Source organism: Terriglobales bacterium (assembly GCA_035651995.1).
Lineage (GTDB): Bacteria > Acidobacteriota > Terriglobia > Terriglobales > Acidobacteriaceae > DASRER01.
The window spans coordinates 57672-288357 of sequence record DASRER010000020.1 but is presented as its reverse complement, the minus strand read 5'-3'; the positions used below and the strand labels follow the sequence as shown (position 1 = coordinate 288357).

At 64.8% G+C, this 230686-nt stretch carries 208 protein-coding genes, 1 tRNA gene and 1 pseudogene (2 of these 210 only partly in view); 105 read left to right on the top strand and 105 right to left on the bottom strand.

From position 1 onward, the window contains the following. The 4 genes from VFA60_07190 to VFA60_07175 all read right to left on the bottom strand — a co-directional run. Nucleotides 1–272: the beginning of a hypothetical protein gene (locus tag VFA60_07190; GenBank protein HZQ91560.1), read on the bottom strand. 337 nt of this gene lie to the left of the window's left edge; the window shows 272 of its 609 coding nt (coding positions 1–272); the start codon lies at nt 270–272; its stop codon lies off the left edge, out of view. A gap of 100 nt (nt 273–372) precedes the next feature. After that, nucleotides 373–2340, bottom strand: a complete 1968-nt coding sequence (gene thrS / locus VFA60_07185; GenBank protein ID HZQ91559.1) for a threonine--tRNA ligase — start codon at nt 2338–2340, stop codon at nt 373–375. A 100-nt stretch (nt 2341–2440) separates the two neighbouring features. Then, entirely contained in the window at nt 2441–2788 is a 348-nt protein-coding gene (locus VFA60_07180) for a hypothetical protein (GenBank protein ID HZQ91558.1), read from the bottom strand. A 46-nt stretch (nt 2789–2834) separates the two neighbouring features. Beyond that, on the bottom strand, nt 2835–3386 hold the full coding sequence (locus VFA60_07175; protein ID HZQ91557.1) for a hypothetical protein: 552 nt from the start codon (nt 3384–3386) through the stop codon (nt 2835–2837). Between the two features lie 398 nt (nt 3387–3784). Here VFA60_07175 and VFA60_07170 point away from each other — a divergent pair, with 398 nt between their 5' ends. The 3 genes from VFA60_07170 to VFA60_07160 all read left to right on the top strand — a co-directional run bounded on the left by VFA60_07170 (nt 3785) and on the right by VFA60_07160 (nt 6154). Beyond that, nucleotides 3785–4174 carry a RidA family protein gene (locus VFA60_07170; GenBank protein ID HZQ91556.1) on the top strand — a complete coding sequence of 130 codons (390 nt, stop codon included), beginning with the start codon at nt 3785–3787 and terminating at the stop codon, nt 4172–4174. A 76-nt stretch (nt 4175–4250) separates the two neighbouring features. After that, a complete protein-coding gene (locus VFA60_07165; protein HZQ91555.1) occupies nt 4251–5558 on the top strand; it encodes an amidohydrolase family protein in 1308 nt (435 codons plus the stop codon). A 161-nt stretch (nt 5559–5719) separates the two neighbouring features. Further along, nucleotides 5720–6154: a CBS domain-containing protein gene (locus VFA60_07160; protein ID HZQ91554.1), complete on the top strand. Its 435-nt coding sequence runs from the start codon at nt 5720–5722 to the stop codon at nt 6152–6154. A 113-nt stretch (nt 6155–6267) separates the two neighbouring features. Here VFA60_07160 and VFA60_07155 read toward each other — a convergent pair whose 3' ends face one another. Beyond that, entirely contained in the window at nt 6268–7545 is a 1278-nt protein-coding gene (locus VFA60_07155) for an MFS transporter (GenBank protein HZQ91553.1), read from the bottom strand. 89 nt (nt 7546–7634) lie between these two features. Here VFA60_07155 and hslV point away from each other — a divergent pair, with 89 nt between their 5' ends. The 3 genes from hslV to VFA60_07140 all read left to right on the top strand — a co-directional run bounded on the left by hslV (nt 7635) and on the right by VFA60_07140 (nt 10612). Next, entirely contained in the window at nt 7635–8195 is a 561-nt protein-coding gene (hslV, locus tag VFA60_07150; protein HZQ91552.1) for an ATP-dependent protease subunit HslV, read from the top strand. Nucleotides 8196–8268: 73 nt separating this feature from the next. Further along, nucleotides 8269–9675 carry an ATP-dependent protease ATPase subunit HslU gene (gene hslU, locus VFA60_07145; GenBank protein ID HZQ91551.1) on the top strand — a complete coding sequence of 469 codons (1407 nt, stop codon included), beginning with the start codon at nt 8269–8271 and terminating at the stop codon, nt 9673–9675. A gap of 193 nt (nt 9676–9868) precedes the next feature. After that, nucleotides 9869–10612 carry a formylglycine-generating enzyme family protein gene (locus tag VFA60_07140; GenBank protein ID HZQ91550.1) on the top strand — a complete coding sequence of 248 codons (744 nt, stop codon included), beginning with the start codon at nt 9869–9871 and terminating at the stop codon, nt 10610–10612. On the opposite strand, the gene VFA60_07135 is transcribed toward VFA60_07140, so the two are convergent. Next, nucleotides 10582–11055 (bottom strand): hypothetical protein, encoded by a 474-nt coding sequence (locus VFA60_07135; protein ID HZQ91549.1) that lies wholly within the window; start codon nt 11053–11055, stop codon nt 10582–10584. The two genes, VFA60_07140 and VFA60_07135, sit on opposite strands and share 31 nt — an antisense overlap. An 87-nt stretch (nt 11056–11142) precedes the next feature. Between VFA60_07135 and gltX (VFA60_07130) the strand changes: the two genes are divergently transcribed. Beyond that, entirely contained in the window at nt 11143–12600 is a 1458-nt protein-coding gene (gltX, locus tag VFA60_07130; GenBank protein ID HZQ91548.1) for a glutamate--tRNA ligase, read from the top strand. Between the two features lie 166 nt (nt 12601–12766). Further along, entirely contained in the window at nt 12767–13156 is a 390-nt protein-coding gene (locus tag VFA60_07125; GenBank protein ID HZQ91547.1) for a hypothetical protein, read from the top strand. Between the two features lie 86 nt (nt 13157–13242). Here VFA60_07125 and VFA60_07120 read toward each other — a convergent pair whose 3' ends face one another. From VFA60_07120 to VFA60_07110, 3 genes are all read right to left on the bottom strand, one after another. After that, nucleotides 13243–13803: a protein-disulfide reductase DsbD domain-containing protein gene (locus VFA60_07120; GenBank protein HZQ91546.1), complete on the bottom strand. Its 561-nt coding sequence runs from the start codon at nt 13801–13803 to the stop codon at nt 13243–13245. Nucleotides 13804–13850: 47 nt separating this feature from the next. Next, entirely contained in the window at nt 13851–14468 is a 618-nt protein-coding gene (locus VFA60_07115) for a TlpA disulfide reductase family protein (protein ID HZQ91545.1), read from the bottom strand. A gap of 72 nt (nt 14469–14540) precedes the next feature. After that, the gene (locus VFA60_07110) at nt 14541–15266 is read right to left on the bottom strand and encodes a cytochrome c biogenesis protein CcdA (protein HZQ91544.1); all 726 of its coding nucleotides are present in this window, start codon (nt 15264–15266) and stop codon (nt 14541–14543) included. Between the two features lie 216 nt (nt 15267–15482). On the opposite strand from VFA60_07110, the gene VFA60_07105 reads away from it, so the two are divergent. Next, nucleotides 15483–15827, top strand: coding sequence for an STAS domain-containing protein (locus tag VFA60_07105; GenBank protein HZQ91543.1), 345 nt, complete (start codon nt 15483–15485; stop codon nt 15825–15827). A 95-nt stretch (nt 15828–15922) separates the two neighbouring features. Here the strand turns inward: VFA60_07105 and VFA60_07100 are convergent, their stop codons facing one another. The 10 genes from VFA60_07100 to VFA60_07055 all read right to left on the bottom strand — a co-directional run bounded on the left by VFA60_07100 (nt 15923) and on the right by VFA60_07055 (nt 26443). Continuing rightward, nucleotides 15923–16315, bottom strand: a complete 393-nt coding sequence (locus VFA60_07100) for a hypothetical protein (GenBank protein ID HZQ91542.1) — start codon at nt 16313–16315, stop codon at nt 15923–15925. Between the two features lie 200 nt (nt 16316–16515). Then, nucleotides 16516–17310 (bottom strand): fumarylacetoacetate hydrolase family protein, encoded by a 795-nt coding sequence (locus VFA60_07095; GenBank protein HZQ91541.1) that lies wholly within the window; start codon nt 17308–17310, stop codon nt 16516–16518. Nucleotides 17311–17382: 72 nt separating this feature from the next. Beyond that, nucleotides 17383–18063 (bottom strand): NAD(P)H-binding protein, encoded by a 681-nt coding sequence (locus tag VFA60_07090; GenBank protein HZQ91540.1) that lies wholly within the window; start codon nt 18061–18063, stop codon nt 17383–17385. 60 nt (nt 18064–18123) lie between these two features. Beyond that, on the bottom strand, nt 18124–19233 hold the full coding sequence (locus VFA60_07085; protein ID HZQ91539.1) for a fibronectin type III domain-containing protein: 1110 nt from the start codon (nt 19231–19233) through the stop codon (nt 18124–18126). Between the two features lie 88 nt (nt 19234–19321). Then, a complete protein-coding gene (locus tag VFA60_07080; GenBank protein HZQ91538.1) occupies nt 19322–19672 on the bottom strand; it encodes a phage holin family protein in 351 nt (116 codons plus the stop codon). A 102-nt stretch (nt 19673–19774) separates the two neighbouring features. Further along, complete coding sequence (gene clpB, locus VFA60_07075) at nt 19775–22402, bottom strand: ATP-dependent chaperone ClpB (protein HZQ91537.1); 2628 nt, start codon at nt 22400–22402, stop codon at nt 19775–19777. A gap of 111 nt (nt 22403–22513) precedes the next feature. After that, a complete protein-coding gene (locus VFA60_07070) occupies nt 22514–23020 on the bottom strand; it encodes an Hsp20/alpha crystallin family protein (protein HZQ91536.1) in 507 nt (168 codons plus the stop codon). A gap of 157 nt (nt 23021–23177) precedes the next feature. After that, nucleotides 23178–24407 carry a class I SAM-dependent rRNA methyltransferase gene (locus tag VFA60_07065; protein ID HZQ91535.1) on the bottom strand — a complete coding sequence of 410 codons (1230 nt, stop codon included), beginning with the start codon at nt 24405–24407 and terminating at the stop codon, nt 23178–23180. A 169-nt stretch (nt 24408–24576) separates the two neighbouring features. Continuing rightward, complete coding sequence (locus VFA60_07060; GenBank protein HZQ91534.1) at nt 24577–25578, bottom strand: tetratricopeptide repeat protein; 1002 nt, start codon at nt 25576–25578, stop codon at nt 24577–24579. Nucleotides 25579–25669: 91 nt separating this feature from the next. Further along, on the bottom strand, nt 25670–26443 hold the full coding sequence (locus VFA60_07055) for a C4-type zinc ribbon domain-containing protein (GenBank protein HZQ91533.1): 774 nt from the start codon (nt 26441–26443) through the stop codon (nt 25670–25672). 274 nt (nt 26444–26717) lie between these two features. Between VFA60_07055 and acnA the strand changes: the two genes are divergently transcribed. After that, a complete protein-coding gene (acnA, locus tag VFA60_07050; protein ID HZQ91532.1) occupies nt 26718–29552 on the top strand; it encodes an aconitate hydratase AcnA in 2835 nt (944 codons plus the stop codon). A 116-nt stretch (nt 29553–29668) separates the two neighbouring features. Here the strand turns inward: acnA and VFA60_07045 are convergent, their stop codons facing one another. The 4 genes from VFA60_07045 to mfd all read right to left on the bottom strand — a co-directional run bounded on the left by VFA60_07045 (nt 29669) and on the right by mfd (nt 35570). After that, nucleotides 29669–30556 carry a 2-dehydropantoate 2-reductase gene (locus VFA60_07045; GenBank protein ID HZQ91531.1) on the bottom strand — a complete coding sequence of 296 codons (888 nt, stop codon included), beginning with the start codon at nt 30554–30556 and terminating at the stop codon, nt 29669–29671. A 97-nt stretch (nt 30557–30653) separates the two neighbouring features. Further along, nucleotides 30654–31349: an amino acid racemase gene (locus tag VFA60_07040; GenBank protein HZQ91530.1), complete on the bottom strand. Its 696-nt coding sequence runs from the start codon at nt 31347–31349 to the stop codon at nt 30654–30656. Between the two features lie 207 nt (nt 31350–31556). Next, entirely contained in the window at nt 31557–31748 is a 192-nt protein-coding gene (locus VFA60_07035) for a hypothetical protein (GenBank protein ID HZQ91529.1), read from the bottom strand. A 108-nt stretch (nt 31749–31856) separates the two neighbouring features. After that, nucleotides 31857–35570, bottom strand: a complete 3714-nt coding sequence (gene mfd / locus VFA60_07030) for a transcription-repair coupling factor (protein HZQ91528.1) — start codon at nt 35568–35570, stop codon at nt 31857–31859. A 115-nt stretch (nt 35571–35685) separates the two neighbouring features. On the opposite strand from mfd, the gene hemL reads away from it, so the two are divergent. Then, a complete protein-coding gene (gene hemL, locus VFA60_07025; GenBank protein HZQ91527.1) occupies nt 35686–36978 on the top strand; it encodes a glutamate-1-semialdehyde 2,1-aminomutase in 1293 nt (430 codons plus the stop codon). A gap of 68 nt (nt 36979–37046) precedes the next feature. On the opposite strand, the gene VFA60_07020 is transcribed toward hemL, so the two are convergent. Continuing rightward, nucleotides 37047–37796 (bottom strand): polysaccharide deacetylase family protein, encoded by a 750-nt coding sequence (locus tag VFA60_07020; GenBank protein HZQ91526.1) that lies wholly within the window; start codon nt 37794–37796, stop codon nt 37047–37049. Between the two features lie 177 nt (nt 37797–37973). Between VFA60_07020 and VFA60_07015 the strand changes: the two genes are divergently transcribed. Then, complete coding sequence (locus VFA60_07015; protein HZQ91525.1) at nt 37974–38636, top strand: deoxynucleoside kinase; 663 nt, start codon at nt 37974–37976, stop codon at nt 38634–38636. Between the two features lie 126 nt (nt 38637–38762). Continuing rightward, nucleotides 38763–39410 (top strand): hypothetical protein, encoded by a 648-nt coding sequence (locus VFA60_07010; protein ID HZQ91524.1) that lies wholly within the window; start codon nt 38763–38765, stop codon nt 39408–39410. A 68-nt stretch (nt 39411–39478) separates the two neighbouring features. On the opposite strand, the gene mnmG is transcribed toward VFA60_07010, so the two are convergent. Then, nucleotides 39479–41623: a tRNA uridine-5-carboxymethylaminomethyl(34) synthesis enzyme MnmG gene (mnmG, locus tag VFA60_07005; GenBank protein ID HZQ91523.1), complete on the bottom strand. Its 2145-nt coding sequence runs from the start codon at nt 41621–41623 to the stop codon at nt 39479–39481. A 125-nt stretch (nt 41624–41748) separates the two neighbouring features. On the opposite strand from mnmG, the gene VFA60_07000 reads away from it, so the two are divergent. Next, nucleotides 41749–42162: a thioesterase gene (locus VFA60_07000; protein HZQ91522.1), complete on the top strand. Its 414-nt coding sequence runs from the start codon at nt 41749–41751 to the stop codon at nt 42160–42162. A gap of 195 nt (nt 42163–42357) precedes the next feature. On the opposite strand, the gene VFA60_06995 is transcribed toward VFA60_07000, so the two are convergent. Further along, nucleotides 42358–43671 carry a hypothetical protein gene (locus tag VFA60_06995; protein ID HZQ91521.1) on the bottom strand — a complete coding sequence of 438 codons (1314 nt, stop codon included), beginning with the start codon at nt 43669–43671 and terminating at the stop codon, nt 42358–42360. A gap of 73 nt (nt 43672–43744) precedes the next feature. On the opposite strand from VFA60_06995, the gene bcp reads away from it, so the two are divergent. Then, entirely contained in the window at nt 43745–44197 is a 453-nt protein-coding gene (gene bcp, locus VFA60_06990) for a thioredoxin-dependent thiol peroxidase (GenBank protein HZQ91520.1), read from the top strand. 168 nt (nt 44198–44365) lie between these two features. Here bcp and VFA60_06985 read toward each other — a convergent pair whose 3' ends face one another. The 5 genes from VFA60_06985 to thiL all read right to left on the bottom strand — a co-directional run bounded on the left by VFA60_06985 (nt 44366) and on the right by thiL (nt 47720). Continuing rightward, nucleotides 44366–44941: a hypothetical protein gene (locus VFA60_06985; protein HZQ91519.1), complete on the bottom strand. Its 576-nt coding sequence runs from the start codon at nt 44939–44941 to the stop codon at nt 44366–44368. A 172-nt stretch (nt 44942–45113) separates the two neighbouring features. Next, a complete protein-coding gene (locus VFA60_06980; protein HZQ91518.1) occupies nt 45114–45443 on the bottom strand; it encodes a hypothetical protein in 330 nt (109 codons plus the stop codon). A gap of 587 nt (nt 45444–46030) precedes the next feature. Beyond that, entirely contained in the window at nt 46031–46318 is a 288-nt protein-coding gene (locus VFA60_06975) for a hypothetical protein (GenBank protein HZQ91517.1), read from the bottom strand. A gap of 177 nt (nt 46319–46495) precedes the next feature. Continuing rightward, complete coding sequence (locus tag VFA60_06970) at nt 46496–46639, bottom strand: hypothetical protein (protein HZQ91516.1); 144 nt, start codon at nt 46637–46639, stop codon at nt 46496–46498. Between the two features lie 88 nt (nt 46640–46727). Then, on the bottom strand, nt 46728–47720 hold the full coding sequence (gene thiL / locus VFA60_06965) for a thiamine-phosphate kinase (protein HZQ91515.1): 993 nt from the start codon (nt 47718–47720) through the stop codon (nt 46728–46730). Nucleotides 47721–48094: 374 nt separating this feature from the next. On the opposite strand from thiL, the gene VFA60_06960 reads away from it, so the two are divergent. Continuing rightward, nucleotides 48095–49003, top strand: coding sequence for a M23 family metallopeptidase (locus tag VFA60_06960; GenBank protein ID HZQ91514.1), 909 nt, complete (start codon nt 48095–48097; stop codon nt 49001–49003). 143 nt (nt 49004–49146) lie between these two features. On the opposite strand, the gene VFA60_06955 is transcribed toward VFA60_06960, so the two are convergent. The 4 genes from VFA60_06955 to tldD all read right to left on the bottom strand — a co-directional run bounded on the left by VFA60_06955 (nt 49147) and on the right by tldD (nt 53442). Beyond that, nucleotides 49147–49809 (bottom strand): DUF3426 domain-containing protein, encoded by a 663-nt coding sequence (locus tag VFA60_06955; protein HZQ91513.1) that lies wholly within the window; start codon nt 49807–49809, stop codon nt 49147–49149. A 163-nt stretch (nt 49810–49972) separates the two neighbouring features. Then, nucleotides 49973–51325 (bottom strand): TldD/PmbA family protein, encoded by a 1353-nt coding sequence (locus VFA60_06950; protein HZQ91512.1) that lies wholly within the window; start codon nt 51323–51325, stop codon nt 49973–49975. Nucleotides 51326–51760: 435 nt separating this feature from the next. Then, on the bottom strand, nt 51761–51988 hold the full coding sequence (locus VFA60_06945; GenBank protein HZQ91511.1) for a hypothetical protein: 228 nt from the start codon (nt 51986–51988) through the stop codon (nt 51761–51763). Between the two features lie 17 nt (nt 51989–52005). Next, nucleotides 52006–53442 carry a metalloprotease TldD gene (gene tldD / locus VFA60_06940; GenBank protein ID HZQ91510.1) on the bottom strand — a complete coding sequence of 479 codons (1437 nt, stop codon included), beginning with the start codon at nt 53440–53442 and terminating at the stop codon, nt 52006–52008. 186 nt (nt 53443–53628) lie between these two features. Between tldD and VFA60_06935 the strand changes: the two genes are divergently transcribed. Further along, complete coding sequence (locus VFA60_06935; GenBank protein HZQ91509.1) at nt 53629–55146, top strand: hypothetical protein; 1518 nt, start codon at nt 53629–53631, stop codon at nt 55144–55146. Nucleotides 55147–55256: 110 nt separating this feature from the next. Here VFA60_06935 and VFA60_06930 read toward each other — a convergent pair whose 3' ends face one another. The 4 genes from VFA60_06930 to VFA60_06915 form a co-directional block, all read right to left on the bottom strand. After that, on the bottom strand, nt 55257–56561 hold the full coding sequence (locus VFA60_06930) for a hypothetical protein (GenBank protein HZQ91508.1): 1305 nt from the start codon (nt 56559–56561) through the stop codon (nt 55257–55259). 151 nt (nt 56562–56712) lie between these two features. Next, nucleotides 56713–57120, bottom strand: coding sequence for a hypothetical protein (locus tag VFA60_06925; protein ID HZQ91507.1), 408 nt, complete (start codon nt 57118–57120; stop codon nt 56713–56715). Between the two features lie 27 nt (nt 57121–57147). Further along, entirely contained in the window at nt 57148–57375 is a 228-nt protein-coding gene (locus VFA60_06920; protein ID HZQ91506.1) for a hypothetical protein, read from the bottom strand. 97 nt (nt 57376–57472) lie between these two features. Next, nucleotides 57473–58282, bottom strand: coding sequence for an ATP-binding protein (locus VFA60_06915; GenBank protein HZQ91505.1), 810 nt, complete (start codon nt 58280–58282; stop codon nt 57473–57475). Nucleotides 58283–58392: 110 nt separating this feature from the next. On the opposite strand from VFA60_06915, the gene VFA60_06910 reads away from it, so the two are divergent. From VFA60_06910 to VFA60_06900, 3 genes are all read left to right on the top strand, one after another. Further along, nucleotides 58393–60714: a DPP IV N-terminal domain-containing protein gene (locus VFA60_06910; GenBank protein ID HZQ91504.1), complete on the top strand. Its 2322-nt coding sequence runs from the start codon at nt 58393–58395 to the stop codon at nt 60712–60714. 244 nt (nt 60715–60958) lie between these two features. Continuing rightward, the gene (locus tag VFA60_06905) at nt 60959–61852 is read left to right on the top strand and encodes an MBL fold metallo-hydrolase (protein ID HZQ91503.1); all 894 of its coding nucleotides are present in this window, start codon (nt 60959–60961) and stop codon (nt 61850–61852) included. A gap of 188 nt (nt 61853–62040) precedes the next feature. Then, nucleotides 62041–62316: a DUF4242 domain-containing protein gene (locus VFA60_06900; GenBank protein HZQ91502.1), complete on the top strand. Its 276-nt coding sequence runs from the start codon at nt 62041–62043 to the stop codon at nt 62314–62316. Nucleotides 62317–62336: 20 nt separating this feature from the next. Here the strand turns inward: VFA60_06900 and VFA60_06895 are convergent, their stop codons facing one another. Together VFA60_06895 and rpmE are read right to left on the bottom strand one after the other, a co-directional pair. Continuing rightward, a complete protein-coding gene (locus tag VFA60_06895) occupies nt 62337–63581 on the bottom strand; it encodes a tRNA-dihydrouridine synthase (protein HZQ91501.1) in 1245 nt (414 codons plus the stop codon). Between the two features lie 195 nt (nt 63582–63776). Then, complete coding sequence (gene rpmE, locus VFA60_06890) at nt 63777–64013, bottom strand: 50S ribosomal protein L31 (protein ID HZQ91500.1); 237 nt, start codon at nt 64011–64013, stop codon at nt 63777–63779. 221 nt (nt 64014–64234) lie between these two features. Between rpmE and VFA60_06885 the strand changes: the two genes are divergently transcribed. Beyond that, entirely contained in the window at nt 64235–65152 is a 918-nt protein-coding gene (locus VFA60_06885) for a cytochrome c (GenBank protein ID HZQ91499.1), read from the top strand. 139 nt (nt 65153–65291) lie between these two features. On the opposite strand, the gene VFA60_06880 is transcribed toward VFA60_06885, so the two are convergent. Beyond that, nucleotides 65292–65657, bottom strand: coding sequence for an HU family DNA-binding protein (locus VFA60_06880; GenBank protein ID HZQ91498.1), 366 nt, complete (start codon nt 65655–65657; stop codon nt 65292–65294). Nucleotides 65658–65841: 184 nt separating this feature from the next. Here VFA60_06880 and VFA60_06875 point away from each other — a divergent pair, with 184 nt between their 5' ends. Then, nucleotides 65842–66042, top strand: a complete 201-nt coding sequence (locus VFA60_06875; protein ID HZQ91497.1) for a cold-shock protein — start codon at nt 65842–65844, stop codon at nt 66040–66042. A gap of 139 nt (nt 66043–66181) precedes the next feature. Here VFA60_06875 and mnmE read toward each other — a convergent pair whose 3' ends face one another. From mnmE to rpmH, 8 genes and pseudogenes are all read right to left on the bottom strand, one after another. Then, entirely contained in the window at nt 66182–67834 is a 1653-nt protein-coding gene (mnmE, locus tag VFA60_06870; protein ID HZQ91496.1) for a tRNA uridine-5-carboxymethylaminomethyl(34) synthesis GTPase MnmE, read from the bottom strand. 249 nt (nt 67835–68083) lie between these two features. Beyond that, nucleotides 68084–68491: a peptide-methionine (R)-S-oxide reductase MsrB gene (gene msrB, locus VFA60_06865; protein ID HZQ91495.1), complete on the bottom strand. Its 408-nt coding sequence runs from the start codon at nt 68489–68491 to the stop codon at nt 68084–68086. 68 nt (nt 68492–68559) lie between these two features. Beyond that, nucleotides 68560–69405: a DUF1003 domain-containing protein gene (locus VFA60_06860; GenBank protein ID HZQ91494.1), complete on the bottom strand. Its 846-nt coding sequence runs from the start codon at nt 69403–69405 to the stop codon at nt 68560–68562. 150 nt (nt 69406–69555) lie between these two features. Continuing rightward, complete coding sequence (locus VFA60_06855) at nt 69556–70098, bottom strand: R3H domain-containing nucleic acid-binding protein (protein ID HZQ91493.1); 543 nt, start codon at nt 70096–70098, stop codon at nt 69556–69558. Between the two features lie 92 nt (nt 70099–70190). Next, the gene (gene yidC / locus VFA60_06850) at nt 70191–71975 is read right to left on the bottom strand and encodes a membrane protein insertase YidC (GenBank protein HZQ91492.1); all 1785 of its coding nucleotides are present in this window, start codon (nt 71973–71975) and stop codon (nt 70191–70193) included. A 117-nt stretch (nt 71976–72092) separates the two neighbouring features. Beyond that, a pseudogene (gene yidD / locus VFA60_06845) lies at nt 72093–72299 on the bottom strand (membrane protein insertion efficiency factor YidD). Beyond that, on the bottom strand, nt 72296–72766 hold the full coding sequence (rnpA, locus tag VFA60_06840; GenBank protein ID HZQ91491.1) for a ribonuclease P protein component: 471 nt from the start codon (nt 72764–72766) through the stop codon (nt 72296–72298). The pseudogene yidD and the gene rnpA overlap by 4 nt, the downstream one beginning before the upstream one ends. 72 nt (nt 72767–72838) lie before the next feature. After that, the gene (gene rpmH / locus VFA60_06835; GenBank protein ID HZQ91490.1) at nt 72839–72994 is read right to left on the bottom strand and encodes a 50S ribosomal protein L34; all 156 of its coding nucleotides are present in this window, start codon (nt 72992–72994) and stop codon (nt 72839–72841) included. A 194-nt stretch (nt 72995–73188) separates the two neighbouring features. Here rpmH and VFA60_06830 point away from each other — a divergent pair, with 194 nt between their 5' ends. Together VFA60_06830 and dnaA are read left to right on the top strand one after the other, a co-directional pair. Beyond that, nucleotides 73189–73434: a hypothetical protein gene (locus tag VFA60_06830; protein HZQ91489.1), complete on the top strand. Its 246-nt coding sequence runs from the start codon at nt 73189–73191 to the stop codon at nt 73432–73434. Nucleotides 73435–73885: 451 nt separating this feature from the next. Beyond that, on the top strand, nt 73886–75271 hold the full coding sequence (gene dnaA / locus VFA60_06825; GenBank protein HZQ91488.1) for a chromosomal replication initiator protein DnaA: 1386 nt from the start codon (nt 73886–73888) through the stop codon (nt 75269–75271). A 173-nt stretch (nt 75272–75444) separates the two neighbouring features. On the opposite strand, the gene VFA60_06820 is transcribed toward dnaA, so the two are convergent. Beyond that, a complete protein-coding gene (locus tag VFA60_06820) occupies nt 75445–75741 on the bottom strand; it encodes a hypothetical protein (protein ID HZQ91487.1) in 297 nt (98 codons plus the stop codon). 76 nt (nt 75742–75817) lie between these two features. Continuing rightward, entirely contained in the window at nt 75818–76189 is a 372-nt protein-coding gene (locus tag VFA60_06815; protein ID HZQ91486.1) for a hypothetical protein, read from the bottom strand. A 480-nt stretch (nt 76190–76669) separates the two neighbouring features. Here VFA60_06815 and dnaN point away from each other — a divergent pair, with 480 nt between their 5' ends. Continuing rightward, nucleotides 76670–77785 carry a DNA polymerase III subunit beta gene (gene dnaN, locus VFA60_06810; protein HZQ91485.1) on the top strand — a complete coding sequence of 372 codons (1116 nt, stop codon included), beginning with the start codon at nt 76670–76672 and terminating at the stop codon, nt 77783–77785. A gap of 9 nt (nt 77786–77794) precedes the next feature. On the opposite strand, the gene VFA60_06805 is transcribed toward dnaN, so the two are convergent. Continuing rightward, entirely contained in the window at nt 77795–78121 is a 327-nt protein-coding gene (locus tag VFA60_06805) for a retropepsin-like aspartic protease (GenBank protein HZQ91484.1), read from the bottom strand. A gap of 127 nt (nt 78122–78248) precedes the next feature. After that, nucleotides 78249–78476 carry a hypothetical protein gene (locus VFA60_06800; GenBank protein HZQ91483.1) on the bottom strand — a complete coding sequence of 76 codons (228 nt, stop codon included), beginning with the start codon at nt 78474–78476 and terminating at the stop codon, nt 78249–78251. A 573-nt stretch (nt 78477–79049) separates the two neighbouring features. On the opposite strand from VFA60_06800, the gene VFA60_06795 reads away from it, so the two are divergent. Beyond that, nucleotides 79050–79730, top strand: coding sequence for a hypothetical protein (locus tag VFA60_06795; GenBank protein HZQ91482.1), 681 nt, complete (start codon nt 79050–79052; stop codon nt 79728–79730). 22 nt (nt 79731–79752) lie between these two features. On the opposite strand, the gene VFA60_06790 is transcribed toward VFA60_06795, so the two are convergent. Next, nucleotides 79753–80898 (bottom strand): YCF48-related protein, encoded by a 1146-nt coding sequence (locus VFA60_06790; GenBank protein HZQ91481.1) that lies wholly within the window; start codon nt 80896–80898, stop codon nt 79753–79755. 277 nt (nt 80899–81175) lie between these two features. On the opposite strand from VFA60_06790, the gene VFA60_06785 reads away from it, so the two are divergent. From VFA60_06785 to VFA60_06770, 4 genes are all read left to right on the top strand, one after another. Further along, nucleotides 81176–81442 (top strand): hypothetical protein, encoded by a 267-nt coding sequence (locus tag VFA60_06785; protein HZQ91480.1) that lies wholly within the window; start codon nt 81176–81178, stop codon nt 81440–81442. A gap of 308 nt (nt 81443–81750) precedes the next feature. Further along, nucleotides 81751–82158: a large conductance mechanosensitive channel protein MscL gene (mscL, locus tag VFA60_06780; protein ID HZQ91479.1), complete on the top strand. Its 408-nt coding sequence runs from the start codon at nt 81751–81753 to the stop codon at nt 82156–82158. Nucleotides 82159–82589: 431 nt separating this feature from the next. Beyond that, the gene (gene gyrB, locus VFA60_06775; protein ID HZQ91478.1) at nt 82590–85226 is read left to right on the top strand and encodes a DNA topoisomerase (ATP-hydrolyzing) subunit B; all 2637 of its coding nucleotides are present in this window, start codon (nt 82590–82592) and stop codon (nt 85224–85226) included. A 225-nt stretch (nt 85227–85451) separates the two neighbouring features. Next, nucleotides 85452–86318 carry an ATP-binding cassette domain-containing protein gene (locus VFA60_06770; GenBank protein HZQ91477.1) on the top strand — a complete coding sequence of 289 codons (867 nt, stop codon included), beginning with the start codon at nt 85452–85454 and terminating at the stop codon, nt 86316–86318. Here the strand turns inward: VFA60_06770 and VFA60_06765 are convergent. The 7 genes from VFA60_06765 to VFA60_06735 form a co-directional block, all read right to left on the bottom strand. Then, nucleotides 86315–86476, bottom strand: a complete 162-nt coding sequence (locus VFA60_06765) for a hypothetical protein (GenBank protein ID HZQ91476.1) — start codon at nt 86474–86476, stop codon at nt 86315–86317. The genes VFA60_06770 and VFA60_06765 overlap by 4 nt on opposite strands. Before the next feature lie 149 nt (nt 86477–86625). Next, a complete protein-coding gene (locus tag VFA60_06760) occupies nt 86626–88056 on the bottom strand; it encodes an amidohydrolase family protein (GenBank protein HZQ91475.1) in 1431 nt (476 codons plus the stop codon). Nucleotides 88057–88210: 154 nt separating this feature from the next. Beyond that, nucleotides 88211–88954 carry an SGNH/GDSL hydrolase family protein gene (locus VFA60_06755; GenBank protein ID HZQ91474.1) on the bottom strand — a complete coding sequence of 248 codons (744 nt, stop codon included), beginning with the start codon at nt 88952–88954 and terminating at the stop codon, nt 88211–88213. 47 nt (nt 88955–89001) lie between these two features. After that, complete coding sequence (gene add / locus VFA60_06750; protein ID HZQ91473.1) at nt 89002–90069, bottom strand: adenosine deaminase; 1068 nt, start codon at nt 90067–90069, stop codon at nt 89002–89004. Then, nucleotides 90066–91601: an amino acid permease gene (locus tag VFA60_06745; GenBank protein HZQ91472.1), complete on the bottom strand. Its 1536-nt coding sequence runs from the start codon at nt 91599–91601 to the stop codon at nt 90066–90068. The genes add and VFA60_06745 overlap by 4 nt, the downstream gene beginning before the upstream one ends. Nucleotides 91602–91678: 77 nt before the next feature. Beyond that, complete coding sequence (locus tag VFA60_06740) at nt 91679–91843, bottom strand: hypothetical protein (GenBank protein HZQ91471.1); 165 nt, start codon at nt 91841–91843, stop codon at nt 91679–91681. Between the two features lie 107 nt (nt 91844–91950). Further along, a complete protein-coding gene (locus VFA60_06735; protein ID HZQ91470.1) occupies nt 91951–93057 on the bottom strand; it encodes an acyltransferase in 1107 nt (368 codons plus the stop codon). 37 nt (nt 93058–93094) lie between these two features. Between VFA60_06735 and VFA60_06730 the strand changes: the two genes are divergently transcribed. Beyond that, complete coding sequence (locus tag VFA60_06730; protein HZQ91469.1) at nt 93095–95056, top strand: CocE/NonD family hydrolase; 1962 nt, start codon at nt 93095–93097, stop codon at nt 95054–95056. 89 nt (nt 95057–95145) lie between these two features. Here VFA60_06730 and VFA60_06725 read toward each other — a convergent pair whose 3' ends face one another. The 4 genes from VFA60_06725 to VFA60_06710 form a co-directional block, all read right to left on the bottom strand. Continuing rightward, entirely contained in the window at nt 95146–97791 is a 2646-nt protein-coding gene (locus VFA60_06725) for a UvrD-helicase domain-containing protein (protein HZQ91468.1), read from the bottom strand. A 180-nt stretch (nt 97792–97971) separates the two neighbouring features. Then, the gene (locus VFA60_06720) at nt 97972–98367 is read right to left on the bottom strand and encodes a DUF971 domain-containing protein (protein ID HZQ91467.1); all 396 of its coding nucleotides are present in this window, start codon (nt 98365–98367) and stop codon (nt 97972–97974) included. Nucleotides 98368–98390: 23 nt separating this feature from the next. Continuing rightward, a complete protein-coding gene (locus tag VFA60_06715; protein ID HZQ91466.1) occupies nt 98391–98909 on the bottom strand; it encodes a hypothetical protein in 519 nt (172 codons plus the stop codon). A 169-nt stretch (nt 98910–99078) separates the two neighbouring features. Continuing rightward, nucleotides 99079–99489, bottom strand: a complete 411-nt coding sequence (locus VFA60_06710; GenBank protein HZQ91465.1) for a bleomycin resistance family protein — start codon at nt 99487–99489, stop codon at nt 99079–99081. A gap of 111 nt (nt 99490–99600) precedes the next feature. On the opposite strand from VFA60_06710, the gene VFA60_06705 reads away from it, so the two are divergent. Continuing rightward, a complete protein-coding gene (locus VFA60_06705; protein HZQ91464.1) occupies nt 99601–102096 on the top strand; it encodes a TonB-dependent receptor in 2496 nt (831 codons plus the stop codon). A 261-nt stretch (nt 102097–102357) separates the two neighbouring features. Here the strand turns inward: VFA60_06705 and VFA60_06700 are convergent, their stop codons facing one another. The 3 genes from VFA60_06700 to rsmG form a co-directional block, all read right to left on the bottom strand. Further along, nucleotides 102358–103242 (bottom strand): ParB/RepB/Spo0J family partition protein, encoded by an 885-nt coding sequence (locus VFA60_06700; protein ID HZQ91463.1) that lies wholly within the window; start codon nt 103240–103242, stop codon nt 102358–102360. Then, nucleotides 103239–104066 (bottom strand): ParA family protein, encoded by an 828-nt coding sequence (locus VFA60_06695; protein ID HZQ91462.1) that lies wholly within the window; start codon nt 104064–104066, stop codon nt 103239–103241. The genes VFA60_06700 and VFA60_06695 overlap by 4 nt, the downstream gene beginning before the upstream one ends. Before the next feature lie 549 nt (nt 104067–104615). Beyond that, a complete protein-coding gene (gene rsmG, locus VFA60_06690) occupies nt 104616–105263 on the bottom strand; it encodes a 16S rRNA (guanine(527)-N(7))-methyltransferase RsmG (protein HZQ91461.1) in 648 nt (215 codons plus the stop codon). A 197-nt stretch (nt 105264–105460) separates the two neighbouring features. Here rsmG and panB point away from each other — a divergent pair, with 197 nt between their 5' ends. The 3 genes from panB to panC all read left to right on the top strand — a co-directional run bounded on the left by panB (nt 105461) and on the right by panC (nt 108259). Continuing rightward, nucleotides 105461–106360: a 3-methyl-2-oxobutanoate hydroxymethyltransferase gene (gene panB / locus VFA60_06685; protein ID HZQ91460.1), complete on the top strand. Its 900-nt coding sequence runs from the start codon at nt 105461–105463 to the stop codon at nt 106358–106360. A 164-nt stretch (nt 106361–106524) separates the two neighbouring features. Continuing rightward, complete coding sequence (locus VFA60_06680; GenBank protein ID HZQ91459.1) at nt 106525–107367, top strand: metallophosphoesterase; 843 nt, start codon at nt 106525–106527, stop codon at nt 107365–107367. A gap of 49 nt (nt 107368–107416) precedes the next feature. Continuing rightward, nucleotides 107417–108259, top strand: a complete 843-nt coding sequence (gene panC / locus VFA60_06675) for a pantoate--beta-alanine ligase (protein ID HZQ91458.1) — start codon at nt 107417–107419, stop codon at nt 108257–108259. Between the two features lie 207 nt (nt 108260–108466). On the opposite strand, the gene VFA60_06670 is transcribed toward panC, so the two are convergent. Together VFA60_06670 and VFA60_06665 are read right to left on the bottom strand one after the other, a co-directional pair. After that, nucleotides 108467–109168 carry a DNA-3-methyladenine glycosylase gene (locus VFA60_06670; GenBank protein HZQ91457.1) on the bottom strand — a complete coding sequence of 234 codons (702 nt, stop codon included), beginning with the start codon at nt 109166–109168 and terminating at the stop codon, nt 108467–108469. A 166-nt stretch (nt 109169–109334) separates the two neighbouring features. Next, nucleotides 109335–111143 carry a DUF885 domain-containing protein gene (locus VFA60_06665; protein HZQ91456.1) on the bottom strand — a complete coding sequence of 603 codons (1809 nt, stop codon included), beginning with the start codon at nt 111141–111143 and terminating at the stop codon, nt 109335–109337. Between the two features lie 337 nt (nt 111144–111480). Between VFA60_06665 and VFA60_06660 the strand changes: the two genes are divergently transcribed. From VFA60_06660 to ftsH, 5 genes are all read left to right on the top strand, one after another. Continuing rightward, nucleotides 111481–112242 carry a hypothetical protein gene (locus tag VFA60_06660; GenBank protein ID HZQ91455.1) on the top strand — a complete coding sequence of 254 codons (762 nt, stop codon included), beginning with the start codon at nt 111481–111483 and terminating at the stop codon, nt 112240–112242. Nucleotides 112243–112244: 2 nt separating this feature from the next. Then, nucleotides 112245–113021 (top strand): hypothetical protein, encoded by a 777-nt coding sequence (locus VFA60_06655; GenBank protein ID HZQ91454.1) that lies wholly within the window; start codon nt 112245–112247, stop codon nt 113019–113021. 785 nt (nt 113022–113806) lie between these two features. Continuing rightward, nucleotides 113807–114976, top strand: a complete 1170-nt coding sequence (gene tilS, locus VFA60_06650) for a tRNA lysidine(34) synthetase TilS (protein ID HZQ91453.1) — start codon at nt 113807–113809, stop codon at nt 114974–114976. A 156-nt stretch (nt 114977–115132) separates the two neighbouring features. Continuing rightward, nucleotides 115133–115690 (top strand): phosphoribosyltransferase family protein, encoded by a 558-nt coding sequence (locus VFA60_06645; GenBank protein HZQ91452.1) that lies wholly within the window; start codon nt 115133–115135, stop codon nt 115688–115690. Between the two features lie 206 nt (nt 115691–115896). After that, entirely contained in the window at nt 115897–117798 is a 1902-nt protein-coding gene (ftsH, locus tag VFA60_06640) for an ATP-dependent zinc metalloprotease FtsH (protein ID HZQ91451.1), read from the top strand. A 238-nt stretch (nt 117799–118036) separates the two neighbouring features. Here the strand turns inward: ftsH and VFA60_06635 are convergent, their stop codons facing one another. Both VFA60_06635 and VFA60_06630 read right to left on the bottom strand, forming a co-directional pair. Continuing rightward, nucleotides 118037–119371 carry an Nramp family divalent metal transporter gene (locus tag VFA60_06635; protein ID HZQ91450.1) on the bottom strand — a complete coding sequence of 445 codons (1335 nt, stop codon included), beginning with the start codon at nt 119369–119371 and terminating at the stop codon, nt 118037–118039. A 246-nt stretch (nt 119372–119617) separates the two neighbouring features. Further along, complete coding sequence (locus VFA60_06630; protein HZQ91449.1) at nt 119618–120280, bottom strand: metal-dependent transcriptional regulator; 663 nt, start codon at nt 120278–120280, stop codon at nt 119618–119620. 166 nt (nt 120281–120446) lie between these two features. Between VFA60_06630 and purD the strand changes: the two genes are divergently transcribed. Beyond that, nucleotides 120447–121721, top strand: a complete 1275-nt coding sequence (gene purD, locus VFA60_06625; protein ID HZQ91448.1) for a phosphoribosylamine--glycine ligase — start codon at nt 120447–120449, stop codon at nt 121719–121721. A gap of 143 nt (nt 121722–121864) precedes the next feature. On the opposite strand, the gene VFA60_06620 is transcribed toward purD, so the two are convergent. The 3 genes from VFA60_06620 to galU all read right to left on the bottom strand — a co-directional run bounded on the left by VFA60_06620 (nt 121865) and on the right by galU (nt 124698). Further along, nucleotides 121865–123058 (bottom strand): DUF2891 domain-containing protein, encoded by a 1194-nt coding sequence (locus VFA60_06620; protein ID HZQ91447.1) that lies wholly within the window; start codon nt 123056–123058, stop codon nt 121865–121867. A 99-nt stretch (nt 123059–123157) separates the two neighbouring features. Next, nucleotides 123158–123655 (bottom strand): 5-(carboxyamino)imidazole ribonucleotide mutase, encoded by a 498-nt coding sequence (gene purE / locus VFA60_06615; GenBank protein HZQ91446.1) that lies wholly within the window; start codon nt 123653–123655, stop codon nt 123158–123160. Nucleotides 123656–123816: 161 nt separating this feature from the next. Beyond that, a complete protein-coding gene (gene galU / locus VFA60_06610; protein HZQ91445.1) occupies nt 123817–124698 on the bottom strand; it encodes a UTP--glucose-1-phosphate uridylyltransferase GalU in 882 nt (293 codons plus the stop codon). Nucleotides 124699–124795: 97 nt separating this feature from the next. Here galU and VFA60_06605 point away from each other — a divergent pair, with 97 nt between their 5' ends. From VFA60_06605 to cofC, 16 genes are all read left to right on the top strand, one after another. After that, on the top strand, nt 124796–125845 hold the full coding sequence (locus VFA60_06605) for a 4-(cytidine 5'-diphospho)-2-C-methyl-D-erythritol kinase (GenBank protein HZQ91444.1): 1050 nt from the start codon (nt 124796–124798) through the stop codon (nt 125843–125845). A gap of 46 nt (nt 125846–125891) precedes the next feature. Then, on the top strand, nt 125892–126197 hold the full coding sequence (locus tag VFA60_06600; GenBank protein HZQ91443.1) for a hypothetical protein: 306 nt from the start codon (nt 125892–125894) through the stop codon (nt 126195–126197). A gap of 30 nt (nt 126198–126227) precedes the next feature. Then, a tRNA-Gln gene (locus VFA60_06595) sits at nt 126228–126301 on the top strand. Nucleotides 126302–126384: 83 nt separating this feature from the next. Next, on the top strand, nt 126385–127539 hold the full coding sequence (locus VFA60_06590) for a ribose-phosphate pyrophosphokinase (protein ID HZQ91442.1): 1155 nt from the start codon (nt 126385–126387) through the stop codon (nt 127537–127539). A gap of 93 nt (nt 127540–127632) precedes the next feature. After that, nucleotides 127633–128364: a 50S ribosomal protein L25 gene (locus VFA60_06585; protein ID HZQ91441.1), complete on the top strand. Its 732-nt coding sequence runs from the start codon at nt 127633–127635 to the stop codon at nt 128362–128364. Between the two features lie 96 nt (nt 128365–128460). Further along, nucleotides 128461–129042, top strand: a complete 582-nt coding sequence (gene pth, locus VFA60_06580; protein ID HZQ91440.1) for an aminoacyl-tRNA hydrolase — start codon at nt 128461–128463, stop codon at nt 129040–129042. A gap of 95 nt (nt 129043–129137) precedes the next feature. After that, the gene (rpsF, locus tag VFA60_06575; GenBank protein HZQ91439.1) at nt 129138–129545 is read left to right on the top strand and encodes a 30S ribosomal protein S6; all 408 of its coding nucleotides are present in this window, start codon (nt 129138–129140) and stop codon (nt 129543–129545) included. A 132-nt stretch (nt 129546–129677) separates the two neighbouring features. Then, a complete protein-coding gene (rpsR, locus tag VFA60_06570) occupies nt 129678–130037 on the top strand; it encodes a 30S ribosomal protein S18 (GenBank protein HZQ91438.1) in 360 nt (119 codons plus the stop codon). A 136-nt stretch (nt 130038–130173) separates the two neighbouring features. Then, complete coding sequence (gene rplI, locus VFA60_06565) at nt 130174–130632, top strand: 50S ribosomal protein L9 (protein ID HZQ91437.1); 459 nt, start codon at nt 130174–130176, stop codon at nt 130630–130632. Between the two features lie 480 nt (nt 130633–131112). Continuing rightward, entirely contained in the window at nt 131113–131757 is a 645-nt protein-coding gene (locus tag VFA60_06560; protein ID HZQ91436.1) for a sigma-70 family RNA polymerase sigma factor, read from the top strand. Nucleotides 131758–131768: 11 nt separating this feature from the next. Next, nucleotides 131769–132716 carry a HEAT repeat domain-containing protein gene (locus VFA60_06555; protein ID HZQ91435.1) on the top strand — a complete coding sequence of 316 codons (948 nt, stop codon included), beginning with the start codon at nt 131769–131771 and terminating at the stop codon, nt 132714–132716. 126 nt (nt 132717–132842) lie between these two features. Continuing rightward, nucleotides 132843–134069, top strand: coding sequence for a hypothetical protein (locus VFA60_06550; protein HZQ91434.1), 1227 nt, complete (start codon nt 132843–132845; stop codon nt 134067–134069). 150 nt (nt 134070–134219) lie between these two features. Beyond that, nucleotides 134220–135389, top strand: coding sequence for a PDZ domain-containing protein (locus tag VFA60_06545; protein ID HZQ91433.1), 1170 nt, complete (start codon nt 134220–134222; stop codon nt 135387–135389). Nucleotides 135390–135576: 187 nt separating this feature from the next. After that, a complete protein-coding gene (locus VFA60_06540; GenBank protein HZQ91432.1) occupies nt 135577–137655 on the top strand; it encodes a M13 family metallopeptidase in 2079 nt (692 codons plus the stop codon). Between the two features lie 859 nt (nt 137656–138514). Then, nucleotides 138515–139153, top strand: a complete 639-nt coding sequence (locus VFA60_06535) for a thioredoxin domain-containing protein (GenBank protein ID HZQ91431.1) — start codon at nt 138515–138517, stop codon at nt 139151–139153. 134 nt (nt 139154–139287) lie between these two features. Then, nucleotides 139288–139938, top strand: a complete 651-nt coding sequence (cofC, locus tag VFA60_06530; protein ID HZQ91430.1) for a 2-phospho-L-lactate guanylyltransferase — start codon at nt 139288–139290, stop codon at nt 139936–139938. A gap of 35 nt (nt 139939–139973) precedes the next feature. Here cofC and VFA60_06525 read toward each other — a convergent pair whose 3' ends face one another. Then, nucleotides 139974–141221 (bottom strand): endo-1,4-beta-xylanase, encoded by a 1248-nt coding sequence (locus VFA60_06525; protein ID HZQ91429.1) that lies wholly within the window; start codon nt 141219–141221, stop codon nt 139974–139976. Between the two features lie 189 nt (nt 141222–141410). Between VFA60_06525 and cofE the strand changes: the two genes are divergently transcribed. The 20 genes from cofE to VFA60_06425 all read left to right on the top strand — a co-directional run bounded on the left by cofE (nt 141411) and on the right by VFA60_06425 (nt 163501). Continuing rightward, nucleotides 141411–142160 (top strand): coenzyme F420-0:L-glutamate ligase, encoded by a 750-nt coding sequence (gene cofE / locus VFA60_06520; GenBank protein ID HZQ91428.1) that lies wholly within the window; start codon nt 141411–141413, stop codon nt 142158–142160. 101 nt (nt 142161–142261) lie between these two features. Then, the gene (gene cofH, locus VFA60_06515) at nt 142262–143554 is read left to right on the top strand and encodes a 5-amino-6-(D-ribitylamino)uracil--L-tyrosine 4-hydroxyphenyl transferase CofH (protein HZQ91427.1); all 1293 of its coding nucleotides are present in this window, start codon (nt 142262–142264) and stop codon (nt 143552–143554) included. Further along, nucleotides 143551–144255, top strand: a complete 705-nt coding sequence (npdG, locus tag VFA60_06510; protein HZQ91426.1) for an NADPH-dependent F420 reductase — start codon at nt 143551–143553, stop codon at nt 144253–144255. Before cofH ends, npdG begins: the two co-directional genes overlap by 4 nt. A gap of 136 nt (nt 144256–144391) precedes the next feature. Then, nucleotides 144392–144673, top strand: coding sequence for an oxidative damage protection protein (locus VFA60_06505; protein ID HZQ91425.1), 282 nt, complete (start codon nt 144392–144394; stop codon nt 144671–144673). Nucleotides 144674–144769: 96 nt separating this feature from the next. Further along, nucleotides 144770–146134, top strand: a complete 1365-nt coding sequence (locus tag VFA60_06500; GenBank protein HZQ91424.1) for a CUAEP/CCAEP-tail radical SAM protein — start codon at nt 144770–144772, stop codon at nt 146132–146134. 228 nt (nt 146135–146362) lie between these two features. Next, complete coding sequence (locus tag VFA60_06495) at nt 146363–146986, top strand: (2Fe-2S)-binding protein (GenBank protein HZQ91423.1); 624 nt, start codon at nt 146363–146365, stop codon at nt 146984–146986. A 126-nt stretch (nt 146987–147112) separates the two neighbouring features. After that, nucleotides 147113–149488, top strand: a complete 2376-nt coding sequence (locus tag VFA60_06490; protein ID HZQ91422.1) for a xanthine dehydrogenase family protein molybdopterin-binding subunit — start codon at nt 147113–147115, stop codon at nt 149486–149488. Then, nucleotides 149485–150474 (top strand): xanthine dehydrogenase family protein subunit M, encoded by a 990-nt coding sequence (locus VFA60_06485; GenBank protein HZQ91421.1) that lies wholly within the window; start codon nt 149485–149487, stop codon nt 150472–150474. Before VFA60_06490 ends, VFA60_06485 begins: the two co-directional genes overlap by 4 nt. Further along, nucleotides 150471–150728, top strand: coding sequence for a hypothetical protein (locus VFA60_06480; protein HZQ91420.1), 258 nt, complete (start codon nt 150471–150473; stop codon nt 150726–150728). The genes VFA60_06485 and VFA60_06480 overlap by 4 nt, the downstream gene beginning before the upstream one ends. Nucleotides 150729–150863: 135 nt before the next feature. Beyond that, nucleotides 150864–151523 (top strand): DUF1326 domain-containing protein, encoded by a 660-nt coding sequence (locus VFA60_06475; protein ID HZQ91419.1) that lies wholly within the window; start codon nt 150864–150866, stop codon nt 151521–151523. A 135-nt stretch (nt 151524–151658) separates the two neighbouring features. Next, nucleotides 151659–152297, top strand: a complete 639-nt coding sequence (locus VFA60_06470; protein ID HZQ91418.1) for a hypothetical protein — start codon at nt 151659–151661, stop codon at nt 152295–152297. Nucleotides 152298–152476: 179 nt separating this feature from the next. Continuing rightward, nucleotides 152477–153925, top strand: a complete 1449-nt coding sequence (locus VFA60_06465) for an adenosine deaminase (GenBank protein ID HZQ91417.1) — start codon at nt 152477–152479, stop codon at nt 153923–153925. Between the two features lie 91 nt (nt 153926–154016). Next, nucleotides 154017–154913: a nitrilase-related carbon-nitrogen hydrolase gene (locus VFA60_06460; GenBank protein HZQ91416.1), complete on the top strand. Its 897-nt coding sequence runs from the start codon at nt 154017–154019 to the stop codon at nt 154911–154913. Nucleotides 154914–155084: 171 nt separating this feature from the next. After that, nucleotides 155085–156398 (top strand): aspartate aminotransferase family protein, encoded by a 1314-nt coding sequence (locus tag VFA60_06455; protein HZQ91415.1) that lies wholly within the window; start codon nt 155085–155087, stop codon nt 156396–156398. Nucleotides 156399–156854: 456 nt separating this feature from the next. Beyond that, nucleotides 156855–158357, top strand: coding sequence for an aldehyde dehydrogenase family protein (locus VFA60_06450; protein HZQ91414.1), 1503 nt, complete (start codon nt 156855–156857; stop codon nt 158355–158357). 70 nt (nt 158358–158427) lie between these two features. Then, nucleotides 158428–158967, top strand: a complete 540-nt coding sequence (locus VFA60_06445) for a putative metal-dependent hydrolase (protein HZQ91413.1) — start codon at nt 158428–158430, stop codon at nt 158965–158967. A 129-nt stretch (nt 158968–159096) separates the two neighbouring features. Further along, nucleotides 159097–159465: a GIY-YIG nuclease family protein gene (locus tag VFA60_06440; protein ID HZQ91412.1), complete on the top strand. Its 369-nt coding sequence runs from the start codon at nt 159097–159099 to the stop codon at nt 159463–159465. A 204-nt stretch (nt 159466–159669) separates the two neighbouring features. Beyond that, on the top strand, nt 159670–160035 hold the full coding sequence (locus tag VFA60_06435; protein HZQ91411.1) for a GIY-YIG nuclease family protein: 366 nt from the start codon (nt 159670–159672) through the stop codon (nt 160033–160035). Between the two features lie 246 nt (nt 160036–160281). After that, nucleotides 160282–161718, top strand: coding sequence for an NCS1 family nucleobase:cation symporter-1 (locus VFA60_06430; GenBank protein ID HZQ91410.1), 1437 nt, complete (start codon nt 160282–160284; stop codon nt 161716–161718). 10 nt (nt 161719–161728) lie between these two features. After that, the gene (locus VFA60_06425; protein ID HZQ91409.1) at nt 161729–163501 is read left to right on the top strand and encodes a bacterial transcriptional activator domain-containing protein; all 1773 of its coding nucleotides are present in this window, start codon (nt 161729–161731) and stop codon (nt 163499–163501) included. A gap of 88 nt (nt 163502–163589) precedes the next feature. Here VFA60_06425 and VFA60_06420 read toward each other — a convergent pair whose 3' ends face one another. After that, nucleotides 163590–164600: a TIGR03842 family LLM class F420-dependent oxidoreductase gene (locus tag VFA60_06420; protein HZQ91408.1), complete on the bottom strand. Its 1011-nt coding sequence runs from the start codon at nt 164598–164600 to the stop codon at nt 163590–163592. Between the two features lie 81 nt (nt 164601–164681). Between VFA60_06420 and hydA the strand changes: the two genes are divergently transcribed. Continuing rightward, nucleotides 164682–166073 (top strand): dihydropyrimidinase, encoded by a 1392-nt coding sequence (hydA, locus tag VFA60_06415; protein HZQ91407.1) that lies wholly within the window; start codon nt 164682–164684, stop codon nt 166071–166073. Between the two features lie 216 nt (nt 166074–166289). On the opposite strand, the gene VFA60_06410 is transcribed toward hydA, so the two are convergent. Then, nucleotides 166290–169367 carry a TonB-dependent receptor gene (locus VFA60_06410; GenBank protein ID HZQ91406.1) on the bottom strand — a complete coding sequence of 1026 codons (3078 nt, stop codon included), beginning with the start codon at nt 169365–169367 and terminating at the stop codon, nt 166290–166292. Nucleotides 169368–169711: 344 nt separating this feature from the next. Here VFA60_06410 and VFA60_06405 point away from each other — a divergent pair, with 344 nt between their 5' ends. Next, nucleotides 169712–172903, top strand: coding sequence for a carboxypeptidase regulatory-like domain-containing protein (locus tag VFA60_06405; protein HZQ91405.1), 3192 nt, complete (start codon nt 169712–169714; stop codon nt 172901–172903). Between the two features lie 244 nt (nt 172904–173147). On the opposite strand, the gene VFA60_06400 is transcribed toward VFA60_06405, so the two are convergent. The 8 genes from VFA60_06400 to VFA60_06365 all read right to left on the bottom strand — a co-directional run bounded on the left by VFA60_06400 (nt 173148) and on the right by VFA60_06365 (nt 183460). Beyond that, nucleotides 173148–176036 carry a beta-propeller fold lactonase family protein gene (locus tag VFA60_06400; protein HZQ91404.1) on the bottom strand — a complete coding sequence of 963 codons (2889 nt, stop codon included), beginning with the start codon at nt 176034–176036 and terminating at the stop codon, nt 173148–173150. A 134-nt stretch (nt 176037–176170) separates the two neighbouring features. Continuing rightward, nucleotides 176171–177028, bottom strand: coding sequence for a purine-nucleoside phosphorylase (locus VFA60_06395; protein HZQ91403.1), 858 nt, complete (start codon nt 177026–177028; stop codon nt 176171–176173). A 5-nt stretch (nt 177029–177033) separates the two neighbouring features. Continuing rightward, on the bottom strand, nt 177034–178257 hold the full coding sequence (locus VFA60_06390) for a nucleoside transporter C-terminal domain-containing protein (protein HZQ91402.1): 1224 nt from the start codon (nt 178255–178257) through the stop codon (nt 177034–177036). Nucleotides 178258–178340: 83 nt separating this feature from the next. Then, nucleotides 178341–179660 carry a thymidine phosphorylase gene (locus VFA60_06385; GenBank protein ID HZQ91401.1) on the bottom strand — a complete coding sequence of 440 codons (1320 nt, stop codon included), beginning with the start codon at nt 179658–179660 and terminating at the stop codon, nt 178341–178343. Between the two features lie 104 nt (nt 179661–179764). Further along, nucleotides 179765–180175: a cytidine deaminase gene (locus tag VFA60_06380; GenBank protein HZQ91400.1), complete on the bottom strand. Its 411-nt coding sequence runs from the start codon at nt 180173–180175 to the stop codon at nt 179765–179767. Between the two features lie 136 nt (nt 180176–180311). Next, nucleotides 180312–180968 (bottom strand): phosphoribosyltransferase, encoded by a 657-nt coding sequence (locus VFA60_06375; protein HZQ91399.1) that lies wholly within the window; start codon nt 180966–180968, stop codon nt 180312–180314. Between the two features lie 138 nt (nt 180969–181106). Beyond that, nucleotides 181107–182321, bottom strand: coding sequence for a hypothetical protein (locus VFA60_06370; GenBank protein HZQ91398.1), 1215 nt, complete (start codon nt 182319–182321; stop codon nt 181107–181109). After that, a complete protein-coding gene (locus VFA60_06365; protein HZQ91397.1) occupies nt 182318–183460 on the bottom strand; it encodes a sensor domain-containing diguanylate cyclase in 1143 nt (380 codons plus the stop codon). The genes VFA60_06370 and VFA60_06365 overlap by 4 nt, the downstream gene beginning before the upstream one ends. 746 nt (nt 183461–184206) lie before the next feature. On the opposite strand from VFA60_06365, the gene VFA60_06360 reads away from it, so the two are divergent. The 6 genes from VFA60_06360 (at nt 184207) to VFA60_06335 (ending at nt 192008) form a co-directional block, all read left to right on the top strand. Then, nucleotides 184207–184935: a GvpL/GvpF family gas vesicle protein gene (locus VFA60_06360; GenBank protein ID HZQ91396.1), complete on the top strand. Its 729-nt coding sequence runs from the start codon at nt 184207–184209 to the stop codon at nt 184933–184935. A gap of 156 nt (nt 184936–185091) precedes the next feature. Beyond that, the gene (locus VFA60_06355; protein HZQ91395.1) at nt 185092–186756 is read left to right on the top strand and encodes a hybrid sensor histidine kinase/response regulator; all 1665 of its coding nucleotides are present in this window, start codon (nt 185092–185094) and stop codon (nt 186754–186756) included. 282 nt (nt 186757–187038) lie between these two features. After that, on the top strand, nt 187039–188505 hold the full coding sequence (locus tag VFA60_06350; GenBank protein ID HZQ91394.1) for a sigma-54 dependent transcriptional regulator: 1467 nt from the start codon (nt 187039–187041) through the stop codon (nt 188503–188505). A gap of 645 nt (nt 188506–189150) precedes the next feature. Beyond that, nucleotides 189151–189519 carry a TraR/DksA family transcriptional regulator gene (locus VFA60_06345; GenBank protein ID HZQ91393.1) on the top strand — a complete coding sequence of 123 codons (369 nt, stop codon included), beginning with the start codon at nt 189151–189153 and terminating at the stop codon, nt 189517–189519. Nucleotides 189520–189799: 280 nt separating this feature from the next. Beyond that, nucleotides 189800–191053 carry a POTRA domain-containing protein gene (locus tag VFA60_06340; GenBank protein ID HZQ91392.1) on the top strand — a complete coding sequence of 418 codons (1254 nt, stop codon included), beginning with the start codon at nt 189800–189802 and terminating at the stop codon, nt 191051–191053. Nucleotides 191054–191297: 244 nt separating this feature from the next. Continuing rightward, complete coding sequence (locus VFA60_06335) at nt 191298–192008, top strand: tetratricopeptide repeat protein (GenBank protein ID HZQ91391.1); 711 nt, start codon at nt 191298–191300, stop codon at nt 192006–192008. A gap of 463 nt (nt 192009–192471) precedes the next feature. Here VFA60_06335 and VFA60_06330 read toward each other — a convergent pair whose 3' ends face one another. Continuing rightward, a complete protein-coding gene (locus VFA60_06330) occupies nt 192472–193596 on the bottom strand; it encodes an aldo/keto reductase (protein HZQ91390.1) in 1125 nt (374 codons plus the stop codon). Between the two features lie 201 nt (nt 193597–193797). Here VFA60_06330 and VFA60_06325 point away from each other — a divergent pair, with 201 nt between their 5' ends. The 3 genes from VFA60_06325 (at nt 193798) to VFA60_06315 (ending at nt 196721) form a co-directional block, all read left to right on the top strand. Next, nucleotides 193798–194472: a hypothetical protein gene (locus VFA60_06325; GenBank protein HZQ91389.1), complete on the top strand. Its 675-nt coding sequence runs from the start codon at nt 193798–193800 to the stop codon at nt 194470–194472. A 72-nt stretch (nt 194473–194544) separates the two neighbouring features. After that, nucleotides 194545–195252: a haloacid dehalogenase type II gene (locus VFA60_06320; GenBank protein ID HZQ91388.1), complete on the top strand. Its 708-nt coding sequence runs from the start codon at nt 194545–194547 to the stop codon at nt 195250–195252. 56 nt (nt 195253–195308) lie between these two features. Continuing rightward, the gene (locus VFA60_06315) at nt 195309–196721 is read left to right on the top strand and encodes a rhomboid family intramembrane serine protease (GenBank protein ID HZQ91387.1); all 1413 of its coding nucleotides are present in this window, start codon (nt 195309–195311) and stop codon (nt 196719–196721) included. A 57-nt stretch (nt 196722–196778) separates the two neighbouring features. On the opposite strand, the gene VFA60_06310 is transcribed toward VFA60_06315, so the two are convergent. Together VFA60_06310 and VFA60_06305 are read right to left on the bottom strand one after the other, a co-directional pair. After that, nucleotides 196779–197420, bottom strand: coding sequence for a response regulator transcription factor (locus VFA60_06310; protein ID HZQ91386.1), 642 nt, complete (start codon nt 197418–197420; stop codon nt 196779–196781). Nucleotides 197421–197430: 10 nt separating this feature from the next. Beyond that, on the bottom strand, nt 197431–199095 hold the full coding sequence (locus VFA60_06305; GenBank protein HZQ91385.1) for a GAF domain-containing sensor histidine kinase: 1665 nt from the start codon (nt 199093–199095) through the stop codon (nt 197431–197433). Between the two features lie 452 nt (nt 199096–199547). Between VFA60_06305 and aroC the strand changes: the two genes are divergently transcribed. The 4 genes from aroC to VFA60_06285 all read left to right on the top strand — a co-directional run bounded on the left by aroC (nt 199548) and on the right by VFA60_06285 (nt 202601). Next, nucleotides 199548–200726 carry a chorismate synthase gene (gene aroC, locus VFA60_06300; GenBank protein HZQ91384.1) on the top strand — a complete coding sequence of 393 codons (1179 nt, stop codon included), beginning with the start codon at nt 199548–199550 and terminating at the stop codon, nt 200724–200726. Nucleotides 200727–200785: 59 nt separating this feature from the next. Beyond that, a complete protein-coding gene (gene def, locus VFA60_06295; GenBank protein ID HZQ91383.1) occupies nt 200786–201310 on the top strand; it encodes a peptide deformylase in 525 nt (174 codons plus the stop codon). A 105-nt stretch (nt 201311–201415) separates the two neighbouring features. After that, nucleotides 201416–201934, top strand: a complete 519-nt coding sequence (gene folK / locus VFA60_06290; GenBank protein HZQ91382.1) for a 2-amino-4-hydroxy-6-hydroxymethyldihydropteridine diphosphokinase — start codon at nt 201416–201418, stop codon at nt 201932–201934. A gap of 169 nt (nt 201935–202103) precedes the next feature. Continuing rightward, entirely contained in the window at nt 202104–202601 is a 498-nt protein-coding gene (locus VFA60_06285; GenBank protein HZQ91381.1) for a MerR family DNA-binding transcriptional regulator, read from the top strand. Between the two features lie 165 nt (nt 202602–202766). On the opposite strand, the gene VFA60_06280 is transcribed toward VFA60_06285, so the two are convergent. Then, nucleotides 202767–203426, bottom strand: coding sequence for a hypothetical protein (locus VFA60_06280; GenBank protein ID HZQ91380.1), 660 nt, complete (start codon nt 203424–203426; stop codon nt 202767–202769). Nucleotides 203427–203655: 229 nt separating this feature from the next. On the opposite strand from VFA60_06280, the gene VFA60_06275 reads away from it, so the two are divergent. Further along, nucleotides 203656–203946: an HU family DNA-binding protein gene (locus VFA60_06275; GenBank protein HZQ91379.1), complete on the top strand. Its 291-nt coding sequence runs from the start codon at nt 203656–203658 to the stop codon at nt 203944–203946. Nucleotides 203947–204079: 133 nt separating this feature from the next. Here the strand turns inward: VFA60_06275 and VFA60_06270 are convergent, their stop codons facing one another. Continuing rightward, a complete protein-coding gene (locus tag VFA60_06270) occupies nt 204080–205348 on the bottom strand; it encodes an amidohydrolase family protein (protein HZQ91378.1) in 1269 nt (422 codons plus the stop codon). A 325-nt stretch (nt 205349–205673) separates the two neighbouring features. On the opposite strand from VFA60_06270, the gene rpmB reads away from it, so the two are divergent. Continuing rightward, complete coding sequence (rpmB, locus tag VFA60_06265; protein ID HZQ91377.1) at nt 205674–205862, top strand: 50S ribosomal protein L28; 189 nt, start codon at nt 205674–205676, stop codon at nt 205860–205862. Between the two features lie 108 nt (nt 205863–205970). Here rpmB and VFA60_06260 read toward each other — a convergent pair whose 3' ends face one another. The 3 genes from VFA60_06260 to gltX (VFA60_06250) all read right to left on the bottom strand — a co-directional run bounded on the left by VFA60_06260 (nt 205971) and on the right by gltX (VFA60_06250) (nt 210400). Further along, nucleotides 205971–206348, bottom strand: a complete 378-nt coding sequence (locus tag VFA60_06260; GenBank protein HZQ91376.1) for a RidA family protein — start codon at nt 206346–206348, stop codon at nt 205971–205973. 116 nt (nt 206349–206464) lie between these two features. Beyond that, the gene (locus VFA60_06255) at nt 206465–208669 is read right to left on the bottom strand and encodes a bifunctional (p)ppGpp synthetase/guanosine-3',5'-bis(diphosphate) 3'-pyrophosphohydrolase (GenBank protein HZQ91375.1); all 2205 of its coding nucleotides are present in this window, start codon (nt 208667–208669) and stop codon (nt 206465–206467) included. Nucleotides 208670–208813: 144 nt separating this feature from the next. Further along, a complete protein-coding gene (gene gltX, locus VFA60_06250) occupies nt 208814–210400 on the bottom strand; it encodes a glutamate--tRNA ligase (GenBank protein ID HZQ91374.1) in 1587 nt (528 codons plus the stop codon). A gap of 174 nt (nt 210401–210574) precedes the next feature. Here gltX (VFA60_06250) and VFA60_06245 point away from each other — a divergent pair, with 174 nt between their 5' ends. After that, complete coding sequence (locus tag VFA60_06245; protein HZQ91373.1) at nt 210575–211888, top strand: cation:proton antiporter; 1314 nt, start codon at nt 210575–210577, stop codon at nt 211886–211888. 162 nt (nt 211889–212050) lie between these two features. Here the strand turns inward: VFA60_06245 and VFA60_06240 are convergent, their stop codons facing one another. Next, nucleotides 212051–213118: an RDD family protein gene (locus tag VFA60_06240; GenBank protein ID HZQ91372.1), complete on the bottom strand. Its 1068-nt coding sequence runs from the start codon at nt 213116–213118 to the stop codon at nt 212051–212053. A gap of 221 nt (nt 213119–213339) precedes the next feature. On the opposite strand from VFA60_06240, the gene lptD reads away from it, so the two are divergent. Beyond that, nucleotides 213340–215769 carry an LPS assembly protein LptD gene (gene lptD, locus VFA60_06235; protein ID HZQ91371.1) on the top strand — a complete coding sequence of 810 codons (2430 nt, stop codon included), beginning with the start codon at nt 213340–213342 and terminating at the stop codon, nt 215767–215769. A gap of 115 nt (nt 215770–215884) precedes the next feature. Here lptD and VFA60_06230 read toward each other — a convergent pair whose 3' ends face one another. Both VFA60_06230 and VFA60_06225 read right to left on the bottom strand, forming a co-directional pair. After that, on the bottom strand, nt 215885–216043 hold the full coding sequence (locus VFA60_06230) for a hypothetical protein (protein ID HZQ91370.1): 159 nt from the start codon (nt 216041–216043) through the stop codon (nt 215885–215887). A 99-nt stretch (nt 216044–216142) separates the two neighbouring features. Continuing rightward, complete coding sequence (locus VFA60_06225) at nt 216143–216562, bottom strand: glycine/sarcosine/betaine reductase selenoprotein B family protein (GenBank protein ID HZQ91369.1); 420 nt, start codon at nt 216560–216562, stop codon at nt 216143–216145. Nucleotides 216563–216722: 160 nt separating this feature from the next. On the opposite strand from VFA60_06225, the gene VFA60_06220 reads away from it, so the two are divergent. From VFA60_06220 to gyrA, 6 genes are all read left to right on the top strand, one after another. Then, entirely contained in the window at nt 216723–217706 is a 984-nt protein-coding gene (locus tag VFA60_06220) for a hypothetical protein (GenBank protein ID HZQ91368.1), read from the top strand. 63 nt (nt 217707–217769) lie between these two features. Continuing rightward, entirely contained in the window at nt 217770–218510 is a 741-nt protein-coding gene (locus VFA60_06215) for a YIP1 family protein (protein HZQ91367.1), read from the top strand. Nucleotides 218511–218567: 57 nt separating this feature from the next. After that, a complete protein-coding gene (locus VFA60_06210; protein ID HZQ91366.1) occupies nt 218568–219128 on the top strand; it encodes a DinB family protein in 561 nt (186 codons plus the stop codon). A 161-nt stretch (nt 219129–219289) separates the two neighbouring features. Then, nucleotides 219290–220336: a radical SAM protein gene (locus VFA60_06205; protein ID HZQ91365.1), complete on the top strand. Its 1047-nt coding sequence runs from the start codon at nt 219290–219292 to the stop codon at nt 220334–220336. A gap of 191 nt (nt 220337–220527) precedes the next feature. Further along, on the top strand, nt 220528–221355 hold the full coding sequence (locus VFA60_06200) for a hypothetical protein (GenBank protein ID HZQ91364.1): 828 nt from the start codon (nt 220528–220530) through the stop codon (nt 221353–221355). Between the two features lie 303 nt (nt 221356–221658). Then, nucleotides 221659–224301: a DNA gyrase subunit A gene (gyrA, locus tag VFA60_06195; protein HZQ91363.1), complete on the top strand. Its 2643-nt coding sequence runs from the start codon at nt 221659–221661 to the stop codon at nt 224299–224301. A 12-nt stretch (nt 224302–224313) separates the two neighbouring features. Here the strand turns inward: gyrA and VFA60_06190 are convergent, their stop codons facing one another. Next, on the bottom strand, nt 224314–224922 hold the full coding sequence (locus tag VFA60_06190) for a hypothetical protein (protein ID HZQ91362.1): 609 nt from the start codon (nt 224920–224922) through the stop codon (nt 224314–224316). A 2-nt stretch (nt 224923–224924) separates the two neighbouring features. Then, the gene (locus VFA60_06185; GenBank protein ID HZQ91361.1) at nt 224925–226067 is read right to left on the bottom strand and encodes an AAA family ATPase; all 1143 of its coding nucleotides are present in this window, start codon (nt 226065–226067) and stop codon (nt 224925–224927) included. A 107-nt stretch (nt 226068–226174) separates the two neighbouring features. Here VFA60_06185 and VFA60_06180 point away from each other — a divergent pair, with 107 nt between their 5' ends. Next, nucleotides 226175–226678, top strand: a complete 504-nt coding sequence (locus VFA60_06180) for a hypothetical protein (protein HZQ91360.1) — start codon at nt 226175–226177, stop codon at nt 226676–226678. 1 nt (nt 226679) lies between these two features. Next, nucleotides 226680–226868 (top strand): hypothetical protein, encoded by a 189-nt coding sequence (locus VFA60_06175; protein ID HZQ91359.1) that lies wholly within the window; start codon nt 226680–226682, stop codon nt 226866–226868. Here VFA60_06175 and VFA60_06170 read toward each other — a convergent pair. The 5 genes from VFA60_06170 to VFA60_06150 all read right to left on the bottom strand — a co-directional run bounded on the left by VFA60_06170 (nt 226865) and on the right by VFA60_06150 (nt 230305). Further along, complete coding sequence (locus VFA60_06170; GenBank protein HZQ91358.1) at nt 226865–227059, bottom strand: hypothetical protein; 195 nt, start codon at nt 227057–227059, stop codon at nt 226865–226867. The genes VFA60_06175 and VFA60_06170 overlap by 4 nt on opposite strands. Nucleotides 227060–227061: 2 nt before the next feature. Further along, nucleotides 227062–227232 carry a hypothetical protein gene (locus tag VFA60_06165; GenBank protein HZQ91357.1) on the bottom strand — a complete coding sequence of 57 codons (171 nt, stop codon included), beginning with the start codon at nt 227230–227232 and terminating at the stop codon, nt 227062–227064. A 213-nt stretch (nt 227233–227445) separates the two neighbouring features. Next, nucleotides 227446–227982 (bottom strand): DUF4440 domain-containing protein, encoded by a 537-nt coding sequence (locus VFA60_06160; GenBank protein ID HZQ91356.1) that lies wholly within the window; start codon nt 227980–227982, stop codon nt 227446–227448. Further along, nucleotides 227979–228965 (bottom strand): tetraacyldisaccharide 4'-kinase, encoded by a 987-nt coding sequence (lpxK, locus tag VFA60_06155; protein HZQ91355.1) that lies wholly within the window; start codon nt 228963–228965, stop codon nt 227979–227981. Before lpxK ends, VFA60_06160 begins: the two co-directional genes overlap by 4 nt. Then, nucleotides 228962–230305, bottom strand: coding sequence for a 3-deoxy-D-manno-octulosonic acid transferase (locus VFA60_06150; protein ID HZQ91354.1), 1344 nt, complete (start codon nt 230303–230305; stop codon nt 228962–228964). The genes lpxK and VFA60_06150 overlap by 4 nt, the downstream gene beginning before the upstream one ends. Nucleotides 230306–230364: 59 nt before the next feature. Between VFA60_06150 and VFA60_06145 the strand changes: the two genes are divergently transcribed. Beyond that, nucleotides 230365–230686: the beginning of a hypothetical protein gene (locus tag VFA60_06145; protein HZQ91353.1), read on the top strand. It continues 332 nt past the right edge of the window; 322 of the gene's 654 nt are visible here — the first part of the coding sequence; its start codon is at nt 230365–230367; its stop codon lies beyond the right edge, outside the window.

The window sequence follows — 230686 nt, the reverse complement described above, 5'->3', positions numbered from 1 at the left end:
GGGTTTTTCGCGCTCACCAGGATCACGGCGTCTTCAGCGCCGTCGCCGTCGAGATCGCCGGTGAGCAGCACCGTCGTCGGCGCTCCCTTGATGGGGACGCCGCCCGCTCCGCGCGGAACCAGCGGCGCCGGCGCAAAACCCGGCCCGAACTGCTTCTTCAGATACGCGCCGAGATCGCCGGTGTCGTTCTGATTCAGCGGCGTGGGCGCTTGTTCGAATGCGACGGCGGCAACCGAAAGCAGCAAAACTGGACCGAACCAACGCGAGAACATGAGCAGAGTGTAGCCCCAATTCGAGCGAGGTGGGGATAACGAAGCGGAAACCTACGCTGTTTCGCTCCGCGCCTCCGCGTCTCCGCGGTCTTGAAAGCAGCTAGACGCTCGGCGCCTTTTCCGCGATCAGCTTCACGATTCGCGCCTTGAACTCGTCCGCGGCCAGGTCGTCCGTCTTCTCTTTTCCGCGCGTCCGGACATTGACGCGGCCGGCTTCGGCCTCCTTGTCGCCGACGACAAGCAGGAACGGCACTTTCTGCAGCGCGTGCTCGCGGATCTTGGCGTTCATCTTCTCGTTGCGCGCGTCCACTTCCACGCGGACACCGGCGGCACGCAACTCCCCCGCAATCTTGTTCGCGTACTCAGCGTGCCGCTCGCTGATCGGGATCAGCGCGGCCTGCACCGGCGACAGCCACACCGGAAACGCGCCCGCGTAGTGCTCCAGCAGCACGCCGAAGAAGCGCTCCACCGACCCATAAAGCGCGCGGTGCACCATCAACGGCTGGTGCCGCTGGCCGTCTTCGCCCACGTACTCCAGGTCGAAGCGTTTGGGCAGGTTGAAGTCGAACTGCACGGTGGAGAGCTGCCAGAGCCGGCCGATCGCGTCCACCAGCTTCACATCAATCTTCGGCCCGTAGAAAGCCGCCTCGCCGGGAATCGTCTTGTAAGCGATCCCCATCCGCTTCAGCACTTTTTCGAGCGACCCGGTGGCCATGTTCCACTGATCTTCGCTGCCCACGAAGTTCGTGCGGTCGTTCGGGTCCCAGGTGCTCAGCTCCACCTGGAACTGGTCGAAGCCGTAGGTCTTGAGCACCGCTTGGGCGAACTCGATGCAGCCGGCGATTTCGGCCTCGATCTGCTCGGGCGTGCAGAAGATGTGCGCATCGTCCTGGGTGAAGCCGCGCACACGCAGTAAGCCATGCATTACGCCGGAGCGCTCGTAGCGATACACCGTCCCCAGCTCGCCGAGCCGCACGGGCAGGTCGCGATACGAGCGCAGTTTGTCTTTGTAAATAAGAATGTGGAACGGACAGTTCATGGGCTTCATGCGGTATTCCGCATCGTCAAGCTCCATGGGCGTGAACATGTTCTGCGCGTAATAGCCTTCGTGGCCGCTGGTCCGCCAGAGCTGGCGGCGCGCCACGTGCGGCGTGAATACGAGCGAGTAGCCCCGCCGCAGATACTCGTCGCGCATCCAGTCTTCCATCAGCTTACGGATCAGCCCGCCCTTGGGGTGCCAGAAGATGAGCCCCGGCCCGGCCAGCTCCTGGATCGAGAACAGATCGAGCTGCTGCCCGAGCACGCGATGATCGCGCTTCTTGGCTTCTTCCTGCTGCTTCAGGAATGCGTCGAGGTCCTTCTTTGAGAAGAACGACGTTCCGTAGATGCGCTGCAGTTGCGGGTTCTTCTCGTTCCCCAGCCAGTAGGCGCCGGCGATGTTGAGCAGCTTGAAGGCCTTGATCTTGCCCGTCGAGGGAATGTGCGGCCCGCGGCAGAAATCGAGAAACTTGCCGGTCTTATAGATCGAGATTTTTTCATCGGGCGCCGTGAACTGCTCGATGAAGTGGCACTTCATGAAGTCGCCTTCGTTCCTGAAGCGCTCCAGCCCTTCCTGGCGCGGCAGGAACTCGCGCGCGTAGGGCAGGTCCTGCTGCACCAGTTCTTGCATCTTCTTCTCGATCCGCTCCAGGTCTTCGGCAGTGAACGGCGTCGGCCGGTAGAAATCGTAGAAGAAGCCGCTCTCGGTCGCAGGTCCGTGTCCCAGCTTCGTCTCCGGAAAAAGTTCGAGCACCGCCGCGGCGAGAAGATGCGCCGACGAGTGCCGATAAACCTCCAGCGCCTCGGGGTCGCGCTCGGTCAGGATGCGGACCTCAGCGTCCTTTTCCAGTGGACGAGTCAGGTCTACCAGCGCGGACTCGTGGCCGTTGCTCAGCGGACGAATCTTTGCCGCGAGCGCGGCGTCGGCGAGTCGGGGCGAGATAGAGCGAGCCACGTCGAGCGCGGTTGTGCCGCGCGGCATTTCTTTTTCCGAGCCGTCGGGGAGCTTGATGCGAATGCTTTCAGCCATAGAAAAACCTGCGTCAATCGTGAATTTTCGAGTGTAGCGGAGCAATTTCGGAGGGGTCAAACGGCAGATTCAGCCGCGGCCCGCGCAGAGGGCGAAGCGGTTATGTTCGAGGAGAAACTTGCGACCTGTTGGGCTCAAGGCCGCGCCGCACCGCCATCCGCTCCCAGATGAGCAACCCGGCGAACGCCAGCGGCAGCGCGACCAGCGCGGCCGGCAAGGCGATGTTGCGGTAGGCAATCGTCATGTCTGGCCTTGAGCCTATCACAAATCCTCGGATGACAAGGATCATGATGGACGCTAACAGGGTGAGACAGAAGGTCAACAAGGAAAGTCCGGTCGAAACCGCCAGCAAGAGGGCGAAGTGCAGCAGGGCGGCAAGCCAGCGGTTGGAAACAGACACAGGTCCCGAGCCAAAGATGTGAAATACGGCGGAATAGCGGTCAGCCACGACTCAATCATACGCGGGAGCTGACGACCTGGCGCGATCGCTTCGCTTACATCAGTATTTCGTCCGCCCGCCGCGCGATGGGATGTTGCATCTCGGCCAGGTCGTTCTTCACCAGGTTGAGTCCGTAGACGCAGCGCTCGAACTCGCGCGCCAGCTTGCCGAACAGCGGCGCCACGCGCGCGTACTCGAAGTGCTCGAACTTGCTGACGATGTAGTAGCTCTCTTTGCCGGCCTTCATGAAGTCGATAAAGTTTTCCAGCCGCGCACGGCGCAGGCGGAACTGGTTGATGCTCTCGGGAAACATGCCGGTGAAGAAGAGCGTGTAGTCGCCAATGTGCTTTCGCACCTGGCGCTCGCGGTCGAACGAGGGCGCGTCGCCGTACACAGGATCTGACTCGAGCAGCATCTCGCCCACATCGCTGAGCGGACGGTTGGCCGCGTTCCGGATCCGGTGGAGCTGCTCGGTTTCGCAGAACTCGGTGAGCATGTTGGCCACGTACGCGCCCACTTCCTCGTCGTGCAGGCCGACTCCGTCGTTGAAATTGCGGCCCACCAGCTCGCGGAAAAGCTGTTGCAGCGGATGCGATTCAGAGATCATCCACTTACCCCCGAGTCCGTTCCCCGCGACGGACGCTCAACATCTGCCCATTCTTTAACGCAGTTTGCCGCGCTGACGCAAGAACTCTTCGGTGACGTCCGCGGTTACAGGCGTCATACGCCGGCGGTGACCATGGAAACCGGCCCCCGCCCAAAGCCGCTCCCAGAGCGACTTTACCGCAGACGCCTCTATGTCTATTCGAACCCGCTCCGGCGACTTTGGTTGCAGAAAGTCAAGGAGCGCTGTCCGCTTTCCGCTTCCCGTTCTCAGCAAAATCGCTACGAATGCTGGCAACTTCTACCCTGGCAGCAGGCACGTTACATTGCTAACGGCGGCACGTTTTTCCTTTTACCTTGTACCTTTTTCCTCTTACCTTGCGTTTCTCACAGGAGCACGCCATGGCACGCACCAACATCGCAAGCGGTACACAATGGGAACCGGTGGTCGGCTATTCGCGCGCGGTGCGCCTGGGCAACGTGGTGCACGTCTCAGGCACAACGGCGACGGCGCCTGACGGCAGCATTGTCGGCATCGGCGATGCGCACGCGCAGGCCATCCAGACGCTGCGCAACATCGAGAGCGCGCTGACCCGCGCCGGGGCGTCTTTGAAAGATGTCGTTCGCACCCGCATGTACGTGGTCAACATCGCGCGCGACTGGGAAGCCGTTGGCCGCGCCCACGGCGAGTTCTTCGGCGCCATCCGCCCCGCGACAAGCATGGTCGAGGTGCGCGCGCTCATCCTGCCCGAGATGCTGGTGGAGATCGAGGCCGAAGCCATCATCGAATGACTGCTTGGGATTGAGTTTGTTGGTGGAAGCGTTTACAGTTCCGCGCTCGCTGAAACTCAGCCTCGAGGTCCGATTCATGCGCAAGCTTGCACTGGCTTTCATCCTGCTCTCGGCCGCCGCCTTCGCCCAAGCCGCACCGCCGACCATCGCGATTCGCGCCGTCAACCTGATCGATGGCAAGAGCGACGCCGTCCTGCACGACAAAGGCATCATCATCCGCGGCAACAAGATCGTTGCCGTGGTGGAAGGCAACTCGCCTGAGATGCGCCAGGCGGAGACGGTGATCAACCTTGCGCCCTCGGTCACGGTCATGCCGGGCCTGATCGAGTCGCACACGCACATCTTTTTGCAGGGCGAAGACCCGGCCAAGGGCGGATACGACGCCAACATCCTCGAGTACCCGCTGGCCTACCGTGCTGCGCGCGCCGCGGTGGCCGCGCGCCGCGCGCTCGAGCAGGGCTTCACCACGATTCGCGACCTGGAGACCGAGGGCGCCGGCTACGGCGACGTAGGCATCAAGCGCGCCATCAATGAAGGACACATTCCCGGCCCGCGCATGTTCGTGGTCACGCGCGCTCTGTCGACCACCGGCGGCTATCCGCTCGAGGGTTACGCGCCCGAACTTGACATGCCCAAGGGGGCGCAGCTGGCCGATGGCCCGGTCGGCTTCCGCAAGGCCGCGCGTGAGCAACTTGACCACGGCGCGGACTGGCTGAAGGTGTACATGACCCATCGCTCCTGGGTGGACGACGCCGGCCACCTGCAATCGCAGCCGACGCTCACGCTCGACGAAATCCGCGCCGTGGTTGACGAAGCGCACGGCTGGGGCAGGAAGGTGGCGTGCCACGCCTACGGCGGCGTCGGCATGCGCCGCGCGCTCGACGGCGGATGCGACTCCATCGAGCACGGCCTCGACCTCACCGACCAGGACGTGGCGCAGATGGTGAAGCAGGGGACGTGGTACTGCCCAACGCTCTCGCCGTATCTCTACTGGTGGGCGCCGGAGAACACGCCTGAAGGCAAGCGCGATCGGGCACGCGCCGCCGTGCACAATCCGTCGTTCCAGCGCGCGCTCAAGGCCGGCGTGAAGATCGTTTTCGGCACCGACGTGGGCAGCTTCGAGTGGACCGACCCCAAGTCGCCCATCGCGCAGGAATTTCCGCGCATGGTCGAACTCGGCATGTCGCCCATGGCCGCGATCAAGTCCGCCACCTCCGTCCCCGCCGTCATGCTCGGCATGGACGGCCAGATCGGCGTCATCGCCCCCGGCGCCTTCGCCGACATTATCGCCGTGCAGGGCGATCCGCTACGCGACATCAAGGCCATGAGCAGCGTGGGATTCGTGATGAAGGATGGCAAGGTGTTCAGGAATGACGTGAAATAGCTTCCACCACAGGGGCACAGAGACACACAGGGAATCCCGTTCTCTTAACTTCCTCAGTCTCTGTGACTCCGCGTCTGTGTGAGGTGTGGGCGCTTGACTTCCCCATCCCCAGGTTCATAATTTCGCGATCAGAAGCCGGGGCCCTGGCAGCGAGGTGCGCCATGAATCTGCTGCAAATGTGTGACGAGGTTTCCGCCACCGTCACCCCCGAAACCAGCGTAGCCGACGCAATCCAGCTCATGCTCGACCGCCGCGTCGGCGCCGTCGCCGTGCTCGACGCCGAGCGGCGCGTGGCCGGCATCTTCACCGAGCGCGACGTGCTGCGCAAAATCTCCCTCAGCGGACGCGACCCGCGCGGCGTCAGCGTCGACGAGGTCATGACCCGCGCCGTCGAGCTCGGCACGCCCGAAACCGGCGCCGGCGAGGCCCTGGCCGCCATGGTGGACTCGCACTATCGCCACCTGCCCATTGTCGACAAGGACGGCCGCCTGCTCGGCATGCTCTCCATCCGCAACCTGCTCCAGGCGCGCATTGACGAACTCACCCACCAGCTCGATGCCCAGGACCAGTACGCGAACGATTCGCCGGGCGGATGAGCCTTTTCACCGCGGAGGCGCAGGGACGAGGGGAAAACAACACCCTCCAGAAGCTTCATCCTGGGCCCGCGCGGTTCGCGGGCCCAGGACCTGTGTGGTTGGTTTCATCTGCGTCATCCGCGTGGATCCGCGATAAGAATCTCTTCCTGCGCGCCTCCGCGACCCTGCGGTTCGCGTTCCGCCCGCATCAACGCCACCATGGCCCAAATCCCCAGCGCCGGCCCGATCGCCAGGCTCGCCGTCGCCCATCGCCATCCCCAGTGCGCTGCGATGAATGCCACCACGCGCAGCGAAACTGCTGTCAGCAGAAATCCCATCGCCACCTGCATAGTCAGCGCCGTTCCGACGTACCGCGGGTCGGCGACTTCGCTGATGATCGTGGAAAACTGCGCGGAGTCGGCGATGACAGCAATGCCCCAGACGAGCGAAATCAGCACGACAAGCCAGAAATGATCGAACAGCAGGGCGACGGCGATGCAACACGCACCGCTCACCGCCATGGCCCAGATGGTGACGCGGGAGCGTTGTGCGACTTGTGTGGCGCGGACGCCCTCGTTTGCGCTCGTCGCCCTTACCCGGTCGCTGACCACACCTGCCCACACGCATCCGAGCGTGCCGATCGCGATCGCCACAAACGCGATTGCCTGGTTTCGCACGCCGGCGCTCGAGGCTGCCGCCAGCATCACCGCGACCCAGCCCCACATCGAGTACAGCTCCCACATGTGGCCGAGGTAGCCGAAGTTGGCGAGGCGCAACCGGCGATTCCGGAACGCTTCGCCGATTTGCCCGGGATCGAAACTCGGCGAAGGCGCCGCATACGGCCCGTCGTGCACGCCAACCGCAACGATGGCCGCCGCGACTACGGCGAGGCCGCTAGCGGCAAGGACCGGCAACCGCCAGTCACCGGTGCGGGACGTCATCAGTCCACCCAGCGCGAGAGCGCCGTGCGGCAGCGCTGAGCCCACCGTAAGCGCGCCAATCAGGACGCCCATCGCGAGGCCCCGCCCTTCGCGATACCACCCGGCTAGCAACTTCATACCAGTGGGATACACTCCCGCCAGGAACGCTCCGGTCAGAAATCGCAGGGACAGTGCGAGCGCGATGTTGTCTTCCGCCACCGCAGCGAATGCCGCGTTCGCCCCCGCTCCGGCCAACGCGCAGATCACAAGGACTCTCGACGGCCGAAACACGTCGGCCAGGTTGAACGCCGCCGAGAACAGCGCGCCCGCCACAAACCCGATCTGCACGGCCGTCGTCAGCCAGGACGCCAGTCCCAACCCCGCATTCCATCGCCGCGCCAGCTCGGGCAACACCGCCGTACCGGTAAACCAAAGCGACATGGCCAGCAGTTCGGCGGTGGCGAGTAACGCCAGCGTGCGGGTTCTCTGCATGGAAAAAGCGATTCTATAGGAGAGTCTCTCCGTGCCTCCGCGCCTCCGCGGTGAGCGGTTTTCAACTGCTATAATCGGCAGTTACACGCATGAAAACAGCGCAATCAGGGCGCGCTCGGCGCCGCATTCGCTCCACCACCGTGCTTTGCGTCCGCCGCGACGGCGCGGTCGTCATGGCCGGCGACGGGCAGGTCACGCTGGGCGAGAGCGTGATCAAGCACACCGCGCGCAAGATTCGCCGCCTCTACCAGGACAAGGTCCTGGCCGGCTTTGCCGGCTCCACCGCCGACGCCTTTTCGCTCTTCAGCCGCTTCGAAACCAAGCTTGAGCAATTTCACGGCAACCTGGGCCGCGCCTGCGTCGAGCTGGCCAAAGACTGGCGCACCGACAAGGCGCTGCGGCACCTGGAGGCGCTGCTGCTCGTCACCGACAAGCAGCAAACGTTTCTCATCAGCGGACAGGGCGACGTCATCGAACCCGATGAAGGCGTGGCGGCCATCGGATCGGGCGGGCCTTACGCGCTCTCGTCGGCGCGCTCGCTGCTGGAGCACACCGACCTGCCGGCGCGCCGCATCGCCGAAGAAGCCATGAAGATCGCCGCCAGGACGTGCATCTTTACGAATGACAGGGTAACGATCGAGGAACTGTAAGAACCCGTTGTCGGTTTTAGGCCGCGGGCCGATCTTGGCCGGCGACCACGACCGACGGCCAGCGACTGAAGTTATGGCCATTTATTTGCCAGTCACCGCCGAAGAAGAACAGCTCGCACTCGACGACCTCACGCCGCGCGAAATCGTCAGCGAGCTCGATAAGTACGTTGTGGGCCAGCACGCCGCCAAGCGCGCCGTCGCGATCGCGCTGCGCAACCGCATGCGCCGCCAGAAGCTCGCGCCCGATCTCGCCGAAGAGATCATGCCGAAGAACATCATCATGATCGGCCCGACCGGCGTGGGCAAAACCGAGATCGCGCGCCGCCTTGCCAAGCTCACCAACTCGCCCTTCTTGAAGGTCGAGGCCTCCAAGTTCACCGAGGTCGGCTACGTGGGCCGCGACGTGGAGTCGATGATCCGCGACCTGGTCGAGATCGGCATCGACATGGTGCGCGAAGAAAAACTGGAAGACGTCGCCGACAAGGCCGAGCTCAACGCCGAGGAGCGCCTGCTCGACTTGCTCCTGCCGGGCGACAAGCCGCGCGCCGAAGGATCCACCGCCATTGTCGGCTTCGAACACTCCGCGCCGGGCGACTCGCACTCCCGCACCCGCGAAAAACTTCGCCAGCAGCTGCGGGAGGGCAAGCTCGACGAGCGCATGGTCGAGCTCGAAGTCCGCGAAAAGAGTTTCCCCGCGTTCGAAGTCATCTCCAACCAGGGCGTGGAGGAGATGGACATCAACGTGAAAGACATGCTGCCCAACATTTTCGGGCAGCGCACCAAGAAGCGCCGCATGAAGGTCAGCGAGGCGCTCGACTATCTGGTGCAGGAAGAAGAGCAGCGCCTGATCGACATGGACCAGGTCACGCGCATCGCGGTGGAGCGCGTGGAGAACGCCGGCATCATCTTCCTCGACGAGCTCGACAAGATCGCCGGCCGCGAAAGCGGCCACGGGCCCGACGTTTCCCGCGAAGGTGTGCAGCGCGACATCCTGCCCGTCGTCGAAGGCACCACCGTGAACACGCGCTACGGCATGGTGCGCACCGACCACATCCTGTTCATCGCCGCCGGCGCGTTCCACGTCTCCAAGCCCTCGGACCTGATCCCCGAGCTCCAGGGCCGCTTCCCCATCCGCGTGGAGTTGCAGTCGCTCACCATCGAAGACTTCATCCGCATCCTGACCGAACCGAAGTCGTCGCTGGTGAAGCAGTACACCGCGCTGCTCGAGACCGAAGGCCTCAAGCTGGAATTCACCCGCGAAGCGCTCGACGAGATCGCCAATTTCGCCTTCAAGGTGAACGAGGGCACGGAGAACATTGGCGCCCGCCGCCTGCACACCATCATGGAGCGCGTGCTCGACGAGATCAGCTTCAGCGCGCCCGAGGTTACCGAGAAAAACGTCACCGTGGATGCCGACTACGTGCGCAAGACGCTGGCCGAGATCGTGAAGGACCAGGATTTGTCGCGGTACATCCTGTAATCAGGGTCGTGAGCATCAGTTTCCGTCATGCTGAGCGGAGGATTGCCGGCGTTGCGCCGGTAATCCGGAGCCGAAGCATCCCTGCCGCCGGCACACTGTTTGGCGTGAGCCAAGTGCGCGTGTGCGGAGCCGGGCGGCCTCGCCCGGGTGGCATTCCCCTGCGTGGCTCGGACGCCCTCGTCCGCGTGCTGCCATGACGGCCACCGGAACAATCCACGAAGCCCTTCTCCCCCAGCTCATCGCCATCCCAGCCGGCTCGTTCCTGATGGGGACCAGCGGCGCCGAAGCCGCGCGTGCCGCCGTCCCAGTCAGCGACAATGAACGCCCGGCGCACCGTGTCTTCGTCGACGCGTTCCATCTCGCCGCCACTCAGGTCACGAACGGCGAGTATGCGCGGTTCCTGGCAGCAACCTGCGCGCCGCCGCCGCCGCACTGGGGCGAGCCTGACTTCAGCAATCCGCGCCAGCCCGTCGTCGCCGTGTCGTGGTTCGAAGCCGTCGCTTACTGCGATTGGCTGAGCGCGCAAACCGGACGCAACTTCCGCCTGCCCACGGAAGCAGAGTGGGAGCGCGCTGCACGCGGAGGCAGCGAGTCGAAGCTGTTTCCCTGGGGCAACGAACCGGCGCAATCGCGCCCCAACTATTCCGCTCGCTGGCTGCATGGCCCTGAGCAGGTGGCGACCGCGCCGCCCAATGCCTACGCCCTGTTTGACATGTGCGAGAACGTGCACGAATGGTGCAAGGACTGGTTCGCGCCGGACTACTACGCCGACTCCCCCGAACGAAACCCGCAGGGACCTGCGAGCGGCGAACGCCGCTCATCCCGCGGCGGTTCCTGGCGACATCACGTGAAGATTTCACGCTGCGCCGCGCGTTCGAGTATCCCGCCAGACTTTCACTACGCGGATTATGGGTTCCGCGTGGCCTGCTCGCCCTGAGCCGGACCAAACGCGTCCCGCGTGCCCTCCTGCGACAGATACCAGATCACCACCACGCGTGCGATCAGCGCTCCGCCGGTGCGCACGATTCGCCACAGCTGCACATACGCCACTGCGGCCGAAACGTCGGGAATCGCCATCACCGCGCCCGCCAGGGCCAGCACAAAGGTCAGGCGCCGGGCCCAGTTCCGCCGCCTGAACAGTCCATAAGCATTCACGCCGTACATCGCGCCGCCGGCAAAGAACGCTCCCGGCCCGGCGACCTCCATGGTGAACAGCAGCGGCGCGCCCCAGGAGAACCAAATCCTGCCGGCCCACAACAGCGCGCCCGTCGCGGCGAGATACAGCGCCAGCGCCGCACTCAGCAACGCAATCAGCCTGATTCCCATTGGCGGGGGCTCACGGCCGGCGTCGCGCGCGATGCCGAGGGTCTGCACAGTCATGAGAGTACGCCGCGCGCCGCCCGGTGACACGCGGGCGGGCGAGGTTGCCGCATTTTCCCGCGCCCGTTACCATCAAAGTTTCGGTTTATGTCCTCGCAATCAACCGGCAGCAGCCCCGTTCGCGTCCGCTTCGCGCCATCGCCCACCGGATACCTCCACGTGGGCGGCGCGCGCACCGCGCTGTTCAACTGGCTGTTCGCCCGGCACGCCGGCGGCACCTTCATCCTGCGCATCGAAGACACCGACAGGGAGCGCTCCACGCAGGAGATGGTGGAGGGAATCCTGGTCGGCATGCGCTGGCTCGGCCTCGACTGGGACGAAGGACCGTTTTTCCAGTCGCAGCGCCTGGAGAAATATCAGGAAGCCGCGCGCCGTCTGGTCGCCTCCGGCCACGCCTACTACTGCTTCTGCACCAGGGAGCAGATCGAAACGCGCCGCGCCGCCGCGCAGGCCGAAGGACGTCCCCCGAAATACGAAGGCGTGTGCCGCAGGATTGCGCCCGAGGAAGCCGAGCGCCGCCTCGCGGCCGGCGAACCCGCGGCAATTCGTTTCGCGGTGCCGCCATCCGGCTCCACCGCTTTCGACGACGCCGTTTTCGGCCGCGTCGAGTTCGCCAACACGGAACTGGAGGACTTCGTGCTCCTGCGCTCCGACGGCGTCCCGACCTACCACCTGAGCGTCGTCACCGACGACCTCGACATGCGCATGACGCACATCATCCGCGGCGCCGACCACCTTTCCAACACGCCCAAGCAGGTGCTGCTGTACCAGGCCCTGGGCGCGCCGCTGCCCGGGTTCGCGCACGTGCCGCTCATTCTCGGCCCTGATAAAACGCGCCTCAGCAAGCGCCACGGAGCGACCAGCGTGATGGCCTATCGCGACGAGGGAATCGTGCCCCAGGCGTTCCGCAACTTCCTGGCGCTGTTGGGCTGGACTCCGCCCGACGCCTCGCGCGAAATCCTGCGCGACGACGAACTCATCGCGCTCTTCGCGCTCGACGGCATCTCGCGCGCCAACGCCGTCTTCGATCGCGCCAAGCTCGACTGGTTCAACGCCGAGTACATCCGCGCTCATCCCGCGGAAAAACTGCTTCCACTGATAGAAGACGAGTGGCGCAACGCGGGTCTGCCCGCCCCTGAGCGCGATCGCGAATGGATCCTGCGCACCATTGACCTGCTGAAGCCGCGCGCCCGCAGCCTGAAAGACTTCGCCGGCTCGTTCCGCGCCTATTTCTACGATCAGTTCGAGCCCGACACTGCCGCCATAGCAAAGTTCTTGAAGGAAGACTCCGTCCGGCAGATGCTTGCCGAACTCGCGGCCCGCTACGGCGCCACCACCGATGGTTTCACCGAAGAGCAGGCCGAGAAGACGCTGCGCGATTTCGCCGCGGAGAAAAACGTCAAGGCCGGCGCGCTCATCAACGGCGCCCGCGTCGCGCTCACCGGACAAGCCGTCGCGCCCAGCCTGTTCGCCGTCATGGCCGCGCTCGGCCGAGAGCGCACCGTCACGCGCCTGCGCGCCGCAACTTCACTTCCAACTCAATGAAGACCGCCGCCGTCACCGGTTGGCCGATGGCACTTGGCGGTCAACACTTGGCCGTCCAGCTCGGTGGTATTTGCTTCCGTGAGTCCGCATTGACTTCACGGGCCAAATGCCGAGTGCTAAGCGCCAACTGCCGTCCTACAATGCAGCCCAAACAGGGAGGGTTTGCATGGGACGCGCCATCGGCTTCATCAGCATCATCATCGTCGCCGCAATCGGCTTCTGGATCTACACCAAACAGGGGAGCAGCGCGTCACCAGGCGGCAATGCCGCCGCCAGTCCACGCGCCACGATTGACCTTGTCGGCGTGAAAAACGACCTCAACGCCATCGCGCAGGCCGAGCGCCGCCACTATGCCAGCGATGGCAAGTACGTTTCGCTCGACGACCTGCGCTCCAACGGTGACATCAGCATGCAGGGCAGCGGCCGCGGCCCCTACACCTACTCGGTCGAGACCAGCGACACCGGCTTCCGCGTGATCGCCACCCTGACCGGCGCCGCCGAAGGGGTGCCGCGCAGCATCAGCGTGGACGAAACGATGCAGATGAAGCAGGAATGAGCTATTTGTGATTTGTGATTGGTCATTTGTGATTTCCTCTCAGCTCGCGCACATCGCCGATCACAAATAACAGATCACACTTGGCCTTACCGATGTACGTGCGGGCTCTGCGCCGGATTTCTCTGCGGCGCAGCCTGGCGCGGCGCGCGGTCCACCCGGACATCGAACGCGATGGGAAGTTTCTTGGGAGGGAAGCAGGCGCGATCGTCGCACGCCTGGTAAACCAGGTCACCGTGCACGCGGAACGTGCCGGGCGCCGCCCTGCGCGTGGAGCTCACCACCGCACCGATGGAGAATTCGCCGGTGTATACGCTGAGGATCTCTTTCGGCGCGAACTGAAAGCTCATGTCGCGCCCGGCCGGATAGGCGATCTGCCCAATGCCTACGTCGGTCGGCGGATTCAGCCGCAGCTTGGTGGCGATCAGGTATTCGCCGCGCGGCATGTTGGAATTGATGTGCTTCCCCGGCTCCACCTTGAAACGGAACGTGATCTTCGCCGGCTTTCCAGACACCACGCGAATCGGCGCGACCGGAAGTGCGGTAACGAACTGAACATTGTCCGGCGCCGAAAACGACCTTATGGCCTTGTCGTCGCCCTGCGCGCCCGCGGCCAGGCGCCCGATCACGCACACCAGCACGAGCGACACGGCCAAACCCCATGCCTTTGCACGCCCGGGCTCGATGGACAGCCGTTTCATCTCGTCGCCGCGGCCGGCTGTGCGGTGGGGGCCGCGCTCGCCGCCTGGTTGCCCGGCCCGACGGCCAGCGCCTTCTTGATGTTGTCTTCGATTTCCTTGCGGCTCACGATGCCGAACACGCGGTCGAGCACTTTGCCGTTGCGGTCGATATAGAACGTGGTCGGCAGGAACTGTACGCCGCCGTAGGCCTGGCCCACCGCTTCTTTGCCGATCAGGATGGTGTAGCTCACCTTCACGTCATCGCGCGCGAACTTGCGGATGTCCGCCACCGAGGCGTCGTCCATCGCCACACCCACCACCTCGAGGCCCTGCCCGGCGTACTGCTTGTGCAGCTCTTCAAACCACGGCATCTCCAGCTTGCAGGGCTGGCACCACGTGGCCCAGAAGTTCAGCAGCACCGCCTTACCGCGCAGGCTCGAAAGCTTCACCGGCTGCCCATCGAGCGACTTCAGCTCGAAGTCCGGCGCCATGGCGCCGCGCAGATCAGCGGGACTCGTGCTGCCGCCCCCGGCATTGAACTGCGCAGTATCCTTGCGCGCCATCCGCACCGCCGCCGTGATCATGATTCCCACCGCCAGTACCACGACGATCAGCACAACCAGGTCCTTACGCATGATTACCGTGTTTCCCTTTCACGTTTTCCTTTGTTGGCCGGCAGCCGGCGGCCGAAAGCCGACAACGGCTTCTTAAAGTGCGAACCGGTTCAGGAATGACAAGTATCCGCTCAGCACCGTGAAGTGCCGCGTCAGCACGAGTGCGCCAATCACGATCAGCAGCACGCCGCTGGCAACCTCCACCGTGTGCAGGTGCCGCCGAAACCGTCCATAGAACGCCAGGAAACGATCAATGCCCAGCGACGTCAGCAGAAACGGCACCGCCAGGCCGGCCGAATACACCGCCAGCAACAGGACGCCGCGGCTGACGTGCTCCTGCGATGCCGCGAACGCCAGGATGGTCGCCAGGATCGGCCCAATGCACGGGGTCCACCCAAAGGCGAACGCAAATCCCACCACGAACGCCCCGAAGGCGGTGCTGCCGCCCTTCACCTCGTGCAGGCGCTTGTCCGCGTACAGCGCCTTGATCTTCAGCAGACCCGTCAGGTGCAGGCCGAAAATGATGATGACCACGCCCGCCAGCCGCGTCAGCAGGGGATAGTACGAGCGCGTCGCCTGCCCAATCCCGGTTGCCACCGCGCCCAGCGAGATGAACACGATGCTGAAGCCCAGGATGAACGTAATGGAGTTCAGCATCACCCGCCGGAACAGGTGCTGCTGCTCGGCGGCGCGCAATTCGTCCACGCCCGTGCCTGAGATCAGCGAAACATACCCCGGCACCAGCGGCAGCACGCACGGCGAGAGAAACGACAGCAGTCCGGCGACGAACGCGGCAATGGGCAGCGGCAGTGATGTCATCGTGATGTTCTATTGTAGCAACGCTGGCGCCGCCCTCCCTCCCGTGTTCCCCGCGAGGGTGCATGGGCTTCCGCGTCGCCACCATCTGGATTCGCCGCGCGCCGCCAAAGTTGCGGAAAGTTCGGCCCGCTGGGACGAACAGGCCAATTGATTGACACTCCCGCAACCTGGGACTAGCATCGAACCCGCGCCAATGCTGGCGAAATCAACAAGCGGATGAGCGTCCAGTTCAACACGCGCCAGGAGAATGGCGTCATCGTGCTGGAAGTGACCGGCCGCCTCATCCTCGGCGAAAGCGGCAGCGGTCTTTACGACCGCGTGGTCGAACACCTCAAGCGCGGCGAAAACAAGGTAGTGCTGAGCCTGGGCGGCGTCAGCTACATCGACAGCTCCGGCCTCGGCGAAATGGCCCGCGCGCTCACCGCCGTCCGCCGCGAAGGCGGCGACATCAAGCTTTCCTCGCTCACCCGCAAGGTCCAGGAACTGGTCCAGGTCACGCAGATCTACAAGATCTTCGACGTCCGCCCCACCGACGCCGCCGCCCTCGCCGCCTTCCAGTAGGCGAAGAAACACGCGCCACGCACTACGGGAGAATCCGTGTCATCGGTGTTTATCCGCGGTGAGCCTTGTTTTCTCTGCCCCTCTGCGGTGTAGTCTCACCGCCGCAGTCCAATCCAGCCTTCCGCGATCACGATCGAATTCCCCGGATTGTGCGGATCGTACTTCACCGACGTGGGCAGACCCAGCCGGCAGGAGTGCAGGTCGAGAAACTGCCGCAGGTGCGTGATGTCCTGAGAGGCTTCGTAGGAAACGCCCGCCACGTCGTACTTGTAGAGGATGAGTTGGATGGTGCCGTGGCCGTTGGGCGTCATCTCGTGCACGTCGGTCACGGTGCCGTCGGTAATGCGTCCCACCGTGCTGATCCACACGCGCCGCTCGCGCTCGCGGTCCTCCGGCGATTTGCGGTTGCGGCGCATCCACCACCACGCGGCGTAGGCAGTGCCCGCGCCGCCGGCCAGGACCAGACTGTAAAGACGAAGTGAAGTCATACCGCGTGGCGAAGTGCTTCGAGCTTACACCAGGAAGTCCGACGCCGGGGATACGGCGGAAACCCTAAACCGGCTGCGGAATTGCCGAACTGCCGTCGTGCCGAATTGAAACCCTTGGGACTGAGCTGCCGAAGCCCATCCGCGTCCCTCCGCAGGTTTTCAATTCGGCAATTCCGCCCTTCGGCCATTCTGCAGTCGATTCATTCGTCCACCACCACGTTGCTCAGGGTGCCCACGCCTTCCACCGTGACCTCCACCAGGTCTCCGGCCGCCAGCGGACCCACACCTGCCGGCGTGCCGGTCGAGATCAGGTCTCCGGGAAACAGCGTCATCACCCGCGAGATGTAGCGCACCACGTGGTCGAGCGTGAAGATGAAGTCGCGCGTGTTGCCGCTTTGCCGCACCTGGCCGTTCACGCGCGTTTCCACGTTCACGCCCGCCCACGGGTCCGGCTCGGTGGAAACCACCGGGCCGACCGGGCAGAACGTGTCAAAGCCTTTGCCGCGCGTCCACTGGCCGTCTTTTTTCTGGAGATCGCGCGCCGTAACGTCGTTCACGCAGGTGTAGCCATGGATATACGGACGCACCGGCTCGTCGTCGCTGAGGCGGCTGCACGTCTTTCCGATGATCGCCCCCAGCTCGCCCTCGTGGTCCACCCGCTGTGAAATTTTCGGACGCCGTATCGGCTGCGCCGGCCCGATGATCGACGACGGCGGCTTCAGGAAGATGAGCAGCTCCACCGGCACCTCGTTGCCCAGTTCCGCTGCGTGCTCGCGATAGTTGCGCCCCACGCACACGATCTTCGATGGCGCCACCGGCGCCAGCAGCTTCGCTTCGGCCAGCGGCACCGGCTGGAAACCCCCGTTGGGCGCGGTAACGCGCGCGTTCGCCACCGGCAGCGGCTGCAGCGTTCGCGTAATCATCTCGCGCCCGCCGGCCACTTCCACCACTCCGTACTGAATGGCCTCGTCTGTTTGGAAACGGCAATATTTCATGCCAGTGAAAACCTTCGCACAAACCTTACGCAATTACCAGTGTGCGCTACTCGGCTCTTTCGCCATCCGCGTTCATCGGCGTGAATCCGCGGGAAGCATTTTTCTGCCGTTGGCCCGGATCGCGGGCACAGGAAAGACTTCGAAGCCGCGCGCCGGATTCTCCACCGCATGCACCAGCGCCCCCACCATCTCGTCCAGCGTGACCAGCCCGAGCCGCCGCGCGCCCTCGCGCGTTGCCGGGAGCCGCTCGCAGATCCAGTAGAACGGCAGCAGCGCGTAAGGCCAGCGATGCCCTGGTCCAAGCACGTACCACGGCCGCAGCACGGTGCAGTTCATCCCCGACTCGCGCAGCAGCCGCTCGCCTTCCGCCCGCACCGCCTGGTACGCCTTCATCACCGGCGCTGGCTGTCCCACGCTCACGTAAACGAAATGCGTGATCCCGGCGCGCGCCGCCGCCGGCGCCGACGCCTGTATGGAAGCCAGGTCAATCGTCTTGAACTCAGCCGCCTTCGCCGGACCGGGGTGCGCCACGCCCACCAGGTGGACGAAGGTTTCGCCCGCGCGCAGTACGCCATCGTATGACTCGCCGCGCAGCGCGTCGCCGATCACCGCGTCACATCCCACCGGCAGCCGCGACTCCGATCCGCGCCGCGCCATCGCCCGCACGGTATGCCCGCGCTCCAACAGCCGCGCGATCATCCGGCGGCCCATGTACCCGCTGCCGCCGGCGACGAAAACAGTTTTTGCAGCCATGCGAACGAAAAAGGACCCCCACGTTCGCGCCCTGCTTTTCGGCGCTAACGTGGGGAAAGACTACTGCTGCGGTACGCTCTCCGTGGCCTCCGCGGATTTCTCGCTCTCGTTGCCGCGCACGTCGACGGCGGTAACCGAATACAGATATCGCCCCCTGGCCACGACGTTCGTGTCGCGGAACGCGGGCGCCTTCAGCAACTCGCTGTTGGTTCGCACCGCGGCGCCGCCCTCCTCGCGCCGGTAGACGTTGTACCCGGCCAGGTCGGCATCGGTATTCGGCGTCCACGTCAGATCGATAAAGCGTTGTGCGCCCGCCGAGGCAAATACAGCTTGCACGCCTGAGGGCGCCGCCGGCGGGAACGTGTCGTGCGCGAAGACTTTGACCGGTGGCGAGTCATCGCCTTCGACGACGATCTTCGTGCCATCCCGGGTCAGGGTGGTCACCGCGGCGACGTGGTACGTGTAGGTCTTCTCCCATTCGATGTTGCGATCCAGGAATATCAGGCTGTACGCGCGGCCTAATTCCGCGTTGACGATCGCCGCGCCCAAATCAACAGTCACGTTTCCGCCCTCTGGTTTTCGGAACACGTGATACTCGATCGTCAGCCCCGGCGATGGCCGAGGCAACCCTTCGCCTCCGCTGGCGCTAATTTGAACGCCTTCGGGAATAACCGCGGATGAAACTCTCTCCGGCGGCGGCGCCGTGGGCGCGGTCGGCGCCTGCACCTGGTTTGAGAGCCCCGCGCCGCGCCCGCGCGTGTTCAGCACCTCGACCGCGTAAGTCACGAACCCGGTAGGCTGGCTCGCCATCAGATCGGCCGGCAACGTATCCACGAACTCGGATTGTGTCTGCTCGTTGCGCCCCGGCGGCGCTCCGCCTGGCGCCTCACCAATCGTCTGGCAGGTGGTCATTGGCGACGTCCCCGGAACACTGCAGATGCGCGTCGGCCCTAGCGCGCGCACGCTCCTCCGATCCGTCGTCTGGCGAGGCGGCGTCCAGGTCAGGATCACGCGCGCACCCTTGCGCGCGGCGCGCAGGTCGCCCACCGTCTTCGGCAATTCCAGCGACGGCGGCTGCGGCGCTCCCGGCAGCCCGCACCCCGCCGCGCAGGCGAGCGCCAGCAACGCCGCGCACAGCGAGCAAATCCCGCTGAGTTTCTTAGAGGACATGCGAACGCGACAGCCTAGCAGATGACGGCGCGAAAGCAACTCGAGCGCCACCCCTATCTCGATCCTCGTAGCGCCAGGCCGGAAAGATTTATTCCCGCTCCGGCTTTCCCAGCAGCCAGTGCCAGAGCGTATTGAGGATGAAAATCAGGATCGCGCCCACGAACGCCGGCCCGAAGCCGCGCACTTCGAACCCGGGCGCCACGGCCGACGCCATCTTCAGCATCAGCGCGTTAATCACGAAGATGAAGATGCCCAGCGTCATCACACTCAGGGGAAAGGTGATGATCTTGAGCAGAAGACCGAGGGTAGCGTTCACCAGGCCGATCACGACCGCTGCGATCAGCGCCGAACCCAGCCCGCTCACATAGAATCCGGGAACGAAGCGCGCCACCAGCAGCAGCGTCAGCGCGCTCAGGAGCCAATGCAGCAGCAGTCGCATGCGATTACGCCAGTGGAAAGTGAATAGTGGACAGTGAATAGTAACGCTTGGCCGCCGCAGTCCATCGCGGTTTTTCGCTATACACTATCCCTATTCACTGCCTTACGCCGCCGGCTGCTTTTCGCCAACCCGCTCGCTGACCCGGAAGACGATCTTGCCTTCACGCTGGTCGGCGTCGGCGATCACGTGGTCGCCGTGCCGGACCTCGCCATCCAGGATCTTCAGCGCCAGCGGGTCCTGGATCAGCCGCTGGATGGCGCGCTTCAGCGGACGCGCGCCGTACACCGGATCGTGGCCCTCGGTGAAGATCAGTTCCTTGGCCGCTTCGGTCAGCTCCAGGCTGATCTTGCGGTCGGCCAGCTGCCGCCGCAGGTCTTCCAGCCGCAGCTCGACAATCCGCGCCAGTTGCTCCTTCCCCAGCGGGTTGAAGATGATGATGTCGTCCACGCGGTTGAGGAACTCGGGCTTGAAATGCGCCTGGAGCGTAGTCATCACCTGCTGCGACGCCTCGCGATAGCCCTCCGGCGTGCGCAGGGCTTCGGCCGTCAGGTACGCGGCCCCCAGGTTCGACGTCATGATCAGCACTACGTTCTTGAAGTCCACCGTGCGGCCCTTGCCGTCGGTCAGGCGGCCGTCGTCCATGATCTGCAGCAGCACGTTGAACACGTCCGGATGCGCCTTTTCGATTTCATCCAGCAGCACCACCGAGTACGGACGCCGGCGAACAGCCTCGGTCAGTTGCCCGCCCTCTTCGTAGCCCACGTAGCCCGGAGGCGCGCCGATCAGCCGCGACACGGCGTGCTTCTCCATGTACTCCGACATGTCGATCCGGACCATGGCGTGCTCGTCGTCGAACAGGAATTCGGCCAGCGCGCGCGCCAGCTCCGTTTTCCCCACCCCCGTCGGCCCCAGGAAGATAAACGACCCGATCGGCTTGCGGGGATCGGCCAACCCCGCGCGCGAGCGCCGGATGGCGTTGGCCACGCGCTGCAGGGCTTCGTCCTGCCCGATCACGCGCTGCCGCAGCCGGTCTTCCATCGTGACCAGCTTCTGCACCTCGCCCTCGAGCATCTTCGAGACGGGAATGCCGGTCCACTTGCTGACGATTCTCGCCACGTCCTCTTCGTCCACTTCTTCTTTCAGCATGCGCGAGCCCGAGGCGTCCATCTCCGCCTGCAGCTTCGCCAGCTCAGTCTCCACCTGCCGCAAATCGCCATAACGGATCTGCGCCGCGCGCTCGTAGTTGGCCTGCCGCTCGGCCGTCTGCTCTTCCAGCTTGAGCTGCTCAATGCGCTCCTTCAGCTGCCGGATGCGCGTAATCTTCTCCTTCTCCGCCTTCCAGCGCGCCTTCAGCGCATTCGACTGCTCGCGAATGCCGGCCAGCTCTTGTTCCACGGCGGTGAGTCGCTCGCGCGAGTTGGGATCGTTTTCTTTCTTCAGCGCCTGCCGCTCGATCTCCAGTTGCGTCGCGCGCCGCTCCAGCTGATCGATCTCGGTCGGCATGGAATCAATCTGGATGCGCAGCGAGGCCGCCGCCTCATCGATCAGGTCAATCGCCTTGTCGGGCAGGAAGCGGTCGGTGATGTAGCGGTGCGAGAGCGTCGCCGCCGCCACGATCGCCGAATCCTTGATGCGCACTCCGTGGTGAACCTCGTACTTCTCTTTCAGCCCGCGCAGGATGGCGATGGTGTCCTCCACCGTGGGCTCGCTGACCATCACGATCTGGAAGCGCCGCTCCAGCGCCGCGTCCTTCTCGATGTACTTGCGGTACTCGTTCAGCGTCGTGGCGCCAATGCAGCGCAGCTCGCCCCGCGCCAGCGCCGGCTTGAGCATGTTGCTGGCGTCAATCGCCCCTTCGGCCGCGCCCGCGCCCACCAGCGTGTGCAGCTCGTCGATGAACAGGATGATCTTCCCCTGCGAGTCCTCAATTTCCTTCAGCACGGCCTTCAGCCGGTCCTCGAACTCACCGCGATACTTCGCACCGGCGAGCATCGCACCCAGGTCGAGCGCAACCAGGCGCTTGGTGCGCAGGACCTCCGGCACGTCGCCGGAAACGATGCGCTGCGCCAGGCCTTCCACAATGGCCGTTTTGCCCACGCCCGGCTCGCCGATGAGCACGGGATTGTTCTTCGTGCGCCGCGACAGCACCTGGACGACGCGGCGAATCTCCTCGTCGCGCCCGATCACTGGATCGAGCTTCCCGCGCCGCGCCGCCTCGGTCAGGTCGCGCGCGTAGCGCTCCAGCGCCTGGTACTTGGCCTCGGGATTCTGATCGGTCACCTTCTGCGACCCGCGCACGGTCGTGAGCGCCTTCAAAATGGCGTCGTGGGTGGCGCCATAGCGCGCCAGGATCTGCTGCGCATCGTCTCCCTTCAGCTGCGCCGCCGCCAGCAGGATGTGCTCGGTCGAGACATACTGGTCCTTGAAGTTCTCCGCTTCCTGAAAGGCCGAATCGAGCAGCTTCTGCGCCGCCCGTGAAAGCGTGGCTTGAGCCCCGCCCGACACTTTGGGCAGCCGCTCGACCGCGCTTCGCGCCTCGTTTGCAATCGTGGCTGCGTTCGCGCCCACGCGCTCCAGCACCGGCGCCACAATTCCTTCCGCATCCGACGCCAGCGCCGCCAGCAGGTGCACCGGCATCAGCTCCGGATTGCCGTGCTCCGACGCCAGCTCATTGGCCGCCTGCACCGCTTCCTGCGCCTTCACCGTCAATTTGTCCCAGCGAATTGCCATTGGATTTCTCGACTCTCGTTTTTTGTAGAACGTACCTTGCCAACGTCTCCTGATTCAGAAAAAAAGGGAGGCGCGACTGGCGCCTCCCGTCCATTCGCAGCAGGCGCGCTGTTATGCCGCCTTGCCGGCGCCGCCCTTGGACTCGATCGTCTTCTGCGGTCCCGGGCCCGCGTTCACTTTGATCTGCTTCGGCTTGGCCTCGGCGCGCTTGGCCAGCGTGATGTTCAGCACGCCGTTCTCGTAGGTGGCCGAAACGTTCTCGGTGTCCACCGTGTTAGGCAGCGTGAAGGAGCGTGAGAACGCCCCGTAGCTGCGTTCGATGCGATGGAAGTTCTCCTGCTTCTCTTCCTCCTCGAACTTGCGCTCGCCCCGCACCACCAGCGTGTGGTCCTGCACACGCACGTCAATGTCCTTCTCCTGAATTCCGGGGACCTCCAGTTTGAGAACGATGTTGTTCTCGGTCTCATAGATGTCCACCGGTGGAACGAATGTCCCCGTCGTCAGAAACTCGTCGCCGGCCTGCTGCGCAGTTCCGCGCGACGTCTCCTGGAACAACCGGTTCATCTGGCTCTGCAGCGATGTCAGCTCACGGAATGGGTCCCAGCGAGTGATAGCCATCTTTCTACCTCCTCCAATTCTCAAAATGAAGTTTTGCTTTGCACAACCGCTCGAATGAAGTCTCGCGCAGCGCTTCACTGCCTTGGATGCAGTAATGAGCGCACTAGAAGCATAAAATATGAGTGTATTGTTGTCAATGTATTTAGTTGATTGTTTTTCATCTACTTACGGCGACAACCACGCACTTCAGGTAGCTCGTCTCCGGGACTTGCAGGATACTGGGATGGTCCGGCGCGGCGCCGCGATGCTCCAGCAGGCAGACCCTCCGCCGGGCGTCTTCGGCGGCCGAAGTCAGCATGTGCAGGAAGTCGGATTCGCTGACGTGGTGCGAGCAACTGCACGTCACCAGAACTCCGCCGGGCCGCAGCATCTTGAGCGCGCGCAGGTTGATTTCCTTGTAGCCGCGCAGCGCCCGAGGCACCGACTTCAGATTGCGCGCGAAGGCCGGCGGGTCGAGCACGATCGTGTCGTAGCTCTTGCCCGCGCGCGCATAGTCCTTGAGCAGATCAAACGCGTTCGCCTCGATCCACTCCATTTCCTTCACCCGCAGCGCTCCCGCATTCAGCTTCTCGTTGCGCTCCGCCGCCTCCAGCGCCGGACGCGAGCTGTCCACCGCGGTCACGTGCTCGCAGCGCCTCCCCAGGTGCAGCGCAAACCCGCCCTGGTAGCAGAAAACGTCGAGCGCCTCGCCGCGCGAATGTCGCTCCGCCGCCGCGTAGTTCTCCCGCTGATCGAGAAACGCCCCGGTCTTCTGCCCCTCGCCGGCCACGTACTCAAATGCGAGATTGTTCATGTGAAACACCGTGCGCGGGGGCGCCCCGGCTGCTGCCGCTGGTGAATTCGGCCACACTACGCCGCCTTCTCGCGGCGGCAGCTTCTCCAGTTGCCGTATGCGCGCGTCCACCCGCTCAACAATCGCGCGCGGCTTGAGCGCGTCCGCCATCCAGTCCAGCACCACGCCACGGAGCCCGGCCCTGTCCCACGCCTGCGTCAGCACCTGGAACGCGACCACGTCGTTGTATCGATCAATGATCAGCCCCGGCAGCGCGTCGGCTTCGCTGAACACCACCCGAAACGCGTCGCTCTCCCGGACGACCTGCTCCCGATACGCCCGCGCCGCTTCCAGCCGCGCTCGCACCAACGCGGGTAGCTTTTCCTCGGTCACCGCGTCGCTCGAGATGAGCCGCAGGGCGATCACCGACGCGCTGCTGTACAGCGCCGTGCCAAGCCGTTTCCCGCGCTCGTCCTCCAGCAGGACCAGCGATCCCGGGTCCGCCGGCGGCGCCTTGAGCAGGTCCGACCGGTACACCCACACGTGTCCTTTACGCAGGCGCGCGGCCGCACGCCAGTCCACCTTCGCCGTCGAAACTTGGCCGGTTTTGGCCACAGGGCCCTGCCTTTGGACTGGTATTCGCGAGCCTGCGCCGTCCCGCACAGAGAGAAACACGTCGCACAGGAAGACCCCGGGTCCTGTTTTTCTCTGCGATCTCTGCGGTGAGAGCTCTTCTCGCTTCAGTTGGGATTGTTGCAGATTGTGCCGCGCCGCGGCCAGCCGCTCAATGCGACTGCTGCGCCACGTTGACGTCCGCCGGCTGAAGTTCGGCCAGCGCCTTGCGCGCGTTCTCGGCGTTCGGACCTTGCGGGGTCTCGCGCAGATACCACTCGTACTCGACCATCGCTTCCTGCACGCGCCGCTGCGCCCGAAGCGCCTGCCCCGCGATGAAATGCGCCACGCTGTAGCCCTGGTCGCCGAGCGTGTGGACGCGATGCGCATTGTCGGCCGCCTCGGTGTATTTCCCCTCCATCAACTGTGACATCGCCAGCAACGTGTACCCCTCCGGCCCGCGGACATCGATCGCCACCGCCTGCGCCAGCTCTTCTTCGGCCTGCGCATATTGCTTTTCACTCATCAGCAGCTTGCCCATGTTGGTATGCGCCTGCGAGCAGCGCGGATCCAGCGCCAGCGCCTTCTCGAACGCCGCGCGGCCGTCCCTGGGCCGCGCCACCTTCATGTACAGCACACCGAGGTTGTTGTGCGCGAGCGCATACCTGGGGAACAGTTCAATCGCCTTTTCGAAGTGGCGAATCGCCTCCTCGATCTTCTGGTGCGTGGCTGCCTGGTTGCCCTTGTCGAGCTCGCGGCGCGCTTTGTCGGGAATGTTGAGCTGCGACGCCGATACCACGCCTCCGGGCCCGGAGGGCGCGTCGCTTTCTTCCGTTCGCACGCGGATCACTTCCATCTGGTCGGCGCCCATGCAGGTCACACTGAGGGGAAGCCCTTCGGTGGGCTGCACGCCCGGACCGGTGACCCGCAGCCGATACGTTCCCGACGGCACGCGCGTGAACTGTGCTTCGCCCATCACGCTGGTCATCGCTTCCGCCTGCACGCTCCCACCCGACCGCAGCAGTTGCACGCGCAACTGTTGCCCGCTGCCGTGGTAAACGCCCTCGAGCTGTATTCGCACGTTCAGCACGCCGCCGTTGGGACAGCGCTGCGCCAGGGCAAACAGGGGGCTGACTGCGGCGAGAACGCCGGCGACGAGCGTGCGCCGAAGCATTCGAACCTCCAGATGGGCCAAAGGAAAGGGGGAGGGGCGGAACGTATCTCAGGTGGGACGAAAATTCAAGAAATGTTTCGAGTGGTCGAAATTACGACGCGACCGGCGCCTCGGCGCTGCTGGAGGAGGCGCTGGCGGCGGCCTCCGGCGGCGCCGGCTCGGCGGCCGCTTCGTACCACAGAATGCGCCCGCAGGAGTCGCACATGATCACCTGCTCGTTGCTGGTAACGTCGTTGTACGTCTGCGGACGCAGCATCACGTTGCACGCCATGCACTTGTGGTCGCGCGCCTGCGCCACCGCTGACCCGCGCAGCTTCAAAACACGGTCGTAGTGCGCCAGCACGCCCGGGTCCATCCCTTTACGCAGCTCATCGCGCTTGGCATTCCACACCGCCAGCTGCTTTTCGTCCTCGGCGGTAATCGCCCGCGCGGCGGCCTTTTCCTTTTCGATCTCGGCGGTCTCGGCCTTCAGTTCGGCCTCGGCGGCCCGGGCCAGTTTGTCCTGCTCTTCGGCGCCGACCATCAGCTCCAGGATCCTGTCTTCGGCCTCGCGGATGGCCCGCTCGGCAAACTGGATCTCGTGTAGCAGCGCCCTGTACTGCTCGTTGGTCTTCACCTCGAGCGACTGGTCGCGATACTTGGAGATCTTCTGCTGCTGCCCCTGGATGTCGGCCTCGTGCTTGCGCCGCTGCGCCTCGCCGTTCTTGATGGCCGCCCGCGCCGCTTCCAGGTGCGCCTTCGACGCGGCCAGTTTCTGCTCGATCGCCGCCACCCGCGCCGGCAGCGCCGCCACCTCTTGCCGCAACCGCGCAATCTCGCGGTCGGTGCGCTCCAGTTCGATGGCCCGGGCCAGGTCGGGGTTCATGGGGACGCCTGTGAGGAAAGAGCTATCTGCTGATTGTAGCACCGTTGCAGCAGGCCGCTGTGGCGTGCGCCGGTAGCCTCACTGCGTGGTCTGCACGGCGTCCGGCGGCAGGAGTACGAAGTTGACTGCGCGTTGTTGCTTTTTCCCTGCGGCTCACTCAGCCCTAAGCCAGTCTTCGAAAAATGACCTGCAATGCTCTGCGTCCTCCGCGCCTCTGCGGTGAACTGTTCGAAGCGCGGCGTTACAATACGAAGTTTCCCAGGAGACCGCCGCGATGAACAGCTTCAACAGTCGCGCCACGTTGCGCGTCGGCAGCCGCGAATACGACATCTTCCGCCTCGACGCCCTCGACAAGCAGGGCCTCTCCACCCGCCGCCTGCCGTTCTCCATGCGCATCCTGCTCGAGAACCTGCTGCGCAACGAAGACGGCCGCTCCGTCAAGCGCGAAGACCTCGAATTCCTCGCCTGCTGGGACCCCAAGGCGCCGCCCTCGCGCGAAATTGCCTTCAGCCCCAGCCGCGTTCTGTTGCAGGACTTCACCGGTGTCCCCGCCATCGTTGACCTGGCCGCCATGCGCGACGCCATGGTCGCGCTCAAAGGCGACCCCAGGCTCATCAATCCCATCCAGCCCGTTGAGCTCGTGATTGACCACAGCGTCCAGGTGGACGCCTTCGGCACGCCCGACGCCTTCCGCGTCAACGCCGAACTCGAATTTCAGCGCAATCAGGAGCGTTACGCCTTCCTGCGCTGGGGCCAGACCGCCTTCCGCAACTTCAAAGCTGTCCCGCCCGACATGGGCATCGTCCATCAGGTCAACCTCGAGTACCTGGCGCGCGTGGTCTTCACCCGGCCGCCGGAGAACGGCTCGCGCCCGCTCGCCTATCCCGACACGCTGGTCGGCACCGACTCGCATACCACCATGATCAACGGACTCGGCGTGCTCGGTTGGGGTGTGGGCGGCATCGAGGCCGAGGCCGCCATGCTCGGGCAGCCCGTCAGCATGCTGCTGCCGCACGTGGTCGGCTTCCGCCTCACCGGCACGCTGCGTGAAGGCTCGACCGCGACCGATCTCGTCCTCACCGTCACCGAGATGCTGCGCAAGCACGGCGTTGTCGGCAAGTTCGTGGAATTCTTCGGACCAGGACTGGCTAAGCTGCCGCTCGCCGATCGCGCCACCATCGGCAACATGTCGCCCGAGTACGGCGCCACCTGCGGCATCTTCCCTATCGACAATGAAACGCTGCGCTACCTGCGCATGACCGGACGCAGCCCGGAGCAGGTCGCGCTCGTCGAGGCCTACGCGAAAGAGCAGGGCCTCTTCCACGACGAGAACACGCCCGCCGCCGACTACTCGGAAACGCTCGAGCTCGACCTCGACACCGTCGAGCCCAGCGTCGCCGGCCCCAAGCGCCCGCAGGACCGCGTGGCGCTCTCCGCCGCAAAACAGTCGTTTGAGATAGCCCTGCCCTCGCTGGTCAAGCCCGCCGCGCCGCAGAAGAACGCGTTGCGCATCGTGGGACGCATGGAGGGCGAGGGCGGACCGGCCTCGTCGGTCGCCGTGGCAGAGGCTCCCGAGCCGCCCAAGCCGATCGGCGAGCTGCACGATCTGCGCAACGGCAGCGTCGTCATCGCCGCCATCACCAGCTGCACCAACACCTCGAACCCGTCGGTCATGATCGCCGCCGGCCTTCTCGCCAAGAAAGCAGTCGAGCGCGGACTCAAGCCGCCCAGCTGGGTAAAAACGTCGCTCGCGCCCGGCTCGCGCGTGGTCACCGAGTACTACAAGCGCGCCGGCCTCATGCCCTATCTCGACGCGCTCGGCTTTGGCGTGGTCGGATACGGCTGCACCACCTGCATCGGCAACTCCGGCCCGCTGCCCTCCGTGGTTTCAAAGGCCGTCGAACAACGCGACCTGGTTGTTGTCTCCGTGCTGAGCGGCAATCGCAACTTCGAAGGCCGCATCAACGCCGAAGTCCGCGCCAACTACCTGATGTCGCCACCCCTCGTCATCGCCTACGCGCTGGCCGGCGACATCAACACCGACCTCACCCGCGAGCCGCTCGGCGCCGGCAAAGACGGCAAGCCGGTCTTCCTGCGCGACATCTGGCCTTCGCAGCGCGAAGTGGCCGACACCGTGCAGCAGTGCATCGCCTCCGACATGTTCCAGAAGAACTACCAAACCATCTTCGCCGGCGACGAGCAGTGGCAGAGGCTGAAAGTGCCTCAGGGCGAAACCTACGCCTGGGAAGGCGGCTCCACCTACATCAAGCGCCCGCCGTATTTCGACGACATGAAGCCCGAGCCCGCGCCGGTGCGCGACATTCGCGGCGCCCGCGTGCTCGCCAGGCTGGGCGACTCCATCACCACCGACCACATCTCGCCTGCCGGCTCCATCAAGCCGAAGAGCCCCGCCGGCCAATACCTGATCGCGCACGGCGTCGAGGTCAAAGACTTCAACTCCTACGGCTCGCGCCGCGGCAACCATGAGGTCATGGTGCGCGGCACCTTCGCCAACGTCCGCCTGCGCAACAAGCTCGTGCCGAGCCTCGAAGGCGGTATGACCAAGCACCTGCCCGACGGCAAAGAGATGACCATCTTCGATGCCTCCGAGATTTATCGCGGCGAAGGCGTGCCGCTCATCATTCTGGCCGGGAAAGAATACGGATCAGGTTCGTCGCGCGACTGGGCCGCCAAAGGCCCGCTGCTGCTCGGGGTGCGCGCCGTTATCGCCGAGAGCTACGAGCGCATCCATCGCTCGAACCTGGTGGGCATGGGCATTCTTCCGCTTCAATTCCTGCCGGAGGAAGACTCGGAATCGCTCGGCCTCACCGGCGAAGAAACCTACGAGATCCTCGGTATCGAAAAGCTTTTGACCGACTTCACGCAGGAGCGGCGCGTGCGAGTTCGCGCCACCAACAAGGACGGCGCCTGTGTCGAGTTCCAGGCCATCGTGCGGATCGACACGCCGCAGGAAGTGCTTTACTACAAGCACGGCGGCATCCTGCACTACGTCCTGCGCCAGCTCCTCGCCGGACGCAAACCTCAACCTATCGCCGCCGGCGGCATCTCCACCGTCGCGGACCCAGGCACGGGCAGCATCGTGACGTAGCCAAACGGCGTTTCACTCCAAGGACACAAGAGTCGCACAAAGGGATGGCGGACCGGGCCCTTTGTGTTTCCTCCATGTCCTTCGTGTGAAAGGTTTTGATCCGCGCCAATCCGCGTTCATCCGCGGTGAGATTTTTCCTGAATTGCGCGCACCATCTGCTCGCACGACGGCGTCTCCACACCGTGCTTCTTTCCGCCGCGCAGGATCGGCCCCGCGATGGCGTCCAGCTCCGGCGCTCGCCCGGCGCCAACATCCTTCTGCATCGAGCTGCGCATACCAGCAGGCAGGGATTCCGCCGTCGCCGTGATCTTCGCCGCATCGACCTTCGCGCCTTCGGCTGCGGCCACCGCGCACGCTTCCTGGATTGCCATGTACAGCCGCGCCGACCACTGCGCGTCACCGCGCACCTCGCCGACGGTCTTGCCCGACGCCGTCGTTGCCAGCGCGATCGGCGCCAGGAAACAGAGCTTCGACCACAAAAGCGTCGTTTCGTCCGCGACGAACTGCGCCTCCACGCCTGCCGCCGCCAGCTTTGCCCGCGCCGGTTCCAGCCGCGAGGCGCCGGAAGCTGTTATGTTCAGCCGCACCCACGGCGAGCGCTGCACAATCTGGCCCGCCGCCGTGCGTTCGGTCTCGACGGCGATTGTCGCTGCCACCACGCGCTGTTTCCCGAACCTCTCGCGCAGCAACGCCACATGATCAATCCCGTTCAGCAGCGGAACCACGGCGCCGATCCGCTCCGCCGGTGTGCGGACACGCCGCAGCGCGTCGTTCAACTGAGGCGCTTTCGTCGCAATCCACAGCACGTCAACCGGCTCCTCCAGGGTCGAAACGCCGCGCACCGGCGCCGTCACCGCTCCCGTCGGCCGCTCCAGGCGCAACTCAGCCGGATACCCAGCCAGTGTCTCCGGCCGCAGCACCAGCACCACTTCATCGCCGGCCGCGGCAAGCAACCCGCCAATCAGTCCGCCAACCCCACCTGCGCCAAGCATCGCGTGTTTCATCCGTCGCTCCGCTTATTGATTGTCGGGTCATCGGGCCATCGGGTCATTGCGATAGCGACTGAATGGCCCGATGACCCGATGGCCCGATGATCAATCGTTACGAAACCAGCTCCGCCACGATGCTCGCCACGTGGATCTTCGTCGTGTCCAGCGCGGGCATGCCCAGGTCAACGCCGCGCAACAGCAGTGGCAATTCCGTCCCCCCGAAGATCAGGCCGTCAAGCCGGTCGCGCCCACGCATTCTCAATGCGATCTCCACGAAACGATCGCGCGTTTCCGGCAGGAATTTCCCCGGCACGAGTTCGTCGAAATACTTCTGATGGATCCATGCCACCTCATCGCCCAGCGGCGGCACAATCGCCATGCCTTCGCGCGCGAACACCTCGGGATAGAACTTCTCCTGCATCGTGAATCGCGTGCCCAGCAGCCCCAGCCGCTTCAACGCCAGCGCCTTCGCCTCCGCGCGCGTCGCCTCCACAATGCTGATCAGCGGAATCGGCGACTGCGCCCGCACCTGGTCAAAGACAACGTGCGCCGTGTTGGCCGACAGCACCCCAAAGTCCGCGCCTGCGACCGCCAGTCTGTGCAGCGAACGCACCAGATGTCCGCCCATTTCCTCGAAGCGTCCGGCCTCGGCCAGGTCGCGCAGCTCCTTCAGGTTCAAGCTGTCAATCAGGATGTGCGGGTCGCTCCCGTCGGTCACCCGCTCACGAAAGCCGGCGAGGACCTGCCGGTAGTAATCGACCGTGGACTCGGGCCCGATACCGCCAACGATGCCGAGGGTTTTGGCCATGGCTTTCCACACTTCAGTGATGTGCGTTGGATTCCTGGGCCGCGTCCGCGCTTCAGAATACTCGTGCAGATCGTTGTCGGACCGACGCAGGGTGAGATGCCTTCTGCCACCTCGGCCAGCAGAAAGGGCGGGCTCAGGCCCGCCCGGGAAACACTCCATCAACGGAAAACATGACCGTCCCGCAAGCCGCAATCGCCAGACGCTGGTTTAGCCGGCCGATAATGGCTGCCCTGCGCCGAGCCGTGCCACCAGCCGCTCCAGCAACTCCTCCTCAAGTTTCAAATCGTGTTTGAAGGGACCAGCCTCGGTTCGGTAGATCTCCTGCCGCAAAGTGCCCCGGTAATCTTTCAGAATCCTCAGAAGCAGCGCTTGTTCTTCGGAAGAAAGCTCCAGTTGCACGGCTGACCTCCCGCCCCTGACTAAAGTCTAGCTCCCGAGCAGGGCCGGTTCCACTTGGGGTGGCAAACCTTGGAACGGCGGCGTGGAGACGCCCATCCTCGAGGGGACCTACACCGCCACCGCCACGCCGGCCAACTCGTTCAGCAACTCGCGCAGCCGCGCCAGCACCTGGTCCGCCCGCGTGGTCTTCAGGGCGAACGTGAGCACACCCTGCGGCGTAAACTGTGCTCCGCGCTCGCCCGCGACGAACCTGGCCAGCCGCTCCAGATCCACCGCCGCTTTCCCGCTGAACTTGATGGAAACCTGGTCGCGCTTGCGATCAATCGCGGCCACGCCCACGCGCTGCGCCAGCAGCCGCAGCCGCGCATACTCAAACAGGTTCCCCACCGGGCGCGGTGGCTCCCCATACCGGTCCTGCATTTCGGCGATCACATCGGCGAGTTGCAGCTCGTTCTCGACGCCGGCCACGCGCTTGTACATGCGCAGCCGCTGGTTTTCCTCTGCGATGTACTCGCCCGGGATGCGGATGTTCAGCCCGAGGTTGAGCTGCGTCTCCGCCTCGATGGCAACTTCTTCGCCCTTCAGCTCGCGGATGGTGCGATCGAGCATCGCCGTGTACATCTCGAAGCCGACGGCATCAATGTGCCCGCTCTGCTCGCCGCCGAGAAGATTGCCAGCGCCGCGCAGCTCCAGGTCGAGCGCCGCGATCTTGAATCCCGCGCCCAGGTCGCTGAACTCCTTCAGCGCCGCCAGCCGCCGCCGCGCGATCGGCGTGAGTTCCACCTCCGCCGGCACCAGCAGATACGCATACGCGCGCCGGTTCGAGCGTCCCACGCGCCCGCGCAACTGGTAGAGCTCGCTCAACCCGTGCCGGTCGGCGCGATTCACGATCATGGTGTTGCATAGCGGAATGTCGAGGCCGTTCTCGATGATGGTGGTGGCCACGAGGATGTCGGCTTCGTGGCGAATGAAGCTGAGCATCACTTTTTCCAGTTCGCCCTCGCTCATCTGGCCGTGGCCGACCAGAATGCGCGCGCGCGGAACGAGTTCCTGGAGCTTGGCCGCGATCTCGTAAATGCTCTCCACGCGGTTGTGGACGAAGTACACCTGCCCGCCGCGCTCCAGCTCGTGCTCGAGCGCCGAGCGGACCAGCGCCTCGTCCCACGCCGCGACCACCGTCTGGATTGCAATGCGGTCTTTCGGCGGCGTCTCGATCACGCTCATGTCGCGCAGCCCCACCATGCTCATGTGCAGCGTCCGCGGAATCGGCGTGGCCGACATGGTGAGCACGTCCACTTCCTTCTTCAGCTGCTTCAGCCGCTCCTTGTGCCGCACACCGAAGCGCTGCTCTTCATCCACCACCACGAGCCCGAGATCGTGAAACTTGATGTCCTTCGAGAGCAGCCGATGCGTGCCGATCAGAACGTCCACCTGCCCGGCCTCGACCTTCTCCACGATTTCCCTTTGCTGCTTCGCCGAGCGGAAGCGCGAGAGCATCTCGATCTTGATGGGAAACGCCGCCATCCGCTGCTTGAACGTCTCGAAGTGCTGGAAGGCGAGCACCGTCGTGGGCGCCAGCACCGCCACCTGCCGGTTGTCGCTCACCGCTTTGAACGCGGCGCGCATCGCGACTTCCGTCTTGCCATAGCCAACATCGCCGCACAGCAGACGGTCCATCGGCTGCGGCGACTCCATGTCGTGCTTCACATCCACGATCGCGGTGAGCTGGTCTTCCGTTTCGTTGAACTCGAACTGGTCTTCGAACTCGCGCTGCCACTCCGTGTCCGGCGGAAACGCGTGCCCCTCGGCCGTTTTGCGTGCGGCGTAGAGCTTGAGCAGCTCGTCGGCCATGTCCTTCATGGCCTTCTTCACGCGCGCCTTCGTCTTGGCCCACTGCCCGGTGCCCAGCCGGTTCAACACGGGCTTGGCGCCCTCCGCCGAGCGATACTTCTGCACAAGATCGAGACGCGTCAACGGCACGTACAACCGCGCGCCTTCGGCATACTCCAGCACCATGAACTCGACGTTCGCCCCCTCCGGCTGCGCGATCTCCTTCAGCCCCTGGTACTGCCCGATTCCGTGCTCCACGTGCACCACGTAATCGCCGACCGCGAGATCGCGGAAGTCGGAGAGAAACGCCGAAGTCTTCGACTTGCTTCGCTGCGGCCTCTGCGCCACCGCCTCCGACTCGTCGAACAGGTCGCGCGAGCCGAACACCGCCAGCGCCGCGTCGGGCAGCGCCACGCCGTCCGGCACGTAAGCGCGCACAATCGTCGCCGCCGCATAATTCCCCGCGAAGTATGAGGTTTCTTCGACGTATGTTTCGCCAGGACGCGGCGCGCGCGTCCCCAGCCGGAACGGCACGCCGTATTCGGCGAAGATGTCGGCCAGCCGCTCCACTTCGCCCATGTTCGCCGCCGCGATCACCACGCGCGTGCCCGCCGCCGACAGCTTCTTCACTTCCTCGGCCATCGCCGCCACCGAGCCGTGAAACCGCGGCGTGGTCTGCGAAGTAAACTGGATGCTGTTGCCTTGAAGGGGCGCGGCTTCAACCGCGCCGTCATGGCCGCCACTTTGGATTGGGGCTTCAGCCCCGGTCAACAACCGAGGGTGCCCCACCCCTTCGCCATCCGTTGTCGAAGGGTGGGGATCTTGACCGCCCGCGCCCGATGCGCCTTCGTCCGTGTCCATCCGCGGGAAGGAAGTTTCGGCAGACCGCACCAGCCCCAGCTGCTCCAACTCCACTCCGCCGCGTCGCGCAATCTCGTGGCGCAGCGTTTCCGGCTGCAGATACAGTTCCTCTGGTCGAGCCAGCGCGCCCACGCCGCTGCGCTCGTGCGTTTGCTCCAGCCGCTCCCACCAGCCGTCGAGTTCACGCTGCACGTCGTCGGGCTCATCCACCAGCGCCAGCGCGTTCGGCAGCATCTCGAAGACAGTGCGCGAATCGCCCAGGTAGGCCAGCGGCGCATACAGCTCCCATCCGGGAAAAATGCTGACGCCGGCTTCGCGCACCGACTGCTCCACAATCTCTTCCGTTCCGGCGATGCGCCGCCCCGACAAGCGCGCGTGTATCGCGCCCAGCGTGGCTTCCTCCACCGGCGTGGGCGTCAGCGGCAGCAGCGCAGTTTCGTCCAATGGCGCCGGAAGCGAGCGCTGCGTTCCGGGATCGAACCTCCGAATGCTCTCTACTTCGTCGCCGAAAAGCTCCAGGCGCACTGGACGCTCCGCCTCGGGCGGATACACGTCCACAATCCCGCCGCGCTGCGCGAACTCGCCCGGCATCTCGACCACGTCGGTGCGTGTGTACCCCGCCATCGCCAGTTGGCCCAGCATCTGCTCGGCGTCCACCGACTCGCCGCGCCTTACCACGCGCGCCAGGCCGCCGTAGAACTCCGGCGCGCGGAAGCGCATTGCCGCCGCCCGCGCCGGCACAAGCACGATCTGCGCCTGGCCCATGGCCATCTTCCACAGTGTGATCGCCTGTTTTTCCTGGATCTCCGGATGCGGCGAGAGGTTTTCGTAGGGCAGGACGTCGTGCGCCGGCAGCGCCACGACCGCCGACGGATCGCAGCCGCCGCTGAGGTCGGCGAACGCCTGCACCGTCGGCAACATCTCGTCGGCCGCGCGGTTGTCAGCCACCACAACGATCAGCGGCTTCCCCGCAGCATGCCGCAGCATTGGCAGCAACAGAGTTTTTGCGCTGGGTGTGAGTCCAGACAGAATGATCCGCCCCGCGCCGCTCTTCAGGTGGGAGGTGGCACGCGCAAAGGCCGGCAGTTTTTCCACGTCCGCGAACAATTCGCGGACGAACGGCAGGACCATGTCTTCTCTTCGATTGTAAATGCTGAATACGGGACGCAAGCAATCAGCACTCAGCAAGCGATCGATGCTGAAATCCGTGTTCATCCGCGTTCATCCGCGGTAAGGTTTTACGTTGATGTCTCGTCAGCGCCAAAGGTCCCGTGCGCTCCAGCGCCGCGCCGAGCGCGTCCTGCCCGGCGGCGTGGATTCGCCGGTGCGCGCTTTCCGCGCTGTCGGCGGCGAACCCGTCTTCATCGCCCGCGGCGAGGGCTCCCGCGTGTGGGACGCCGACGGTAACTCCTACATCGACTACCTTGGCTCCTGGGGCCCGCTCATTCTTGGCCACGCCGCCCCGGGCGTCGTCGAGCAGATCATCGCCGCCGCGCGCAACGGCGCCAGCTTCGGCGCGTCGACCCAGCTCGAAGTCGAACTCGCCGAGTCGGTGCTGGCCGCTTATCCGAGCATGGAGAAGGTCCGCTTCGTCTCCAGCGGCACCGAAGCGACCATGTCGGCCATCCGCCTGGCGCGCGCCGCGACCAATCGCAAGTTCATCGTGAAGTTCGAAGGCTGTTACCACGGACACGGCGATTCGCTGCTCGTCAAAGCCGGCTCGGGCGTGGCCACGCTCGGCATTCCTGGCTCCGCCGGCGTGCCGGAAGAAGTGGTGCAGTACACGCTCGCCCTGCCCTACAACGACCGCGCCGCGGTCGAGCGGGCCTTCGCCAGATTTCCCAGGCAGATCGCCTGCGTGATCGTCGAGCCGGTTGTCGGCAACATGGGATGCGTGCCGCCCAGGCCCGGCTACCTGCAATTCCTGCGCGAGATCACCGCGCATGACGGCGCCTTGCTCATCTTCGATGAAGTAATGACCGGCTTCCGCCTCGCCCTGGGCGGCGCGCAGCAGTTGTTCGGCATCCGCCCGGACCTCACGACGCTGGGAAAAATCATTGGCGGCGGACTGCCCGTCGGCGCCTACGGAGGGCCAGCCAGATTCATGGATCAGGTGGCGCCCCTCGGGCCCGTCTACCAGGCCGGCACGCTGAGCGGCAACCCGCTCGCCATGGCCGCCGGCCTCGCCACGCTGCGCGGCCTCGCCGACGATCCGCAGATCTACGGCCGCATGGACGCGCTCGCCGCCACTCTCCTGGAGGGCGTACTCGACGCCGCGCGCACCGCCGGCGTTCCGCTCGTCGCCAACCGCGCCGGCTCCATGTTCACCTGGTTCTTCACCGGCTCGCCCGTGACCGACTGGGCTTCAGCCGCACGCTCCGACACCGCCCGCTTCGCCAGGTTCCACCAGGCGATGATGCACGCCGGCATCTACTTGCCGCCGTCGCAGTTCGAAGCCGCATTCCTCAGCGGCGCGCACACGGAAAAAGACATCGCAGAAACTCTCGCCGCCGCCCGCGAGGCCCTGCAAACGTTGTGACACCTACCGCCGAGGCACAGAGACACAGGGAAACCGAAACAGGTTGGCTGCTAACAGCTCCAGAGTGATTACTCGTGGCCTGCTCTGTGCCTCTGTGTCTCTGTGGTGGACGTTGCTTTCATTTCCCCAACGCTAACAAACTCATACCCGCCATCCCGCAGCCGCGGAATCAGCGCATCGGTCGCCTTCACCGTGTTCCCCCGGTCCCATTCCATCCCGCGGTGGCTGCCATCGTGCATCAGGATGACGTCGCCCCCACGCAAGCCCCGCGACACTTTCTCCTCGATCGCGCGCGCGTCCAGCACCCAATCGCGCGAGCTCACGCGCCAAAGCACCGGCTCCATACCCAGGGCGCGCACCACCGCCAGAACATCCGGACGCCGCCCGCCAAACGGCGGACGGAACCATCGCGAGTGCTCGCCCACCGCATCGCGCAGCGCCGCGCGACACTGCTCCAGCTCCGAGCGCACCCGCGCCGGCGAGCACCCGATCAGGTTCGGATGACGGAAGGTGTGGTTCCCAATCTCGTGTCCCGCTTCCGCCACCCGCCGCGCAATCTCCGGACGCGCCGCCACGTAGCTGCCTATCATGAAGAACGTCACTCGCGCGCCGTGCTTCGCCAGCACGTCCAGCAGCGGGAGGGTGCAACGGTCATTCGGGCCGTCATCGTAGGTCAGCGCAATGAATTTGCGCCCGGCCACATCGTCGCGCCCGATGAACGTCCGCCCAAACAGTTGCGAGCGTGCATCCATCGACGCCCATCCCAGCGCCGACGCCGCCGCCACTCCGCCCAGCGCGCCCAGTGCGGCTCCTAGCATGCGGAGATTCTAAATTGAACATCGGGCCATCGGGTCATCTGGCCCTCGAGCCCAGGAATGACGTCGAGAAATTGTCGGCTCAATAACTCAATGAGCCGATGACCCGATAACCAATGAAGCAATTGTCCCGCGCCGCACTCCGTACTATGCTCCACCACGTCGGGCGACCCGTAATCCATGGCGAACCTCTTCGAGCTTCCCCACTACATCGCAATTGAAGGCCCGTTGCGCGTCGGCAAGAGCACGCTGGCGCAAATCATCGCCGAGCGCCTTCATGGACAGCGCGTCGCCGAACCCGACCGCAATCCGTTCCTCCGCGCCTTTTACGACGGCGAGCCTGGCGCCGGTTTCCAGGCGCAGTTTTCGTTCCTCATCCAGCGCTACGAGCAGCTCAGCGCCCTCGATCTGCGCTCGCCCAAGACCATTGTTGCCGACTACATCTTCGAAAAAGACAAGCTCTTCGCATGCATCAACCTCAGCGACGCGGAACTGGAGATTTACAACCGCTACTACAGCCTGTTTCGAACTCAACTCCGCACGCCCGACCTGGTCATCTATTTGCAGGCCACTCCAGAAGTCCTCAAGAAGCGCCTGCGCAAGAAAGGCGCGCCCGGCGAAGCCGCCATTTCCGACGATTACATAGAAGAGGTCGCGCGCGCCTACGAGCACTTCTTCTTCCATTACACGGCTTCGGACCTGCTCGTGGTCAACACCACCGACATCGATTTCGTTGACCGCCACGAAGATTTGCAGGAACTTCTCCGCCGCCTCACCGAGCCCATCAAAGGCACGCAGTACTTCCTGCCGTTGGGGTCGGACGACAAGGCAGCGAGCGCCTAAGAGCAGCGTTCGGCACTCAGCATTCAGCCCCCGAACGGCTTTCGGCGAAAGTGCGAACGGTTTTTGCCGGGATGCGCGAGGGCTGAATGCTGACCGCTGAGTGCTGATTGCTAAAATATCGGCGCGATGTTATCCGCCAATCCACTCTACGTCACCCTCTCCGGCTTCCCCGTCCGCATCGCGCTCGAATGGCCGTTCCACCCCTCCACCAGCGGCGCCGACTGGTTTTCGCTCCACGGACGCCTCACGCTCGACGACGGCTCGGGCCTGCACGCCGACGTCGCCGTGAACCTCACCCAGATCATTAAGGAAGCGCTGCCCTCGCTCGCTCCCGAGCACGCGCTCTCCGCCGTCGTCAACGCGCTCCGCAAAGAACTCGACACCAAGCAGCTCGAGCTGCTCAAGAGCGGCAAGCGCCAGCCCGTCCCCGTCTCCAGCCGCCACTACGACTTCAGGAACAAGAAACTGATCTTCGCCCAGGCTTCACCCGACGACATTTACGCCTTCCTCCGCCGCAAGACCTACTGGACCGCCATGCGCGACAATGCGCCGGCAATTCTGCTCGATCCGATTGACCTGGAGTATCTGAACGCGAGCCGCGACCAGTTTCAGCAGGCCGCCCGCCGCCTCGCCGATGAGGGACTGGTCACGCTCTCCGGCGGCGACCGCGCCGCCGCGATGCCAAGCCTGCTCGAGATGAAAGCTGAAATTGAAGGTGAGAAGGACGCGGCGCTGAAGGCCCTGGAAGCCAAGCACGCCTACGAGAGAGCGTAAGTCGAATTCAGAATGAAAAATTAAGAATGCAAAATCCGTTCCCGATTACACTTTTCCTCTGGCATTTTTCATTTTGCATTCAGGGCCCTGCCCTGCAGCTCGATATACACATTCACCAGCGATACCGCCGCGGGCGTCACCCCCGGAATCCCCAGCGCTTGCCCTAGCGTCCTCGGACGCACGCGCTCGAACTTTTCCTTCATCTCGCGCGAAAGGCCGCTCACCGCGCGATAGTCGAACCACTCCGGAATCGCGCGCTGCTCCGCCCGCTTCAGCCGCTCGATCGACTTGCGCTGCTGGTCGAGATAGCCGGCGTACTTGATCTCGGTCTCCACCGACTTCAGCTCATTGCGAACCAAGGCCGTGTTCACCGCAGAGCTCGCAGAGACGGCGGGCGACAACCGATCAAAGAACTCGGGCATCACCTCGCACAGCACCGGCGCCATTTGCTCGATTGTTACCTCCGGTCGTTTTAGCACCTGCGCCAGTGTGGAACCGACGACACCCGTGTGGACGCGGGCGACCTCGGGGTCGCCGCCGCGCCCGGTGTTGGCGCGGTGGGGTGAGGCCTCGCCCGCGCGGTTTTCGTCGGAGCCATTCGTCTGTTCGCTGGCTGAATGCCGAGTGCTCAGCGCTGACTGCTCGATCCGCTCCGCCATCTCCGCCGTCACCCTCGTCGTCTCCAATATCGCCGCCAGCTTCGCCAGTCGCTCCTGCTTCGCCAGATGCTCCGCCCACGCCGCGTCGCTGATCAGCCCCACGCGCCGCCCATGCGGCGTCAGCCGCCGGTCGGCATTGTCAATCCGCAGATGCAGCCGGAACTCGGCGCGCGACGTGAACATGCGATACGGCTCGTTCGTTCCCTTTGAGATCAGGTCGTCAATCAGGATTCCGATGTACGCCTCGGTCCGATCCAGCACCAGCGGCGCCTCGCCCTTGATCGCCAGTGCGGCGTTGATGCCCGCCATCAGTCCCTGGCAACCCGCTTCTTCGTAGCCCGACGTTCCGTTGATCTGCCCCGCCAGGAACAGCCCGGCAATCTTCTTTGTCTCCAGCGTGCGCTCCAGTTCGGTGGGATCAATCGCGTCGTACTCAATCGCGTATCCCGGGCGCAGCAGTTCGGCGTTCTCCAGGCCCGGAATCGAGTGCACCATCGCCGTCTGCACGTCGATCGGCATCGACGTGCTCATGCCGTTCACGTAGATCTCGTGCGTGTCCAGTCCTTCGGGCTCGAGAAAAATCTGGTGCGTGGCCTTGTCGGGGAACTTGACGATCTTGTCTTCGATGCTCGGGCAATACCGCGGACCAATACTCTTGATCTGCCCGCTGTACATCGGCGAGCGATGCACGTTCTCGCGGATGATGCGGTGCGTCTCCTCCGTCGTGAACGCGATGTAGCACGGCACCTGCGGCTGCCGGATCTCGCGCGTGCGAAAGCTGAACGGCGTCGGCTCCTTGTCGCCCGGCTGCACCGCAAAGCGCGACCAGTCAATCGTCCGCCCATCCAGGCGGGGCGGCGTTCCCGTCTTCAGCCGCGTGCCGCGCAACCCGAGCAGCTTCAGCGCTTCGCCCAGCAGTTGTGACGGCGGCTCACCGCTTCTCCCCGCCGGATACGTCTGCTGGCCGCAATGAATCAGCCCGTTGAGAAACGTTCCGGTCGTGATCACTACAGCGCGCGCGCCCACGCGGCGCCCGTCGCGCAACTTGATGCCGATGGCGCGGCGGTGAACCCCAGGCGAAGAGGACGCCGGGGACTCAGAGGGTTTTGAAACTCCTTCCTTTGCGACCTCCGTGTCCTCTGTGGTTTGGGGTTGGTTCGGCGAGAGCAGCAGGTCCGCCACCTCCGCCTGCTTGATCTTCAGGTTCGGCTGCGACTCCAGCACCTGGCGCATCTTCAGCCGGTACTGCTGCTTGTCGCACTGCGCGCGCGGCGACCACACCGCCGGTCCGCGCGACGTGTTCAGCAGCCGGAACTGAATGCCGACCGCGTCGGTCACCTCGCCCATGATCCCGCCCAGCGCGTCAATCTCGCGGACCAGATGCCCCTTGGCAATCCCGCCGACCGCCGGATTGCACGACATCTGCGCGATCAGGTCCACGTTCAGCGTGTACAGCGCCGTCTTCAGCCCCATGCGCGCCGCCGCCATCGCCGCCTCGCACCCGGCATGCCCGGCGCCGACCACGACCACGTCGAATTGTTCGTCAAACTTCATCGGAAGCAAACGCTTACCGCCGATTCACGCGGATGAACGCGGATCATTCAATTCTATCAATGTCTTTTCTGTGCCTCTGTGTCTCTGTGGTGGAAGTTTCTTTTCCGCGCTGCTAACTTCACCCCATGCCCAAGCCCGTCCCGGTCGGCGCGCGCGCGCAGGTGGAGCGCCGCGTGGACTTCGAAAACACGCTGGCGAAGCACCATCCGGAACTTCCGCCGGTCCTCTCCACGCCGGACATGATCGGCATGATGGAGTGGGCCTGCTTCGTCGCCCAGCAGCCCTATTGCGAAGACGGCGAGATCACCGTCGGCACCGCCATTCACGTCGAGCACCTGGCCGCAACCGGCATCGGCCAGCTCGTCCGCGCCGAAGCGGTCTTCGAACAAATGGACGGCAAGTTCTACGTCTTCCGCGTCCGCGCCTGGGACGAGCACCACGAAATCGGACGCGGCACCGTCTCCCGCGCCGTCGTCAGCGTCGGCCGCTTCCTCAAGCGCGTGAACGAGAAAACCTCTACCGCGGATTCACGCGGATAACGCACATTCTCAAGAATGATTTCTTCACCGTCATGCTGAGCGAAGGCCTGAGCGGTGAGCGAGGGCCGTAGTCGAAGCATCCCTACTTGACCCGTGCACGCCGGCGAAGAGCGTCCCGTGCCGCGGAAGAATATGTAATCCGCGTCATCCGCGGTAAGAATTGTCTCTCTGCGTCCTCTGCGGCTCTGCGGTGAATCAGTTTTCCATTCCTGCGCTGTCGAACACTTTCTCCAGCTTGTCCGGTCCGGGACGATACAGCCGGAATCCCCAGGTTGAAGGCTCCTGCGGGTTCCAGCGCGGGCCGGTTGTGCGGAACAGCACGTCGCCCACTCCACCGCCGTCGGCGTCTACCGCGTCGAGCAGCTCCATGCGCGGAAACTGGTCCAGATGCCGGTCGTCAGTGTTGTAGGTCAGCATGCGCGTGAACTTGTCGGTCCCGTTCGGGTTCAGCTCCACGCGCACCGCCAGCACTACATAGAAGGACTGGATCGCCGCGGGCACGCCCGCCGCAATCGCGATCGGCAGCTTGCGGCTGGCCGAAACGATCAACTCGGGATAATTGTCGGTGTCGAGATCGAACGCGCGCACGCTGAACTCATCCAGCCCGTCCGTCCCCGTCGCTGCCGCAGGCGCAGACGCGCTGCGCGCACCGCGCGCGGGCGTGGTTGGCGTGGCCGGCTGCGGTTTGTAACCGTAACGCTGCGCCGCGTAGCGATTGATCTCTTCCGCCGCCATGGCGCGGACTTCACGGGTCAGGCGCTGCTGCTCCTCCGGCGACCAACTGAACCCGAAAGAGCGCGGCAGCGGCGTCTTCGCGTCCGACACGGCAACCAGGAACTCTCCTGCGCCTTTCGCCGAGGGCGCGGCAGCTGCCATCGCGCGCTTCTCGCTTTCCTTTGGCGAGGGACGGGACGCAGCGGCCCCGTCTCCCTTCGCGGCTGTGCTGTCGGCCCGCTTCAGCCGCGGTGGACCGCTGTCGTCGCCGGAACGGGACGACGCCGAGGAACCCGAATCCGAACTCGGAGAAGCGCTCGGTGTGGTGGGCGAATCACTGTCGGCCGCCGGCTTCTGCTCCGCGCCCGGCTTCGCGTCGCCTGACTTCGGATAGCGCAGCTTGGGCGGACCTTCGTCGGTGTCCTTGCCCGCGTCGTAGCTTTTCTTCTTCGGCGCCTCGGGGATGGTGGTGTCCCGGTAGCGGCCGTTCGCCATCCACGTGCCGTCGGTGCGCACCGCCTCGTTTACCGTGAACAGTCCCACCGGCTCGCCGGTGCGCTGCGCTTCGTAAACCGTTTCGGGCTCGATCGCCATCGGACGCGGCGTGGCCTTGTACAGCCCGGCGTCGAAAAAGCGCTTCTGATAGTAGAACGTCACCGGCACCAGGAACGGCGCTACCGGCTTTGGCTTCCCGCTTGCCGTGGTCCCGTCGCTTCGCCACACCAGGACAGCGACCGCGCGCGGTCCTTCCGGGACCTTGGCGTAGCGCTGCGCTGGCGCCATCAGCGTCAGCATGAGGAGCGACAGTGCCGCCGCAACCGCCCCTCGCGCCCGATGTACAATGCCCTCCTCGGCCGAGCGAGACCTCATGAACATCAATGATAAAGCACCCGACTTCACTGTCCCCGACGAGGAAGGCCGCAACGTTTCGCTGAAAGACTTCCGCGGCCGCAACGTCGTGCTCTTCTTCTTCCCCAAGGCCAACACGCCGGGCTGAACCATCGAGGCGTGCGGGTTCCGCGACGCATACAAGAAGATCGAAAAGGCCGGCGCGGTCGTGCTCGGCATCTCCGGCGACACGCCCAAAGCCCAGAAGAGCTTCAAAGAGAAGTACAACTTCCCCTTCACCCTGCTCGCCGACTCCGACAAGAAGGTCGCCAAGCAGTTCGGCGTGCTGAAAGAGAAGAACATGTACGGGAAGAAGGTGATGGGGATCGAGCGGACCACGTTCCTCATCGGCCCCGACGGCAAGATCGCGCGCGTCTTCCCCAAGGTGAAGCCCGAAGGCCACGCGGAAGAGGTGCTGGCGGCGCTGAAGTAGATTCTTTTATTGTCATCCTGAGCGAGCACCCGCGACGCAGCTTTTGCGTCGCGACCGGCGCGAGTCGAAGGATCCCTACCGCTACCCGACGTTTCAGGTCGAGCAGGGCCCCTTCGACTCTCCCCTATTTTCGTTCTGGGATTCGCTCAGGGTGACGAAACCGCAGGCCTACCGCGCTGCGGTCGTCCCGCTGGTCACCGTAAAGCTCAGCACAGACTCGGCCGGGATTTCGGCTTCCTGCTTGCCCGTGGCCGCGGCCACGCCGGTGCCGGCCGCGCCGCCCGCCAGCGTGCCGATCGCCGCGCCCTTGCCGCCGCCGGCAATCGCGCCGATGATGGCGCCCGCCGCCGCGCCGCCGCCAATCTTGGTGGCGTTGCTCTTGGTGTGGCTCTTGCCCTGGCGGCTCACCGCCGAGGTGTGGATCGACTGCGTGCCGCTGTCGGTGTCAACCGAGGTGAGCCGCACGGTCAGGATGCCGGGCGCGTGCAGCCGTCCGCTCGACTTGGCATTGGTCACCTTGCCATGCACGGTCGCGCCCGAGCGCGCGATCGTCTTGCCATTCACCACCAAGTCGCGGGCGAGCGTGCCCTCGAACGTGTCGCCGATGTGCGCGCTGCCCGAACTCAAGCTGCTGCCCATGCGGACTTCCAGCCGCGTCCCGGCGGGAATGGCCGCAGCGCTCGCCGCCGTCACGGCCAGCGTCACCACCAGCGCCAGCCCAATCCATCGCAGATTGCGAACCATAGTCTTCCTCCTCGTAAGCTCCTGAAGTGGCCTGCACAGTGTACGGGAATCCCGGTGCTGTGATGCAAGCAGAGCTGCTGAAGGCTGCTTCAAAACCCGCTTCTGGCTGCTGGCTTAGAGCGAGAAGCACAGCGGCCTTTCGTGTGGAGCTTATTGGCCGCGGATTGCGCGATCAGGTTATGTCATGGCGGGTGAGCATGACGTCGGTGGCTTCGGTGTTGGCGGCGTTGTCGCGGGCGCGCGGCGTCCAGGTGTTGTAGGCGGCGTCGATGGCGTCGGTTTCGGGGATGAGCGATGGCGGCTCGGTGGTCATCTCCTCGGTGTGGAGGCCGAGTTCGACGCGCTTGAGGTTGGAGACGGCGGTCTGGAGGATGTAGGCGAGGACGCTGGCGCGCTTGAGGTCAACGGTCTCGGCGAGGACCGCGCGGGCGAGGTCGGTGAGCGCGAGCTGGATCGCATCGGCGTCCTCGAGCGGCGGAACGGTGGCACGAGGACGGTTCACCTGGTAGTGGAAGTAACAGAAGCGTCCTTGGCGGACGGGCGGCGAGCCGCAAGGGCGACCGTCAATGTGGACGTAGCCGCAGCGGCTCGCGAGTGTGCGATGCCGTTTCGTAGGGCACCCCCCTCTGGTGGTAATGATTTCAGTCAGTTGCGGAGCGGGTTTCGGGCAAGTTGATGCAGGGCCGTGGGTTAGGACCGAGGTCTTAAGCTGTTTGTTTTCAGTTTTAGTGTTCTGATTGCGCGGCTTAGTCGCGCTGCGCCCTCCCGCGCCGCGACTTCAAGCAAGCAGGCGAATGGCACGGCTGAAGCCGTGCCCCTTCAAAGCACAATCAGCATCGCAAAGTTTGCGGCGGAGCTGGTAGACACTTCGGCCGCAAACAGCGCAGCCTCAGCATGACCCCCTAGTTCTACATTAGCAAATTGGAAAGGGTGAATGGGAAGGCGGGGGAAGTTTTTATTGCGAGTGTTTGGAGCGAGTTGGGCTGAAATCCAACGCGGCGGGGAGTTGACAAGAGTGCGCCCGCACCTTTGGTCCGCGGCAAAACACTCCGCAAAGGATGGGACACCCGGCACCCGGCAAGGTCTGGATCACTTGCGTGTGCCGCCGAGAATATGGAACGACTTTCGCGATACATAATAGAAAGCAAGTCGTTTCGTTGCTAGACCGAATGCCACCAAAAGCGACGCTAATAGAATGCCGGCGCCAAGCAGAATGACTCCCGTACGCTTCGAAACTACTCCCGAGACGTACAAGAGTGGGACGCCGAGGAACACCGCACAGACTCCGAGAAGGAACAGGCGGATGATCAGTACGGCATTGTTGGCTTCTGCCAAGGATCTCTCGTCGGCGTTGAGCTCACGCGAGTCGGACTTCATGGGTCCAAATTCTCTCGACATCATGGAACAGGAAGATGCGGAGGCACAGCTGTGCAAGTGTTTGCGGGAGCAACGCTTTCACTAGAATTGTTTTTCGGCCCCAGGCATCCACCGACGATGCCAAACCAAAATTTTACCTCCGCGTAGTCATATAGCGATACCAATGACGAGAAAGGTTCAGCCGTGGACGAGACACACCGTCCAAGATGCGCCCTGCGAGGGCAGCGTGAACAACTCCTCCGGCTCGGAGACGCCGTTGTGGTTGGCGTCGATCCAGAGGCGCAGCGAGTTGAAGATGGCGTCGTTGGCGTCAATCAGCAAACGGAAATATTTGAAAAGTTTTCCCCGTTTTGGGAATTGCGCGCGGACGAGGGCGTCCGCGCCACGAGAGTTGTGACGGCGCGGGCGACTACTTTCCGAAGTGCTGCCAGCCTGCCGGCACGAGCGGCTTGCGCTGGCCGTGGCTGTCGGCGAGGTAGAGGAGGGGGGACTTGGCTCGTCCGGGCGGCAAGACTTGGCCGATGCGCGTCACGCGGACGCCGCCCAGCCGCGCCGGAACGCGTGCCCGTGGCGGCGCGGTGAACAGCAGTTCATAGTCCTCGCCGCCGTGCAGGGCAAAGTGCAGCGAGCTGCCGGTAAAGCTGACGCCGCGCGGGATGCTGTGCTCGTGGATCACGGCGGCCACACCGCTCTCTTCGCAAATGTGCGCCAGGTCGGTGGAGAGGCCGTCGCTCACATCGATTGCGGAAGACGCGAGGCCGCGCAGCCGGCGCCCGGTCTGGAGGCGCGGTTCGGGGAAGAAGTGGGGGGCAAGGTCTTTCGCACGAGGTAGCGACGGGCGCCCTCGCCCGTCGGCTTTTACGACGAACCCTCCACCTTCGAGCCGGTGCAGCACGGCGGCGGCGCGTCCCAACTCGCCGGTCACGTAGATCCCATCTCCCGCGCGCGCGCCGGAGCGCAGCAGGGCCTTTCCGCGCGGGACGCTGCCCACGACCACGATGTCGGCGACGATGCCTTCGGGGTTTTCGCCGGTATCGCCGCCGGCCAGCGGCACGCGGAAGCGGCGGGCGAGACGCGTGAAGCCGGCAAGAAAGCCGTCCATCCATTTCTGCGGCGTTTCAGCCGGTACGGCCAGCGAGAGGAAGGCGGCGATCGGCTCGCCGCCCATGGCGGCGATGTCGCTCAGGCCGCGGGCGAGCACGCGGTGTCCCACCGACTCGGGCGGATGCCATTCGCGGCGAAAGTGCACGCCCTCGAGCGATAGGTCGGTGGTGACGAGCAGCTCGTGTCCGGCGGGCGGGCGCAGGATGGCGGCGTCGTCGCCGACGCCCGCGATTACCGCGCGCGACTTGCCGGCGGCGCGGCGGATGCGGGCGATGAGCTGGTGTTCGGGGAGCGGCACGCCCAGTACGTTACCACCTGCCACCGAGACACAGAGGCACAGAGAAATCCAATGGGAAGCGAAAAAAGGCAATTCGAACTCCTCAGCGTCGCTGGGCCTCGGTGGCAGGTGTGCCGGCGCGTAGGGATTAACACTGATATCAACCTCCGCCCGCCGGTGGTATTAACCCGAATGGCATCCTACGGAAAGGTTGACAGCGTCTTACCTGCACTGATAGCTTTTCGGGTCGTTCACGAAAGTCTCTCTGGCCGGGCCCGAATTGGGACGGTAACCGCCGTCCATGGGCAGTTCTAGGATTGCATCGCCGCGGCATCCGCGACTGCCGTTTGTGACCAAGGGTCGGCAAAATCTGGGAATTCGACGTAAACGAGCGCTTGCGAAAACGCTACTACATCCTTTTCGTAGCCCGCGATGGTGAAGGGGAACTGCGCAAGATCCCCATTCCCATGCATTACATGTACGTTTTTGTGGCGGGGGCGCTGTTCGGGCTGTTTTCGCTGACCGGGATGGCCGGCTCCTACACCCGCATGCTGATGAAGGTGTCGCGCTTCAACCAGCTGCGCTCGGAGAAAGAGGCGCTCAGCAAGCGGTACACAAAACTAGAGGCAGTCGCCAAAGAGAAAGAACTTCAGGCGGCCTCGCTCAGCTCGCTGGCCGACGAGGTATCGGCGCTCTACGGGCTGAAGTCGGAGCCGATCCTGGCCAAGACTTCCGACGAAGACGACCCGCAGTACACCGCCTCATTCGACCGCTTCTACGCGCTGCGCACTACCGCCATGACCGGCGCCGCGACCCTGGGCATTTCCTTCGGGCCGCAGCGCAACGCCACCACGGCAGATTGGCTGCACCTGGCTTCCTCCCCCACCCTTTGGCCGGTTGAAGGCACCGTGACCGGCTCGTTCGGCGAGCGCGTGGACCCGTTCAACGGTGAAGGGGCGTTCCACAGCGGCATCGATATCTCCACCACCTACGGCCACGCCGTGCTGGCGCCGGCCGACGGCTTGGTGACCTTCGCCGACCAGATGTCGGGCTACGGCCGCGTGGTGATGGTGCAGCACGCGCACGGCATCTCGACGCGCTTCGGCCACCTGGCCGGATTCGCCGTCATCCCCGGGCAGCAGGTGCGCCGCGGCGACACGCTGGGCTATGTCGGCCTGAGCGGACGCAGCACCGGCCCGCACCTGCACTACGAAGTGCGCATCAACGACGTCCCGGTCAACCCGCACAAGTACCTGCGGGTGGGACCGCGGCAGGCGCCGGTGATGATCTCAGGGATGGACTAGCAAGAGCAGCAGTCGGCAGCCCGCATTCAGCCTTTCGGCGGGTATTTTCGCTCACGCAAGACTGCATCGGTCGGGATCGCGCGGTCATCGTTTCGAAATGACTTGGTCTTTCTCCGCGACTCCGTGCCTCCATCTCTCCGTGACTAGCGCTTTTTCCTGGAAGGCGCCAGTTTGCCCGGAGATGGCTTGCCGCTGGAATTGGCGTTCACGTCGCTTGCCGGGGTCTGCGGCGATTTGCCGCCGGCGCCTTGCGAGAGCGCCCCGCTGCCGGGTCCGCCGTCGAGCAGCGTGACGTGCACGATGCGCATTTCCGGCGCCTGCCTGTCCCACGTCTCGGGCACGCCGGCGAATTGCACGCGGAAATCCTGCGCCTGGCCGGGCGCGATAGGCCGCGACTGCATGTCAACCGGCCTTGCGCCGGCTCCGCGCTGCGCCGTGACGGCGCTGGCGGGCTGCGTGTCGCGGAAGACGTCATTGCCCTGGGCGTCGTTGAAGATGGCGTCGATCATCACGCCGCCGACCGGCCGCTGGCCGGTGTTGGTGAGGCGTCCGGAGACGACCACGGCGCCGCCGTCGGCGGGCGAGGGCGTGATTTTCACCTCGCTCATCTGGAGTTCACCGGCGTTGGGCTGGTCGGGGACCTGCCCGGCGGCGGGCCCTTCGGCCTTCTTCGGCGAGCGCGGCGCCTGGTAGAGCACGACGATGAGCAGCAGCGCCGCCACGACGATGGCGATCAGCGGCCACGGCGCCATGCTCTTCAGCTTCGAACCGCGCGGTTCAAATCTCGGGTCGGGATGCCGGGCCATGCTCCACCTCGAAAAAGTGGGATGGCGGGCCACTCATGAAGTTTGCCTCAAGAGAGAACTTCTTCACCGCGGATGAACGCGGATGAAAACTGAACCGATGTCTTCTTTAGGAGATCCAACTGATCGGGCGAAAGTCCGCGTTGATCCGCGGCAGAGAAGTTTGTTACTCGCCTGCAACCGTCAGACCTTCGATGCGAATCGTGGGCGACGCGATTGAGCCGCGAAACTCCAGGTCGCTGCCGATCTCGGCGATGGAGTTGAGCATGTCCTTGAGGTTGCCGGCCACGGTGATCTCTTCCACCGGGTAGGCCAGCTCGCCGCCGGAGATCCACAGGCCGGAAGCGCCGCGGGAGAAGTCGCCGGTCACCAGGTTCACACCGAAGCCGAGGAAGTCGGTGACGTAGAGGCCGTCTTTGACGCCGGCGATGATGTCGCGCGCGGCGCGCGTGCCGGGCTCCAGGTAGAAGTTGCCGGCGCCGATGCCGGGATTGCCGGTGATGCCGCGGGAGGCGTTGCCGGTCGTTTTCAGCCCCAGTTTGCGGGCGGTGTAGGAGTTCAGCAAATAGGACTTGAGCACGCCACGCTCGATGACCACGGTCCGGCGCGAGGGGACGCCTTCGCTGTCGAAGGGCGAGGAGCCGAAACCGCCGCGCATTGTGCCATCGTCAATGACGGTGACGTTGCCGCCGGCAATTTTTTCGCCGAGCTTGCCGGTGAGGAACGACGCGTGGCGGTAGATGGCGTCGCCGTTTACCGCTTCGAAGACGTGCTCGAGCAGCGCGCGGGCGGTAAGGGGATCGAAGATGACGGGCACGCGCGCGGTCTTCACTTTGCGGGCGCCCAGGCGGCGCACGGTGCGCTCGGCGGCGATGCGGCCGACGTGTTCGGGCGTATCGAGCCTCGCCAGCGAGCGCGCGGGCGACCACCAGTAGTCGCGCTGCATGGCGCCGTCGGCGCCGGCGGCAACCGGTGCGGCCATCACCGAGCAGTACGTTCGCTGATACTCTCCGACGAAGCCGAGCGAATTGGCCAGGACCGTACGTCCCGAAGAGGCGTCGAAGCCGGCGCCCTCGGAGTTCGTGATCCGTGGGTCGGCGCTGAATGCGGCCTTTTCCGCACGGCGGGCGTACTCAATCCGGTCCGCTGTGGGCAGCGAATAGACATCTTCGTGGTAGAGGTCGAGGTCGGCCGAGAGCATGCCGAGTTCTTCGGCGGCGGGCAGGCCGGCGTGCGGGTCTTCCGAGGTGACGCGCGCCAGAGCGAGCGCGCCCTCGAGCATCTGCTCGAGTCCTTGGGGCGAAAAATCGGTGCTGTAGGTGGAGCCCACGCGCTGTCCGAAGAAGACGCGCACGCCCATGGCGCGCGAGCCGGCTTCCTTCAGCGTCTCGACTTCGTTCATGCGAACGACGGTGGAGAACTCGTTGCCCTCGTGAATCATGGCCTCGGCGGCCGTGGCGCCGGAGCGCATGGCGCGGGCGACGGTGGAGGCGGCAAGTTGTTGGAGATCAGTAGTCATACAGATCAACTTCACACTAGAGAGGACGCAGGACGGGCAGGAATTGAGGTCTCCTTAGGTTTAGCGCCCTTGCAGATGCCATTTTCTCGCTCAAATCGTCTTGAGGACCTTGTCGTACTCGGCATGTGATCCGATCCAAAACCATACAGCTGTGTTGTCCTTAACAATCGCAAGTGCCCGCCAATTCTGGCCAATTCGCACGGAGAAAACCGGCAACCGCGAGTAAACTCTCTTGAAACGCAATCCGCTGCTGGATGGATTGGCAGCCCATACCCGAAATGCCTTCCTCGCCAACTGGCGGACGGGCTTGGGCAATTGCTGGAATTGCGTCTTGAACGCGTTTGTTACGTGTGAGTCCAGAGCCATACCTGGCTGTTACAGCAGTCTCGAAAAAGCTGTCAACAGGGGGCCCTGTGCTTAAGCTGAAACAAACGACTAATCTTCTGCTTTCAAGAACTTATCCAAGGGAATCGTTTCGCCGCGTTGATGCTCCGCCCACGCGTCGTCGGCGAGTTTGGCGAGCGAACCCTGCGATTTCGCGAACAGATCATCCCACTTTCGCTCAGAAGCAAGCTCTTGCGCGAGTACGGATGCAATCTCGTCCTGTTCCTCTGGCGGCAGTTTGGTGATCTCGTCGAAGACCTTCTTGAGCGCTTCCGTCATATACCCATTCTACTGCGTTAACTTCCCGTTCCGCCCACCGTGATCCGGTCCACCTTCAGCGTGGGAATCCCGACGCCGACCGGGACCGACTGGCCGTCTTTGCCGCAGGTGCCGACGCCTTCGTCGAGCGCCAGGTCGTTGCCGACCATGGAAACGCGGGTGAGCACGTCAGGGCCGTTGCCGATCAGGCTCGCGTTTTTCAGCGGGCTGGTGACCACGCCGTCTTCGATCAGGTAGGCCTCGGACGCGGAGAAGACGAACTTGCCGCTGGTGATGTCCACCTGGCCGCCGCCGAAGTTCACCGCGTAGACGCCGTACTTGACCGACCTGATGATGTCCTCGGGCGAGTCCTGGCCGGCGAGCATGTAGGTGTTGGTCATGCGCGGCATGGGGATGTGCTCGTAGCTCTCGCGGCGCCCGTTGCCGGTGTCGGGCATGGACATGAGCCTGGACGACAGCTTGTCGCTCAGGTAGCCCTTCAGGATTCCCTTTTCGATGAGCACGGTGTTCTGCGTGGGCGAGCCTTCGTCATCCACGTTGATGGACCCGCGGCGCGAGGGCAGCGTGCCGTTGTCCACCACGGTGCACTTTTCAGAAGCGACGCGCTTGCCGAGCAGGCCGGCGAAGGCGGACGTCTTCTTGCGGTTGAAGTCGGCCTCCAGGCCGTGCCCGATGGCTTCGTGCAGCAGGATGCCCGGCCAACCGGGGCCGAGCACGACTTCCATTTCGCCTGCCGGCGCCTGTCGCGCGTCGAGCTGGATGATGGCCTGCCGCGCGGCTTCGTGGGCAAAGTGCTCCGGCGTTTTTTCGGTATTGAAGTAATCGAGCAGCACGCGGCCGCCGCCGCCGGCGGTGCCGCGGGAAGAATTCTCACCGTCGTTGGCGATGCAGAAGACGCTCACGCGGGCCAGCGGCTGTATGTCTTCGGCGAAGGTCCCGTCCGAGCCGATGACAAGAATGCGGCGCACTTCGTCAGCGTAGCTGGCGCGCACCTGCACGATGCGCGGGTCATAGGCGCGCGCGGCGCGGTCGGCGCGCTGGACAATTTCCAATTTGGGTTGAATGCCGGCGTCGGCCGGCGAAACCGCGGCGGGATACAGGCTGGCGTGCCGGCGCTCGTTGACGGAAACCACCGGCGACCTGGCCGGGCCGCTGGCGATGAGCGCGGCGGTGCGGGCGGCGTGAATGATCTTCTCGGGGGCGAGGTCGTCGGTGTAGGCGTATCCGGTGCGCTCGCCGGCGATCACGCGCACGCCGCATCCGGCGGAAATCCCCTGCGTGGCCGACTTCACCATGCTTTCGTCAATGGTGAGCCCGGTCGAGGTCAGGTGCTCGAAGTACAGGTCGGCGTACTCGCCGCCGGCCGAGAGCGCCGCGCCCAGGTAGCGCTCCAGGTCCGCGGGCGTGAGGCCGTAGCGTTCGAAGAAGAAGCGGGTCTTTTCAGACTGGGTCATAGGGGCCGGACAGTTCATGCTAACCGATTGGATGAAGTTGCGGGCGCCGGGGACGCAGCCGCCCGTTACCACGGTGATGGGCAGGGGGCTGCCCGGCGGCAAGAGTCGTGCTGACGCTTCCTGTCGCACCCTCGCCGGGTGCGTCTTGCTTATAATCCGCGCGTTTTGGCCAAAGCGGCGCCAGAAATGTCGGCGGAGCAGCTCCCGCGCCTGCTGGAAGATTTCCTCGGCGCCTCGCGCGAAGCCGTGGTGCTGGAGGACGGGCTGCCGCTGTTCGATCTCGCCTCGGCGCGCTACTCGGTGACGCGCGATCGCGGACGCTGCCTGCTGCACCTGTGGTCGGCCGAGCACAATGTGGTGCGCCGCGTCGTCAGCGCTGAGCAGAAGAACGGCGTGCTGCGGATTTCCGCGCAGCGCTTCGGGCAGGCGAAGCCGTCGCGCATGGAAATTTGCCTGCGTCGCGAACGCGGCGATCCGCGGGCGCGGCGCGCGGCGCGGCGCGCCTATCAGCAGCGCTTCCGCCGGGCGCTGGAGCAGCGCTTCCCCGGACACGCCATCGAGCGCCTGAGCTCGGCAATGGACCTGGAACGTTCTTTCGGTCCGGCTTACGTGCGGGCGGTCGTGCGGCATGGCACAGCGGCGTTCGCCGCCGTCGGCGTGAACGCCGGTGAGACGCAGGCCACGGTGGACGCGTCGCTGACCACCGCGCTGCTGTGGCTCGATCGCTCGCGCGAGCAATTTGCGGCGCGCGGGCACGTGGGCGGCGTGAAGCTGCTGCTGCCGGTGGGGCGCACCGAGCTTGTCCGCGAGCGCATGGCGCACCTGGACCGGAGCGCCGCGGCCTTCGAGCTTTACGAACACGACCAGCGTGAAGGCACGCTCGACGCAATCGAAACCGGCGACCGCGGCAACATCGCCACGCGGCTGGTGCAGCGTCCCAACGAGGCGGGGCTTCGCGAGCGGCTGGCCGAAGCGGTGGCGCGCGTGCTGGCGCTGGCGCCGCAAGCGGAGACGACGGTGCTCTCGTCTTCGGAGATCGGGTTCAGCTGCAACGGGCTGGAGTTTGGGCGCGCGCGCCTGGCGCCGGGTGAGCGCGGCTTCGCGCTGGAGCAGCAGGTCGTCTTCGGCCTGGGCGCGGGGGAGATGCCCCTGACCGATGAAAATGCGCCGCGGTTCGCCGGACTGGCGGCGCGCGTGATCGAGGCGCGCCAGCCGCACGCCGACCGCTCGCATCCGCTGTGGCGCGCGCTGCCCGAACGCTGGCTCGAGGCCATGGTGCTGCGCAACGTGCGCGCGCTCGACGGCGACCTGGACTCCGAGCACGTCTATTCCCAGGTGCCGGCGTTTTCGGCGGCGGACCGCGCCATGATCGACGTGCTCACCATCAACCGGCGCGGGCGGCTGGTGGTCATCGAGCTGAAGGCGGATGAAGATTTGCAGCTGCCGCTGCAAGGGCTCGATTACTGGGCGCGCGTCCGCTGGCACCAGGAGCGCGGCGAGTTCCAGCGCTTCGGATACTTCCCCGGCGTGGAGCTGTCGGCCGAGCCTCCGCTCCTTTACTTGGTCGCGCCGGCGCTGCGCGTGCATCCGGCGACGGACGCCCTGCTGCGCTACTTCGCGCCCGAGGTGGAAGTCGTGCTGATCGCGGTGGACGAGCGCTGGCGCGAGGGCGTGCAGGTGGTGTTCAGGAAGCGGCGATCATGAAACGCCATGGCCTAGGGCATTGACCGCAGCGCTGGCAGAGATCGCCGAGCCCAAAGACGTCTCCGCGTCCCCGGCGGCCCTGCGGTGAATGCGTTTTCCATTTGCGTGCACTACTCGCTGCCACGTATCTCGGCTTCCTTGCCGCGGTTGATCCAATAGTCGCGCGCCGATTCGTTCAGGTCGGGCGCGGGCTTTTCGCCGCGGAAGACGCGCGAAACGCCGCGCACGATGCGGCGCATGGGCAGCTCGCCGTTCGGCTCGGCAAGAAACAGCTCGCCCGTCTTCGAGGTGCGGAAGTACCAGCGGCGCAGGATGGCGAGGTGTTCCATGAGCTCCAGCGCTGATGAAGGCGCGCCGGCTGGAGCGGCGGCGAGCGCATCGGCCACGCGCGACTCCATTGATTTTGGCTGAGAAGGTTTGGGCTTCGCGATGGATGACGAAGGCTTCTGGGCGGCTTCGGCCTGAGGAGGGGAGATGTTGCCAGCAGCGTCTCCCCGCGGATTGATTGCTGCTTCGGTGGTTGCGCCTACGGAAAACACGATGGGCCCGGAGATGAATCCGCCGTCGATGCGGAACAGGGAAACCGCATCGGGCGCGGCCGAAGGCTGCACCATCAGGCCGTGCAGACGATCGAGCGGCCGGGCCACGTCCGGTCGCAATGCCATCGCCGACGCGGCTTTTTCGATGCGCGCATGCACCGCGGCCGCCTGCTCGAACTGGAGCGCGGCGGAGGCGCGGTCGCGCTCGGCGGAGAGCTCGCGGCGCAGCGACTCGCCGCCGCTCTCCAGAAACTGCCGCACGCGCTCGGTTTCGCGCGCGTACTCCTCGTCGGTGCAGCCCTTGAAGCAGGGCGCCAGGCACATCTTCATTTCCGAATAAATGCAGCCGGGGAAAGCGGGGTCGGGGTTCAGGTCGTCGGCGCAGCGGCGGTGCCTGAACAGGTCGAGCGAATCGTTGAGGAACTTCTCCGCCGCCGCGCGCGAGGCGAACGGGCCGTAATAGCGGGAGCGCGAAGCCATGCGACCGATGCGCCGCGTGACGTGCGCGCGCGGGTACGGGTTCTCCAGGTTCAGCTTCACCAGCGGCGCGGGACGCAGCCGCAGGCGGTCGCGATAGCTGCGCGGGAATTCGCGGCGCAGGACCTGGTAGAGAACGAATCCTGATTCGAAATCCGAACCGGTCGTCTGGTAGTCGATCGTCGAGACGCGGTCGCGCAGGTTGAGCTTCCGCGTGCGCTCTTCGCCGGCGCCGAGCAGACGCGCCAGGCGTCGGCGCAGGTTCGCCGTCTTGCTCACGTAGGGTTCGCCGCCAGCTTCGCCCTTGCCGCGCAGCAGAAAGACGGCGGGCGCCGCGGGCAGCGAGCGAAAGATCCCGGCATCGCGCTCGGGCGCGAACTCGAGGCGGGTGGAGAGCATGGTTTTATTGTAGGCCGAAGACTCACCGCGGGTTTTGCGCGGATGAACAGAGATCAAGACCGTTTCACACGCAGGACACGAAGGCCACACCAAGGGCTTCGGCCACGAGCCTTCTTGTGTCGTTGTGTCGTTTGTGTGAAACGCTCTTGCTCTATTTCGGCAGCATCGCTTCGATGCGCGCGCGGAGCTGGTCGGGGTTGAGCCGGATGCTGTTGGCGGGCGCGCCGGTGGAGAGCTGGTGCATCCAGAAGGCGGGCGCGGGCGGCGGAGCGCCGGGCGGGCCCCAGCGCGCGTCGGGGCCGAAGACCAGGTAGACGTCCCAGGCCGGAAGCTGCACGCCGTAGAGCGGCTTGATGTCGAGCACCGGCGCCCACGCCATGGCGGCGCGGCGCGTCGAGTCGGTAAAGTTGACGGCGCGCGGGTCGGTCAGCCAGCGCGGCTGCTCGCGATGCGCGTTGGTTTGCAGCTCGTCCCAGCTCTGCTCGCGGTTCACCGGCACCCAGATGGCGGTCACGCTCACGCGATCGCCGGGCAGGCGGTCAAAAACCTTGCGCTGCACCTCGGAAACTCCGAGGAGGCAGGTGCCTCAAGTCGGATCGGTGATGAGCACCACGCGGACCTTGCCCGCGTTGCGGTTGAACTCGGCAGCCAGCGGGTCGAGATTGGCGGCCAGATCGGGAAAGGGCTGGCCGCTGAAATGCGCGGGCAGCGACAGATATATCGCCGCGCCGAGCAGCGCCAGCAGAACGGCGATGCGTACACCGCGCTTGAGCGGATCAGGCGCGGCCGCGCGGTCGTGGTCGATGTAGGTCATGCAGGACGAGTCATCTCACGATATCGCGGAAAAGCAATCGGTCAAGTTACGTCAGTGATTGAGGAATTCGATTCCCGGGCAACCGCGGCGAGGGGCGCTAGCGGAAGCTGGCGCTGGAGACGCGCTGGCGGAAGTCGTTCCCGGCCATCTCGACTTTGCGGCACATCTCGTGCAAGCGGGAGCGCATTCGCTCGCCGATGCGGTCGCCCAGCGTCTCTTTGCGCGCGGCGCGCTGCGCCTGCTCACGGGCGGAAGAGAGGCGGCCCACGGGGGCCTCGGGTTCGTCGGGAAAATTGGTGGTGATGATGGTGGTGCGCTTGTCGTTGTAGCGCGTGTTCAGGATGAGGCTGACCGTGTCCCACACCCACTCGGTGGGACGAACGGCGCCGAGTTCGTCGAGCACCAGCACCTCGGCCTCGAACACCGGGCGCAGGACGCCGAGTTCGGTGGTCTGAACCGAGGGGTCATAAGAGTTCTGGATCTCTTTGAGCAGCTCGCGGTAGTCCCAGAACAGGCAGGCGATGCCCTTGCTCACCATGAGCTCGCGCATGACGGCGACCGCGAGATGCGTTTTCCCCACGCCCACGCTGCCCACCAGCAGGAGGCCGCTCGATTCGACGGGATACTTCTCCACGAAGCCTTCGGCGGTGAGGCGCGCCCTGGCGAGCGACGCGTGCGCGCCGGGAAAGGCGACGTCGAAGTTGCCCAGCTCGCAGTGCTCGTAGCGCGCCGGGATGCGCGCCCGGGCGAGCAGGCGTTCGGCGCGTCCGCGAAGCACGCAGTCGCAGCGAGTGACGCGGCGCGGCCTGGCTCTTTCGCCCGGCGCGGCGGCGTCGGCGACCGGCTTCCACCCCGTGCCGGAGCAGAGAGGGCATTCGGGCGCAGGGGAGTTCATCGCAGCGGGCATCTCTGGAGATGAATCTATCACAGGCCGAAAAGCTGCAACGCCGGGGACGCGGAGTACGCAGAGGTTCTTGTACACTCTTCTGTTTCGTGCTCATCTCGGAGGAGTCCAGCTTGAAGCGTTCAGCCCGCTTTTCCACTCTCCTTATTATTGCCATCATTGCCGCGCTGGCGGGCGGCCAGGCCCCGGCCCAAACCGCCCCGGCGCCACCGGCGGCGGGTCCGCGCGAGCTGACGATTCCCGCCATCTTCGCCGAGGGCGGGCTGACGGGGCGGGCGCCGGAGACGATCAAGTGGAGTCCCGACGGAACCAAGGTTTCCTACGTGCTGCGCGACGACGCCGGCGTGCGCGGGCAGCTCTACTACGTGGACGTGGCCAGCGGCAAGCCGGCGGTGCTGGTGGCGCAGGAGAAGCTGGCCACGCTGGCGCCACCGGCTTCCTCGCTGAAAGACGAGCGTGAACGCGAGCGGCGCTCGCGCTACTCGGTGGCGGGTTACTTCTGGGCGCCCGACTCAAAGCACATCCTGTTCGACTCGAACGGCCAGCTCTGGCTGTATTCGCTCGACACCGGCACGGCGGTGCAGGTCACGACGAACAACGATCCGGCCAGCGATCCCAAGTTTTCGCCTGACGGCAAACATGTGGCCTACGTGCGCGCGCACAACCTGTACGTGCGGTCGCTGAAGGGAGGCGAGCCGGAGAAGTCGCTGACCGCGCGCGACCGCGGCGACGAAAAAGCCGGCGAAGAAGACGACTCGCTGCTGAACGGCGAAGTGGACTGGGTGTATGCCGAAGAGCTCGACGTGCGCTCGAACTACTTCTGGTCGCCGGACGGGAAGCAGATCGCGTATCTGCAGATGGACGAGAGCAAGGTGCCGCAGTATCCGATTACGGATTTCATCCCGACGCATGCGACGGTGGACAAGCAGCGCTATCCGCAGCCGGGCGATTCCAATCCTGCGGTGCGGGTGGGCGTGGTCGGCGCGGGCGGCGGCAAAACGCGCTGGATCAACGTGCCGCAGCGCAGCGGCGATGACGAATCGCCGGCCGACTACTACATCCCGCGCTTCGGCTGGGTGCGGCCCGGGCTGCTCTACATCATGGTGCTCAACCGCGCGCAGGACCGGATCGACCTGTACTTCGCCGATGCCTCGAGCGGCGCCGTGCGCAAGGTGCTCAGCGACACGAGCAAGAACTGGGTGAATGTGGAAGAACCGCATTTCGTGCTGCCGGGACAATTCCTGTGGCTGAGCTGGCGCTCGGGATACACGCACATTTATCGGTACAGCTACAGCGACGCCGATCCCCTCTCCGCCGAAGCCAAGCTGGAAATGCCGCTCACGGGGGGAGACTTTGAAGTCTTCAGCGTGGATGGATTCCAGAAAGGCGGCGAAAATACCGGCGGATTGGTGTACTTCACGTCAAACCAGGGCGACGCGCGCCAACGCCAGCTCTGGGCCGTGAAGCTGAGCGGCGGCGACGCGGTACGCATCTCACGCGAGCATGGGACGCATGCCGCCACCTTCCCCGACAACGGCGCCGGGTATTACGTGGACAACTACTCGGCCGTGATGGACCCGCCTCGGCTCTCGCTGTGCAGCACCCGAGAAACCGGCGCCTGCTCGGTGTTCTGGCAATCGCGCGCGGTTGACGAATTCCGCCTCACGCCGCCGCACTTTGTGGACTTCAAGGCTGACGACGGCACGGTGCTGCACGGCTCCCTGCTGCTGCCCGAGGGCGCAGCGGCCGGCGCCGCCAAGGTTCCTCTCATCCTGGCGCCCTACGGCGGCCCGGGCGCGCAGACGGTGCGCGACCAGTGGGGCGGGAGCACGTTCCTGTTCCACCAGCTCATGGCGCGGCGCGGCTTTGCCATCCTGCAGGTGGACAATCGCGGCATGGCCGGGCGCGGGCAGGCGTTCGCCGCCGCCCTGCGCCACAACTTCGGCGAGGTGGAAGTGAAAGACCAGCTCACCGCGCTGGACCAGGCGCTGGAAAAATTTCCGCAGCTCGACCGCGACCGCCTGGGCCTCTGGGGATGGAGCTACGGCGGTTACTTGACGCTGATGATGATGACGCACTCGGACCGCTTCAAGGCGGGCGTCTCGGTGGCGCCGGTCACCGACTGGCGCAACTACGATTCCATCTACACCGAGCGTTACATGGGCCTGCCGAAAGACAACGCGCAGGGCTACAAGAAAGGTTCGCCCATCCATTCTGCCGGCCAGCTCAGCGGCCGCGTGCTGATCGTGCACGGCACCAGCGACGACAACGTGCACACCCAGAACACCATCCAGATGACCAATGAGCTCATCAACGCCGGCAAGCAGTTCGACCTGATGCTCTACCCGCGCAAGACGCACGGCATCGCCGGCTCGACCGCGCGCACGAATTTGTTTACCAAGATCCAGGAGCACTTTGAGAAGGGGTTGAAGTAGTTGTCAGTTGCCGGTTTGTTTTGAAATTGCCATCCCGAGCGCAGCAAGGGAGCTGAGCGGCGGATTGCAACGCGGCAAGCGGTGGTGCGGGCCACTGCCGTTTGCGCGACCGCCGTTGGCCGTGCCGGCGCTGCCTCAGGTCCCTGGCGCGCAAGAACGCGCGCTTCGGGATGACGTCACGAGGGTAAGAAACTTGGGTTGAGCTGATCCGCGTTCATCCGCATGAGTCCGCGGTAAGGTTTTTATGGCTGATTCAGTGACCACGCTGCCCGCGCCGCATCCCAAGTCGGACTTCATACAGCCCACCACGCGTTCGCTGGGCGACTTTGAGCTGACCGTTCTCTCCGACGGCAACTACTACCTCGATGGCGGCGGTCTGTTTGGCGTGGTGCCCAAGCCGCTGTGGGAGCGGCGCATGGGCGCCGACGCGCGCAACCGCGTTGCCGTCGGGATGAACTCGCTGCTGGTCCGCACCGGCAAGCACAACGTGCTGATCGAAACCGGCGCGGGCGACAAGCTCAATGACAAGCAGCGCGCCATCTGGGAAACCGAAGCGCGCCTCATGTCGAGCCTGGAGCGCGCAAAGATCGATCCAGGCGACATTGACGTCGTTATCAACACGCACCTGCACTTCGACCACTCCGGCTGGAACACGCTGCGCAGGGGCGACCGCATTGTGCCGGCGTTTCCCAGGGCGAAGTACTACGTGCAGGAAGGCGAGCTGCGGCACGCGCGGCTGCAGCACGTGCGTGATCGGGTGAGCTATCTCACCGACAACTACGACCCGCTGGTCGAATCCGGGCAGATGCACCTGCTGCACGGCGACAGCGACATTGTGCCCGGCGTCTCGGTGAAGGTCTTCCCCGGACACACGCGCAATCTTCAGGCGGTGGTGATACGCAGCAACAACCAGCGCGCCTGTTATATCTCCGACCTGATTCCGACCACCGCGCACCTTGATCCTACCTGGGTGATGGCCTTCGACCTGTTTCCGCTGGAGACGATCGAGAGCCGCAAGCGCTTTTACGAACACGCCGTGCCGGAGAAATGGCTGGTGGTGTTTACCCACGATCCCAAAACACCGTGGGCGTTCGTCGAGACGGGCGACAAGGGGAAATATGAGGCGCGGCTGGGGTAGCGCCGCAAGAATCCCCACCCCATCTTGAGTGGGGCGCCGGCAACTTTCAGCTGTGGCTGAGCGTTGGACGCGCGGCTAAGAAAACTGGAACGTTCGTCAACCGATTCACGCCCGGGATGGCGCTGGCCGCATCTTCTCGCCCGCGTCTTCATCCTGAAGTAGTCACTATTCCCTGCAAGGAGTCAGCAATGCCCAAATTTGTGATTGAGCGCGATATTCCCGGCGTCGGCAATCTTTGTCCGGAGGAGGTAGTTGCGGCGGCACAGAAATCGTGCAGCGTGCTGCGCAAGCTCGGCCCCAGCATTCAGTGGGTGCACAGTTACCGCACGGCCGACAAGCTGTACTGCATCTATATTGCCGCCAACGAAAGCGAGATCCGGCAGCACGCGGCCGAGTCGGGCTTCCCGGCGAACAAGGTGAGCCGCGTGGTCAGCATCGTGGACCCTACCTCGGCGGAAAAGTAGAGTGGATCTTGACCACGGATTCACGCGGACAACACGGATTCAGGCGTGCCTGGCCGGTGTTCATCCGCGTGCATCCGTGGTGAGTCCTGCAATTGCAGTTCCCTCTCGAAGAACTGCTCCACGCGGTGGAGGATTTCGCGCTCGGTCTTGGCCTCGTACACGGCCTTGCGCAGGGCGCTGCCGTTGGCCACGCCGTGCGTGAACCACGACGCGAACTGCTTCATCTTGCCGGCGGCGCCGGGCATCCCCTCTTCGATCAGCATCGAGAAGTACGTGCGGATCATCTGGTAGCGGTCGGCGTCGGTGGGCTTGTCGTACAGCGCGCCGCTGGCGTGCCGGCGGGCGAGGGCGCCCGTCGCTGCATCGTGTGAAGCGGTACTGGCGCCATCGGCGTGCTGCGCGATCCGGCGCTCGCGGTAGTCCGCGATTTGTCGAAAGATCCATGGGTTCGACGCGGCGGTGCGGCCGATCATGACGGCGTCGCAGCCGGTCGAAGCGAACATCGAAGCGGCGTCTTCGGGCGAGCGGATGTCGCCGTTGCCGATCACGGGAATCTTCACCGCGTCCTTGACCGCGGCAATCCACTCCCAGCGCGCGTTGCCGCTGTAGCCCTGCTCGCGCGTGCGGGCGTGCAGCGCGACCGCGGCCAGGCCGCAGTCTTCGGCGATGCGCGCCAGCTCCACGCAAACAATTTCCTTCTCGCTCCAGCCGGCGCGGAACTTCACGGTGAAGGGAATCGTCACCGCGGCGCGGACCTTTTCGAAAATCGCGCGAATGAGCGGCAGGTCGCGCAGCAGGCCCGAGCCGCCGTTGCACTTCACCACCTTCTTCGCCGGGCAGCCCAGGTTCAGGTCCACCAGGTCGAAGCCCAGGTCCTGCACCAAGCGGGCGGCGTCGGCAAGCACCTGTGGATCGGAGCCGAACAACTGCGCCGAAATGGGATGCTCGTCCTCGTAAAAGTGCAGGTAGCGGTCGAGCATGCGCTGGTTGCGGTGGTCGCGCGCGCGCAGTACGCCGTCGGCCGAGGTGAACTCGGTCATGATCAGGCCGCAACCGGAGTCGGCCGCGCTGACCAGGCGGTCCGCGCCCGGGCGCAGGCTGGTGTTGCGGATGAAGCGGCGGAAGACGGTGTCGGTAACGCCGGCCATGGGCGCGAGAACGGTCGGAGGCGCAATGCGCACCGCGCCGATCTGGACGGACGAGGGCATCGGCGCCGGGAATTCAGGCGCGCTGCGGTCAGCCGGAGTGTCCCAGAACTTGCGCATCGGGCTTTTATTCTAGCGTGTGGTACCGAGCGATGGCCTTGATTAGGACATCCCGAACGAGGTGAGGGAGCCCTGCCTGACCTGGAATGCTCAGGTGAGGGTAGGGTTCCCTCGTCGCTGCACTCCTCGGGACAAACCTAGAAAAACAAAAGCCTCCGTCGCCGGAGGCTTTTCAGAACTTCGAAGTCGCCAAGCCTACTTCTTCGCCGTCTCGCCGGCCTTGGCAGGCTCGTTTTTGGCGTACTTGCGGCGGAAGCGCTCGATGCGGCCGGCGGTGTCCAGCAGTTTCTGCTTACCGGTGAAAAACGGGTGGCAGTTGGAGCAGATTTCCACGTGGATGTCGCCCTTGTGGGTCGAGCGGGTCATGAACGAGTTGCCGCAGGCGCAGTGCACGCGCACTTCGTTGTATGCGGGATGGATGGCTGCCTTCATAAAGCTTCAACGCACCTTTCGCAAAATGTTTATTTTACAAGCAGGGGTGAACGTTGGCAAACTGCGGGCCGCGCCGCGTTCCAGCGTGCGCGCCGGCGGACGACAACACCGCCGCCGGCAAGCATCGAAAGAAAAACTGCTTTCCTGGAGGCTTGCGGATGCGGTTCCGGACCCAAGGACCAAAAACTGCCGTTCTTGCCCTGCTGACTGCCTGCCTTTCGATGCCGCTTGCGGCGCAAAAGACTCAAGCGGCCGCCGGGCCGAAGTCCGCGAAGCTGACACGCGGACGATATCTGGTGGAGAACGTGCTGGTCTGCCACTACTGCCACTCAAAGGTGGACTGGCATTCGCCCGAGGGCGGGCTCCCGATTGCGGGCACGAACTTGGGCGGCAACCGTTTTCCGCTGGAGAATTTTCCGTTTCCGCTGGTCGCGCCCAATGTTTCGGCGGACAAAACAACCGGGGCGGGCGCCTGGAGCGATGCGCAACTGGCCAACGCCATCCGCAACGGCATCGGACACGACGGGCGCGTGCTGTTTCCCGTGATGCCATTCATGCAGTACCGCAGCATGTCTGACGCCGACCTGGCGGCGGTGATCGCCTACGTACGCTCGCTGCCCGCGGTGAAGAACGATCCCGGCAAATCGCAGTTGCCGCCGCCGGTGGCGGCATCGCTAAAAGCGCCGCCGCGCGTCGAGCATGTTCCCGTTCCGGACCTCTCGAATCCCGTGAAACGCGGCGAGTACCTGGCGACGCTGGCCGATTGCGTGGGCTGCCACACGCCGGTGGACGAACAAGGCGTTCCCCTGCCCGGGCTCGACTTCAGCGGCGGACAGTGGTTCAAGGGTCCCTGGGGCGAGGTGGCCAGCGCCAACATCACGCCCGATGCTTCCGGGATTTCCTACTACACCGAAAAGACGTTCGTGACCGCGCTGCGCACCGGCCATGTGGGCGCGCGCAGGCTGAGCACAATCATGCCGTGGGGGCTCTTCAAGGGGATGACCGACCAGGACCTGAAGAGCATTTACGCTTATCTGAAGACGGTGAAGCCGATTCAGCACCGCGTGGACAACACCGAGCCGGTCGCCTACTGCAAGATTTGCCGCGCGAAACACGGCGGCGGAGAGTTGAACCACTGAATAGGGAAGAGTGGATAGCGGACAGGCAGCGCATCGCCGCTGCCAGAAGACAACAGCGGCAGGCGCGCAGCCTGCCGCTCAATTCTTTTCGGGGGTTACTGCAACCAACCTATGGATGCCTGAACGAACCTTGGTCGGACTATTTCCGGTTCACCGCCTTCTTCAGCTCGACACCGGGAGTGAACTTTGCCACCTTGCGGGCGGCGATCTTGATCACCGACCCGGTCTGAGGATTGCGCCCGTTGCGGGCCCTTCGTTGCGAAACCGAGAAGGTCCCAAATCCAACCAGCGCCACCCGCTCGCCTTTCTTGAGCGCTCCGGTAATGCTGCCCACCAAGGACTCGACGGCGGCAGATGCCTGCGTCTTGGTGATGCCCGAAGCGGAGGAGATCCGGTCAATGAGGTCTGCTTTGTTCATTGTGTCTCCAACGCGGAGTGACCCGCGGGCAGTATTAGGCCCCGGGCCCGAGGGCGTGTCAAGACAACGAAGGTTTTGGCCGAAGATGGCGCTTGGCGCGGATTCCCGGCCCTGGGGCCCGCATTGTCCTTGCTTTGAGGGGCTGCTCTGCTTTATCCTGCGCGGCTCGAGTTCGATCGAAGCATTTGTAGCGGTACCCGCTTACCAGCGTTACCTGCCTGCAGTCACTCCGATCCCTCGGCAATTCACCTGGAAGGAAAGCCTGACTCACATGGAACAAGGAACCGTGAAGTGGTTTAACGATGCCAAGGGCTACGGGTTTATCAGCCGCAGCAACGGCGAAGACGTCTTCGTGCACTACTCGGCGATTCAGACTGAAGGTTTCCGCAGCCTGAAGGAAGGCCAGGCGGTGCAGTTCAACCTGATCAAAGGCCCCAAGGGCTGGCAGGCGGAGAACGTGCAGGCGGTCTAACTTCGGCTGACGTGGTACCCCAGGGCGGCGCAAGCCGCCCTTTTTTCTTGAAGAACATTCACGGCAGGGCGCGGAGGTGGCAGAGATTTTCGGAAAAGGTTCTTCTCTGCGTTCTCTGCGCCGGTGCGGTGAAACGTTCTTACTTACCGATGCAGAAGCTGCTGAAGATCAGGTTCAGGATGTCGTCCGCCGTGGTGGCGCCGGTGAGGGCGTCGAGCGGGCGCAGCGCGGCGTAGAGATCGATCAGCAGCATCTCGTGGGGCGTGGCGTTGCTGACTGCGGCAGAGGCGGCGTCGAGTGCTTTGAGCGAATCGCGCACCAACCCTTGGTGGCGCGCGCTGGTGAGGAACCCGGACTCGCTTTGCGCGCCGTTGGGGCCGCCGATCGCCTCAAGAATAGCGGCGCGCAGTTCGGCGATGCCTTCGCCGGTGAGGGCGGAAGTGCGCACCACGGCGGGACCGCCAGCCTCCTGGTTGATCGCAGAGACGGCCATCTGAAGCAGGTCTGTCCTGGAACGGTCAGGTTGGCGCTCGAAGTCGGTGAGCATCGCCCGGTCGATGCCAATCGCGCCCAGTCCCACGGCTCGGTCACCGGTGGCCATCGAGGCAAGAAGCTCCGACGGAATCTCGGGCAGCTTGTACTGTAGATCGGACTTGTTGAATACCAGGATGCGCGGCCGGCCCTCGGTGCGCTGCAAGAGTCTATTGTTTTCTTCGATCGGGACCGGCGGCCGCAACGGATCGTGACTGGCATCCTGCGCCATCTCCGCGATCATGCCGAACCAGTCCATCACCACCAGCACCAGGTCCGCATCGGCCAGCGCCTCGAGCGACTTGCGAATGCCGATGCTTTCGACCTCATCCGCCGACTCGCGCAGGCCGGCCGTGTCCACCAGGCGCACGGGGATGCCGCCCAGCGACACGGTTTCGGTCACCAGGTCGCGCGTGGTGCCGGGCGTGGCGGTCACGATGGCGCGCTCGCGCTCCACCAGGCGGTTGAACAGGCTGCTCTTGCCGACATTGGGGCGGCCCACAATGGCCAGCGTCAGCCCTTCGTGCACGACTTTTCCATAAGTGAACGACGCCGCCAGCTCCTCCAGCGGCGCGCGCACGGAGGCGATGCGCGAGCTGATTTCGTGCGCCGGCAGGACGGCAACGTCGTCTTCGGCGAAGTCCACGCCGGCTTCGAGCGCCGCGATCAGGTCCACCAGCCTTTGCTTGACCGGCGCGATGCGGTGCGCCAGCGCGCCCTCCAGTTGTTGGGCCGCCACCTTGGCCTGGTAAAGCGTTTGCGACTCGATCAGGTCGCGCACCGCCTCGGCCTGCGTCAGGTCCATGCGGCCGTTGAGGAAGGCGCGCATGGTGAATTCGCCCGGCTCGGCCAGCCGCGCGCCGCGCTCCAGGGCCAGCTCCACGATGTGCCGCAGGACGACGGGCGAGCCGTGCGCGGAGATTTCGACCACGTCATCGGCGGTATAGGAGTGCGGCGCCTGGAAGAAGGTGACGACCACGTCGTCAAGGCGCTCGCCGGGCCGGAAGGCGGCCGTCGGTCCCTGGTCGTCGGTCGCCGGCAAAGCATTCGTGGATGCGTTCTGGCCGACGACCGAAGGGCGCAGATTAACGGCCGGCTCTATCAATTCCCCGACGACCGCTCGCCCCGGCTCCAGCTCGCGTGGCAGGCGCAGCATGGGCGCGGCAATCGCGCGCGCTTCCGGACCGGAGAGGCGCACCACGCCGATGCCGCCGCGGCCGGCGGGCGTGGAGATGGCGACTATGGTGTCGTCGGTATGCATGCGAACGGCCAGCCGCCGGGGGGACGCTGAGGGCGCAGAGGATTCTAAATAATTACGGGCTCCAGGCCGCGGTGTGCCCTGCCCACGGTCCGTGGGTGGTGCGGGGCGGACTCCATAGATCCTGGGCCCGCAAAGAACGCGGGCTCAGCATGGCCCCTCATTTGATTTTGGAACAACCCATCTCTCTGAATTTGATTTTTGGGACAGCTCTCTCGGTGAATGTCGAACGGCTCCTCCGCGTCCTTGCGGCTATCTCTTGTCGTCCTTCGGCTCGAGTCTTAGCGCCGCCGAGTTGACGCAGTAGCGCATGCCGGTGGGGCGCGGGCCGTCGGGGAAGACGTGCCCCAGGTGCGCGTCGCAGCGGCTGCACAACACTTCCGTGCGGCGCATGCCGAAGCTGGAGTCGCTCTCGGTGGCCACGCTCTCCTCGCTCAGCGGCTGATAGAAGCTGGGCCATCCGCTGCCGGAGTGGAACTTGGTGTCGGAGCTGAAAAGCGGCTGGCCGCAGCACACGCACAGGTACGTTCCCGCGTCTTCGTTGTCGCAGTACTCGCCGGTGAAAGGCGCCTCAGTGCCTTTCTTCCGGGTGACGCGGTACTGCTCGGGGGTGAGCTGCGCCCGCCAGTCGGCGTCGGGCTTGGTGATTTTTTCGGACATGCAGAAATTGTATCGCCGGGGCCGCTCCCTGGCGCGGCTCGGATGCCCGGCGGGAAGCGGACAGCGGTTCAGTTCCCGCTGCTGCCGCCGCGCTTGTCCTTGTAGATGGCCAGCCGCACTTCCTCATAAATGCGGTCGAGCTTGTTGTGGAGTTGCGCAACCTCGAGCTCGGCCTTCAGGTTGACTTCATAGTCCAGGTCGGCCTTCAGGCGGTCCTTGGCCGACTGGCGGTTCTGGCTCATCATGATGACCGGCGCCTGCAGCGCGGCCAGCATGGAGAGAAACAGGTTCAGCAGGATATAGGGATAGGGATCGAAGGCCTTTTCCAGAAGGATGAACGTGTTCACGCCGGTCCAGGCTACGAGTAGGACGGCGAACGAAATGATGAACGTCCATGAGCCGCCGAAGGCGGCCACCTTGTCGGCCACGCGCTGGCCGAAGGTGAGCATCTCTTCTTCTTCCACGTTGGGGTTGCGCGAGACGCGCGTGCGCAGCAGCTCGTCGGTGGAGCGCAGGCGGCGTCCCATGATGGTGAGCAGGTCAAGCGCCACGTGCGGATGCTTCTGCACCAGCTCGAGCAGGCGGTCGCGGTCGAGGGTGAGGCACTCGGTGTCTTCGATGGCCACGGCGCTGGCGGTCCTGGGGCCGCCGTCGAGCAGGGAGATCTCGCCAAAGACATCGCCGCGCTCGTTTTCCCCGAGGATGACTTTCTCGCCGGTGGTGCTGGTGACGAACACCTGCACGCGGCCGCTGCGCACCATATAGATGGTGTCGCCCGGGTCGCCGAAGTCGAAGATGGTTTCGCCCTGGGTGAACTTGGTCGTCTCCAGCAGTTCGGCCAGGGTGGCGCGCTCATCATTGTCGATCAGGGAAAAAATCGGCACTTCGGCAAGAATGGCGATGTCGGTTGACAAATCAGACCTCCGCGGGAGGCAACAGTGCGCCTGAGATTATGGGCGGGACCGACGGCATTGCAAAATCAAAAATGAAAAATGCCAAATGGGGCCTGGCGGGCGACGGCCCCTCCAAGGCCTTAATTTTGCATTCTCAATCTTGACTTGGGTTCAGCGCCGTCCCCGTGGCCGGCTCATGATGGCCGACTGCTGGCGCGGCTTGTAGTCCTTGGGCAGGACGACCACGTGGCGGTCGCCGCCTTCGCCCGTGCTCTCGGTCTTCAGCTCGGGAAAGTCGCGCAGCGCCAGATGGACCACGCGGCGCTCGCGCGAGGTCATGGGACCGAATTCATAGGGCATGCCGGTCTTGCGGACGCGTTCGGCGGCCACGCCGGCGGCGGTGCGCAACTCTTCCAGCCGCTGCGCGCGGAAGTTCATGCAATCGAAACTGACCTTGTCGTGCTCGTCCTGGGGAAGGTGCAGCATCTGCTGGGCCAGGTGCTCGAGCGAACGCAGAAGCTCGGCGCCGCGTTCCAGCATGAGCGGGCTGTCGGGCCCGGCCAGCTCAACCACGATCGCCGGACGCTCCCAGTCGCGGTCCTCGGGCAAGGGCGGATCCACCGTGATGCGGTACTTCAGCTTGAAGCCCCCGTGCCGTATGGCGCTCTTCAGCAGCTCTTCGATCTTGCGGGCGGCGGCGACTTTGTCGGCCATGGGCATAAGCTTGGGATTATAGCGAGTTGCCAGTACTCAGTTGCCAGTTGTTAGAAGCGGAACTGGGAACTGGCAACCGGCGACTGGCAACTTCACTTCTTCTTCTTCGCCGCCCTCTTCTCCATCTCTTCGCGCATTTCGCGGCCAAAGGCGGTCTTGTTGATGCCGTATTGCTGCGCGATGGCCAGCAGATTGCCGATCGTCCAGTAGAGGCCGAGTCCGGCGGCCAGGTTCCAGCTGATGGCGCCGATCATGACCGGCATCATCAGGTTCATCATCTTCTGCTGCACCGGGTCCATGCCGGCCTGCGGCGTCAGCTTCTGCACGAAGAACATGGTGAGGATGATGCCGATCGGCAGAATGTGCCACGGATCGGGCGACGACAGGTCGCGCACCCATATCCAGCTGGCGTGCCGCAGCTCGATCGCCACGCCCAGCATGCTGTAGAAGGCGATGAGGAACGGCATCTGCAGCAGCAGCGGCAGGCAGCCGCCGGCGGGATTCACCCCGTGCTGCTTGTAGAGGTCGGCCACCTCTTTGTTCATCTCCGCGCGGCGCGGATCGCGCACCGAGTACTTCTTGTACTTCTCCTGGATGGCCTTGATCTGCGGCTGGATCTTCTGCATCTTCAGCGCCGACTTCATGCTGGTGATGCGCAGCGGCATGAGCGCGACGTTGATGATGATGGTGAGCAGCACGATCGCCCATCCCCAGTTGGGAACGAAGTGCTGTTGCGTCCACTTCAGCCACAGGAAGAGCGGCCGCGCCAGCCATCCGAACCACTTGCCGAAGTCAACCAGGCGCTCCAGGTCGGGGCCGCTGTTCGGACCCGCCGGGCCGGTGGAGCGCACCGACTTGAGCACGTCCACCGACTTCGGCCCGACGAAGAAGCGTCCGGCGGTCACGCCGCGGCGATCGCCGGCCGCCATGCCGGCCACTTCTTCCTTCACCGTGCCCGCGCCGGGGTTCTTCGGGTCCTTGGGAAGGGTGATGGTGCGGCGCAAGGTTACGAGCGCGGCGGAATCGGGCGCGTCGGGAAGGAACACGGCGGCAAAGTACTGGTCGGTGGCGCCGGCCCAGTGGAACGGGCCCGGGATCGTGTTCCCGCCGGAAACCTTCTTCAGCGGCACGCGCTCTTCGCGGTCGGCGTTCTGGTAAACGATCGCCGCAAGGCCATAGGCCGTCGGCGAGGTCTGGTCGCCGAAGCCCGCCGGCCACGCCGGGTACGCCTGCACGGCAGCGCCATTCTGCGTGACCGATACCTCCGCGCGAACCACGTAGGTGTGGTCGAAGCTGAAGGTCTTGCGCGCCTGGAGCGCGCCGTCGGCGTACTCGAAGCTGATGGCGGCTGGGGCGGTTTTCGTGCCGCTTTCGCTGGCGACGTAGAGCGCCGTGTTCAACCGGCCGCGCAGCCCTTCGTCATACGTCCAGAGCGAGAGCGGACAGCCGTACTGCGGCGCGGCGAGCGGGTGGACCAGGTCGAGCGGTTTGCCCTGGTCATCCTCGTATTTCTTCAGCACCCACGACTTCACCTGCGCGCCGCGATTGGTGAAGACGATGCGGTACAGGTCGTTCTCGATGACGGTTTCCGATTCCGTCGCGGCCTGCTTCACGGCAACCGGCGGCGGCGCCGCAGGTTTCCTCTCCGCGGAGGCGCGCACCGGACCCGGCGCGGTGATGGCGCCGGCTTCCGGCGCCGGCGCAGGGGCAGCCGCGGTTTCCGTGGCAGCGGACTTTTCCGGCGCTGCGCCCTGCTGCTGCCTGGCGTAGCGCGAGATGAGCGGCTGCATCAGCGCCAGAAAAACAAACGTCAGCGCAAACGCGAGCAGAACGCGCTTCTCGGTGCCGGGATCGGGAGGTGGACCGGGCTGGTGCAATTAAGTTCTCAGTTCTCGGTTGTCGGTTCTCAGGATAGTTCTCAGTTCGCGGTCCTCGGTTCTCAGCCCGATGCCGTGCCGGTTTGCTGAGAACGGCGAACGGAGAACTGAGAACCGGGGTACTGGGTCATGGCCGCCGCGCACGAACGGATGGCAGCGCAACAGGCGCCATAGCGCCAGCGCTCCGCCGCGCAACACACCGTGGCGCTCGAGCGCTTCAGCGGCATATTCGGAGCACGTGGGCACGTAGCGGCAGGCGGGTGGAAGCAGCGGCGACACCATCCGCTTGTAGATCCGCAACAGGCGGGCGAGGGCATGCTTCATGCGCGCGGCCTCGGCAATTTGCTGGATTTTCCGCTGGCGACGGCGCGCAGCGCGTCGGCCACTTCGCGCGAAAGCTCGGCGAAGGGCGCGTTGAGCGCTGACTTTTTCGGGTTGATGACCACGTCCACCGGCGCGCGCAGCAGCGAGCGGTTCAGCCGCACCGCTTCGCGCAGACGCCGCCGGATGCGGTTGCGCGCCACGGCGCCGCCGAGCACGCGGCCCACGGTGAATCCGAAGCGCGCGCCCGCAGGCGCGCATGGGTCCGCCGCGCGCGGCAGCCAGAACAGCGTAAGGTTCGCGGAAAAATGCCGGCGGCCCTTCCGGTACACCGCGTCGAAGTCCGCCCGGCGCAGCAGGCGCGCCCTGCGGGGAAACCTCAGGCCAAAGTCCTGCTCGGGCTCCGGCGCCGGGCCGGAGTCGGGCGGAAGGATGTGAAACGGGGGAGCTTCCACGGTGAGAATTTCCATCGAGCGGTCTTTCGTGCGGAACTCCCACCCTTCGCCAAAACACGGCGAAGGCTGGGGCGCCCAAAGCGCTGCTTACTCGCGGAAGCCGGGCTTTACCGAGACGCGCTTGCGTCCCTTGGCGCGGCGGCGCGACAGCACCGCGCGGCCGCTCTTGGTCTTCATGCGACTGCGAAATCCGTGCGTCTTCGAGCGGCGACGCCGGTTAGGCTGGAACGTGCGCTTGGGCATGCGAAAACTGCGCTCCTCGTATCAGAAATCCACAAGAATGCCGGGACAAGAGTTTAAGTATAGCAAACAGGGGCGGCGTGGACCGCTCAGCGGTCATGGTGGTCCGACCGCCATCGCGAGACGAACCTGAAATAGAAACGGTGCGCCCCCGGCCGGCTGCACCAGAAACGGTGCATCCGTTTTATAATCGCCGCATGGCCCGCGGTTGGGAGAGCAAGTCGGTCGAGTCGCAGCAGGACGAGGCGCAGCAGAAGCCCGCCGTCGACGGCCAGCGCCAGCTCACACCCGAAGAGCAGCAGCGCGCCCGCCAGCGGCAGAACCTGGAACTGGCCCGCAGCAACACCCTCCAGCAGATCGAGGCCTCGCGCGATCCCCGCTATACCGAGCTGCTGAACAAGACGCTCGCCGACCTGGACGCGCGCATCGCCAAGCTGCGGTAAGTTGCGCTTCCACCCCAGAGGCGCAGAGAAAACAGTTTTCTTGGCCGACTTCGTCTCTTGCGGCGCGCGGTGAATACGGTTTCTTGGTGTCTCTGTGGTGGACGTTTCTTTTCGTTACACGCCTGCACCATCTTTGCGTCGTTACAACTCTGCTACTTGACATCTAGCGTCCGGCGGCGTTCAACTGTCCGCCGCTTCGCAGCAAATGCATTGCGAGATTTTCCCGGCGGAGAAAATTTCGTGCTAGTATCGCCAGAGTTGATTGGAGTTACGGTTTCCGTACAGTTCGGTCGCAAGCGTAGTCTGGAAATCTAAGGTTCTGCGCCGTTCGGCGCAGGTTCAATCGAGGAAGCAGGGGATTCGCACAATCCGGGTGGAAGCGCCCGGTCGTATTTTTTTTTATTTGCTACGAGCTGCCCGGGCACTGGACGAGGCGGCCGAAGAATTGGCTATGTCATTTTCCTCAAGCGCCGCCTCCGCGCCGAACCCGTGGGTCCGCATCCTCGACGCGCTGGAAAAGAAAATCAACCGCCACTCCTACGAGACCTGGCTGAAGCCCACGCGCTACAGCCACAGCAAGGGCGGCATCCTGTACATCCGCGTCCCCACGGCTGAGTTCCGCCACATCGGGGAGAAATACGCCGACCTGATCCAGGAAGCGATCGAAAACCTGGCGCTGGAATTCAATGACGTGGAGTTCGTCACGCCCGACGAGGAGCCGCAGCCGGCTGCGTCGCGACTGGCGCCCGGCGAGACGCCGCTGCGCCACGATGGCGGCTTCGCTCCCGGCTCGCAGGCGCGCTTCGACTGGGAGACGGCGGCGCAACTTAACCCGCGCTACACCTTCGACGCGTTCGTGATCGGCGCCGGCAACCAGTTTGCGCACGCGGCGGCGCGGGCCGTGGCCGAGCAGCCGTCGAAGGCCTACAACCCGCTCTTCCTGTACGGCGGTGTGGGCATGGGCAAGACGCACCTCATGCAGGCCATCGGGCACGAAGTGAAGCGCCGGCTGCCGCAGGCCAGCATCTGCTACGTATCGAGCGAGAAGTTCACCAATGAGATGATCAACTCGCTGCGCTACGACAAGATGACCAGCTTCCGCGACCGCTTCCGCAACGTGGACCTGCTGCTGGTTGACGACATCCAGTTCCTCGCCCACAAGGAGCGCACCCAGGAAGAGTTCTTCCACACCTTCAACGCCCTGCACGAGAGCATGAAGCAGATCGTGATCGCCAGCGACCGCCCGCCCAAGGAGCTGGCCGAGATCGAAGACCGCCTGCGCTCGCGCTTTGAGTGGGGGCTGATCGCCGACATCCAGCCGCCCGACCTGGAGACCAAGGTCGCGATCCTGCAGAAGAAGGCGGACTCGGAGCGCGTGGCGCTGCCCACCGACGTGGCGCTCTACATCGCGTCGAACATTCGCTCGAACGTGCGCGAACTGGAGGGCGCGCTGATCCGCCTGGTCGCCTACGCTTCGCTCACCGGCGCCACCATCAACTTAATGACGGCGCAGCAGGTGCTGAAGAACTTTATCGACGCGCAGACGCGCCGCGTGACCATCGAGAACATTCAGAAGACGGTGGCCGAGCAGTTCGGCCTGCGCGTGGTGGAGATCAAGGCGAAGAACAACTCGCGGCCCATCGTCTTCCCGCGCCAGATCGCCATGTACCTGTCGAAGCACCTCACCGACCACTCGCTGCCTGAGATCGGGCGCCAGTTCGGCGGCAAACACCACACTACCGTGCTCCACTCGGTGGAGAAGATCGAAGAGCAGCGCAAGGGCGACAAGGACCTGAACCGCCTTCTGAACAAGCTGACCGAGACGCTGACCGGCTGAAGGCGTACCCACCGCGGAGACCCAGGGAGCGCAAACGAATCTGCGCTCTTTCTGTTTCTGCGCGCGTATGATTTCCTTCTGACGCCGTGCTTGCCGCCGGCTCCAGACTCGGCCGCTACGAAGTCCTTGCCACCGCCGGCTCCTGAAAAAGTGATCGGCGCGTCGCCGCCCTTTCACGGCTCCTGCCGCGCCAGCGCCTCCAGCAGCCACTCCTGAAATTGCTCCTCCCTCTCGGAGCGGTCCAGCAGCTTGGGATTTTCTTCGTCGGTCGCCAGGCACCAGGTACCGTCGTCATCGCGCTCCAGGCGGAAGCGCTGGCCCATGGTGGCCAGCTTGACGGCGGCCGGCAGCCTTCGCCGCGGCACATAGGAAATGTCCAGCCAGTCCTGGGCCGCCTGCGAGAGGTGTGCTTCGATGAAACTCCTCAGCAAAATGATTTCGTCTTTCTCCAGATCAATCGTGCGCTGCATAACGCCTCCCCTGCTGCAATCTGGTTGACCATGTTGCGCCGCGGAACCGCGGCGCAGACCAATCGATCCGGCCGGCTTAGGAGAGCGGTGGCCCGCGCGTGGCGCGGACGGCCGCGCGATGCCCGTGGGCAGGGACGATCGGCGCCAAAATGGGGGCCGTACTGCCGCGTGGTGTGTGGGAAATGGCAGGCGCGGTTGCCACCGCCGGAACGGAGTGTTGCGCTCCGGGGGTCCAGTTGCGAAGCGAATCGGAGCGGTCTTCCATTGCCGTTGAGGCAGCCTGCAGGTCGTCGCTGATGGAAACAGCGGGGAACAACACCAACAGCGCGCAGGCCAGCGTCAGCAGGCCGGACCAGAGGCTCGTTCCCTTCAACCTCTCGGTCCGCGGCCAAAGCCACAACGCGGCCGCGGCGATGCAAACCCATACCAAGTTGAGCGTAAGTTCCATGCCTTCCGCCGGGATACTGACTTAGAAGCTGCTGGCCAGGCTGCGGATGGCAGCGTTTAAATTCAACTCACGCCGGCGCTTGCGGAGCATACACTGTCAAGCCCTGTGCGGATCGGGCTCCAGTTTTCCGCAAGCGCACGCTCGGTTCGCGCCGCCGGAGCAGCGGTTTGGGACCGCATTTCCACCAAATCGCGCTTGTGGGTAATTGCAAATCGCGTCCCGCGTGTGGAGGCTGCGGAACTCTGGACCGCAACCGGGAAACCGCATCCACGTTTTTCCCGCGGACGGAAGTTTCAGACGCTTTCCCCGAAGTCGTTTGTTGGCGCATCCGGCGGCGCTGGTGCGTGTGCTGTCCCTGATTTCCACATCTCCTCAGCGCCTACTGCTTCTGTTGGTATTTATCTGCATTTGAATTTGATATAAGTTAAAGCGTTCGCAACCAGCCAGGCGTAGGCCATAGCAATCGCTCGGGGGTAGGTCATGGAGATTTCCGTAAGCAAAGCCGATCTGCTCAGGGAACTCACGGCGACGCAGGGCGTGGTGGAGCGCAAGACCACCATCCCCATCCTGTCAAATTTCCTGTTCGAGGCCGCGGGCGACAAGCTCGCCATCACCGCCACCGACCTCGACCTCAGCCTGCGCACGTCCTGCCCCGCCAGGGTGAAGAAGGAAGGCTCCTGCACCATCCCGGCGCGCAAGCTGTACGACTACGTCAAACTGCTGCCCGAGGGTGAAATCTCCATCAAGCTGCTGGAGAACCACTGGGTGCAGATCCGCAGCGGCCGGTCGAACACCAAGATGGTCGGAATGGCGCGTGCCAATTTCCCCAGCCTGCCAAACTTCCCGGCCGCCGATGTGGTGAAGATTCCCGCCGGCGTGCTGCGCACTATGATCGCCAAGACCATCTTCGCGATATCGAACGAAGAGTCGCGCTACACGCTGAACGGCGCGCTGATGGTGCTCAAGCCCGAGTCCATCACCATGGTCGCGACCGACGGCCACCGCCTGGCGCACATCGAGGGCACGGCGAAGTTCGAAGGCGTCTCGGGCGAGATGAAGACGCTCGTCCCCAAGAAAGCCATGGCGGAGCTGAATTCGCTGCTCCAGGCCGACGGACTGGAAATCGTTGAGTTTGCCAAGGACGAGTCCACGCTCTTCTTCCGCGCCGGCGGACGCCTCCTGACCTCGCGCCAGCTCACCGGCCAGTTCCCCAATTACGAAGCCGTGCTGCCGCGCGATAACACCAAATCCGTCACCGTGCGTTGTGAAGACATTGCCGGCGCCATCCAGCGCGTGGCCCAGTTCGCCGACGAGCGCTCCGGCGCCATTCGCCTCAAGCTCGACAAAGACGAGATCAAGATTTCCTCTTCAAGCACCGAAACCGGCGAATCGGAAGACTCGATCGAGACCGTGTACAAGGCCGACCCGCTGGTGATCGGATTCAACTCCGCCTATCTGCTCGACTTCCTGAAGGCGTCGAGCTCCGGCGAGGTGCGCTTCGAGTTCAAAGACCCGCAGTCCGCCGGCCAGATGCGCCCCGAAGACGCCGCCGGCGACTACAAGTACCGCTACATCGTCATGCCGATGCGCATCTGAGGACTGGACCTACTCGTATTCGCTGATGGCCAACTCACCCGATGGACCGTCATATTCGAGGATCCATCGACGCAACAAGTCCCGGCCGATCAGGCATTCGATAGCGGGGTGATGCAGGTCAGCTTGGATGATTTCCATCGCTGGCCAGCTCGCGAGTGGACTCGGATCGAACAAGATTTGGGCGCTGTAGACTGGACCCTTTACCTCTCCGCCTCCAACCACAAAAATCCGATCCGTGTTTATCGCGACAAGCTTGCATCGAGCCGCTGCAGCGGGAGCGATCACTGTTCGTCGTGCACCCGTGTCGATCAGTGCTTTCACGGGTTGTGGGTCAATCAGTTCTACCCTGGCGTTCTGCCGCGCGCCGCTCCGGGACGGATGGCCCTATTCTGATGGGCAACTCGGGTCCGATCTCCATGAGGCGTCCCCGAAGCTGGGCAACGACATAACGGCGCATCGGGCTTCAGAAGATGGCGTAAACCGGATCTCGGTCGAAGATCTGCTTGACTAGACACTCCCCGATTGCGTACTTCGACAGGGCGGCTTCCAGCGCCTTGTCGAAGGTGGGGTAGAAGCCGACAACTTCAGTTCGTCGGATGACAACGTATTCCTGAGGATGGGCTAGCGCCCACGCAGCCCGGTGCGCACTGAACACTTTCAGTTCCGTCTGGAATACCCCCTGATTTGCCATGAGGTCCACTCCCGCCGCCGGGGATTATAACCTTGGTTGGTGTTGATATAATAACAATTTGTTATTACAACAACTGGTTCCATGGCCAAAAAGCGAACTCGCGAGGATGTCACTTTTGCAAAGGCGTTCACCGCCGCGCTAATGCGCAAGTGGGACCAGAGCAGGCGTGACGGCACCCACACCGATGAAACTTTTGCGCGCTCTGTCGGTATTGACCGATCAAGTCTTTACCAATACAGGCGAAGGCCGCAGGTGCCAAGTATTCGAACAGTCGCGATGGCACTTGAACATCATGGTATTGCAATACCTTATGATGTTACCGACTTGCGGCGAGTTCTCCCGCGTCGGCCGAGCCGTCGGGAATCGGCACAGCAACTGTCACTCCCGCTTAGGATTGAAGCGGTCGGCGACAACCGAGTGGCGTTCAGCGTTACAGGCGTAAGGCCTAGCAGGCTGGATTTCTCTTTGACCCTCGGGAAATCAAGCGGACGCCGGGGCGCCTAGCTCAAGAACTCCTGCTCATCGTAGCTGCGGCATGACTGCAAAGATCGGCGAGTAACCGTGCGGCCACCTGTGCTCTCATCTCTCATCGCAGCCCTAGCTCTCGCCCAAATAGCGACTACGCCCGCGCAGAAGGCTGCGCCTCCCGCCGCTCGCCCGCGTGTCCGCACCGTATCTCCCGAAGCGGGCGCCACCACGACCGGGCACACGTACACGAACCGCTACTTCGGATTCAGCTACACGACGCCGCAGAACTGGGTGTGGGCGGGCAACGAGGAGATGACGGCGATGCGCGAGTCAACCCGCCGCCAAACCGAGCAACTCCTCGGCGCCGAGCAGGGCCGCGCGGCCGTGAGCGGCTCGCACTTCCTGGCGCTGGCTACCTCCACGCCGGCGGGCGAGAGCGTGCTGGTGAGCGCCGAATCGCTCACGCAGTATCCGGAGGTTAAAACGGGCGCCGACTACCTGGCCAACATGCTGGACAACATGGGCGAGGCCTTCGAGCCGCTGGGCGACGTGCAGCAGGTGGCCCTGGCCGGCCGCGGATTCTGGCGCCAGCGCACCAGGCAGAAGGTGGGAGACGGATTCGTCTTCCACGCCCTCACCGTCACCGTGGTCAACCACCACGCCCTCAGCTTCGATTGCGTGGGCGTGAGCGAGGCGCAACTGGAAGAGGCGCTGGAGACGCTCGACTCGGTGAAGTTTTCTGCCCTGCCTGCCGGTCCGGTCCGCTCCGCCCCGAAGAAAAACTGACTCGTAGCAAACCCGACGCCGATTACGGCGTCGGGGTGCTGCTGAGCGCGGGGGCGTCGAGCATTCCCTTGGCAGTGTAGGCTGCCGGCACGATGCGATACCGGTAGGCCATGCCGTGCTCACCCACCACCATGCCAAAGTTCGCGCGCGGCAGGCTGGCGTCCCACGGCGTCGCCGGGAAGCGCTCTTGCCGGGTTGACCAGTGCTCGCCTCCGTCGGCGCTGAATCCCATGCGGCTGTAGTGGAATGCCCAGGCTGCGGCCTTGTCGGAGGAAAACGACATGCGCTCCCCGGGCGACGTCGCAATCGCCGTCCATGTCTGCCCGCCGTTGGTCGTCTTGTAGAGCTTGCCGGTGTCGGCCCCTCCCACCCGCAGGAAGCCGGTGTCGGCGTTGACGAAGTAAACGTCCTTCGGCCCGGGATGTTCGCCCACGATGTCGAGGGTCATCATCGTCCAGCTCGCACCGCCGTCGGTCGTCTTGGCCAGGAACAGGTTCTGGTCAGTCTCATCCGACTTGGCGGCGGCGTACCCCGTGCTGCCGGTGGGGAAACTCAGGGAGAGGAAATTACACTTCACGCTGCGCGCCAGGCCGTTGACCTGCGCGTTCGCCCGGCAGTGCGCCACCGGATTCCAGGTCTTGCCTGCATCCTGGGTGTAGTCAATGCTCTCGCCGCCCACGGCCACCCCGGTGGTCGGCGAACTGAAGTGATAGTCGGCAATATGCTCGGCGATCTTGCCCACCGGCAGCCAATGCTCTCCGTCGTCGGTGCGATACAGGTTCGACGCTTGGCCGGTGTGCTGCACGGCGAACCCGGTATGCCCGTCGAGGAAGCGCAGTTGCACGAAGGCGCGGTCGGCCGACTGCGGATCGCCCGCCTCCACCGTCCACGTCTTGCCCTGGTCGGCGGTGTGCAGAATCACGCCGCCCCGGATCTCGCTGGCGCCGCCCGCCGCCCAGCAGCTCTGCGGACCGGAGCAGTACACGCTCATCAGCTTCACGTCCTGGTCGTAGTTCACCGGTTCGAAGATGCCCTTGTACTTCGGCTTTTCCGCCGCAGCGGACGGCGCGCGCGTTCCCGCCGGACGGCGGGGACTGCGCGTTTGAGCAGCCGCGGTGAGAAGCAGGAATGCAGGAAGAAAACCGATCACGATGGCTCGACAACGCATGCTTTCACCCCCTGGGAAGATTGGCGCGGCCAGGGTGCTGTCGCGCGCCCGCGCACGTTAGCGCCGCCGCGCCGCCTTGTCAATTGCGCCGCCCTGCCCCGCCGGGCCGCCGGGGACGATCGCGGCCTCTGCCGCCCGGCGAGAGCCTGTGCCCGGTGCCGCGAGGGCTGGTCAGCTCGGGGCGGCGGTTTCCGTTACCCTCGCCCTCGCATCTGATCCCACAAACGCGGCTCGTCGTGCTCGATCTGGCGGCCGAAGCTCATTGAGGAGAAGCAGCATGGCAATCGAACGCCGCATTCGCAGCCGGGGTGAGAAAGAAGACCCCTTCACCGGCGCCATCGAGTCACAAACCGCAAAAATTCCCTCCAGCGGCTACCTTGGGGCCGCGCTTGCCTCCATGGGCGCTTCCGCCGTGCTCAAAATGATGGGACGCGACGACTGGGCCTTGTTCGTGGGCCAGTGGGCGCCCGCGTTTCTCATCATGGGCGTGTACAACAAAGTAGTGAAGCAGCACGGGTCCGGTGCGCTCAGCCGCGTTGCGTAAGCGGCTTCCCGCTTCCCGCTAAAGGAAACTGACGAGCAGCACTGCCGCCTATCAACTCAGCCCCTCGGCTGTGAGGCCGCAGGGGCTGAAGGCTGTGTGGCGAGTGCCGCTGCCGGTCGTGGGTCCGCGCCTCAGTCGCGCAGCTCCCTCGGCGCGATCCCAATGAAAGGAGTCGTTTTACGGAACGGCTGAAGCCGTGCCCTTTCAAACCGCCTGGAACTGACCCACTACCCGCCGCCGGCGCAAGTTGCCGACTCCGAGGCACAGGCGTAGAGTGTCGCCCGTCGAGGTTGGCAACGGAGGGCGCCATGTTCAAAGGCTTCAAGCAGTTCATCCTGCGCGGTAACGTAGTGGACCTGGCGGTGGCGGTGGTGATGGGCGCGGCCTTCGGCGCGGTGGTTGACGCCTTCGTGAAAGACCTGCTCACGCCGCTCATCTCGGCCATCTTCGGCAAACCGAACTTCGAATCACTCACGTTGACCGTGAACAACGCCACGTTCCTCTACGGCGCGTTCCTCAACGCGGTGATCTCGTTCCTGCTCATCGCCATCGCGGTGTACTTCTTCATCGTGACGCCGCTGAACGCGCTCACCGCTCGCATGAACCGCGGCGACGCGCCGCCCGACCCGACCACGAAAAAGTGTGCCGAGTGCCTGAGCGAAATTCCCATCGCCGCCAGGCGCTGCTCGCACTGCGCCCAGCCGGTCGCGGCGTAGCCGTAATCAAACCGCGGAGACGCTGAGGCGCGGAGGACCGCCTCAGATTCCGGGTTTTCGAAGGGGCGCGCAAAATGGAGATGGCCGCCATGGTTGCTGGACGAAAACGCAACTTCTTTCGTCGCGCATGTGACGTTCGGGTTCGACGGCCCAGGAGTGAGCCTCTGCGGTCCCGTAATTTCCGTCGACGTTTCGTACAGGCCAAGGCACTGATTTTCTCCGCGTCTCCGCGTCTCCGTGCCTCCGCGGTGAAGCTGTCACCGCCCCACTTCGGCCCCGAATGTGCTACAATAAGCAGTAATCGGGTACGGCCTAAGTGACTTATATATCAATGCTTTGAAGCACATCTAACCCGCCGCCGTCCAGCTCTCAAGCAGGCAGCGGTGCGGCGCGAAGTGTCTCCCAGCCAGGCCGAGCAGAAGTGGAGCCCAATGGCGACCAAGAATCTGGAAGCAGGCGCAGCCGTGGCGGAAGCCAAGCCGGAAAAATCCAAGAAAGCAGCCGTCAATAACGGTGGCAACGGCGACTACACCGCCGACTCCATCAAGGTCCTGGGCGGCATGGAAGCGGTGCGCAAGCGCCCGGCCATGTACATCGGCTCGACCGGCGAGATGGGTCTGCACCACCTGGTGTACGAAGTCGTGGACAACTCGGTTGACGAAGCGCTGGCCGGCTACGCCGACAAAATCGAAGTCACCATCCACATCGACAACTCCATCACCGTGATCGACAACGGCCGCGGCATCCCGGTGGACACGATGGACGTGGACGGCGAAAAGCTTCCCGCCGCCCAGGTCGTGATGACCAAGCTGCACGCCGGCGGAAAATTCGACACCTCCACCTACAAAGTTTCCGGCGGACTGCACGGCGTGGGCGTCTCGGTGGTCAACGCGCTCAGCTACCAGCTCGACCTGGAGATCTGGCGCGACGGACACACCTGGGTGCAGGAGTACTCCAAGGGCGAGCCCGCCACCAAGCTGAAGAAAGCCGGCACCACCAAGAAGCGCGGCACCAAGGTCCACTTCGTGCCCGACAAGGAAATCTTCACCACCGTCGAGTACAACTTCGACACGCTCTCGCAGCGCCTGCGCGAGCTGGCCTTCCTCAACAAGGGCCTGCTCATCACGCTCACCGACGAGCGCACCACCGACGCCAAGACCGGGGAAGCGAAAAAAGTCGAGTTCAAGTACACGGGCGGCATCGCCGAGTTCATCAAGCACCTGAACCGCGGCAAGAACGTGCTGCACGAAAAGCCCATCTACATGGAAGCCGAGCGCGACCAGGTCGCCATGGAGATCGCGCTGCAGTACAACGACGGCTACTCGGAAAACGTGTTCAGCTTCGCCAACAACATCAACACGGTGGACGGCGGCACGCACCTCTCCGGCTTCCGTACCGCGCTCACCCGCACCATCAACTACGCCGGCAAGCAGCTCGGGTCGTTCAAAGACGAAAAAGAAACGCTCACCGGCGACGACGTGCGCGAGGGCCTGGTAGCGGTGGTCAGCGTGAAGCTGCCGCAGCCGCAGTTCGAAGGCCAGACCAAGGGCAAGCTGAACTCCGATATCGCCGGCGTGGTGCAGGCATTCGTGAACGAGCGCCTGGGCGCCTACTTTGAGCAGAACCCGCCGGTGGCGCGCAAGATCATCAACAAGGCGATCGAAGCCGCCCGCGCGCGCGAGGCCGCGCGCAAGGCCCGCGACCTCACGCGCCGCAAAGGCGCGCTCGATGGCGGCGGACTCCCCGGCAAACTCGCCGACTGCTCCGAGCGCGATCCCAATCGCTGCGAGCTGTTTCTCGTCGAGGGCGAGAGCGCCGGCGGCACCGCCAAGCAGGGACGCGACCGCCGCTTCCAGGCCATCCTGCCGCTGAAGGGCAAGATCCTCAACGTCGAAAAAGCGCGCTACGACAAGATGCTCGGCCACGAGGAAATCCGCGCCATGATCACGGCGCTGGGCACCGGCATCGGCAAAGACGACTTCGATCTCGCCAAGCTCCGCTACGGCAAGGTCATTCTCATGACCGACGCCGACGTGGACGGCTCGCACATCCGCACGCTGTTGCTCACGTTCTTTTTCCGCCACATGGGCGAACTCATCAAACACGGCAACGTGTTCATCGCGCAGCCGCCGCTGTACTCCATCAAGAAGGGCAAGAGCGTGCAGTACATCAAGGACGACCGCGAGTTCGTGCGCGTGATGGTGAAGCGCGCCGCCGAGGGGCTGATCGTGCGCTACGGCGAAGGCGCCGCCAAGCTGGAAGGCGCGCAGCTCGCCAAGTTCATGACCACGCTGAACGAGTATCTGGGCTTCTTCGAAAAAGTTGACAAGCGCCTGCGCGACGAAAAAGTCACCGATCTGCTGCCTCGCCTGGACCTGGCCAAGCGCGCCGACTTCGAGAGCGATCCGAAAAATCCTCCGGCGAAGCTTCAGAAGCTCGAGAAGAAACTGAAAGCTCTGCAGAAAGAGCGCGAGTTCAAAGACGTGAAGCTCGAGTTCGAGTCCGAGCACAGCCTGTGGGAGGCCGTGTTCACCGACGCGCAGGGCGCGGTGCGCAAAATCAACTGGGCCCTGGCCGCCACGCCCGAGTACCGCCAGATGATGAGCAAGTTCAAGCAGATCGAGGCCTTCATGCAGCCTCCGTTCGTCATCGAAGCAGCCTTCCGGCCGGCCACTACCGCAACCAACGGCGACGGCGAAGAGCTCAGCGACGCCGAAAAGGCCGAACTGGAGAAGGCGGAGAAGAAGTCCGCCAGGGCGGCGCCGCGCCGCACCAGGGCCGCCATCGAAACGGTCGAGAAGACCAACGTCCGCGAGCTGTTCGACTACGTCCTGAACGAAGGGCGCAAGGAATACACCGTGCAGCGCTACAAAGGCCTGGGCGAGATGACCGCGCCGCAACTCTGGGAAACCACCATGGACCCGGAAAAGCGCACCCTGCTCTCGGTAAAAGCCGAAGACATCGAGGCCTGCGAAACCATCTTCACCACGCTCATGGGCGAAGACGTGGAATCACGCCGCAAGTTCATCGAAGAAAACGCGCTGGACGTGAAGAACCTGGACATCTAAGCAAGGGTTTCACCGCAGAGACGCAGGGGCCGCGGAGAGAATCTGCGGCCTTGTTCTTATTTCACCTCTTCGTCAGGGGTAGGCCGCCGTCGTCAGGGGTAGGCCGCCGTCCGCAGCCCACGTAGACGAAGCCTGCCGCCGGACGGCGAATGGCGCAGAAAAGTTCTTCTGCGGCCTTGTTTTTTCTCTGCGCCCTCCGCGTCCTCTGCGGTTAGTCTTTGACCCATGCCCCTGGTTGAAGTCCGCGACCTGGTGAAGGTCTACCCGCTGGGCGAGTCCCTCTTCGGCGCGCCCGCCAAGGGCGAAGTGCGCGCCGTGGACGGCGTATCGCTCGACATTGCCGCCGGCGAAACGCTGGGCCTGGTCGGGGAATCGGGCTCGGGCAAGAGCACGCTTGGGCGGCTGGTTTTGAGGCTGCTGGAACCCACCTCCGGAAGCATTCGCTTTGAAGACCGCGACGTGCTGCGCGCTTCCGGCAGCGACATGCGCCGCCTGCGCCGCGACATGCAGATCATCTTCCAGGACCCGTTCGCTTCCCTCGACCCGCGCATGCGCGTGCGCGACATCGTGGAGGAGCCGTTCGTGATTCACGGCGGCGATTCAGGTGAAACGCCGTCGCCGTCGCCGCCCTCCAACGCGGACGAGGGCGTCCGCGCCACGCAAATCCGGCGGGGAGTGCGCCGCAGCGGGCAGCGGGCAGCCGAACTTCTCCGCGCCGTCGGCCTCGACGCTTCCGCCCTCGAGCGCTATCCCCACGAATTCTCCGGCGGACAGCGCCAGCGCATCGGCATTGCGCGGGCGCTGGCGTTGCGGCCCAAGTTCATCGTGGCCGACGAGCCCGTCTCCGCGCTCGACGTCAGCGTGGGCGCGCAGATCGTGAACCTGCTGGCCAGGCTTCAGCGGGAGTTCGGGCTCACGTACCTGTTCATCTCGCACTCCATGCCGCTGGTGCGGTATCTCGCCACGCGCATCGCGGTGATGCACCGCGGGAAAATCGTGGAGACCGGCACGGCCGAAGAGATCACCTCGTCGCCGCGGCATCCTTACACGCAATCGTTGTTGAACGCGACGCCGGAGCTGCGCGCGGACTAGCGCTGCGGCTGTCCCGTGACCGGAGGCGGCGGACCCGGGATCGCGGGCTCCCGCTGCACCCACAGAATCGCGCTGAGCAGCAGCAGGGCGGCCAGCACGACCGCAAATAGAAACGTGAGCGAGCGCCGGCTACGGCCGACGTGAAACGGGGCCGCCATCTCACATTAGATGCAGGCTGAACGCGGGGCGAGCGCCGCCGCACAACAGGGCTTGCCACGGATCGTCACGGACCGTCACCGATCTTCACGGCAGAGGTGAAAAATGATCCGTGAAGGTCCCGGTTGGTCCGTGGCAGATGAAGTTTGTCTCAACGAATCCCCACCAGGCCGCGCACCGAATCGAACAGCGCGGCCGAGTCCCAGCCGACACCGTCTTTGAAAACGATCTCGAGCTTCTCGATGTCGCCGATGTCCCTGCTCGGGTCGCCCTTGATGACGAGCACGTCGGCCTGCTTGCCGGGCGCGAGTGAGCCGATGTGCTCGGCTTCGCCCAGGAATTGCGCCGCATTCAGCGTGGCGATCCTGATCGCTTCCAGCGGCGTGAAGCCGGCCTCGACCAGCAATTCGAGCTGGCGCTGGTCGCCGTAGCCGGGCAGCGCCCCGCCGTTGCCGGTCGGGTCCACGCCCATCATGAGCAGGCCGCCGGCGGCAACGAAGCTGCGTTCGAACTCCATCTCTTTTTTCATGCCGGTGGCCCAGGGCGATTCCGGCCCGATGTTGGCGCGCGACTGCAGGTAACGCGCGCGCGCGTCGGCCGACATGGCGTCGAGCACGCGCTTTTGCAGCAGCGACTTTCGCCGCGCCGGCTCGCTGGCGCTGTTCGGCACGAATGCTTCCAGCACGGCGAGTGTTGACGTCACGGCGACTTTCTTCTCCACCAGCTTGCGGACCATCGCCTGCACCGGCGCGCTCTGGATGTCGAGCTTCAGCAGCGCCTGCAACGCCTTCCGCCCCGATGGACACTCGTCGGGCTTCTTGCCGGCCACGAACTCGGTGTCTTCCGTGATGCCGTGCTCCAGGTTGTCGATGCCGAGGTCGGCGGCCTCGGAGAACGTGACCGAGCACAAATGTCCGGTCAGTTTGAAGCCATGCTTGTGCGCTTCGTCAATCGCCGCGCCCAGCTCGGCGCGCGTGATGTTCATGTACGCCTTAAACGACGTCGCGCCCTCCTGCGACCAGTAGGCCACCGTGCGGCGCGCGTCGTCGGCGTCTTTCAGTTCGTACAGATCGGGCGTAAAGCTGCCCGCGCCTTCCAGGTACGGCCCGGTAATGCGGAGCTTGGGGCCGATCATCTGGCCGGTGTCGATGTTGCGCTTGATGGCCAGGTCGGTGTACGGCTCGATGCTGCCGCCGGTGCGCGCCGTGGTCACGCCGCCGGCCAGGTACATGCGCGGAAAACTGAAGCCCATCTCGCTGAAGAGCGGCGGCGGCCCGCCCGCGGGATAAAACAGGTGCTCGTGCATGCCGACCATGCCGGGCATCACGCTGTAGCCGGCCAGGTCGAGCGTCTTCGCGCCCGCCGGGACCGCGGCCGACGCCGGCCCGATGGACTGGATCTTCCCGCCGCTGATGACCAGCGTCTGGTCGTCGCGCGCGGCGGCGCCGGTCCCGTCGATCACGCGAACGTGCGTGAGCGCAACCACCGCCGCGTTCACCTTGATGAACTGGCTGAAATCGGGCGCCTGCTGCGCCGCCAGCGTGCCGGCCAAGCAAAGGATGAGAACGAGCGTTTTGCGCATGGAGAGTAGTTGTAGCAGAAACCTACGACCCGTTTCACACGCGTCGTGTTTTGTAAGTCCCGAAGCGAAGCGAGGGATCCCTGCCCTGACCAGAGGGTCCCCGGTCGAGTAGGGCTCCCTCGCTGCGCTCGGGATGTAGGAATAAAACCCGGCCTTACTTGGTTTTCCGCAGCGCCGCTTCCACTGCCCTGGCCGCCAGCGGCGCGATCAGCTGGTAGCCTTCGGCGTTCGGATGGAGCCCGTCGTTGGCGAGTTCCGGTTTCATCAGCCCGTCGGGCCCGACCATGGCGGAAAAATAATCCACGTAGCCGAGCTTGTGTTCGCGCGTGTACTGCCGCAGCCACGCGTTCAGCTCGCGGATCTTCGCCGGATCGCGGCGATCGGTTTGCTTGCGTGTGCCGGAGTCGTGCACCGGCATGACCGAGGCGAAGATGACCTGCGCGCCGTGCAGCCGCAGCAGTTCGGCCATGGAGGCGTAGTTGCGCTCGATCGCTTCGGTGGTCATCGCGCCAGTGTTGCCGGCAATGTCGTTCGTGCCCGCCAGGATCAGCACCACGCGAGGATGAAGGTCGATCACATCGGGACGCAGGCGCACCAGCATCTGCGGCGTGGTTTGCCCGCTGATGCCGCGGTTGATGTATCCCTTGCCGGGAAAGTATTCATCGAGCTTCCAGCCATCGGTGATCGAGTCGCCCAAAAAGACCACGCGCTTCTCACCCGGCTTGGGCGCGCCCAGTTGATGATTGGCGTCACGATAGCGCGCCAGCTGCGCCCAGTCCTGCAAGCGCGTGTTGGCGCGATCGAGCGCCGCCTTCATCGCCTCGAGAGAATCGGGCGCGGGCTGCGCGGCCGGCGCCGCCGTCTGCGCCATACACCAGCTGGCGACAAGCAGAATCATCGCTAGGCAACGCGACACCTGAAACGCGAAACCTGAAACCTGCATCTTCACCCTCCCACCGCATCCACCCGGTCCAGGAATGCAATCTTCTTCTCCGCCGGCAGGAACGACGCCTCGAACGAATTCCGAGCCAGCTCGCGCAGGTGCTCATCGGTGAATCCGAACTGCTGCTGCCCGAGCGCGTACTCGCGGGCGAGCGAAGTGCCGAACATCGCGGGATCGTCGCTGTTGAGCGTGACCATGGCGCCCAGGTCGAAGAAGTTCTTCACCGGATGCTGCCCGATCGCGGCGCAACATCCCGTGCGCAGGTTGCTGGTGATGCACGCTTCGATCGGCGCCTGGCGCTCCACCAGCACCGCCATCAACTCCGGGTCCTGCCACGCGTGCAGCGCGTGACCCAGCCGCTCGGCGCCCAGGTTGAGCGCGCCCCAAACGGACTCCGGCCCCGCGCTCTCGCCGGCATGCGCCGTCAGGCGCAGCCCGTGGCCGCGCGCCCAGGCAAAGACGTCGCGAAATAGTTCCGGCCCGGCCCGCCGCTCATCGCCGCCAATGCCGAACGCGACCGTGTTTTCCCCGACGTGCCGCGCGGCGGCTTCGGCCACGCGCTGTGCCGCCTCCGGCCCGAAGTGCCGCACCGCGTCCCAGATCCACATGACGGAGACGCCGAGGTCGCGCTCGCCGCGCTCGCGTCCGCGCTCGCACCCGGCGTAGATGGCGTGCACGTCGTAGCCGCGCCGCATCGCCACGCCCGCGGAGAAAATCACCTCGGCGTGCAGCACGTTTTCCGCCGCCAACCGCTCCATCATGCGGTAGGTGATCAGCTCGTAATCTTCCGGCGCGCGCAGCCTCTCGGTCGTGGCCTTGAACGCCATGAGGAAGCCGTGGAAATCGGGATAGCTGTACAGCGCAGCCGCGGACTCCGCCGTGAGCGCCGCATCGCCGTCGTACTTGCGGCTGAGTTCGGCCAGCGTGTCGGGCGCGATCGCGCCTTCGAGATGAATGTGAAGTTCAGCTTTGGGCAGGGAGAGAATGAACGGCGAAATCTTGACGTCGGCCGGCTGGAAGCTCGGGTGATCGGGCGAAAGCGTATCCACGGTCAGGCCCTGCTGCGTCACCGCGACTGTCGTCCCGGCGCGAATTCACTCCGGTGCCGGCTGAACGTGAAGTAGATCACCAGGCCGATGGCCAGCCATCCGAAGAAGCGCAGCCAGTTCATGATCGGCAGCCCGGCCATGAGCAGCAGGCAGAACAGGATGGTCATGACGGGCGCAATCGGCCCGCCGGGCGCGCGGAAGCCGCGCTTCCGCTCCGGCTCGCGATAACGCAGAATCAATACTCCGCCCGCCACCAGCGCAAACGCAAACAGCGTCCCAATGTTCGAAAGGTCGGCGAACGTGCCGATGTCGAACAGCCCGGCGGGAATCCCGACCACGAAGCCGGCGATCCACGTCGCCGTATCCGGCGTGCGAAACCTGGGATGCACGTGGCTGAACAGCCGCGGCAGCAGGCCATCGCGCGACATGGCAAACCACACGCGCGCCTGCCCGAGCTGGAACACCAGCAGCGACGAAATCATGCCCAGCATCGCGCCCGCCAGCACGGTGATGCGCACCCACGGCTTGCCCAGCTTGCGCAGCAGGTTCACCACCGGCGCCGCGCTGTTGGTGATGTCGCTGTTCCACAGCTCCACGCCGCAATAGACCACCACCACCGCGACGTAGAGCGCGGTGCAGATGAGCAGCGTGGCGATGATGCCGAACGGCACGTCGCGCTGCGGGTTCTTCGCTTCTTCGGCGGCGGTGGAGACCGAATCGAACCCGATATAGGTGAAGAAGATGATCGCGCCGCCGGTGAGCACGCCGCCCCATCCGTTCGGCATGAAGGGGTGATAGTTCTCCGGATTGATGAGGTAGGCGGTGAAGCCGACGAACACCATGATGGCGGCGATCTTCAGCAGCACCATCACGTTGTTCGTCTCGGCCGACTCGCGGATGCCGCGCACCAGCACCACCGTGAGAATCATCACCACGATGAAGGCCGGCACGTTGAATCCGAAGTGCCAGCCCGGCGGAAACACCATGCTGCCCGACGGGAGATACGCGGGGAACATCCACGCGTTGGGCAGGTGAATACCGAAGAAGTCGAGCAGGTTCACCAGGTGCTCGGAGAAGCCCACGCTCACCGCCATGTTGCTGACGGCGTATTCCAGGATGAGGTCCCATCCGATCACCCACGCGATCAGCTCGCCCATCGTCGCGTAGGTGTAGGTGTACGCCGAGCCGGCGATCGGAATCATGGACGCCAGTTCCGCGTAGCACAGCGCCGCGAACGCGCAGACAATCGCAACCAGCACGAACGAGAGCGCAATGGCCGGCCCGGCGCCCGGACGTCCAAATGTCGGCGAGTGGTGGATCAGGTACTCGAGCAGCGGCGCGTGCAGCACGCTCTCGGCTTCAAACTTCTGCCCGGCAATCGCCGTGCCGATCACGGTGAAGATGCCCGAACCGATCACCGCGCCAATGCCCAGCGCCGTCAGCGACCACGGCCCGAGCGTCTTGCGCAGCTTGTGCTCCGGCTCCTCGGAGTCGGAGATCAGTTTGTCAATGGATTTGCGGGCGAAGATCTGGCTGGGCAGATGATTCTCCAAAACCTACCACAGAGGCGCGGAGTCACAGAGGACTTGCCGCATCTCTCTGGGTCTCTGTGCCTCTGTGGTGGATGTCATTACGTTCGCTTGCTCTGGCCCCGGACCATCTTCTTCACTTTGCGCTTCTGCGAACCGCGCGCGTACTCGCGCGGCTTCAACGGATTCTCCGCCTTGCGCTTCTTACGCGCGGCGCGCTTGGCCTTCTTGCGGTCTTCCCGGTTCATTGCAGATGTGTTCGCCATCAAGCTCCTCAGTCAGCCCCGAAGGGCCTCTCTCCTTATATGTATGAGTGCAGTGCTGGAACTTCAGAATTGTACCGTAATCGGCGTGCAGGCCCGCGAGCGGCGGACTAGTGTCCCGCCGCTGTCACGCCACGCTGGACCGGTCTGACCGCCAGGCGCCCGGAACGGCTTGGGAAGAGGCGGTCGCGCAGCCGCAGCACGGGGTACTCGATCAGCGCCGCCGCGGCGCATCCCACGGCCACACTGGCGGCGATCGCGGCCACCGTCTGCATCCAGCCGTGCGCGCCGGGAACCAGGCGTCCAACCAGCCGGGTCGCCGGCAAGTGCCACAAGTAGATGGAATACGTATACGGTCCGATCCAGGCCAGCGGCGACGACAGCGCGCCGGCCAGGCGCGCCATTCCCGCGGGCGCCGCCGCGGGAAACAGGGTTGCAACCAGCAATGTGGCGTATCCAAAGCTGATCAACGAAAGTCCGGCTGTGTTCCGCAAGCCATACGGCAGCCCAAGTCCGACAAGCGCCACCGCAACCAACGGCAGCGCCGGGGCAGCGCGGGCAACCCTGCATTCCAGCCACTCGCGCCGGAAGTGATACATGTAGGAAACCAGGACACCGCACGAGAGCGCGTCGAGCCGGTAGTGGGTCATGTGCCCCACATCTTTGCCGGGGAACAGGCCAAGTGTGCCGAGCAGGCGCAGCGCCGGCGAAATCACGATGATCGCCACACACACCCAGGCCACCGGCGCAAAGCCCTGCGCGCGCCCGGCCCGCGACGCCAGGAAGAGCCCCAGCGCCAGCGTGAAGTAAAAGTGCTCCTCTACGGCGAGCGACCACGTATGCGCCCACAGGCTGTGGCCGTAGCTTTGCACGAACAGCGCCTCACCCACCATTCCCGCGGTTGGCAAGCGACGGTGCGCCAGCCACACCTGCTCGAACACGAACGCTGCGAGGAAAAAGTAAAAAGCCGGATAGATCTTCAATCCGCGCCGGATGAGAAACCGCCCCGGATGGATGCTGCCGTAGCGTAGGTGCTCGCGGAAGAGCAGCCCTGAAACCAGAAAGCCGCTGAGGACGAAGAACAGGTCAACCCCTGTCCAGCCGCCGTACTCGAACAGCCATGGCCTGGCCGGCGCGTGGTACAGGACCACCAGCAGCACGGCGATCCCGCGCAACCCATCGAGATTGCGAAATCGGGCGGCGGGCGCCGCTGTCATGCTCGACACATCCGCGGCTGCGTTAAAATCCCCGCCCATGTTCTCCCACACGAAGCTGTGCCTTCGGATTTGTACGCTCTTCCTTATCACAACCGCGTCTCTGGCGCAGGAGCCGGCGCCGGCGCCGCAGTATCCCAACTACCCCAGCGAGACGCCCGCCAACCTGGTGCGGAAGTATGACTACTTCGACTACGAGCGCCGTGAGGCCATGATCCCCATGCGCGACGGCGTGAAGCTGCGCACGGTGATCCTCGTCCCCAAGGGCGCCAGGCGCGCGCCCATCCTGCTCACGCGCACGCCCTACAACGCGCGCGAACTCACCTCGCACCTCGAAAGCGCGCACCTGGGCCCCGCGCTCTACGGCTACGACAACGCCACCGACGTGATCGTCGGCGGCGGATACATCCGCGTGGTGCAGGACATTCGCGGCAAGTACGGCTCGGAAGGCGACTACGTGATGAACCGCCCGCTCCACGGCCCGCAGAACCCCACGCCCGTGGACCACGCCACCGACACCTACGACACCATCGACTGGCTGGTGAAGAACGTCCCGGAAACCAATGGCAACGTCGGCGTGCTCGGCATTTCCTACGACGGCTTCCTGCCGCTCATGGCGCTGGTGAATCCGCATCCCGCGCTCAAGGTGTCGGTGCCAATGAACCCGATGGTCGACGGCTGGATGGGCGACGACTGGTTCCACAACGGCGCCTTCCGCGAGCAGGGCATGGCTTACATCTACGAGCAGCAGGCCACGCGCGACAACGAAGCCAAGTGGTGGACCAGCCATTACGACATGTACGACGAGTTCCTCGCCGCAGGCTCCGCCGGCGAACTCGGCCGCCGCCACGGCCTCGAGCAGGTGGGCTTCTGGCGCAAGATCCTCGAGCATCCCAGCTACGACGCCTTCTGGCGCGACCAGGCGGTGGACAAAATCCTCGCCGCGCAGCCGCTGAAAGTGCCCGTCCTGCTCGTCCACAGCCTGTGGGACCAGGAAGACATCTACGGCGCCCCCGCCGTCTATCGCGCCATCAAGCCCAAAGATACCGCCAACGACAAGGTTTTTCTCGTCATGGGTCCGTGGCACCACGGGCAGGAAATCCTGGAAGGCAGCTCGCTCGGCGCCGTCAAATTTGAGAGCGACACCGCGCTCTGGTTCCGCCGCGAAGTCCTGCGCCCGTTCCTCGATCACTTCCTGCAAGACGGCGCGCCCCGCATGGACATTGCGCCCGTCACCGCGTTTGAAACTGGAACGAACACCTGGCTCCGCCTGCCCGCCTGGCCCGCCGGATGTGCGACTGCCTGTACGGTGAAGCCGACGCCGTTCTACCTGGGCGCCGGCGGCAAGGCCGGGTTCGCCGCTCCCACGCAGGGCGGCGCGGCGTTCACCGAATACGTCTCCGATCCCGCCAAGCCCGTTCCCTTCCGCTCGCGGCCAATCGATTCCACTTACGCCAGCAATGGCAAGGGATGGAAGCTCTGGCTCGCCGACGATCAGCGCGAGTTCTCCGGCCGCACCGACGTTGCCGTGTTCACATCCGACGTGCTCACGTCGCCGCTGAAGATCAGCGGCATGCCGACCGTGAACCTGGTCGCCTCCACCAGCGGCACCGACTCCGATTGGATCGTCAAGGTGATCGACGTCTATCCTGACGAGGTCGCCGGCGACCCGCAAATGGGCGGCTACCAGCTCATGATCTCAGCCGACGCCTTCCGCGGACGCTACCGCGAAAGCTTCCAGACCGCCAAGCCCATCGCCGCCGGCGAGCCGCTGCTCTACAAATTCATCCTGCCCACGGCGAACCACGTCTTCCTGCCCGGACATCGCATCATGGTCCAGGTGCAGTCCAGTTGGTTTCCGCTCTACGACCGCAACCCGCAAACATTCGTGCCGAGCATCTTCTGGGCCAGGCCGGAGGACTACAAGAAGGCGACGCAACGCATCTACCACGCGCCCGGGCAGGCAAGTTTCGTGGAGCTGCCGGTGGTGACGGCGCAATAAAAACTTCACCGCAGAGGTCGCAGAGCGCGGAGAAACAAGAACTTGGTCCTCCGCCATCTCTGCGTCCTCTGCGTTGACTGCCTCGGCTCCTACACCCGCTCCAACTGCGCGTACTTCTCCACCAGCTTCTTCAACCCAAACCGCGGGAACTGCACCGTGATCTTCGCCTCTTCGCCTTCGCCTTCGCGCTTGTACACCGTGCCCTCGCCGTACTTGGGATGCCGCACCTTCTGCCCCGGCCTGAAACCGCGTTTGCCGCTCGGCTCGGCCACGGGCACGCTGGGCAACTTGAACTTCTTGCCGCGCGAGGCAAAGAACTCGGCGATGTTCTCGATCGAGTTGTAGGCGGGGCCGGCATGCTTCTTGGCCGCGACCCTTCCCCGGTTCGATGGAGCCCGGCCGCCCCCGGCCGGGCGGCTCTGGTCTTCGTTCTCGTAGTCGTAGTGCGTGTCGCCAAAGTCCGGCGCCGTCGCCGATCCGTAACCCGGCCGCCCATAGCGCTGCCGGTAATCCGCCGGGATCGCCGGCGCGCCGCGTCCTCGCGGCGAGCCCAGGTCTTCCAGCAACTGCTGCGGAACTTCCTCCAGGAATCGCGACGGCACGCTCGCCTCTGGCAGATCGGATCCGTAGCGCCGCCGGAAGCGCGCGCGCGTGAGGATGAGCGTGTCCATCGCCCGCGTCATGCCGACGTATGCCAGCCGCCGCTCTTCTTCAATGTCGTCGGGCGAATTCAGCGTTCGCGAGTGCGGGAACAGGCCCTCCTCCATGCCGGCGAGAAACACCAGCGGAAACTCCAGCCCCTTGGCGGCGTGCAGCGTCATCAGGGTGATTCCGGCGCGCGCGTCGTACTGGTCGGCCTCGCTCACCAGCGCCGCATGATCGAGAAACTCGGCCAGCGTTTCGCCGCGGTCGCGCGAATCCATCGCCGCGTTCACCAACTCGCGCAGGTTCTCGATGCGCGCCCACGCTTCCGGCGTGTCCTCTTCTTCGAGCGTCTTGATGTAAGCCGTGCGATCGAGCAGGAACTTCAGAATTTCAGCTGTAGACGCCGCTGGGCCGGCGTCGGTCTGCGGTCGTTGGTCGCCGGCCTCGCTCTCTGGTGGAGACGTTGTTGGCAGCGCCTCCGCATCACCCGAATCTGTCTCCTTCACCATCGCCCCGAACGGAAACTGAATTTCCTCATCCGCTGCGGTTTCTAACTCCGGTTCGCTCCGCGCCTCCGCGTTTCCGCGCAATGGTTCCGCAGCGTTCAACACCAGCCGCTGCGCATACTCACCGCCCAGCATCGCCCGCGCGTCGAGGACCAAATCGCGAAAGCTCACCAGCGCGGCCAGCGCGCGCGGCGGCAGCAGCTTGCGCTCGATTGCCTCTTCCATCGCCTGCCACAGCGAGATGCCCGTCTCCAGCGCCAGGCGCTCCAGCGTCTCCAGCGTGCCCTTGCCGAGGCCGCGCGGCGGCGTGTTCACCACGCGCTTGTAGGCAATGTCGTCGCGCGGGTTTAGCGCCAGCTTCAGATAGCTGGTCATGTCCTTGATCTCGGCGCGCTCGTAAAACGAGAAACCGCCAACGACGTGATACTTGAGCTGGTAACGCCGCATCGCCTCTTCGAACAATCGCGACTGCGAGTTCGTGCGATAGAGCACCGCCGCGCGCGGCGCATGCTTGGAGTCGCGCTCGGCGGCGCTTTTTTGCACGTAGGCATTCACCATGTCGGCGATGAACAGCGCCTCGTTCTCGCCGTCGGGCGCTTCGTAAAAACCCACGCGCGCGCCGCCCTTGCGCGACGTCCACAGGTTCTTGCCTTTGCGCTTCAGGTTGTTGCTCACCACCGCGCTCGCCGCCTGGAGAATGTTCTGCGTCGAGCGATAGTTCTGCTCCAGGCGCACGATGCGCGCGTTGGGGAAGTCGCGCTCGAACTCCAGAATGTTGCGAATGTCCGCCCCGCGCCACGAGTAGATGCTCTGGTCCTCGTCGCCCACCGCGCACACGTTGTGGTGCACCGAGGCGAGCTGCCGCATCAGCTCGTACTGCGGCCGGTTCGTGTCCTGGTATTCGTCCACCAGGATGTGCTCGAACCGCCGCGCATATTTCTCGCGGACATCGGCCGCCGTCTTCAGCAGCCGCACCGTCTCCAGCAGCAGGTCGTCGAAATCGAGCGCGTTGGCCTTGCGCAATTCCTGGCGATAAATCTCGTAGACGTGCGCCACCTGCTCGTTCTTCGGATCGGCCGACTGCAGGTAGAGCTCCTGCGGATCGAGCATGTGGTTCTTCGCCCAAGAAATCTTCGAGAGCACCGCGCGCGGCGTGAGCTGCTTGTCGTCGAGCCCCAGCCGCCGGATGGCGGCCTTCACCACGCTTTGCTGATCGCCCTCGTCGTAGATGGCGAAGTCTTTCTGGTAGCCCGCGCCCTTGAGCCCCGGCGGATTCAGGGCTTCGATGTCGCGCCGCAGCACGCGCACGCAGAATGAATGGAACGTCGAAATCCACGGCTGCGCCACCGTCCGCGCGCCGGTGATCTGCTGCACCCGCTCGCCCATCTCGGCGGCGGCCTTGTTGGTGAAGGTGACGGCCAGGATCGCGTCGGGCGAAACGCCCATCTCCTCGATCAGGTACGCGATCCGATACGTAATGACGCGCGTCTTCCCGCTGCCCGCCCCCGCCAGGATGAGCACCGGCCCGGAAACGTGCTCCACCGCTTCACGCTGTTGAGGATTGAGTTGGTCAAGAAGGGGCACTACCCCTCATTCTAATTCTTCCCAGTGTTGACGCAGGACGGCGTTTTGAAAACGATTCGCGCGGGCATACAAACGTTTCCCGGCGGGTAACGAGACAACATGTCGCTGAAAGTAAATCAACCAAGCCGACGCGGATCGAATTCGCCTGCTGCTTGAGAATGCCCTGCAGGCAAACCGGCGTTAACTCTGCGTCCGCAAACCTTCCGCCCTTTTTCCCTTGCACTCCTCGCACGGGCACACATCCCGCAGAAAATCCCACGAGTAGATCCCGTGCAGGTGCCCGTCGCTCCAGGTGAAGCGGAGCGCGTACTTGCCGACCTGCTCGGCCTGCGTGGGTTTCGCCGGCTGCCGAAACATGGGCAGAGCGCCCGCCGGCGTCGCCGGCGGCTGTCCCGGCTGGCGCCCCTGGGTGGCGCGCTCCTCGTCGCAGAGCGCGCAGGGACACGCATCACGCAAAAACTGGAAGCTGTAATGGCTGGTGTGGCCGTCGCTCCAAACGATGTCCACTCCTGTACCGGCCGTCATGTGGACCTTCACGGACGTGGGCGCCGGAGCTGCCGGTGATGGCGGACGCATGCCTCCAGTATGGCACGCCGCCGCTATTGGCAGCCGGTCTTGAGGAATCCCACGATGGCGGCCGCAACTGCGCGCCGCGAGCGAGTGCCCACGCCTCGCGCGTCCGCGGCTCCCGCACGCAACGCCCGCACCTGCTCGGGCGACACCAGGTCGCACCCGCCCACTTCCAGCACGGGAACGGCGCTGCGCCGCTCGCCCAGCCGCCAGTGCAGCTCAACCAGCGGATCCATTCCGGAAGGCGGACGCTGCCCGGGGCCAACGCGCGCCGAAAGCACCGTCGCGGCCGGCGCATACATAGTGGCTGCCGAACCTGAGCTGTCGCGCATCGGCGAAGAAACCAGGTTGAAGCGCACAGACGCCGAACTCTGCGCCGGCGCCGGTATCAGCGCGCTTGACCGCTCCGCCGTCCAGCGCACGGAGGCTATCTCCGGCGCAGCCGGCAGCGTCTCCAGCGCGGCTTCGGCGGCCCACGCGGCCGAAGCTGCCACCAGCATCAGCGCCAGGCACACGGGACGAACTCGCTCATGGACTCGTCGCGCCATGAGCAAGATTTTCCGTCAGCGCCCTCCCGCCCAACAGATGCCCAAGGTCGCCCGACCGGGGACTCGCGCAGAATTTCCATTGCCAGAGCTGGGCCGTGAACATTCCGCCGCGATTACTCCGGGACATGCTCGGTAGCACGTTAACCAGGCAGTGAACACGCGGCCCGGCCTACTCCTCCTCGAGCCCCTTGCTCACGCGGAACACGTGCCCGTCGGGATGCCGCACGTGCATTTCGCGCACGTTCCAGGGCATGTCGCGGGGCGGGAAGGTAACCTCAATTCCCGCGGCAGTGCACTCACGGTACGCCGCATCCACGTCGTCCACCCAGACCGACATCCACACCCCCTTGTCGCCGCGTTCGTCGTCTTCCGTTTGGAACGTGGTGGTGTTGGCCCCGCGGCCGCGGCCGCCCTGCGCGCCCTGGCACAGAAAAATCTCGCACTTGCCGGAGCCGACCGCGCCAAAACTTGGCGGTGTGCCCCAGTCCCAGCACCTTTTCCAGCCCCATTTTTCGAACCAGGCGAAGCTGGCGGCGATATCGGAGACGTTGAGAATGGGCGTCAGGCCTTTGGCTTCCATGGCGCGTGAGGATATCACCGCGCTCCACCGCCGCATCTTCCCGGCGTGGCTGCACGCCCGATTCGCTTTAGCATCTTACAGACCGCGCCTCATCCGAGGCGCCGAGTACACATGCAGTGCGCAAACCTGAGGATCGTTCTCGCCGTGATGTTGCTGCCCGGCACTGCCATCGCCCAGGCCCGGCCGCGCAACAACGAACCGCCACGGCTGCCGCAGAGTTCATTTCGCGTAACGATTGCCGATGAGAACGGCAGGGCGGTGCCCGACGCCATCGTTACCCTGACCGCGGCGAAGGCCGCGGCAAACCCCGCGGCGAATTCCTTACGCCTGGCGGCCCACACCGACCACTCCGGTCGCTGCCTGTTCTACGCCCTGCCGCCCGGCGACTACCAGATCCACGTGCAGAAGACCGGCTTCTACGAACTGGATGCCGGCGAGCTGCGCGCCCAGGGCACGCGCGATGTGGACCTCGTGCTGGCGCACCAGATGGAAGCGCGCGAAGTGGTGAACGTGGTGGAGTCGCCGCCCGCCATCGATGCGGAGCAGACCGGGCAGGAAACGAACCTTGGCACGCCCGAGATCGTCAACATTCCGTATCCCAGCTCGCGCGACATCCGCAACCTGCTCCCCTTTGTCCCCGGCGTGGTCCAGGACCCGACCGGGCAGGTGCACGTGGCCGGCGCCGAGAGCTACCAGACGCTCGATCTGCTGGATGGTTTTGACATCCGCTCGCCGGTGAGCGGGCTGCTCGCCATGCGCGTCAGCGCCGACGGCGTCCGCGAAGTCAATGTGCAGTCGAGCCGCTACTCCGCCGAGTACGGCAAGGCCAGCGGCGGCGTCGTCGCGCTGAACACCGGCATGGGCGCCGACAACTTCCGCTTCACCGCCACCAACTTCCCGCCTTCCTGGACCAGCAAGAAGGGCATCAATTTCGACAAGTGGGTGCCGCGCTTCACGTTCTCAGGCCCGATCAGGAAGGGCCGGGCGTGGTTCTTCGACGCGCTCGACGCCGAGTACGACAGCAACATCGTTCGCGAATTGCCCGACGGGGCTGACCGCGCGCCGGTCTGGCGCGGAAGCAATCTGGCAAAAGCGCAGATCAATCTAAGGCCGGGAAACATCCTCACCTCCAGCCTGCTGCTGAACGGCTACCACTCCGAAGGTGAGGGCCTCTCCGTCTTCAATCCACTCGAAACGACGCTGATCCGCAATCAGACCGCGTATCTGGCCGGCATCAAGGACCAGCAGTACTTCTCCAACGGCATGCTGCTTGAAGCCGGCGTCGCCGCCGTCCGCTTTCGCGACAGCTTCATTCCCTTCGGCGACAAGCCCTACGAGGTCCATCCGAACGGCAACTCGGGGAACTACTTCGAGCGCTCCAGCGGACACTCGCGCCGCGTGGAGGCCTTCGGCAAGCTCTACCTCCCGTCATTCCACGCGGCGGGCCGGCACGACTTCGTCTTCGGCCTCAGCGCCGATCACATCAAGTTCGACCAGGAGTTCGCGCGCCGGCCCATCTTTGTCTTCCGGGAGGACGGCACGCTGTCGCGAACGAGCCAGTTCCTGCCAACCGCCGCATTCGAGAGAAACAATTTCGAAACCGGCGCGTACGCTCAGGACCGCTGGTCGCCCGCCGAACATCTGCTGCTGGAACTCGGCCTGCGATTTGACTGGGACCAGATCGTCCGCCGCTCGCTCTTCTCCCCGCGCCTTGCCAGCACGTATCTGCTCAACAGCGACACCAAAATCTCAGCCGGCGTCGGGCTCTATTACGACCGCACCCACCTCGACTTCCTCGCCCGCGCGCTTACCGGCCCGCGCCTCGACACGTACTTCGCGGCCGACGGCACAACGCCCCTCGGGCCGCCGCTGAAAACGACGTTCAGCGTTGACCAGGCTGCGCTGCAGGCGCCGCGTTTCCTGAACTGGAGCATCGGCGTGGAGCGAAAGCTGCCGGCGAAGGTCTATGCCAGCGTCGAGTTCATCCGGAAGCGCGGCAAAGACGGCTTCACGTTCCTCAACACGAACCCCGCCACGGTGCTGGCGGGAAACTACGCGCTCACCAACGACCGCCGCGACCACTACGATGCGGTCACAATCTCGGCGCGCAAGGTTTTTACGGGAAACTACGCGCTGTTTGGCGCGTACACGCGCTCTTCGGCGCGCTCCAACGCGGTAGTGGACTACACCCTGACCAACCCGGTCTTCAGCCCGCAGGCAGGCGGCCCGCTGCCCTGGGACACACCCAACCGCTTCATCACCTGGGGATGGCTGCCGCTGCCTAAGCTGAAGCGCCTCGATTTCGTTTACTCCATGGAGTGGAGAGACGGCCTGCCTTTTTCCATCCTGAACCAGGACCAACGGATCGTGGGTACCCCCAACGCGGCGCGCTTTCCCGATTTCCTTTCCATCAATCCCGGGCTGGAGTGGCGGTTCCGCTTTGGCGACTACCAGCTCGCGCTGCGCGGCGTCATCGAGAACGTGACGGCGCACTCCAATCCGAGCGTGGTCAACAATGACGTTGACTCGCCGGAATTCCTCACCTTCAGCGGCTTCGAGCGCCGCCGCGTGACCGCCAGAATTAGGCTCCTGGGGAAGAAAAAGTAATTCCTGCCCGTGCCGGTCGCGGCCGGGAAATCACAGGCCAATGCAAAAAACCAGCCGTCCAGCCCGTGGACCGTGCGCCGGCCCGGTTTTTAATTGAAAATGAATTTCAATTTCAAGAAGGCTCTTGCCCGGCGAAGCCACCGAGCGCGCCGAAAAAGTCACCCTTCCCCTATCAGGGATGAGGTGGGTCCCGCATAAAAAGGCGGCGCTGATGCGCCGCTTACGAATTCCTTGCCTACGGGTTTCTGCGGTGAATCCTGCTTACTTCCCTGCCAGCGCCGTTACCACCCGATCGAAATCGTCCAGCGACCCGTACTCGATCACGATCTTTCCGCGGCCTTTGCGATCAACAATCCGCACCTTCATCCCCAGCGACGCCTGCATGTCGCGCTCCGCCTGCCGGACATTGGGATCCACCGCGCGTTCTTTCTTCTGCTTCTCCACCGGATGCTCGATGCGGAACACCAGCTCTTCGAGCGCGCGCACCGAAAGCCCTTCCACGATCACCTTCGCCGCCAGGCGCTCCATGGTTTCAGCGTCAGGCGCCGACATCAGGACCTTGGCGTGTCCGAAGCTGAGCGCGCCGCTCTCCACCTCCACCTGCACGGTAACGGGCAGCTTCAGCAGCCGCATGTAATTCCCGATCGACGCCCGGTCTTTGCCCGTGCGCCGCGCCATCTCCTCCTGCGTCAGGCCGAATTCGTTGCTCAGCCGCTCGAAGGCGCGAGCGTGCTCCATCGGGTTCAGGTCCTCGCGTTGCAGGTTTTCGATGATCGTCATCTCCAGCGCCTGCTCGTTCGAGACCTGCTTCACGATCGCCGGAATCGCCGTCTTCCCTGCGCGCGCCGATGCCAGCCAGCGGCGCTCGCCGGCGATGATCTGAAAACGTCCGCCCTCCACGCGCCGCACCACGATCGGCTGCACCACGCCCGACGCCGCAATCGACGCGGCCAGCTCGTCGAGCGCCGCCTCACGCGTGTGGTTGCGGGTCTGGTAAGGATTGCGCTCGATCTGCTCCAGCGGAATTTCGCGCACGCCGTCACCCTGCTGTTCCGGTGCCGCCACCCCAACCGCCGCGACAGGTTGTGACGACGGCAGCAGCGACTCCAGTCCGCGTCCCAGCGCCTTGCGTTTCTCCGTGATCATTGCGCTTCTCCTTGCGCCGGAGCGCTTGCAACCGCCACTGGATCAGGCGCGGCTTGTCTCTCTAAGTGTTGTGTAATCAATTCTTTAGCTAGCCTTATGTAGCTTTCGGCTCCGCGCGACCGCACATCGTAAAGCAGCGCCGGCTTGCCGAAACTGGGCGCCTCAGCCAGTCGCACGTTCCGCGGAATCGTGGTCGAGCACAGCTTCGGTCCGAAGAAATTCCGCAGCTCGCTGGTCACCTGCTGCGCCAGGTTGGTGCGGTCGTCGTACATGGCCAGCACCACGCCCTCGACTTCCAGCGCGGGATTGAAGCTGGAGCGCACGCGCGCAATCGTGTCGAGCAATTCGCTCACTCCCTCCAGCGCGAAGTATTCCGCCTGCATGGGAATGAGCACCGAATCGGCCGCTACCAGCGCATTCAGGGTGAGCAGGTCCAGCGCCGGCGGACAATCGAGCACGATGTACTCAAAGCGCGCACGCAGCGGCTCCAGCGCGTGCCGCAGGCGGAATTCCCTGCGCTCGGCACCCACCAGCTCGACATTGGCGCCGATCAGGTTCTTGTGCGCCGGCAGGATGGTCAGGTTTTCCAGGGCCGTGGCCTGGAGAGCGTCGGCGGCCGGCGCCAATTCCATGATCACGTTGTAGGTGCTGATTCGCCCGGGGTCCCGCGGCAAACCGAGGCCGCTGGTGGCATTGGACTGGGGATCGCAGTCAACCAGAAGCGTGGGAACTTCGGCGGCGGCAAACGAGGCCGCCAGGTTGACGGAGGTGGTGGTCTTGCCGACGCCGCCCTTTTGGTTGGCTACCGCAATGATGCGAGCCATTGATGTCCGCGGAGCATTCTCGGCAGATGCGATATGAGAGTACGTCAGTCGCGAATTGGCAGCAAGGTGAATTGCTGTGTAAATCGCAGCGAAATTGTTCCACGTGGAACAATTTTGACAGGGCCGGCAAGGTTCCGCCGGAAATGTTCCACGTGGAACAATTCCAGGGAGGAACCATCTAATGTATTAACTATGTAGTAAATCAATATCGCCCTGACCCATCAAAGCTCCAGGTTTTGTGGTTTTCTCCCACTTTTGCCCCTCGCAAAAGCCAAAATTCTGGCTAGAATTTCCACCCATTTACTAACTTGATGCTTGGCAGCACTCGCCCCTCAATATCGAAACGGCAGCCTGGCAGGATCGGAAGCTGGGGCCGTCCCACCGTTTACCATCCTGATTCGTATGTTCGGTGGCGCACCGCAGGGCCGGCGGACAGACTGACTACTGCGGCGCTGATCGCGTCCTGTTCCACTGAATTTGGCAAAGGCTGTTCCCTGCCTTCTACTTCCCGCGGCAACGGGCCAGAAACCTAACCCCATTTCCCACTTTTTACGGATTGGATTCGTGCTTCGGCGGGTTCATGCCGACGAGCAGGGTCCGCGCCTTGGAAAGTGGAACATGGATGGGCTCTTCCCACTTCAGCCCGGGCGCGCCGCCGCGGGCCTTGGCGACCTGCACAGCACCGATCATCAAGGCGAGGCGTCCGCCGGGCGCAACCAGGGACGCTGCGGTGGGCAGCACGCGATCGAACTCCTCGACCGCGCGCAGGGTCACCAACCGGGCCTGTGCTGCGAACGATTCGGCGCGCCCGCGGTAGACGGATGCGTCGGCCACTCCCAGCGCGCGTATGACCTCGTTCAGGAACGTCCCTTTGCGCGCGTGCGACTCGATCAGGGTCACGCGCAGGTTAGGCGCGGCGATCTTCAACGGCAAACCGGGGAAGCCAGCGCCTGATCCAAGGTCGAGCGCCGTGGGCTGAAACTCCTTGGCCAGCGCGGCTTTCAAGCGATCGGCCGCGAAGAACGACTCGCCGAAGTGGCGCTGTACGATCTGCTCGGGATCGCGCACGGCGGTGAGATTTATGCGCGCGTTCCAGCGAAGGAGAAGATCGAGGTAGGTCGCCACCTGCGCAAGTTGCGCTCGGTTCAGCTCGACGCCGAAGGGCGCAAGCAGCGCGGCGATGCGTGGCAGCTCCACGTGCGCATTGTAGAGGCGGACGCTCCCGGGCGCGCCTTCCCTCGCGCTGCTCAGTTCCGCGCCCCAGCAGCCCTGAAGCCCGGACCTTCTGGATTTCGTGAAATAGCGCGTCTAGAATGTCCCTGGCCGCATTCAACGGCCTGGCAGGCGGTATCCGCCAACCCGGTCCTCGGGCGTGGAACTGCACTGGAGGAAACGTGAGCCACACTTCGGGCGATTTCCGCTCCAAAACCACAGTTGCCAGCATTCAGGAAAAGAAGCAGCGGCGCGAGCGCATCACGTGCCTGACCGCGTACGACTACGCCACGGCGCGCATCGTGGACGAAGCCGGCATCGACATGGTGCTGGTGGGCGATTCGCTCGCCCAGGTGGTGCTCGGCTACGACAACACGCTGCCGGTCACGATGGACGAGATGCTGCACCACACCCGCGCCGTCCGGCGGGCGGTGAAGCGCGCTTTGCTCATCGCCGACATGCCTTACGCCTCGTACCACGTGGGCGGACGCGAGGCGCTGCACAACGCCGCGCGCTTCATGAAGGAAGGCGGCGCCGAGGCGGTGAAGATCGAGGGCGGTGAAAAGCGCGCGGACCTGATCGAGCGTCTGGGCGGCGCCGAAATTCCCGTCATGGGACACATCGGTCTGACGCCGCAATCGGTGCATCGCATGGGCGGCTACAAGGTGCAGGGCAAGACGCTGGCCGCGGTCGAAAGCCTGATGCGCGATGCCGCCGCGCTGGAGCGCGCCGGCGTCTTCGCCATCGTGCTGGAAGGGATTCCGCGCGAGGTGGCGGCCATGATCACGGCGGAAGTCTCTGTTCCGACGATCGGCATCGGCGCCGGGCCCGAGTGCGATGGACAGGTGCTGGTGATCAACGACATTCTCGGGCTCACCTTCACCACGCCGGCAAAGTTCGTCCGCCAGTACGGCGACGCCGCCACGCTGGTGCGCAACGCCGTCGCCGGTTTCCGTGACGACGTGTTGAGCGGGGCTTATCCCAGCGAGGAAGAGTCGTATCACCTGCCGGCCGAGACGCGCGAAGCGCTTGCCGTGATCGCCGAGAGGAAGCATCGAGTGCGGCATCGGGCGGTGCGATAGGCTCGCGCCAGAAACCGCGCTCGGGATGGCAATTCCCGAAGCGCACCGATGGCGTGCCGGCGGGCGATGGCGCGCGTCGCCACAACCGTGCAGAGGTTCGAGAGCAAACGGCAGCAGAGCGGGTGCATCCCACCTGCATGCTCCGAAAGCTCGCATTCTTACTCATGCTGATTTGCGCCGTGCTGTTGCTGGGCGGCGCGTGGGCGCAACATGAAAACAAAGACAGGGACAAAGACCGCGGACGGCGCGGCGCCGGCGATGGCCGTGCCCTGGTGGTGGCGCAGATCAGCGACACGCACATCGGCCTGGCGAAGGCGCCCAACGCGCCCGAGCAACTGCGCCGCGTGGTCGAGATGGTGAACCAGCGGCGTCCGGACGTGGTGCTGGTGACCGGCGACATTGGCGAGCGGCCGGATGCGTGGCGCCAGGCGCGGGAGATTCTCGGCAGGCTGCAAGCGCCGGTCAAATACATCCCCGGCAACCATGACGTGAACGGGCGGAACGAGGCGCGATACGTCCAGGTCTTCGGGGCGAACTACTATGCGTTCCGCATGCGCAACGTGACCTTCTTCATGCTCGATTCGCAGTTGCTCGGCAACTACGACCGCTTTGAGGCGCACTCGCCCGAGCCGATGTCGCCGGAAGCGGCGGCGGCGGGCGACGAGATGCTGGAGTGGCTCAAGAACCAGAAGGCGCCGGCGGGGGACGCCGTCATCGTGGTGCAGCACATTCCGTCGGACCGCGGCGGCAATCAGGCGCCGGATCCCAAGCCCTATTGGACGACGCAGGAGCCGTATCGCGGGCGTGAACTGGAGATCATGAAGCGGCTCGGCGTGCAGCACGAGATCGCCGGGCATTGGCACAAGCAAGTTCTGTTTGACGCGGGCGGCATTCACTATCACGTCGCGCCGGCCACGAGCTGGGCCGTGGCGGGGCCGCTTGGTTTCGCGATGCACACGATCACGCCGGAGGGGGACGTGAGGTCGGAGTTTGTGCCGCTGCAGTAGCGCAAATCTTTCGGTCCGGCCTTGGCCGGCGGCGAGCAGCCGGCAGCGAATGAACATCTATCGCACGATTGACGAGATGCGCGCGGCGGTGAAGGCGGCGCGCGGCGCGGGGCGGCATCGGCTGGGGCTGGTGCCGACCATGGGGGCGCTGCACGGCGGACATCTTTCCCTGGTGCGCGCCGCGCGGGCGGAGTGCGACTGGGTGGCGGCGAGCATCTTCGTCAATCCGCTTCAGTTCGGGCCCACGGAAGATTTGGCGCGCTACCCGCGGCCGTTTGAGCGCGACCGCGAATTGCTCGAAGCGGAACAGATTGACGCGCTCTTCGCGCCCTCGGCCGAGGAGATGTATCCCGGCAACGAAGCGGCTTATGTGGAGGTGCGCGACATGAGCGAGCGGCTGGATGGCCGCTCGCGCCCCGGCCACTTTCGTGGCGTGACCACGGTGGTGGCGAAGCTGTTCCACATCATTCCCGCCGATCGCGCGTACTTCGGGCAAAAGGACGCCGCCCAGGTGGCAATCATTCGCCGCATGGCGCGCGACCTGAACTTCGACGTGGAGATCCGCGTGTGTCCCATCGTGCGCGAGGCCGACGGCGTGGCGATGAGCTCGCGCAATGCCTACCTGAATCCGGAACAGCGCAAGGCGGCCACGGCGCTGTACCGCGCGCTCGCCCGCGTGCAGCGCGCGCGCGACCTGGGCGAGCAGAACTCGGCCGCGCTGCTCGCGGCGGCGAAGTCAGTGCTCGCCGAGGAGCCGCTGGTCAAAATTGATTACGTCGAGATCGTGCATCCCGAAACGCTCGAGCCGCTCGACCACGCGCGCGGCGCGCTCATCGCGGTGGCGGCGTGGGTGGGCGAGACACGGCTGATCGACAATTTGTTGCTCGCCTAAGCGCTTGCCTCGCGTGCCGCGGGGCGTATCGTCGGCCCGCCTCGACTCACCGGGGCGGAACGGGCAAGGCCGAAGGCATCCAGGGAAGCGGCGGCTGCAAAGGAACGGGCAATCCCGATGGCACGGCCACATGGGACTGCACCGGGACGTACGCGATAGGGAAGTAGCGGCACGAAGGTGAGCCGAAGAGAACGCGTCAGCGTCTTCTTATTTTTTTGTCCTGAAAACGGGACCGGAGACGAACGGATTCCCCTCGATCACGTACCGCAGCATCTCATCCGCGGATTTCGTGATGCCGATGCGCGGCGTTGTCAGGATGCGCCGCGGCCGGACGCCGTCGTCGGCGATGGTCAGGTCCGAGCGGGGGCTGGTCACGTCTTTGCCGTTGTCGCGCTGGCGGGTGATGGCGAAGGCTTCGCACAGGCGTCCCGGGCCGGTGGTGAGCTGGCGAAGCAGGCGGGGCGCGCCGGTTTCGAGCGCTTTGCGTTCGAGCCTGCGGCGATCAAGCGCGAGGCCGCGGTTGCGCGCCATGTGCTCCAGGCCCGCGAGCGGCTCGAGCGCGCGGATCAAAACGCATCCCGCCTCGCCCTCCGGCAGGCAGTTCACGTTCAGGCAGTAGTGGTTGCCGTAGATGAAGTAGACGTAGGCGTGTCCCGGCGGACCGAAGATCACGCGGTTGCGCGCGGTCGGGCCGGGAGCGGAGTGTGCTGCCGCGTCTTCGGCGCCGAGGTAGGCTTCGGTTTCCACGATGCGTCCGGTGAGCAGGCGGCGTCCTGCGCGCCTGACCAGAACTTTGCCGAGCAGCGCGCGGGCAACCCGGCGCGTGTCGCGGTCGTAGAAGGCGCGGGGAACAACGCTCGGTTCAACGCGGAGGCGCGGAGACGCGGCGCTTTTTATGTCTCGTGGCACGTCGGTTTCATTTCACCACGAAGCCACGAAAGCACGAAGGGTCGTGCTGGTGTGAGTTTGCTGAACGCCACCCGGCCCAGCGCGAGGGCGCCCGGAACGATATCGACAAAAACCGAAGTCCCGCAGATGCTTCGGCCGCAACCCACGCGGCCTCGGCATGACCTATTCATTTTCCTGACTTTTCTCCGCGCCTCTGCGTCTCCGCGGTGGCCTTTGACTTCCGCGCAATCCACGCGTCCACATTCCGCTCCAAAATATCCAGCGGCACCGCCCCCGATCCCAACGCAACCTCGTGGTACTCGCGGACGTCGAATTGCGCCCCGAGCTTCTGCCGCGCGCGCTCGCGGAGTTCCTTGAACTTGAGCTGGCCGATCTTGTAGCCGAGCGCCTGCCCGGGCCAGGCGATGTAGCGGTCGATTTCGTTCACGATGTCGAGTTCGGCCTTGGGCGCGTTTTCCATGAAGTAGTCAATCGCCTGCTGGCGCGTCCAGTGCTTGGCATGCATGCCGGTGTCCACCACCAGGCGCACGGCGCGCCACATGTCGTAGGTCAGCTCGCCGAACTTGTCATACGGGTCGGAGTACAGGCCCATGTCTTCGCCGAGCGACTCGGCGTAGAGTCCCCAGCCTTCGCCGAACGCCACGTAGTAGCCGAAGCGGCGGAACTTGGGAATCTCGCCCAGCTCCTGCGCCAGCGCGATCTGCAGGTGATGTCCGGGCACCGATTCGTGCAGCGTGAGCGCGGTCATCTCCCACTTGGGGCGGCTCTCGGGCTTGTAGAGGTTCACGTAGTAGGCGCCGGCGCGCGAGCCGTCGGGCGCGCCCTCCTGGTAGTAGGCGGCGGTGGTGTCGGGCGCCGACGCGGCCGGGATCACCTTCACGCCGTACGGCATGCGCGGCAGCGTGCGGAAAACTTTCACCAGGTTCGGATCAACCGTTTTCGCCAGCGCTTTGTAGGCCTCCAGCAGGTCGTCGGGCGATTTGTAGAAGAAGCGCGGATCGGTGCGCAGGTAGGTGAAGAATTCCTTCATCGAGCCGTGGAAGCCGGTCTTGTCCTTGATCGCTTCCATCTCGGCGCGGATGCGGGCCACTTCCTTCAGTCCGATTTCGTGCACCTGGCCGGGCGTGAGGCTGGTCGTCGTGTACCGGCGGACGAAGAAGGCGTACATGGCGTCGCCGCGCGGCAACTGCCAGGCGCCCACCTGGTCGAAGCAGGCGGGCAGGTAGTCGCGCACGAAGAAGTCGTGGAACTTGCGGTAGGCCGGGACGACGGCGTTGCTGATGGCCTCGCGCGCGGCGGCCGACAGGCGCTCGCGGTCGGCGGCGCTCAGGTCGGCGGGGAAGCGCTTGAACGGCCGGTAGAAGCCGCTCTGCTCCGGGTCGGCGACGATCTGCTTCTCGATCTGCGCCGGAATGCGCTGCATGATCACCTTGGGGTGGACGATGTGCTCCTTCACCCCCTCGCGCATCAGTTCGGTCACCTGCTCCAGGTGCGCGGGCAGCGCGCGCAGCCGCGCGATCCAGTCTTCGTAGTCCTTCACCGTGGTGAAGCGGAGCTGGTCGCCGAGTTCATCGGCCAGTTGCGGGCCCTCGCGCTGGTAGAGCGGCGCCAGGTACCAGTGGAAGCCGTGCTCTTCGATGGCTTCTTCGGTCTGCTTGCGAAACAGGTCGTAGTTGAGCTGGTCGGCGGCTGAAAGCTGGGCGCGCGGAAACTTCTTCAACTCGTCGAGCAGCGCCACCCGATGCCGCTGCCGCGCTTCGATGGCCGCAAGGCTCGCGTCGGGCCACTTGTTGTTCCATCGGCGATCGCCCAGCGACGACGCCCAGGTGGGGTTCTGCTGCATGGTGTACTCCCACTCGCGGTCGAAGATGGCGTGCAGGCGCTTGCCGGCCCCGACAACAGAAGATGCGGCGGGCGCGGGCTGGGCGAGAGCGGTGGCGGCAAGGATGAGCAGGGCGATAAGGGCGTTGCGCATGGCGGAAGGATACTGAAGGCAAAAGGAAAAAGGAAAAAGGACATAAAGGTTGACGATACATCATTTCCCGGCCCGTTTCCGAGCGCGAAGCTCTTTGGCCCGTTCTGAATTCAGAACAGCCGCCGGCGGAATGCATGCATCGAAAACCCGAGAATCCCCCCCCCCCCAAGTGGCTCGAAACCGGAAGTTATTTCCGAATCTGAAACACCTCTGTCGCTGAAGGCGAACCAGCGGGCAATCGCCCTAGTCTGACGAGCCTCCGCACTGTCGCGCCATTCGGTACTTTTTGTATTGGTGGCTGTCCGTGCCGGAAATCAAGCGCAGTCGAGGTGGAATCGTGTCGTCACGCAGCAAGATTTTCGCAATTGCGTCGGCGGCGATGGTTTTGGCAGTCATTGGAGCCATCGTGTCGAGAGCTACTCCACCAAACAACCCGGACGACCAGCTTGGATGGACGTCCGTGGATCAACGGGCCGCTGCCCTTCACGGGGATGATGAGGCTTTAGCGCGAGCGCTGGCAGCTTCAATCGTCCAGAATGTCGCGGGAGAAACGCCCGCGCTCGATGTCATTACCCAGCCCACGATTGATCGGATAACAAGAACGGAACTGGCGTTTCAACGCGGCCAGCGCAGAGGAGTGAATGAACAAGACGTGGCCCAGGCCGTGAACCACCTGGCCACCGTTTTTGACGCGCCGGGGTACGCAAGGACGAACAAGTGGGAGGTGCGCGGCGTCAGAAGGCGGGCGCTGCTGGTGGTCCCGCACTTGATTGGGTCGCACTCCGCCGCCTCGGGACGGCGGGACAAAGGCTCGATCGATGACGAAATGTCGCCCAGCGAAGCCGCCTACGTATTCGCGAGCTTGGCCGCGCAGAAGGTGTACAACCCCGATTTTCAACTCACGCCCGACGAGCGTCGCACGAAATTCAAGGAGACGCGTTCGCGGCGCTGGCAAGACCGGCTCAGCTACGAAAACGGCACTCCACCAAGAGTACAAGAAATGATCGACGTAATCACGACCCGCGGGCGTCAGATGAGCACAAACGACTTGCAGCAGGCGAGCGACCGTTGCCTCGACCTGATGGGAATGGAGCGCTAGCCATGAAAAAGAGACTGATTTCCATCTCCATCATAGCGAGTGGCGTCGTCCTCTGTGCAAGCTGCGGCTTGCTTGGCGGTGGAGGATCCAGTGCAGTCATGACAATCACAACACCCGTGGTGCAAGTTGGCCTGATGCAGCCGCAAGGTGAAGCTAACGTGAACTTCGACGGGCTCACCCTCAATTCACAGTGTGACAGCCAAGGCCTGGTCACGAACATCGGAATTCAATTGGGGATTCAACACACGGACAGTTCAGGGCAGAAGCGATTGAGCGAGGTATGCGTGCCGTCCTCGTGGAGCTTTCACCGTTTTCAATCGCCCCATTGCAATCACGACGTGTTCACCAGCGTTTTTGTGAACAATGGCAGCGTTGTTCCCTTGACGTGTACGACGGTAGGGCAGTTCTCAATTAGTCCCGGGTCTAGCGATGCTTTTTCGCTTCCGAGTTCCTACACCGTAAGCGGACAAGGTTTCTCAGCTGTCTATGGAATGCCCCGAATTGACTTCTACAGCTACGACGGTGTTGTATACACATCCGCCTATGCAACCTGGGTATCTGCCGATGGCACCACCTTGACCTTTAACACGCCCGCCATTTCGCCACCACTTGTATCCGGCGAATATCAAATTCTGATTTCAAATGCGACTGGCGGCGGTAACTATGACCCAATGGGTGGCGTCATTTTGCAAATCACCGGAAATGATCCACCGCCGCCCGACTCCGGAGGCGGTGGCGGTGAATCCTGTTCCGGCGGCCATTGCCCTGATCTGCCTTGAATGAGGTCGAGCTAAGCTGGGGCGGGGAATCCCTCGCTCCAGCTTACTTTCGGAGAGAGACATGCGAAGCGGTCAGATTGCAGCTTATCTAGCGATATCCTTTGCGATGAATGTGGTCCTGCACGCCCAAGAGCAGTCACCACCTCAGCAACCGGCTGCGCCTAGCCGAGTGGAGCTACCAAATACCCCCTCCAGCGAAAGAACCGTGCAGAATCGAGAAAAGCGTGGCCCTGTTCCGACGCATCGATTCTTCGATCGTACCAACAACATTCTCACCGGCGTCAATGTTGCTGCGCAGTTGGCAGACGCGATAACAACCCAAGCGGGGCCTGTGCGTCGCATAAGGATTTGCGATCCGGCCACTGGCGTTTGCGGAGTTATCCCTTCCGCTGAACGCAACCCTATCGCTAGGCCTTTCGTCGAGCACGGATGGCCAGGACAGATTGCATATGAAGGAATAGTTTTTGGTACAGACCAGTTATTGCGCTACATGTTTCATCGCACTGGCCATCATCGCATAGAGCGTCTCGTGCCTCTGGTCATGGCCGGGGCGTCCACAGCATCGGCTATTTCCAACGCTAACAACCATAGGTGAGTACAACCGGAGTTGGCCGCGCCCGCCTTGTTGCCCCAGGGCCCTTACTCAGGTCCGCTGCCCATGTCTGCGCGGGCGTGGCGCAGGTGTCGGGCCTTGCGACCACCACCACATGGCGTGAGTTCGTGTCCGGCTGAAAGCAGCCCTCACCAACTCTGCCTTTGCTCCCCCTCGGGTTTACGATTGAGGGGTGAACCCCCGCCCGACAAGATGGCACTCGGCGCTCACCGTCGGCGTGCTCAACGCGGTCCGCACTGGGCGCCTGCTGCGCGCCGGCGAGCGCGTTGGCGTGGCCGTTTCCGGCGGCGCCGACTCGGTAGCCCTGTTGCGCCTGCTGCTGGAGCTGCGCACCGAGCTGGGCATCGTCCCCGCGGTTGTGCACATGAACCACGGCATTCGCGCCGAGGCCGCGGCCGATGCCGCCTTCGTCGCGGCCCTGGCGCGCGAACACGACCTCGAACTTTTCGCCGAAACGGCCGACGCAACCGGCTTCGCCGCCTCGCGTCGCCTGAGCCTCGAGGCTGCGGGACGCGAGCTGCGCTATGGTTTCTTCGCGCGGCTCGTCGCCGAAGGCAAGCTCGACCGCATCGCGACCGCACACACGCTCGACGATCAGGCCGAGACGGTCCTGCTGCGGCTCATCCGCGGCGCCGGGACGCGCGGTCTTGCGGGGATTCTGCCCGCACGCGGAGCAGCACCTCAGCGGCTGAAGCAGCAGCAGGTTGGCCCGAGTCACGGCGCGGCTGAAGCCGCACCCTTACGAAATCGTGTTGGGTGTCCTAAGTCGGCGAATCACATTGTTCGTCCGCTGTTGGCCGTTCGTCGCGCCGACCTGGAGCGCTATCTGCGGCAGATCGGCCAGCCTTGGCACGAGGACGCCAGCAACCGCGACCGCCGCTTCCTGCGCAACCGCGTGAGGCACGAACTGCTGCCGCTGCTGGAGCGCGAGTTCAACCCCAGCGTGGTGCGTGTGCTGGGCGAGATGGCCGAGGCCGCCCGCGGCGAGGAAGAGTACTGGAGCGAGCAGGTTGAGCGCGCGCTCACCGAATCGTGCAGCCCGGCCGCCCCCGAACGGGCCGCTGCCCGCGCGCCGGTGGTCCGGCTGGAGTCGTTCCGCCGGCTCCCGCCGGCGCTTCAGCGCCGCGTGGTCCGCGCCCTGGCCGAACGAGTGGGCCTCAGGCTCGACTTCGAGCACGTCGAGCAGGTGCTGTCGCTGGCCGAGTCGCAGTCGGGCAAACGCGAGCGCAAAGTGGAGCTGCGCGGCGGACTGGTGGTCGTCGCCGGTGCCGCCGAGCTGCGCTTCGAGCTCGACAAGCGCAGTCTGCCTGAGAAGCGCGCCAACGCGCTGGCGCGCCGCTGACGCCGGCCGCGGTCCACCGGGCTATAATCCCGCACCGCCGTACTCGCCCGCTGGTAATCGAATAGGTTCCCCCGCAGGCGGAAAAGCCCGTTCCGGGAAGCAAATCGGCGGCATGATACGGAATGCGTCCCGCTCAAGCGGGATGGAGAACGCCGCATGACCCAGGCCGGCGACGTAACCGTGCTGCTCTCCGCCGAGCAGATCCAGAAGCGCGTGCAGGAGCTCGCGCGCCAGATTTCCGAGACCTATCGCGGCAAGACGCTGCACGCCGTGTGCGTGCTCGACGACGCCTTCGTGTTCATGGCCGACCTGGTGCGCGCCCTCGACGTGCCGGTGGTGTGCCAGTTCGTGAAGCCGAAGCTCACCGAGAAGAGCAAGGACAGCGGCATCCACCGCGAGATCTTCTTCAGTCCCGAGATTGACGTGCGCGGCCAGCACGTGCTCCTGGTCGAAGTGGTGGTGATGAGCGGCATCACCGCCGAGTTCCTGATGCGCAACTTGGTCGGCCGCGGAGCCGCCACCGTCAAGCTGTGCACGCTGCTTGATAAGCAGGTTTCCCGCCGCGTCTCGCTCCAGCCCGACTTCTTCGGCTTCCAGGTCGAAGAAGGGTTCGTGGTGGGATACGGCCTGGGCGCGCCGCATCTGGGGCGAAATCTGCCGTATGTAGGAGTGCTGAAAGGCGCCGAAGGCACGGCTGCGGCGTCTAATAAATAGCGGGGACCGCCAGCGCCAGCTCCACGCCGCGCAAGGCGCAAAAATCGCCCGGGCAACGGAAAGGCGCCGGCACAAGGGCGCCAAAAGGGTTTAGAATTCCAAAGAAGTCACATCCGGCGCCGGGCCAAGGCATCTAATCGACGTGGGGCAGTGTTGCTCGCCTCAGCGGTGTATCGGAAGCTGGCAGCAGGGTGAGGAGTCCAGAAGTGAATTCAACCGTAAAGACGATCGTGTTCTGGCTGGTGATCGTCGTGTCGGGCGTGCTGCTCTGGCAGGTGGTGAAGACGGGCGGGGCCGGCTCCAAGACAAAAGAGATCAACTTCACCGAGTTCATGTCGCAGGTGGACCAGGGCAACGTGCAGTCCGTGACCCTGCTGAACAGCGACGTGCAGGGAACTTACCGCAACGAGAAGACCCCCTTCCACACCACCGTTCCGGCGAACTATCCGGACATGATCAAGGTGCTGCGCGACCGCAACGTCAACATCACCGTGAAAGACGGTTCGGGCGGGAACTGGCCGGCGTGGCTGTTCAACTTAGCCCCCATCATCCTGCTGGCCGCGCTGTGGTTCTTCATGATCCGCCAGATGCAGACGGGCGGAAACAAGGCGCTGAGTTTCGGCAAGAGCCGCGCTCGCCTGCTCTCCATGCAGCAGAAGAAGGTCACGTTCAAGGACGTGGCCGGCGTGGATGAGGCCAAGGAAGAGCTGCGCGAGATCATCGAGTTCCTGCGCGAAGCGCAGAAGTTCCAGAAGCTCGGCGGACGCATCCCCAAGGGCGTGCTGCTGGTCGGGCCTCCGGGAACCGGCAAGACGCTGCTGGCGCGCGCCGTGGCGGGCGAAGCCAACGTGCCGTTCTTCTCGATCTCCGGCTCCGACTTCGTGGAGATGTTCGTTGGCGTGGGCGCCAGCCGCGTCCGCGACCTGTTCGAGCAGGGCAAGAAGAACGCGCCCTGCATCATCTTTATCGACGAAATTGACGCGGTCGGCCGCCATCGCGGCGCCGGCCTGGGCGGCGGTCACGACGAGCGCGAGCAGACGCTCAACCAGCTGCTCGTCGAGATGGACGGCTTCGAGTCCAACGAAGGCGTCATCCTGATCGCGGCCACCAACCGGCCTGACGTGCTCGATCCGGCGCTGCTGCGCCCCGGCCGCTTCGACCGGCGCGTCGTGGTGTCGCGGCCTGACGTGCGCGGACGCGAAGAGATTCTCCGCGTGCACACGCGCAAGATTCCTGTGGCCGACGACGTTGACTTGTCGGTCCTGGCGCGCGGCACACCGGGCTTCAGCGGCGCCGACCTAGCCAACATGGTCAACGAGGCTGCGCTGAACGCGGCGCGCTACAACCGCAAGACCGTCCTCATGCTCGATTTCGAGCTGGCCAAGGACAAGGTCCTGATGGGCGCCGAGCGTAAAAGCATGCTGCTGAGCGAAGAGGAGAAGCGGAACACCGCTTACCACGAAGCCGGGCATGCGCTGGTGGCGGCGATGCGCGAGCACGCCGACCCGCTGCACAAGGTGACCATCATCCCGCGCGGCATGGCGCTGGGCGTGACCATGCAGCTGCCCATCGACGACAAGCACACGTACACGCGCGACTATCTGGAAACGCAGCTCGCGATCCTGATGGGTGGGCGCGTGGCCGAAGAGCTCTTCCTCAAGAGCATGACCACGGGCGCGGGCAACGACATTGAGCGCGCCACCGAGCTGGCGCGCAAGATGGTGTGCGAGTTTGGCATGTCGAAACTCGGCCCGCTCACGTTCGGCAAGAAGGAAGAGCAGATCTTCCTCGGGCGCGAGATCGCGCAGCATCGCGACTTCAGCGAGCAGACGGCCATGCTCATCGATGAGGAAGTGAAGCGCTTCGTCGACCAAGGCTACCAGTCGGCGGTCAGCATCCTGAGCGGCAATCGCGAGGCGCTGGAGCGGCTGGCGCAGGCGCTGCTGGAGCGGGAGGTGCTCGACGCGGTCGAGATCAAGGCCGTCATCGAAGGCCGCGAGCTTCCCGCCAAGCCCGTGGGCGGCTCTCCCGGCGACGATGTGCAGAAGGTGCTCAAGCCGGAGCCGGGCCGCACGCCGGGCATCCAGCCAGCGCCAGGCACGGCGTAAGCCGAAATTCAACTTGCCACGGATATACACGGGTGAGCACGGATCAAGTGCTCATCCGTTTTTGTTTGGGAATCTGATCGTTGCCTCGGATTGGCGAGAAAGAGAACGCTTCCAAGAAGGTCGGCCGATTCTGGTTGGTCAGAATCGGTCTTCATGACCGCGCGTTAGCCATCGAGTTCGAAGCGCAATTGGCTTGGTTCTGGATCGGAACGCACGCGGAATACGACAGACTGTTGCGCTAAGCTCCGCGAAAGCTCTGCACCAGCAACCACCCGTTCAACGCGGCGATGAAGATGGCCGTCGTCCACGCCAGCGATTTCAGCCAGCGCGGATTCGTAAACTCGCCCATCTTCCTGCGGTCGCCGGTAAACATGACCAGAGGAAACACGGCGAAGCTGAGTTGCATGCTGAGCACCACCTGACTGAGGATGAGCAGCCTGGCGGTGCCGCTCTCGCCGTAGGCAGCCGTGACGATGACGGCGGGCACGATGGCGATGAGCCGCGTGATCAGCCGGCGCAGCCACGGCTTGAGCCGGATGTTCAAAAATCCTTCCATCACGATCTGGCCGGCGAGCGTGCCGGTGAGGGTGGAGTTCTGCCCGGAAGCGAGCAGCGCAACAGCAAACAGGAAGCTGGCGCCGCCCACGCCGAGGAGCGGTGAGAGCAGCTTGTAGGCGTCCTGGATTTCGGCCACGTTGTGATTGCCGCTGCGGTGGAAGACCGCGGCCGAGACGATCAGGATGGCGGCGTTGACGAACAGCGCCAGCATGAGCGCCACCGCCGAATCAATCTGTCCGTAGCGGATGGCTTCGCGCTTGCCCTCGGGCGTGACCTGAATCTTCCGCGTCTGAACGATCGCCGAGTGCAGGTAGAGGTTGTGCGGCATGACCGTCGCGCCCAGGATGCCCATGGCGATGTACAGCATGCTCGGATCGCGCACGATCTGGACGGAGGGGATGATGAAACCGCGCGCGATGCCGCTCAGTTCCGGCCGCGAGAACAGGATTTCCAGCCCAAAGCACGCGCTGATCACGGCAATCAGCGAGATGACCAGCGCCTCGATGTAGCGGAAGCCGCGGTTCTGGAGCGCCAGGATGAGCAGCACATCGGCAGCGGTGAGGCACACGCCCCACACCAGCGGGATGTGAAACAGCAGCTGCAGAGCGATGGCCGAGCCGATCACCTCGGCCAGGTCGCAGGCGGCGATGGCGACCTCGGCCAGTATCCACAGAATGAAGCTGGTCACGGGACGGAAGTGGTCGCGGCAGGCCTGCGCCAGGTCGCGCCCGGTGGCGACGCCGAGCTTCACCGCGAGTCCCTGCAGCAGGATCGCCATCAGGTTCGAGAGCATCACCACCGACAGCAGGGTGTAGTTGTAGCGCGAGCCGGCCGCCAGGTCAGTCGCCCAGTTACCCGGGTCCATGTAACCCACCGCCACCAGGAATCCCGGGCCGGCGAAGGCGAGCATCTTGCGCAGGAAGTTGTCCGTGCGCGGAACGAGGAGGCTGGCGTGCACCTCGGGAAGACTTGGGTGGGTGCGGTCGAGGCGCCAGGCTCGTTCGGTGGTGTTCATCTACGCAGCATTGTACATTAGCCGCAGTAGATGAAGAAAGTTAAACCGTGGTTAACTCCGGCGGGCGCTGGGCGTTGGGTTTCTGCGACCCGCCTGGTCCCGCGTTGCGGGACTGGGGCTTCGCTCGGATGACTCGCGCGATTCGCGGGCCGTCGGCGCGCATTCATGGTCCAGGCAGGCCCCCTTCGACTTCGCGGGTGCTTCCGCTGTGCGGAATCGCCCGCTTCGCTCAGGATGACAACCACTTCATCCGCGATCGCCGGCGACCCAAACCCGGTCGGCGGCGGGCTTGCCGATGGCGACGCGGCCGGAGTCGGTATTCAAGGTCAGGGTCTGGTCGTAATTGCGCGCCAGCATACGCAGCTTGGCCCCGGGGCGGACACCGCGGTGTTCGAGAAACTCCAGCAGCTTGCGGTCGCGCTCGTAGATGCTGCGCACCACGTATTGCTTGCCGGCTTCGCCTTCGGAAAGCAGCGTGAGGCCGCGGCGGCGCCGGCTGGCCGGGCTCTCAGGCATCACCGTGTTGCCGTGCGGGCAGGCGCGGCTGCTTCCCAGGCGGCGCGCCAGCTTGGCCTCGAACTCGGCAGAGACGGCATGCTCCAGCCGCTCCGCCTCCTCGTGCACCTTGTACCACTCCATGCCGAAAATTTCCGACAGCATGCGCTCGATCAGGTGGTGCCGCGTGGCGGTGCGCCGCGCGATGGCGCGCCCGGCGGAGGTGAGGCGAACACGGCCGTCGCCTTCGACGCGGACCAGCCCGTCTTTCTTCAGCCGTCGCAGCGCCATGCTCACCGCCGGCGGGGAGACCGAGAGCCAGCTGGCCAGCGTCGCCGAGATGACCTGCTCGCCCTCGCACTCGGCTTCGAGGATGGCCTTGAGGTAGTCCTCTTTGGAGACGGTGATTCTCACTGTCCGAATTATACGCTGCGGTTAACTGCTGTTAACGGCGCTTGGCAGTTGGCGTTTGGCCCCGGCGCATTTCGATCCTCAACGGCCAAAGGCTAACGGCCAAGCGCCGACTGCTGGTTCGAGCTGAGTGCTGACTGCTGAGCGCTGAGTGCTGTAGTCTTCCGCCATGAACGTCCTCATCCTCGGCGGCGGCGGACGCGAGCACGCGCTCGCGTGGAAGCTCAAGCAATCGCCGCGCCTGGAAAAGATCTGGTGCGCGCCGGGCAACGGCGGCATTGCCGAAGTCGCCGAATGCCTTCCCGTTGATTTGGGCGACGTGCAGGCGATGGCGCAACTGGCGGCGCGCCTCAAGCCGGACTTGACCGTCGTCGGGCCGGAGCTGCCGCTGACCGTAGGCGTGGTGGACGAATTCGAGCGCCGCGGCTGGAAGATTTTCGGGCCGCGGCAACAGGCGGCGCGCCTTGAGTCGAGCAAGGGGTTCGCCAAGGAATTCATGCTGCGGCACCGGATTCCCACGGCCCACTTCGCCATCTGCGCGTCCGAGAAAGATGTGAAGGAAGCGCTGGCCCGCCTGCACGCGCCGGTAGTGGTGAAGGCCGACGGCCTCGCGGCCGGGAAGGGCGTCGTCATCGCGCAGACGAAAGAAGAAGCCGCGCGCGTGGCGGCCGGGATGCTCAGCGGTGAAATGCTGGGCGAAGCCGGACGCACGGTGGTGCTGGAAGAATTCCTGCAAGGCGACGAACTCTCTTTCCTGGTGATGAGCGACGGCGAACGCGTGGCGCCGCTGGCGGCCGCGCGCGACCACAAGCGCATCGGCGAGGGCGATACCGGCCCCAATACCGGCGGCATGGGCGCGTACTCCACCGAGTCCATGGTCGATCCGGTGCTGCGCGAGTGGCTGCTCACGCACATTGCGCGCCCGGTCGTGGCCGGCATGAAGGCGGAAGACGCCGAGTATCGCGGCATCCTTTATTGCGGCCTGATGATCACGCCGCGCGGGCCCATGGTCCTGGAGTTCAACTGCCGCTTCGGCGATCCGGAGACGCAGCCCATCCTGATGCGCCTGGAGAGCGACCTGTTCGAGGCCATCGAAGCCGCGGTCGAAGGCAGAACGAGCGAGGGCGACTTTCGCTGGTCCGCCGATCCGGCTGTGTGCGTGGTCATGGCGGCGCGCGGCTATCCGGGAAAGCCGGAAACAGGGCAGAAGATTTCCGGACTCGAACGCGCAGCCGCAATCGAAGGCGTGGAGGTTTTCCACGCAGGCACAGTGCGCAAGGCGGATGGAATCTACACGTCCGGTGGCCGCGTGCTCGGCGTCACCGCGCGCGGCGCCGGTTTGAAGGCCGCGGTGGAGTGCGCCTACGCGGCGGTGGGTGAGATCAGTTTCGACGGAATGCAGTTCCGGCGGGACATTGCCGCCAAGGCAATTCAAAATCTTTAGCCGCGGAGTACGCAGAGGACGCGGAGGAACCAAGGCTTCGGCAGTGTGGCGTACGCAACCTGTGTGGCGCTGCCGGCGGCAAATGCACAGCCCTCGCGCGAACAGCGCGCCCGGCACGACAATTCCCGAAGAACGTGCGATACCTAGCGCGGCAAGCGTGGCCACGGCGAGGCGCCGTTGTGTTCGCCGTGCGCGCCTTGTTTGCCATCGTAGGTGGGGACCTGGAAGACGCTGTGACTCAGTCCGCGTTCCGTGACCAGGTAAACGGCGAAGCTGCCCAGCCAGTGTCCGCCCTCGTAGTGCGCGCCGGTGACTGAGGCGAGTCCGGCGGCGCGGTGCGCCTGCGCGGCGGCGTTCAGCGCGGCCAGTCGCTTGTCGGCCGGCGGAAGGGCGGAGGCGATTCCCTCCAGCATCCACGCGCGCGAGAGGTTCAGACCGTCCAGGTGCGCCAGGCGTGGATCGCTGGGGTCGGTAACGACAGCCGGCTTGAGCCAGGCCGCGTCGTTCGCATTCTTCGGAATCTGCGGCAGGAAGGCTGTGAGCCACGCGGCAAATTCGGCCGGCTCCATCACGCGCCGCACGGCGTCGGCCTCGGCGAGGCAGGGCGAGAGAAAATCTTCGCCGCTGGGCTCGTAGGCGAGCGGGCAGTTCTTGTCGGACGCATAGAATTCGCGGATCTTGGCGGCAATCAGCTCTCCGAAGGGTTTTTCGCCCGACCTGCGCGCTGAGTCGAGCATGAGGCCAAGTGCAAACGCCGTCTGGCTATGCTCGCCGGAGCGCACCGGATGCGAAAGCTTCGGCAGCCACGCTTTCAGCCGCTCGGTCGCGGCCTGCTCGAGCGGCGCCAGATTGGCCGAGAGCTCTTTCGCCTGCGGGTCGTCCCACTCGCGCAACTCCGACGCGAGCTGCAGCAGCCACGCCAGCCCATACGGACGCTCGAAGCTGGCGCGTCCTTCGCCGCGCAGATAGGCGGCTTCGGCGGCGGCGTTTTCCGCGGTCAGGCTCTGGGCCAGCGCCTCGCGGATGCGCGGCGTGAACTTCGCTTCGGGAAAAGTGCGCGCGATGCGCGCCAGCATCCAGTGGCCGTGCACCGACGAGTGCCAGTCGTAGCAGCCGTAAAAGGCGGGCGTGAGCCTGCGTGGCGGCGCCACGTCGGCGTCGGAGTTCAGCGAGTGCGAGAGCTTGTTCGGGTACTCCTTGTGGACGCAGGCCAGCGCCAGGTTGACGAAGCGCTCCGAGGCGCGCGCGTCGAAGGCGCTGTTGGATGTGGGAGCGTTGGTGGGGTTTTCAGCGGCAGCGGAAACGGCGAGGAGAAGGATGACGGCCGCAGGTTTCATGGCGCCGGAATGCTAGCACGCGGAACAACGCTGCCGGCATTCGGACATCGGCTCGCCCGTAGGGCCAGCTGAGGGCCAAGAGCTGACAGCCGAAGCGACTTACTGTTGCTTCAGCTTCTTGGACTTCTCCTCCACGCCCGCGGCCAGCTTCTGCTTGTGGGCGTCGAGCTTTTTCGCGAGGGCGGCGTCGGAGAGTGCCAGCATCTGGGCGGCGAGCACGCCGGCGTTGTAGGCGCCGGCCTTGCCGATAGCGACGGTCGCGACCGGAATGCCGGCCGGCATCTGCACGATGGAAAGCAGTGAGTCGAGGCCCTGGAGCGACGTTGAAGGAATGGGCACCCCGATCACCGGAAGCGTGCTCTCGGCCGCGATGACGCCGGCCAGGTGCGCGGCGCCGCCCGCGCCGGCGATGATCACGCGAATGCCGCGAGCGGCGGCCTCGCGGGCGAACTTGGCGGTGCGTGCCGGCGAGCGGTGGGCGCTGGCGATGTCGATTTCGTGGGCGATGCCGAAGTCATCGAGCGCGCGCGCCGCCTCGCGCATGATTTCCAGGTCGGAGTCGGAGCCCATGACGATGGAGACGAGTGGATTGGCCATAAGTTCCTAACCGCGGAGACTCGCAGGCGCGGAGAAAAACAATGCCACATGCAAACGTAAAAATGCAAAATTGAAATCTGCGGCCGGGCCGGCCTTGATTTTTCGTTTTGCATTCCTGTTGTGCATTGATTTCTTCGCGTCTCGGCGCCTCCGCGGTTCAATCAGAGTTTTAGTTCCTTCAAATACTGCCTGAACTTCTCCCCCAGCCCCGGCCGCTGCAGCGCGAACTCGACCGTTGCTTTCAGGAAGCCGAGCTTGTCGCCGGCGTCGTGGCGCTTGCCTTCGAAGCGGTAGCCGTAGAGCTTTTGCGTGGCGATCAGCGCCTTCAGTCCGTCGGTGAGCTGGAGTTCGCCACCCGCCCCGAGCGGGATGTGCTCGAGCGCGTCGAAAATTTCCGGCGTGAGCACGTAGCGGCCGATCACGGCCAGGTTCGATGGCGCTTCTTCCATGCGGGGTTTCTCCACTACGCTGCGCACGTCCATCAGCCGGCCGCCGAACTTGCCGTCGACGGGAGCGCCGTCAATCACGCCGTAGGAAGAAATCGCGGGACCCTCCACCACCTGCGCCGCGATGACCGAAGAGCCGGTGTCGTTGAACACGTCGATCATCTGCTTCAGGCAGGGCGGATTGGCGTCGATCACGTCGTCGGCGAGCAGCACGGCGAAGGGCTCGTTGCCGACCAGCTCGCGCGCCATCAGCACGGCGTGGCCCAGTCCCATGGCTTCTTTCTGGCGCACGTAGGCCACGTGGATCATGTCGGAAATCTGGCGGACAACGGAGAGCAGATCGGTCTTGCCGCGCTCCTCCAGCATCTTTTCCAGCTCGTAGCTGACGTCGAAATGGTCTTCGATGGCGCTCTTGCCGCGGCCGGTGATGATGATGATCTGGTCGCAACCCGAGGCGAGCGCTTCCTCGACGCCATATTGAATGATGGGCTTGTCCACCAGCGGCAGCATTTCCTTGGGCTGCGCCTTGGTGGCGGGCAGGAACCGCGTCCCCAGGCCGGCGGCGGGGAAAACGGCCTTGCGGACTCTCTGGGTCATCCGGTGCGCCTCAAAAGACCTTTTAAGCTAACACAACGGAAAGCTTTCATCGCGCAGGCAGATGGCGCTGAGATGTTTGATTTAGAATTCCCGCCCTATGGCCGTTGCGGTGCGGTCGTTTGCGAAGATCAACATCGGGCTGGTGATCGGCGCGCGGCGGGACGATGGCTTCCACGACCTGCGCACCGTTTACCAGACGATCGCGCTGCACGACGTGGTGAAGGTCGAGCTGGCGCGGGGCACCGGCATCGAGATTCGCTGCTCGCATCCGCAGGTGCCCTGTGACGAGTCCAACACCTGCCATCGCATGGCCGAGCGCGCGCTGCGGCTGCTGGGGCGCCAGGGGCGCGTGGTGGTCACCATCGAGAAGCGGCTGCCGGTGCAGGGCGGGCTGGGGGCGGCTTCGTCCAACGCGGTTGCGACTCTGCTGGCCCTCGAGCGCGCGGCCAAGGGACGTATCGGCTGGGCGGACAAGCTTCGCCTGGCGGCCGAGGTGGGCTCCGACCTTCCTTTATTTGTGGTCGGCGGCACGGTCTTCGGCGCCGGGAGAGGCGAGGAAGTCCTGCCGCTGCCGGATTTACCCCCGCTTGAGCTGGTGGTGGCGACGCCGAAGGTGGGGATCTCGACGCCGGCGGCGTTTGCGGCCTGGGACGCCATGCCGTCCCACCCTTTGCGGAGCACAACCCGCTCCGCAAAGGATGGGGCACCCGCAGGGTCGTTGGCAAAATTGACCGCTCGGGGCGGCTCCGATAGAATTGTGGTGTTCAGCCGCTCGGTTTTTGAGTGGCTGGGTGACAGTTTGACCCGGCCGGGAACAGGGGCTGGGGGCCGCAACTCCGGTGTCCCAGGCGGCAAAGGCCGCAGGGACCGGGCCGAGGCACTGCTTCTCGACCTTGTCCGAACCGGGATCGAAAACGACTTCGAACGCGTCGTCTTTTCCGAGCATCCCGAATTGTGTCAGGTGAAGCGTGTGCTGGAGCGCCACGGGGCCAAATACGCCTCGCTGTCTGGTTCCGGGTCGGCGCTGTACGGGATCTTTGCCAGCCGCGACGCGGCGCACAAGGCCGCGCGCAAGGTCGCGGCCGCGGGCGTGCCGGCGGTGGCCACGCGGACGCTGAGCAGGGCAGAGTATTGGGCCGGACTTTAGCGCCGAGTACGGAGTTGTCGGAGCGGCGATAGTTTGGAGGCGACGAATGATCAGACTCCAAGTTGTCGAGCGTGGGGACGCGCATTTGATGAGCGTCCTCAAAGAGGACATGCGAAGCGGCAGTCTGAAGACGCTGATGCTGGAAGGCCGCGGCGGCAGCAGGGTGAAACACAAGAAGTACAAGGGCTGGATGAATTGGCGGAGCGGCGGCGGCGTTCTGCACTGCGAGATTCACAGCCGCCGCGAGGGTGCGGAGTGGCAGTTCCTCCGAAGCGTCGTCGGGAGACTTTCGAGTCGATACAGCGGATTAGTTCAAAGCATCAATATTCAGTTTCCCGGGACGCGAGACTAACTCGGTACTCGCAACGCGGTACTGGCGTGTTGGGCGGTCGACTAATGGTAGGTCAAGTGCCTTTGGAGCACTTTGTCCAGGTTCGAATCCTGGCCGCCCAGCCAACTGCGGCGGATAGTCAATAGCGGACAGTAAGAGCGACCGCGAAGGCAGAGGGAACGGCAAACCCAGGGCGTAGGTCGGAAGCTTGAGCGTCATTCAGGACAAAACGAAAACTTTTCCCGAGGCGCCGTCGTCGCACGAGGTGCGCGAAGGCGAAGCTCCTCTCGCGAGGCAGACCATGGCCACGACAGCGACGGTGACGGAGAAAGTTCCTGAAAAGAAGCAGCATTCCACGCAGCCGCGTCCTGAGCGTCCGCCCAAGCGGGCGCGCCACGATGACAAATTCAAGATCTTCTGCGGTTCGGCGAACCGGCAACTGTGCCAGGAGATCTGCGACGACCTTGGACTGCCCTTGGGCCAGGCGCAGGTCACGCGCTTCTCCGACGGCGAAGTTTACGTGCAGGTGCAGGAGAACGTGCGCGGCGCCGACGTCTTCATCCTGCAGCCCACCTGCTTCCCCGTCGACGAGCACATCATCGAGCTGCTGCTCATGATCGACGCGCTCAAGCGCGCCTCGGCGCGGCGCATCACGCCGGTGATTCCGTACTTTGGTTACGCGCGCCAGGACCGCAAAGACCGTCCGCGGGCGCCCATCAGCGCCAAGCTCATCGCCGACCTGATCACCACGGCGGGCGCGCATCGCGTGCTCACGGTTGACCTGCACGCGCCGCAGATTCAGGGCTTCTTCAACATCCCGGTGGACCACCTGTTCGCGTCGCCCGTGCTCGTGGGCCACGTGCAGAAAATGCAGCTGCCCGACCTGACCATCGTTTCGCCCGATGCCGGCGGCGTGGAGCGCGCGCGCTTCTTTGCGAAAAAGATGGACGCGGCCCTCGCCATTGTCGACAAGCGCCGCGTCGACATGGACGTCACCGAAGTGATGCACGTCATCGGCGACGTGGCCGGGCGCACCTGCGTGGTGCTCGACGACATCATCGACACCGCCGGAACGCTGGTGAAGACCGGCGACGCGCTGCTCAAAGCGGGCGCGCGCGAGGTCTACGCCTGCGCGACGCACGCCGTGCTCTCGGGCAAGGCAATCGAGAAAATCAGCGGCTCGCAGCTGAAGCAGGTGATTGTCACCAACACGGTGCCGCTGGCCGAGCACGCCAAGCCGCTCGCCGTGCCGCAGCCCGGCGAGAACGAGCCCAAGATCAAGGTGCTGTCCATCGCGGGGCTGATCGCGCGCGCAATCCAGTCCATTCACGAGGAGACGTCGGTCAGCACACTGTTCGTTTAGGAGTTTGCTTCCCACGTTAGCGCCGAAAAGCAGGGCGCGGAACGCGGGAGCACCAGGCTGAAGAGTCCGAGGTTTTGAGGAGAAGAAGCAGTCATGGCTACAGCAGAAGCGACAACGGTGGAAGCGAAGGTCCGCGATTCGCGCGGCAAGAATGAAGCGCGGCGCACGCGCCGCTCCGGCTCGGTGCCGGGCGTGCTCTACGGCGCGCGCAAGGAGGCGGTCGCGATCAGCGTTGACCCCAAGCAGATTTCGCGCATCCTGCGCTCGGAGAGCGGACACAACACGATTTTTGATCTCTCCGTGGGCGGCGAGCGCACCAAGGCGATGATCGTGGACATGCAGTTCGAGCCGGTGCGCGGCGCCGTGCTGCATCTGGACCTGAAGCGCATCGCCATGGACGAGAAGATCCGTGTCCGCATCCCCATCCACCTGACCGGCGAAGCCGAAGGCGTGAAGACGCAGGGCGGCATTCTCGATCAGGTGCTGCGCGAGGTGGAAATCGAGTGCCTGCCGGCCGATATCCCGCCGCACATCAGCGTGGACGTGACCGATCTCGTCTTCGGCAAGGTGCTGCGCGTGGCCGACCTGCCGCACGGCGGCAAGCTCCATTTCATCACCGACGAGAACCAGACGGTGGCGCACATCACCACCGTGAAGGAAGAGGAAGTGGCGGCCCCGGCGGCCGAAGGCGTGGTGGGCGCGGAAGCCGCCGCGCCGGCCGAGCCCGAGGTCATCAAGAAGGGCAAGCAGGAGACGGCCGAGGAAGGCGAAGCTGCCGCCGAAGCCGCGCCTGCGGCGAAGGCCGAGAAGAAGGAGAAGAAGTAAGGTTTCGATGTTTCGAGGTCTCACGTTTCACGTTGCCGCCCGCACGGCATTTCCTGAAACGTGAAACGCGAAACGTGAAACATCGGGACGTCAGCGTTGAAGCTAATTGTCGGGCTGGGCAATCCGGGCATCGAGTACCAGTTCACGCCGCACAACATCGGCTTTCTGGCGGTGGACAGGATTGCCGAGCGGCACGGCGCCGAAGTCAATAACCGGCGGTGCAAGGCGCTGACGGCGCGGGTGAGGATCGGGCCGGAGGAAGTTGTCCTGGCCAAGCCCGAGACGTTCATGAACCTGAGCGGCATGTCGGTGCGGGCGCTGGTCGAGGAACTGGAACTGGAGCCCGAGCGCGACCTGCTGGTGGTGTACGACGAGCTCGACCTGCCCATGGGCCGCATTCGCATCCGCGAGCGCGGCAGTTCGGCGGGGCACAAGGGCATGGAGTCGATCATTGGGGCGATGGGCACGCAGGAGCTGCTGCGCCTGCGCCTGGGGATCGCGCCCGAGCACGATGTGAAAGACGGCTCGCGCTACGTGCTGAGCCAGTTCAGGAAGTCGCAGTACGCGGCGGTCGATGAGCAACTGGATCGCGCCGCCGACGCGGTGGAAACGATCATCAACGAGGGCCGCGCGGCCGCGATGAATCGCTTCAACCGCAAGGACGAGAAGGAAGAGTAAGGAACAGGCACCGGGCAATTGAGAAATCGGGTCATCGGGTCAACGCCCGACGGCCGACGGCCGAGAGCCGACGTCGGTTTTAGGAGAGCAACGAAATGCAACGCAGCTATGAAGTGATGTTTATTGTCAGGCCCGACCAGACCGAAGAAGACGTGGACCGGCTGATTTCGAACCTGGAAGGCCACGTGACCGGCGCCGGCGGGGCGGTGACGCACGTGGAGCGCATGGGCAAGCGCCGCCTGGCATACCTGGTGCGCAAGTTCATCGACGGAATTTACGTCCTGCTGACGGTCGAAGGCCCGGGCCCGGTGATCCACGAACTGGAGCGCCGCCTGCGCGTGACCGAGCAGGTGCTGAAGTTCCTCACCGTCCGCATTGACGAGGAGCAGAAGCGGCTGGCCAAGATCAAGGCGATTCGCGCCTCGCGTCCGAAGCGCTCGGCCGAAGCGGCGGCGGCGCCGCCGGCCAGCGAGGGCGGCGAGCAGGCGCCGGCGACGGCGTAACGGGTCGTCGGTCGTCGGCCTAGGGTCGTCGGCCAGACCCGTCCAAATTTCCGGAAACCCGCGTTGGCTCGTTGGCTGAGGTTTTGCCGACGACTAACGACCAACGACCGACAACGATTTGAAGGGAGCACCATGGCAGAGGAAACAGTGGCAACGGCAGCAGCAACACCCAGCGCACCGGCGGAGCGTCCGCGCACGGGCGGAGGCCCGGGCGGAGACCGCGGGCCGCGCCCCGCGCGCGGCGGCCCCGGCGGCCGCGATGCCGGCCGGAAGTATTTCCGCCGCAAGAAAGTGTGCAAGTTCTGCGTCGAAAAAATCGACGCCATCAACTACAAGGACGTGCGCCTGCTCGGACAGTTCGTCTCGCAGGAGAGCGGCAAAATCGTGCCGCGGCGCCTGACCGGCGTCTGCACGCCGCACCAGCGCCGCCTCACCACGGCCATCAAGCAGGCCCGCAACATCGCCCTGCTGCCGTTCGCGGCACGGAGATAAGAACGCTGTCGGTCGTCGGTCCTCGGTCGTCGGCCTGACCGCGACCGCCTGGCCGGCAGCCGACCAGCAAAGGCCAACGACGAAATTTCTGCCCGCAGCGTTGCCGCCATGCGGCGCCCGGGCCGTGGAGACGAAAATGGAAGTCATCCTGAAAGAAGATGTAGCCAAGCTGGGCTCGCGTGGCGACGTGGTCAAGGTCGCCGAGGGCTACGGCCGCAACTACCTGCTGCCGCGCAAGCTGGCGATTGAGGCCACGCCCGGCAACAAGGCCGTGATCGAGCAGATGAAGGCGTCGGCCGTTCGCCGCTCGGCGAAAGAGAAATCCGGAGCCGAGCAGTTGGCCAAGCAGTTCGAGGGCGTGAAGCTCACGTTCGCGCGCCGCGCCGGCGCCGAAGAGCACCTGTTCGGCTCGGTCACGTCGGCCGACATCGCCGCTGAACTCGAGCACCGCGGCTTCAAGACCGTTGATCGCCGCAAGATCCATCTCTCCGAACCGCTGAAGTCGCTGGGCGAGTTCACCGTGCCGGTCAAGCTGCATCGCGACGTTACCGCGACCGTGCAGGTGGAGATTGTGAAGGAAGCGGAAGGCGAGTAGTAACCGTCGCGATGAATCCGCACTGGCGGGACTTGGGCGAAGGGTGGTATGAGCCTCATCGCTACGACCCGGGAACGCCCGAGCCTCGTTTGGGCAGCTCCGTGCCGCATCGATATTCTCCTGGGCACAAGAAAACTACATAGGTCCTGAGTCGGCAAAGAGCGCGGACTCAGGATGACCCGTTCAGGGGAATGGTTCGGCAGGAGCGAAGGTGCGCCAGATGCGCCGGCGCCCTTCCTGCACCACCTCCAGTGCATCGCCAAACCCCTGAAAACCCTATAATCTCTGCTCACCGTTCGATTTCGGTCACGTCCATATCAGTGCGTAAACGAGGCAGGGCTTCGGGAGCGCAAGCAGTTGATGCCGGCCCAAGGACTCCAATCCGCTGGGGCCCCCGACGACCGGTCCGGTAAACCCGGTGCGGCGGCTCCCAGAGCGGCGAAGGCTGCGGCGGGCGGCGGAAGCGGGTCAGCGGACAGTATGGGAGCGATCAGCATTGCCGGATCGAGCGCGTGGGTTCGGGGGAAGATGGCCGGCCAGGGCATAACCCGCCTGGATGATGCCAGCCTCATCCGCGAAGCGCAGCGCGGCAACCGCGCCGCTTTCGAGGAGCTGGTGCGCCACTACGACCAGGCCGTGCTCCGCCTGGCCATGCACCTCACCGGCTCCGAGCACGAAGCGCAGGACGTTTACCAGGACGCGTTCCTCAAGGCCTATCGCAACATCGGCAGCTTCCGCTTCGAGTGCTCCTTCTACACGTGGATTTACCGCATCGTTACCAACCTCTGCCTCGATCACCTGCGCAAGAAAAACGTCCGCAAGGAAGATTCACCGACCGTCGTGGACCAGGACGGCGAAACGTACGACCTGCTCGACCAGGTGGCCGACGGGCGTCCGGGCGCGAATCCGGAGCGCGACCTGATGCGGCGCGAACTCGGCGCCATGATCGGACGCGCGCTGGAAAAACTGACGCCGCGCGAGCGCATGGTCTTCGAGCTGAAGCACTACCAGGGACTGAAGCTGCGGACGATTGGCGAGATCTTGAACACCACGGAAGAAACGGCCAAGAACACGCTGTTCCGCGCCACGCAGAAGCTGCGCGGCGCGCTGGCCACGGCAAGGTAAGGGAAGACGTTATGAACTGCGAATACGCAAAGGCAAACGCGGCGCTGCTGGTTTACGACGAGCTGGCCGACGACGCCAAGTTCGAACTCGAGCATCACCTGCAGGGTTGCGCGGGCTGCGCCGGGGAAGTCGAGTCGCTGCGGCGGCTGCGCACGGCCATGTCGGCCATCGTGCTGCCCGAGCCCTCGCCCAACCTGCTGGCGGCCTCGCGCATGCGCCTGCAGGAAGCGCTGGAGACGGCCGAGCAGAACGCCGGCTGGCGGCGCTTCACCTTCGACCTGGGTAGGTGGTTCAGCCAGATCAAGCTGGCGCCGGCGCTTTCCATGGCGCTGCTGATCATGGGCTTCGCGGCGGGCGTGGGCACCACTTATCAGATCGCGCAGAACCGCGGCGGCGGCAATGGCCCGGTTCAGCCCGGCGGCGGCAACGGCCGGCCGACCGACAACGCATCCGTCGCCGCCATCAGCGCCATCAATCCGGTCCCGAACACGAACAAAGTCGAGATCAAGTACGACACGCTGGTCCACCAGGAAACGCAGGGCTCGCTTGACGATCCGCGCATCCAGCAGCTGCTGCTGTTTGCCGCGCACAACAACGTGAACTCGGGCGTGCGCCTGGATTCGCAAGACCTGCTGGCGCAGAAGGCCGGCGACGAGCGCGTGCGCGAGTCGCTGATGTACTCGCTCCGTTACGACTCCAATCCCGGCGTGCGGTTGAAGGCGCTGGAGGCGTTGCAGAACTACGTTAAGGACGACGCCCGGGTGCGCGACGCGGTGCTGGAGGCGCTGATGAACGACTCATCGCCGGGCGTGCGCACGCTGGCCATCCATGCGCTGGAGCCGGCGCGGGCTGACGGCAGCGTTCGCCGCGTGATGGCGGACCTGGCCAGGAATGACCACAACCAGTACATCCGGCGCAAAGCGCAGGAAGTGCTGAACACCACGGGAGACATTGAGTAAGGCCGCGTTCGACAACATGCCGGCCGGAATGTGGGGCCGCCAAAACGCGACGAATCACCCCCGTCGGGCCAAAGACGGGCGCGCCGGGGCCCCGGCGGACGAACACGGATTGGAAGGGGATCTGAAGTGGGCAAGTTGAAGAACAATGCGGTGATGCTGGCGCTGGTGATGGGCCTGGCCCTGAGCGGCATGGCCCAGCCCGATCCGGGCGCCGAGCGCACCGACAACAACGCGCGCCTGTATCGCGAGGGCAACGCCTGGGTGGAAGAGACCACCGGCACGCTGCCGGCGTCGCGCACCCTGCGCGTGAGCACCGAAGTCGGCACGGTCCGCGTGAACGGCGGCGCCTCGGGCGCGGTCACCTATGTCGTCAAGAAGAAGGCGTTCGTCAGCTCCGAGTCGGCAGCACGCCGGGAGTTCGACGCGTTCCGCATCAGCGGAGCACAGCGCAGCGACGCCACCATACTCGAAGGCGAGTTCGTGCAGCGCGGCCAGCACAAGCTCTCGGCCGATTTTCAGATACAGGCGCCGCGCGACACGCGGCTGCTCACCATTGAGACGCGTGGCGGCGGCATTAACGTAAACAACATCGCCGGGCGCGTTGAGACCGAGACCGCCGGCGGCGGCATTCAACTCGACGGCATCGGCGGCACTATCGTCGCCAACACGCTGGGCGGCAGCATTCAACTGGGCAACGGTTCGGCCGACGCGATTCTGAAGACTGCGGGTGGCGGCATTACGGTGGAGAGCATCTCCGGCCCGCTCACCGCCACCACCTACGGCGGCAGCATGTCGCTGGGCACGGCCGGTCAGAGCGCCACCCTGGAGAGCATGGGCGGCAGCATCAAGGTCCGGCAGACGGCCGGTGATCTGCGCGCGTCAACCGCCGGCGGCAACATCGAGGCCGGCGAAATCGGCGGCACCGCTGTCCTCAAGACGGCGGGCGGCAGCATCCGCCTGGGCTCGGCCAAGGGTTTGGTGCGCGCTTCCACGGCCGGCGGCGGTATCACCCTGTTCCGCCTGGAGAAGGGCGTGATGGCGGAGACGGCCGCCGGCGGCATTACCGTGGGTTTCACCGGCAGCAAAGGCATCACCGAATCGTCGCTGCAAACCAGCGCCGGCGACATCACGCTCTACCTGCCGGCCAGCATCGCATGCAGCGTGAAGGCGGCCATTGACATGGCTTCGGGGCATCGCATTCGCTCCGACTTCCCCGAAGTCAAAGTCGTGACCGAGGGCGAGTCGTACGGCCCGCGCGAGGTTTACGCGCAGGGCTCGCTGAACGGCGGCGGTCCCACGATCAAGGTCCGCACCGGCATCGGCGACATCGAGATTCTCAAGGCCCAGAAATAGCGGCGTCATGCTGCTCGGCCAGGCAACGGCATCCACAGCGCGAGGCGGAAACATCAGGGAAGAGAGATGGAGGCAGGTGTGAATCCTAGGGAAGCAAACACCAGGGGAATCGCAACAATAGTCCGGGGGCCGTGGCGCCGGGCCTGGGCCATGGGCGCCATGTGCGCGCTGGCGCTGAGCCTGGCATCGGCAGAGCAGCAAACGCCGCCACCGACGCCGCCGGCAGCAGCACCGGCGCCGAAGGCCCGCGCGTCCACTCGCGTGGTCCAGGTGTTCGGCAGAGGCTCCTATCTGGGCGTTGACACGCGTGACGTGACCAGCGACCAACTGGCGGCGCTCAAGCTGAAGGAGGAGCGCGGCGTGGAAGTCACCATGGTTGACGCCGAATCGCCCGCCGGCAAGGCCGGGCTGAAAGAGCATGACGTCATCCTCAGCTTCAACGGGCAGGACGTGCAGAGCGTGGAGCAGCTGCGGCGCATGATCCACGAGATACCGCCGGGCCGCAAGGTCACCATCGGCATCAGCCGCGACGGCAAGCCCATGTCGCTCACCGCGCAGCTGGCCGACCGTGGCGAACTGGGCAAGAAGGTTTGGAAAGAGGGCAGCGCTATCGTCATCCCGCCTATTCCGCCCATCGACGTGCAGATTCCGGAGATGAGCTTCAGCGTGCAGTCGTCGTCGCCCAAGATCGGCGTGCTCCTCGAGCCGTTGACGGCGCAACTGGGTGAATACTTCGGCGTTCCCGGCGGCCGCGGCCTGCTGGTCTTCTCGGTGGAGAAGGGCAGCGCGGCCGAAACGGCGGGGCTGAAGGCCGGCGACGTCATCGTGAAGCTGAACGACAGCAAGGTAGCCGACCTGGGCGACTGGCGCATGGCCATTCGCGGGCAATCGGGCAACGTGAACATCGGGCTGATCCGCGACAAGCACGAGCAGTCGGTGACCGTCAAAGTCCCCGAGCGCAAGCGCGGGGCGATTTACTTCAACGGCGATGAGTGGAACTCCGAGGAGATTCGCGCCAGCCTGCAGAACCTGGGTCCTGAGATCCAGCGCGCCTTGGAAAAGGCGCGCCGCGAGTTCCAGGACCGCAGTTCCGGGTTCAATCGCGAATGGCGCGAGAAGAGCGAGGAATGGAGGAAGGAATTCGAAGAGCAGCGCAAAGAGCAGGAGAAGCTGCGCAAGGAGCAGATGAAGCTGCAACTGGAAGAGCGCAAGCTGGAACGCGACGCGCGGCTGCAGGCTTCGAAGCTTGAGCGCGAACTGCGCCAGGAACAGCAGCGCCAGGAGCGCGAAGCGCGGCGGCTGCGCCTGAGCATCCTCTGATCTCCTGATGAGCGACCGGGCACGGCTGCGGCGGTGCCCTTTTTTCTGTGATGGAGGATTTTTCTGGGCGCGACGAACCGCCGGCTTAAGCCGCGGTTGCCCGCGGGCACACCCGCAGACAGGGGTCGCGCTCTTTCGGCAGCTCCGTTACACTATTCCGTCTCAGACTCCATTTGTGAGGTTCCGTATGCGCGCAGTGAAATTGCTGCTCCCGGCCCTGCTGGTGGTGTTTGCTTGTACGCTGATGTTGCAGGCCTCGGGCCGGCAGAAGGCCGCCGGCGCCAAGGCCGCGCAAGCCACGCCGGATGCGCCGACCCAGGCGCCCGGCTTCGACGAAGCGGCGATGGACAAGACGGCCGACCCGTGCACCGACTTCTATCAGTACGCCTGCGGCGGATGGCTGAAGCAGCATCCCATTCCCGACGACCGCTCACGCTGGTCGCGGTTCGACGAGCTGCAGCAGCGCAACTTCGACATCCTGCACGACATCCTGGAGAAGGCCTCGGCCGACAGGCCGGGCCGCACCCCGCTCCAGGCCAAGATCGGCGACTACTACGCCTCCTGCATGGACGAGGCCGCCATCAACCAGAAGGGCCTGGCGCCGCTCAAGCCCGTTCTGGATCGCATTGAGGGGATGAAGTCGAAGTCCGACCTGGCGGACACGGTGGCGTTGCTGCACAGCAACGGCATCCGCGCCTTCTTCCGTTACTCCTCCACGCCCGACTTCAAGAACGCCAGCCAAATGATCGCGGAAGTGGACCAGGGCGGCCTCGGCCTTCCCGAGCGCGACTACTACTTCAAGACCGATCCCAAGTCGGTGGAAATACGCGACAAGTACGTGCAGCACGTGGCGGCCATGCTCAAGCTGGCGGGCGAAAGCGACGCGCAGGCCGCGGCCGACGCCAAGTCCGTGATGGACATCGAAACCGCGCTCGCCAAGGCTTCGATGAAGCGAGTGGACCGCCGCGAACCCACCAACATTTACCACAAGATGTCGAACCAGGAGCTGGAGCAGCTCGCGCCCGGCTTCGCCTGGAACCGCTATCTGACCGGCGTCGCCTCGCCGCCGATTTCCAGCCTGAACGTTGCCGTGCCCGACTTCGTCAAGGGGGTGGAAGCGGTGGTCGCTTCGACCGACCTCGAGGCCATCAAGGCTTACCTGCGCTGGCATGTCCTGGACGACTCCGCCGCGTGGATGCCCACGGCCTTCGTGGACGAGGACTTCAACTTCAGCGAGAAGACGCTGAACGGCACGCCGCAGCAGCTGCCGCGCTGGAAGCGCTGCGTGCAGCGCACCGACCGCGCCATGGGCGAACTGCTGGGACAGCCCTACGTTGAGCAGACGTTCGGCAAGGCGGGCAAGGAGCGCACCCTGCGCATGGTGCAGGCCATCGAGGCGGCGATGCGCGACGACATCCAGTCGCTGCCCTGGATGAGCGAAGCAACGAAGAAAGCGGCACTGGCGAAGCTGCAGGCGGTGGCCAACAAGATCGGCTATCCCGACAAGTGGCGCGACTACAGCACGCTGACGATCGTGCGCGGCGACGGCATGGGCAACCGCCAGCGCGCCTCGGCCTTCGCCTTCCGGCGCGACCTGAACAAGATCGGCAAGGCGCTCGACAAGACCGAGTGGGGCATGTCGCCGCCGACCGTCAACGCTTACTACAATCCGCTGGAGAACAACATCAACTTCCCGGCCGGCATCCTTCAGCCGCCGTTCTTCTACAACAACGATGACGACGCGCTGAACCTGGGCGCCGCCGGCACCGTGGTGGGCCACGAGCTGAGCCACGGCTTCGACGACCAGGGCCGCAAGTTCGACGCCGACGGCAACCTGCGCGACTGGTGGACCGAGTCTGACGGCAAGGAATTCGAAAAGCGCGCCGCCTGCATCGTGGATGAGTACGGCTCGTTCAGCCCGGTCGAGGGCGTGAACCTGAACGGCAAGCTGACGCTGGGCGAAAACACCGCCGACAACGGCGGCCTCCGCCTGGCCTACATGGCCATGCAGAAGCTCTATGCCGGCAAGAAAAAGGACACGCGCTACGGCTTCACGCCCGAGCAGCGCTTCTTCCTCGGCTTCGGCCAGGAGTGGTGCGAGGCGGTGCGTCCGGAGCGCGCGCGCGTGCTGGCGCAGATCGATCCGCACTCGCCGGGACGCTTCCGCGCCACCGGCGTGCTGCGCAACATGCCCGAGTTCGGCGCGGCCTTCAACTGCAAGAAGGGCACGCCCATGCAGCCCGAGAAGCAGTGCCGGGTGTGGTAATCCGTGGTACCCCTCCCCCCGGGGGCGCCTACGTGTTTGCAATGGGTTGCGCGGGTGTTTCCCGGCAAAACAATGCAGCACAAGGGTTTAAGACCGAGGTCTTAAACCCTTGCGGAATCTTTCACTTGTTCAAACCCGCTGGGCGTTTTCGCTGCAGGAAGCCTCGCGGGATGCCTCTGCACGGCGCGGCGGGCGCGCGCAAGCCGGCGCCGCCGCCTTTGTCAAAGAACAAGCCCCGCGGCGGAGATCGATCTCCGCAGCGGGGCTTCTACTTTCAGGATAGGAAATCACGCGGGGAGAATGGGAAGGGCGGCAGAGTATTTATTGCGAGTGTTTGGTTGAGGTTGAAGCAGTTTGGGGCCCCCAGAGGGCTTGACAGCGCATGGCAAACTGCGCTCGGCAAAGGATGGGGCACCCCGCCCAGCCGGGGCTGAAGCCCCACTTCTGCGGCGCCGTTTCACCGGGCTAAAGCCCGGTGCTTCCACCGGAAAAAACAAGAAACGCGCGAGCGCCCACCTTCGGTCCGCAGAGCGCTGCCCAAGGATGGGGCCCCGCAAGAAGAGTGGGGCGTGCGCCGTTTCACCGGGCTAAAGCCCGGTGCTTCCACCGGAAAAATCAAGAAACGCGCGAGCGCCCACCTTCGGTCCGCAGAGGATGGGGCCCCGCAAGAAGAGTGGGGCGGGCGCCGTTTCACCGGGCTAAAGCCCGGTGCTTCCACCGGAAAAATGGAATTGAGAAATCGGGTAAGTGGCCGCAATTGAGGCTGCTCCCGACTTTCTCAATCGCCCGCCCACCCGATTTCTCAATCTCTCGAACGCGCGCTCCTACGGGGCGGCATCATTTACCATTAATGACAGCCATGAAACGTCTCAGCTCCCTCGCCCTGCTACCCGGAATCGTGATTCTGCTCGCGGCGGGCGTCTCGGCAGCCGACAAGTCGTCGCTGAAGCCGCCGCCGGGCTCGAGCGTCGCGATCATCGTGTTTGAAGACCTGCAGTGTCCCGACTGCGCGCGTGCGGCGCCGCTGCTGGCCGAGGCGGCGCGGGTTTACAAGATTCCGCTCGTCCGCCACGACTTCCCCCTGAACCAGCATCCGTGGGCGTTCGACGCGGCGGTGCTGGCGCGCTTCTTCGACACGCAGTCGAAGAAACTGGGCGACGAGTTCCGCGAGACGGTGTTCAAGAACCAGCCGCAGATCACCAAGGAGAACCTGCGCTCGTTCGCGGAGAAATTTGGCGCCGAGCACAACGTGCAGATGCCGTTCGCCATTGATCCGCGGGGCGAGCTGGCGGCCAAGGTGCAGGCCGACCGCGCGCTGGGCAACCGGGTGGGCCTGGAGCACACGCCGACCATCTACGTGGTGAGCAATCGCAAGACGGGCGAGCCGTTCGTGGAAGTGGTGGACCGCTCGCAGTTGTTCCAGCTCATTGACCAGATGAAGAAGGAAGCGCAGCCGGCCGCCAGCGCATCGAAGCCGGCGGTGAAGAAGAAGTCGTAGGCCAGCGGCCGCGGTGGAGCTGCGGAGTTTCATTGCGGAATTGCCGAACTGCGGAATTGCCGAATTGAAAACCGCGCCGGCTTCCGAGAGTCAATTCCGCAATTCGGCACTTCGGCAATTCGGCAGTCGAGCTCATGATCCTCATTCCCGTCAAGAACCAGCAGAACGCCAAGCAGCGGCTGGCCGAGGTGCTCACGCAGGAGCAGCGGCAGGCGCTAGCGGAGGCCATGCTGGCTGACGTGCTGCAGGCGGTGGCGGGGCTTAGCGCGCGTCCGGAGGTTGCGCTGGTCACCAGCGATCCGTTTGCCGTGGGCCTGGCGCACGCGCTGGACTTTCGCGTGATCGCCGACGAGGACAACCGCGGCGAGACGGCCGCGATCGAGATGGCGACGCACGTGGCCGTGGAGCACGGGGCCGAGTGGACGCTGGTGATTCCCGCCGATGCGCCGCTGGTGACCGCCGGCGAGCTGGAATCCATCCTGTACGCCGCGCCCGAGGCGGGCGCGGTGCTGGCGCCCGATCATCGGGGACGCGGCAGCAACGCCGTGCTGCGGCGTCCGGCGGCGCTGTTTCCGCTGCGCTTCGGCGACGACAGCTTCGCGCCGCACGTGCAGGCGGCCTCCGCCACCGGGCGGTCGGTGGTGCTGCTGCAACTGCCGGGCATCGCGCTCGATGTTGATCGTCCCGACGAGCTCGCCATGCTGGCCAACGCACCGGGCGAGACGCGCTCCCAGCTCCTGGCGCGCGCGTGGGGCGTGGCCCAGGCCGCGGCGCCGGTTTCCTAATACGAAGAGGACGATTCGGCCGACAAGCACCGCTGTCACGGGCCCAGCAACACCGGCGAAGTAGAGATTGAGACCGAAGCGCCGACGGACGTCTGCGAACCGTCGAGCCTGGTCAGGCTTCGCGCCTTCCATTCGGCGGGAACCTGGAAAGTGGCGCTGCCCTGCGAGTTCCACACGATGTACGTGTGCGCCCCCGTGGCGGTGGAGACGGCGCATTGCCACGTCCCGGTCGAATCGCTGGAGCAGGTCAGGGTCTTGCCCGCGAGCCACGACTGCACCTGCTCGAACGCCTGGGCCGCCGGCGCTGGCGTCTGGAAGTCCGATTCGACCAGGTAGAGGTGGACCCACGGTCCGCGATCGTCCCAGGCGAACCAGACGATCACCTTCACACCCGCCGCCGACTGCAGGATGAGATTGCGGGCCAGGTACGCAGCCGCGTCCTGTTCATTGTCAAAAGATCCCCACGGCCCCCAGCCGTCTTCGGTGTCCCAAATGTCTTTGCCCGCCTGCGCCGCGATGGAAAGCGCCTGCCGATAGAACTTCACCGCTTTCTCGGGCATTTTGTTGGTGTAGTAGAGGTGGAAAGGCACGGCGTCGAGCGAGCCGGCCGCCTTGGAGAGAAACTCTGACAGGTAATCCATGCCGCCGCCGCCGACAATGGACGGCGCCAGCACGAAGGCCGCGGGGTCAATTCTCTTGATGGTGTCGTGCGCCACGCGGACCATGGCGACCATGTCGTCCTGGCTGCCGGTCCAGTAGCCGTCCAGGTTGGCCTCGTTCCACACCTCGTAGGCGTAGATGCGGCCCTTATAGCGGCCGGCCACGGCGCTCACGAATTCCTGCCAGATCGCGATGTCGGCCGGGGGCGCAGTGGCGCCCGCCACACCCTGGGTGCCGATGTGCGACGGGTCTTGCGACGCCCAGCGCGGGGTGTTGCCGAGCACGTAGATCAACCTGACGTTATGCTGCCCGGCCAGTGACACGTACTGGTCAAGGAGGCTGAAGTTGAACTGTCCACGCGCCGTCTCGATTCGCGACCAGTCAACGCCAGAGTCCCAGACGCGCCAGTACCTGAACGGCACGGAGGGCCAGTTCCGCAGCGGGCTGTGAACGTGAAGTCCGAAGCTCTGGATGGGACTGGAGTCGGAGGTCAGCGTGATCGCCGCGGGCGCATCGCCTGCCCCGTCTCCGCTGCCGCAGCCTTGCATCCCAAGCATGAAGGCAGCCAGGAGAACCAGGAAGCCCCGGCGGTTGTCGAGGCGCGCGCAAATTCTGTAAGACACGGGATGGTCCCTGTGTGTATTCCGATGTCAACGCCTGCGCAGGTGTTTGCTCAAAAGGCGTGCCGGCGACCGGGCGCCGTTCATCCCAATCGCCCGCCCAGCGGGCCATTTGAGAGTTCCTCGCGCCGGGGATCGCTTTCACATGCGCCGCGGGCGGACGCCGCAGCAATTCACGTATCCTGTTGCCGCATGAAGTCGTCCATCACCTGCTGGGCCCTGACCGGGATTCCTGAGGTCCGCGCCGGCGATTCGCTCGCCGACCTGATCCTCGGCGCCACGCGTAAGCACCCGCTGCGCGCGGGCGACATTCTCGTGGTGAAGCACAAGATCGTGGCCAAAGCGGAGGGCCGCACGGTTCGCCTGGATTCGGTCACGCCATCAGCGCGCGCGCGGCGCTGGGCCAATCGCTGGCAGCGCGACGCGCGCCTGGCGGAACTGGCGCTGCGCGAGGCGCGCCGCGTGGTGCGGATGAAGAAGGGCGTGCTGATTACCGAGACGCGCCACGGATTTGTGTGCGCCAACAGCGGCGTGGACCTCTCCAACGTCGATGGCGGCCACACGGCGGTGCTGCTGCCCGTTGATCCGGACCGCTCGGCGCGGCGGCTGCATCTGAGTCTGAAGCAGAGGCTGGGCGTGCACGTGCCGGTCATCATTGCCGACAGCTTTGGCCGGCCCTGGCGCGAAGGCCTGGCCGAAGCCGCGCTCGGTTCGGCGGGGATGCGCGTGCTGGCCGACTATCGCGGACGCCGCGATCCGCACGGCTACACCCTGCACGCCACCGCCGAGGCCGTGGCGGATGAGCTGGCGGCGCTGGCGGGGCTCGCCTGCGGCAAGCTGGAGCGCGCGCCGGCGTGTATCATTCGAGGTTTCCGGTACGAGCGCGGGAGCGACACCGCGCGCCGGCTGCTGCGGAAGCGGGAGCGGGACTTGTTCCGGTAACGCAAAAAAGCTCCACCGCAGAGCCGCAGAGGACGCAGAGGAAAATCAAGAAAGAGTCTCCGCGGTCCCGGCGACTTTGCGGTGAACGATTTGCTTTTTCGATGAAAGCGCACATCAGCACACTCACGTCCCAGCACATCGCCGAGTTTCCGCACATGAGCTGGGCGGACGCTGCGCCGCGCGTCTCGCCTCGCGTCCGGCGCGCCCTGGAGACAGCCCTCGAGCGCCGCGACGGGGCCGCCCTCACGCGCGATGAGTGCCTGCTGCTGGCGAACTCGGAATCGGACGATCTGGCGGGCCTGCTGGTCGCCGGCAACGAACTGCGCCGCGAGCTGGCCGGCGACGTGGTCACCTACGTGGTGAACCGCAACATCAATTTCACGAACGTCTGCTTCGTTGGCTGCCGCTTCTGCGCCTTCAGCCGCGGGCCGCACGATGACGACCGCTATTTCATGCCGCTCGACGAGGTCGCGCGCCGCACCGTCGAAGCCCGCGAGCGCGGCGCCACCGAGGTCTGCATCCAGGGCGGGCTGCCGCGCGGCCTGCATCCTTATTACTATCGCGATATTTTGCGGGCGGTGAAGCAGGCCGTGCCCGACATGCACACCCACGCCTTCTCTCCCATGGAAACGGTGTACGGCGTGGAGCTCACCGGCATGCCGCTGGCCGATTACCTGCGCATGCTGCGCGAGGCCGGCCTCGACACCATGCCCGGCACCGCGGCCGAGATCCTGGACGACGGCGTGCGCGCCATCCTCTCGCGCAACAAGCTCTCTTCGGCGCGCTGGCGCGAGGTGATTACCACCGCGCACCGCTGCGGCATTCGCACCACGTCCACGCTGATGTACGGCCACGTCGAGGAGCCGGAGCACTGGGTGGACCAGTTGCTGCTCTTCCGCGCAATGCAGTCGGAGACCGGTGGCTTCACCGAGTTTGTGCCGCTCGGGTTCGTCCACCAGCACACCGACCTCTACCTGAAGGGACTGGCGCGGCCCGGGCCGACGCTCGACGAGCATTTGAAGATCCATGCGCTGGCGCGCGTCCTGCTGGCGGGCAGCATCAACAATGTGCAAGTATCGTGGGTGAAGCTGAGCCGGGAGGTGTCGCAGATGTGCCTCCAGGCCGGCGCGAACGATTATGGCGGGACGCTGATGGACGAAAACATCTCGCGCCTGGCGGGCGCGACCTCGGGACAGTATCTCGGCGCGGAGGAATTTCACCAGCGCATCCGCGAACTGGGACGGGTGCCGGCTGAACGCAACACCACCTATACGAAAATGAATTTCGAGCTTCGGCCCGAGGCCTGCAGCGGCGCGCTCGCGCGTCCTGCGGTCGCGGGTACGGCCTCCGCGCATGCGGGCCCGCTGGTCACCATCGCGGAGGCCTCCCGTTGAGCCGCATCATCGCGGTGGTGGGCGGGACCGGCCCTGAAGGCTCCGGGCTGGCGCTGCGCTGGGCGCGCGCCGGTCAGGACGTGATCATCGGCTCGCGCGACGCGAGCCGCGCCGAGCAGGCGGCGAAAACAATCTCGGAACGCGCAGGCAGGCCCGTCCGCGGCATGGCCAATGACGCGGCCGTCGCCGCGGCCGACGTGGTGGTGCTCGCGGTGCCGTTCACCGCGCAGGCCGACACGCTCAAGCAGCTCAAGCCGCACTTCCGCGCGGGCGCGGTGCTCATCGACGCCACGGTTCCGCTGGCCTCGACCGTGGGCGGGCGCGCCTCGCGCGTGCTGGGCGTATGGCAGGGATCGGCGGCGCAGCAGGCTGCCGAGCTCGCGCCCAAGGGCGTGCACGTAGCGGCGGCGTTCCAGAACGTGGGCGCGGAGCTGCTCTCGGGCGAAGGTGATGTGGAGTGCGACGTGATCGTGTGCTCCGACGACGATGCGGCCCGCCGGGTCGCGTCCGAGCTGGCGGCGCTGATTCCCGGGGTGCGCGCTCTCGACGGCGGCAAACTGGAGAACGCGCGCATCGTGGAGCAGATTACGGCGCTGCTCATCACGCTCAATGTGCGGCACAAGTCGCACTTCGCCGGGCTGCGCATCACCGGCCTCGACGTGCCGAGGAAGAAGCCGGAGCCGTCGAAGCACGAGGCGTAGAAGAAAGGCAAAAGGAAGAAGGCAAAAGGAAAAAAGGCAAAAAAGAGCGCGAGCCGGTTTTCCTCTTTCCTTTTAGCTTTTCCTTCGCCGGAGCCGGGCAATCTCGCGAGGTAGTACCATAAAGGTGGGGAGGATTATGTCGCAGCGCATGGTGCAATGCGTGAAGTTCGGCAAGGAGATGCCGGGGCTGGACGAGCCGCCGTTCGACAGCGAACTCGGCCAGCGGGTCTACGAGAACGTCTCCGCCGACGCGTGGAAGATGTGGCTGGAGCACCTGAAGATGATCATGAACGAATACCGCCTGAACCCGGCGACGCGAGAGGCCCAGGAGATCATTCTGCAGCAGATGGAGCAGTACTTTTTCGGCGAAGGCGCGCAACTGCCGCCCGGATACGTGCCGCCGCAGACGAAACAATAGTTTTGCCGAACTGCGACCTTGCCGAACTGCCGAACTGGCAACTCCCTCCGCACGATTTGCAATTCGGCAGTTCCGCACTTCGGCAATTCGGCAATCGTGAACGTCCTGCTTATCTCCGCCTACGAAATGGGCCGCCAGCCGTTCGGATTGGCGTCGCCGGCGGCATGGCTGCGCGGCGCAGGGTTCCAGGTTGCGCTCCTTGACCTCTCGCAGTCACCCCTCGATGAAGACGCAGTCCGCGCCGCCGATCTGATCGCTTTCTACCTTCCCATGCACACGGCCACGCGCATCGCCGTGCGCGCCATCAGGAAGGTCCGCGAGCTGAATCCGGCGGCGCACCTGTGCGCCTATGGGCTTTATGCGCCGCTGAACTGGGACCTGCTGCGCGGCCTGGGCGTGAAGAACGTGATCGGCGGCGAGTTCGAGACGGGCCTGCGGATGCTGGCGCGGCGCCTGGCGGGGCAAATCCCGCCGCAGCCCCGCGTCCCGCGGCTCTCGCTCGTGAAGCAGCAGTTTGTTGTTCCTGATCGCGCCGGGCTTCCGCCGCTGCGCAAGTACGCGCGCCTGCTCATGCCTGACGGCGCCGAGCGCGTGACCGGATACACCGAGGCCACGCGCGGCTGCAAGCACCTGTGCCGGCATTGCCCGATCGTGCCGGTGTATGAAGGCGCGTTTCGCGTGGTGCAGCGCGACGTGGTGCTGGCCGACATTCGCCAGCAGGTGGCCGCCGGCGCCGAGCACATCACCTTCGGAGACCCCGACTTCTTCAACGGGCCCACGCACTCGATCGAGCTGGTCGAGGCGCTGCACCGTGAGTTTCCCGCGCTCAGCTACGACGTGACGATCAAGGCCGAGCACCTGCTCAAACACGCCGACCTGCTTGCCACGCTGCGCCGCACCGGATGCGCATTCGTGACATCGGCCATCGAGTCGGTGGACGACCGCGTGCTCACGCTGCTCGACAAGGGGCACACGCGGGCCGACTTCTATCGGCTGGTGGAAACCATGCGATCTGCCGGCCTGCCGCTCGCGCCCACGGTCGTCGCCTTCACGCCCTGGACCACGCTGGATAGCTATGGCGAGATGCTGCGCGCCATCGCCGAACTCGGCCTGGTGGAAAGCGTCGCGCCGGTGCAGTGGACGATTCGCCTGCTGATCCCGGCTGGATCGCGCCTGCTGGAATTGGCGGAGGTCCAGAGCATCATCGGCGAATTTGACCAGCAGGCGCTGTGTTATCGGTGGGCGAATCCCGACGCGCGCGTGGACGCGCTGCAACGCCAAATCGAACGGCTCGTGGAAGAGCGCTCGCGGGCGGGCGACTCGCGCGCCGCCATTTTCGAAAAAGTCTGGGAGCGAGTCTGGCGCGCGGGGGAGAAGGCCGGCGCCGCGGCGCAACTTCCCTCGTTCCATCTGCCCGCGCGCGCCACCATTCCTTATCTCAACGAGCCCTGGTACTGCTGAGCCGAGCCCACCACGGGGCAGTTGGCCCCGTTTTAGCACGCAGCACTCAGCATTCAGCCCCCGCACGTCCGTGACTAAAAGTGCGCGATTTCGCTGAAGCCTTGCGGGCGCTGCACGCTGAATGCTGAGTGCCGCTCGCTGAACGTCGCAGTTTCATCCTGCGGAACCGCGTTGCATGCCACTCGCGGGCGAGAGTTATACTGGCGGGCTTTCCTGGGAGGCGATCTCATGCCCCGCAAGCCTGTCGACGAACCCGCCGGCGTATCGCGCCGCGAATTCCTGAAAATTTCCGGCATCACCGTCTCGGTGCCCATGGTGGTTGGGCCCACGGTGGTGGAAGTTGCCGGCCAGGAAGTGGAGCTGCACGGCCCGGGCGCCGTTCCCATCGCGCTCACCGTGAACGGCAAGAAGCTCACCGGCCAGGTGGAGACGCGCACCACGCTGCTCGACGCCATGCGCCAGCAGTTTGACGTGACCGGGCCCAAGCGCGTGTGCGACCGCGGCGCCTGCGGGGCGTGCACCGTGTTGATGGACGGCAAGCCGGTGTACTCGTGCAGCGTGCTCGCCATCGAGGCGCAAGGGAAGAACATCGTGACCGCCGAGGGCCTCATGGTGGGCGGCCAGCTGCACGCCGTGCAGGCCGCATTCGTTGACCACGACGCGCAGCAGTGCGGCTTCTGCACGCCCGGATTCGTGGTGGCGACCAAGGCGTTCCTGGACACGCATCCCAGCGCCACGCCCGACCAGGTGGCGCGCGGGCTGGGCGGCAATTTCTGCCGCTGCGGCACCTATCACGGCATTCAGGAAGTAGTGACGGCCGGCGCAACGCGAAGGGCGAGCGCGGCAGACTAGGGATTTGCTGTTTGTGATTTGTTATTTGTTCTTCGAAGTCAAAACTGCGGTCCTCCATAGCAAATCACAAATGGCCGATAACAAATAGCCGATCACAAACGGCCTCAAGTTCTTAAGGAGCAATTCATGCCCGACTATCAATGGCCTCCTGCAAGTAAGCGGAAGTACATCGGGACGCGGATTTCGCGCGTGGATGGGCCGGTGAAGTCCACCGGGCGGGCGAAGTACACCTACGACTACAACCCCAAGGGCCTGCTCTACGGGGCGATGCTGGGATGTCCGCATGCGCACGCAAAGGTGACCGCGATCGATACGTCGGCGGCCGAGAAAGCGCCGGGGGTGAAGGCAGTGCAGGTGCTCTCGCCGGTGGGCCGCGAAATCAACTGGGCCGGCGATCCGGTGGTGGCCGTCGCCGCCACCAGCGAAGGCGCGGCGCACGACGCGCTCCCGCTGATCAAGGTGGAATACGAGGTCCTGCCGGCGCTGGTCATCGACACGCAGGAGCCGCCGCACGAGATCGCGCCCGACACCAGCCCCTTCGCGCAGAGTGAAGTGATTGACATGCTGCAGAACCAGGTGCCCGACGGGCAGATCGTTGCCCAGGTAACGCAGCGCGGCATCAGCTTCCAGCCGGCCGAAGCTTTCCTCTCCACGTTGCAGAAGGCGGGCGTGAACGCGCGCGTGATCGACGCGCTGAAGGCCGCGCCGCAGAAGCCGGCGGAGAAAAAAGCGCCCTCGTGGTACAAGCCGGCAGCGGCATCGACCAAGGGCGACGTCGAGAAGGCCTTCGCCGAGGCCGCAGCGGTGAGCGAAGGTTTCTACGGCAGCTCGGTGATCGCGCACTGCTGCCTGGAGTCGCACGGCTCGGCCGCGGAGTGGACCGACGATAAGGACCTGTTCGTTCACATTTCCACCCAGAGCGTGTACGGCATCGCCGGGCAGATGTCGGCGCCGCTCAACATGGAAGCTTCCAAGATCCACGTGCACCAGGACCACGTGGGCGGCGGATTCGGCAGCAAGTTCAGCGCCGACCGCTGGGACGTGGCCGCGGCGCAGCTCTCCAAGAAAGCGGGCGGCGCGCCGGTCAAGATCATGCTCACCCGCGCCCAGGAGCTGGAGTTCGCCGGCTGCCGCCCGTCGGCCTACGCCAAGGTGAAAGTTGCGGCCGACAAAGACGGCAGAATTACCGCGTGGGATTCGTTCGGCTGGGGCTCGGGCGGACCGGGCGGAGGCGGCTCTCCGCCGCTGCCCTACCTGATGGCGGACTCGGTCCCCAACCAGCGCAAGCAGTGGACGGGCGTGGTGAACAACATTGGCCCGGCACGCGCGTGGCGCGCGCCGGCGCATCCGCAGGCGGCGGTCATCACGATCTGCGCCTTCGACGATCTGGCCGCCAGGCTCAACATGGACCCGGTGCAGTTCTGGCTGAAGAACATCGAGCTCACCGGGCCGCGTTCGCGCTACTACCGCGACGAGTTCCCCATCGCCGACCGGATGATGAACTGGTCCAAGCGCTGGCACCCGCGCGGCGACAAGACCGCCGGTCCGATCAAGCAGGGCCTGGGCGTCTCGCTCCACACCTGGGGCGGGCGCGGACACGAGAGCTACTGCGACGTGGCCATCCATCCCGACGGCACGGTCAACATCAAGATGGCCACGCAGGACCTGGGCACGGGCACGCGCACCTGCATCCTGGCGGTCGCGGCCGACACGCTCGGCATCCCGTTCAGCCAGATCAAGCTCGACATCGGCGACAACCAGTATCCGCAGTCGGGCGGGTCGGGCGGCTCGAGCACGATTGGCGGCGTCACCTCCTCCACGCGGCGCGGCACGGTGGACGCGCGCGACGCGCTCTTCGCCAAGGTGGCGCCCGCGCTCAACGCCAAGCCGGAAGAACTGGAAGCGGTGGATGGCATGGTCCGCGTCGCTGCCGATCCCAAGCGTTCGCTCACGTGGAAGGAGGCGTGCTCGAAGATCGGCGCCATGCCGATCACGGCGCGCGGCGTGAACAAGGCCGGCCTGACGCCCGACCTGACCAACTCCAACGTGGGCGGCGTGCAGATGGCCGACGTTTCCGTCGACGTGGAAACCGGCATCGTCAAGGTGAACAAGATGGTGGCGGTGCAGGATTGCGGGCTGGTGGTTGACCTGAAGCTGGCCGAGAGCCAGGTGTACGGGGCGCTCATCATGGGCATCAGCTACGCGCTCTACGAGGAGAAGATCATGGACCCGCTGAGCGGGCGCATGCTGAATCCCAACATGGAGTTCTACCGGCTGGCGGGCATCGGCGACATTCCGCCGCTGGAAGTGCACATGATGACGGGCGGCATCTACGACGAGCGCGGCGTCATCGGCCTGGGCGAGCCGCCGGTGGTTTCGCCGGGCGCAGCCATCAGCAACGCGGTCGCGAACGCCATCGGCGTGCGCGTGCCGGTCATCCCGCTCACGCCCGACCGCGTGCTCGCCGCGCTGGAGCAGGGCCAGAAAGGAGCCTCGGCATGAGGGCCTTCGAATACGCCAGTCCGAAAGGCAAGCAGCAGGTTGTGGGATTGCTCGGCAAGCAGTGGGGCGACGCCGAGGTACTGGCGGGCGGCACCGACCTGCTGGCGCTGATGAAAGATGACGTGGTCACGCCCAAGCGCCTGGTGAACATCAAGGACGTGGCCGAGCTGCGCGGCGTCAGCTACGTGGCCGCGCGCGGGCTGCGGCTGGGCGCGCTGACCACGCTCGCCGAAATCGCCGACAACGCCACCGTGCGCGCGCGCTATCCCGTGCTGGCCGACGCCGCCTACGAGGCCGCCAGCCCGCAGATCCGCAACCTGGCGACCATCGGCGGAAACATGTGCCAGCGCCCGCGCTGCTGGTACTTCCGCAACAACATCGCCATGAAGACGGCGGACGGCAAGGCGGCCGCGATCGAGGGCGACAACCGCTATCACGCCATCCTGGGCAACGAGCAGGCGCAGTTCGTCTCGCCCTCCACGATCGCGCCGGTGCTGATCGGCTACGGCGCGCAAATCCGCCTGTTCGGCGGCGCCGGAGCGCGCGAACTGCCGCTGGAGAAATTCTTCCGCGTGCCGCCCATGATGGGCGACCGCGAGCACGACCTGAAGCCCGACGAGATCGTCACCGAGATCATCGTGCCGCCGCCCCCGCCCGGAACCAGGGCCGCCCACTACGAGGTCCGCCAGAAAGCGGCGTTTGACTGGCCCTACGCCACCGCCGCCGCCGTGGTGCAGATGCAGGGCGGAAAAGTGCAAGCGGCACGCATCGTCCTCAGCCAGGTGGCGCCGGTGCCGTGGCTCTCGCAGGAAGCCGCCGACGCGATTGTCGGCAAAGAGATCAATGAGCAGACGGCCGACGCGGCCGGCGCAGCCGCTGTTGCCGGCGCGCGTCCCCTGAGCCACAACGCGTACAAGGTGAAGCTGGCGCGGGTGGCGGTGAAGCGCGCGCTGCTGGCCGCAGCGAAGGGAGAAGCGCCGGCATGAGCCTCCTCAACCTGCTCAACGACCCGGCTGTGCGCTTCAACGTCAATCACCCGGACCTGTGCCACGGTCTGCGCTGGAAGCGCCAATTCATCGGTGTGGAAGAGGACCCGGAAACGCCCGCATCGGGCGAAGGCCTGTTCTGGTGCGTGTACACCCAGAACTGCATCGGGCCCGACAATCGCCTGGCCGAGCCGGGCAATTGCTCGTCGAAGCTGCGCCAGTGCCATGGCAGCGGGAAGTGCGGATCGCACTAGGTTTTTGTTTACATCCCGAGGAACGCAGTGACGAGGGAGCTCTACCTACCCAATGTCCGCGGGCCAAGTATGGCTCCCTCGCTTCGCTCGGGACGTAAGAAAATAAGCGTTACAATAGAACTCTGGAGCAGCACCATGCGCACAAGAATTCTTTCCGTCATGCTGGCGGCCGCGCTGCTGAGCGCCGCGGCGCGCGCCAAGATTGTGGGCGACTACATCGAAACGCGGAGCGCCGACGTTTACACCGGGCAGTGCTTCGCCAACGGCGAGTCCGGCCTGGTGGGCGACCAGGCCATCCTGGCCTGGCACGTCCGTCAGGGCACGTGGAACGGCGTGAAGCTCGACGGCCTCAACGTGGTCGCCGCCGTGAAGGCGAGCGCCACGCTGGGCGATCCCTACGGCAATCCCTATCCCGCCAAGGCGGTGATCGTGGTTGATGATCAGGCCTCGCCCGCCGAGCGGGCCGCGCTGGTGAGCTTCGCCAGGAACCAGGGCGGCAAGCTGCTGGCCGACGTGGTGAAGGTCGAGGCCGCGCCCATTGACATGCAGGTCGTTGCCGGGCACAGCGCTCGCGCCGTGCTCCGCGCCGGCGCCTTCGTGAATGTGGAGACGCGCGGCATGAGCGACAAGGACCACGTCTGCGGCAACGAGGAGACCTACTATCAGCCGCTGACGCCGACCAGCCATGCCATGCCCGCGGTCGCGGTCACCGACAAGTACGCGGGCCCGGGGCTGGGCGTGAGCTGGACGCTGCACGACAAGCGCAGCGCCTTCGTGGGCAGCTTCGGTCAGTAAGGCTTCAGCACGACGGCACGAAGTCACGAAGAATTGATCGCGTGCTTCGTGCCTTTGCTTTGCTTCGTGCCCTTTGTGTTGCTTCGTGTCCTTTGTGTTTAAGCTCTTGAGTTTGGTTTTCGCGACCGGACCTCGATGACAAAATTCCGCCGCATTGTTCTGCTCGCCGCTACGCTCGCGTTCAGCCCGCTTGCCTTCGCAGCCGGCAAAGTTGAAAGCATCGGCGCGCTCACCGAAGCCTCGGTCCCGGAGACAATCCGCGGCGCGCTCGAGCCTGCCGGATACCGCGTGACCCTCGCCGACGGCAGCACCGTGGAGCTGTGGCTGCGCAAGCAGGCGCCCAGCGCGAAGGGCGACGGCATCTACAATCTCGCCGAAAGCGCGCTGGTTGGCGTGATCCACTTCAGCAAGGCCGCGCAGGACTACCGTGGCCAGGCGCTCCCCGCGGGCTACTACAACCTGCGCTACGAGCTTCAGCCTTCCGACGGCGACCACCTCGGGACCTCGCCCACGCGCGACTTCCTGCTGCTGGTCCCGCCGGCCAGCGACACCGATCCGGAGAAGGCCTACAAGTTCGAGGAACTCGTTGCTTTGAGCCGGCGGATTCCCGGCGGACGCCACCCGGCGCCGCTCAATATGCCCGCCGCAACCGGAAAAACCGCGCCTTCTGTCTTCGACGACGAGGAAGGCCGCACCGCGTTGGTTGCCAGGATGAAGACCAGCTCGGGCGAGGTGACGTTCGCGCTGGTGGTGCAGGGCTCGGCGCCGCAGTAGTTCTTGTCATCCTGGGCGAGGTCCCGAGCAACGCGAGGGGCCGAGTCGAGCCACCGCTACCGCTGCCACACGCCCGAAATCGAGCAGGGACCCTTCGACTCGCCTTCGTCCGCTTGGCGGACTCAGGCTTGGCTCAGGATGACAAACGCGAAGGACGCTTCCGCTACAATCCTCGGCGCATGAAGCGAATAGTCCTCAGCCTTCTTCTGCTCGCGGCATTGGCGCACGCGCAGACGTCTCAGAAAGCAGAGCCCACGACGAACGCCAACGAACGGGGCGCCGCGCGCTACCTTGAATCCATCCGCAAGCAGCCGCTGCTGCTCTATGACTTCCTGCATCGCATGCCCAAGGGCGGCGACCTGCATAACCACGTGACCGGCGCGGTGTACGCGGAGACTTACATTCAGTGGGCCGCCGGCGACGGCCTGTGCGTCCGGCGCACGACGCTGGTGCTGGAGAAGCCTCCGTGCGACGAGGCCGCCGGGCGCCCGCCCGCCGCCCGGGCGCTCGCCGATCCGGTGCTCTACCGCGAGATGGTGGACGCCTACTCCATGCGACATTTTTCCGGCGCGCTTCCGTCCGGCCACGACCACTTCTTCGACATGTTCGGCAAAGTCAGTGCCGTGAGCCATTCCACGCACGTCGCCGACATGATCGCCGAGACCGTTTCGCGCGCCGGGCAGAACAACGTGCAGTACATGGAGTTGATGGTGGACGACCTCGACCAGGGCAAGGGCCTCGCGCTCGGCGCAAACCTCGGCTGGGACGACCGCAGTGAGAGCTTCGAAAGCTTCCGCCAGCGCATTGACCAGAACGGCGCGGCGGAGATCGTCGCCAGCGGCCGCAAGTATCTCGACCAGCTCGAGGCCGGCATGCGCAAGACGCTGCGCTGCGACGCGAGCGGCCCGCAGCGCGACCCGGGGTGTGACGTGACCGTCCGTTACATCTTCGAGGTCTATCGCGGCCTGCCCAAGGCGATGGTCTTCGCGCAAACCCAGATTGGCTTCGCCATGGCGGCGGCCGATCCGCGCATCGTGTCGGTGAATCCCGTCATGCCCGAAGACGGCTATACCGAGATGCACGACTTCGACCTGCACATGCGCATGTTTCAGTATTTTCACCAACGTTATCCGCAGGTAAAGCTGACCATGCACGCCGGCGAACTCTCGTTCGGGCTCGTGCCGCCCGACGGGCTGCGCAACCACATTCGCGACACCGCGCAAAAAGCGGGCGCGCAGCGCATCGGCCACGGCGTGGACGTGATGTGGGAAGACGATCCGGCATCGCTGTTGCGCGAGCTGCGCGACAAAAAGATCGCCGTCGAGATCTGTCTGACGTCGAACGACATGATCCTCGGCGTGCGCGGCCCGCGCCACCCGCTGAACATCTACCTGTCGCACGGCGTGCCCGTGACGATTGCCACCGACGACGAAGGCGTGGCGCGCTCCACCATCACCAACGAGTATCAGAGAGCCGTCGAGGAGCACGGGCTGACGTATCCGCAGCTCAAGCAGATCGCCGGCAACGCCATCGAGTACAGCTTTGCCGACGACACCACGAAGCAGCAGTTACGCGCGAGGTTAGCGAAAGCATGGATTGATTTTGAAAAGGATTGCTGCGGAAAGTGATTGAGGGCGACGATAGAGGCAGGGGCCCCGCGCCTCTGCGATGAAAACGCCTCAATTTCGATGTAAACTGACCTTTTTCCCGGGAGGAATTATGGCCCGCACTGTCCGCTGCGGCCTTATCCAGGCCAGCACGCCCGTCACCGGCGACCGCCCGCTGGCCGCCATCAAGAAGGCGATGCTCGACAAGCACCTGAAGATGATCGAGCAGGCCGCGAAGAAAAAAGTGCAAATCCTCTCGCTGCAGGAGCTGTTTTACGGCCCGTATTTCTGCGCCGAGCAGAACGCCCGCTGGTACGACCTGACCGAGCGCGTCCCCGACGGCCCTACGACCAAGCTCATGCAGAAGATCGCCGCCAAGCACCGCATGGTGATTGTCGCGCCGATTTACGAAGAAGAAATGACGGGGCTGTACTACAACACCGCCGCCGTCATCGACGCCGACGGCGCGTACCTGGGCAAGTATCGCAAGCACCACATCCCGCACGTGCATCCGGGATTCTGGGAAAAGTTCTACTTCACGCCGGGCGACACCGGATATCCGGTCTTCGCGACGAAGTACGCGCGCGTGGGCGTGTACATCTGCTACGACCGCCATTTTCCCGAGGGCGCGCGCATTCTCGGCCTGAACGGCGCCGAGATCGTGTTCAATCCGTCGGCCACCGTGGCCGGCCTGTCGGAGTATTTGTGGGAACTGGAGCAGCCGGCGCACGCCGTCGCCAACGGATACTTTGTCGGCGCCATCAATCGCGTGGGCGTGGAAAAGCCGTGGGCGATCGGCGAGTTCTACGGCAAGAGCTATTTCTGCAATCCGCGCGGCAAGATCGTGGCCCAGGCCAGCCGCCACAAAGACGAGCTGGTGGTCGCCGACCTCGATCTGGACATGATCCAGGAGGTGCGGCGCACCTGGCAGTTCTTCCGCGACCGCCGGCCCGACAGCTACGGCCCGCTCACGGCGCAGAGCGGCAAGGGCGCGGCGGCGGCGGACTAGCTCTTCATCGCAGAGATCGCAGAGGACAGCAATTCATTCACGCGGATCGCGACGCGGATCAAGATTCTGGCTTCATCAGGTTTGGGCTTTGCGCCAAGAGCCGATAGCTAAGAGCCAGGAGCGACTTTAGGTTTTTGAATCCGCGTTCATTCGCGGAGTGAGGTCCAGTTCATGACCAAAGACGAAATCATTCGCAAGTACAAGCAGTACCTGTTCCCCAGCGTCACCACCTACTTCGCCGATCCGCTGGTGACCGACCACGCGCGCATGCAGTACTTGTGGGACGCCGACGGCAAGCAGTATCTGGACTTTTTCGGCGGCATCGTCACCATCTCGGTCGGCCACACCAACCCGCGCGTCACCGAAAAAGTGAAGGCGCAGGTGGACAAGCTCCAGCACGCCTCCACGCTCTTTCCCAACGAGCAGATCGTGGCGCTGGCGGAAAAGATCGCGCAGATCACGCCCGGCGAGATCACCAAGAGCTTTTTCTCCAACAGCGGCACCGAGGCGAACGAAACCGCCATCCAGCTGGCGCGCATCCACACCGGGAATTTCGAGATCGTGGCGCTGCGGCACGCCTACAGCGGGCGCTCGCAGCTGGCGCAGGCGCTCACCGGCCAGAACACCTGGCGCAAGTCGCTGCCCGGCGGATGGGGCGTGACGCACGCCATCAATCCGTATTGCTATCGCTGCCCGCTCGGCAAGACGTATCCCGATTGCGGCGTGGCCTGCGCGCAGGACGTCGAAGCCGTCATTCAGACAACGACCAGCGGCCAGATCGCGGCGTTCATCGCCGAGCCCATTCAGGGCCTGGGCGGCTTCATCACGCCGCCCAAGGAGTACTTCAAGCTCGTCTTCAAGATCGTGAAGGACTATGGCGGCCTGTTCATCGCCGACGAAGTGCAGACCGGCTGGGGGCGCACCGGCAAGAAGTGGTTCGGCATCGAGCAGTGGGAGGTCACGCCCGACATCATCACCGCCGCCAAGGGCATGGCCAACGGCGCGCCCATCGGCGGCACGTTCACGCGTCCGGAAATCGCCGAGAGCTTTCGTGGACTGCAGATTTCCACCTTCGGCGGCAATCCGGTCACTTCCATTGCGGCCCGCGCCACCATCGAGCTCATCGAGCAGGACCGCCTCATGGACAATGCCGATACCGTGGGCCGCTACTTCCGCGCCGGCCTGGAAGACTTGCAGCGCAAGTACCCGCTCATCGGCGACGTGCGCGGCATGGGCCTGATGCAGGCGATGGAGCTGGTGAAAGACCGCACCACGAAAGAACCCGCGCCGCAGGAGACGTCGCAGGTGCTCGAAGAAGCGCGCCGCGCCGGCCTGCTGATCGGCAAAGGCGGCCTCTATGGCAACGTGGTCCGCATGTCGCCGCCGCTGAACATTGCCAAGAGCGACGTGGACGAAGCGATCAAAAAGCTGGATGCGGCGTTTGCGAAGGTGAGCCAGCCGGCGATGGCATTGAATGCAAAATGAAAAATGAAAAATGCAAAATGAAACCCGAGTGAAGCCATGATGACGGCCGGAGGCGCGGCAATACGTGAGCGAACATTCAAGTTTGCTGTTCGCATGGCGCGCGTTTGTCAGCGTCTCGATGCCTCGCCTGGGACGCCCCGAGTGCTCGCTGGCCAATTGCTTCGGTCTGCGACTTCGATTGGCGCGGACCTCGAAGAAGCGCAAGCGGGACAAAGCCGGGCCGACTTTGTCTGCAAGGCCGCCATCGCCCTCAAGGAAGCCGGCGAGGCTTGCTCTTGACTGCGCTTGATTCGTGCCGCCGAAATCTCAGTGTCAGACGGTGTGTCCGATTGGCACAAAGAGGCGCAAGAGATATCTGGCATCCTTGCTGCCATTGTCGTGTCAGCGAAAAAAGCTTGAATCCATCGTTTCTAATTTTGCATTTTTAATTTTGAATTTTGCATTTGTGAGGTTTCCATGGCTACCGTTACAGAAGCCGCCATTGCGCGTGCGAAGAACTACGTAAACGGCCAATGGACCGATCCGGCCGGCAAGAAGGCCCCCGAGCGGCGCAATCCCGCCAACTTCGACGATGTGGTTGGCGTCGTGCCGTTTTCATCGCGCGAAGAGGCGCGCGCGGCGGTTGGCGTCGCCCTCGCCGCTTTCCCCGGTTGGCGCAACACGCCAGCCCCGGTGCGCGGCAAGATCATCGCCCGCGCCGCGCAGATCATGAGCGAGCAGATCGACGACCTGGCCCGCATCCTCACGCGCGAGGAAGGCAAGACGATCAACGAATCGAAAGGCGAAATCCTGCGCTCCATCAACGTGCTCGAGTTCATGGCCGGACAGGCGCGCCTGCTGGGCGGAGAGACGCTCCCCTCCGAGCTGCCCAAAAACTTTGCTTACACCATCAAACAGCCCCTGGGCGTGGTCGCGATCATCACGCCGTGGAACTTCCCCGTCGCCATTCCGGTGTGGAAGATTGCGCCCGCGCTCGTGGCCGGCAACACCGTCGTCTTCAAGCCGGCGACCATCACGGCGTTCACCGCGATGAAGGTCGTCGAAATCTTCGCCGCCGCGGGCGTGCCTGCCGGCGTGCTGAACCTGGTGATCGGCAGCGGCTCGGAAGTGGGCGACGAATTGATGTCAAACGCTGCCGTCAAGGCGGTCAGCTTCACCGGCTCCAACGAAGTGGGCAGCGCGCTTTACGCGCAGGGCGCCAGGCGCATGATGAAGGTCCAATGCGAGATGGGCGGCAAAAACCCGCTCGTCGTGCTGGCCGACGCCGACATGGACCTGGCCGTGGCCAGCGCGCTCCAGGGCGCGTTCGGCTCCACCGGCCAGCGCTGCACGGCGACCAGCCGCGTGGTGGTTGAAGAATCCATCGCCGACGAGTTTGTCGCGCGCCTCAAAGCGCAAACCGAAAAGCTGGTGGTCGGCGACGGCTCCAAGCCCGTCGTCAACATGGGCCCATCGGTGGACGACGGCCAGTTCAGGACCGTGCTCGAATACCTGGAGATCGGCAAGAAGGAAGGCGCCAGGCTGGTGTGCGGCGGCTCGCGCCTGACCGGCGGCGCGTACGACAAGGGCTTCTTCGTCGCGCCCACCATCTTTGACCACGTCCGTCCCAACATGCGCATCGCCCAGGAAGAGATTTTCGGGCCAGTGCTTTCCATCATCCGGGTAAAGAATTTCGAAGAAGCGCTCGAAGTGGCCAACGGCGTCATCTTCGGGCTCAGCTCGTCCATCTACACGCAGGATGTTTCCCGAATCTTCGAGTTCATTGATCGCATCGAAACCGGCATTACGCACGTGAATTCACCTACAACCGGCGGAGAAGCGCACGTGCCCTTCGGCGGCATGAAGGGCACCGGCGTCGGACTGCGCGAGCAGGGCACGGTGGCCATCGACTTCTTCACCGAGCTGAAGTCGGTGTACGTGGACTACACGGGCAAGAAGCGCGAATCGAACATTTACTAGAAAGGCGCTTTTGGCTTGTGGCCTTGGCTTTTAGCCAATTGCGAAGAGCCAAGAGCGCATTGAGGTTTTCATGAGCACGCAAACCGCCGCGCCCGATCTCCGCTATCCCGTCGGACAGTTCAGCAAGCCTGCGCAGTACACCGACAGCTTCCGCCGCGCCGCCATCGCGACCATTGCCGAGATGCCGGCAAAGATGCGCGCCGCCGTGGCGGGACTCAACGCCCAGCAGCTCGAAACACCTTATCGTCCCGGCGGCTGGACGGTGCGGCAGGTGGTGCATCACGTGGCCGACAGCCACATGAACGCGTTCATCCGGCTCAAGTTCGCGCTCACCCAGGACACGCCGACGATCATGGCCTACGACGAAGCCCGCTGGGCCATCACGCCCGAGTACGCCATCGCTCCTGAGGCCGCGCTGCAACTGATCGACGGGCTGCATCAGCGCTGGGCGGCGCTGTGGCGCGGCATGTCGGGCGCCGACTTCGCCCGCAAGCTCAACCATCCCGAGCGCGGGCCCATGTCGCTCGACGACCTGCTGGCGCTCTACGACTGGCACTCGCGCCACCACGTGGCGCACATCACCGCGCTGCGCGCGAGGCAGGGCTGGTAAAGTTTCTCGCTGTCGTGCTGAGTGAAGGCCGAGCGTGAGCGAGGGAGCACGTCCAGGCTTGACGCCTGCCCCTGCGGGAGGCACGATAGCGTGCCGCGGACGGGCAGCACAGTTCGACGCGAGGCGCCCTTGAGCCCCTTCTACGACCACGGCATCTGGTACACCTACGTTCTCGGCAGCCTCGCCGAGCCGCTCTATATCGGCTTCACCGGCCAATTCGAAAGACACGTGCTTCAGCGCAGGGAAGGCATCTTCACGGGCTTCACGGGCCGCGCCGGGGTCGATCGCAGGCTGCTGTACTACGAGTCATTCGACGATCCTCTGAGCGGCATCGCTCGCGAGAAGCAGCTGAAGGGCTGGACGCGCAAGAAGATGGTCGCGCTCATCGAGACCATGAATCCGAGCTGGCAAGACCTGAGCTGGGAATGGTATGAGGATGTGCAGCGGCGGCGAGAAAGGCGGCAAATGCTGGGCGCCCAGAGCGCACGGGTCAGGTAGGGATGCTTCGACTGCGCCGGATCGCGCAGGCGCGAGCCGCCTCCGCTCAGCATGACGGCGTAGTCGGTTGCGCACCGATATTCGAGTGCTGCTTTTTTTCGACGGCGTCATGCTGAGCGAAGGCCCGCGCAGCGGGCCGTAGTCGAAGCATCCCTACTTGACCCGCGCTCTTGGGGTGAGCACGACGACGTGCGTCAGGAAAGCATGGCCCGCTTATACAACCACGGCATCTGGTACACGTACATCCTGGGCAGCCTTTCAGGAACGTTCTACGTCGGGTTCACCGGGCGATTACAGGCCCGCGTTCTTGAGCACAAAGACGGCGTCTTCGAGGGCTTCACGAGCCGCTATGAAGTTGACCGTCTTCTCTACTACGAATCCTTCGATGATCCCCTGAACGGCATTCACCGCGAGAAGCAGCTGAAGGGCTGGACGCGCAAAAAGAAGATTGCGCTCATCGAGAGCATGAATCCGAGCTGGAAAGACCTGAGCCGGGAGTGGTATGAAGATGTGCAGCGCCGGCGAAAAAAGTGGGAGGCGATACTCGCCCGGAGCGCACGGGTCAGGTAGGGATGCTTCGACTGCGCCGGCTCGCGCAGGCGCGAGCCGCCTCCGCTCAGCATGACGGCGTGATTTTGCAGCCATGTCCGAGTGCTGCTTTTTTCGACGGCCGTCATGCTGAGCGAAGGCCCGCGCAGCGGGCCGTAGTCGAAGCATCCCTACTTGACCCGCGCTCTTGGGGTGAGCGGCGCTTTTTTTGCCTTTTTACTTTTTCCTTTTGCCTTCTTGCCGGCGGTGCGGCATCGTAGACCACCGATGCAGCCCACGGCCGTTTCCAACGCCACCCGCCCCGACATCACCTCCAGCCCGCTCTGGAACCTCGACCTCGCGCCCACCTCTCCGCAGCAGCGCGTGTGGGGCACGTACAATTTCGCCGCGCTGTGGATTTCCATGGCGCACTGCATCCCCACGTACATGCTCGCTTCCGGACTGATCGGCGCCGGGATGAGCTGGCGGCAGGCGCTGCTCACCATTCTGCTCGGCAATATCATCGTCCTCATTCCGATCCTGCTGAATTCGCATCCCGGAACGAAGTACGGCATACCGTTTCCGGTTTTCGCGCGGGCCGCCTACGGTACGCGCGGCTCGAATGTGCCGGCGCTGATGCGCGCTCTGGTCGCCTGCGGATGGTTCGGAATTCAGGCGTGGATCGGCGGCCAGGCGCTGCACGTTTTCTTTCGCTCGCTCTGGCCCGGCTGGACAGATGCGGTTCCCGGCCGCTTCGGCGGACATACGCCCACCGAGTGGATTTCGTTCCTGCTCTTCTGGGGGCTGAACATCCTGGTTGTCTATCGCGGCATGGACCTGCTGCGCAAAGTGGAAAACTGGGCGGCGCCGTTCGTGCTCGTCATGACGGCGTTTCTTGTCTGGTGGGCGCTGAAGGCGGCGCGCGGGCTCGGCCCAATTCTTCAGCAGCGCGGAAAGTTCGCCACCTGGCACGACTTCTGGCCGGTGTTCGTGCCATCGTTGACGGCGATGATCGGCTTCTGGGCCACGCTTTCGCTCAACATGCCCGACTTCACCCGCTTCGGCCGCAGCCAGCGCGAGCAGGCAGTTGGCCAAGTGGTCGCGCTGCCCACAACGATGACCGTCTTCGCGGCGATGGGTGTGGTCATTACCAGCGCCAGCGCCATCATCTACGGGCAGGCGATCTGGGACCCGGTCGAACTGGTCGGCAAGTTTACCGAGCCCTGGATCGTGGCCATCTCCATGTTCACCGTCGTGGTCGCGACCCTCTCGGTGAACATTGCGGCCAACGTGGTTTCACCGGCGAACGATTTCGCCAACGCCTTCCCGCGCCTCATCACCTTCAGCCGCGGCGGCCTGCTCACCGGGCTCATCGGCATCGCCATGATGCCCTGGAAGCTGCTCGCCGATCCCTCCGGCTACATCTTCAACTGGTTGCTGGGGTACTCTGGCGGCCTGGGCTCGATCGCCGGCGTGCTCATCTGCGACTACTGGGTCGTGCGCAAGCGCCAGCTCGCGGTTGACGATCTCTACCTTGAGAATGGGATTTACGCCGGATGGAGCCGGGCGGGAATTGCGGCCACGCTGCTGGGCTGCGCGGCGGCGTGGATTGGGCTCGTGGTGCACGCGCTTCGCCCGCTGTACGACTACGCCTGGTTCGCTGGGTTCGGCGTGGCGTTCGTGGTGTACGGAATTCTGGCCTCAGCCAGGCACCAGAGCAATTAATCTGATATCGATGTCCTCACCCGCCTCGGCCACTGTACCTGCGCCTCGCCTCGCGTCCGCGCTGGCCGCCGCCATCTGCCTGCTCGTTCCTTTGATGGCGCTGGTTTTTCACCCGGCGCTGTACGCGCCATTTTCTGCGCCAAAAAACGCCCTCTTGATCTTCGCCGGGACATCGCTGTTCGCGCTCGCCGCCGCCGGTGGCGTGCTCAAGAGGCCGCCGCGTGCCGCCGCGTGGCCCGCGGCGGCGCTCATGGTGGTGATCGTGCTCGCCTGGGCGGCATCGCCGTTTCCGCACTTTGGCGGACGCGTCGTCTGGCTGCGCCTCGCCGGGCCCATGCTCGCGTGGGTCGCCATCTCGGCGCTGGCGGGGCGCGAGCGCCTGATGCTGCTGGCCATCGCGTTTGCCGGCGCCGCCGAATCGCCCATCGCCATCGCGCAGTGGTTCCTGGGACTCGATTTTTTCCACGGCTCCACGCTGCTTTACCAGCGCATGCACCTCTACGGCACGTTCGGTAATCCCGACTTCGTCGCCGTTTTCATCGCGGCCACCGTGCCGGCGGCGCTCACGCTGGCACGCGATTTCGCATCCACTTCGCGCGCGTGGACGACGTTCTGGTGGGTGATGCTGGCGATGGAACTGGTGGCGATCATCGGCACGGGATGCCGCACCGGCCTCGCCGCCGCACTCGCCGGGGCCGCGGTGACGCTGCTCATGCGCAACCTGCGGCGCCCGCCGCGTCACTGGCTCCGCCCGCGCCTCGTGCTCTGGATGGCGCTGCTGGCCGCCGCCTCGACGTTCCTGGTGCTCAGCCGCAACGAGCACGACTTCGGACTCGCCGGCAAGGCGCGCGTGTTCGTGTGGCGGGTCGCACTCTCGGATGACGCGCGGCGCCGCCCGCTCGGGACCGGGCCGGGCACCCTGGCGTACGTCTACGGCCGCCGCGTCAGTCCTTACTACATCGCGCTGAACGATCCCACGCAGCGCCGCTTTGTTACCTACGAACGAACTGCGAACAACGATTTCGTGCAGGCCATCGTCGAGACCGGCTGGCCCGGGCTTTTCACGCTGCTCGCGCTGCTCGCTGTCTGGGGACGCTTTGTGACCGGCGTCGCGCGCGCGCCAAACGACGACTTCCAGCCCGCTGCCATCGCGGCCGCCGCAGCCGGCGGAGTGGCCGCGATCTGCGTCGCCGCGCTCGCCGAAGGACCCATGCAGCGCGCCGAAATCTGGATGCTGCTGTGGCTCTGGCTGGCGCTGCCAGTAGCAGGTTTCGAGCCTTCAAAAATTCGAGGTTTCGAGGAAGCGCAGAGGTTTTCGCAACCTCGAAACCTAGAAACTTCGAAACCGATTTTCTTTCTGGGTTGGACTGCAGCTCTTGCCGCCATCGCGCTGTCGGGCTGGTTCGGCGCGCGCCAAATCGAGGCCAGCTACCTGGCGCAGCGCGGCGAGCAGCGCGAGTTCGCCAACCGCTACGCCGACGCTGTTGCCGACTACCGGCGCTCGGTCGCGCTCGATCCCACCAACGGCACGCCGTGGTTCAATCTGACGCGCACCCTGGCCAAGAGCGGAGACCTTTCCGCCGCGCTTGCCACGTCCTACCAGACCTCCCGCTGGATGGACGAAGACACGGTCATCATTCTGCGAGTTGCGATCCTGCGCGCGCAGCACAACTACCCGCTTGCGCTGCGCGAGGCCGCGGAAGGCTTTGCGCGACGGCCGTGGGAAGGGCAGCTCTACGCCGATGTGGTGGAGATTACGCGCGAGTTGGGCCTCGCGCCCTGAGCCGCATTTCGCGCTCAGCCGTTGCCGCTTGCTCGGCGGGCCCCGCGCGTGCATGGCCAACGGCTAACCGCCAGGCGCTCAGCGCGGTCTACCTTGCGCCCACACCCTTCTGGAAGTGCGGCAGCACCCCGTGCTGGTAGTCGTCGAGCGTCTGCTCTTCGTCGCCGCACATTAAATAGATGTTGAACTGCGTCGCGCCGGCCTTCGCCAGGCGCTCGATCTTGGCGATCTGCTTCTGCGCCGAGCCGAGCACGCAGAAGCGGTCCACGACTTCATCGGTGACGAACTGCGCGTTCGCCGAGCCCACTTCGGCGTGGTGCTGGTAGTCGTAGCCGCCGCGGTTGCGCACATAGGATGTCAGCGACGGCGGCAACTCCTCCGGCTTGTAGCGCGAGATCAGGTCCATCACGTGGTTCGACACCAGCGCCGGGAACCAGCGGACGCGCTCGCGCGCGACCTTCATGTCGTCAGACACCCACACCGGCGCCGCCGCCATGATCTCGATCTTCGAGTAGTCGCGCCCGGCCTGCTGCGCGCCTTCCTTCACGAAGCCGCAGCACCACTCGATCAGGTCAGGATCGGCGAATTGCAGGATCACGCCGTCGCCCACGCGGCCCGCCAGGTTCAGCGCCCTGGGCCCGTAGCCGGCCACCCACACGCGCGGAGACGCGCCCTCGGCCCAGGGAAACCGGGTCGGCTTGCCGTCGTAGGTGATTTCCTTTCCCGAAGTCAGGGCGCGAAATTCATTGATGAACTCTTCCATGCGCTCCAGCGTGGCGGGCTTCTTGCCGAGCACGCGGCGCGAACTGTCGCCGCGCCCGATGCCCAGCTCCATCCGTCCGCCGCTCACGATGTTGAGCGTGGCGAAGACGCTGGCTTCCACGGTCACGTCGCGCACCGCGGGATTGGTGACGCAAGGCCCGATGCGCATGCGTTTGGTCGAGGTGGCCATCAGGGTCATCAGCGGCGTGCATTCTTTCCAGAGAACGTGCGAGTCGAAAATCCATCCGTACTCGAACCCTGCGCCCTCGGCCTGACGCGCGAGCCCGGCGATGCGCTCCACGGAGAGATCGGGTTTCAGAGTGATGCCGAACTGCATGAGACCTCCGGCAACATCGCGTAAACGGCGGAGTGTAGCATAGAATGCGCTTTCGCCCGCTCAACTCCAGGAGCACCCTTCATGGCCTTCGACACGCTCATCACCGGCGGCACCGTGGTCACCGCGACGGACAAGTACGTTGCCGACGTCGGCATTTCCGGCGGCAAGGTGGTCGCCATCGGCGACAAACTGCCGCGCGACCGCGCCAAAAAAATCATCGATGCCGCCGGCAAGCTCGTCATGCCCGGCGGCATTGACGTGCACACGCACCTCGACATGCCCTTCGGCGGCACCACCAGCGCCGACGACTTTGAGACCGGCACGCGCGCCGCCGCTTTCGGCGGCACGACCACGCTGATTGACTTCGCCATCCAGTACAAGGGCCAGACGCTGCGCGACGCCTTCGACGCCTGGATGAAGAAAGCGCAAGACCGCGCGGTCGCCGACTACGCCTTCCACTGCATCATCACCGACCTGCCCGACGCGCGCGTGGAAGAAATGTCGGCGCTGGTCCGCGAGGGCGTGACCACGTTCAAGCTGTTCATGGCGTATCCGGGCGTGTTCATGCTCGACGACGCTTCGATCTTCAAGGCGCTGCGCCACACCGCGCAGAAGGGCGGCATGGTGTGCATGCACGCGGAAAACGGCGGCGCCATTGACGTGATCGTGAAGCAGGCGCTCGCCGAGGGAAAGACCGCGCCCAAGTACCACGCGCTCACGCGTCCCACAACGGCGGAAGCCGAAGCCACCGGCCGCGCCATCGCGCTCGCGGAAATGGCCGGCGCGCCGCTCTACATCGTCCACCTGAGCTGCCACGACGCGCTGGAACGCGTCCGCGAAGCTCGCGACCGGGGCCTGCCCGTCTACGCGGAAACCTGCCCGCAGTATCTTTATTTATCGCTGGAGAACATGGACGCGCCGGGATTTGAAGGCGCCAAGTACGTTTTCACCCCGCCGCTGCGCGAAAAGTGGAACCAGGAAAAACTCTGGCAGGGACTGAAGGCCGACCAGCTCTCCGTGGTCTCCACCGATCATTGCCCGTTCTGCTTCAAGGAGCAGAAGGAACTCGGCAAGGGCGACTTCACCAAGATCCCCAACGGCGGCCCCGGCGTTGAGCACCGCATGTCGCTGGTGTACTCGGGCGGCGTCGGCGCCGGGCGCTTCAGCGTGAACCGCTTCGTCGAGGTCACCAGCACCACGCCGGCGAAGCTGTTCGGCCTCTACCCGCGCAAGGGCACCATCGCCGTGGGCTCTGACGCCGACATCGTCGTCTTCGATCCGAACCGCGAGCACACCATCAGCGCCAAAACGCACCACATGCGCGTGGACTACTCGATGTTTGAAGGCATCAAGGTGAAGGGTATGCCCGACGTGGTGCTCTCACGCGGCAACGTGATCGTGGAAAAAGACAGCTTCACCGGACGCGCCGGCGCCGGCCAGTTCCTGAAGCGCGCCGTGTACTCGGGAGTGTAGCCACCGCCGCGTGCCGCCGTCATTCTGAGCGAGCGCGCGGCGCGAGTCGAAGCCTGCCTACCTCACCACGGTCCGTGTCGCGCGCAGGGACCCTTCGACTCTCCCGCTTCGCGGGATTCGCCCAGGGTGACACTCAAACATGAACAGAAAAATCGGGGCTGGGAACATCCCGGCCCCGATCAGCTTTTCAGCAGCCAACAGCGTAGCAGCGAGCAGCTAGAAAGTGACTTTCGCTCCCAGCTGGAACACGCGCGCGCCGTTCAGGTTGATGTTGTAGATCGAACCCGAGGGCGCCGCCGCCAGCAACCCGAACGCGCCCACGCCGGTGTTCACCGGGGTGAGCGTCGTGCCGCTGCGCGAGAACTGCGTGGTCTTCACGGCGTAGGTGTTGGTGTGGTTGAAGATGTTGAACGCCTCCACGAACAGCTGCATCTTGGCGCGTTCGTTGAAGTTGATGTTCTTGGTGAAGCGGGGATCCAGGCTCCAGTTGGCGGGCAAAGTAAAGGCGTTGCGGCCGAAGATGGGAGCGCGATCCGTCTGGTTGTTGCTATCGCCGTTGATGTCGCTGTTTACCTTGCCGGTGTAGGGCTGTCCGCTCTGCGCGGTGAAGATGGTGGAAACTTCCCATCCGCCCAGGAACGCCTTGCCTGCCGGATTCAGCCCGTTGGCGTAGTTCAGCTGCCAGATGCCGCTGAGCACGAAGCGGTGCCGCTGGTCGGTCACGCTGTTGGCGCGGTCGCAGCGGGCGCACTTGGGATCGAACAGCATCTTGCCGTCGTCGCCCGAGCTGAACGGCACCACCGAGGTGGCATCCGGGGCGTCGTCAATCACGTGGCTGAAGGTGTACGACACCATTCCTTGGAAGTTGCTGGCAAAACGCTTGCGCAGCTGTACGAAGCCGCCGTGGTAGAGCGAGTTCGCCGAGCTCTCGAACTGTTCGATGCGGGCGAAGGCGGCGATGGGACGCGCCGCCGGGTACTGGTTCACCACCACGGCCTGTCCAGTTCCGGCAATCGTGAACGTGACCGGCGTCGGCGTGCCCAGGTTGATGTCGCGCGTGCGCTGCAGGTGGTTGCCCTTCACCATCTGCCAGCCCACGGTGAGCGAATAGTCGCGCCCGAGCTGGTGCTCCAGGTTCAGATTGGCCTGCTGCACGATCGGCTCCTGGAAGCCCGGCTGCATCACGAAAATCGAAGGTGCAGCGGCGGTGCCGGTGGCCGGCGCGGCGCAATTCGGCGCTGGGACCGGCGCTCCGCACTTGGTGTTCGGATACGCCGGAATGTCGGCGCCGGTGAACGTCTTGGTCTGCACGTTAATGCCGTTGTTGGAATGCGCCGTGCCGATCATGATGGACGGCGTGCGCCCGTAAAAGACGCCGTAGCCGCCGCGGACCACGGTCGTGCTCGTGTTCCACGGCTGCCAGGCGAAGCCGAGACGCGGGCCGTAGTTGTTCGTGTCCAGGTTCAATTGGCCGGTGTTGATGCCGGCGGCCAGGGCGACGGGATTGGTGACCGGCGGCTTGGCCGTGTCCTGCAGGTCCCAGCGCAGGCCGATGTTGAGCGTCAGGTTGCTGCGCACGCGCCAGTCGTCCTGCGCGAACCAGGAGTACTCATTGATGTTCGGGTGCGTCGTCGGACCGGAGGTGCCGGGACCGGCAAATGCCTGCGAGTAGCTGTCGCCGGCGGCGCCGGGCGCCGTCGTAATCAGCGGCTGGCCCGCCAGGCTGCGGCCGAAGTTCTCCAGGCTGTTGAACGAGTACACGCCGGAGAAGTTGCCGGGGAAGAAGTTGGCGATCGCGTCGTGCTGGTAGTCGAAGCCGAACTTCAGCGTGTGCCGGCCCCTGGTCCAGGTCAACGTGTCGGCAAACTGGTTGCGCTCGATGTTCGTGAACCGCGGGCTGAAGGAATTGCGTCCCACGATCAGGAACGTCAGGCCGTTGTTGCGGACCGTGGCCTCGGGGTTGTCGCTGTTGGCCTCCCCGGGCTCGTTGTCCTGCTGGTAGTTGTAGCGGAAAACGTTGATCAGAGTGGGACGCAACGTCGAAGTCAGCGTGCCCAGCACCGAATCGGAGTTCACCTTCGAGGCGCCGGTGTGCTCGCTCGACTGCGTGCTGCCGCCGTTCTCGAATCCCGCTCCGGTGAAGTTCTGCCGGTTCCAACGTCCGGAAAACTGATTGCTGGAGTTGATCGTCACATCGCCCTTCACCAGGTACGTGTCCTGGTTGAGGGTGCGGCTCCAGTTACCATTTCGCGCGCTCAGGTACGCCAGCGCGGCTGCCTGAAAAGCGTCGGGCGCGGCGGGAATCGCCGACGCCGGGAACGGATCGATGATGTTGGGCTGCGTGTTGCGCTGGCCGTCGTAGTCGAAGAAGAAGAACGCGCGGTTCTTGATCACCGGCCCGCCGATGTTCCCGCCGAACTGATGGAAGTGGTAGGGCGGCTTGCGTGTCGAAAGCGCCGAGTTGAACGCGTGGTTGAGCTTGGTGATCGGGTCGTTCGCCGCCAGCCCGCGATCGCGATAGAACTCGAACACGGTCCCGTGGAGCTGGTTGGTGCCGCTCTTGGTGATCACGTTGATCACCGCGCCGCCGGCCCGGCCCAGCTCGGCCGAATAGCCGTTGGAGTTCACCTGGAATTCCTGCACCGCGTCCTGGCTGAACTGGTAAGGCGCGCGGCCCGAGCCGGTGCGGCCCGAGGTCTGGCCGAAGAAGGTGTTGTTGTCGTCGGCGCCGTCCACCGTCAGCGAGTTCAGCGTGCCGCGCAGGCCGCCGAAGCTGATGTCGCCCGAGCGCGCGTTGTCACGCGTAACGCCGGGCGTGAGCAGGACGAAGTCGATGAAGTTGCGCCCGTTCACCGGCAGGTTGGCCACCGAGTTGGCGTCCACCGCCGAGCTGAACTGCGTGCGCGTGGTTTCCACCAGCGGCGTTTCCGCGGTGACGTTCACCGTTTCGGTCGCGCCGGCCACGCCAAGCTTGAGGTCGAGCGAGAGCTTGGCGCCCACGCTGATGACCACGTTTTTCTGCACCGTCGGGCTGAAGCCGGCCTTTTCGGCGCGCACCTCATACGATCCCACCGGCAGCACCGCGAACAGGTAATAGCCTTCGCCGCCCGATTCGGTGGTCACGCTCAGCCCGGTGGCGGTGTTGGTCGCCGTCAGCCTGGCGCCGGGCACCACCGCGCCCGACGGGTCTGTAACTGTGCCTTGCAATGTGCCCTGGTTGCCAAGCTGCGCCAGCGCGCACGCCGCAAACAGCAGGACGAATGAGATCACCACCACGGGGGAGCGCATCTTCATACAACTTCTCCTTGAGAACACGTGCAGATGAGGGCCAGAGTTTCCTAAGCCGAGCTCATCGAATTGTGAGTTGGAGTGCGCTGAAATCCTAGTGCAGCGGATGGGTTCGCGACAAGCTTCCTAATCATTCCTTAACCTGCGCTGCGGGCGAACCGTGTGCATCATTCTTGGTGCGAAGCGCTACGGTTTTTCATAGGAAGGTTTGCGGCGCGTGCTAAGACAAAAATCCTCCGGAACTGCACGTAAATTCATGAAATTTTCAATGGCCGGATTCAGAGTTGCGTGATTTAATTTCCCGGCCTGAGTTCCCAGGAAAAGCTCAACTGAGTACAGGAGTGTAGGTCATGAGTTCTGGCCTTGCCGGACGCTTGGTCCGCATTGTTCTGTTGGCCCTTACATGCCTCGGGCTGTGCCTTACCGTCGCAGCCCAGTCGACGACCGAAGGCGCCATCGGCGGCGTAATCACCGACCCGCAGAGCGCGGTGGTTCCCAACGCCACCATCACCGTACACAACAACGGGACGAACCGCGAAGACACCGCCACCAGCGACGCCGCCGGCCGCTTCCGCGTGATCCATCTCCAGCCGGCGACATACACGGTCAGCGTTACCGCCGCCGGTTTCGCCGCCTACAAGCAGGAAAATGTGGTGGTGGAAGTCGGCCGGGTGACCGGACTCGATGTTGCCCTGGCCATCACCGGCAAGACCGAAGTGGTGGAAGTGAGGGCCGAAACGCCGGTCATCCAGACCGAGCAGCACGACTTCAACTCCAACATCAACCAGGTCTCGCTGAACGAGCTGCCCATCAATGGCCGCCGCTGGTCGCAGTACGCGCTGCTCACGCCCGGCACTTCGCCGGACGGCGACTTCGGCCTGATCAGCTTCCGCGGGATCTCCGGCCTGCTGAACAACAACACGGTGGACGGCGGCGACAACAACCAGGCGTTCTTCTCCGAGGAGCGCGGCCGCACCCGGAGCCCGTATTCGGTGAGCCAGACCGCCATCCGCGAATTCCAGATCAACACCTCGAACTTCTCGGCTGAGTACGGACGGGCGGCCGGCGGGGTGGTCAACGCGGTCACCAAGAGCGGCACCAACCGCCTGCACGGCGACGTTTTCTACTACAACCGCAACAACGAACTGGGGGCGACGAACCCGTTCACGCGGCAGTCCACGCTGGTGAACGGCGTGGTGGTGACGCAGCCCATCAAGCCGGAAAACGTGCGCCACCAGTTCGGCGGCGACATCGGCGGGCCGATCATCAAGGACAAGATTTTCTTCTTCTTCAACTACGACCAGCAGAAGAACAATTTCCCCGGCGTGGCCGCGACCTCCGACCCGCGCTTCATCACGCCGTTTACCGTGGCCGCTCCGGTGGCGGGACGTACCTGCACCAATTCCGGCCTGTCCGGCCTGACCGCCGGCCAGCAGCTGGCAGTGTGCGGCGTGAGCCAGGCGCAGGCCGACGCGGCCATCGCCTACCTGCTGAATCAGCAGGGCTTGGTTCCGCGCAAGGGCGACCAATACCTGGCGTTCCCCAAGTTCGACTTCAATCTGGGGCGCAATCACCGCCTGTTCCTGAGCTACAACCGCATGCGCTGGAACTCGCCCGCCGGGGTGCAGACCGGCGCGGTGGTGGCGCGCGGTCGCAGCGCCTTCGGCAACGATTTCGTCTTCGTGGATTCAGTACAGGCGCGCCTGACTTCGTCCTTCGGTTCCCGGTTCTCCAACGAGTTCCGCTACCAATGGGGACGTGATAAGGAGCCGCAATTCAGCCAGGCGCCCCTGGCAGGCGAGCCGACGACCGGCCCGGGCGGACTGCCCCCGCAGGCCTGCATCGGATGCTCCAGCAGCGGCAGCTTCAACAACGCCGGCATCCGCATCGGCAAGCCGGAGTTCCTGGAGCGCTATGCCAACCCGTACGAAAAGCGCAACCAGGTTGCCGACAGCTTCACCATCGCGGCCGGGCGGCACCTGTTCAAGGTGGGTGTGGATTACAACCACGTGTGGGACCTGCTCGACAACCTGTTCCTGGAGGGCGGCGAGTACAACTACACGAACCTGGTGGACTGGGTGATTGACTTTTCCCAGCCGCAGAACCGGCGGTATTCCGGCTATCAGCAGGGCTTCGGGCCACGCTCTTCAATTCTGACCACCAACGATTACAACTTCTTCGTGCAGGACGACTTCCGGGTCAACAGCCGCCTCACGCTGAACCTCGGCATGCGCTATGAGTACGAGCAATTGCCTGATCCGCAGAACCCAAACCCGCTGCTGCCGCTCAGCAGCAGCTTCCCCTCCGACAACAACAACCTCGGCCCGCGGCTGGGTTTCGCGCTCGACGTCTCCGGCAACGGCAAAACGGCGCTTCGCGGCGGCTACGGCATCTACTACGGCCGGGTGATCAACTCCACCATCTCCAACGCCATCACCAACACCGGCACGGCGAACGCGCAGAAGTCGTTTACCGTGTTTCCCACGGCGACGGGCGCGCCCACCTATCCCAACGTGCTCTCCGCCGCGCCGGTCACCAGCGGCAGCGGCAGCGCGGGTGATGTGATCTTCTTCGCCAAGGACTTCAACCTGCCCATGATCCACGAGGCCGACCTGGTCCTGGAGCAGGAAGTGGCGCGCAACACAGTGCTCTCGGCGTCGTGGCTGTTCAGCAAGGGCACCAACCTGCCCATCTTCCTCGATACCAACCTGACCGCGCCGACCGAAACGGTGCCGATCACTTACATCGGCGGGCCGCTGGATGGAAAGGTGATTTCGATGGCCGTCTTCCGCGGCACGCGCCCCAACGCGGGCTTTGGCCGCATGACTGCCATCAGCAGCAAGGTGGACTCCAACTACAACGCCGGCGTCATCCAGCTGAACCGGCGCTTCAGCGGCGGCCTGCAGTTCCAGACCAGCTATACCTTCTCGCACGCGCTCGACACCGGCCAGGACTCGCAGACCTTCAGCACAGGCAACAACGCCCTCAATCCCTTCGACCTGAGCGGCGAAAAGGGCAACTCCAGCTTCGACGTGCGGCACCGCTTCGTGACCAGCATCGTCTGGTCGCCCACGGCGAAGTTTGAGAACCGCTTCGTGCGCGGCCTGCTGAACGACTGGACGATGGCCCCGATCTTCAACACGCAGACCGGGCGCAACCGCAACGGCACGGTGACGGGCACGAACCCGATCACCGGCACGCAGGCGGGCGGCGTGAACGGCGCCGGCCCCACCGGCGGCGGCAGCCGCGTCCCCGGCCTGGCCCGCAACTTCCTGCACATGCCCAACCCCTGGAACCTCGACCTGCGCCTCTCGCGCCGGGTCAGGATCAAGGAAGGCATGAACCTGGAGTTCCTTGCCGAAGCCTTCAACCTGGCGAACCACGTGAACGGCACCGCCATCCTCACCAACATCTACAGTTGGGGCGGCACCAACACGGCGCCGACGCTCACCTTCGTTCCCAGCGTCGGGACCGTCACGGCGGCCAGCAACACGCTGCTCAAGGAGCGCCAGATCCAGTTCGCGGCTCGGTTCCACTTCTAAGAAGAACGGAACCCGGGCCACGGCCAGACGGCAGCGTCCAAAGCGCTGCCGTCGTTTTTTGCAGGGCGCCCACGCGGCTGAGGGCGGGAAATCATGCCAGCACGGCGCGCTGGTTTGAGCAAACTGCGCACTTCCTCGATGTCAGCAAGAAGGGCGCGCGCCCCTGGTGCGGCGTGCAGTTCTGCGGCAACCGCGGCACGGTGGCGGCCTGCGCGGCGCGGCAACGGGCGCGCCGGCAGCGCGCCTAGTCCCGGCCGCCGCGCTTGGGGACCACGGCGTAGATCGGCTCCGGCATCGGCACATCGCCCTTGGCCTCGCGCCACAGGATGGCGTTCAGCTTCTCCGAATCCGCCGCGTCGGGACGCGACCAGTCCATCGCGGCCGATTCCATCGAGCCCGGCGCCTTCGGCGGATTCATCTGGTAGAGCAGGCCGTTGTCGCGGTTGCGCCAGTCCGCCTTGAACGGCGGCTGGTCGCCCGCGCCGGAGAACAGCGGCGCCATGACCGCCGCCTGCGCGTCGTTGTTGTTCATGGGCGGCAGGCCGAGCAGCGCCTCGACGGTGCGCACCATGTTCACCGTGGTATAGAACTGGTGATGCACCACCGGCATCTCGCCGGTCGCGCGCGGCGCGTACTTGCTGATGACCAGCGCTATGCTGCGATGCGCGTCCACGTGGTCGGCGCCGTCCTGCGCGTCGTCTTCCAGAACCAGGATCGCGGTATCGTCCCAGTACGGGCTGTGCGACACCGCCTCCACGATCCGTCCCAGCGCCAGGTCGTTGTCGGCCACCATGGCCGCCGGACGCGGCGAGCCCGCCTGCGTGCCGCGTGTGTGGTCGTTGGGCAGTTGCATGACGATGAGCTGCGGCAATTCCGTGCCCTTGCCCGTTTCACGCGCGCGCACGAACCCGCGAAACTCGGCCAGGAACTCATCGGCGCGCAACTGGTCGGGGATGCTGAGGTTGAAATATGGATAATTCGGATCGTAGTGGTTCCTCAGCTCCGGCTTGAGCGGCTTCGTCCAGGCGATCAGCGGCACGTCCCAGGGATAAGGGCTCGGGCCGCCCGGCGGATCGCCTAAGTGCGGCGGCAGCGGCTCGCCTTTGCGCACCACTTTTCGCGGACAGGCGGGCGTGTTCTCCGGCGGGGGCGGGCCCGCGTCCCATTCCTCGGTCTTGGCGCAGTAAATCGTGTTGGTGAACTCGCCGTAGTTGCGGTGCGTAAGCCCGTGCCGGGCGGCGTGCGTCCACAGGTAACCGGTGCCGGGCTCGTTGACGTCCGGGATCTCATGCTCCATGGGGACTTCGAACATCACCACGCCCTCGAAGTCGTAGTTGCGCTCCTTGCCGCGATAGTTCAGGTGGACGATCTTTTCGTTGTAGTCGCTGGTGATGGCCGCGTTCGACCACACGTGCCCGTTGCCGGAGATTTCGCCCGAGTCGTAGAAGTTGTCGAGAACGCCGAACTGCCGCGCCAGCTTGTGCTGGTTCGGCGTGATCTGCTCGCCGTACATCACCAGGCTGGGATCGCCGTCGGCGCCGGCGATGTCGCCGAACACCTGGTCGTATGTGCGGTTCTCTTTGATCATGTAGATTACGTGCCTGATCTTGCCGCCGCCGGGAATCTCGATGCGCCCGGCGCGGCCGCTCATCAGGTTGCTCTCCAGCACCTCCGCCGTGAGCCGCTTCAGGTCGCGCTGCGCCTCGGCGATGTTCACGCGCGCAATCGAGCCGCCCTGGAGCGAGAGGATGTACGGGTGTCCGAACTGCTTCTCGGGACCGAACCAGGTGCGGGCCGCCGGGTCCTTGCCCGGGATCGTCTGGTTGTTCGGCCCCGCGCCCTTGCCCTTGCCGGTCGCGATCACCAGCTCATCGCCCACCACGGCCAGCGCCGTGGGATACCACTCGGTGGGGATAAAGCCCATCGCCGTGCGCGGCATGGTGGCCGCCCCGCCGCGGTCCAGCGCCGAGGTGTCAAAGACGGCCACCGCATCGGCCGAAGAGTTGACGACGAACAGCCGTTTTCCGTCGTTGGTCTGCGCCAGCGCCGAGGGATACAGGCCGCCGTACTTCTGCCCCGGCAGCTGGGTGGAAAGCAGGCGGACCATGCGTCCGCTCGCCGTTTCGATCACCGCCACCGCGTCGCGCGTGGCCAGCGTCACGTACAGATATTTTTCGTCGGGCGTCAGCAGCAGCGCCGTGGGATGAGAGCCCGGACTGGTCTTCGTCGCCGGACCGAGCAGCGCAATGCGGCGCGCGACCTGTCCGCTGCGCAGATCAAGCTCCGCCACCGCTGAGGCGTTCCACAGGCTCACCCAGGCGCGGGCGCCGTTGCGCGTCGCCACCACCGCGTAAGGGAATGCGGCGGGAATGGTGCCGGGGGAGCTCAGATCGAACGCTTGTTGCTGAGCGCCGTCCGCCAGGTGCAGCCGCACGGCGTTGTCGCTCAGGTTGTTCGCCACCAGCATTGTGCCGTCGGCCAGCAGGGCGATCCCGGCGGGGAACGGCGCCACGGCGCCGGGCGTCAGGTCCCTGAAGGCGAGCGCCGGCCGCCGCCCGGGAGCGAGCTTCTGCGGCGCGATGGGAATGAAGCTTTCCGGCGCCAGCGTGCCGTGGTTGAAGCTGTACACGGCAATGCCGTTCCCGGTGTCGCCTTTCTTCTCGCCCTTCGGATCGGTCAGCGAGCCGATCGAAGCGTAGAGCCTGCTGCCGTCGCGGCTGAAGGTGAGCCCGAGGAAGTAGGTCTGCTTCGCCTTGTTGCCGAGCCGCGCGTCGGGAAAGTCGGTGACCGTGCCGCTCTGGCGGTCCAGGATGGTGATGGACTGCCGCAATCCCGACTCGCGCGTGCCGTAGCCGTTGTTCAGCGACGCCACCCAGCGCCCGTCAGGGCTTACCGCCAGCGTGAGCGGCAGGCTGTTCACGCTCTGCGCCGCGCCGGGCGCCGGATCGAGCAGGATCTTCGACGTCGAAAGATTGACGCGACGCTTCGCGCTCGCCGCGGGTGCGGCCTCTGACCTGGCGGACTTCGCGCCTTGCACCGAAGCCTTCCGCGCCGGTGTCGTCTGCTGCGACTGGGCCCCAGCTAGCAGTATGCCTGCGATCATCGCGAACCAGATCGTTCGTCGGATCTTCAACCAGCCCTCCCGGTACAGATCACTGTTCACGATCGGACTTCGTGTGTTTTTTGTGTCCTGCGTGTGAACCGGCCTTGCACCATCCCACGTACTTAGCGCGCACTGTCCAGCGGCCAAATGCCAACTGCTAAGCGCTAATTGCCGACATCCGCCGCGATCCGCGGGATCACCGCTTCGAGCAGCGCCACGAACTGTGCCTGCACGCGCCGTCCGGTCTCCAGCACCTCTTCATGGTTCAGCGGCTGGTCGAGAATTCCGGCGGCCATGTTGGTGACGCACGAAATGGCCAGCACCTTCATGCCCATGTGCCGCGCCACGATCACCTCCGGCACCGTGCTCATGCCCACCAGGTCGGCGCCGATGGTGCGCAGAAAGCGGATCTCGGCCGGCGTCTCGTATTGCGGCCCGTGCAGGGCCGCGTAGACGCCCTCATGGATCTCCATCCCCAGCCGCCGGCCTTCTTCCTGCGCGAAGCGGCGGTAATTGCGGTCGTAGGCCTGCGACATGTCGGGAAAGCGCGGGCCGAAGCGCTCGTCGTTCGGGCCGACGAGCGGCGACGTGCCTTGCAGGTTGATGTGGTCGCTCATCACCACCAGCGCGCCCTGCCCGTAGTTCAAGTTGATGCCGCCGGCGGCGTTCGTCAGGACCACTGCGCCCACGCCCATCCGTCCGAAGACGCGCATGGGAAACGTGATATCGCGCATGGGATGGCCTTCGTAGAAGTGCGCGCGCCCCTGCATCGCGGCCAGCGCCACGCCCGCCGATGTGCCGATCACCAGGCGCCCGGCGTGCCCGATGGCCGACGTTTGCGGAAATCCGGGAATATCGGCATAGGGAATGCCTGTGGCGTCCTTGAGTGAATCGGCAAAGCCGCCCAGGCCTGAGCCGAGGACCAGCGCGATGCGCGGGCGATGCCGCGTCCGCGCCAGCACGAATTCCGCGGCCGTTTCCGCGCGTGAGAAGTCGTCGTGATTGCGGGCCTGCTGCATCATCGGCGTCATTGGATGAGCAGCCCCACGATGCTGGCCGAGATCAGGTTGGCCGCCGTGCCCGCCAGCATGGCGCGGAATCCCAGCCGCGCCAGGTCGCCGCGCCGCTCCGGCGCCAGCGCCCCGATGCCGCCAATCTGGATTCCGATGGAACTCAAGTTGGCGAAGCCGCAGAGCGCGTAGGTGGCGATGGTGAACGAGCGCGGATCGAGCTGGCCCTTGATCTGCCCGAGCTGCTGGAACGCAACCAGCTCGTTGGCGGCCATGCGGATGCCCAGCATGCTGCCGATGCGCCCCGCGTCGTGCCAGGGAATTCCGATCAGCCACGCCACCGGCGCGAAGATCCAGCCCAGCACCTGCTGCAAACTTTCGGGGAAGAGCGGCACGCGACCGTGAATGCCGAGCATGATCCCGTTCAGCAGCGCGATCAGCGCCAGGAAGGCGATCAGCATGGCGGCCACGTTGATGGAAAGGTTCAGCCCGTCGATGGTGCCGCGAGCGATCGCGCCAAGCAAATTCGGGTCGCGATCGGCGTCAACTTCGGCGATGCGCACGTTGCGCCCGCTCACCGGTGTTCCAGTTTCGGGGGCGAGCGTCTTGGCGATCAGCAGCGTTCCGGGCGCCGTCATGATGACCGCGCCGAGCAGGTGCTTGGCCTCGACGCCCTGAGCGATGTACGCCGCCATGATGCCGCCGGAGACGTGCGCCATGCCGGCAGTCATCACCGTCATCAGCTCCGACTCGGTCAGCTTGCTGATGAAGGGACGGATCGTCAGGGGCGCTTCCGTCTGTCCCATGAAGATCGAAGCGGCCACGTCCAGCGACTCGGCGCCGCTTACGCCCATCAGCCGCGTCATCACCCAAGCTGCGCCGCGGATGATGATCTGCATGATTCCCAGAAAGTAGAGCATCGCGAACAGCGCCGAGATAAAGATGATGGTCGGCAGCACCTTGAAGGCGAACACAAACCCCGCCGGCCCGGCCGGGCTGGCCAGCGAGCCGAAGACGAACGCCGAGCCGACGTCGGCATAGCCGAGCAGCTGGTTCACCTTGTCGCCCGCCGCCTGCATGAAGCGCTGCCCGAAGCTGAAGCGCAGCACGATCCAGGCAAACAGCAATTGCAGGCCAATGCCCCACGCGATCACGCGCAGGTTCACGGCCTTGCGGTTGGAGGAGAAGGCGTAGGCAGCGCCCAATATAAAGAAAATGCCGAGCAGCCCGGTCAGATGCATAGCGTCTCGCGCCGCACAGCCGAGCAATGTGGGTTGTGCAAGAGGGCGCCCTCCGCGAATTTTTCGCGCCCGGCAGCCGGACCTTACGCTCCGCCGCTCTCGATGACGCGCTTCACCAGCGGGCGCGCCCCCGCGGGCGGCTCCGGCTCAATCTTGTAAGCCGACGCGATCAGTTGTGTGGCTTCCCGCAACCGGGCGTCGGCATTGTAGTGCACCGTGACCAGAGCTTCACCCTGAAATACGCGGTCCCCGATTTTGTTGTGGACTACAAGGCCCACCGCCGGATCAACCCGGTCTTCCTTCTTCTCGCGCCCGCCGCCCAGCACCACGGTGGCGGTGCCCAGCTTCTCGTTCATGATCGCCGTGACATAGCCGGCGGCCGGACTGGTGACGTCCACCTTGCTTTTTGCGGCAGGCAGCCGTTTGACGTCGTCCACCACGCCCTCGTCGCCGCCCTGCACGCGGACCATCTCGCGAAATTTCTTCATCGCGGCGCCGTTCGCGATCAAATCCTCGCTCAGCTTGCGCCCGTCCGCCACCGTCTTCGATTTCCCGCTCAGATAGAACATCCACGCCGCCAGCTCCAGGCAAAGATCGCGCAGGTCCTGAGGGCCTTCTCCTTTGAGCACGTCAATGCACTCGATGACCTCGAGCGAATTTCCCACCAGGTTGCCCAGCGGCTGGTCCATGTCGGTGATCAGCGCCACCATCTTCTTGCCCATGCGCAGTCCGGTTTCCACCATGAGCTGGGCCAGATAGACGGCGTCGTCTTCTTTTTTCATGAACGCGCCCGAGCCGGTCTTCACATCGAGCACCAGCGCGTCCAGCCCCTCGGCCATCTTCTTGCTCATGATCGAAGCGCAGATCAGGTACGGGCTCTCCACCGTGCCCGTCACATCGCGCAGCGCGTAAATCTTCTTGTCCGCCGGCGCGATCTCCGCCGTTTGCCCGATCATGGCGCAGCCGGTGGTTTCAAGAATGCGGCGGAATTCGGTGAGCGTCAGGTTGACGTTGAATCCCGGAATGGACTCCAGCTTGTCGAGCGTGCCGCCGGTGTGGCCGAGGCCGCGGCCGCTGATCATCGGCACGAACACGCCTCCGGCGGCCACCAGCGGCGCCAGCACCAGCGACGTCTTGTCGCCCACGCCGCCGGTCGAGTGCTTGTCGACCTTGGGCGCGGGCAGCGACGAGAAATCCAGCACCTCGCCCGAGTGCAGCATGGTCTCGGTCAATGCCGCCAGCTCGCCGCCACTCATACCGCGCAGCAGCGTCGCCATCAGCCACGCCGACATCTGGTAATCGGCCACGTCGCCGCGCGTGTATCCGCCCACGATGGCTTCGATCTCGCCGCGCTCCAGCTCGGCGCCGTCGCGCTTTTTTCGGATGAGGTCAACGATTCTCATAGCGTTCAGCACTCCGCACTCAGCATTCAGCCCGCGGGCACTCGGCCATTCAGCCATGTTCGGGACCGCTCAGGGGCTGAATGCCGATTGCTGAGTGCTGAGTGCTAGAGCAAACTGAATCCCGCGGGCAGCAATTCGCTCGCCTGCTTTGTTACGTATCCCCTCGTCCCCTGGAAGATGACGGTCGCCTCCGGCCCGAACTCGAAGATCACCTGCCGGCAGGCGCCGCACGGCGAACATGCCACCCGGTTCGCGTTGCTCACCGCCACAGCGCGCACTTTCAGGTCTTCGCCCTCGGCGGCAACCGCGCTGAAGATGGCGGTGCGCTCGGCGCAATTGGTCAGGCCGTAGGAGGCGTTTTCCACGTTGCAGCCGGCATAAACCTTGCCGCTGGTGGTGAGCACGGCGGCGCCCACGCGAAACTTGGAGTAAGGCGCGTAAGCCCGCTGCATGGCCGCTTCGGCGGCCGCAATCAGGCGCTGCTGCTCTTCCTGGGAGAGAGACTGGTGTGCCATGGCTGGGTGATCTGAAATAAAGGGCATTAAAGGCGAGGCGTTCCGCTGACGTCAAGCGAATCTGGCGAGATGGTCACCTGGTCGTCGGACGATCCGGTGCGACCGCCGGATCGCCAGACGGCCCGATCGCCAGGTCCTACGATGCCATCTTCTCCGGCCGCCGAGCCCGCTCCAGCAGCTCGCGGACTTCGTCGTCGCTGGTCTGGTTGAAGTCCTGGTACCACTGCCCGACGGCATAAAACGGCTCAGGAGTGTAGAGGCAGACAAGGTCGCGGAACTCGCGCTGGAGTTCCTCGCACGTCTGTGTCGCCGCCACGGGCACGGCGATGATGAGCCGCGCCGGATGCTGCTGCAGCAGGGCGCGTGCCGCCGCCCGCATGGTCGACCCCGTCGCCAGCCCGTCGTCCACCAGCACCACGGTCTTGCCGGCGACCTCCAGATGGGGACGGTTGCCGCGAAACAGCGCGTCGCGGCGCTCCAGCTCGCGCAGTTCATCGCGCGTGACTGCCTCGATCACTGCTTCGGGAATGTCGAACTGTCGCAGCACGTCCTGGTTCAGTACGCGCGAACCATTCGATGCGACCGCTCCCATCGCCAGCTCCGGCTGGCCGGGCATTCCCAGCTTGCGCACCAGGAAGACGTCGAGCGGCTCGCCCAGCGCCTCGGCCACGGCGTAAGCAACCGGCACGCCGCCGCGCGGCAGCGCCAGCACCAGCACATCCGGCCGGCCGGTCAGCGGCTTCAGCGCTTCCGCCAGCTGACGTCCGGCGTCGGTGCGGTCGCGGAAAATCATCCGGAAATCATACTGCAGTGAATGGTGGATAGCGGAAAGTGAACAGTTGAGGCCCGCGGAAGATCAACCTATGCGGGAGGAGGTAAAGGCCGGCGATCGCGGGGCGCCAACTCACCACTATGCACGTTCCACTCTCCGCTAGATACACGCTCGGGCCAGTTGCAGCCCTGTCCATGGCACGTCGGGCCGGTTGCGCTGGCGTTGCACGGCGTGGCGATAGATCGGATCGTAGGTTTCGGCGACCGCCGCGGGCGAGCGCGTGGCGAGCGCATGCCGGCAACCGGCGGCTCCGAGGCTGCGCAGAAAATCCTGGTTGCGCGCCAGGAACGCGGCGCGGCACGCCAGGTCGCGCAGGTCGCCCGGGCGGAACCAGACGCAGCCCCGCCCCTGCCGGCTCAGGTCGCGATGCGCGGGCGTATCGGCCGCCAGCAGCGCCCGCGCGTGCAGCATCGCCTCCAGTCCAAGCGCGAAAGACCCGGCCCATGCATCCTGGAGCAGCACTACGTCCGCAGCCTGCAACCGCCCCGAGCGCATGGGCGCCGCCACCAGCGTCACCGGCAGCCCTACGCCCAACTCCACCAGCTCTCCGCGGACCTGTGCTTCGCTGGCGGCGTCGTCCAGTTCCAGGCTGAGCCGCACGCCTTCGACTTCGGCAGCCACCGCCGCCATCGCCCGCAGCAGCGACAGCAACTCCGGCGTCAGCCGGCCGCCGGCCAGCAGCGGTACCCCCGCGCAATAGAAGCAAACACCATCGCCGCCATCGCTCGGGTTCGAGCCCGCGGCCGTGATCTGGAGTTGCTGCGCGCTGAGCGGCTGCGGCGCCACGAAAAGATGCTCCGGCTGTGCTCCTCGCGCCAGGGCGCGCTCGCGCGCCGCCAGTCCGCGCACCACCGTCGCCCCGGCGCGGCTGATCACGAACTGCTCGGCCACCTGGAACGAGCGTGAGACCCATGCGCCCGGCGCCTCTGCGCCGTTGTCCACGTCTTCTACGAAGCTGGAAATGTCGTAGACCACGACCGGCACTCGCCGTACCGCCGCCATGCCGGCGGAAAAAGAGTGCGCGTGCAGCACCTCGCTCACTCCCATCGGATCGGCTTCGTCCAGCAGAGCGCGCCAGCGCCGCACGTCGTGCCACGCCGTCATCAGCCCCGGCGACGCATGCGCGCTCTCGCCGGCGCGCCATCCGGCCACCACCTGGGGAAACATGCCGGCGGCGCTCTCGCCGTCTACCAGCGCGGCAACGTCGGCCAGCCGGCCGCAGGCGTGCAACACCCGCCAGGGCCGCACATGGCTTGCAGGCGTGCGCGCCGGGTCGGCGTGCGGCATCGCGCGATGGCCGTGCTTCACCTTCACGAGGCTTCCCGGCGCTGGCGCGCTACGTCGCTGTAGAGCTTGGAGCGGTTCCGGCCCTCGGCCTTGGCGGCGTACAGCGCGGTATCGGCCCGCTGGATCAGCTCGCTCTTGAACTGCGCGTCGGAATCGAACACGGCGATGCCCACGCTGATGGTGAGCCGCTCCACCGCCTTGGGCGCGCCGGCGAAGAAGCGGGCCTGCTCCACCGACCGGCGCAGGCGGTCGGCCACCAGCAGCGCGCCCTGTCCGCCGGTCTCCGGCAGCACGATGACGAACTCCTCGCCGCCGTAGCGCGCCACCGTGTCCACCTCGCGCATGTCCTTCACCAGCAGCGCCGCCACGTCGCGCAAGACCTGGTCGCCGATGTGGTGCCCGTAGTTGTCGTTCAGCGGCTTGAAGTGATCAATGTCGATCATCAGCAGCGCCAGCTGCTGCTTCTTGCGCTCCGAGCGCTTGATCTCCATCTCCAGCTGCTGTTCGAAGTAGCCGCGCGTCTTCAGCCCGGTGAGGAAGTCGGTGAAGGCGTAGCGGATCAGGCCTTCGTTGGCGTACTGCCGCGTCAGCAGGCTCTCCGACACCAGCGCGAGTACCCACAGCAGTTGCGCGTCGGCCTGGCAGAAGGCGTTCCAACGCCGCGAGAAGAGCTGCACCGTGCCGACCACCCGGTTTTGCACGAACAGCGGCAGCACCAGCGCCGACGCCGAGCGCAGCAGGTCAAGGCACGCATCGGCCTGCGGATTCTGCCCGCGGTTGATCAGCAGCGGACGCGCATAGCGCGCCGCCCAGTAATTCAGCAGGTTGCCCCGGCAGAAGCTTTCCGGGACCAGCCGCTCCAGTCCGCGCGACACCCGCGCCTGCACCTGCTCTTCATTTTCGTTCCAGAAATAAACGAGGGCGCCATCGTGCGGCACGATCTCGGAGGCAAAGTCGCAGAGCAGGTTCAGCGTGGCTTCCAGTTGCATTTCCAGGCCGGCCAGCATGCTCAGCCGCAACACCACGTTCACATGGCGCCAGCGCTGCCGCGTCAGCTCCTCGGGCAGCTCCGAACACACCTCCACCACGAACTGCTCCGGTGGGTATGCTTCGAAGCTGGGCTGCGGTACCGACATGGACACCAACGGCCCGGCAGTCCTCGGCAAGGCCGTGTTTCCCCTTGCTCAAAGCAAGACGAATTCCACCAGGCGCAGAGCACATCAGGGTTCCGCGAATTCTGCTACCGTGCCTGCGTTTTGAAGGAAAGAACCGCCTCGTCGCTGAATTCCGGAGAGCACCAGGGCCGGAATCTACGTTTTTGCAGAGCACGAATTGCCTCAACTGGGTAGCCAGGGTCCGCAACGCGGCATCCCCATGCCCTATCCAACGCCCGGCCTGTGACCAAGGGGGGCGCGGAGGCATTTACCTTTCCGTAATCGGTATCGCTGCCCACGCCAGAATGCGCCAACCCAAGCGACAGGGGCGCGTCCGCGCCCGCTGCCGCACCCTGTCAAAACCCGTAACCAGCACAAGCGCTTGGGCTGCGCCGAGATTTCCACAGGAGGCTCGATCGGCGTTCGAGACCGTGCCTGAGCTAACGAGTCAGTAATCCCGGTTTTCCGGTCGCGGGTCCGAACATTTCCACAGCGCGCATTGCTGTGTGCCGCGGCCTGGCGCGCTTTCCGGGCGGCGCCTGGCTCGATTGCACAGGAACAGTTGCGCTGCCGTGGAGGTAAGAGGTAGGATGTTTCTGAGCGAGCGCTGTGCCGCGTTCGCCCTCATCGCTGTACCGGGCGAAGTTGCCGGTGTGACGCAACCAAGCCCAGCCCTAGAGTCCGACTGTCAAAGACGGTTTTGTGCCACTTCCTGGCGCGGCTTTGCCGAGCGCCGGTGCTTGCGAAAGAGGCGGGACATGGCTTGGTACGCATATTGCATTACGGAGCAGGGAGCCTTTCAGGGCGGGCGGACGCGCCGCCCTTTTCTTATTGAAAAAATGCGCGGCATCGGCGATGCGCCGGTCTTCGGCTATCCCACCGCCGAATTTTCCGTGATCGTGAGCGAGCACAACGGCACGCCGCTCGACCAGAAGGCCATCCTCGACCACGCCCGCGTGGTCAGCGAGTGCTTCCGCAACTCCACCGTGCTTCCCTTCCGCTTCGGCACGATCTTCGATTCCGATGAAGCCCTGCGCAAGGCGGTCCGCGCCAACCGCAAGGCGTTCACCGAAACCGTGGCGCGCCTGCGCGGCAAGGCCGAGATGCACCTCAAGCTCCTGGTGCGCGACGGCGTGCTCGAGCGCCGCGTGTTCGACAGCGCGATCCCGGCCACCAGCAGCGTCGCCTACCTGAACAAGCTGCGCGAAAAAGCGGTGCGGGATCGCGAGCACCAGAGCAAGGCGCGCACGCTCTCCGTCCAGGTGCACAAGCTGTTTAATCCGCTGGAAGAAGAAGTCAGCTGCAAGCGCGTGGATTCCGGCGGCATGCTCATCGACATCGCCCACCTCATCGACCACCAGAGCATCGAGAAGTACCAGAATCGCTACAACAGCGCCATGCGCCAGCTCAAGGGCTGCGAACTCATGCTCTCCGGTCCCTGGCCGCCGTATCACTTCATGCCCGGCAAACTGCGGATCATCAGCTAGGCCGCCGGCTTTTACCCCGGTTCAAACGGACCGGGCGCGCCCCGCCGCGCGCCTTCCTTTTTTCCCGCTCCGGTGGCGCAACAAGGCGCACACTGATCGCATCTCGCCTTAGACGTTTTTCCTCGAACCTGCATCCAACCCAAGCAGCACCTCCTTATGGCGACCCCAGTCAGCAGCGCCCCGGCCCGCATCACTGCCGCCGAAGCCCCCAAGGCGAAAATTCTAGTCGTCGATGACGAACACAGCGTGCTCATCACCGTCGCCGCCATCCTGCAGCAGGAGGGTTACAGCGTGGACGCGTTCAGCGACGGCGCCGAAGCCTTGCAGGCGCTGCGCGACCACACCTACGACCTGGTCCTCACCGATTTGAAGATGCCCGGTGTTGACGGCCTGCAGATCCTTGCCGAGGTCCGCAACTGCTCGCCCTCCACCGTGACCATCATGATGACCGGCTACGCCTCCATGGACTCGGCCATCGAAGCGGTGCAGCTCGGCGCCTTCGAATACCTGCTCAAGCCGACCGAGGTGCCGCAGCTCAAGCTTTCGGTGAAGCGCTCGCTCGAGCGCAAGCGGCTTTCGGAAATCGACAGTCTCTATCGCGTGGGCAATGCGCTGGCCACCGCCACCGACGCGCAGCAGATCGTCGCCGAAGTGAGCGAGACCGCCCGCCGCGTGCTCCACGTCGAGCACGCCGGCATCGTCACACTTGCGAACATCGCGAGCACGGAGGCCGCCGGACCCGCGTCCATCGCGGCGCTGGCTGAGGCGCTCAGCGGCCCCATCGTGCGCGAGCGCCTGCAGCTCGATCCGATTCTGACCGCGGCCAGCGCGCCGCCGCCGCTCACCGCCTGGGCGGCGCAGCACGACATCGCTTCGTTCGCCCTCGTTCCCGGCTTCTCCATGGGGCGCTTGGCCTGCGTGCTCTGGGCGCACGACGGCGAGCGCACCTACGAATTTCACGCCTCTTCGCGCCGCTTCCTGCGCGGGCTTGCCGGACAGGCCGCGCTCGCGCTGGAAAATGCCGCGCTCATCGCCGAACTCAAGCGCAACAACGACGACCTCGCCGAGGCCAACCAGAAGCTGCGTGAACTCGATCGCCTGAAGTCGCAGTTCCTCAGCGTCGCCACCCACGAGCTGCGCACACCGCTGAGCATCATTCTCGGCTACAACAGCATGCTCGCCGAATCGCTCCAGGACCGCCTCAGCGGCGAGGAGCAGGAAACCCTGCGCGCTTCCTCCTCCGCCTGCAAGCGCCTCATCCGCCTGGTGAACTCCATGCTCGACATCACCCAGATCGAGTCCGGCAAAATGCAGATGAGCTTCGTGCCCACCGACCTGCGGCACGTGGTCAACGCGGCGGTGGCCCTGTTCCAGCACGACGCGCGCGAGCGCAAGCTCAAGCTCCGCGTCGAGCTGCCCTCGCGACTGCCGCGCATGGAGGCCGACCCGGAGCGCCTCCAGCAGGTGCTGACCAACCTGATCGGCAACGCCATGAAGTTCACGCCCGCCGGCGGATCAGTAACCGTCAGCCTGCGCCACCGCGCCTCTTCCGGCGAAATCGAGATCGCCGTCGCGGACACCGGCGTGGGCATCGCGCCGGAAGACCAGGCGCTCATCTTCGACGAGTTCGCGCAGATCCGCCGCCAGGCCGAGTGCCGCCAGCGCGAAGGCTCCGGCCTCGGACTGGCCATCGCCAAGCGCATCCTTGAGGCGCATGGCGGCAGCATCACCGTCTCCAGCGAGCCGGGCCGCGGCAGCACTTTCCGCTTCACCTTGCCGCTCCAGCAGGCCGCCGCCGCCATCAACGCAATCTCAGCTTGATACACTTCACCAAGGCTTGCGGAACCTGTGTTCCACAAGTTGGAATTCGGATACAATGCGTGCCACCACAAAGCCCAGCTAAGCGGGGGGAAACCAGCCCCGGTGGCTGAGGTTCAAGGCTGGTCGGGCCGTGTAACGGATTGAAACAAAGCAGGTTTGCGGCGGAACTGGCCTGTGGATGCGCTGCGGCATCCCGAGAAGGACATTCGGATTCTAAACATTCGCACGCCGATGCTGCTTTGCTAGACCACTGCTGTTTTCGAGCCCAGGAGGGATTCCAGGATGCTGTCGAACCCCAAGACGCGGGTGCTCATCGTTGACGACGACGGTTCGATGGCCAAATACCTGGACGCATACCTGGTGCGCCACAACTTCGAGGTTTCCAGCGCCACCAGCGGCGAAGAAGCGCTTCGCATGTTCCGCGTCTACGATCCCGCGCTGGTCCTGCTCGATGTCGCCATGCCCGGGCTCAGCGGCATCGAGACCCTGGAGCGCATCAAGCAGATCAAGCCGGAAGTTGCCGTCATCATGCTTTCCGGGCAGAACGATCCCGAACTCATCTTCAAGGCGAGCAAGCTCGGCGCCGACGACTACATCTCCAAGCCCTTCGAGCCCAAAGAACTCGAAGTGCGCATCGCCAAGGTGCTCGACCGCCAGCGCCTGGTCAGCGAAGTGAACCAGTTGCGCGAGCAGGTCCGCCGCCAGAGCGACTTCACCCTCCTGTTCGGGACCAGCCCGAAGATGGAAGAGGTGAAGATGACGATCGAGCAGGTGGCCGACACCACCGCCACCGTCCTCATCCGCGGCGAAAGCGGCACGGGCAAGGAAGTTGTGGCGCGCATGATCTACGCCCAGTCCACCCGTCGCGAAAAGCCGTTCGTGAAGGTGAACTGCGCCGCCATCCCGCACGAACTGCTGGAGAGCGAGCTGTTCGGATACGAGCCCGGCGCCTTCACCGGCGCCAGCCGGCAAAAGCTGGGCAAATTCGACCAGGCCCACGCCGGCACCATCTTTCTCGACGAAATCAGCGAGATGCACCCGGCGCTCCAGGCCAAGCTCCTGCACGTCCTGCAGGACGGCGAATTCGCACGCCTGGGCGGAAAGCGCGACATCTCGGTGGATGTTCGCGTCCTGGCCGCCACCAACAAGCCGCTGGAGCGCGCCGTGGAAGACGGACTGTTCCGCGAAGACCTGTTCTATCGCCTGAACGTGGTGAGCATTCACATCCCGCCGCTGCGCGAGCGCCGCGAAGAGATTCCCATCCTGCTCGATTTCTTCCAGCGCAAGTACAGCGAGTACTATGGCAAGCAGCCGCCTCCCTTCGGCGACTACGCCGTCGGCCGCATGATGGAGTACGCCTGGCCGGGCAACATCCGCGAGCTGGAAAACCTGGTGAAGCGCTACGTGATCGTGGGCAACGAGGCGCAGATCATCCGCGAGCTCTCCACCCACAAGCCCATCCTGTCGTCCATCAGCACGCCGTCGCGCGCGCCGGCAGCGGGGCCCGCTGGCGAGCAGGCGCCCGCCAGTGTGGGCAACGGCAACGGCGAGATGCCGTCGCTGCTCGAGATCGGCAAGCGCGCCGCCATGCAGGCCGAGCGCGAAGCCATTGAGCGCGTCCTGGCCCAGACGCGCTGGAACCGCCGCCAGGCCGCCAAGATCCTGAAAATCAGCTACAAAGCATTGCTGAACAAGCTCAAGATCATCGAAGAGCAGGACCAGGTGCAAACTAAGCAGCGTTCTGCCTAGCAGTGGTATCCCGATTCCACTCTGGCTGGTCTCCCTCTGCTGCCCGGGCGGTTCCCGGATGTGGAAATCTCCTTTCACCATCGGTTAACAGCTTGAGGGCAAAAGCGGTTCGTCGTTGGCTGAAATCGGCGCATCGCCCTGGGGATTTTTGGTTGGGCGAGTGCAATTCAGCACGTCACCAAAAGAGGCCACAAGTGACTCCGTTTCTCTTCCCTCGATTTCGACGTATCCATTCTGAGCGTTCCCTCATGGGGAACGACGCCTTGCATCGCCTTCCCTGAATTCCCTCCCTCCCTTGCCTCTTTCGACGGCCCCGGTGAAAACCGGGGCCGTTTTTTTTCGTGACGGCAGCATTCAGCGCACGGCCTTAGCATTCAGCCCCGTGCGGCTTCAGCCAGGACGCACTTGGCTTGCCGGGACCGTCCAAGGGCTGCATGCCGAGAGCTGACTGCTGAGTGCTGAATGCTGAGTGCTGAGTGCTTTTCCTCCCCATCGCGCATCCAAGCTTGGTGCGCTTTCAGCGCCTGCACCGGGAGTGCGGCACTGGTTCGTCGCCTGTTGACGCTCTTTCGAAAGCGTGCTTATGATTTAGAGTTTGCTGGCCCTGTCTGGGCTTCTCCGATGACAGACAGATAGGCGAAGTCCATGGACAAGAAGAAGGTCGAGTACTTCAAGAAGAAGCTGGAAACGCGGCAGCACGATCTGCGCAAGACCGTGGCCCGCACCGAGCAGGATGGCCGCGCCACCGATCTGGAGTCGGCGCAGGACATCGCCGACCGCGCCGCCAGCTCCTATAACAAGGAGTTCCTCTTCCACCAGAGCAACAACGAGCGCCAGCTCCTGCAAATGGTGGAGGGCGCGCTCGACCGCATCCGCGAAGGCGTTTTCGGCCAGTGCATCTCCTGCGGCGACGAGATCAACCCCAAGCGCCTTGAAGCCGTTCCCTGGACCCGCTACTGCATCGGCTGCCAGGAAAAAATGGAAAAAGGCCAGCTCGAGCGCGCCAGCGGCTGACGCTCATTCGGTGATTTTGCGGCTTGGTCATCTGATGGCTGTGGCGCTCGTACGCCCTTTCAACGCGCGGTCCTCCACGATGTAGCGACGGGCGCCCTCGCCCGTCGGCGCGGGACAATCTCGGAGGGGCGCGGCTTCACCCGCGCCGTATGGGCCCGATCCAACTTCGGCTTTAGCCGCTGAGGTATTCGTTCGAACGCGTGACGCGCCCGCTTCCACATGCGCCATCTCGCGTCACTTCAGCCGGCATCAGCTGCTCTCGTCTAAAATCTCGCCCCGCATGCGCCGGCCACTCATCCTCAGCGCGTTCATTGTTCTTGCTGTGCATGCGCTCGCCGCGCCCGCCTACCGCCTCGTCGGCGTTCACGTGAAGGGCTCGAAGCACTACCCGGAAGCCGACATTATCCGCGCCAGCGGCCTCAAGCTGGGCGCCGCGACCACCGAGCCCATGCTGGAGGAGGTGGCCAACCGCATGGCCGAGAGCGGCGCCTTCGCGCAGGTCACCTTTCAGTACCGCACCGGGCCGGGCGGCATGACGGTGGACTTCGAGGTGCAAGACAGTCCCGAGTTCCTGCCCTGCCGCTTCGACAACTTCGTGTGGCTTCCCGCGGCCGACCTGCTCGCCGAGCTGCGCACACGCGTGCCGTTCTTCGACGGCGCCGTCTCCACCGCCGGCAAGATGACCGCCCGCGTCTCTGACGCGCTCAGGCAGTTGCTCGCCGAGCGCAAGATCGAAGCCTCGGTGGACTACCTGCTGCACCAGCGCAAACTCGGCGCGCCCATCGATGCGGTCGTCTTCGTCGTGCAGGGCGCCAGCATCCCGGTGCGCGACATCGCCGTCACCGGCGCTTCTCCCTTCGCCGAACCGCTGCTGCAGGACGCGATCAAGCCCCTGGTCGGCGGCAACTATCACGCCTCGGTCGTCGAGAGCTTCGTCGCCAACAATCTGGTTCCCATTTACCTGCGCCGCGGATATCTCCGCGCCACGTTCGGCGAGCCGCAAGCTCGCTTCGCCGACGGCGCGGTGAGCGTGACCGTTCCCGTCGTGGAAGGCCTGGAATACAAAGCCGGCGACGTGCGCTGGTCGGGCAACGCCGCGCTGTCCGCTGCAGAACTCAGCGGCAAGCTGCACCTTGCGCGCGGACAAACCGCCGACGCCGTGCAGCTCTCCGCCGACTTGGAGAAGCTGACCGAACTCTACGGCAGCCGCGGCTACCTGCGCGCCGCCATCGAGCCGGTGCCCAGCTACGACGACGCCACACGCACCGTCGCCTACGACTTCCGCGTCAGCGAAGGCGAGCAGTACCACATGGGACGCATCGAGGTTTCGGGCATCGATGGCGACGCCGCCGGACGCGTCCTCGCCGCCTGGCGCATGCGCGAAGGCGATCCCTACGATGCCACTTACTCGCTCCGCTTCCTGCGCGAAAACTCTACCAAGATTCCCGTCAGCCTCTCCCGCATGCGCCTGAAAACCAGCACCCAGATCAATCCCGACCGGAGCGTCAACGTGCTGCTCATCTTCGCGCCGTGACAAACCTTCAGCCCGGGTCGCAGAAGACGCAGAGTTCAGGATGTCATCCCGCGCGGAGCGAGGGACCTGAAACCCTCTGCGTCCTCTGCGTCTCGGCGGTGAAGGCCTTTGCGTCTCCGTTTGACGCTGTCGAATGCCCGTTGCTAAACTGGTTACTTGTTGTTACCAGCCATTTCCTAGCCGAAGAGCCCACGTGCGAGCTGAAGCCAGACATCAACTTAAGCAGGACAGATTTGCCCATGCCGTGGCCGGCACTGCCGCCGGCACGCTCACCTGGGCCAGCGAACACCGCAATCGCGCGGTGTGGATCATCTCCGTCTTGGCCGGCGCGCTCATCATCGCCGCCGGGCTCATGTTCTGGCACAACCAGCGCTCGGAAGCCGCCGCCGGCGAGCTCAGCCACGCCCTTCGCACCTACTCGGCGCCGCTGCGCACGCCCGACCAGCCCGTCGTTGACCCGTCGCAGCCCGGCTATTTGAGCGCCGCCGAGCGCTCCGCCGCCGCGCAGAAGGAATTCGAGGCCATCGCCGGCAAGTACCACATGACCGACGCCGGTCGCATGGCCCGCTACTTCGTCGGGGTCACGCTCAAGGACCAGGGCAAGAACGCGGAAGCGGAGAAGCAGCTTCGCGAGGTCGCCAACTCGGGCAACCGCGACATTGCCGCCCTGGCGCACTACGCGCTGGCCTCGCTCTACGCCGGCATGCAGCGCGACGGCGACGCCATCAGGGAATACAAAGAGCTCATCGACCATCCCGCCTCGACCGTCGCCAAGAGCACGGCCCAGCTGGAACTCGGCGCCATCTACGAGCAGAAGCGCCAGACGCAGGACGCGGTGAAGATCTACCAGGACATCAAGAAGGACGAGCCCAAAGGCCCGGCCGCCGAGGTCGCCAACCAGCGCCTCGCCGCCCTCGGCCAGCCGCAGCCGCCCACACCCATCGGCGCGCGATAAGCACAGCTCCCGCGGTGTGTGGTCGAGATTTGTCACTTCGCCCGCGGAATCCCGATTGTGTAGCGACGGGCGCACTCGCCCGTCGGCATGGCATTCAGGCGCTGCAAGGCCAGTGAAAGAGGGACCGTAAAGAGGAGGCGGCACGAAGATCTGTCAAGCCCCCCAAACTCGAAATTCCACGCAACTCATTCCAAACACGCGCAAGAAAGATTCCGCCAGCCTTCCCATTCTCCCCACCCAAACTGCTACCCTTGAAGCAGCCCAGCCTGTTGTCTGCCCTCGATGCCGGTACTGACTGCATTGGGGCGGTTGCAACAGGCTGGGTTCGTTCTTTGACAAGTCCGCGCGGCTAACTCCTTTGGACAACGGATCTTACGTGTAAGTCCTTTAGATCAACGGACCACCGACGGATCCCCACCGCTAACCCAAACATTCCATTACCGACGAGGGGGAGGGGTATAGGTCAGCGGCCATCGAACAGGCTGCGCCAGTCCGCCTCGGCGGCCAACGGCATCCCGGCCACGGCCAGGTTTGACGCCACATGCGCCGGGGTTCCCATGCCGATGAGCGCCGTCGCCATGCCCGGGGTCGAGCGGGAAAACTGTATGGCGGCTTCGGCATCGGTCTTCGTCTTCAGTTTCCGGCGCACGAATTCGGGCAGGCCGCCGGCCAGTTTGCCCTGCATCAGCGTCGCGCTGCCGACAATCGCGATGCCCTCGCGCTTTGCGAATTCCAGGGCTGATACAGCGCCATCGCCGGCGTCGTGGCTGGCGCGGCCCCAGGCCTCGGCCAGACCGAGATTGAAGGGCAGCTGCACGAAGCGGAAGTGATGGCGGTCGCCCCCGGCCGCGCGCGCCGCCCGCAGCACGTCGGCCAGGTTGATGAAGTCGCGGGCCTCCGGCGCCACCCGGAAGGCGTTCCACGTCGCCGTGCCGTACCAGCGGATTTTTCCTTCGGCGACGGCCCCTTCCAGGAAGACGAACGCGCGCCGCAGGCGATCGAAGAACTCTTCGCGCGGCACTTCTCCCAACTGCGACTCGGGATTGTGGACGTAGAAAACGTCAATGGTCTCCAGTCCCAGGTTGTGCCGCGAGCGCTCCAACTGGTTCGCAATGTAGCTGGGCGACATGCAATGCATGCCGCCGGCGAGTTCTCCGGGATCGAGCACGCCCGTCTCGACGTACTCGCGCCGGAGGTATCCGCGTGGATCGGCAGGCATCGCGCCGTCGAAGTTGAGGAAGCCCGCTTTGGTGCAGACCACGACCTCATCGCGGCCCAGTTCGCCGGACTTGATCTGCCGTGCCAGCACCGCGCCGATGTTGCGCTCCGAGCGCTGGTGCCGGTAGTTGATGGCCGAATCAAGCAGGTTGACGCCGGCGGCGAGCGCGGCGGCGATAGCGGCTTCATACTGCGCGTCGGCCGCGTCGGTCGGCTCGCCAAGGTAGGTGCCGAGCCCGATGGAAGGCAGCCACAACTCGCCCGCGCCGGGAACATGCTGCGCGCGGCGGAAGTGGCCCGCGTCGCGCAGCCGGGGAAATCGCGCCGCGTAGCGCGCCGTGCCGTCCGAGGTGGCGAAACCGGTGAGCATCGCGCCAGTGTAAGACGGCGGTCGGCAATTGGCACTCAGCATCTGGCCCTTGGGCATTGCCGTTGGCGGCCAAGTGCCAAGCGCCAAAACGCTCAGTGCGGAGATCCCGCCGGTTCATGTCCCCATCACATTGCCCGAATCGCGAGCTTCTGATACAACCCAAAGTCACGCTGCTTCGCCTTCATTTTGGGGGAGGAAGATATGCAGACTCGTCGCGCAGTCCTGTTCATCGCGCTGCTGGCGCTGGCCGTTGGCGTCGCTTGCAGCAAGGCCCCGGAAGACCAGAGCGCGTCCTCGTCGTCAGCGGGCGCCGCGGGCGGAAGCAGCGCCAGCAAGCCGGGAGTTCTGGAACGGCTCACCAGCAGCAAGCTCACCGTTCCCGCGGGCACGGTGATCACCGTGCGCCTGAACCAGTCACTGGGATCGAAGACCAGCAACGCCGGCGACTCGTTCACCGCGAACGTCGAGCAGCCGGTGGAAGTTGACGGCAAGGTGGCGATCCCGAAAGATGCGACGGTGAACGGCGAAGTGGTCAGCGCCAAGGCCCGCGGACGCTTCAAGGGCGCGGCCTCGCTCCAGATCGCCATGAAGTCCATCGTGGTGGACGGCACGACATATCCCATCCAGGCGGGCACGATTTCCCGCGCGATGAAAGGAAAGGGCAAGCGCACGGCGACGCTGATTGGCGGCGGCGCCGGCCTGGGCGCTCTGATTGGCGGACTCGCCGGCGGCGGCAAGGGCGCGGCCATCGGCGCGGTGGCGGGCGCGGGCGCCGGAACGGCGGGCTCGGCCTTCACCGACAACAAAGACATCGTGCTGCCCGCTGAGTCGGCCCTCAGCTTCAAGCTGGGCGCGCCGGTGGAGATCAAGAAGTAGTTCTCAGTTCTCGGTCCACGGTTTCACGGCCCATGGTTCACGGGTTTCACCGTGAACTGTAGACTGAGAACTGTGAACTTTTCCCGTTTTCGCATCCTCACCTTCGACTGCTACGGCACGCTGATCGACTGGGAGAGCGGCATTCTCGGCGCGCTGCGGCCCATTCTCGCCGCGCACGGCAAGCAGCTCGACGACGCCGCAATCCTGCGGCTGTACGCCGAACTGGAGAGCGAGGCCGAGCGCGGCAACTATCGCCGCTACCGCGAAATCCTGGGCGGCGTCGTCGCAGGTTTCGGCGCGCGGCTCGGCTTTACACCGACGGAGGCGGAGCGCGCGTCGCTGGCGGAATCGATCGCGCGCTGGCAGCCGTTTCCCGATACGGTCGCGGCGCTGCGCCGGCTGCACGCGCGCTTCGCGCTGGCCGTGATCTCGAACATCGACGATGACCTGTTCGCGCATTCGGCGCGCCTGCTGGAAGTGCCGTTCAAAGACGTGATCACGGCGCAGCAGGCGGGAAGCTACAAGCCCTCGCGCAACAACTTCGAGCTGGCGCTGCGGCGGCTCGCGCTGCCGAAGGAGGAAATCCTGCACGTGGCGCGCAGCCTCTACCACGATCACGCGCCGGCGAAGGCGATGGGCTTCACCACCGTGTGGGTGAACCGCCGCAAGGGACAGCCTGACGGCGCGCCGCCTGCCAGCGCACGCTTCGACCTGGAAGTTCGCGACCTCGCCACGCTCGCCGAACTGGCCGTGCCGGAAAACGCCGGCACTGAGCGGTAGCATTCACCACCGGCTTTCTGGTTCAATCGACATGTGCGCGGCGCGTCCCGCGCTTTATGCCCAATTGCCTGAACTGCGGGCGAGAGCTTGCCGCCGGCTCGCCCATCAACATCTGCGCGGCGTGCAGTGAACCGGCCACAGCTCAGGCACACGCGGCTTCGTTTCCCGTCACCAGGGCGCTGATCGCGATCAACGTGCTGGTATTCCTGCTGATGATGGCGCGCGGCGTCTCGCTGACGCAGCCCACCGCGCAGCAGCTGCTGCGCTGGGGCGCGAACCTGGGCACGCTGACGCTGGACCGCGATTGGTGGCGGCTGTTGGCCAGCGTCTTCGTGCACATCGGCGTTGTCCACATCGCGGTGAACATGTGGTCGCTGTGGAACGCCGGCCAGCTCGCGGAACATATCTACGGGCGTGCGACGTACCTGTTCCTGTACCTGTTCACCGGCGCTGCCGGGAGCGTGGCCAGCGCCGCGTGGCATCCGTTCACGCCGAGCGCCGGCGCTTCGGGCGCGATCTTCGGCGTGGTCGGCGCGCTGCTGGTAACGTTCAAGTTCGGCAAGCTCGAGCTGCCGCACGAAGTGGTGAAGCCGGTGCTGAGCAGCCTGACCGCCTTCACGCTGTTCAACGTGATCTTCGGCGCGGTCCGTGGCGGGGTTGACAATGCCGCGCACCTTGGCGGCCTGCTCTCGGGCGCGCTGATTGGCGCGCTGATGAACCGCGCCACCGAGCGCGGCAGTCCTTCAGCGCGGCGGCGCGACATGGCGCTGCTCGGCGTGGCGCTCGTCGCGGTGTTCCTCACGGTGCGGCGGGTTGAGGCATACGTCATTCATCTCGACCGGGCGCTGCGGGCCGAGTCGCGCAACCAGCGCGCGCTGGCGATCGACGAACTGCGGGAAGTGGTGAAGGCGCGGCCCAACACCGCCGCGTACTGGGTGAAGTTGGGGCGCGCGTATGCGATGAACGCACAGCCGGAACCGGCGCTGGCCGCGCTGAAGCGCGGGACCGAGCTTGACGCCAGCTCCGTGGAGGGCTGGACCGCGCTGGGCGAAATCTACCTGGCGCAGGACAAAGTCGCGGAGGCGCTGGACGCGTATCGCCGGGTTGCCACGCTCGCACCCAACTTTGTGCCGGCGCAAATCAATCTCGGCGTTGCGCTGGCCCGCACGGGCGATACCGACGGAGCGATCGAAGCTTACAAGCGCGCGCAGGCGCTGGATCGGAGTTACCCGCTTACGTACAGCTTTCTTGGCGCCGCGTATCTGGGTGCGCGCAAATATGACGACGCGCTGCGCACCTACCAGGAATGGGCGCAGCTCCAGCCGGAGAATCCGGACGCGCACTTCGGCATCGCGCAGGCCTACAAGGGAAAAGGAATGCAGTTGGAAGCGCAGCAGGCGCTGGAGCGCAGCATGGAGCTGCGCGAAAAGCTTACAGCGCCGCGAAAGCAGACTTCCACCGCGCAATGACGAACCCCACGCTGGCGCCGCAACGAACGCGGCGCGGAACGTGGAGCACGGTCGCGCTTACTGGTTCACGGGAATCTTGATGATCTTCTTCTGGATGGCGTAAGTCACCAGCTGCGCCTTGTTGTGGATGTCGAGCTTGCGCATCAGGTTGAACTTGTGCGCTTCCACGGTCTTCACGCTCAGGCCCAGCAGCACGGCGATTTCCTTCACCGAATTGCCTTCGGCGAGCAGCTTGAGGATTTCGCGCTCACGGGGAGTGAGGGTCGAAATCCGCGGACGCATGCGCGCATCGCGCACGCGCGCGCGGAAGTCTTCGACAAGTTTGCCGAGCACCTGCGAGCTGAGGTATTTGCCGCCGCGGTAGACGTCGCGCACGGCGGTGACCAACTGCGGCGCGGGCGTGTCCTTGAGCACGTAGCCGGCGGCGCCGACTTCGAGGCACTGGACGAGGTAGTCCTCGTCTTCGTACATGGTGAGGAACAGGACCTTGGTTTCGGGCCGGTTCTTGCGGATGTGGCGCGCCGCTTCGAATGACGAGAGGCCGGGCATGCCGATGTCCATGAGCACGATGTCGGGGCGCAGATCGCGCGCCTTCTCCACCGCTTCGCCCGCGTCGGGCGCTTCGCCAACCACCTCAAAGTCGCTTTCGCTTTCCAGCAGGCGACGAACGCCCTGCCGGAACAATGTGTGATCATCCACCAGAAGACATTTAATTTTTGGCATTCGCTGTACCTTGCGTCGCCCCCGCGCCCAGCGCCAATGCGGCCGCGGCAACTGCCGGGGAAGCCGCCTTCAGCGCGCGGAGCGGTTGCGCCGTGGGGAGTGTGATTTCTATTCTTGTACCTTTGCCTTTGCCTGAGGTGATGCGCAGCGCGCCTCCCATCAGGTTGACTCTTTCTTTGATACCAGCCACTCCGAAGGAGTGGCCGCGAGAGCTGCTCTTTTGTGACGCCGCGGCCATGCCGATACCGTCGTCGTCAATCAGCAGCCGGAGGCCGTTGTTCTCACGCCACATCTGCACGGTGACGGTGCGGGCCTGGGCGTGCTTGGCCACGTTGTGCAGCGCTTCCTGCACGATTCGGTAAATGGCCGCTTCCATGCCCGCGGGAAGGCGGCCGATTTCGTCGCCCACCACCACGCGCGCGCGGACGCCGGTGTTCTTGGTGAGCTCCTTGGCTTCCTTGCGGATGGCGGCGACGAGCCCGAGCTCCTCCAGCAGCAACGGCGAGAGCTTGGCGATGATGCGGCGGATGCCCTCGATGGTGCGGTCCACCACGTCGACGGTTTCACGGATCTTGCTGTGCGCCGGCTGCGGCTTGACGATGCCGTCGAGCATGCTGAGATACAGCCGGATCACCATGAGCGCCTGGCCGGTTTCGTCGTGCAGTTCGCGGCTGATGCGCTTGCGCTCCTCTTCCTGCGCGGTCAACAGGTGCGCGGAAAGGCGCGCGATCAGCGCTTCGCGCTCGCGCAGCGCGTCGGTCATGCGGGCGCGCTCCATGGCGAGCGCAATGCGGTCGCCCATGGCCTGCATGAGCTGGCGCTCGCGCGGCAGCCATTCGTAATAGGTCTTGTCGAAGCCGAGCAGGAGGACGCCGGCGAGCCGGTCGCGCGTGTCCTTGAGCGGCACCGCCCAGAGGCTGTGCGGCTTCTGCCGGAGCGCGGGCGTGGTCACGCGCTGGTCGGCGGTGGTATCGAGCACGATCTGCGCTTCGCGGCTCTGCGCGATCTGTCCGGCCAGCGGATCGGACAGCGGGACCGTGTTGCCCATCTCGGCCACGGCCGTGCCGGTCACGCCGGAAATGGTGAGCGCGGCGGCTTCCTCATCGAGCAGCAGCAGCACGCCAAACGCGGCATCGAAGGTACGCGCGGTGTAGAGCAGGGTGTCGTGCAGCAGCGTGTTCAGATCGGACGCGGAAAGTTCGGCTTCGAGGACGGCGAGCAGCGCGGCCGACTCGGCGGACTTGGAATCGAAGTAGGCGCCGGAGACGGCGACGAACGTGGCCGAGGAAAGCATGTCGAGCGCGCCGACGGCATCGGCGCGGCGCTCGCCGAAGGACTCGGTCAGCCAGGGCTCGCACAGGTTCTGGTAAATCTCCAGGCAGCGGTCGACGGCGCGGGTGTCGACGTCGAGTTTTGACAGGCGCGTGCCGAAGTAGTGCACGTTCTCGAAGAAGGAGGCGAAATCGCCCGCGCGAAAGTACGAGGCGCCGGTATCGATGGTGACGCGCTTGAGCGCCGCCACCGTGCGCGGGTCGAAACCGAACTCGCGAACCACCTGCTCGCGCCAGCTCTCGGTGATTTGTCCGAACCGCGGCTCCAGCGCGCGTGCGACCTCGCTGATGAGTTGACGCGCACTTTCTTTCAGGGGCAAAGCGGGGGACATCGGGCTCCCAGGTGTTTGATATGAGGTGTGCAGAAAATCTGCGTACGTGCCGAGCGCAGATTACTACACAGTTAACGGCGAAGTGGCTGGATTACTGGCCATTTTACGAGTTTTTCTCAGGCGAGTCCAGAACGGAGTTGATATGTTTACCTGTGTGGTACTAAGCCGAAAGGCTTAGTACTTCATTCGTTCGGGGACATGTACGCGCGATCCGGTACAAGGCGACCGCGGAGCAGCGGAAAAAATCAATGCAAGACGCAAAATGAAACATGCAAAAACTTAAGACCAGGCAGGTGGCCCCGCGCTCGGCGTTTCCAGGTTCGCTTATAGCGGAAAGGGGAGAAGGGCGAGATCGGAAAGGGGAAGGCGGAGGCGGGAAGCGGTTCAGATACAATCACCTGTTTTGCGGGCGCGTTGCGCGCCGCTTCCGATAAAAGCAGATGTTACGTTTCGTTACCGCCGGGGAATCGCATGGCGAGGCGCTGGTGGCCTGGCTGTCAGGCTTGCCTGCCGGATTGCGGGTGGACCAGACGGTCATCGACCGCGAGCTGTGGCGGCGGCAGCAGGGCTACGGCCGCGGCGGGCGAATGAAGATCGAGCAGGACCGGGCGCGGATTCTCTCCGGCGTGCGCCATGGGCAGACGATCGGCTCGCCCATCGCGCTGTTGCTGGAGAACCGCGACTGGAAAAACTGGCAGGAGTCGCTGCCGGTGGGGCCGGGCGACCAGGCGAAGCATAAGAAGGTGGCGTCGCCGCGTCCCGGACACGCCGACCTGGCCGGCGCGCTGAAGTACAACTTTGCCGAGGCGCGGTACGTGCTGGAGCGGGCGTCGGCACGCGAGAGCGCGGCGCGCGTGGCGGCGGGCGCAATCGCCAAGCAGTTCCTCGCCGAACTCGGCATCGAAGTCCTGAGCCACGTGGTCGCCGTGGGTGGGGCGGCAACCTCGCAGCAGGAGGTTTCGTTCGACACGCTGCGCGAGCTGGCCAAGCGCGACGAGGTCCTGCTGAACTGTGGCGACCGCGAATCCGAACAGCGCATGAAGGCGGAAGTGGACGCGGCGCTCAAGACGGGCGATTCGGTTGGCGGCGTTTTCGAAGTCGTGGCGCACGGGGTGCCGCCGGGGCTGGGCACCTATGCCAACTGGGACGAGCGGCTCGATGCGCTGCTGGCCGGCGCGGTGATGTCATTGCAGGCGGTGAAGGCGGTGGAGATCGGCGCGGGCGTGACGGCGGCCGGCTCGATGGGCTCGGCGGTGCATGACAGCATCGGATACCACAAGTCGAGCGGCGGCTTTACCGGCTTCACGCGGGCGGCGAATCGAGCCGGCGGCATCGAGGGCGGCATCTCGAACGGCGAAGACGTTGTGGTGCGCGGCTACCTGAAGCCGATCTCGACGCTGCGGCGTCCTCTGGAGTCGGTGGATTTCGCCACGCGCGAGCCGGTGAAGGCGGCGTACGAGCGCTCGGACGTGTGCGTGGTGCCGGCGGCGGGGGTGGGCGCCGAAGCGATGGTCGCGCTGACGCTCGCGCGCTGCGCGCTGGAAAAGTTCGGCGGCGACAGCATCGACGAGACGAAGAGAAATTTTGAGGGGTATAAGGAGCAGTTAAGAAAATATTGATCATCGGGAATCGGGTCATCGGGCCATTGCACGAACCGGCCCAATGAGCCGATGGCCCGATGGCCCGATGTTCAATGATCTATCCCATCGTCAAATACGGCGACCCGGTCCTGGAGCAACGCGCCGCCGCGGTGACGCACTTCGACGAGGAACTGCGCAAGCTGGTTGCCGACATGTTCGAGTCCATGTACGCGGCGCACGGTGTGGGGCTGGCGGCGCCGCAGATCGGCATCTCGAAGCGCGTCGCGGTGGTGGACGTCACATTCAAAGAAGACCCCGGCGCAAAGCTGGTCATGGTGAATCCGGTGATCGTGCACACCGAGGGCCGGCAGCGGTCGAATGAAGGCTGCCTGAGCCTGCCCGACTTTCGCGAAATGGTCACGCGGCCACGGCGCGTGACCGTGCGGGCGCAGGACGAGCACGGAAAGTTTTTCGAGCACACCGGCGAAGACCTGCTGGCGCGCGCCTTTCTGCACGAGACCGACCATCTCGACGGCCGGCTTTACATCGCGCACATCAGCGCGCTGAAGCGCGACCTGATGAAGCGCAAGATCAGGAAACTGGCGAAGGCGGGGGAGTGGTAGAAAACCGGTTCCACGTTTCCCGTTTCACGTTCCACGAACGCGACCAAAGCCTCGTGAAACATGAAACTTCGTGAAACATGAAACTTGAAACGTGAAACGCCCGGCATGAAGAAACTGGTTTACCTTTCGCTCGGCTCCAACCTGGGCGACCGGCGCGCGAACCTGGAACACGCGGTTGAGAAGCTGCGCGCGCTGGGCGACGTGAAAGGTGTTTCGTCGTTCTACGAGACGGCCCCGGTGGAGTTCACGCAGCAGCCCGACTTCCTGAACATCGCAGTGGCGCTCGAGACCGAGAAGATGCCGAAGCAATTGATGGCGGCGCTGCTGGGGATCGAGCAGGAGATGGGACGGCGGCGTCCGCCGGCGGCGCTGAAGCGCACGCCGGAGAACGCAGCGCGCGTGAAGGGCCCGCGCACGATTGACATCGACATCATCTTTTTCGGCCGCTCGGTGCTAAACATACCCGGGATCAAGGTGCCGCATCCGGCGATGTCGCAGCGGCGGTTCGTGCTGGAGCCGCTGGCCGAGATTGCGCCCGAGGCGCGGCATCCGGTGCTGAAAAAAACGGTGCGTGAGCTGAGGGACGCGCTGGGGGCGGGCGGGGGGACGGTAAGGAGGCTCTAGGCCGGCCGCAGAGGACGCAGAGCCGGTCGAGGGCGCCGGCGGTCCCCTATCCTGCGGTCAGCGAACTCCGGCCGGGTGGGGAGGATTGATGGCTGGACGTGTGCCGGCCCAAAAAAGAGTGTTGCAGCCTTACGCTGCGGCAGGTCGTAGCCTGCGGACAGGCAGATTCATGACCGGCGGACTCACGATCACCGAGGTGGCCCGTCGCACCGGCGCATCCGCCAGGGCGCTGCGTTACTGGGAGCGTCTTGACCTGCTGCCGCGCGCGGCGAGGAGCCACACCGGGCACCGGCTTTTCTCGCCGGATGCGCTTCGTTACGTGGAGTTCATCGGCAAGTCCAGGAGCGTCGGCCTTTCACTGGCGCAAATGAAACGGGTGCTGACGCTGGTACGGCGAGGTCAGGACCCGTGTCCTGAGGTGTGCCTCTGGATGGGCGAGAAGACCCAGGAACTGGAACGGCAAATCCGGGCGCTGCAAAGGCTGCGGCGGCGCGTGATGTCGGTGGCGCGGTCCGGTTCGCGCCGGAACTGCGCGCAGAGCGATTGCTGCGCGAAGGGCAGGTGTTTCCTGGTCAGCGATCTGCCGCATTCCCCGAAGAAAGGAGAAATCGTTCATGCGCAAACTGATCACGCTCGCGATGGTGCTGTTCGGCGCGCTGGCGGCTAGCGCCGCCCCGTTGCTGGCCAAGACGGCGGGCTGCTGTCCGCCGGGCTGTCCGCTTTGCCGATGAAGCAGCGCTGGGCCGGCGCAGCCCGGCCCAGCTTGCCATCCCGGCGTCGGCTGGCGACGTGCTTCTGTCCCCTCCGCGGGCCCCGCGGTCAAGGCGCGGTCTTAGGGAATGATGATCCTGCTCCCCTCGCTCGCCGAAGCGATGACTGATTCCTTCTTCTCTGGGAACTGATTCAACAGGAACTCAACGAAGGCGCGTGAGCGCGGGCGGCCTGAAGAGCGGGAGTGCGCCAAACGTAGGAGGAACACCAGGGCGCGCAGGACGTGGGAGTCGCGGACCGTGGTGTAGCCCATGTGCTTGCGCTCGGCGTCGGCGTACTCGGCGGCCATGCGCTCCAGCTCCGCCGAGATGGACTGCTGCACGGGGTTGGTTGCCGCCTGGTATTCGAGTCCTGAAGACGCCCGGCGCTGCCATGTCTTGGCGCTTTCGGTGAGGGCGGCGATCAGGTCGCGGTCGCGGACTTCGCGGTCGGCGCGTGCGGCCCTGGCCAGGGCGAAGCTCAGCCCGGCGATCAGCGGCTCGCGCTCGTAGACGAATCCCTGTCCCACTTCGACTTCGGGGAACAGCTCGGCGCCGGCGGCGATCAGCTCCTCCGGCGTGCGCGGGCGCTCGTGCTCGCGGGCCTGGCGCAGGTAGGGACAGTCGGATGGGCAATCGAGCGTGACCTCGCGCTCCTGGCCGCAGCAGATGGCGCAGATGCGGTCATGCAGCGCCGGGCAGAAGCGCTTCTCCTTGCGCAGGTTGCAGACGGGACAAGGCATTCCAACCAGTTTCAAGTTTCCGGTTTCAAGTTTCAAGCTGGAGCTGCCGGCGGGGCCAGCACCCTAGCTCCCGGTCCTTAGACGCCAGAAGCGGCGATTTTTCTGGGGTTTTGCACAAGAAAGTGTGAAAAAGCCGCGAAAAATGCGGTTCCGGCGCTTCTAAGGTTCTTGATGCTGTTGTAAGATACGCGCGTTTGCCCAGCAAACGGAGTTAATTCAAGGAGGATTCATGGCAGGCATGACAAAGACACAGCTGGTCCGCCATCTGGCTGGCAAGCTCGAGACCAGCAACAAGACCGCGGCAGCGTTCCTGGAAACGCTGGTTGACACGGCTGTGAAAGAGACCAAGAAAGGCGGCGTCTTCATTCTCCCCGGCCTGGGCCGGCTGAAGAAGGTGAACCGCAAGGCGCGCATGGGCCGCAACCCGCAGACGGGCGAACCCATCAAGATTCCAGCCAAGACCACGGCGAAGTTCTACCTGGCCAAGGCCGTGAAGGATTCCATCGCCCCCAAGAAGTAGTTGCCATTGCGTGGCGTGAGTTCGTCCCTTCGAGCAGAGTGGGACGAACGGGGCCCGCAACGTCCCCCTGGTGCACGAAGGCCGGCTGCGAAGCCGGCCTTTGTGTTTTCCCATCGGAGCATCCGATTCGTGGCTACTGCTTCACCACCTTGCCGCCCTTCATCACGAACTGAACGTGCTCGAGCACGGTCACGTCCTGGAGCGGGTCGCCCGAGACGCCGATCAGATCGGCGAACTTGCCGGGCTCGATGCTGCCGATGCGGTCGCTCCAGCCGAGCAGGTCGGCGTCGTTGATAGTGGCCGACTGGATGGCGGCGAGCGGCGACATCCCGAGCTTGACCATGACGGCGAACTCGCGCGCGTTCAGGCCGTGGGGATAGACGGCGGCGTCGGTGCCGAATGCGACCTTCACGCCAGCGGCGAACGCCTTTGCGAGGTTGCGGCGGGCGGCGGGCATCACCTCGCGGGCCTTGCTCAGGTAGAACTCAGGCGCGTGGATGCGCTGCGCGTTCTCCAGGAACCAGTCGCCAAGGTAGAGCGTCGGCACCAGGTAGGCGCCGCGCTGCTTCATGAGCGCGATGCCCTCGTCGTCGATGTAGGAGCCATGCTCGATCGAATCCACGCCGGCCTCGACGGCGAGCTTGATGCCGTCACCGCCGTGGGCGTGGGCGGCGACCTTGCGGCCGAGGCGGTGCGCGTCGGCCACGATGGCCTTCATTTCTTCCAGGGTGTACTGCGAGGCGCGCGGATCGTCGCCCTTGGAGAGCACGCCGCCGGTGGCGCAGATCTTGACCACGTCGGCGCCGTACTTGATGATTTCGCGCACCTTGTGCTGCACCGACTCGATGCCGTTGGCCACGCCCTCGGCCTCATGGTGATACTCGAAGGGCAGCAGGTTGTTGTCGCAGTGTCCGCCGGTGATGCTCATCGCCGGGCCGCTCACCAGCATACGCGGGCCGGGCAGCGAGCCTTCGTTGATTACGTCACGCAAGGCGACGTCGGTATAGCCGCCGGCGCCAACGTTGCGGATGGTGGTGAACCCGGCCTCCAGCGTGGTGCGGGCGTTCACGGCGCCGTTCAGCGCCTCGCGCGGCGTCGAGACGCCAAGCTCCGCGTAACCGAAGTGGTACGGGTCCATGGTGATGTGCGTGTGCGCGTCGATCAGACCCGGCAGCACGGTGAGGTTCGGCAAGCGGATGACCTGGGCTGCCGCGACGGCCGCTTCGGGGCCGATGGCGGTGATCTTTTCGCCTTCGATGGTGATGGCCTGGCCGGTGAGGTAGCGGCCGGTCTTGACGTCGAGGATGCGGCCGGGAATGACGACGGTGCGGGTGGGAGTGGTTTGGGCAAGTCCAGCGAGCGGGCAGAACAGCAGACACATCAATGCGAGGAGTCTTTTCATTGCATCCCTTCCAAAATGAATCGAAGGCGCGCGATTATAGCAAGCAACGTCTTTGCGCCTGGAAGCGCGTACGGCGCAGCGGCGAGGAATACGTCAGCGGCCAACGGCGAATGCTTGGCGGCTTTTGTCAGTCGCGGCGGGAAGCCGCGCCCCTTCAAGCCCCGAGCGCGCGGCCGCCCGCGTCCACACGGTCCGTGGCGTGCCGGCGGGCGAGGGCGCCCGCCGCTACAACCTGGAAGGGCCCGCCGGGTGGCGAATCCGCGGGAACTGCTGTAAAATCTATCTTTTGGCCCACAAGTTCTGAACTTTTCTGGAGTCTTCCGTCATGGCACAGGTTTGTGATGTCTGCGGCAAGAAGCCGCAGTCGGGGAACAATATCAGTCACGCGCACAACGTGACCAAACGGCGCTGGAACATCAACCTGCGCCCGGTGCGCGCCCGCATCAACGGCGCCGCCAAGCGCATCCGCGTGTGCACCGGCTGCCTGCGCAGCGGCAAGGTGGTAAAAGCCTAGAAGCCTTTTCACCGCAGAGACGCAGAGGGCGCAGAGGAACTTCCTTTTTCTTCTTTCTCCGTGAAGGGGGATTTCTCAGCGTTCTCCGCGCCTCCGCGGTGAACGCTTTTACGCCAGCGCGATGACGTCGATCTCCACGGCGACGCCGCGCGGCAGCGCGGCCGCTTCCACCGTGGAGCGTGCCGGGGGCGCGGTTTTGAAATACGTGGCGTAGACCTCGTTCATAGCCGCAAAGTCATTCATACTCTTAAGAAACACCGTGGTTTTCACCACCTTCTCCAGGCTCGAGCCTGCCGCGGCCAGGATGGCGCCCAGGTTCTTGAGCACGCGCTCGGTCTGCGCGCGGATGTCACCTTCGACCAGGTCCTTCGTCGCCGGGTCGAGCGGAATCTGTCCTGAGATGAAGACGAAGCCGTTGGCACGGATGGCCTGCGAGTACGGCCCTATGGCCGCCGGCGAATCGGCAGTGGAGATGACATCACGCATTCGTTTCCTCCTGAAGTGAACCTCTACCACCCAGACACAGAGGACCGGAAAAACCTTCGGCACAATAACAGATGCTTTGGACTTCTCTGCGCCCCTGTGTCCCTGTGGTGGAAGTTTCAGCCCTTGGCCACGCGCTGGACGTCGTGCACGCCGGGGATCTTGCGCAGCTCGGCGACCATGCGTTCCAGGTGCTTGAGGTCTTCAATCTCGATGACCACGTCGATGGTGGCCTGGCTGTTGCCGGTGCGGGCTTCGATGTTGCGGATGTTGGTGTCGCCATCGCTGATGACGGCGGTGAGCTGCTTGAGCATGCCGGCGCGGTCGTCGGTGAAGAGCGTGAGGCGCACCGGGTAGCCTTGCTTGCGGAGCTGGTCTTTGCCCCATTCGACCGGGATGCGGCGCTCCACTTCGTACATCAGGTTCTGCACGTTGGGGCACGTCTTGGCGTGGACGGCCACGCCCTTGCCTCGGGTGACGTAGCCGACGATCTCCTCGCCGCGGATCGGGTTGCAACATCGCGCGCGGTAGACGAGCAGGTCGTCGTGGCCCTTGACTTTGATGGCCGCACTGTCGGTTCCGAAGACGCGCCGAACGACGCTGGTGAGCCCGCCCCTGGTTTCATCCACATCGGGCTGCTCGGGCTGCTCCTGCATGGGGACGAGGCGGCCGAGCACCTGGCGCGCGGAAAACTTGCCGTAGCCGATGCCGGCCAGCAGGTCGTCGGGACGGCCGAGGCCGTAGTCGGCGGCGACGCGCTGGAATTCCTTCTCTTCAACGCTCTTCAGCGCCACGCGGTACTTGCGGGCTTCCTTTTCGATGAGCTTGCGCCCGATTTCGATGGCGCGCTCGCGCTCGTGCACGTTGAGCCAATGCTTGATTTTCTGCCGCGCGCGCGACGATTTGATGAAGCCGAGCCAGTCACGGCTGGGATGATGACCGGCCTGGGTGATGATCTCCACGATGTCGCCGGAGCGCAGTTTGTGGCGCAGCGGCGTCATGCGTCCGTTCACGCGCGCGCCCACGCAGGTGTTTCCGACTTCGGTGTGGATACTGTAAGCGAAGTCCACCGGCGTGGCGTCGCGCGGAAGAATCACGACCTTGCCCTTGGGGGTGAAGGTGTAAACCTCTTCCGGATAGAGGTCGATCTTCAGCGTGGAGAGGAACTCGTTGGGATCGCTCAGGTCGCGCTGCCATTCCACCACCTGGCGCAACCAAGCCAGGCGCTGTTCGTCCTTGGCCGAGACCGGGCCATCCTTGTACTTCCAGTGCGCGGCGATGCCCTCTTCCGCCATCTTGTGCATCTCTTCGGTGCGGATCTGGACTTCGAAGGCCGCGCCGTTTTCCGCGATCACGGTGGTGTGCAGCGACTGATAGAAGTTCGGCCGCGGCATGGCGATGAAGTCCTTGATGCGTCCCGGCACCGGCCGCCAGAGGTTGTGAATGGCGCCGAGCGCGCCGTAACAGTCTTTGACCGAACCGGTGATGATGCGGATGGCGAGCAGGTCGTAAACCTGGTCGACCGCGATGCGCTGCCGCTGGAGCTTCTGATAAATGCTGTAAAGCCGCTTGATGCGGCTGCTCACCTCCGCGTTGATTCCGTTTTCCTTCAGCTTCTGCTGGATGACGCCCACGACCTGGGCAAGGAAAGCGTCGCCGGTCTTGCGCCGCGCTTCGACCGCGTCCTTGATCTGCTGGTAGCCGATCGGATCAACGTAGTGGAAGGCAAGGTCTTCGAGTTCGCCGCGGATCTTGCCCATGCCGAGGCGGTGCGCGATGGGCGCGTAGATGTCGAGCGTTTCGCGCGCGATCACTTCCTGGCGCTCGCGCGGCAGCGCCGCCAGCGTGCGCATGTTGTGCAGCCGGTCGGCCAGCTTGATGAGCACGACGCGAATGTCGTCCACCATGGCCAGCACCATCTTGCGGACGTTCTCGGCCTGGCGCTCTTCGCGGCTGGCAAATTCGATCTTGCTGATCTTGGTGACGCCCTCGACGATGTGCGCCACCTGCTCGCCGAATTCGCGCGCGATGTCTTCGATGGTGACCGACGTGTCTTCCACCGAGTCGTGCAGGAGGCCGGCGGCGATGGCGACCGGGTCCATCTTGATTTCGGCGAGGACGAGCGCGACCTCGAGCGGATGCACCAGGTAGGGCTCGCCGGTGGCGCGCGTCTGCCCGGCGTGGTTGCGCTGTGAGTACTCGTAGGCCTTGCGGATGAGCGTCAGGTCTTCGCCGGGGCGGGCCTTTTCCACCTCGCGCAGCAGGTCGCGAAACTTGGTGACGGTGAGGATGTTGGTTTCGATTTGCTGGCGCAGTGTGGCCACGGGTCAGCGGGACCCCCGACCCGTGGGTATTGCTCGCGGCTGCCGGCGCAGGCTCGCCATGCTTGATTATATGCCTGCTTCCAGTTGCCGAATTGCAGAACTGCGGAATTGCAGAATTGAAGGCGGGCGGAGAGGGTGAGTTCCCTACCCGTTCCACGCCGCCAGGAACTCGCGCACACGCTGGCGGACGCTCTTGATGGGGCGAGGCAATCGGAGCCGCGCGCCCTCTTCGATCAGTGGGACCAGCTTGTCGAACTCCGGCCCGGAGTGCGAGCCGGTGATCGCCAGGCGGATGGGATGGAACAGCTCTTTGCCCTTGGCGCCGGTTTCGGCCTTCACGTCGTTGACGAGCTTTTTGAACTGCTCGACTGTGAGCGGCGGGTCGCCCTCGTCGGCCACGTCGCCGAAGAGCTTGGCAGCAAAGCGCGAGAGCACCGCCCTGGTGTTTGGCCAGGCGAGGACTTCGGCGTTGTCTGGACTCGCGATCGCGGCCTGCGGATCGAAGTTGAAGATGAGCGCGGCGCGCTGGGGGAGCTGCTCGAGGCGATCGACGGAGGGCGCGAAGAGTTCGATGACGCGCTCGAGCCATGGACCGCCTGCGTTGACTTGAACCAGCCGATCTTTCGGATAGGTGTCGAAGAGACGCTTCAGGTCATCACCCAAGAGTCCAGCCCGGCCGAAGAATGGAATTGAAAGCCGGAGCAGCTCATCCGACGTCTTCTGCTTGATGTAGTGCCGGTTGAGCCAGTAGAGCTTCTCGAAGTCGAACACGGCGGGCGACGGCGTGACGCGCTTCAGGTCGAACTCTTGAACGAGTTCGTCGCGCGAGAAGATTTCGCGGTCGCCGCCCGGCGGGGCCCAGCCGAGGAGCACGAGGTAGTTCGCCAGCGCCTCGGGGAGCACGCCCATCTCGCGGAAGCTGGCGATGGAAGTGGCGCCGTGGCGCTTGCTCAGCCGCTCGCGGTCGCTGCCGAGGATTGTCGAAAGGTGCGCGAACTCCGGCGCGGGCCAGCCGAGGGCCTCATAGAGCGCGACCTGCTTGGGCGTGTTGGAGAGGTGGTCGTCGCCGCGGATGACGTGCGTGATCTTCATGAGCGCGTCGTCGATCACCACCACGTAGTTGTAGACCGGCATGCCCGAGGAGCGCAGGATGATCGGGTCACTGACGACCTCGCTGGAAAACTCGACGTCGCCGTGGACGATGTCGTGGAAGCGAATCGGGTGCTCGGGGATGCGCAGGCGGATGGCCGCCTGCTCGCCCGCGGCGCGGCGGCGTTGGGCTTCTTCTTTCGAAACCGCCCGGCATTTTCCCGAATAGATCGGCTGGCGATGCTCCTGCTGGGCGCGCTGGCGCTCGCGCTCCAGCTCCTCCGGAGTGCAGAAGCACAGATACGCCTTGCCCTCGGCCAGCAGGCGCTCGGCGTGCTCGCGATAAATGGCAAGGCGGTCCGACTGGCGGTAAGGACCGTACTCGCCAATCCATTTGTCGCGATGCTCGAAGTCGGGACCCTCGTCCCAATCGAGCCCGAGCCACTTGAGGTCGGCGATCAGCTGCATCTCGTGGGCCGGATCGCTGCGCTCGATGTCTGTGTCCTCGATGCGCAGGATGAACTTTCCGCCCAATTGCCGCGCGAACAGCCAGTTGAAGAGCGCGGTGCGCGCGTTGCCCACGTGCAGATGCCCGGTGGGCGAGGGCGCAAAGCGCACGCGGACGTTGGACGATGCGGTCACGCTTGGATGGTAACAAAACCGTTCTCGCCGCAGTGACCGCAGGAATCGCGGAGAAACCAATATCAAGAATTCTCTGCGATCCCGCGATCTCGGCGGTGAACGCTATTTCAGGGGCAGCACCGCAGCAGCACAGGCCATCCAATCGTTTGCTGTCCGGGCCTGGGCCCATCTGCGATGACTGCCGCTGAATTCGGCTCCTTCACTCTTCTCCTATTCTTGCTGGTCGCCACCGCGCATGTGCTGGGACATGTGTTTACGCGGCTGCGGCAGCCGCGCGTGGTCGGCGAAATCCTGGCCGGCGTGCTGCTGGGGCCGTCGCTGCTGGGACACTTCGCGCCCACGATCGCCAACACGCTGATTCCGCCAGCGGGCGTTTCGACCGAAGCAGCCAAGTACGACGTGATCCTCGGCTTTCTCTACAACCTGGGGCTGATCCTGCTGATGTTCGCTTCGGGCGCGGAGACGCGCGGGCTGTTCAACCGCGAAGACCGGCGCGAGGTGGCGTGGCTGGGCTCGGTTGGCACGGCGCTGCCCTTCGCGCTGGCCATGATCGCCGCGCCGTTCATGCCGCTTGATCGCCTGATGGGCACGGCCGGCGAGCGCACGCCGCTGCTGCTGGTGGTGGGCATCGCGGTGGCGGTGACCTCGATCCCGGTGATCTCGAAGATCCTGCACGACCTGCGCATCCTGCACACGCGCTTCGCGCGGCTGGTGCTGGGCGTGGCCGTGCTGGAAGACATCGCGTTATGGGCGGTCCTCGCGGTCGCGACGGCGCTGGCGGCCGCGGGTACGGCGCCGCCGGGCAAGATCGCGCTGCACGTGGCCGCGTCGCTGGCGTACTTCGCCGTGGGCCTGTGGCTGCTGCCGCGCATCCTGCGCCACGTGACCCGGGCGCGCTGGAACGTGCTGATCGGCTCGGCGCCGGTCGCCTATCTGATCGTTATTCTGCTGGCCTATTCGGCCGTTGCTGCGGCGCTCGAGGTGAGCCTGGTGTTCGCCGCGTTCCTCGCCGGATACGCCGTGGTCGCCGAGCGCGAGCTGCTGGCCGAGTCCATCGCCGCGCTCAACAAGGTGGCCTTTGCGGTCTTCATTCCCGTCTACTTCGCGGTGGTGGGCTACAAGCTCGACCTGAGCAGGAGGTTCTCGTTCGGCATGCTGGCAGCTTTCCTGGCGCTGGCCTGCGCGGTCAAGCTGCTTGCCGCCGGCGCGGGCGCGCGCTTTGCCGGCTTCAACTGGCGTGACTCGGTGAACCTTTCCATGGCGCTGAACGCTCGCGGCGGCCCGGGCATCGTGCTGGCCAGTGTCGCCTACGACGCGGGCATCATCAACGCCCCGTTCTACACCACGCTCGTTCTGACCGCGGTGCTCACTTCGCAGGCGGCGGGCGCATGGCTGGAGTTCGTGCTGCGCAAAGGGTGGCCGCTGCTGGAGGGGTCAGCAGCCGACGCTGCCGTCGTGGAGCGCGGGCCGGAGAAAATCGCGGCTTAGACCCAGATGCAGCCCATCTCGAGGCCACCCGGAGCGAGGCCACGTGTCAAGTCGAAGCCTTTCTTACCCGACCCCGCGGTCCCGGTTTAAGTGGGGGTCGTCCGACTCGCCTCGCCGACGCTTCGCGTTCGGCTGCGGCTTGGCTCGATGGTTGGCGCAAGATCAGCGCTGCACCATGTAGCTGCGGCTGATGCGGTCGTGCCAGCCGAGCGTGTCCTCGTCGAGCAGGGCCCACACAAAGCCCAGGCCGGCGGGGAGTGCAGCGATGATCATTGCCAGCGCGCGGTAGCGGCGCGCGGACGCGTCCAGCGGCTGGCCCGCGAAGTTGCATGGCTCGAGGCCGGCGAGGTCGAGTCCCGGCGTGGTAGCGGCGTGCACGAGGAACAGGTACTGGTAAAGCGCCCAGAGCATGGTGGTGACGGCCAGCGCCGCGGGAATGGTGACGCGCGCCTCGGGAACGCCGCCCGTGATTTTCACCACGATCCCTGCGAAAACTACGGCCGCGATCATCACGATGCCCGCGTCGATCACCGCCGCATAGGCGCGATTCACCAGCGCGGCGGCATTGAGAGTGACGTCATCGTCTTTCGCGGATTCCTCCGCGGCCTCGAGCGTAATCGCCGGCAACTGCGGCACAACCACTTGCGGGCCGAGTTCGGGCGCGTCGAGGATGCGCGGCACTTCGGGCGCGGGGCCGGCCAGTTCGTCGGCGGTGAAGGGCAGCAGGTCGGTGGGCGGGTCGGGTTTGGGTTCGGGCTTCGGAAATGTAATCACCTTGGTCTCCGGTGCGGGCGCGATCACGTCGAGATGGCGCGTCACCCGCGGACGCGGCCGGATGGGCGGCGCCGGTGGCGGCGGCGCGGGCCGCGTGTCGAATGGGAAGCTGAGCGAGGACTCGGGGTCGTAGCCACGGCGGCGGCGGGCGCGGTAGTTGTTCACGCGCGAGGTCACCTCTTCACGCCAGCTGCGATAGAACGGATCGGGCCCGGTGAAGTTCGGGTCGTCCATCTCCTGCGCTATGCGCTCGATGCCGCTGAGCGTCTTGCCGCGCGGCGGTCCGCCGGCGTCCCCCACGGTGCTGCCGGGAAGAGAGGCGGCGAACTGTTCTTCGCTGGAGTCGTATCGCTCCGGATCAACCAGGACGGTGCTCGACGCGCCTCGCGCCGCGCCCGACGACGCGGACGAGATGAACGAGCAGTGGCAGACCTCACCGCACAGAGGACACGCCATGGTTCGGTTGTGGGACCGCCAGAGCAAGCGGCCTGCGGCTTCCCTCATGAGAGGCAGCCGCACTCACGGGGCCGACATCGCGGGCGTTTACCTCGCCCGAGAGCGCGTGCTACCTTCGACAGGCCATCCATCCGGCGCAGGCGAAGACACACGGCCGTCAACGGACAATGACGCTCCGCAAAATACTGGTTACCACGGCAGCGCTGCTTTGTCATGGGCTTGTGGCAGCGCCGCTATTAACCAGCCAGTTGCGCGCCGAGCAGACCACCACGCCTGGGCAGACGGCCTCGCCCGCGCAGACCACCGCCACGGCGCTGGCGCCGGCGCCAAGCACGCAACCGGGCGAACCAGTGAAGATCGAGGCGAAGACGCAGCAGAAGCAGGGTGACGCCTTCACGCTGAGCGGCGACGTGCGCATCACCTACAAGAACCTCACGTTCAGCGCCGACGAGATCACCTACAACGAGGCCACGGGCGAGGCCACCGCCACCGGCCACGTGCGGCTGTTGGGCGGGCCGCACGACGAAGACGTGCACGCCTCGCGCGGCCACTACAACCTGCAAAGCGAGAGCGGCACGTTCTACGACGTGCTGGGCACTACCGGCATCCGCTTGCGCGGCAATCGGCTGCAGCTGACCTCGTCGCGGCCGTTCATCTTTGCCGGCTCGCGCGTGGACAAGACCGGACCGGACCACTTCGTGGTCCACGATGGCTGGGTCACTTCGTGCGACAACCCGGAGATGCCGGCGTGGAGCTTTCGCGCGCAGCGCGTGGTGGTTGAGGTGGGCGACAACGCGCAGATCTACCACACCACGTTTCGCCTTGGACGCATCCCGCTGTTCTACCTGCCCTACGTGCAGCACCCGGTCGAGGCGCTGGGACGGCAGAGCGGGTTCCTGATTCCGACCGTCGGACAGTCGTCAACCAAGGGCACGGTGCTGGGCGACGCGTTCTACTGGGCGATCAATCGCAGCTTCGATACGACCATTGGCGCGGAATACTTTTCCGACCGCGGCTGGGCGCAGCACGGCGAATTTCGCGGCAAGCCGAGCGACAAGACGTATTTCGAGGTCCGCTACTTCGGCGTGCTCGACCGCGGCTTCGGACCGACCAAGATGGACCAGGGCGGCGAAGACGTGCGCGGCAGCGGCGAAACCACGTTCCCGTTCGGCATACGCGGGGTGGCCGACATCGAGTACCTCAGCTCGTTCGTCTTCCGCCAGGCATTTACGGAAACCTTTTCCCAGGCGGTGAACTCGGAAGTCCGCTCGCTGGCCTTCGCCAGCAAGGCGCAGAACGGATACTTCTTCAACCTGTCCGGCAACCGCTACCAGAACTTTGAGAGCACCGCGAAGGGCGACTACGTCTCCATCCTGCACATCCCCAGCTTCGAAGTGGGCAGCGTGGAGAAGCGCATCCGGCGCACGCCTTTCGTGTTCTCGTACGGCGCGGCGGCGGAAGGCGTTTCGCGGCGCGAGCCGGGATTCGAGACCGATCCGGTGGTCGGCCGCTTCGACCTGACGCCTTCGATTGCGGCCCCGCTGTTCCTGAAGGGCTGGACGTTCAGGCCGGAGCTGGTCCTGCACGAGACCTACTACACGCAGCGTGTTGTTCCGAACGGGTCGCTGGGCACGCCGGTTCCCATTGACGCGAACCGCCGCGCGGTCGAGATCGGCGCGGAGGCGCGTCCACCGGCGATTTCGCGGGTCTTCGACCGGCAGATCTTTGGCCGCCAATGGAAGCATGTGGTGGAACCCAGGCTGAACTACCGGCTAACGAGCGGCGTGGACAACTTCAGCAGCATCATCCGCTTCGACGCCAAAGACATATTGAGCAACACCAACGAGCTGGAGTACGCGCTGGTGAACCGGATCTACGCGCGCCGGCCAAACCCGGGAGACTGCTCCGCCGGCGGGCCGGCCCAGCCGGTTCGCGATCCGATGGCGCAGAATTCCGAAGCGCCCGAGTTCGCCCACACGCACGAGAACCTGCCCGCGGGGAATCCGTGTTACGAAGCCGGCAGCGCGCGCGAGATCGTGACCTGGGAGCTGGCGCAGAAGGCGTTCTTCGATCCCGATTTCGGCGGCGCGGTGGTCAATGGGCGGCGCAACGTGCTGACCACCACGGCCGAATTCAGCGGCATCGCCTTCCTCACCGAGCCGCGCCACACCTCGCCGCTGGCGTCGCGGCTGCGCATCCACCCCAGCGCCAGCACCGACCTGCAATGGACCCTGGACTACGACTTCAAGAAAGGGCGGATCAACGCGTCAACGGCGATTGCCGCGTGGCGCTTCGGAGAGTTTTTCGTGGGCGGCAGCCACGCCTATTTCCACGTTCCCGGCGAAATCTTCACCACCAATCCCATTCCCGGTCCAGACCTGTTCAACCAGTTCCGCGTGCTGGCCGGCTGGGGACATCCCAACAAGCGCGGCTTCAACTTCGCCGGCAACATCGGCGCCGACACCAACCTGAACTTCCTGCAGTACTCGGTCGGCCAGCTCAGCTACAACTGGGACTGCATCGGCGCGACGTTCGAATACCGGCGGCTGGCGCTGGGCGCGGTGCGCAATGAAAACCAGTTCCGCTTCTCGCTCTCGCTGGCGAACATCGGGACGTTTGGGACGATGAGGCGGCAGGAGAGATTGTTCTAAGGCAGCACCCAGCATTCAGCACTCAGCATTCAGCCCCTGCACGTTCCCCGGCTAAGGGCGCGCATCCTCGCTGAAGCCGTTCAGGGGCTGAATGCTGACGGCTGAGCGCTGACTGCTACGGCTGGAATTCCACGATCTCACCCGGCATGCGCAGCTGCTCGAACTGGCGCAGCGCTTCGCTGAGCACGCGCAGTTGCGTTTTGTGGTCCCCGGCCGGGCCGAGCACGCGTCCCATCTTGTGTCCGACGGGACAAATGGCGCGCGGTGGACGCATGGGGCGTGAGTCCTCCGGCGAGACGGTGATGAGGACCGTGGGGATTCCTTTTGCTTCGATCTCTCGTTGCGCCGCAACGATTACGCGGTGGCAGACCGGTCAACCGCCGGTGAGGACGACGGCGTCTGCCTGCGAGCGCTCGATTTCGTGCGCGATGGCCGGGGCCAGCACTTCGTACTGCGCCTTGAGGTCGCTGGAAAAACCCTTGAAGCCGATGTGCTTGTTGGACACCTTGCCGATCATGCCCTGCGCGGCGAGTTCGCGCAGCAGCGCCAGCGGGAAAACGCTGTTGGGATCGCGGCGGGCGTCGCTCTCGTCGTAGTGGCCGTGCTGGAAGCGCAGTGCGGAAGGGTCGGCGTCGCCGGGAATGACGCGATAGCTCTCGTCGCTGTTGGACGAGAAGGGCGGCTGGCCTTCGAGGTAAACGCCGGTGGAGGAGACGAGCGCGATTGCCATCTCGCTGACCTTGCTCGTGACCGGGGTGTACGGGACCGACTTGCGGGACATTTCCAGGGGCATGGGGCCTCCAACTCTTCAATAGTACAATCCGCGGAACTTCCAGCCGCAGAGGACACGGAGGACGCGGAGGAATTGGGCTTCGTGCTTTGGAACTGCATCCCGAGGAGCGCAGCGAAGGGGGAGCCCTGCTCTCGACACAATGTCCTGCGTGAGCCCGCGAATGGCTGAGACTGCCGACGCCGCACCCGCGCACTCAGGCGTGAAACAACCGGGGTTGGCCGCCGCCTTCCTGCTCCTGGCATTCGCAGCGCAGTGCCTGCTGGCCATCCTGCGGTATTCATCCTCGGAATCGGACGGCTTGTCGGCGTTGGTTCCGCGCGCCGGGGCCCTTCTGGTCGGCACTCTGCTGGGAGCTTCCATCTGGTATGTGGGACGGCGACTCTACGGGCCATTGTGCGCGTTGATCGCACTCGCGCTGTACTGCTTTTCCCCGCGCATGATCCAGCAGGGCGCCGGCTCGGCGCGGATGGGCCTGGCGAGCTGGGGGTTCTTCGGGGCAATCTTTGTAGCGATGGCTGCCGCGCACACGTTGTACGCCGTTCCGGGTGTCCTCTCGCCCGGCCAGCGCTTTCGCCGTCCAGTGATGATCGGTCTGGCGCTCGGCGTAGGTTCGTATTCGCTGCCGGCGGTTGCGTTGGCAGTGCCGTTGGCGCTGGTGTTCATGTTGTTCCTGGCGCCGCGAAGGCGGCTCGAGGCAGCTGGCCTTTGGCTTGTTGGCTGCGCCTCAGGCGCAATCGTGTTCATCGTGATGCAACGGTTGGGTCCCCACGTCGCGCTATTCAATCGGCTGCCGAGTTCCGGCCACCCTGACGATCTCGGACAACTGAACCCAGTGCTGCTGGCCCTGACCGCGATCGCCCTAGCCGCTTGGCTCGGCCGGCGTCGGAGTCGTTTCTTCGGTAACACGGCTCCGCTGCTCGCGCTCGCGGCCTATGGCCTGCTGCTTGCATTCGTGCTCGCGGACCGCGACTTGTGGTCCGTCTGGTCGCCGTCAGCAACAATTTGGAATCCAGCCCTTCCCATGCTGTTCATGTTCATCGCCGGCGTCTTCGCCGACCTGCTGGAGACGCGCTGGCGCAAGCAAGTGGCGGCCGGCACTATCGTGCTGCTGGTGGCGTACGCGGCGATTGGCGTGCTCGGTTAGCCGCTACTCGCGATACAATGCCGCCGCCGACTTCCCCGACATCCGCAGACCAGGAGACCTGACATGGCCACGGCAACAGCCGTTCCCGGCGAGGCGCCACTGTCGCAGGCGCAGCGCATCATCAATGTGTTCGTCGCGCCCAGCAAGACCTTCAACGACATTCGCCGCAGCGCGAGCTGGTGGGCGGCGTGGCTGCTGATGGCCGTGGTGTCGTTTGGATTCGTCACGACCGCCGCGCAGAAGGTCGGCTGGGACGACATCCAGATGAACCAGATGAAGATGAACCCCAAGCAGATGGAGCGGCTGGAAAAGGCGCCGCCCGAACAGCGCGAGCGGCAGTTGCGCATCGGGATGACGGTGACGAAGGGGATCTCGTACCTGTTCCCGCTGGTGCAGCTGGTGGTACTGACCATCATTGCGCTGCTCATGATGGCGACCATGAACTTTGGCGCCTCGGCGCAGGCGAAGTTTGGCCAGTGCCTGGCGGTGACCATGTACGCTGCCTTGCCGGGATTGGTCAAGATCTTGCTTGCCATCGTGTTCCTGTTCCTCGGGATAGGGATCGAAGGCTTCACGTTCCAGAACCCGATCGCGACGAATCCCGGCGTCTTCGCGCAGGTCGGGACGCCGCTTTATGCGCTGCTCTCGGCGTTCGACATTTTCACCTTTTGGACGCTGATCCTGGCCGGCATCGGCTTTGCCTGCATCAGCGGGCTGAAGCGCTCCACCACCACGGCCATGGTGTTCGGATGGTGGGCGTTCGGGACGCTGATCGGCGTGGGGATGGCGGCGCTGTTCTCATAACGGCAGTTTCAAGTTTCGAGTTTCAAGCCTTAAGCTCAGAAAGCGTTCGGAGGAAGAATGAAAGTTGCACGTCTCATGGCAGTTGCCGCATTGATCGCCGTACCTGTTGCCAGCTTCGCGCAAGCCGCAGCACCGGCGGCCGCGCCCGACAAAAACCCGGTCACTTCGACCGTGCAGCGTTACTTCGACCGGCAGAAAGGCAACCTGGCCGGCGCGGCAGACGCGATGCCGGCCGACAAGTACAACTTCAAGCCAACCGACGGCCACATTACGTTCGCCAAGCTGATGGAGCACGTGGCCAAGTCGAATGCCTTCGTTTGCTCGAAGTTCGCCGACGGCCTGACGGCGCCCGCCGAGATCGACGCGGTGAAAGACAGCGACGGCAAGGACAAGCTCGTTGCCGCCCTCAAGCAGTCGTTCGACTTCTGCGGGCAGGCGCTCGCCAAGGTGGACGACTCCAAGCTCGGCGACCAGGTGGACTGGCGCGGAAGCCGCAAAGTTCCTCGCGCGCAGGCCGTGGTGGAGCTGCCGGTTGACCTGGCCGACCACTACGCCGCCGCGGCGACGTACCTGCGGCTGAACGGGATCCTGCCGCCCAGCGCGCAACCGCGGAGGTAAGCATCGGGTTGTCGGGCGATCGGGCGCGCGGGTGAGCGGAAGGCCGTCCGGCGCTGGATCGCCCGATTACCGTTATTACCGTTCGGCTTTAAAAACCAGCCGGTCAACGACTTGGCCTGCATTCCAGGCCAAAACGTGTGTTCTAATACCTGAATTCAGCTATGGCGAAGCTGTCCCCCAGAGTGCGCCGCCACGCGCTGGCCATGAGCCGACGCTGGCGTGAATTCAAGATGATCGTTCGCGGGGTCGCCTCAACCGACCACCCCGTGCAGGCGCACATCGTCCCCATGCGGCGCTGCAATCTGAGCTGCGCCTACTGCAACGAGTACGACGACGTCTCCAAGCCCGTGCCACTGGAGGAGATGCTGCGCCGGATCGACCACCTGGCGCGGCTGGGAACAACGCTGATCGTGGTCAGCGGCGGCGAGCCGCTGCTGCATCCCGAGCTCGACGACATTATCCGCCGCATCCGGCGCCACGGCATGCTGGCGGCGATGATCACCAACGGCTACCTGCTCACCGCCGAGCGGATCGAGCGGCTGAACCGGGCGGGCCTGGAGCACCTGCAGATCTCCATCGACAACGTCCAACCTGACGAGGTCTCGATGAAGAGCCTGAAGGTGCTCGACAAGAAGCTGCAACTGCTGGCTGACTACGCCGAGTTCCACGTGAACATCAATTCGGTGGTCGGCGCCGGAATCAAGACGCCGCAGGACGCGCTGGTGATCGGAAACCGCGCCATCGAGCTGGGCTTCACCTCGACCGTCGGCATCATTCACGACGGCACCGGGAAGCTGCGCCCGCTTGATCCCGAGTCGTTCGCCGTGTACGAGCAGATGAAGCGGCTGAACAAGTCGAGCTACTCGCGCCTGAACAAGTTCCAGGACAATATCGCGCGCGGCCTGCCGAATGAGTGGCGCTGCCGCGCCGGCGCGCGGTACCTGTACATCTGCGAGGACGGGCTGGTGCACTACTGCTCGCAGCAGCGCGGCTATCCCGCCAAGCCGATTGCCGAGTACACGGTTGAGGACATCCGCCGCGAGTTCCTCACCGAGAAGCCGTGCGCGCCGCTGTGCACCATCTCGTGCTCGCACCAGACCGCTTACATGGACTGGTATCGCGCTCCGCAGCATCCGGCGCCGGAGCCGGCGGCTGCTCCCTCGCCCGCCGCGGTCGAGCCGGAGCTTGTGCAGATCGAAACCAACTAGCTGATTAATTGCCGAACTGCGGAACGGCCGAATTGAAACCCGCAAGTGGCACGACCGTTGGTCTATTCGGCGCTCCGGCAATTCCGCGGTTCGGCAGCCGAGCTGTGCTGAACGCTGCTCTGCAAGATTTGGCGTCTGCCAGCGTCTCTTTTACATCCAACTAGTTAGAGAAAAGCGGAGTAGAATCTGCCATGCGCCGGGTCATCAGTTTTGTATCCCTAGTCGTCGGCATTTCGTTCATCGCACTTCCACTCGCGCAGGCGCAGGTGACGTTCCACGGCATCCCGCCTTCGGTTACGTCGGTTACGCCGGGACGCTTTGGAGCTCCCGGTGTTCCCGCCGGGATCAATTCGTTCGGCGGCTTTGTCGGGTCCAAGGGCGGGTTCGGCGGCAACGTCATCATCAGGGACCCGCGCTTCGACGGGCGCCTGAGCGGCTTTCACGGCGGCTTTCGCGGACGCGGACGCTTCCCGGTTGTGGTGCCGGTGTACGTTCCTGTGTACGGCGGATATTACGGCGGCTACCCGCTCGTGTACCAGCCGCACTCGATTGACGATCCCGTGGTCGCGCCCGGCGGCGTCGTTCAGTACGGGACAATGTCGAATTCCAGCCGCTACGAGCAGCCGGTGTACTCGCAGCAGCAGGACGATGAGCGCTACGGCGAGCACTACCTCGACGACCGCGAAGATTCGCGCCGCGACGAGCCACGCCGCCGCCCGCGCTCGGATGTAGCTGAAGAAGACCAGACGCCTTCAGCGCGGGTAGTGCGTCCCGAAGTGATGGAAGTTCCGCCGACGAAGGAGCCGGCCAAGGCCCAGTCGTCACCGGACATCAACGTCCTGCTGGTATACAAAGACGGGCGCCGCCGCGAAGTACACAACTACGTCATCGTCGGACAAACCTTCTGGGACCTGACCGACCACCTGACGCGCAAGATCCCGCTCAGCGACATTGACCTGGACGCGACCACGAAGGTCAACGACGAGCGTGGCACGCCCATTACGCTGCCCAAGGGATAAGGGCTTGCAACCGCGGAGGCGCCGAGACGCGGAACTTCGCTACCCTGGTCCTGTTTTCAAATCAGATGCTGTTTCCTAAGCGCCCCCGCGTCTGCGCGGTTTGACGGTCCAGCGCTTCGAAAACAGGCGCTGCTCGTGGTATAATTCCATCAGCTCATAACGCGGTTAACATCCTGTAAATGCAATCACTTATCGCGCTTGCGCCCGCCTCAAATCCAGCCCGCAAGAACGCGCTTGGTGTATGCGAATCGATCCCGCGTTTCGGCTCGCTGAAGACGGAGAACTGAGAACCGAGAACGGACAATGGCTGACGAACAGAATCCCCAACTCCCTCTGAATCCCCCCGGCGGCGACGGACAAGGTCCGGGTGCGACCAATGTGCAGCCCATCAACATTGAAGAGGAGATGCGGCGCTCGTACCTCGACTATTCGATGTCGGTGATCATCGGGCGCGCGCTGCCCGACATTTACGACGGCCTGAAGCCGGTGCATCGCCGCGTGCTCTACGCGATGTACGAAATGGGCCTGCTGCACAACCGCAAGCACCTGAAGTGCGCCAAGGTGGTGGGCGAGGCGCTGGGCAAGTATCACCCGCACAATCCTGAGGCGCTGTACGACGCGCTCGTCCGCATGGCGCAGGACTTCTCGTTGCGCTATCCGCTGGTGGACGGGCAGGGCAACTTCGGTTCAGTGGACGGCGATCCGCCGGCTGCCTACCGGTACACCGAATGCCGCATGACGCGGATTGCGGAAGAGCTGCTGGCCGATATCGACAAGGACACGGTGGACTTCGTCGCCAACTTCGACAACACGACGACCGAGCCCACGGTGCTGCCGACCAAGGTCCCGAACCTGCTGATCAACGGGTCGAACGGAATCGCCGTCGGCATGGCGACCAACATTCCGCCGCACAATCTGACCGAGATCATCGACGCGACCATCCACCTGGTAAACAACCCCAGCGCGCCGCTCAGCGAGATGCTGAAGTTCGTCAAAGGCCCCGATTTTCCGACGGGCGCTTTCATCTATGGGCGCCAGGGCATTGCCGACGCTTACAAATCGGGCCGCGGGCGCTTCGTGATGCGCGCCAAGGCGGCGATCGAGAACATCAGCAAAGACCGCCAGGCGGTGATCATCACCGAGATTCCGTACCAGGTGAACAAATCGACGCTCATCAAGCGCATCGCCGACCTGGTGCTCGAAAAAGTAATCGACGACGTCAGCGACGTGCGCGACGAGAGCGACCGCGACGGCATGCGCATCGTGGTGGAGCTGAAGCGCGGCGCCGAGCCGCAGATCGTGCTCAACCAGCTCTACAAGCACACCCAGATGCAGGAGAGCTTCAGCATGATCTTCCTGGCCGTGGTGAACGGCCAGCCGCGCGAGATGGGCCTGATTGCGGCCATCCAGCACTTCATCGATCATCGCGTGGACGTGGTGCGCCGACGCACGGCGTTCCTGCTGGCGCGGGCGCGCGAACGCGAGCACATCCTGGAAGGCTACAAGATCGCGCTCGACCACATTGACGCGGTCATCGCCATCATCCGCGGCAGCGCCAATCGCGGCGAGGCGCGCGACAACCTGGTGGGATACTTCGCCGGCAAGACGATTGACGTCAACCTGAAAGGCATCTCCACGCGACGGCCCAGGCTCGACCATCCGTTCACGGCGAAGCAGGCTGACGCCATCCTCGAACTGCAACTGCACCGCCTCACGCGGCTCTCCATCGACGAGATCGTGAACGAGCTGAAGGAAGTGCGCGAGCGCATCGAGGAATACGAAGCCATCCTCGCCAGCGAGAAGAAGCTGCGCGGCGTGATCATCAAAGAACTGGAGCAGGTCCGCAAAGACTACGGCGACGAGCGCCGCACGCAGATCCTCGACGAAGCAGCCGAGATCAAGCTGGAAGACCTGATCGCCGACGAAGAAGTGGCCATCACGGTGAGCCACTCCGGCTACCTGAAGCGCACGCCGATCTCGACCTACCGGCAGCAGCGCCGCGGCGGCACCGGGCGCACAGGGATGAAAACGCGCGACGAGGACTTCGTCGAGTACCTGTTCATCGCCTCGACGCACGCCTACCTGCTCATCTTCACCAACACGGGGCGGGTGTACTGGCTCAAGGTGTACGAAATTCCCGACGTCGGCGCGGCCGGCAAGGGCAAGAGCATTTCGAACCTGGTGTCGCTGCAGCCGGGCGAGAGCGTGAAGGCGATGCTGCCGGTCCGCGACCTGGAAGAGGAAGGCAAGTACGTCTTCTTCGCCACGCGCAATGGCACCGTGAAGAAAACGCCGCTCACCGACTTCTGCAACGTGATGTCGCGCGGCATTATCGCCATCGGCATTGATTCGGGCGATGAACTGGTCGCCGCTTCGCTCACCGATGGCAGGCAGATCGTCTTCCTCGCCTCGCACGAGGGCATGGCGGTGCGCTTCGACGAAGAAGAAGCGCGTCCCATGGGCCGGCCGGCGTTCGGCGTCCGCGGCATGGACCTGGAGAAGGGCGACTACGTGGTTGGCATGGCGATTACGCCGCGTCCCGGCGCGACGAACGGCAAGGCGGCCGAGACGGCCAAGGCCAGCGGCAAGGGCGAGGCGGCCGTGCACGCCAACCTGATCCTGAGCGTCACCGAAAACGGCTACGGCAAGCGCACGCCGGTGGACGAGTACCGCCTGACGCATCGCGGCGGCAAAGGCGTGATCAACGTGAAGACCACCGAGCGCAACGGCCGCGTGGTCTCGATCATGCTGGTGGACGAGCAGTCGGAAGCGATGGTCATCAGCCACTACGGCAAGATCATCCGGATGAACACGGCGTCCATTCGCGAAGCCGGCCGCTCGACGCAGGGCGTGCGCCTGCTCTCGCTCGATGCCGGCGACAAGGTGGCGGCGGCGGTGGTCATCCCGCCGGAAGAGAAGGAAGAGAACGGCGGGCTGATACAGTAGGCGACAGAGGGATTATCGAGCCCAACTCGGTACGAATTCGCGCAATCGCTGAATTGCTTTCGATAAGCTGGGCGAGTTGGCACTGGCGAGGCCGGGATTCCAGGCGCTCGCAACAAATCGGGACAACGCAGCGTTGTAGTTCGGACCTATCTTGCTTGTACTTCCCGGACGAGGACAGATATCGTCCCGAATCTGCCTTCTTCGGGAGCCGCGCGCAATTTCGATCAACTTTTCCTTTGGATCGCGAATGCTTTCAGGATCTCCCGGAATCGCGGCCAGCCCCACGCCGAGAAATCTTGAGGCCGCCTGCCGGTCTGCTAAGAGCCAAGCTTCCACCTCTCGGATCGCGACCCGCAAGATAAGATTCGCACTCAGAGGGGCTCTTAACCAGTCTTCAATCAGTTCGGGCGGACAGCCATAGGAGTTCAGGTCCGTCAAAATTATGTAAGGAACACTCTTTGCGGCATTATTGAATCCTCCGATGTTCTTTTTGAGGTAGCCGTACCCGCCACGACTGTATATGGTGCGAACCGCGTAGTCTCGATCAACGAAAGCGAGCACGCGAGAGATTACTGATTCACTGAGTGCGTCCTCGACAGCCAGATTAGCTGGAATCGGCATCTTTACTGGAACAGATCCAATTGGGGCAATCCCTCAGGTGCAGTCTTCGGTATAGCAGCATCCGCGAGGCTCATTCCGCCCTCAAGCAAGTCTCTGATTTCGCTATTAGACGAAGCCAACTCTACCCGTGTGCCCTCTTCGGAAGGTGTCAGGAGCAACATCTCTTCACCGCCGATTCCTGGATCCGACAGCAGATCTGGGCTGTGGGTACTGACGATAAGCTGACGTTCCCGCTGTCTCTGGATTCTGTACATTAAGGCTGGGAGCTTGCGAATAATGCCGGAGTTCAGGGATAACTCGGGTTCCTCCAACAGGAGCAAAGAACTTCCCTCGAGCAGGGACCATAGAAGTCCGATGAGTCGAAGTGTCCCATCTGAAAACTGATCCTCTCGCTGTTTCGCTCCTTTTGGCCGCCAATGCCGATAAACGGCTTCCAAGTGCGGAATGCCGGCCTCGTCCTTCACGTCTGAGAGTTCGCTCAACTGAGGAACCGCGATTCGCAAGGCGGCCTCAATACGGCGAAGTCGCGAGCGGCGGGTTTTCTCCGGCGTTCTCGCAACCCTTTCAAGAAAGCTCTTCCCGTAAGGATCCCCAGGCAAAACGGGGCCCACAAATGCTTCCGGGTGCTTGATCAACTGTGGGACAAGATGAAGATAATCGATCGCTTCAAAGAAGCGTGCCACCGGTCGGAAGCGTGAGTTCGCACTTATTTGTTCCAGATAAGTCTGCGTGCGTCGCAGTGGATCTTGTTGATCGTTCTTGTCTGGCCGACTGACGACATCACTGCCATTGTGCGTCACTCTTTCGAACGAGAGATAAGGCTGCCTGTATCCTCGCGATTCCTGCTTGATACCAACCGAATAGGTCCACTTGTCCGAGTCATCCCCTGCCAGTTCGATTTGGAGCTCGACATCCGGGTCCTGCCGCGCCGCCAAGCAACGAATTCGTGAAATTCCGCCACGGTCGCTGACGGCCTTCTGAAGGCCGCCTCCGGCCTTTGCTAGGTCCCTGAGGAACACAAATACATCCAAGAAGTTGGATTTGCCGGAGGCATTTGGACCAACCAAGAAAACACGGCTGCCAACTGGGACGTCGACCTGTCGAAAGTTCCGCCAGTTCTTGAGAGTGATACGTGTAACGAGCATTCGTGCAGTGAGTTTAACGGCGTAGAGAAGGAGCCGCAATACCCACACAACCGGACCCCGAAATTCCTTTTGCCTTCCCGCCGCACGGGAGTATGCTTTCGCGCGCTATGGCTACTCCGCAAGCAGCACCTCTTGTTTCACTCGGGTTTGAAGGTGACGAGCTGCGCGTGCCGCAGGGCGCCACGCTGCCCAACTTCTGCGTGAAGTGCGGCGCGCCCGGCACCAAGCCGCTCGATAAGAATTTTTTCTGGCACAACAAGTGGCTCTTCCTGCTGATCCTGATCAGCCCGATCATCTACATCATCGTGGCGCTGATCGTGCGCAAGAAGATGCACCTGGTGGTGCCGCTCTGCGACCAGCACTCTGCGGCGCGCAAGCGCAACATCTGGATCGGCGTTGCGATGCTGGCCGTGTGGCTGCCGCTCGGGATCACCGGGAGCGCCATCGGCGGCGACATCGAGCCGGCGGCCTGGCTGCTGGGGATGGCGCTGTTCGTGGCCGGGATCATCGTGATCTCGATGTCGGCGGCGGTGCTGCGCCCAACCTACATTGACCCGGTGTACGGCAAGTTCACCGGCGCATCGCAGGAGTTCCGCTCACGCCTGGTGTAGCTTGAAGGTCACGGGCGCAAAGGGTCGCGAAAAAAATGCCGCGGCGGGCCGCCTTCGTTCGGGTGGCGAATCCGCCGCGGCTGATCTTGGCTGGCCTTTTATCAATTTGCTCAACGGCAACCAAAGAAATGACCGCGGCAGCCGTGGTTTGCGAGTGGCCTGCCGCTGGCAAGAAGTGTTCCAGGACTAGGCTGCCTCGCGAGTGCTGCCGCCGGACTTTCCTTCGGCCCTGCGAGCGCGCCTGCGCCTGGCTATCACGGCGACCGCCGCTGTCTTGCGGCGGCGGCTGGTGCGATTGCTGCTGCGGCCGCTGCGGCGCCGCGCCGCGGCTGCCTTCTTGATGTTGCGGCGGGCCGCCGCGCGTTGCTTCGCTGTTGCCATGGCTAATCTCCTTTGCGGTGTTTCTTGCGTTTGTGTTGCTTCATCACGGTCCGCGCCGCCACTTCCCTGGCGCGCTTCCCGTAGCGTCGCGAGCGCTGAGCGCTCTGCTTGATGTGTTCGTACTGCCGCTGTTCCTTGCTGCCGGCGCCACGCAGGCGCTTTTTTCCTGGCATTACTCTCCTCCTCCAATCTCGCGTGCTGATGATTGGAAGCTGGCGACGCAAGCGCGGCTGTATGTGCGATGCACAAATCGGGTGTAGCGGATTTGTGGGAAAACAGCAGTCAGCATGCAGCAGTCAGCATTCAGTGCCGATTCGGCTTCGCGAACGCGCCTTCATTTCGCCGGGGACCGCCGAGGGTGAATGCTGACTGCTGACTGCCAAGTCCTATTGCACTTTCGGCGACAGCGGCTTGTTGCCCGGCGGCATCGGTCCGCCGCCCATCGGCACGGAGACATGCTCGTGCACGATGAGCCAGCGTCCGTTCTCGCGCGCCCACTCCACGGTCCAGCGGCCTTCCATCGTCGAAGGCGTTCCATCGGCCATCACCAGTTCGGCGTGCCAGGTGGTGAAGCCGAGCGCGTGGTTGCCCAGCACCTGAACGCGCGCGTCGTCGGGAATGGTCGCCTTGAACTGCCTGAAGCCGGCGAGCACGTTCTTTACGCCCTTCTCGTACGCGGCCCAGCCGGTGTACTGCATTGGGGTGATGTCGAAGTAGATGTTCTGCGGGTCCTTGGAGTAGAACGGCGCGGCGTTGGCCGGATCGAGCGTGCCCCAGGCGTCCCAGATGCGCTGCATGAGCTCACGGCTGGGGGCATTCGCCATTCGGCGCGCGGGAGAATTCGGCTTCTGCTTGACCTGCGCCCAGGCCGACGACGCGACAGCGAGCGCGAGCAAAACAAGGGCAGTCCTGCGCAGCTTCATGGCGAAACTCCTTTGTGTTTTTTTGTGTCCTGTGTGTTGAAGGTCCGGACGCGCTCGCCGATCACGCGCAACATTTCGTCGAGCGCCGCCTCGGCGTTTTCCAGCGTCATACGTAGAGGAACGACGCACATGGGCTCGAGCTGCGCCGCCAGCGCGCCCAGGTTAACGGCGTCCTTTTCCGTGGTCATGAAGCCGTCGGCCTCGGACTTCTCTCGGAGTTGCAGCAGGTCGCGGACATCGCGCTCGGAATAACGGTTGTGATCGCGGAAGCTGGCCTCGGCCGCCGGTTCGACGCCCGCCTTGCGCAGCTGCAGCAGGAAATTCTGCGGCCGCGCGATCCCGCAGAACACCACCGGATGCTGCGGCGCGCCGCGCGGCGGGATGATGCCGCGCCGCGCCCGCCACACGCGCCTGCCGGCGAGCGGAAACGGTTCCGGCTCGGCGCCGGCGGCGAGCACCACGGCGTCGGCGCGCGCCAGGGCTGAAAGCGGCTCCCGCAGGCGTCCAGCCGGCAGGACACGGTCACGCGCGTCGTCGGGCGTGACCAGCACGATATCGAAGTCGCGAGCCAGCGCCCGGTGCTGAAAGCCGTCGTCGAGAAGGTGCAGGTCTGAGTCGAACTGTTTTTCGGCTTCCAGGCCAGCGGCGTAGCGGTCCTCGCCGACGATGACCGGAACCTTCAGCCGGCGCGCGATCAGCAGCGGCTCATCGCCGAACTGCTGCGCCGAACCTGCAACGTCCACGACGGCGACGCCGCGGCTGGCCCGGCCGTAACCGCGGGTGAGCACGTCGCAGCGCAGGCCGCGCCGGGCGAGCAGCTCAGCCAGAAGCATGACGAACGGTGTTTTGCCCGCGCCGCCCACGGCGACGTTGCCTACGCTGATCACCGGCTTGCGCAGCCTGCGCGCCGGCAGCGTGCCGCGGTCGTAGAGCGCGTTGCGCGCCGCCACGCCCGCCGCGTAAAGCCCGGACAGCACGCTCACTTGGCAACCTCGCGCGTGGCGGGCACACGGGCGCTCCCGGTGGCGGCAGCCGGCGCGGCGGCGTTTGCTGTCAGCAGCCTCTCGAGAGCGGCGATGGTGCGCGCCGTGGCGCCGGCGTTTTCGTCGACAACCTGCTTGGCGCGCGCGCCCAGGTTGAGCCGGTCACCGTCGTGTTCGAGAAGATGCAACAGAGTGGGCGCAAGCTCCTGCCCGGTCACTACGCGCAGCGCTCCGGCGCGCTGAAAGGTGGCGACCATGTCGCGGAAATTTTCCGTGTGCGGGCCGACGAGGATCGCGATGCCATGCCGCGCCGGCTCGATCACATTGTGTCCGCCAGCAGGCGCCAGGCTGCCGCCGACGAACGCGACATCGGCAAACTCATAGAGCGCGGCCAGTTCGCCGATGGTGTCGAGCAGCAGGACGCCGCCGGAGAGTTCCGTGCTTTCGTTGAGCGCCGTCCGCCGCCAATGCCGCAGGCCGGAAGCCGCGACCAAGTCGGCGGCCGCCGCGAATCGCTCCGGATGCCGCGGCGCCAGTACCAGCAGCGAAGCGGGACGAGCCGCCAAGACCTGCCGAAACGCGGCGAGCACGATCTCCTCTTCGCCCGCCAGCGTGCTGCCGGCGACGATCACGCGCTCGGCGTTCCCCTGGATGGCATTGCGCAGCAGCGGCGCAACGCTCGCGCTGGAAGCGCCGGCGTCGAACTTCAAATTTCCCGCCACGCTCACGCGCGCGGCCTCGGCGCCGATCTCAACCAGACGGCGCGCGTCTTCGCCGCTTTGCGCGAGAAACACATCCACATTGCCGAGGATGCGGTGCAGCAGTCCGCGCCAGCGCTTGTATCCGGGGAGCGAGCGGTCGGAGATGCGCGCGTTGACCACCGCGACCCTTGCGCCGGACGCATGTGCCAGCAGCAGGAAGTTAGGCCAGAACTCGGTTTCGGCGAGCACGACGAGCGCCGGCCGCAGCGCGCGCAAGTAGGGACGGATGGCGAAGGCAAAGTCCAGGGGAAAGTAAAAAACGTTCCCGGCGCCGAAGCGCTCGCGCGCCAAGCTCTGGCCGGTACGCGTGGTGGTCGAGATGAAGACGCGGCGCTCGGGCATCTGCCGCCGCAGCTCGGCGATGACCGGGCTCATCGCGAGCACTTCGCCGACCGAGACGGCATGGATCCAGACCGGCGGTGGCGCATTTTGTCGGCGAAGCGCGAGCCGCTCGGGGACACGGCCCAGCCGCTCGCTCAGTCCGGCGCGGTACTTGCCGTGGCGCAGCATCTTCCACAGCCACCACGGCGCCAGCAGCAGCGCCGCGGCGCCCGCGGCCAGGCTGTAGAGAAAGTACATCGAGCGCCATTGTATCGCCGCGCTTGTCTCATTCCCGCGCCCGCCCTGATAATGAGCGGGTGCGCAGCCGTCGTGCCATTCTGATCGCGCTGGTGCTCTTCGCCCGCGCCACCGCGCTCAACGCGGCCCGGGACTTCGTCCTGCCGCAAGCTAGCCCAGCCACCAGCTACCCGGCGCACGACCAGCACACGCAGGAGGGCGTCACCTTTGCGGCCGATCCCTACGATCTTCCGGACAAGGAAGCGTCTGTGTTCAGCATCCGCTTCCTCGAGCACGGGCTGCTGCCGGTTTTCCTGGTGGTGACGAACGACAGCGACAACCCGATCGCACTGACCTCGATGAAGCTGCAACTGATCACTGCCGACAAAGTGAAGATCAACC

What these genes read in the sequence shown, in the direction of transcription:
- VFA60_06710 (HZQ91465.1), bottom strand. Translation starts at nt 99,489, where the DNA reads ATGGAAGCCAAAGGCCTGACGCCCATTCTCAACGTCTCCGATATCGCC.
- tldD (HZQ91510.1), bottom strand. Translation starts at nt 53,442, where the DNA reads ATGACCCAGTCTGAAAAGACCCGCTTCTTCTTCGAACGCTACGGCCTC.
- VFA60_06220 (HZQ91368.1), top strand. Translation starts at nt 216,723, where the DNA reads ATGGCTGAGACTGCCGACGCCGCACCCGCGCACTCAGGCGTGAAACAA.
- VFA60_06450 (HZQ91414.1), top strand. Translation starts at nt 156,855, where the DNA reads ATGGCTACCGTTACAGAAGCCGCCATTGCGCGTGCGAAGAACTACGTA.
- cofC (HZQ91430.1), top strand. Translation starts at nt 139,288, where the DNA reads ATGATCCTCATTCCCGTCAAGAACCAGCAGAACGCCAAGCAGCGGCTG.
- VFA60_06360 (HZQ91396.1), top strand. Translation starts at nt 184,207, where the DNA reads ATGGCTTGGTACGCATATTGCATTACGGAGCAGGGAGCCTTTCAGGGC.
- VFA60_06875 (HZQ91497.1), top strand. Translation starts at nt 65,842, where the DNA reads ATGGAACAAGGAACCGTGAAGTGGTTTAACGATGCCAAGGGCTACGGG.
- VFA60_06280 (HZQ91380.1), bottom strand. Translation starts at nt 203,426, where the DNA reads ATGCCTTGTCCCGTCTGCAACCTGCGCAAGGAGAAGCGCTTCTGCCCG.
- cofE (HZQ91428.1), top strand. Translation starts at nt 141,411, where the DNA reads ATGAAGTCGTCCATCACCTGCTGGGCCCTGACCGGGATTCCTGAGGTC.
- VFA60_06920 (HZQ91506.1), bottom strand. Translation starts at nt 57,375, where the DNA reads ATGACCTACATCGACCACGACCGCGCGGCCGCGCCTGATCCGCTCAAG.
- VFA60_06420 (HZQ91408.1), bottom strand. Translation starts at nt 164,600, where the DNA reads ATGCAGTTCGGCATCACTCTGAAACCCGATCTCTCCGTGGAGCGCATC.
- VFA60_07105 (HZQ91543.1), top strand. Translation starts at nt 15,483, where the DNA reads ATGAGCGTCCAGTTCAACACGCGCCAGGAGAATGGCGTCATCGTGCTG.
- VFA60_06885 (HZQ91499.1), top strand. Translation starts at nt 64,235, where the DNA reads ATGCCGCTTGCGGCGCAAAAGACTCAAGCGGCCGCCGGGCCGAAGTCC.
- VFA60_07135 (HZQ91549.1), bottom strand. Translation starts at nt 11,055, where the DNA reads ATGACTGTGCAGACCCTCGGCATCGCGCGCGACGCCGGCCGTGAGCCC.
- VFA60_07160 (HZQ91554.1), top strand. Translation starts at nt 5,720, where the DNA reads ATGAATCTGCTGCAAATGTGTGACGAGGTTTCCGCCACCGTCACCCCC.
- VFA60_06735 (HZQ91470.1), bottom strand. Translation starts at nt 93,057, where the DNA reads ATGACAGCGGCGCCCGCCGCCCGATTTCGCAATCTCGATGGGTTGCGC.
- VFA60_06585 (HZQ91441.1), top strand. Translation starts at nt 127,633, where the DNA reads ATGGCTACAGCAGAAGCGACAACGGTGGAAGCGAAGGTCCGCGATTCG.
- folK (HZQ91382.1), top strand. Translation starts at nt 201,416, where the DNA reads ATGAAGAAACTGGTTTACCTTTCGCTCGGCTCCAACCTGGGCGACCGG.
- VFA60_06435 (HZQ91411.1), top strand. Translation starts at nt 159,670, where the DNA reads ATGGCCCGCTTATACAACCACGGCATCTGGTACACGTACATCCTGGGC.
- VFA60_06830 (HZQ91489.1), top strand. Translation starts at nt 73,189, where the DNA reads ATGGCCCGCGGTTGGGAGAGCAAGTCGGTCGAGTCGCAGCAGGACGAG.
- hslU (HZQ91551.1), top strand. Translation starts at nt 8,269, where the DNA reads ATGGCCATTTATTTGCCAGTCACCGCCGAAGAAGAACAGCTCGCACTC.
- VFA60_06180 (HZQ91360.1), top strand. Translation starts at nt 226,175, where the DNA reads ATGGCTACTCCGCAAGCAGCACCTCTTGTTTCACTCGGGTTTGAAGGT.
- rnpA (HZQ91491.1), bottom strand. Translation starts at nt 72,766, where the DNA reads ATGGAAATTCTCACCGTGGAAGCTCCCCCGTTTCACATCCTTCCGCCC.
- VFA60_06150 (HZQ91354.1), bottom strand. Translation starts at nt 230,305, where the DNA reads ATGTACTTTCTCTACAGCCTGGCCGCGGGCGCCGCGGCGCTGCTGCTG.
- VFA60_06545 (HZQ91433.1), top strand. Translation starts at nt 134,220, where the DNA reads ATGGGCGCCATGTGCGCGCTGGCGCTGAGCCTGGCATCGGCAGAGCAG.
- VFA60_06815 (HZQ91486.1), bottom strand. Translation starts at nt 76,189, where the DNA reads ATGGAACTTACGCTCAACTTGGTATGGGTTTGCATCGCCGCGGCCGCG.
- VFA60_06190 (HZQ91362.1), bottom strand. Translation starts at nt 224,922, where the DNA reads ATGCCGATTCCAGCTAATCTGGCTGTCGAGGACGCACTCAGTGAATCA.
- gltX (HZQ91548.1), top strand. Translation starts at nt 11,143, where the DNA reads ATGTCCTCGCAATCAACCGGCAGCAGCCCCGTTCGCGTCCGCTTCGCG.
- VFA60_07040 (HZQ91530.1), bottom strand. Translation starts at nt 31,349, where the DNA reads ATGGCCAAAACCCTCGGCATCGTTGGCGGTATCGGGCCCGAGTCCACG.
- VFA60_06680 (HZQ91459.1), top strand. Translation starts at nt 106,525, where the DNA reads ATGCTGATTTGCGCCGTGCTGTTGCTGGGCGGCGCGTGGGCGCAACAT.
- mnmG (HZQ91523.1), bottom strand. Translation starts at nt 41,623, where the DNA reads ATGAAGTTTGACGAACAATTCGACGTGGTCGTGGTCGGCGCCGGGCAT.
- VFA60_06665 (HZQ91456.1), bottom strand. Translation starts at nt 111,143, where the DNA reads ATGCGCAACGCCCTTATCGCCCTGCTCATCCTTGCCGCCACCGCTCTC.
- VFA60_06270 (HZQ91378.1), bottom strand. Translation starts at nt 205,348, where the DNA reads ATGAAAAGACTCCTCGCATTGATGTGTCTGCTGTTCTGCCCGCTCGCT.
- VFA60_07090 (HZQ91540.1), bottom strand. Translation starts at nt 18,063, where the DNA reads ATGGCTGCAAAAACTGTTTTCGTCGCCGGCGGCAGCGGGTACATGGGC.
- VFA60_06945 (HZQ91511.1), bottom strand. Translation starts at nt 51,988, where the DNA reads ATGACGGAAGCGCTCAAGAAGGTCTTCGACGAGATCACCAAACTGCCG.
- VFA60_06600 (HZQ91443.1), top strand. Translation starts at nt 125,892, where the DNA reads ATGATCAGACTCCAAGTTGTCGAGCGTGGGGACGCGCATTTGATGAGC.
- VFA60_07115 (HZQ91545.1), bottom strand. Translation starts at nt 14,468, where the DNA reads ATGCGTAAGGACCTGGTTGTGCTGATCGTCGTGGTACTGGCGGTGGGA.
- VFA60_06490 (HZQ91422.1), top strand. Translation starts at nt 147,113, where the DNA reads ATGCCCGACTATCAATGGCCTCCTGCAAGTAAGCGGAAGTACATCGGG.
- VFA60_06240 (HZQ91372.1), bottom strand. Translation starts at nt 213,118, where the DNA reads ATGGCGTGTCCTCTGTGCGGTGAGGTCTGCCACTGCTCGTTCATCTCG.
- VFA60_07110 (HZQ91544.1), bottom strand. Translation starts at nt 15,266, where the DNA reads ATGACATCACTGCCGCTGCCCATTGCCGCGTTCGTCGCCGGACTGCTG.
- VFA60_06995 (HZQ91521.1), bottom strand. Translation starts at nt 43,671, where the DNA reads ATGCTGACGCTGATGGCGCCAGCGCAGCGCTACGCCAAGGTCCCGGAA.
- VFA60_06935 (HZQ91509.1), top strand. Translation starts at nt 53,629, where the DNA reads ATGTCGGCGGAGCAGCTCCCGCGCCTGCTGGAAGATTTCCTCGGCGCC.
- VFA60_07100 (HZQ91542.1), bottom strand. Translation starts at nt 16,315, where the DNA reads ATGACTTCACTTCGTCTTTACAGTCTGGTCCTGGCCGGCGGCGCGGGC.
- rpmB (HZQ91377.1), top strand. Translation starts at nt 205,674, where the DNA reads ATGGCACAGGTTTGTGATGTCTGCGGCAAGAAGCCGCAGTCGGGGAAC.
- VFA60_07125 (HZQ91547.1), top strand. Translation starts at nt 12,767, where the DNA reads ATGGGACGCGCCATCGGCTTCATCAGCATCATCATCGTCGCCGCAATC.
- VFA60_06185 (HZQ91361.1), bottom strand. Translation starts at nt 226,067, where the DNA reads ATGCTCGTTACACGTATCACTCTCAAGAACTGGCGGAACTTTCGACAG.
- VFA60_06215 (HZQ91367.1), top strand. Translation starts at nt 217,770, where the DNA reads ATGGCCACGGCAACAGCCGTTCCCGGCGAGGCGCCACTGTCGCAGGCG.
- VFA60_07015 (HZQ91525.1), top strand. Translation starts at nt 37,974, where the DNA reads ATGGCGAACCTCTTCGAGCTTCCCCACTACATCGCAATTGAAGGCCCG.
- VFA60_06985 (HZQ91519.1), bottom strand. Translation starts at nt 44,941, where the DNA reads ATGGTTCGCAATCTGCGATGGATTGGGCTGGCGCTGGTGGTGACGCTG.
- msrB (HZQ91495.1), bottom strand. Translation starts at nt 68,491, where the DNA reads ATGTCCGAAAAAATCACCAAGCCCGACGCCGACTGGCGGGCGCAGCTC.
- VFA60_06245 (HZQ91373.1), top strand. Translation starts at nt 210,575, where the DNA reads ATGACTGCCGCTGAATTCGGCTCCTTCACTCTTCTCCTATTCTTGCTG.
- VFA60_06790 (HZQ91481.1), bottom strand. Translation starts at nt 80,898, where the DNA reads ATGCGTTGTCGAGCCATCGTGATCGGTTTTCTTCCTGCATTCCTGCTT.
- VFA60_07140 (HZQ91550.1), top strand. Translation starts at nt 9,869, where the DNA reads ATGACGGCCACCGGAACAATCCACGAAGCCCTTCTCCCCCAGCTCATC.
- VFA60_06700 (HZQ91463.1), bottom strand. Translation starts at nt 103,242, where the DNA reads ATGATCACGGAGAAACGCAAGGCGCTGGGACGCGGACTGGAGTCGCTG.
- VFA60_06425 (HZQ91409.1), top strand. Translation starts at nt 161,729, where the DNA reads ATGTCCTCACCCGCCTCGGCCACTGTACCTGCGCCTCGCCTCGCGTCC.
- VFA60_06895 (HZQ91501.1), bottom strand. Translation starts at nt 63,581, where the DNA reads ATGCGCAAGTTCTGGGACACTCCGGCTGACCGCAGCGCGCCTGAATTC.
- VFA60_06800 (HZQ91483.1), bottom strand. Translation starts at nt 78,476, where the DNA reads ATGGCAAATCAGGGGGTATTCCAGACGGAACTGAAAGTGTTCAGTGCG.
- VFA60_06655 (HZQ91454.1), top strand. Translation starts at nt 112,245, where the DNA reads ATGAAAAAGAGACTGATTTCCATCTCCATCATAGCGAGTGGCGTCGTC.
- VFA60_06770 (HZQ91477.1), top strand. Translation starts at nt 85,452, where the DNA reads ATGCCCCTGGTTGAAGTCCGCGACCTGGTGAAGGTCTACCCGCTGGGC.
- hydA (HZQ91407.1), top strand. Translation starts at nt 164,682, where the DNA reads ATGGCCTTCGACACGCTCATCACCGGCGGCACCGTGGTCACCGCGACG.
- rpmH (HZQ91490.1), bottom strand. Translation starts at nt 72,994, where the DNA reads ATGCCCAAGCGCACGTTCCAGCCTAACCGGCGTCGCCGCTCGAAGACG.
- VFA60_06785 (HZQ91480.1), top strand. Translation starts at nt 81,176, where the DNA reads ATGGCAATCGAACGCCGCATTCGCAGCCGGGGTGAGAAAGAAGACCCC.
- VFA60_06390 (HZQ91402.1), bottom strand. Translation starts at nt 178,257, where the DNA reads ATGCATCTGACCGGGCTGCTCGGCATTTTCTTTATATTGGGCGCTGCC.
- gyrB (HZQ91478.1), top strand. Translation starts at nt 82,590, where the DNA reads ATGGCGACCAAGAATCTGGAAGCAGGCGCAGCCGTGGCGGAAGCCAAG.
- rpsF (HZQ91439.1), top strand. Translation starts at nt 129,138, where the DNA reads ATGCAACGCAGCTATGAAGTGATGTTTATTGTCAGGCCCGACCAGACC.
- VFA60_06445 (HZQ91413.1), top strand. Translation starts at nt 158,428, where the DNA reads ATGAGCACGCAAACCGCCGCGCCCGATCTCCGCTATCCCGTCGGACAG.
- VFA60_06720 (HZQ91467.1), bottom strand. Translation starts at nt 98,367, where the DNA reads ATGCGTCCGCCATCACCGGCAGCTCCGGCGCCCACGTCCGTGAAGGTC.
- VFA60_07080 (HZQ91538.1), bottom strand. Translation starts at nt 19,672, where the DNA reads ATGCGACTGCTGCTGCATTGGCTCCTGAGCGCGCTGACGCTGCTGCTG.
- VFA60_06470 (HZQ91418.1), top strand. Translation starts at nt 151,659, where the DNA reads ATGACAAAATTCCGCCGCATTGTTCTGCTCGCCGCTACGCTCGCGTTC.
- VFA60_06505 (HZQ91425.1), top strand. Translation starts at nt 144,392, where the DNA reads ATGTCGCAGCGCATGGTGCAATGCGTGAAGTTCGGCAAGGAGATGCCG.
- thrS (HZQ91559.1), bottom strand. Translation starts at nt 2,340, where the DNA reads ATGGCTGAAAGCATTCGCATCAAGCTCCCCGACGGCTCGGAAAAAGAA.
- VFA60_06330 (HZQ91390.1), bottom strand. Translation starts at nt 193,596, where the DNA reads ATGCTCACCGGTTTCGCCACCTCGGACGGCACGGCGCGCTACGCGGCG.
- VFA60_06955 (HZQ91513.1), bottom strand. Translation starts at nt 49,809, where the DNA reads ATGGCCCGGCATCCCGACCCGAGATTTGAACCGCGCGGTTCGAAGCTG.
- VFA60_06230 (HZQ91370.1), bottom strand. Translation starts at nt 216,043, where the DNA reads ATGCGTCCACCGCGCGCCATTTGTCCCGTCGGACACAAGATGGGACGC.
- VFA60_06950 (HZQ91512.1), bottom strand. Translation starts at nt 51,325, where the DNA reads ATGACTACTGATCTCCAACAACTTGCCGCCTCCACCGTCGCCCGCGCC.
- VFA60_07055 (HZQ91533.1), bottom strand. Translation starts at nt 26,443, where the DNA reads ATGAACCCCGACCTGGCCCGGGCCATCGAACTGGAGCGCACCGACCGC.
- VFA60_06905 (HZQ91503.1), top strand. Translation starts at nt 60,959, where the DNA reads ATGGCTGATTCAGTGACCACGCTGCCCGCGCCGCATCCCAAGTCGGAC.
- VFA60_06225 (HZQ91369.1), bottom strand. Translation starts at nt 216,562, where the DNA reads ATGCCCCTGGAAATGTCCCGCAAGTCGGTCCCGTACACCCCGGTCACG.
- dnaA (HZQ91488.1), top strand. Translation starts at nt 73,886, where the DNA reads ATGTCATTTTCCTCAAGCGCCGCCTCCGCGCCGAACCCGTGGGTCCGC.
- VFA60_06480 (HZQ91420.1), top strand. Translation starts at nt 150,471, where the DNA reads ATGAGCCTCCTCAACCTGCTCAACGACCCGGCTGTGCGCTTCAACGTC.
- VFA60_06315 (HZQ91387.1), top strand. Translation starts at nt 195,309, where the DNA reads ATGCCCAATTGCCTGAACTGCGGGCGAGAGCTTGCCGCCGGCTCGCCC.
- VFA60_06430 (HZQ91410.1), top strand. Translation starts at nt 160,282, where the DNA reads ATGCAGCCCACGGCCGTTTCCAACGCCACCCGCCCCGACATCACCTCC.
- VFA60_06395 (HZQ91403.1), bottom strand. Translation starts at nt 177,028, where the DNA reads ATGATGCAGCAGGCCCGCAATCACGACGACTTCTCACGCGCGGAAACG.
- clpB (HZQ91537.1), bottom strand. Translation starts at nt 22,402, where the DNA reads ATGGCAATTCGCTGGGACAAATTGACGGTGAAGGCGCAGGAAGCGGTG.
- VFA60_06635 (HZQ91450.1), bottom strand. Translation starts at nt 119,371, where the DNA reads ATGAACACCACCGAACGAGCCTGGCGCCTCGACCGCACCCACCCAAGT.
- VFA60_07155 (HZQ91553.1), bottom strand. Translation starts at nt 7,545, where the DNA reads ATGCAGAGAACCCGCACGCTGGCGTTACTCGCCACCGCCGAACTGCTG.
- VFA60_06855 (HZQ91493.1), bottom strand. Translation starts at nt 70,098, where the DNA reads ATGGCCGACAAAGTCGCCGCCGCCCGCAAGATCGAAGAGCTGCTGAAG.
- purE (HZQ91446.1), bottom strand. Translation starts at nt 123,655, where the DNA reads ATGGCCAATCCACTCGTCTCCATCGTCATGGGCTCCGACTCCGACCTG.
- VFA60_07020 (HZQ91526.1), bottom strand. Translation starts at nt 37,796, where the DNA reads ATGCTAGGAGCCGCACTGGGCGCGCTGGGCGGAGTGGCGGCGGCGTCG.
- VFA60_06820 (HZQ91487.1), bottom strand. Translation starts at nt 75,741, where the DNA reads ATGCAGCGCACGATTGATCTGGAGAAAGACGAAATCATTTTGCTGAGG.
- VFA60_06915 (HZQ91505.1), bottom strand. Translation starts at nt 58,282, where the DNA reads ATGCCCGCTGCGATGAACTCCCCTGCGCCCGAATGCCCTCTCTGCTCC.
- VFA60_06385 (HZQ91401.1), bottom strand. Translation starts at nt 179,660, where the DNA reads ATGAGAATCGTTGACCTCATCCGAAAAAAGCGCGACGGCGCCGAGCTG.
- VFA60_06900 (HZQ91502.1), top strand. Translation starts at nt 62,041, where the DNA reads ATGCCCAAATTTGTGATTGAGCGCGATATTCCCGGCGTCGGCAATCTT.
- mscL (HZQ91479.1), top strand. Translation starts at nt 81,751, where the DNA reads ATGTTCAAAGGCTTCAAGCAGTTCATCCTGCGCGGTAACGTAGTGGAC.
- VFA60_06160 (HZQ91356.1), bottom strand. Translation starts at nt 227,982, where the DNA reads ATGAAGCTGCGCAGGACTGCCCTTGTTTTGCTCGCGCTCGCTGTCGCG.
- VFA60_07085 (HZQ91539.1), bottom strand. Translation starts at nt 19,233, where the DNA reads ATGTCCTCTAAGAAACTCAGCGGGATTTGCTCGCTGTGCGCGGCGTTG.
- VFA60_06285 (HZQ91381.1), top strand. Translation starts at nt 202,104, where the DNA reads ATGACCGGCGGACTCACGATCACCGAGGTGGCCCGTCGCACCGGCGCA.
- VFA60_06755 (HZQ91474.1), bottom strand. Translation starts at nt 88,954, where the DNA reads ATGATTCTGCTTGTCGCCAGCTGGTGTATGGCGCAGACGGCGGCGCCG.
- VFA60_06485 (HZQ91421.1), top strand. Translation starts at nt 149,485, where the DNA reads ATGAGGGCCTTCGAATACGCCAGTCCGAAAGGCAAGCAGCAGGTTGTG.
- VFA60_06170 (HZQ91358.1), bottom strand. Translation starts at nt 227,059, where the DNA reads ATGGCAACAGCGAAGCAACGCGCGGCGGCCCGCCGCAACATCAAGAAG.
- VFA60_06350 (HZQ91394.1), top strand. Translation starts at nt 187,039, where the DNA reads ATGCTGTCGAACCCCAAGACGCGGGTGCTCATCGTTGACGACGACGGT.
- mfd (HZQ91528.1), bottom strand. Translation starts at nt 35,570, where the DNA reads ATGGTCCTGCCGTTCGTCCGCGAATTGTTCGCGGACGTGGAAAAACTG.
- VFA60_07000 (HZQ91522.1), top strand. Translation starts at nt 41,749, where the DNA reads ATGCCCAAGCCCGTCCCGGTCGGCGCGCGCGCGCAGGTGGAGCGCCGC.
- VFA60_06455 (HZQ91415.1), top strand. Translation starts at nt 155,085, where the DNA reads ATGACCAAAGACGAAATCATTCGCAAGTACAAGCAGTACCTGTTCCCC.
- gyrA (HZQ91363.1), top strand. Translation starts at nt 221,659, where the DNA reads ATGGCTGACGAACAGAATCCCCAACTCCCTCTGAATCCCCCCGGCGGC.
- VFA60_07070 (HZQ91536.1), bottom strand. Translation starts at nt 23,020, where the DNA reads ATGGCTATCACTCGCTGGGACCCATTCCGTGAGCTGACATCGCTGCAG.
- VFA60_06645 (HZQ91452.1), top strand. Translation starts at nt 115,133, where the DNA reads ATGACCCAGGCCGGCGACGTAACCGTGCTGCTCTCCGCCGAGCAGATC.
- VFA60_07170 (HZQ91556.1), top strand. Translation starts at nt 3,785, where the DNA reads ATGGCACGCACCAACATCGCAAGCGGTACACAATGGGAACCGGTGGTC.
- acnA (HZQ91532.1), top strand. Translation starts at nt 26,718, where the DNA reads ATGAACAGCTTCAACAGTCGCGCCACGTTGCGCGTCGGCAGCCGCGAA.
- def (HZQ91383.1), top strand. Translation starts at nt 200,786, where the DNA reads ATGGCCCGATGTTCAATGATCTATCCCATCGTCAAATACGGCGACCCG.
- VFA60_07095 (HZQ91541.1), bottom strand. Translation starts at nt 17,310, where the DNA reads ATGAAATATTGCCGTTTCCAAACAGACGAGGCCATTCAGTACGGAGTG.
- VFA60_07165 (HZQ91555.1), top strand. Translation starts at nt 4,251, where the DNA reads ATGCGCAAGCTTGCACTGGCTTTCATCCTGCTCTCGGCCGCCGCCTTC.
- VFA60_06405 (HZQ91405.1), top strand. Translation starts at nt 169,712, where the DNA reads ATGAGTTCTGGCCTTGCCGGACGCTTGGTCCGCATTGTTCTGTTGGCC.
- VFA60_06275 (HZQ91379.1), top strand. Translation starts at nt 203,656, where the DNA reads ATGGCAGGCATGACAAAGACACAGCTGGTCCGCCATCTGGCTGGCAAG.
- VFA60_06345 (HZQ91393.1), top strand. Translation starts at nt 189,151, where the DNA reads ATGGACAAGAAGAAGGTCGAGTACTTCAAGAAGAAGCTGGAAACGCGG.
- panC (HZQ91458.1), top strand. Translation starts at nt 107,417, where the DNA reads ATGAACATCTATCGCACGATTGACGAGATGCGCGCGGCGGTGAAGGCG.
- VFA60_06760 (HZQ91475.1), bottom strand. Translation starts at nt 88,056, where the DNA reads ATGCGCAAAACGCTCGTTCTCATCCTTTGCTTGGCCGGCACGCTGGCG.
- rpsR (HZQ91438.1), top strand. Translation starts at nt 129,678, where the DNA reads ATGGCAGAGGAAACAGTGGCAACGGCAGCAGCAACACCCAGCGCACCG.
- VFA60_06460 (HZQ91416.1), top strand. Translation starts at nt 154,017, where the DNA reads ATGGCCCGCACTGTCCGCTGCGGCCTTATCCAGGCCAGCACGCCCGTC.
- VFA60_07045 (HZQ91531.1), bottom strand. Translation starts at nt 30,556, where the DNA reads ATGAAACACGCGATGCTTGGCGCAGGTGGGGTTGGCGGACTGATTGGC.
- VFA60_06340 (HZQ91392.1), top strand. Translation starts at nt 189,800, where the DNA reads ATGCGCCGGCCACTCATCCTCAGCGCGTTCATTGTTCTTGCTGTGCAT.
- VFA60_06705 (HZQ91464.1), top strand. Translation starts at nt 99,601, where the DNA reads ATGCAGTGCGCAAACCTGAGGATCGTTCTCGCCGTGATGTTGCTGCCC.
- VFA60_06620 (HZQ91447.1), bottom strand. Translation starts at nt 123,058, where the DNA reads ATGAAACCTGCGGCCGTCATCCTTCTCCTCGCCGTTTCCGCTGCCGCT.
- VFA60_06695 (HZQ91462.1), bottom strand. Translation starts at nt 104,066, where the DNA reads ATGGCTCGCATCATTGCGGTAGCCAACCAAAAGGGCGGCGTCGGCAAG.
- VFA60_06975 (HZQ91517.1), bottom strand. Translation starts at nt 46,318, where the DNA reads ATGAAGTCCGACTCGCGTGAGCTCAACGCCGACGAGAGATCCTTGGCA.
- VFA60_07010 (HZQ91524.1), top strand. Translation starts at nt 38,763, where the DNA reads ATGTTATCCGCCAATCCACTCTACGTCACCCTCTCCGGCTTCCCCGTC.
- VFA60_06325 (HZQ91389.1), top strand. Translation starts at nt 193,798, where the DNA reads ATGCAGACTCGTCGCGCAGTCCTGTTCATCGCGCTGCTGGCGCTGGCC.
- hslV (HZQ91552.1), top strand. Translation starts at nt 7,635, where the DNA reads ATGAAAACAGCGCAATCAGGGCGCGCTCGGCGCCGCATTCGCTCCACC.
- VFA60_07175 (HZQ91557.1), bottom strand. Translation starts at nt 3,386, where the DNA reads ATGATCTCTGAATCGCATCCGCTGCAACAGCTTTTCCGCGAGCTGGTG.
- VFA60_06355 (HZQ91395.1), top strand. Translation starts at nt 185,092, where the DNA reads ATGGCGACCCCAGTCAGCAGCGCCCCGGCCCGCATCACTGCCGCCGAA.
- VFA60_06475 (HZQ91419.1), top strand. Translation starts at nt 150,864, where the DNA reads ATGCGCACAAGAATTCTTTCCGTCATGCTGGCGGCCGCGCTGCTGAGC.
- VFA60_07060 (HZQ91534.1), bottom strand. Translation starts at nt 25,578, where the DNA reads ATGCTTCGGCGCACGCTCGTCGCCGGCGTTCTCGCCGCAGTCAGCCCC.
- VFA60_06535 (HZQ91431.1), top strand. Translation starts at nt 138,515, where the DNA reads ATGAAACGTCTCAGCTCCCTCGCCCTGCTACCCGGAATCGTGATTCTG.
- VFA60_06165 (HZQ91357.1), bottom strand. Translation starts at nt 227,232, where the DNA reads ATGCCAGGAAAAAAGCGCCTGCGTGGCGCCGGCAGCAAGGAACAGCGG.
- dnaN (HZQ91485.1), top strand. Translation starts at nt 76,670, where the DNA reads ATGGAGATTTCCGTAAGCAAAGCCGATCTGCTCAGGGAACTCACGGCG.
- VFA60_06200 (HZQ91364.1), top strand. Translation starts at nt 220,528, where the DNA reads ATGCGCCGGGTCATCAGTTTTGTATCCCTAGTCGTCGGCATTTCGTTC.
- VFA60_06560 (HZQ91436.1), top strand. Translation starts at nt 131,113, where the DNA reads ATGGGAGCGATCAGCATTGCCGGATCGAGCGCGTGGGTTCGGGGGAAG.
- aroC (HZQ91384.1), top strand. Translation starts at nt 199,548, where the DNA reads ATGTTACGTTTCGTTACCGCCGGGGAATCGCATGGCGAGGCGCTGGTG.
- VFA60_06495 (HZQ91423.1), top strand. Translation starts at nt 146,363, where the DNA reads ATGCCCCGCAAGCCTGTCGACGAACCCGCCGGCGTATCGCGCCGCGAA.
- VFA60_06465 (HZQ91417.1), top strand. Translation starts at nt 152,477, where the DNA reads ATGAAGCGAATAGTCCTCAGCCTTCTTCTGCTCGCGGCATTGGCGCAC.
- VFA60_06555 (HZQ91435.1), top strand. Translation starts at nt 131,769, where the DNA reads ATGAACTGCGAATACGCAAAGGCAAACGCGGCGCTGCTGGTTTACGAC.
- rpmE (HZQ91500.1), bottom strand. Translation starts at nt 64,013, where the DNA reads ATGAAGGCAGCCATCCATCCCGCATACAACGAAGTGCGCGTGCACTGC.
- VFA60_06930 (HZQ91508.1), bottom strand. Translation starts at nt 56,561, where the DNA reads ATGCTCTCCACCCGCCTCGAGTTCGCGCCCGAGCGCGATGCCGGGATC.
- VFA60_06540 (HZQ91432.1), top strand. Translation starts at nt 135,577, where the DNA reads ATGCGCGCAGTGAAATTGCTGCTCCCGGCCCTGCTGGTGGTGTTTGCT.
- VFA60_06410 (HZQ91406.1), bottom strand. Translation starts at nt 169,367, where the DNA reads ATGAAGATGCGCTCCCCCGTGGTGGTGATCTCATTCGTCCTGCTGTTT.
- VFA60_06205 (HZQ91365.1), top strand. Translation starts at nt 219,290, where the DNA reads ATGGCGAAGCTGTCCCCCAGAGTGCGCCGCCACGCGCTGGCCATGAGC.
- VFA60_06765 (HZQ91476.1), bottom strand. Translation starts at nt 86,476, where the DNA reads ATGGCGGCCCCGTTTCACGTCGGCCGTAGCCGGCGCTCGCTCACGTTT.
- VFA60_06605 (HZQ91444.1), top strand. Translation starts at nt 124,796, where the DNA reads ATGGCCGTTGCGGTGCGGTCGTTTGCGAAGATCAACATCGGGCTGGTG.
- VFA60_06715 (HZQ91466.1), bottom strand. Translation starts at nt 98,909, where the DNA reads ATGGCGCGACGAGTCCATGAGCGAGTTCGTCCCGTGTGCCTGGCGCTG.
- VFA60_06730 (HZQ91469.1), top strand. Translation starts at nt 93,095, where the DNA reads ATGTTCTCCCACACGAAGCTGTGCCTTCGGATTTGTACGCTCTTCCTT.
- cofH (HZQ91427.1), top strand. Translation starts at nt 142,262, where the DNA reads ATGAAAGCGCACATCAGCACACTCACGTCCCAGCACATCGCCGAGTTT.
- hemL (HZQ91527.1), top strand. Translation starts at nt 35,686, where the DNA reads ATGTCTCGTCAGCGCCAAAGGTCCCGTGCGCTCCAGCGCCGCGCCGAG.
- VFA60_06210 (HZQ91366.1), top strand. Translation starts at nt 218,568, where the DNA reads ATGAAAGTTGCACGTCTCATGGCAGTTGCCGCATTGATCGCCGTACCT.
- VFA60_06375 (HZQ91399.1), bottom strand. Translation starts at nt 180,968, where the DNA reads ATGATTTTCCGCGACCGCACCGACGCCGGACGTCAGCTGGCGGAAGCG.
- VFA60_06260 (HZQ91376.1), bottom strand. Translation starts at nt 206,348, where the DNA reads ATGCGTGATGTCATCTCCACTGCCGATTCGCCGGCGGCCATAGGGCCG.
- mnmE (HZQ91496.1), bottom strand. Translation starts at nt 67,834, where the DNA reads ATGCATACCGACGACACCATAGTCGCCATCTCCACGCCCGCCGGCCGC.
- VFA60_06380 (HZQ91400.1), bottom strand. Translation starts at nt 180,175, where the DNA reads ATGGCACACCAGTCTCTCTCCCAGGAAGAGCAGCAGCGCCTGATTGCG.
- rplI (HZQ91437.1), top strand. Translation starts at nt 130,174, where the DNA reads ATGGAAGTCATCCTGAAAGAAGATGTAGCCAAGCTGGGCTCGCGTGGC.
- purD (HZQ91448.1), top strand. Translation starts at nt 120,447, where the DNA reads ATGAACGTCCTCATCCTCGGCGGCGGCGGACGCGAGCACGCGCTCGCG.
- galU (HZQ91445.1), bottom strand. Translation starts at nt 124,698, where the DNA reads ATGACCCAGAGAGTCCGCAAGGCCGTTTTCCCCGCCGCCGGCCTGGGG.
- VFA60_06740 (HZQ91471.1), bottom strand. Translation starts at nt 91,843, where the DNA reads ATGGCGAACACATCTGCAATGAACCGGGAAGACCGCAAGAAGGCCAAG.